The following is a 230,686-nucleotide window of genomic DNA, read 5'->3' as shown; positions in this document are numbered from 1 at the left end:
AATATCATCGAACTGTCCGCCTGCTTCCCCCGCTTTCAACATATTTGTGAACAGTAAGGGAAACACATGAGGATGCTGTTCTGCGGCTACCGAGAAAGGATGTCCTGCTTTGAGATCCTCTTCGATTTCAACAAGAACTGACTTTAAACGCTTTTGGGAAGTTTGCTGCTTTAATATAGAAGTAGCATCCAAAATCGTAATTCCCGCTTTGATCAGCGTTGAAAACTGACGGATATAGATGACCAAGTCTTTATAAGGAATAGACCGTCTTCCAATATCAAGATCCTTGTAAAGAATTCCTGATTTCTCCTTAATTTCCCTAACAGCGATCCCTTTACTTCTCAGCTTATGAGTAGCATCGGTCTTTGATGGTGCACGCTGAACTCCTGTAACGAGTTCTCCTCTCCGATTTCTGCCTGAATATGTGTAGTACCCCATATTTAAAACCTCTCTGAAAGATAAGGGGATAAGGCTTCATTGGACACCAAGCCAGACGACAGCAAACGCTCCAGTTCCATTTCCATCGTTTGCATACCCATGGATCGGGAAGATTGAATGACTGAATGAATTTGATGGATCTTTTCACTTCTGATCAGATTTCGTACAGCTGGAACATTGAGCAGGATTTCATAAGCCCCCACACGTCCGCTCCCATCCTTTTTAGGAAAGAGTCTTTGTGAAATAACAGCCTGTAAAACTGAAGCAAGCTGGATTCGTACTTGTGTTTGCTGGCTTGGCGGAAATACGTCAATAATTCGGTCAATCGTCATCACCGCATTTGGTGTATGTAAGGTAGCAAACACTAAATGCCCAGTTTCTGCCGCTGTAATGGCAGTAGAGATAGTCTCCAAGTCTCGCATTTCTCCTACCAAAATGACATCTGGATCTTGACGGAGTGATGCTCGTAGACCTGAAGCAAATGATTTCGTATCAAACCCGATTTCCCTTTGGTTAATAATGCATGTTCCATGTGAATGCAAATATTCAATTGGATCTTCAAGCGTGATAATATGTTTTTTCATAACTTTATTCATTTCAGAGATCATAGATGCTAATGTCGTGGACTTACCGGAACCGGTTGGTCCTGTTACCAGGACAAGTCCTTGAGGTTTTCGATAAATATCACGTAAAATACCAGGTAGACTCAGTTGGTCAAATGTTGGAATTTCCGTTGGAATAACACGAAACGCCATACTAATCGTACCCCTTTGATGGTAGGCGTTCACACGAAATCTTGAAACTCCAGGCACTCCATAAGAAAAATCCAATTCACCAAGGTCCATGAATTTATCCCACATTTCCCCAGGCATTAATGAACGTGCCATGGACTCCGTATCAGCAGGTTTTAAAGTCTCTTGGCCAAATTGTTTGAGATCACCATTCAAACGCATGATTGGGGGCTTACCAACTGTTAAATGGAGATCTGACGTTTTCAACTCAAAGGAAGCCCTTAATAATTGATCTAACTTATCGTTCAACAGTTTCCCCTCCTAATCCGCTTTCGCTACATGCAATACTTCTTCTACAGTGGTCAACCCGGCTTTTGCTTTCAATAATCCGTCATCAATCAACGGAATCATTCCTTTTTTCATGGCTGCAATCTTTACTTCCTTCATACTCTTATTTTCAAATAACATGAATTTAATATCGTCATCCAATACAAATAGCTCATGCACAGCCAATCGTCCTTTATAGCCCGTATAATTGCATGCTTCACAACCTTTTCCTATGTAAAGCTTGTCCAACTGGATATAGCGCTTGGTAAACAATTCTCTTTCCACATTGGTCGGCTCGTACTCAGACTTACAGGACGAACAGATACTACGGACAAGTCGTTGTGATACCACACCCCGGAGGGCGGAGATGACTAAATACGGTTCAACCCCCATGTCAAAGAGCCTTGGAATCGAACTGATCGCATCATTCGTGTGAAGCGTACTCAAAACAAAATGGCCAGTCAACGCTGCACGAATCGCAATTTCAGAGGTTTCCTCATCCCGCATTTCCCCTACCATGATGACATTCGGGTCCTGTCTCAAAATGGCCCTTAATCCACTGGCAAAGGTTAGATTGATTTGAGGGTTTACTTGAACTTGGTTGACCCCTTCCATCTGGTATTCGACAGGATCCTCAATCGTAATGATATTCAAGGATTCCTTATTAATATAGTTGAGCGCTGAGTAAAGAGTAGTCGTTTTCCCAGAACCCGTCGGTCCAGTCAATAATACAATGCCTGATGGCTGTTCAATTAACTGGACAAAGGATTGTAAGTATCGTTTGTTAAACCCTAAATGACTTAGTGGTTTGACTGCATTTGAAAGATCTAATAAGCGGATCACTATTTTCTCTCCGAATACTGTTGGTAGAATGGAGATACGCAAATCTACTGATTTCTTCCCTTGCAGCCTGACCCTTCCGTCCTGAGGAAGTCGTGATTCCGTTATATTTAAGTTTGCCATAATTTTGATCCGAGCAATCAATGAAGGATATTGTGATGGCTGAATGACACGATCTGTTTTCAATAACCCATCGACTCGATATTTAATGACCACACTCGTTTCTTGTGGATCGATATGGACATCACTTGCTTTCAGCTGAACTCCTCGCTGAAGGATTTGATTCACTAAACGGACGGCAGGCGCTTCCTCATTTGACTCAGTTGTGGCGGATAACCCCACATCATCCGACTTTCTGGATATCTTCTCAATCGTTTCTAAAATATCGCTTTTAGATGAAATGACTGGTTGTACCTTAAAACCGGTCATCAACTCAATATCATCGATTGCGACATAATCCATCGGGTCAGCCATGGCCACCCGAATTGTCTCTCCGTTTTTCTCGATTGGAAGTATGTAATTTTGTCGAGCAAAGTCATCTCCGACAACCTGAAGCAAACTTGCATCAATTGGCACCATAGTTAAAGCTACATGTGCAATCCCAAGCTGATACTCCAGTACTTCTATTAGCTGGCGATCGGTTAAATAGCCCCGCTCCACAAGGGCATCACCCAGTCTTTGATCTTGAGACTTTTTCTGAAGCGTTTCCTTTAATTGTGCTTCCGTAATGATATTCGCTCCGACGAGTAAATCACCCAGTCTTTTCCGATTCGGCATATCTCTTCTCGCCCCTCTAAATATCTTAATGTATAATCTAAGTATATAGGAAAATGGTAGTAAATTGATATGATTTCTTAACTGGGGATGGTATACATCATGAACCATGTGAAAAAGAGTAATGGGTTTACCCTTATTGAAGTTTTAGCTTCTATTGTCATTCTTTCAATTGTCATTGTGTCATTCTTATCCTTCTTTCCACAGATGTCTTTGTTCAATGAAAAGACGAAAGACAATTTGGATGCGGTTACGATTGCTAAAGAATTACTCGTTGAAATGAAGTTAGTGGAATATACAGATATTATAGATAACAACAATTTAGTTCTACCAACCGATCCTTCAACGGAACTTTTAACAGATTCACTGCAATCCTCCTCTGAATTTTTGGTTTTAAGCGGTACATATAGAGAAAAAAATATTACTGTGACAATCAATCGAACAGAAGAAACCTATTTAGGGTCAAACCTTAATAAACATGAAATGAGAATAGAAATCTTTGAGTCTCTTGATGATTTAAATCCTTCCAGTACGATATTTGGATATATTAAACATTAACTTACACAGGAGTAAAATATGAAAATTCTGAGGGATGAACATGGTGTCACGTTAATGGAACTATTAGCTGCCATTATTATATTTACAATTTTTGCAAGTATAATTTGGGGATTCTTTTTCCAATCTTTGAAGTTTAATGATGCTGAAGTTACGAAACAACAGTTACAACAAGAAGCAAATTTAATCATTGCGAGTATTCAAGAAGCTCATATAAAGGGACAAAGTTATATAATCCAGACGAATGACTCGAACACTGTCCTTACAGTGAAGGATTTAGTATTTGAACATCCTCAGATTAAATATGAAATTTTAAATAGTATTCAAACACCGGTTATAAGCAAGACTTTGGAAATTAAATTAAAACTAAGCAGTGCTGACAATCCAGCCATTACATATGAAATTCAAACTACATTTAGTCGCATTAAGTAAGGAGAGAAACCGAATGTTCCCCTTCTCCAAGGATGAAAAGGGCTATACGCTTTTATTAACTTTGTTGCTAATTGTCATTATTATCTCTTTGTTGACCACCTTTTTATTTGCATCTGTCACGCAACAAAAACAAATTGAACAGACGGACAAGTCATTCGAAGCAAGTTCTGTAGCGGAAATGGGAGCAGAGAAAATACGTACGATTATATTAACTAAGTATGAAGATATAAAATCCGAGCTGCGCGTATGTGTCAACACTTCAAAGCCAGAGGAGGTAGTTGAGTGTACAGAAACCGCGATAAGTAAAGTAAGAGCTATTAAAGATTCTATGAGCTCCTATAGTTTAGACGGTTCTTCACCTAAAAAATATAGTGTATTACCGCAAGTTACTTCAGATAACGTTTTTTATCAATATCAAGTTAAACCATTTAATAGCAACAGCACAGTAGAACAATTTAAAATCGAAGTTGTAGGTGTTATACCTTCAAATCAGAAAGTAATAAACTTAACATTTAATTTACCATTGGCAATACTTGAAGAAAAAGAACCGGATGATGGTGGAAACAATTCTGGCGGGCTCATAGATTTTCCGTTAGAAAGCAGTATCTTCCCACCTCCCGCTTCACTGCCAAAATGCTCGGGCAAACTTGCATTGCCCCAGTGTAAATTAGACGGAAATCAAAAATTTACTTGGGATGATTTTAGACTCGATCGCTCTACCATTTATATCGATGGTAGCTTGGATTTTAAATTGAACGGTAAAAATAAAGAAAACGAAGATTTAAAGGATTCAACTATTTATATCCGGAATCATTCCGATCTATATTTATCGAATCCCCTTACCTTGAAAAACGGTAAGATTTTCGTTTATGACATTGTAGATTTCACCTTCTTCTCGGGTCTAAACTTAGAAATGTATATTGAGCAAAACGCAAATATCGTGAATCATTTTGATGCAACAAATAGCAAGATTGTTGTCGGTGGAAATGTGACGATTATAGATAAAAAAACCATCACAATAACAAACACTAAAATGTTAATTAAAGGGAATTTAGAAGCTGACAATCATAAAAACGTGTTTGTCAAAGTTGATAGAGGTTCCACTTTATATTTACAAGGAGCTCAAAACAATATAGAACAATTGATCGTATATAATAATTCAAAAGTGTGTATTGACAATCATGCTAAAATCGATAATTTGTCAATCCAAACGGGAGGAAAGGTATTCCTCCCAGCAACCTATAGCGGAACTGTTCCAAATGGGGCGACCAAAATATCAAACTACAATGAAGAATGCTCACTCAACTCCCGCAATGACTATGAGGTTTCTCCAGTATTAACGGAAGATGATATTACATCTGATGTCACTTATGGAAATTAAAGAAAGAGGAGGCATTCCGCCCTCCTCTTTCTTTATCTCTCTACATCTTCTTGATTTTCCTCAAACACCCGATACCATTTCTCAGGTATAGGCAAGTACGAATCTACTGCATGGGTGTATTTCTTCCAAATTGAATCACCGAGGCTTACTGAACGAACGACGGTAGCTTGTACGCCATTCTCCCCTTCCACCTCATACTCATCAGAATAATCTTCAACCGGGTACACAATTACTCTGGGCTTTAAAGTCTTTACCTCTTTAATTGAAGCTTGAATGTTAACAAGTGAACTGTCACCTACAATTGAAATGAACAGTTTTCCATCTTTCAATGTAGATTGGATACGCAGCGGCTTGCCATATTCATTCCTTATTTTTAAATCATGCTGCGCATCAATGAATGCTTCATACCCTACTTCCTGATTGTACCGGTTATCAGTCGTGACTGTTCTTTCAACAATTGAAAAGGGACTATTCAATGCTGCTTTATAAATTGCTGAAGCCAGTTCATTTTGGAAGCCTTCTGAATAAAGACCATTCGATTCTTTTAAGTAGATATCATTCAAAGAAAAGACTTCGTCCTTTTTGATTGTCATCTCCTGATGTTTTCTCATCCATATATTAGCACTTACATCCCCTTCTTTAATAGATAGTGTATTTGTAGAAAAGGGCAAAGTTTCATCCACTAATCCACTTATGTATTCAGTTAAATAGATTTTATTCGGAAAATCAGTCAGATACTTTGCATGATCCAGTAAATCATTCTCAAATCCTTGATAATCTATTTCATCAACATCAATAAGTGAAAGTCCTTCATAGACGCTATGTAAGTTCTGTTTATTCATTTGAAAATGAAGCTCGTTTCGTTCCCCTGTCCGGGCTTGAGTCACAGAGGTCTGAATATCAAATTCTATAAAATCCAAATCCAACTTCTCTTTCTCAAACAAAAACTGGATGGTAGGTTTCTGATTACTCTTCCAGCGTTCTGTTTCTTGTGTAAGAATGAGAATTGCCTGCTCTTTTGATAGTCCGTCTACTTTCACAGGACCGACGTATGTTTCATTTCCAAAGTAGGAAGCGTCTGCATTACCACTTATTGCATTTACTCCCGTTGAAACACCAAATGCAATGGCTACCATGACCATACTGACTAAGAGGGCGAGAATGATGAATTGAACACTATTTCGTTGTTCCATCGTTATCCCCCCTCTTCCCATGGTAGTATAGCTGCGATAGATCCTCGAACTCTACATCCTGTTCTCCAATGTATTCACCTTCAACTTCATCGCCTGTTAACAATGCGTACTCTTCTTCTAAACTCGCCGGACGGTCTTCTAATTCATAAAACTCCAGAGGCTGATCACCCTGATTTTCAAAATCAAACCCGATAGAAGTAGATTGCTCACCGCCATACATTGCGTCTAATCGGCTATTCAGCCACTCATCGGACAATTCCTCTACTTCCAATGAACTGGTGACATCATCATGATTTTTTGTTTCTAAATTTCCCTCTACAGTTTCCACCAGTAAATCATCTTGTTCCCAAACTTCTATGACTTCATTTGAATCATTTATTTGTATAAGTTCTGTCATTTCAATATAGTCGGCAAAATCACTGTTCATCAATTCTTCCGACTGATCATTGGTTGCTCCGCCTTTGTCGTGAGTATCTTCATCATTTGAATGAACTATTGGTTGAATTTCCTCAACGTTCTCATCTATTTTATTTCGGGACGTTACTGCGAGTTGACTGACCTTGTCATCATAAATGGACCGACCTTTGCCAGATTCTTTAAACTCTAAAGGAAAAGGTTTATGTTTCATATCTTTTTCAATAAGATTAATGGGCTTCAGCCATTCCATCTTCTTCCCGAATAAAATCGCCAAAGCAAGCAATAAACCGGCAAACACCATGATTCCGTACCACCAGACGAGTGAATAAGCAGCAAAGACGGAAAGGAAGACAATCAATCCTGATATGCCTGTTACTATGTATAAGGGCTTCTTCTCTACTTTCAGCGGGAAGATTGCGATAAGTAATAAAATGACTATGAAACTTATAAAAATGGATATTCCTATTACCAAAGTCGCATCTCCTCTCTTCCACTCTATTATACATGGTGTTTGTTTAAGCTCCAATCATAAATAAAAGAGTTGCCCCTTCGTCTCTCGACAAAAAGGCAACTCCCCTCATTACAAACTCTTCAATTCATTCAACCGTTTTTCAACTGTTGCATGTTTCTCCAAGTAGTCCTGTTCTTTTTTACGTTCCTCCGCTACAACCGCTTCCGGTGCTTTGGAAACGAAGCGTTCGTTTGAAAGCTTTCCTTGAACCAATTTCACTTCTTTTGCCCATTTCTCCAATTCTTTCTCAAGGCGGGCAATTTCTGCGTCTTTATCAATTAAGCCTTCAAGCGGCATGAATAGTTCCGCTCCGGAAACTACAGCTGACATGCTCTTGGCAGGTGCCTCGACTGTAACACCTAATGTAAGTGGTTCTGGATTACAGAAGCGTTCGATGTATGCTTTATTCTCTTCCAAAACAGATAGAGTTGCATCATCTTTTGCAGAGATGTACATTGGAACTTTCTTACTCATCGGTGTTTGGACTTCAGCACGGATGTTCCGTACCGCACGGATGATATCTGTAAGAAGCTTCATGTCAGACGCTTTCGCTTCATCTGTCAAGGAAGCATCTACTGTCGGCCATGCTGCAACCGCAATAGACTCTCCTTCATGCGGAAGATGCTGCCATATTTCTTCTGTAATGAACGGCATGAATGGATGTAATAAGCGCATCGTTTGATCAAGAACGTATGCCAACACCGAACGTGTCATCTTTTTCGCATCTTCATCTTCACCATACAATGGCAGCTTCGCCATTTCAATATACCAGTCACAGAAGTCATCCCAGATGAAGTTGTATAGTACACGGCCAACTTCACCGAACTCATATTTGTCAGCAAGCTTCGTCACTAAATCGATGGTCTCGTTCAAACGAGTGAGGATCCATGCATCCGCAACGGATTTCTTTCCCGACAAGTCAATTTCCGAGTATGTCATGCCTTCCATATTCATCAATGCGAAACGGGAAGCGTTCCAAATCTTATTGGCAAAATTCCACACTGACTCAACCTTTTCATAAGAGAAGCGCAAGTCTTGGCCTGGTGAAGAGCCTGTAGATAGGAAGTAGCGTAAGGAGTCTGCACCGTACTTCTCGATCATATCCATCGGGTCGACACCGTTTCCAAGGGATTTGGACATCTTACGTCCTTCTGAGTCACGAACCAAACCATGGATCAACACATCTTTGAACGGTCGTTGGTCCGTGAATTCAAGACCTTGGAAAATCATCCGGGAAACCCAGAAGAAGATGATATCATATCCAGTTACTAATGCATCGGTTGGATAGTAACGTTTGAAGTCTTCGCTTTCCGTATCTGGCCAGCCAAGTGTCGAGAACGGCCAAAGAGCTGAGGAGAACCATGTATCCAAAACGTCCTCATCCTGTTTCCAATTTTCCTCATCAGCCGGTGCTTCGTGGCCAACATAGATTTCACCTGATTCGTTATGGTACCAAGCAGGAATACGATGTCCCCACCATAACTGCCGGGAAATACACCAGTCTCGGATGTTTTCCATCCAGTTCATGTATGTCTTCTCGAAACGTTCAGGTACGAAGTTTACTTTACCCTCTTCTTTTTGTAGATTGACAGCTTCTTCTGCCAAAGGCCCCATCTTAACGAACCATTGTGTAGAGAGATATGGTTCAACGACAGCTCCGCTCCGTTCTGAATGTCCGACAGAATGCATATGGTCTTCAATCTTGAAAAGAACACCCATTTCCTGAAGATCTTTCACGATTTGTTTACGGCACTCAAATCGATCCATTCCTTCATATTTGCCTGCTCTATCATTCATCGTTCCATCTTCATTCATAACTAAAACGCGTTCCAAATTATGACGGTTTCCGATTTCGAAGTCATTCGGGTCATGTGCAGGAGTGATTTTAACTGCCCCGCTACCGAACTCCATATCAACATAGTCATCCGCTACAATCGGGATTTCACGACCTGTAATCGGCAATTTAACAGTCTTGCCAATTAAGTGCTTGTAACGGTCATCCTTAGGGTGTACCGCTACAGCTGTATCCCCTAACATGGTTTCTGGCCGTGTAGTAGCAATTTCAATTGAACCAGTACCATCAGCCAATGGGTATCGCATATGATAGAATGCACCCTGAATATCTTTGTAAATTACTTCGATGTCCGACAAAGCAGTCTTGGTTGCCGGATCCCAGTTGATAATGTATTCGCCACGGTAAATTAAGCCTTTTTCATATAGCTTAACAAATACCTCACGAACAGCTTTTGACAATCCTTCATCGAGCGTGAAACGTTCACGGGAATAGTCAAGTCCCAATCCTAACTTCGCCCATTGTTCACGAATGTGGCTTGCGTACTCATCTTTCCACTTCCAAGTTTCTTCAAGGAATTTTTCGCGCCCCAAGTCATATCGGGACTTCCCTTCACTGCGAAGCTTTTGTTCAACCTTTGCTTGAGTCGCAATTCCTGCATGGTCCATACCCGGAAGCCACAAAGCGTCGTAACCTTGCATACGCTTCATACGAACTAAAATATCTTGCAGCGTCGTATCCCAAGCATGGCCTAAATGGAGCTTACCTGTAACGTTCGGTGGAGGAATCACGATAGTATATGGCGCCTTGCCGCTTTCCGGCTTCGCTTCAAAAAACTTCCCTTCCAGCCACCATTCATAGCGACCTTTTTCGATCGACTGTGGATCATACTTTGTCGGCATTTTAATTTCTTCTGTCATGTTAAGCCCTCCTATCGTTTTTTGGGAAAACAAAAAAACTCCATCGTCTTTAAAGGACGAAGGAGTTGTTCGCGGTACCACCTTTATTCGCAGACGGCATATGCCATCCGGCTCTCAATCAGTTAACGGCTTCAAACCGGCTCCTACTACTGAATTCATAGGAACTGCTCCAGGGCGACCTTCAAACGCCTACTGCCGGAAATCTTTCACCAGATGATTTCCTCTCTAAGGACGGTACGAACGCTTTACTCTTCCCAATCAACGCATCGAAATATAAAGTTATCGTTATTGTATGCCAACTGTCAGATTTTCGTCAAGTCATTTAGAGAAAGGATGTTGAAAAATGCGAAGAGGTTACAATCCTTGGCTACTTCCACCATGGTTGAGGCGGTGCCGATTTTATTGTAAATCCATTATCATTCCGCTTTGTGTATTCCAGTTGTTAAGGACGTTATTCTTTCCGACAACCGGAGATTTTCTGTTCCTCTGTCTGCTAATCGGACTTTGTTTTGCATTCCACCATGATTATATTTGATCGTTGCGGAATGTGAAAACGGAATACGTGTCCTTCAAGTCATTCAAGAAATTCAATTCACTCTGATTCTTTTTGGCTAACGATTTATCTTCTGCCACATCCACCACTTCAACGGCATGAACAACTGGCTGAGTGACTGCAACCGGCTGAACTACCGGATGCTGTTCTTCTATAGATTCTTCCTCGTCCATTGCGGATGATTTAGATTCTTCGAAAACTGTTTCAACGGACTCATACTCATAATCCGGTGTGGAAGATGTTGAAGATGAGGACGATGACGAACTACTTTCAAACACGACGGTCTGCGTCGGAACTTCCACTGCATCCGACATATTCAATTCTTCATCAACTTCCAATGTATACGTGGCGGCACCTTTCATCCCTACAGCTTCTTCCGCCTTGTCAGCAGGCTCTGCGTAAGAACAGGCAACTGTCCATCCAACTTCCACGCACCCCGGGAATGGATAGTGCATCTTGACATCTTGTACTTCTAATGATGGAATATAGCCATTCTGAATCCGCTCACGGGGGATGTCCACCGTTAATGGAACCGCATATTCAAAATAACCATTGTTATCCTCTTCCTGCATTTCAATAAAGTCGATGACAACGCCATCATATGGCCGCGGGAATGTTCCTTCAAACGGCTTGAACTCCACGTTCGCTGCAATATGATAAATGCCATTCAACCTGACAGAATCACCGGATACAGTATTGGTGCTTTGTGGAACGATCTTTATATCCGGTACATTAGACGGGCTGCCGTATAACTGTGGAAAATGAAACGTCTCTTTTAATTCCCATGTGACAGTTTTCAAAATGAATTGCCTCCTCGATTCGGATTCTTCACTATAGACATACTTATGCAAGAGGTAGAAGAATCATGCCACCGATGAATAAGTTCTCCACATAGGAAGGCTAGTGAATTCTATACGGAAGAACTTAGTCGTGAATAGGATTTTGATGTACACTTCGATCCAATAGTTGTATATTTAGTAAATTTGGTAGTATACATCGCCCGCTTCATAGTTCACCTAATGTATTTGTTTGTAAAAGTCCATATATAAAAGGGATTTGCCATCATAAGGCAAATCCCTTAACATATCCAATCAGCGTGCCAATTGGGCGAAAACTTTGTGGAACGCTTCCACTGTTTTCTCGATATCTTCTTTTGAATGTGCAGCAGATAAGAATAGTCCTTCAAATTGTGATGGTGGTAAGTATACACCTTCTTCTGCCATCAAACGATAATAATCAGCGAATAATTCCAAGTCAGACGTTTTCGCTGTATCGTAATTAATGACATCCTCATTTGTAAAGAAGAATCCAATCATAGATCCAGCACGGTTAACCGTATGAGGAATATTATATTTCGACGCCGCTTCACGGAAGCCCGCTTCTAACAGATCACCAAGTTCGATGAAATACTCATATGTTTCTTCCTGTAGCTGACTAATTGTTTCAAATCCAGCCGTCATTGCCAATGGGTTACCAGATAGAGTACCCGCTTGGTAAATCGGACCGCTTGGAGCTACCCTCTCCATGATTTCACGCTTGCCTCCGAATGCTCCTACAGGCAGACCGCCTCCGATGACTTTCCCTAAACATGTCATGTCAGGCGTTATGCCGTAATACCCTTGGGCACAGTTGTAACCTACACGGAAGCCTGTCATCACTTCATCAAAGATCAGAATCGTGCCATGCTTTTCCGTTAATTCGCGAAGGCCTTGCAAGAATCCTGGTTGTGGTGGTACAACCCCCATATTCCCCGCAACCGGCTCTAAAATGACTGCTGCCAATTCATGGCCGTACTCTTCGAATACTACGCGAACGCTTTCCAAGTCATTATATGGAACCGTAATTGTATTTTTGGCAATGGACTCTGGTACACCTGGGCTATCAGGCAAGCCAAGAGTGGCAACGCCTGAACCCGCTTTGATCAGCAAGCTATCTCCGTGTCCGTGATAGCTGCCTTCAAATTTCAAGATTTTATCTCGACCAGTGTAGCCGCGTGCAACACGAAGCGCACTCATCGTTGCTTCCGTACCGGAAGAAACCATTCGAACCATTTCGATAGAGGGTACACGTTCCATCACTAATTTAGCCAATTCGTTTTCAATCAACGTAGATGCTCCAAAGCTTGTTCCGCTTTCTGCTACTCGTTTAATAGCTTCGACTACTTTAGGATTGGAATGACCTAAAATTAGCGGACCCCAAGAAAGTACATAGTCGATATATTCATTTCCATCAATATCTGTCAGCTTGGAACCTAAACCTCTCTCCATGAAAATTGGATCCATGTTCACCGACTTAAATGCACGGACAGGGCTGTTTACCCCTCCTGGCATCAAATTGACCGCTTCAGCAAATGCTTTTTTCGACTTCTCGTATGTTTTGCCCATTATTTACCCTCCAACCAGCGTGCTGCATCTTTAGCATGATACGTCAGAATCAAATCAGCTCCTGCACGTTTCATGCCAGTTAATGTTTCTAATACGACAGATTTCTCGTCGATCCATCCGTTTTGCGCTGCTGCTTTTACCATGGAGTATTCACCGCTGACATTATAGGCCACTACAGGTAAGACGAAGTTGTTTTTCACGTCACGGATGATATCCATGTAAGCAAGTGCTGGTTTCACGATTAAGAAGTCCGCACCTTCCTCCACATCGGAAGACGCTTCACGAATGGCTTCCAAACGGTTCGCAGGATCCATTTGATATGATTTACGATCTCCGAATTGTGGTGTACTTTCCGCAGCCTCACGGAATGGTCCGTAATAGGAGGATGCATATTTTACGGCATACGACATGATCGGTATATGTTGGAATCCCGCAGCATCCAAGCCATGGCGAATCGCAGCTACAAATCCGTCCATCATATTGGAAGGAGCAATGATATCAGCTCCCGCCTCCACTTGGCTCACTGCCGTACGAGCAAGCAAATCAAGAGATGGATCATTCAATACTTGACCGTTTTCAATCACTCCACAGTGTCCGTGATCTGTATATTCGCATAAGCAAGTGTCTGCCACTACTAAAAGCTCAGGATATCGTTCCTTCGTGAAACGAGTCGCTTCTTGAACAATCCCATGGTCATGGTAGGCTCCACTTCCGACTGCATCTTTTTCAGCAGGAATACCAAAAATCATGATTGCCGGAATGCCAAGCGAAACAATTTCATCAAGTTCCTCGCCGAATCTATCGAGAGAGTATTGGAAGACACCAGGCATAGAGGAGATTTCTTTTTTAATACCTGTCCCTTCTGCTACAAATACAGGGTATATGAAGTCTTCCGTATGTAAGTGCGTTTCACGTACCATGGAGCGCATCGCTGCCGATTGGCGAAGGCGGCGGTGACGTTGAAAATTAAGTTCAGTCATTTAGAATCACCTTTCAATTTTGCAATTTTCTCGATCATTGAAGTCATCGTATATTTCTCTGGTTTAACATGGACGGGAAGGCCAGCAGTTAATAAGGCATCCTCGGTTACATGACCAATAGCCGCAATCGTATACCCTTCCAATACAATGTGAGGAATGACCTCGGTTACAAATACCTCTACACATGATGGGCTTGAAAATGTAATGGTACATTTCGGAGTATGGGCTAAAAACTCTATTAGCTTCTTCGGCCCCTCACTGTCTGTAACAGTTTCATAAACGGTCCATTCGTCCACTTCATTTATTAACCCTTCTTTAATGGTCTCCTTAGCCAGCGATCCCCTTAGGAAAAGGCAACGTTCACCTGCATCAGCCAAATCCGGGAATTCAACGACAAATCTGTCTGCACTAAAAACAGAGGGTTTAAAATGCACTTGAAAACCTATTTCTTTCAATGCCTTTTCCGTCTCACTTCCGACAGCAGCTATTTTGGGATGATTCACATCATTGACCGCTATATTGAAGCGAACTAATTTCTGTCCGAAATATTTGACGCCATTTTGGCTTGTAAAGATCAACCAATCATACTCATTCAACCGATGAATAAATTGTAGGTCCTCATCTGCTCTTTCTTGCACCCTAATAAGCGGAAAGGAAACCGGTTCGCCTCCATATTGCCGGACGAGACGTTCGGGTTCATCGGACTTAGGGATGCCGGTTAAAATGATGGTTTCCCCTTTTAATGCAGTTGACTCACACATTATTCTCAGCCTTCACTTGCTGGATGACTTCATAAGCCCCCTGCTCGCTAAGCTGTCTTGCAACTTCTTTTCCAGCACTGATCGGATCCTCTTGGATTACGGTTGCTTTAAAGATCTTCATGGCATCTGGAGATCCAACATAACCGGTAAACGCAACGTTAGGTCCCTCTGCAACCGCATAGCCGGCTATCGGCACTTGGCAGCCTCCGTCCATAGCAGATAGAAAAGCCCGTTCAGTTTGGATTGCTCTCCACGTCGGTTCATCATTTAGTTTGGCCAATTCATTCAGAAGTTCTGTATCATCTTCACGACACTCGATCCCTAAGGCGCCTTGCCCTACAGCAGGTAGACATCTTTCTGTATCGATGAATTCTGTCACCACATCATCGCTCCAGCCCATCCGTTTAAGACCTGCAGCAGCTAAGATGATAGCATCGTACTCTTCCGTCTCAAGCTTTTTAAGACGAGTATCAATATTTCCGCGAATCCATTTAATATTCAAATCCGGACGCATTAGGAGCAATTGGGAACTACGACGTAAACTTGAAGTACCAACAACAGCCCCGATCGGTAAATCCATGAATTTCACATGGCCTTTTGATATATATGCATCTCTTGGATCTTCTCGTGGCGGCACACAACCGATGACTAATCCCTCAGGAAGGACAGCTGGCATATCCTTCATACTGTGTACAGCAAAGTCGATTTCTTTATCGTAAAGGGCTTGCTCGATTTCCTTGACAAACAAGCCTTTCCCTCCCACTTTGGACAATGTGACATCAAGAATCTGATCCCCTTTTGTCACGATTTCTTTTACTTCAAATTCAAATGGGGCTCCTGCAGCCTTCATTTGTTCGATAAACCAATTCGTTTGGGTAAGCGCTAACTTACTCCGTCTTGAACCGACAATAATTTTTCTCACATTAATTCAATCCTTTCGTCAATACCAAAAATGGAAGTCCGATAACCTGCTCCCAAGGAAAAAGTTTGCCATTAGGAGTAAGAACGTATAGATATGTCCCCATGCATAGTTCACACCAACTATTTTTCCTCTACGATTCAAATAGAGCAGTAAACAATATATAACTAACATCATGACGGAACCGACAATTTTCGCATCCAAAACCGTATATTCATCCAATGTGATATACGCCCACTGCAAGCCTAAGATCAAGCTAATCCCAAGCATCGGAATCCCAACCAGCATGGATGCTGACATTCCCTTCTCCGTTTGAGTCAGGGAAGGCAGCCTGCCCCACTGTTTTGTCCATTTCTTCTTTTTCAAGAAATAATACAAAATCTGATAGAGTACTGAAAAAACAAATGACAAAGAAAAGGCTGCATAGGACATAATGGCAAACGTTATATGGAAAAACAACAATTCAGAAACCAGTGACTCCCCGATAGAGGACTGTTCAATCTTAATTGGTGCAAAAGTGTGGATCGTCAAGAAGATAAACCCGATAATATTTAGGAAAAACACCGGTAAATCCACCCGTGCTATGCAATGCATGATGATGGATAGCAAGATCAGTAACCATACATAGAAATAGATTCCCTGTGTTAAAGACAATACCGGGAACTTACCTGTTTGGATGATGGTTAACAATAGTACGCCTGTCTGAATGATCCAGATGGCAGAAATGATCCAAAATGCTACTCTACGGGCAGTTTTATCTTTGTTTAAATAATCTATAAAATAAAATATTAGGCTGACCGCATAAAGGACGATCATTACTTCATGCAGGCGGGCCAAAGCATCGGCCATTTTGCCCACTCCTTTTCGCGATAAAGGCGTTTCTGTATCTATATAGTAGCATATAGATACAAAAACGCCCTCTTTTCACCCATTAATAGGAAAGCTCAACACGGCTTGCATCTTCAGTCTTTGCGACCTCTTTTGCTGTTTCTTCCCGCATTTGAATTTTAACTTGTTCCTCTGCAACTTCTTCCTCGATCCCAAAGATTTGCTGGAACAGCTCCAGCTTTTCTTGCGATTGAGGGTCCATCGCTAATTCCTTAGCTTGCAGGATTGGCTGTTTCAATAACTGGTTAATGATGGATTTAGTATGTTTGTTTAGGATTTTCTTTTCTCGATCCGTCAACTCGGGCATTTTGTTTTCAATGCTTGCCATTGTCTGTTCTTGAATTCTCGATGCTTTTTGGCGGAGAGCTGAAATCACAGGCACGACGCCTAAAGTAGCAAGCCACTCGGTAAATTGTTCATTTTCTTGGCTAATTCTTTGAACGATTTCATTTGCTGCTTTTTCACGTTCAGCCAAATTCGCTTCCACAATACCGTGAAGATCATCAATATCGTATAAGAATACATTTGACAAATCGCCAATTAAAGGATCAAGGTCGCGAGGTACTGCAATATCGACCATGAAGATCGGTTTACCTTTACGTAGACGATCGACTTTCACCATCATGTCCTTTGTAATGACATAATCAGTAGCAGAAGTTGAACTGATGACAATATCAGCTTTCACCAATGCATCCTCTAACATATCCATTTTCCTTGCAACTCCATTGAAGCTGTTTGCAAGAGCTTCAGCTTTTTCGAACGTACGGTTCATCACTGTTACGGTGCTGACTCCATTCCCGTACAAGTTCTTAATGGCAAGCTCACCCATCTTACCAGCACCGATAATAAGCACATGCTTGTCCTGAAGAGAGCCAAAGATTTTCTTAGCAAGTTCTACAGCAGCATAAGAAACAGATACTGCATTTTCACCAATGCCGGTTTCAGAGTGCACTCTTTTTGCAAATGTCACTGCTTGTTTGAACAGCTGGTTAAATACAGTTCCGGTAGTACCGGTTTCCTGTCCTTCTAAGAAGCTTTTCTTAACTTGACCTAAGATTTGTGTTTCACCGAGCACCATTGAATCTACCCCGGCACTAACACGGAAAAGATGGTCTACCGCTTCATGGTTCTCACGAACGATCAAAAACTGGGAGAAAGATTCCATCGGTATATCAAACCACTTTGCTAAAAATTGTTTGACGTAATACTTTCCTGTATGCAGTTGATCGACGACCGCATAGATTTCAGTACGGTTGCAGGTCGACACGATAATATTTTCAAGTATACTTTTTTCTTTTTGTAGTGCAGCCATCGCATTTGGCAATTCATTTTCAATGAATGACAGCTTTTCCCTGATTTCAACAGGTGCCGTACGATAGTTGACTCCGACAACAATGGTATGCATGAAGACATGACACCTTTCTAGCCTATTTTCTGCTACTTATTATAGCACATTGGCACTCCGTCTAATCGCCAAATTGTGAACAACCAGCGAAACATAGAATGATTTCTTATTTATAATAATTCCAAATAAGAGTTTAACAAACCTTATTGTTACAAACAAGGATTCTGCACTACAAAAGACTTTTATACTTCGTTTCCTAATACGCCGCTTCAGGCGGACGCTTTCCGAGGCCAACACGATGTTGGTCATGGATGCGTTGCCGCAGGACGCGGCGAACTTAGCATCCCTTCCAAGCTCGCTATTCCCGCAGGAGTCGCCGCCTTACACTTCTTCTCCATAAATGACAGGAACTTTTTGGTGATTTCAAGTTATTTCAGTTATTCATAACAGGGATTTATAATTTATAGAAACAAAGAAAAAACACAGGCTTTGATTCGCCTGTGTTTATCTTTCCCTTTACATTCTACTTTCAATCTCTTGCCATGCTTCATCGAAACCTAATCCTGTCTCCGACGAGAATACGATCAGTGGATCATTAGGAACCATATCTAAACCATCCTTAACGATTTTTTTATGCTTGGCCCATTTCCCTTTCGGAATCTTATCAGCCTTCGTCGCAACGATGATACATGGAATGTTGTAATGCTTTAAAAAGTCATACATCATAACATCATCTACTGTCGGTGGATGACGAAGATCGATAATTTGGATGACGGCCTTCAGCTCCGCTCTTCCCGTAATATATTGCTCGATAAACTTGCCCCATTTTTCCCGTTCGGTTTTAGAAACCTTAGCATACCCATAGCCAGGTACATCGACAAAGAATAGCTTGTGTTCAATATTATAAAAATTGAGTGTTTGCGTTTTACCAGGCTTAGAGGAAGTACGTGCAAGCGACTTTCTTCCGATCATCTTATTGATAAATGAAGATTTCCCTACATTTGACCTGCCTGCTAAAGCAAATTCAGGGTACCCATCCTCCGGATACTGTTCCGGCTTAACGGCACTGATAACTATTTCTGCGTGATGAACTTTCACTTAAATTCCGCCTTCCAGCGCGTAATCGAGCACTTGCTCGGCGTTGGAAACCAGCTTGAAAGTCAGATCCTCACGAACACTTTCAGGAATATCTTCGATATCCGGTTCATTATCTTCCGGGATAATAATCGTCGTCAAACCTGCCCGATGCGCACTTAATGTCTTTTCTTTTAAACCACCGATTGGAAGAACACGGCCCAGCAATGTAATTTCACCAGTCATGCCGACTTCCTTCCTGATCGGCTTTTTAGATAAAGCTGATACAAGAGCTGTTGCAATTGTAATTCCGGCCGAAGGTCCATCCTTTGGAACTGCACCTTCAGGCACGTGAATATGGATATCGAATTTTTCATTGAAATCAGGATCGATATGGAATTCCTCCGCTTTTGAACGAACATATGATAATGCTGTCTGAGCCGATTCCTTCATAACCTCTCCTAATTTACCGGTCAAAATGAGTCGCCCTTTTCCTGCAGATAGCGAAACCTCGATGTTCAACGTATCCCCACCTACAGATGTATAAGCAAGTCCAGTTGCAACGCCCACTTGGTTTTCTTTTTCTGCCTGTCCATGACGGAATTTCTTTTTCCCTAAGAACTGGTCCAAATTAGTTGGCGTCACGATGATTCGTTTTGTTTCGCCTCCAACAATCTGTTTCGCCACTTTCCGGCATATCGCTGCAATTTGACGTTCCAAGCTACGCACTCCCGCTTCCCTCGTGTAAAAGCGAATAATATTCATCAGTGCTTCATCACGAATTTGTAGCTGGGATTTTGTCATGCCGTGCTCATCCAATTGCTTAGGCAATAGATGGTTTTTGGCAATCGCTTGTTTCTCGAGTTCCGTATAACCAGCAATATGGATGATCTCCATCCGGTCACGAAGTGGACCCGGTATGGCGCCCAAGTCATTTGCTGTAGCGATGAACAAGACATTTGAAAGATTATATGGTTCTTCAATGTAATGATCGCTGAAATTATGGTTTTGTTCTGGGTCCAGCACTTCTAACATCGCGGCTGATGGATCGCCTCGGAAGTCGTTGGACATTTTATCGATCTCATCCAGTAGAAATACTGGATTAATCGTCCCTGCTTTCTTCATACCTTGAATAATTCTACCTGGCATTGCACCGACATACGTCCGGCGGTGTCCTCGGATTTCTGATTCATCCCTCACGCCGCCCAGGGAGATTCGGACGAAACAACGGCCGAGTGATTCCGCAATTGAACGTGCAAGTGAAGTTTTTCCGACTCCCGGAGGCCCCGCTAAACATAGAATAGGCCCTCTCAAAGTTTGGGTAAGCTGCCGGACAGCCAAATACTCCAAGATCCGCTCTTTGACAGATTCTAAACCTTCCTGATCTCGATTCAAGATCCTTTCAGCTCGTTTAATATCCAAGCGGTCTTTCGTTGCATTTGTCCAAGGCAGTGTTATTAACCATTCCAGATAATTACGGATGACACCACTTTCGGCAGAAGCACTTGGAAGTTTCTCGTAACGATCAAGCTCTTTCATAGCCGTTTTCAAAGTGGATTCCGGCATTTCTGCAGCAATAATCCGCTTTCGCAGCTCCGAGACCTCACCCGTCTTCCCTTCCTTATCCCCTAGTTCACTTTGAATGGCCTTCATTTGCTCACGAAGATAAAATTCCTTTTGTGTACGTTCCATCGCTTCTTTGACACGCTGGTTGATCTTCTTCTCGAGATCCAATACTTCCTGTTCGTTATGAAGACGGTTGATTAACCATTCTAACCGTTCTTTGACATCGAAAATTTCAAGCACTTCTTGTTTACCGCTAACTTTCAGAGGTAAATGGGAAGCGATCATGTCTGCAAGTCGACCCGGCTCTTCAATGTCCGCTACAGTATCGTACGTTTCATTCGTTATTTTCTTGGAAACCTTCGTAAACTTTTCAAAGTACTGTAGCAATGTACGCATAAGTGCAATCATTTCGGAATCTTTTTCAGTTGAATCCGGTGAACTTTCAATATCGACCACTGTTAAGTTTTCTTCATCGCGATAGTTGCTCCATGTCGCCCGTTCAAGTCCCTCCATAAGGACCCGGATCGTTCCATTCGGTAATTTCAACATTTGTTTTACATGGGCTAATGTGCCGACATCATATAAATCTTCTTGTCCAGGCTGTTCAATGCTCATTTCTTTTTGGACAGCTAAAAAGATTTTATTGTCCTGCATAAGCGCCTTCTCCAATGCCGCCACTGACCGCTCCCTGCCGACATCAATATGAATGACCATTGTCGGGAAAATCAAAAGTCCCCTAAGCGGCAATAGAGGGATATTGTTCGTTTCGTTGTTTGGCATACAAGATGTCACCTCCATTAGATTCTAACCGTTTAGAACTCCAATCAAACATTCGTCAGAAAAAGCTGACTTTCGGCGTGCACAAGAAATCATGCGCACGTTCGAAGCCAGCTTCGTTCTCAATCGGCCTTATGCCGAAGTCTTCTTATTATCTGGATTAACAACAGTTCCATCCGTTTTTATGAGGCGCGGTTCTGCATCTTCAGTAACAGATTCTTTCGTAATAATGCATTCCGCAATATCATCTCGGGAAGGAAGCTCATACATGACATCCAGCATGATCGATTCAATGATCGAGCGGAGTCCACGCGCGCCGGTTTTCCGTTCGATCGCTTTCTTCGCTATTTCCTTTAATGCCTCATCTTCAAATGATAAAGTTACACCATCAAGTTCCAACATCTTTTGATATTGTTTAGCAATCGCGTTTTTCGGCTTAGTCAAGATTTGGACCAATGTCTCTTCAGAAAGTTGCTCCAAGCTTGCCAATACTGGAATACGACCGATGAATTCCGGTATTAAACCGAATTTCAAGAGATCTTCTGGAATCATCTGCGCCAGAATTGTATCCTCTGTTTCGTCCGCTTTTTTCGGATCAGAACCGAATCCGATCACCTTCTTGCCGATACGGCGCTTAATAATATCTTGAATGCCATCAAATGCTCCACCGACGATAAATAGAATATTCGTCGTATCGATTTGGATGAACTCTTGATGCGGATGCTTTCTTCCACCTTGAGGCGGTACACTTGCAACAGTTCCTTCCAAAATCTTCAGCAATGCTTGCTGCACGCCTTCACCGGAAACATCACGTGTAATGGATGGATTTTCTGATTTACGGGCAACTTTATCGATTTCATCAATATAAATGATACCCTTTTCCGCTTTTTCAATGTCATAATCAGCAGTTTGAATTAATTTAAGCAGAATATTTTCAACATCTTCCCCCACATAACCTGCTTCCGTTAAAGAAGTAGCGTCTGCAATCGCAAACGGTACATTCAAAATGCGGGCTAAAGTTTGGGCAAGCAATGTTTTACCGCTTCCTGTAGGTCCGATTAAAACTATATTGGACTTAGAAAGTTCAACATCATCAATCTTGCTGTTGGAATTAATCCGTTTGTAGTGGTTATATACCGCAACCGCCAATGATTTTTTTGCACGGTCTTGACCAATAACATAATCATCTAAAATGCCTTGGATTTCCATCGGTTTCGGAATATCCTTAAACTCGATTTCCTCTTCTGTACCGATTTCTTCCTCAACTATTTCTGAACACAACTCAATACATTCGTCGCAAATATATACACCAGGTCCTGCAACTAATTTGCGGACTTGTTCTTGTGATTTACCACAGAAGGAACAGTTCAAGTTCCCTTTTTCATCATTAAACTTAAACAAGTTTTTCACCCCTATTCAAGCAACAATCTTACAAGATTCTTATAACAATGGCAAACATTAAGATTGTTCCTCAATTCTGTCAATACAACTAAGTATGTATTCTCTATTTAACCACTATGTATTGGTAAAAAACAAGGTACGACTTTTAAAAAGTACGTACCTTGAATTTTAACTTATATTATTCAGTGACTTTCGCGTTTTCAGCAAGGAAGTCGATCGTCTTCTGCATGCGAAGGTCATTTTCCAACATTGACACGCCGCCAAGAGCAGCTTTGATTTGATCAATAGTCATGTTGAATTGGCTAGACATATTGTTAAGCTCTTCATTTATTTCTTCTTCTGTCACTTCGATGTTTTCAGCTTCAGCGATTGCTTCCAAAGTTAAGGAAACACGAACACGTTTTTCTGCATCTTCGTGGAATTGTTTATGAAGATCTTCATGAGTTTGACCAGAGAATTGATAGTAAAGGTCAAGGTTCATGCCTTGTGATTCAAGACGACGAGAAAAGTCATCAATCATACGGTGCTCTTCGTTGTGTACCATTGCGTGTGGCACATCAATTGTTGCGTTTGCAGCAGCTGTTTCGACTAATTCGTCACGCAATGCTGTTTCAGCAGCATTTTTCTTTTCTTCTGCTGTACGTTCTTTTAATTTCGCACGTAGTGCATCGATTCCTTCTACTTCAGGATCGACTTCTTTCGCGAATTCATCATTCAACTCTGGAAGTTCTTTCCCTTTTACTTCATGAACTTTCGTTTTGAAAACAGCAGGTTTACCTGCAAGCTCAGCTGCATGGTATTCTTCAGGGAATGTTACTTCAACTTCCTTTTCTTCACCAGTTTTTAAACCGACCAATTGCTCTTCAAATCCAGGAATGAAAGATCCAGATCCGATTTCAAGAGAATAACCTTCAGCTTTTCCGCCTTCAAATGCTTCTCCGTCCACGAAACCTTCGAAGTCGATGACTGCAGTGTCGCCTTCAACGATTGCATCTTCTTTTACAACCAATTCAGCAAAACGTTGTTGTTGATCTTTTAATTGTTCTTCGATTTCTTCATCTGTTACTTCAGTGTCTTGTTTTTTCACATCAAGACCTTTGTAATCACCAAGAGTCACTTCAGGCTTAACTGTTACAGTAGCCTTGAAAACAACCGGCTTACCTTTTTCGATATCATCAAGATCGATGGATGGTTGATCAACAGGATCAATTCCTGCTTCTTCCACCGCATTTGAGTACGCTTCAGGAAGAACAATATCCAAAGCATCTTGATAAAGTGCTTCTTCGCCGTACATTTTGTTAAACATTTGACGAGGTACTTTCCCTTTACGGAAACCAGGTACGTTAATTTGTTTTACAACCTTTTTGAACGCTTCGTCCAAACCTTGGTTGAATTTTTCTGCGGAAACCTCGAACGTCAATACGCCAGTGTTTCCTTCTGTTTTTTCCCATTTTACTGACATGAATCTAAAACCTCCAGACATTAAATAAGCACTATATTTTCGTGCGATTATAGCCAGTTTACAACCATCTTAGTATATCATAGTTGCATAGACTTTCAACAATTTTCACTACCCGCGCTCATAGTACATCATCTCGATCCGTTCGATGAAGTCCTTAAGTTCATTGTGCGGAACCTCTGGCCCTCCTAAAAGCTGCTCCACATACCCAATATATACCGGCACAATTTCGTCCGGTTCAAAATCCGGCCACTCAAATGGATACATAGCAAAAGCATGGCGGAACAATAAATCCGCCACCATTTCCTCTTTGGACGGATCTTTCTCCAGCCTTTCTACCGCCAATGTCATACATTGCGTAAATTTCGGCATTTCATCCGGTTCTGATAATTGGAATGGAGCAATGTCCCCCTCATACCCGAACTTATTAACGGACACAAGTTCGTCATAGCCGGATTGCATCAACTGCAGTAAAATGATGGTCTTTGTTATGGCGGGAACTTTTTCATGCTCGACCAAAGCAGCAAGCTGACCGGAGTACTCTTGAATACCTTCCGTATTTAGACGCATGAGTAATTGCTCCTGCTCCATATTGTGGAGAGCACTAAAACGGTCGACTTCAAATAGCGAAGAGTCCAAATCCGGGTCAATTTCACTGACAGGTGCCGTCGTAATCCGTTCACTCATACCCAACAGATGCCTAAAGCGTTCCTTTCGCTCCTCAGGTATATGCCCCTCTTCAAACAGTGCAGCGATTGTCGTTCTCACCTCTTCAAATTCCCTCAATTGGATCAGTGTTGTCAAATACAATTCCATCGCTTCTATGTAATGGGGTGGACCTAACTGAAGGAGTCTCTTGCATATTTCTTTCGCTTTTTTAAAATTTCCCGTCTCATACAACGCAAATGCATAAGCACCCAATACATTCGGATGATCGGGCTCTAAAGATAACGCTTGTTCCAATAGTTCAAGTGAATCAGCGTACTTGAAATCCCCGACCAATTGAAGGCCTTCCGCTAACAATCGTTCAAACGTGCCGGGGAAAACGATGACATTATCCTTTTTTTGCAACTTTCCATATTTCTTCCGCATGTCTTCTCCCCGCTTTCATTGCATTCATCTTAGCATATGTGTTTTTGATACAAAAATAAAAAGAGTGTGCAATCCATGCACACTCTTTCTTTATGGTACTTACGTCCCAGGAGAGATTCGAACTCCCGACCGACAGCTTAGAAGGCTGTTGCTCTATCCTGCTGAGCTACTGGGACCTGAACTTCCCCATCTACTGACAGGAAAGACAATACTTATTGTAGATTTGAAAAACATAAAAGTCAACGGGTATTTTTCATAAATTTATATCTTCCAACAAAATTCCCTCATCAGAATAGAACTGAACCTGCCAATTATCCGATTTTCTTTGGATGATGGCATAGCTTTTTTCATTCCTTCCCCGAGGCTGTTTAAGGCTTCCTGGATTCAGAAATAGGACACCATTGTCCATCTCCGCACCTAACAAATGCGAGTGGCCGAACAGGACAACATCCGCATTCTTTTCTTCAGCACGGTACTTTAAGGGCATTAATGTGTTTTTGACGTTGAATAAATGGCCATGTGTTATGTATATTCTGGACCCCTCAACCTCGATAACCTTCTCTTCCGGAAATGCCTCTCCCCAATCGCAGTTTCCCTGAACAATATGAATTCCCTTCAGAACCTCATGATCTGAAGTTAATTCACTATCCCCACAATGGAATACAGCATCTACATCGGAATGTAAAGTTCTTACATGTTGTATGACCTGTGCATCGCCATGTGTGTCACTCATGACCAAGATTTTCATGTAACTCACCCCTACCGGTCTAATAATCCAGATAGTTCGGTTTCTAATTGTCGAAGAGCGTTTCCTCTGTGCGAAATTTGTCCTTTTTCTTCTGCAGATAGTTCAGCCATTGATTTTCCAAGAGAAGGAACATAAAAAATGGGATCGTAACCGAATCCATTGGACCCGCGCTTGTCCTGGAGGATGATTCCTTCACATGTACCGAAGAACGTTTTTGTTTCCATTCCCGGTCCTGCCACAGCTAATGAACAGCAAAAACGTGCCGTTCTATCCTCTTCTGGTACATCTTTCAGGTTTTTTAGTGCCTTTTGAATGTTTGCCTCGTCATTCTTTTCTTCCCCAGCATAACGAGCAGAATATACACCAGGTTCACCGCCCAGTGCGTCAATTTGAAGACCGCTGTCGTCAGCGATCACCATTTGACCCAATCGTTCTGCTACAGCTTCAGCTTTCAAAATCGCATTTTCTTCGAAAGTTGTTCCTGTTTCTTCCACGTCCATATCAGGCGCAACGTCCGCAAGCGTTAATACTTCATATCCGTATGGTTTGAAGATAGCTTCGAAGTCCTTTGCTTTCCCTTTGTTTTGGGTAGCAATTATCACTTTTTTCATGCCTGCTCCTCCTGTCTGATCCGATTATTGATTTCCCCCAAAACTGACTTTTGAATTGTGATCAGTTCTCTGTTCCCTTTTTCTGCAAGGCTCAATAACTCGATTAATTCTGATTTACTGAAGGTTGATTCCTCACCAGTTCCTTGCAGTTCGACAAACTCACCCTGTCCAGTTTGAACAATGTTCATGTCGACATGTGCAGCAGAATCCTCGACATAATTCAAATCCAAAACAAGACCTATTTCATCGATTTTGCCTACACTAATTGCAGCTAAATAGTCTTTTATCGGAAATATGGCCAGTCCTTTTTCGTCTTGCACTCTTGCAACTGCTATTGCCATTGCTACAAAGGCACCAGTAATAGAAGCAGTTCTTGTACCTCCATCGGCTTGTATCACATCACAGTCAATCCAAACTGTTCGTTCTCCAAGTGCACCCAAATCCACTACCGACCGAAGAGCTCGTCCGATTAAACGTTGGATTTCCATCGTTCTCCCGCCAACTTTTCCTCTCGATGATTCTCGTGGATTTCTACTTTGCGTAGCTCTCGGTAACATGGAGTATTCAGCCGTGATCCAGCCTTTCCCCTGACCTCGAAGGAATGGGGGTACCTTCTCCTCCACTGTAGCTGTGCAAATTACCTTTGTTTGGCCGACTGAAATTAATACAGAGCCTTCCGGGTGCACTAAATAGTCATTCTCTATATGTACCGAACGGATCTCATCCGAATTTCTACCATCAAATCTTGTCATATCTGATCCTCCCTGTACTACACGTGTTCCATCGTATCATATTTACCAAAATAATAACAAAACCTCCGGTTACCCCATTTACCGGAGGTTATGTGAACGATATCGTCCTGACGTCGGCATCTTCCAACGATAGCCAACGACTGACAATCTTTTTGAAGAGCGAGGCCGAACCACTCGTATAGAATACCGGCTTTACCGATCTTTTTTCCGTGCTTCTCATTCCATGGTAGTCTAATAGATCTTGTATGTCTTTGACCGTTTCCTCTCCTGAGGATAAAACCTCAACTTCAGAACCGACCGTTTCTTTTATAAAACCGCTTAAAAGCGGATAATGGGTACAACCAAGAATGATGGTGTCGAATTTCTTTTCTTTCAAAGGCAATAAAGTCTCTTCCACCACTTTTTTAGCGATGGGACCTTCATATTCTCCACTTTCAACGACTGGTACAAATTTTGGGCAAGCAAGTGGAACAATGGAAGCAGAAGATGATAAAGCTAATATCGCTTTTTCATACGCTCCACTTTTAATGGTACCTACCGTGCCCAAAACTGCTATATCATGAGTTTTGGTCGCCTTGATAGCTGCCCGTGCACCTGGGAATATAACACCGATTACAGGGAAAGGCATCTTTTCCTGTAAAAGATCAAGCGCCACTGCCGTTGCGGTATTACACGCCACGACAAGCAATTTAATGTGTTGTTTTTTTAAAGCTTCAGCCATATCAAATGTGAATTTAATTACTTCAGCCGCCGGACGTGGACCATATGGACATCTGGCGGTATCCCCGATATAGATGATTTTTTCTTTTGGAAGAACCTTCAGCATTTCCTTGACGACTGTTAGTCCTCCGACGCCCGAGTCAATAACTCCGATTGGTGCATCCATAACTATTCTCAACCCAGTTTCATTTCGATGTGTAATTTGTTTAATAAATCCGCTAAGTTTTTTGCTTCTTCCTGGTCGAAGTTGGCAAGGATATTTGCTAAATAATCTTGGCGTTTATTGATGACTTCAGCAATAATACGCTCACCTTCTTCTAAGAGATGGATGCGTACAACCCTTCTGTCCTTTTCATCACGAACTCTCACAACCAGATTGTTATTTTCCATCCGGTCTACCAAGTCCGTAGTAGTACTAAATGCTAAATACATTTTATTCGATAGATCACCGATCGTCATATCGCCATGTTCAAAAAGCCATTGCAATGCAATAAATTGAGGGGGAGTAATTGTATAATTATTTAACATTTCCCGTCCTTTTTGTTTGATGATTCCGGCAATATATCGAAGTTCTTTTTCAATAAAAGCTACTCGCTCCGGGTCATGCTGCGATGTCGAAATGTGTTCTGCCATGAAATGTTCAACTCCCTCAAAACGTATCATACTTTATTTATTGTGACGTTTTTTCGGGAAAATTACAAGCCAACATTCAATCCAGCGATAATTCACCTAACCGGAGCAACTCAATCAATGCTTGAGCACGTCCGGAAACACCTAATTTTTGAATGGTGTTGGAAATATGATTCCGAACTGTCTTTTCGCTGATATTAAGCTGCTGTGAAATTTCCTTCGTGGAGAAATCCTTAACAAGCAATTGAAATATTTCCCGTTCTCTTCCAGTTAATAAAGAACGGTGATGTGGTCTTTCTGACACAATGCGCCCCTCCTATCCACTCTTCTTAGTAAAGTATGTTGAAGGAGGAACACCTGTGACGGCTATACGCCCTGCTTTCGCAGAAGAATCATTTTTTCTTTGTCAGACCATGGCTCACTTTTACCAGACTGCTTGTTTATTTGAACAACAGTTCCTCTGCCTGTGAAGCAAGTTTCCAATTTGTTATTTACAGCCCAGTAATGGATGTCTACAGAAGACGTACCAACCATCTGCGCTTTGACATAAATGGATAGTTCTTCATCAAAGAAAACTTGACGCTGATAATCGCACTGTAAGTCTGCCACTACTGGAATCTTTGTTCCTTTCGGATCCAACCATTCAGACATGAAACCGATGTGCTTAAGAAATTCAATCCGCGCATATTCAAAGTATGCGAACGTCACCGTATTGTTTAAATGGCCGTACATGTCAGTTTCAGAGAAACGGACTTTTACCGGCACTGAAAAATCGAATCCTTCTTTCCATTCTTCAAAATCTCCTATGTATGCTGCTCTCATTCAAACCCCTCCGATTGAATAGTCATTCATTTTCTTAATCATAACAAAAGGAGTGGTGGAGCAGGTAATAACTTGTTAGTTTCTCTTAATCTGTAGTGACTGAGACTGTCCATCAAGCTGACATAATGGTTAATTGCTCTTTTATCATGGTTAATCGCTCTTTTTTCTAATTTAATTGCCCAATCTTTCGGTTTAATCGCTCTTTTCATGAAAATAATCCCCAAAATCCAAAAAAAGAAAAAGCCCGATGCATAAGCATCAGACTTTTTCAAATAGTTATTAGTCAACCATATGGTCGCTTCCGAAGAAGCTCTTGAACATATGAACACTTGCATCACGGTTAAGTGCAGCAATTGAAGTTGTCAACGGAATACCTTTAGGGCAAGCAACGACACAGTTTTGTGCGTTACCACACTCAGCAAGGCCTCCGTCTTGCATGATTGCTTCCAAACGCTCGTCTTTATTCATGGCACCGGTTGGATGCGCATTGAACAAGCGAACTTGGGAAAGTGGAGCAGGTCCGATGAAGTTAGACTTGTCATTCACATTTGGACAAGCTTCAAGACAGACACCACAAGTCATACATTTTGAAAGCTCATATGCCCATTGGCGTTTACGTTCAGGCATACGTGGACCTTCTCCGAGGTCATATGAACCATCGATTGGAATCCAAGCTTTAACTTTTTTCAAGCTGTCGAACATACGGCTACGGTCAACGACCAAGTCGCGGACAACCGGGAAAGTTCTCATTGGAGCAAGACGGATTGGCTGTTCGAAGTGATCAACCAATGCTGAACACGATTGACGTGGACGGTCATTGATAATCATTGAACATGCACCACAAACCTCTTCCAGGCAGTTCATTTCCCATGCAACTGGAGAAGTATGCTTGCCATCAGCTGTTACTGGATTACGTTGAATATGCATTAACCCGGAAATCACGTTCATATTAGGGCGGTAAGGAATCTCAAATCGCTCCCAATATGGCGTGGATTCAGGAGAATCTTGCCGCTGAATTTCAAAAACGACTGTTTTTGTAGCTGCCGGAGTTTCAACGGTAGCAGTAGTTTGTTCACTCATTGTCATTATCTCCTTACTTAGAATAGTCACGTTTACGAGGCGGTATCAACGAAACGTCTACATCTTCGTAATGGAAGATTGGTGCACTGTTGCCATCGAATTTGGCCATTGTAGTTTTCAACCAGTCCTCGTCATTACGATCCGGGAAGTCCGGTTTGTAATGGGCTCCACGGCTTTCATCACGATTCAATGCACCTAACGTAATTACACGTGCCAAGTATAACATGTTTTTCAATTGGCGAGTAAATGCAGCACCTTGGTTGCTCCAAGCCGAAGTATCATTTACATTGATATTTTCGTAACGCTCAAGCAATTCCAAGAGTTTGTCATCAGTTTTTTGTAGACGGTCATTATAACGAACAACTGTAACATTATCCGTCATCCATTCGCCTAACTCTTTATGAAGCAAGTAGGCATTTTCGTTTCCGTCCATCTTCAGGATGTTATCCCATTTTTGCTGTTCGGATTTTTCATATTGCTCAAACAATGTAGAAGGTAGATCTTCTGCATGTTTAGTAAGTCCGTTCATGTAGTTAACTGCATTCGGACCAGCGACCATACCACCGTAAATTGCGGATAGTAATGAGTTCGCACCAAGACGGTTACCACCGTGTTGTGAGTAATCACACTCACCGGCAGCAAACAGACCAGGAATGTTCGTCATTTGATCATAATCTACCCACAGACCACCCATTGAATAGTGAACGGCTGGGAAGATCTTCATCGGAACTTTACGAGGATCGTCTCCTACGAATTTTTCATAAATTTCAATAATACCACCGAGTTTAACATCCAATTCGTGTGGATCTTTATGGGAAAGATCCAAGTAAACCATGTTTTCTCCGTTAATACCAAGTTTTTGGTTAACACAAACATCGAAAATTTCACGAGTTGCAATGTCACGCGGTACGAGGTTACCGTATTTAGGATATTTCTCTTCAAGGAAGTACCAAGGCTTACCATCTTTGTATGTCCAGACACGTCCACCTTCACCACGAGCAGATTCCGACATGAGACGAAGTTTGTCGTCTCCAGGAATAGCAGTCGGATGAATTTGGATGAACTCTCCATTTGCATAATAGCCGCCTTGCTGGTAAATGATTGAAGCAGCGGATCCTGTATTGATAATGGAGTTTGTAGACTTACCAAAGATAATTCCAGGGCCGCCTGTTGCCATAATGACAGCATCGCCGCGGAATGTTTTGATTTCGCCAGTTGTTAAGTTTTGAACAACAATACCACGAGCGTGGCCATCATCGTCAAGGACGACTCCAAGGAATTCCCATCCTTCATATTTTGTTACGAGACCTTCTACCTCATAACGACGAACTTGTTCATCCAATGCGTAAAGCAGTTGCTGACCAGTTGTTGCACCAGCGAATGCTGTACGGTGGTATAGTGTTCCCCCAAAACGTCGGAAGTCCAAAAGTCCTTCCGGAGTACGGTTGAACATAACACCCATACGGTCGAACAAGTGGATGATTCCAGGAGCAGCCTCGGCCATTGCTTTAACAGGCGGTTGGTTCGCAAGGAAGTCCCCACCGTAAACCGTGTCGTCAAAGTGTTTTGCAGGTGAGTCTCCCTCACCTTTTGTATTTACAGCACCGTTAATACCGCCTTGTGCACAAACAGAGTGTGAGCGTTTAACAGGAACTAATGAAAATAAATCTACAGGTGTGCCGGATTCGGCTGCTTTCATTGTCGCTGCCAGACCGGCGAGTCCGCCACCGACAACGATCAACTTACTTTTAGCCATCTTTTTTTCACTCCTCTTTCTAACGTAATCAAGCGTTTCCATCTTTCATGTGATGTCATCACACAAAGGCAAGTAATGCACGAATGCCGATTACGGATAAAGCAACGAATATGATAAGCGTAACATAAGTAGTCACTTGTTGTGACCTTGGTGAATGTGTAATTCCCCAGCTAACAAGGAACGACCAAATTCCGTTTGCTAAGTGGAAAGTTGCGGAAACAACACCTAAAATGTAGAATGCAAGCATCCAAGGGTTTTCTAAAATATTCACCATCATGTTGAAATCTACTTCCGCTGCACCAATTGCTTTTTGCCAACGAGTTTCATAAATATGCCATGCGATAAAAATGACAAGGAAAACTCCAGTAAAACGTTGCAGGACATACATCCAATTTCGGAACGTACCATATTTCTTCACATTATTAGAGGAAGTAAATGCGATATAAACCCCATAAAATGCATGGAACATTAATGGAATATAGATCACAAACCATTCAAGGAATAGTACGAATGGCAAGTTCCCCATGAAATTTGAAGCAGTGTTGAATGCCTCTTCCCCTTGCGTAGCGAAATGGTTAATAACCAAGTGCTGCGTAAGGAATAAACCGACTGGGATGATACCCAATAGGGAGTGAAGTCGGCGCCAATAAAATTCCGATTCTCTCTTCAAGAATAATAACCTCCTTGATCCTAAATAGACAGCTGGGCCACGTCCCCGACTGCGTATTTTGTCATGTTACAGTTATGTGACATGTACATTGTACTCTTCTAAATTTGGAGCGTCAAGGCAACGAAGAGTTTTGTGAAATAATTATCATGCCCTTTTTTCGACATGGATTGTAAGCATTTTCAAAAACTTGACGAGATATTTATTTTTAAACTCTTTATAATGGATGAGAAGGAAGGTGAAATTTATGGAACAGGATCAGCGACAAGTATCAGCATTCGGGTATGAATTAATTAGAGATCACGTGCTATCAACGATTTTAGGAAAGCATCAAGAAGATATACTTTACTGGGCAGGAAAGGACCTTGCCCGAAAATTTCCGTTATTTTCAATGGAAGAAACGCCTTCTTTCTTTGCAGAGGCTGGGTGGGGCTCATTGGAACTTGAAAAACTAACAAAATCTGAAGCTTATTACATATTAACGGCGGAACCGGAGATTCTTAAAATAGGAGACCGTTGTTTCCGTTTGGAAGCTGGTTTCCTTGCCGAACAGCACCAGAAAACAAGTGGCTATTTAACTGAGTGCTATGAAGAAAAAAATACGAAACGGAATCAGATCAGGTTTCATGTTAAGTGGGACCTTAAAGAAAAAGTTTAAAATCATTGTAATAATGGTAGACCAAATGGAAGTTTAACCACTTTACAAGAAGAATTTAAAAGCATTACCGGACACGCAGACTCCTCGAAAATGCTGCGCATTTCCTTCGTGCGGTGTCTTTTCGAGGAAGCTAATTCAATGTCCAGTGGGAATAGCTTTAGCTGAAGACCCCGCAGACAACAAGAGTTATTGAACAAAGGCGTTGCCGCGTCCTGGCTGCTCCACCGCTTCGCTTGTCGCAAAATTGCTGGGGAGCAGATTCCGGTAGCTATTTGGCAACGCCTTTGTGACCAACCTCCTGTTGGCCCGAAGCAAAGCCCACGGAAAGCGAAGTGTCCGGTAATGCGGGTTTTACAGACGTATACATTAAAATTGAATGGGCTACAGTATTTGTGCCAGCACTCTTCACAATAGAAGGGCTGGCACTTCATTATTAATCCCAAAATTTCCGATCGATTTGTGTTTGATATTGCTTAAATACACTACTATTCGTGTTCATGCCCTTTTTCGATAGCATCCGATTCAAATTGGATAGCCGCTTATTGTACTCTGATTCCAAAGAGACCTTCTCATCCCCCTGAGCACGCCGGATCGCATTTCCGATATCATTCATTTCTTTTTGGATTAGCATTGCTTCGTCATCGTACCCTGCGTTTTTCAAAATTCTTGCAGCCATACGCATTTCTTGCGGAAGATGTTCAAATTCATCTTTAGGCAGGGGCTTTCCCATTCCACTTAGATTATCGAATTCGCCCCGTTCTTGCGCCCGTTTAATAAGTTCTTCAATCATTTGCCAATTCAAGCAGGCTCATCCTTTCGGAAACCATGATTTTCCTCAATTATATCATAGACTAACTTCGGCATCCTCAGGAGAAAGACCATATTCATCATGGAGAGCATTTGCCGCTTGCAGCATCTCCGATTGTGGGACGACAACTGATACTTTAATCTCTGACGTACTGACCATCTTGATCGGGATTCCTTCTTGACGCAAGCGGTCAAACATCCTGGCAGCTACCCCTGGATTGGAAACCATGCCTGAGCCGACGATGGATACTTTGGATAACCCCACCTCAAAATCTGCATCTGTATAGCCTAAAACCTCTTTTTCTGAATTAAGAATCCGAATAGTCTCAGCAAAATCCTCTTTTTTAATTGAGAATGATACAGAAGGAGTGATTCCATCCATAATGCTTTGGACGATAATATCAACATCAATATGATGATTGGCCAGCGTAGTGAAAATTTTAGCAAGTGAGCCATTGAACGGAACCTCGTATGTAACTGTAATGCGGACAATATCCGATTCAAAGGCGACTCCCCGAACGATAAGATTGTTTTCCATTTGGACTTCCTCCTTGATCATGGTCCCTTCTTCAGCTGACATACTGGAACGGACGACTAATGGCACATCATAGTTTTTCGCAAATTCAACTGACCGCGGATGCAACACGCCCGCTCCTAAATGGGCAAGTTCCAACATTTCGTCATATGCGATTTCAGATAGTTTTCTTGCCGTTTTAACAGAACGAGGATCAGATGTATAAATACCGTCAACGTCAGTGTAAATATCGCAGCGTTCAGCGGATAAAGCTGAAGCAAGCGCCACAGCAGTCGTGTCAGAGCCGCCTCTCCCCAATGTGGTAATTTCTCCATATTGGTCAACCCCTTGAAAACCTGCAACAATGACAACTTTGCCTTCTTTCAATTGTCGTTCAACCTTTGTGCGATCGATATCGATGATTCTTGCATTGCGGTGGACGGATTCAGTTAAAATCCCAGCTTGCCACCCTGTGTAGGAAATAGCCTCTCCACCTAATTGCATAATAGCAAGTGACAATAAGGAAATCGTAATTTGTTCGCCCGTAGAAAGGAGCATGTCCATTTCACGTTTCGACGGCTCATGAGTAATTTCATTTGCCAAGGAGAGCAGTTCATCGGTTGTTTTGCCCATGGCAGACACGACTACGACAACTTCATGTCCTCTTTTCTTTTCATCCAGGATCCGTTTCGCGACATTCAAAATCTTTTCTGTCGTACCGACCGAGGTCCCACCAAATTTCATGACGATGCATCCCATAAACATTCTCCTTAAGTTCTGAAGAGCAATAATCAGATAGAAAAAGACGGCTTCCCTGGGAAAGGAAAGCCGTCCGGACATGTACAGTCAATAAAGACAGTTCATGTGAGATAGCTCTCCAGAATCAATTAGATTCTGACAGCCTCGCACTTCTTAAGCACGAAGCCAGCGATTTGCCGGTTACAGAACGGCAGAACACTTCGGCAGAGTCCCCTTTCACCATTCTTCACAGGATCTGAACTTCCTCTGAATGGTTACTATTGACCTCTGCACCTCTATCATCACGTAGCGTGATATGATCAGTGCTTTTACGATATCATACCTCGTTGTTTTTTGACAATGCTTCTTTTTTAAAATATTCCGCAACCGATTCAGCGATCTTTTCAGGAAGCCCTGCTTCCCTCAACTGTTCCGGCGTGGCTTCCCTTATTTTTTTCACTGAGCCGAAATGCCTCAAAAGCTTTTGTTTCCGTTTTGGTCCTACACCCTCAAGCTGATCAAGAACAGATGCTACTGCATGCTTGCCGCGTTGTTGACGATGAAAAGTGATAGCAAAACGATGGACCTCATCTTGGATCCGCTGAAGTAAATAGAACGCCTCACTTGTCCGTTTCAACGGTACAATCTCTAAAGGATCCCCGTAGAGCAATTGGGAGGTTTGATGCTTATCGTCCTTTGCCAAGCCTGCAATCGGAATCGACAGACCGAGTTCGTCTTCAATAATTTCCCTTGCAGCTTCAATTTGACCTTTCCCGCCATCAATGATTATCAAATCTGGCAAAGGAAGCTCCTCTTTCAATACCCGGGTATATCTCCTGCGTACAACCTCACGCATCGCGCCATAATCATCGTGTCTTCCGGCGATCTTTGTTTTGAATTTACGGTAATCCTTCTTAAACGGTTTGCCATCCGCGAAGACAATCATGGCTGAAACTGGATCAGCACCATAAATATGAGAGTTATCAAACGCCTCTATTCGAAGAGGTGGTGCAATCCTCATCGCTTCACTTAATTCCTCTACCGCCCCGATCGTCCGTTGCTCCTGACGTTCGATAAGCTGGAATTTTTCATTCAATGCAATTTTCGCATTTTTTGTTGCAAGTTCCAGTGTTTCTTTTTTCTTCCCGCGTTGTGGAATGAATACCTTAGAATTTAATAACTGATTGGCAAGCTCTAAGTCCGTAGTTTTTGGTACATAGATCTCTTTTGGAAGCATATGTTCAGGTTTATCATAGAATTGACCGAGATATGTGAGAAATTCCTCTTCAGGATCACGATAGATCGGGAAGAGCGATACCTCTCGCTCGAGCATTTTTCCTTGGCGCACAAAAAGAACCTGTACACACATCCATCCTTTATCCACGTAATAACCAAAATAATCTCGATCGATGTAATCATTCGTCGTAATTTTTTGTTTTTCCATGACTGCCTCAATATGAGCAATCTGGTCACGATATTCTTTTGCGCGTTCAAAATCGAGATTTTCGGAAGCCACTTGCATTTTAGCAGTCAAGTCGTTTTTGACTTGTTGATAACCACCGTGCAAGAACTTGGAGATTTCATCAATCATCTCTTTATAGGTTTTTTCTTCCACTTTTTTGACACAAGGGCCAAGGCACTGGCCAATGTGATAATACAAGCACACCCGGTCAGGCATATTGTTACATTTTCTTAATGGATATAAGCGGTCCAATAATTTCTTCGTTTCACTCGCCGAGTAAGCGTTTGGATAAGGACCGAAATACTTCCCATGATCCTTCTTGACTTGACGAGTAATGATCAAGCGAGGATGTCGTTCAGAAGTTATTTTAATATATGGATATGTCTTGTCATCCTTTAACATGATGTTGTATTTCGGATCATGCTTTTTAATCAAATGCAACTCTAAGATCAAGGCTTCGATTTCAGAAGACGTGACAAAATATTCAAAGTCCACGATTTCGCTGACAAGCCGTTGGGTTTTCCCTTCATGCGTGCCGGTAAAGTACGAGCGGACCCGGTTTTTTAAAACCTTTGCCTTCCCGACATAGATAATGGTCCCTTGCCTGTCTTTCATTAAATAACAGCCTGGCTGGTCAGGCAGGATTGCCAGTTTCTGTTGGATTAATTCATTCATCTACATCACCTGCAAAAAAACCGGGCACCCCAATAGGAACCCGGTTTCAAGATTAAGCGTTTTTTTGTACAAATTGTGCTAACGCTTCTTTTGGTTGATAACCAACAACTTTATCAATTGGTTGCCCGTCTTTGAAAAGAACTAAAGTCGGAATCGACATGATGCCGTATTCACCAGCTGTTGCTTGGTTTTCATCAACATCAACTTTAACGATTTTAACTTGGTCGCTCATTTCGGAATCAAGTTCCTCAAGAACCGGAGCAATCATTTTACATGGACCGCACCAAGTTGCCCAGAAGTCCACCAATACTAATCCTTCTGCTGTATCTGTTTTAAAGCTTTGATCAGTAGCGTGTACAATTGCCATGGAATCTCCTCCTTTATGAAAAGTTCCTTTCGATTATAGCATGCAAAATATGGTGCTGCTATTTATTTGCCCGAAGTGGAATGTCCGATCAAACCGTTGCTTTCAATTTCTTGAATTCTTCTGTAAGCATCGGGATGACTTCAAACAAGTCTCCGACAATACCATAATCCGCTACTTTGAAAATGTTCGCTTCAGGGTCTTTATTGATCGCTACAATTACTTTTGAATTGGACATACCTGCCAAGTGTTGAATGGCGCCAGATATCCCTGCTGCGATATACAAATCAGGGGTTACCACTTTACCGGTCTGGCCGATTTGTAAGGAGTAATCACAATAATCCGCATCACATGCTCCTCGGGAGGCACCGACCGCTCCACCTAAAACATCAGCTAACTCTTTAAGTGGGGCAAATCCATCTGCACTCTTTACGCCTCGTCCACCAGCAACCACTACCTTTGCTTCAGATAGGTCTACGCCTTCAGTGGACTTGCGGACAACCTCTTTAATGATTGTACGAAGATTAGTGATTTCAACAGAAACTGATGAAACGTCACCTGAGCGGGAGTCATCCTTTTCAAGCGGTTGAATATTATTTGGACGAATCGTAAAGAAGAGCACTCCATCCTTCACTTTCACTTTTTCGAATGCTTTTCCTGAATAGATCGGGCGTACGAAAACTGCATCGTCCCCTTCGCCTTCGATCGCAGTGACGTCAGAAATTAACCCCGCTTGCATTTTGCTCGCAATCTTCGGAGATAGATCCTTCCCAAGAGCCGTATGACCAAAAACGATTGCTTCCGGCTTCTCTTGTTCGGAAACAGCCATAAATGCCTGGCCAAACCCATCGGATGTATATTGTTTCAAGTGAGGATGCTCGACAGTGACAACACGGTCAGCTCCATATTTCAACATTTCTTCACCATTGCCACCTACTGAATCTGTTAAAAGGACTCCTACAACTTCTCCACCGCCGGAAACCGTTTTAGCTGCGGCAATTGCTTCAAACGTAACGTTACGAAGTGACCCTTCTCTAACTTCACCTAACACTAATACTTTCTTTGACATGAATATTCCCCTCCCTGTTCACATTGCACAAATCCAATTAGATTACTTTCGCTTCTTTACGGAGCAAGTCTACCAATTCTTTAACTTGATCTGATAGATCGCCAGATAACACACGTCCAGCTTCTTTCTTCGGTGGAAGGAATACTTCAACCGTTTCAATCTTCGCTTCCACATCATCTTCATCCAAGTCAAGATCGTCTAATTCCAACTCTTCTAATGGTTTTTTCTTAGCTTTCATAATCCCAGGAAGGGATGGATAACGTGGATCATTCAATCCTTGCTGTGCAGTAACCAAAAGCGGAAGACTCGTTTCCAAACTTTCGGAATCCCCTTCTACGTCACGAACGATTTGTGCAGTCGTTCCACTAATTTTCAGTTCAGTGATGGTAGTCACATAATTAATCCCAAGCAGTTCAGCTACTCGAGGTCCAACTTGACCAGAACCGCCATCAATTGCAACGTTACCAGCCAATATTAAATCCGGATTTTTATCTTTCAAGTATTCTGCTACTATTTTCGCAGCAGAGAATTGATCCAATTCTTCCAAATCATCCTCTGTGTTAATTAACACAGCTTTGTCAGCTCCCATAGCAAGTGCTGTTCGTAGCTGCTTTTCAGCGTCTTCTCCACCGATTGTTAGTACCGTTACTTCACCGCCATGCTCGTCACGGACTTTAATGGCTTCTTCGATTGCGTATTCATCATATGGATTAATAATGAATTCCGCTCCATCCTCCTGGATGCGGTTGTTGCTAACAGAAATTTTTTCTTCCGTGTCAAATGTCCGTTTCACTAATACGTAAATATTCATGAATAAACCCTCCCTTTATTTGTTCCCCTTAAATACTGGCTGCCTTTTCTCCAAAAACGCAGCAATTCCTTCTTTTGCATCTTCAGAAACAAAAACAGTACCGAATGATTCCGCCTCTGCCTTGACCCCTTCAAAGTATGTATCATGCTTAGAGTATTGAAGCATCCGAAGAGCTGCCTTCATGGCAATTGGGCTTTTAGCAGCAATCTTGGCAGCAAGCTCCATCGTCCGTTCCAATAATTCTTCTTCAGCAAAAGCTTTGTTGGCAAGACCATACTGAGCAGCTTCTTCACCGGAAATCGGCTCGCTCGTTAAAAGCATTTCTGCTGCTCTTGCAACTCCAACGTATCGTGGAAGACGTTGCGTTCCTGCGAAACCAGGTATTAGACCAAGTTGAAGTTCCGGCAAACCTAACTTTGCATTTTTGGATACGTAACGAATATGGCAACCCATCGCAAGTTCCAATCCGCCGCCTAAAGCTGCTCCGTGAATGGCAGCAATAACAGGTTTTGAAAAGCTTTCGACCCGTTCAAAAACTTCTTGTCCACTTGCAGCTAACTTAGAAAACTCTTCACCTGTAGTCACTTCTGTAAATTCCTTGATATCCGCTCCAGCTGAGAAAAATCTTCCCTCACCATGCAGAACCACTACACGGACTGAGTCATCATTTTCCACCAAGTCCAGAAGCTCTCCCACTTCTAAAATCAGCTTCCGGGATAGTGCATTGGCAGGCGGACGCTGGATTGTTGCTACTGCAATTCCATTATTAACTTCCAAACGTAAAAATTCCACTTCTCCCATCCCCCTTTAGTTATGCCCTCATTCCATTGAGTAGCAATTTGTAGACTTTCGGTGCCAAATCCATCAAATTATACTTCTGATCATTCATCACCCAAGTTGTAATGGTTTCGTCAATCGTCCCAAAAACCATTTGTCTTGCAAGCCTAACGTCCATCCCTTCATCGAATTCCCCGTTTTTTCTTCCTTCAATCAGAATTTCATCAAGAAGTGAAAGATATTCTTTTAGGACTTCATTTATTCTTAGACGAATTTCCTTGTTTGATTGGCGAAGCTCAAGTTGGGTCACGGTAGCGAGTAACTTGTCTGAATAAAGAACGTTAAAATGATTCTCCACCATTTTATAAAGTTTTTCAGCAGCCGAATTATCCTCTTTTAAAATCTCTTTCAAGTTCGTGACGAAGACACTCATCTTCTCCTGAAACATTTGAATCAATATTTCTTCCTTGCTCTTAAAGTACAAATAAATGGTTCCGTCTGCCACCCCTGCTTGTTTCGCAATTTTCGAAACCTGCGCCTGATGGTAACCATTTTCAGCGAAGACGACTACTGCGGCATCAATAATCTGCCTGTATTTCGGTTTATCGCGTTTCAATCAGACCACACCACCAAAAAAATGAAAATATGAATGACTATTCATTCATATTTTCATAATAGGATCTATTGACAGCCTTGTCAAGCATACTACTGTACTTATGAAATGACTTTCTCTTCTTTCAGTTTATTCTTCTCTTCCTCAATCAATGTACGTCGAAGAATTTTTCCGATAGCTGTTTTCGGCAATTCAGTTCTAAACTCGTAAAGTCTGGGAACTTTGAAAGAGGCCAAGTGTTGTCTGCAGAATTTATTCAATTCTTCCTCCGTGACTGTTGCTCCTTCTTTTAATACGATGTATGCCTTTACTGTTTCTCCACGATATGGATCTGGAACCCCTGCTACTACACACTCCATAACCGCATCATGCTCATAGAGGACCTCTTCCACTTCACGTGGATAAATATTGAATCCACCTGCAATGATCATATCCTTTTTACGGTCGGCAATGTAGAAATAGCCGTTCTCATCCATATAGCCGATATCACCAGTTAAGAACCATCCGTCTCTAAAGGACATTTCGGTATCTTCAGGACGTTTCCAATACCCTTTCATAACTTGTGGTCCTTTAATGGCGATTTCACCCTTTTCACCAGCTGGAACCGGTTCACCAGTCTCCATGCTCAAAATGGCCGCCTCTGTATCCGGCCATGGAACCCCAATTGAACCTTTCACTCGGTCGATATCCCATAAGAAATTGGCATGGGTAATCGGAGAAGTTTCAGTCAGCCCATAACCTTCAACTAACTTTCCACCCGTTACACGTTCAAAACGATCTTGCACATCAACAGGCAGCGGCGCAGATCCACTCACACAGGCCTTGATAGATGATAAATCATACTTCGAAACATCCGGATGATTAAGCAATCCGATATACAAGGTCGGTGCCCCCGGGAAAATCGTCGGCTTCTGTTTATCAATCGTTTTAAGCGCTGTTTCAACATCAAATTTAGGAAGAAGAACCATCTTATTGCCTTGCATGACTGATAAAATGAGTACAGTCGTCATCCCATACACATGGAACAATGGAAGAATACCCATTACGGTCTCTTCACCCTTTTCAATTTTATACAGCCACTTTTCACACATGGAAGCATTTGAAATTAAATTTTTGTGAGTTAGCATGACACCTTTGGGAAACCCGGTCGTTCCACCGGTGTACTGTAATAGAGCCAAGTCTTCTTCAAAGTTAAAAGGAACTTCGATCCGTTCCGGTGTTGCAACTTTCATGACTTCAGTAAAAAGGTGACTCATCCCCCTATGTTCCACTTTTACCGAGAATCCATATTGTTTTTTCTGGATGAAAGGATAGATGAGATTCTTAGGGAAAGGAAGATAGTCTTTGATGCCTGTGATGATGACATTTTCCAAATCTGTTTCTTGTTGGACCTTCATAATGCGTGGATAGAGAATATCCATTGCCAAGATGATTTTCGCACCTGAGTCTTTCATTTGGTATTGTAGTTCCCGCTCCGTATAGAGCGGATTTGTCTGAACAACGATGCCTCCCGCATACAAAATGCCATAATAACCTATGACACTTTGCGGACTGTTAGGAAGCATAATTGCCACACGATCCCCTTTTTGAACGCCGAGAGATTTCAAGTAGTTGGCAAACTTCAAGGAAGATTCATAGAGTTCCTTATAGGAAATGTCTTTTCCCATGAAGTGGATTGCCGTCTTATCCGGAAATGTCTTGGCAGACCTTGTTAAATACTCTTGTACCGGCATTTCCTCATACTGCAGCGTATGGGGAATATTTTCGGGATAGAGCTTTAGCCATGGCCTTTCCGTCATGTCCCTCTCCTCCTTTGCGGAATAAAATCGTTAGAATATTCCTACATCCAATTATAATGAATAGTGAATGCGCTTTCAATTATTATTTCACAAAAGGAGTTGTCCATCATCTAAATTACTGGGGATAAATAGTTCATCTTCATTTTTGAAGTCATTCTTGACCCCATATAATGTTCAAATGCAAAGAACCTGCCAAGAAAGCAGGTTCTCCTGTAAATCAATTATTGTCCCATCATCCAGACTACTCCTATAATGACGAAGACGATGCAACATACTAATAAAACTTTTGCTAATTTTTCCATTCAATCAAACTCCTACGATATACTTGCTCCGATGACGAAGGAAAGTCCGACCGAGATCGTTAATGAAATGAAACCGACTGAGCGGTTACCTTTTTCAATTTCCTTGTCGACGTTGAATCTTGGTGTCAGAAATTCAAATAACAGGTAGGCAACGATTAAAAGCACGAAGCCGTAAAGACCCCATCCAATCATTTCTGGGAGTGTGCTGTGCTGACTGATAGAGAAACGGAAAATATTACACACTCCGAAAATCTTACCACCGGTCGCAAGTGCTACAGCAATATTGCCTTTTTTTATTTCTTCCCAGTTTTTATATTTAGTGACCAGTTCGAACAGCACCATTGCAACTATTAAACAAAGTACTACTACACTGAAGTAACCAGCTGTTTCAACTAAAGGGATTTCCCAAAAACTCATTCCATTCGGCTCCTTTGAATATGAACATATATTACTTACGTACGGACGAGCCGACAGAAAGTTTCATTATTTTAACTCAACAACAGTTACGCCGAATCCGCCTTCTCCTGCTTCCCCGAAACGGAAGCTCTTGACTCGCGGATGACTCTTCAGGAATTTTTGTATTCCTTGTCTCAAGGCGCCGGTTCCTTTTCCATGAATAATGGACACTTGATGATAATTGGATAATACGGCATCATCAATATACTTTTCAGCTCGGAAAATAGCATCTTCATATCGTTCTCCGCGGAGGTCCAATTCGAGTTTAACGTAGCTATCCCGTCCTTTTACACTGGCGGCAGCTACAACTTGTTTTTGTTTTTCCGGTTTCACGTATTCCAAATCCGATTCCGGAAGTTTCATTTTCAAAATTCCAATTTGAACGACCCATTCAGAATCTGATACCTTCTCCATAAGAACGCCTTTTTGTCCGTAGCTGATGACTTTGACTTCATCACCTGCTGAAAGCTGAATATCTTTCTTTTTAACCGCCTTTTGCTTTTTGACAATTTCTTCTTCAGGGGCAGCACCTTCTAAGCGCTTCCTCGCTTCGATCAACTCATGTTCTTTCACGTTTGCTGCAGCATTTAACCGCATATCCCGTAATTCAGAAATTACCGCTTCCGCTTCTCTCTTCGCTTCCTCCACGATTTTCTTGGCTTTTTCCTTGGCTTTCTTTTCGAGTTCATCTTTCAAGGATTCATATTGCTGCAGCTTAGTTTCTAATTCCTCTTGCAACTCTTCCGCCTCTATCAAGAGAGCCCGGGACTGTTCGGCATCCTTTTCCGCTTCTCTTCTACTTTCTTCTAAAGAAGCAATCATCGATTCCACTTCGTTCCGATCGGCACCGGTAAAGCTTTTTGCATGACGGATAATATGATCAGGAAGCCCTAATCGTTTTGAAATCTCAAAAGCATTACTACGTCCTGGAACTCCGATTAACAGACGATATGTCGGACTTAACGTATCCACGTCAAATTCTACACTTGCATTTACGACACCCGGCCGATTATAACCATAAGCTTTTAGTTCCGGATAGTGAGTGGTAGCCATGACTCGGGCACCTCTTCCATGCACCTCATCCAAAATTGAAATAGCCAATGCTGCCCCCTCTTGAGGATCCGTACCTGAACCCAACTCATCGAACAGGACAAGCGAACGTTCATCGAATTTTTGTAAAATATCTACGATGTTCACCATGTGAGAGGAAAACGTACTTAAGCTTTGCTCAATCGATTGTTCGTCACCAATATCAGCGAATACTGATTCAAAAACCGAAACGACCGAACCGTCCAGAGCAGGAATGGGAAGCCCGCTTTGTGCCATTACCGTGCAAAGGCCGACTGTTTTCAATGTGACCGTTTTACCACCTGTATTTGGACCAGTAATGACAATCGCTGTCACTTCCTCACCAAATTCAATGGTATTCGGTACTGCTTCTTCTATCGGAAGCAACGGATGTCTTGCTTTCGTTAAGCGTATGAAGCCTGTATCGTTCACTTCCGGCTTCGTGCATTTATTGGTTTGGCCATATTTCGCCTTCGCCAAAATCACGTCAATCTCACCAAGCGTTTTGACCAATAAAAAGAGATCGTGTGCAACAGCTTGTACCTGTAACGATAAGGCAGCTAAAATACGGTCGATTTCCTCTTTCTCTTTCATCTTCAACCGGCTGATTTCATTGTTTGCTTGTACTACTGCATCCGGCTCGATAAATAATGTCTGACCAGACGAAGAGGAGTCATGAACAATGCCGCCATAATGACTTCGGTACTCTGCTTTAACAGGAATGACGAACCGATCATTCCGGATTGTAATGATCGAATCTGAAAGCATCTTTGATGCATTTTTACCACGTGTATAACTCTCAAGTTTTTCCCGGACTCTGGATTCTTGTGCGCGCAGTTGCTGACGGATTGTTCGGAGAGCACTACTCGCGCTATCAAGCACAAGTCCATTATCATCAATACATGCGATGATTTCGTGTTCCAGCTGGGTCAGGATCGGGAGGTATTCCTTTTTTTCCATGAATAATGGAATTTGAATATCCCCTTCTTCATCGACAGCCTCCAAGAATTGCCGCAAAATACGACTCGCACGAATGGTACTGGCAATCTCTGTCAATTCCATTGGTCCTAATACAGAACCGATTTGTGCACGTTTCGCCTGTGGTCGAATATCGGCGATCCCACCCATCGGTACATTGCCTTTGATCCGTAGCAACGATAGAGCCTCGTCCATTTCATCTAACAGTCTTTGGACTTCAGCCAGATCTGTAGCTGGCCGAAGTATATCCATATGTGAGCGACCAAGTGATGATGTACAGTGCTTGGCTGCTTGTTCTCTGACTTTATCAAATTCAAGTGTTTTTAAGACGCGATCTGCGATCATTCAAAAACACCTCCATTTCACTTCTTTAAGAATGATTCAAAACGGTTAACTGACCAAGTGTTAACCACATTTTCTTTCTTTAGCCACGCACGTTGTCCATATTGTACACCGATCGGCATGACATTTAATTGTTCGATGCTATGAGCATCCGTATTAATGGCGATTGGCACATCTAATTCTTGTGCCATCACTAAATATTCCTCGGCCAAATCTAATCTGAATGGATTCGCATTCAACTCCAAGATTTTCCCGTATTCCTTCGCCCACTGGATCAGTTGTGGAACATCCGGTTCATATCCAGGACGCTGACCGATGATTCTACCAGTTGGATGGGCAATCATATCGACATGCGGGTTTTTCATTGCTGTCAGAATCCGTTCCATTATTTTCTCTTGTGGCTGGCTAAAGCTCGAATGGATGGAAGCAATCACAAAATCCAGATCGGCCAATAGCTCATCATCGAAGTCTAATGAACCATCAGGCAAAATATCCATTTCGGTACCACAGAAAATCCGGATATCATCGTATTGAAGCTGCAGCTTTCGGATTTCCTCCATTTGCTTACGCAGACGTGAAGATGTCAATCCATTCGCTACTTTTAAATACTGAGAGTGATCTGTAATCACCATATATCTTCTACCAAGCAGACGGTTAGCCTCGACCATTTCCTGTATGGAGTGGGCACCGTCAGACCATGTCGTATGCATATGAAGGTCAGAGATAATGTCCTCCGGTTGAATAACAGAAGGGATCTCGTCCAAACGGTCCAGTTCCGTTCCATCTTTCCGAAGGGTCGGTGGAATGAAAGGAAGGTTGAAATGTTGGAAGAACTCCTCTTCCGTTTTGAAAGTTTTTACTGAACCGTCTTCCTGTTCCACTCCATATTCACTTATTTTTTTACCCAATGACTTAGCCAATTGCCGCATCTTTACATTATGCTCTTTTGAACCTGTAAAGTGGTGAAGAGTAGAAGCGTATTGCTCTTCAGTCACAAAGCGGAAGTCTACATCTACAGGATCCTGCATATCCAACTTTACAGAAACCTTCGTATCACCGGCTGCTACAATTTCCGAAATTGGAAGTGCATTCAATATCTTCTCCCGAACTTTTTCCGGATCGGTAACCGCCATTACAAAATCGATATCCGAACTGAATTCTTTTCTGCGGCGGTAGCTGCCCGCTACAGAATACTTCGAAATCTCTTCAATATTGGAGAGCTCCTGTTCAATCATTTTAACGATTGCATCAATAGACCAAATCGGAAAATGTGTCGGAATAGACTGGAAGGATTCCAACTCTTTTAAGAGCTTTTCTTCCGTCTTTTTTCCGAATCCTGCAAGTTTACTTACATCTCCACGTTCACAGGCGGCTTGTAAAGATTCAGGTGAATCAATCCCTAATTCTTGATGGAGCTTTGCAATCTTCTTTCCACCAAGACCGGGAAGTTTCAATAATGGAAGAAGGCCGCTCGGCACTGCTTCTTCCAATTCCTCGAGCAGATCCGATTTCCCTTTTTCCATTAAGTCAGTAATGACAGAGCCTGTCCCCTTGCCAATCCCTTTCAAGGAAAGGATATCATCCATCTTTGAGAGACTTCTCGGGTCAAGCTCCAATGTTTGAGCTGCTTTTCGAAAAGCACCCACTTTAAATGGATTTTCCCCCTGCAATTCCATATATAATGCAATTTTCTCTAATGTTCGTATGATTGTCTTCTTATTCATATCTAACCGCCTCCTAAAAAAAGCTTCCCTCTTTAGAGAGAAGCAATTAGTTGTTTTAGACACAAAATAAGTACTACTTTTCAAACTGAGTTAGTATCTTCATTTTGTATATATGTACCACCAGTTTTTTACCGTTTCCGAAAGGATCGGTGTGTGTTCAAGCATAAGACCGGCAAAGATCGAACCATCAATTAAATTCTGTAGTGTTCCAAGTGGTAGTAGAGCAATAATATATAGGATGACAAAAAGAATGAAATAAAATTCGATAAAACCTAAAAATGCTCCTGCAAATTTACTTACCCATCCAAGAACCGGCAAGAACTTCAAGAAATCAAACATTGATGCAACCAATTGCAGAGCAAACTTGACCGCAAAAAATATGATTGCGAATGCAATAAGCTGATAAAACGTTTGATCCAAATCAAGAGTTTCTATTGCAAATGTCAACATGGAATTTGCATCCACTGCCGGATAAGGAATCCATAAGACAAATTTTTCGGCAAGTGGTTTATAATAGAGGTATGCCACAATGAGGGCAATGATAAAACCAGTCATATGTATTAATTGTACAATTAGGCCCCGTTTAAATCCGGTGACAAGGCCGGCAATAAGCAAAACCAAAATTATGATATCAAGCATTCACTTCAACCCTTCAACTTTCTCAATTCTTCTTCCAACTGTTCAACAGTTTCTTTTAACTTCAAGTAGTCATGAACGGTATTGACGGCAGTGAGGACGGCGAGTTTTGTACTGTCAAGGGACGGATTGTGCGCATTGATTTCCCTCATCTTGTCATCGACGACGGAAGCTACAAGCCGCATATGCCCACTGGTCTCTGTCCCGACCATCTTGTATGTCTGACCGTAAATGTCAACCGATATGCGAGTTTTATGCTGATCTGCCAACACCGAAAGCCTCCCTTTAAAATCCTATTTCCTATCATAACATGAAATAGATTTAGATGTGAATCGCTATGAAAGGACTTAAACTATGAATAATGTAGTCATTCAAATGCCTAAAACAAAACTGGAGGAGCTCTCTTCCTATTATTCTACCAAAAAAGTGGAACGCAAAGCACCTGGCGTTGTGTTCGCCGCAAAATTACCCGACGTCTCCATCACAGCCTATTCTTCTGGAAAGGTTTTATTCCAAGGAAATGGAGCTGGCCGAGAATCCGAGCGATGGGGTCAATCCTTGCCTTCAAAAACGAATGAACCAGTTAGGACTAAAGGCGATCAACTGCCTCTGAATTTCGCTTCTGCTTCGGTCCTCGGTTCGGATGAAACAGGGACAGGCGATTTCTTTGGTCCCGTTACTGTAGCTGCATGCTATGTACGAAAAGACCAAATTGAACTCATTAAAGAGTTAGGTGTCAAAGACTCCAAAATGCTGACGGACGATATGATGAGAAAAATTGCACCTGACTTGGCCACAACCTTGACACATAGTGTGTTAACTCTTAAAAACGAAAAATATAATAACGTCCAAGCCCTTGGCTGGAGCCAAGGAAAGATCAAAGCGCTTCTCCATAACCAGGCGTTAAAGCATGTTCTCAATAAAATCTCTCCTGAGAAACCGGACTATATCTTAATCGACCAGTTTGCTGAGCGTGGAATATACTACAATCACATTAAACAGGAGTCCGAAATCATTCGGGAAAATGTACTGTTCTCAACGAAAGCTGAACAGCTTCATGTTTCTGTTGCTGCAGCATCCATTCTTGCACGGGTGGCTTTTCTTAAAGAGATGGACAGGTTAAGTGAGATGGCAGGTTTGGAGTTGCCAAAAGGTGCAGGACCGAAAGTAGATCAAATCGCTGCTCGGATTTTGCTGAAGCAAGGTGCGGACTCGTTAAAATCTATGACAAAATGGCATTTTGCAAATACCAAAAAAGCTGCTGATTTACTGCATAAGAAAAGGAACTAATTTTTGAGTTTGAAACTATTAAGCATCTGCCATCACTCTTGATGGCAGATGCTTTTATGGTTTTATGTTTTACAGGACCATTCCAATACACTGATCGATTAGTTCCTCGCGGGTCTCGATTACAACTTTTTCACTCAACGATTTATTCAATGTCTTAAATTCAGGAACAATTTTTCTTAATACGTCCATAATCCTGTCAGGATGACGAAAGCTTTCCCAGCTTTTTAATATGCTGAGTTGTTCTGGGGATAACTTACTCCGTTCTCCCTCGATTTTGGACCACACCCCATATGAACTATCCAAATGCTCGTCCATTTCCATATACCATCCAAGAGCCATCAACCAACGGACTCGATCTAAATTGGATAAGGCATAGTAATACTCTTTTCTCCTGACCGCCCGATATGTTTCATGAATAAAAGCTAATACTTTCCCTCTCCAAAATTCCACTTCCTCTGAGGTGGATTTGTAAACGATTTTAGAAGAATCTTCGGCTATTTGCTCCAGCACTTCGTTTGGGTCGTACAGGATTTTCATATTCCGAAGCCATATGGAAGGCTTGATTTCATCAATTGTATGGTACCAGCTATCGACTTTAACAAACGAATCGAAATGGGAAACGTCTACGGGACTATAAGGATTGGTATTCTCATGAAATAATACGTTCCCCCATTTTTCCGCCCGTTCCATTTTCCTCATAATAAAATCCGCAATCTTTTCTGGAGTCACAATAGTATGTAAGTCGATGTCTGAAAAACGGTCTGCTTCATTTCGTGACAATGAACCATCCAAGTAAATGGCCAATACATCTTCATCGGAAGTTAAATCAGCCACTGCCCTTTTCAGCAACTCTTCCCTTACGATTCGCAAATGAGCATCCCGATCCTCAAAATGTGGGTCAACCATTCCCCACTCCCCCTTCTACTTTAAAAACTTTTTTCCCCTTCAATTAAATAATATAACAATTAGCCAAAGGATTTAGTTTAGAAAAAAGACGTCCCCCTATCAGACTAAAGGAGACGTCATGTTTGTTTACACGCGGAGTTGTGCGCCCGCTTGTTCTAAAGCTTCTAAAACCTTATTATGTGCATTTACAACTTCGTCGTCAGTCAGTGTACGTTCCGGATCGAAGTAATTCAATGAGAACGCGACTGATTTCTTGCCTTCTTCCATTTTCTCGCCTTCGTAAAGGTCAAAGACTTTCACTTCTTTTAATAGCTTGCCCCCAGCTTTACGAATGACGGATTCCAATTCTCCGGCAGCTTGTGCACGATCGACTACCATCGCAATGTCACGGGAGATCGACGGGAATCGCGGTACAGCCGTGTAAAGTAATGGTTCGACATCGACATTCAAAATCTTCGCTAAATCCAATTCCATGACATACGTTTCCTTTAGGTCACGCGCCTTTTGTTCGGATGGATGCAACTGGCCGATGAACCCGATTCGTTCTCCTGAAAGCAACACTTCTGCTGTTCGGCCAGGGTGCAATCCATCAATCACAGCTTTTTGATAAGAGACTTCGTTACTTTGTCCTAATAACTCGAAGAGACCTTCGACAATTCCCTTAAGTACATAGAAATCTACTGATTTCTGTTCACCTTGCCAACTATGGTCTACCCACTTACCAGTGATAACTGCAGCGATGTGCTCTTCTTCGTTCGGAAGTTCGTCAGCAGTCGTTCCTAAAAAGACTGAACCGATTTCATAAAGGGCAACAGAATCCACTTTCCGAGCTACATTGTAAGTTGCCGCTTCCAGTAAATGTGGAATTACACTTTGACGCAGAGTACTGCGTTCTTCACTCATTGGCATAAGAAGTTCAGTCACTGGAGCATCTTTCAAAGCAAATTGCTGCGCCGTTTCTGTAGAAGCCAACGAATACGTAATTGCTTGGTAAAGTCCGGCACCTTCCATATAAGCACGTACTTGACGGCGTTTTGCTTGGTAAGGAGTTAACCCGCCAGGGACTGCTTCCCCTTCTGGAAGCGTCATCGGAATTTCATCGTAGCCATAGAGACGTGCAACTTCTTCCACGATATCTTCCTCAATGGTAATATCTTGTCTCCTTGTCGGAACTGTTACGTAAAGCATCCCATTCGCCGCTTCAATATCAAATTTCAAACGTTCTAAAATATTCGTCATGTCTTCCAGCGGTATTTTCATTCCAAGACGGTTGTTAATAAAATCCGGAGAGACCACCACGTTCTTCGGTGATTTATCGAGTTCATCAAAAATTACGGAGCCAGCTAAAACTTCTCCGTCAGCCAAATCTGCTAACAACTGTGCAGCTCGTTCTGCGGCAGGAATGACACGATTCGGGTCCACACCTTTTTCGAATCGGGAGCTCGCATCGCTTCGTAAACCATGATCTTTCGACGATTGACGAATTGACTGAGGATTAAAGTACGCAGATTCGATTACAACGGTAGTTGTCCCCTCATGCACTTCGGAATTCGCACCGCCCATCACACCAGCGATAGCCACTGGCTCTTCACCATTCGTAATGACTAAGTGATGTGATTGAAGCGTACGTTCTTGGTCGTCAAGAGTTTGTATTTTTTGCCCTTCGGCAGCACGACGAACTACAATCTCTTTCGTTTTCAAACGATCATAGTCAAAAGCATGAAGCGGCTGGCCGTACTCCATCAAAACATAATTTGTAACGTCCACTACATTATTATGTGGACGTATACCTGCAGCCATCAGGCGTTGCTGAAGCCAAAGCGGCGATTCAGCTACTTTAATATTTCTCACTACTTTTGCCACATACAATGGGTTTAAATCGTTCGCTTCGACATGAAGCTTCAAATAATCCTCTGCCTTCTCGGAAGACTCGGTATAACTAATTTCAGGAAGCTTTACGTCTTCGGATAGAATGGCTCCAACTTCATAGGCTACACCTAACATACTCATGGCGTCGGAGCGGTTTGGCGTCAAGCCCAGTTCAAGGACCACATCGTCTAATCCTAAATAAGCTAACGCATCCTCGCCTGCGACTGCATCTTCCGGCAATACAAAAATTCCATCAGCATAAGCTTTTGGAACAACCTTTCCTTCAATGCCAAGCTCTTGAAGAGAGCAGATCATTCCATTGGATTCTTCTCCGCGCAGCTTTGCCTTTTTAATTTTAAAGCCGCCTGGAAGTCTGGCGCCTGGTTTAGCGACGATAACCTTTTGTCCCTCATCGACGTTCGGTGCACCGCAAATAATTTGCACTGTTTCCTCACCAAGGTCAACTTGGCAAACGTTTAATTTATCGGCTTCTGGGTGTTTAGCTTTCTCCTTCACATAGCCGACAACAATATTCTTTAGTCCTTCTGAACGGTTTATAACAGCGTCAACTTCGATTCCCGAACGGGTAATCTTTTCTGCCAGTTCAGCAGGATCCATTCCATTTGTTTCTACATAATCTTGTAACCATTTTGTTGAAACGAGCATGTTGTTCCCTCCTTAAACCTCTGTCCGGTGGAATTGCGATAAGAACCGTGTATCGTTTGTATAGAAATGACGGATATCTTCAACACCATATTTCAGCATGGCAATCCGTTCAGGACCCATACCGAAAGCAAAACCGGATACTTTTTTCGGATCATAGCCGGCCATTTCCAATACGTTTGGATGAACCATTCCAGCACCTAAAATTTCAATCCAGCCTGTTTTTTTACATACATTACAACCATCGCCACCGCACTTGAAACAAGAGATATCCATTTCAACTGATGGCTCCGTGAATGGGAAGAAGCTTGGACGAAGTCGGATTTCCCGCTCTTCACCGAACATTTTCTTTGCAAATAGATCCAATGTCCCTTTTAAATCACTCATCCGAATATTCTCTCCAACAACAAGCCCTTCGATTTGGGTGAATTGATGGGAGTGAGTAGCGTCATCATTATCCCGGCGGTATACTTTCCCCGGACAAATGATTTTGAACGGCTCTCCATCCTTAATTTCCATTGTCCGCGCCTGGACTGGAGATGTATGAGTGCGTAAAAGAATATCTTCTGAAATGTAGAAGGAATCCTGCATATCACGTGCAGGGTGGCCCTTAGGCAAGTTCAACGCTTCAAAGTTATAGTAGTCTTTTTCAACTTCCGGACCTTCCGCAATTTCATACCCCATACTGATGAACAGGTCTTCAATCTCTTCAATTACTCTTGTTAATGGATGGTGATTCCCCACTCGGACTGGTCTTCCCGGAAGGGTTACATCAATTGATTCTTTCTCAAGCTGCTCCTGGATTGCCTCTTCTTCCAATAAGGTCATCCGTGCTTCCAATTGTGCCGTTACTTCTTCACGGACTACATTGACAAGAGCACCCATTTTAGGACGTTCTTCCGCAGGGAGTTTCCCCATTCCTTTTAGCAAATCAGTAATCGGACCTTTTTTTCCTAAGTAAGCAACACGGACTTCATTCAATTCTTTTACGTTCTGTGCCGCTTCGATCTTACTAATGGCTTCTGTTTTTAGTTGCTGAAGCTGAGCTTCCATCGTTTTTCCTCCTTTACAAATAAAAAAACCCCGCCCCCAAAAAGGGACGAGGAACTTCGCGGTACCACCCTGATTATTGTGCTGTTTCGCACAATCACTTCATTGGAATAACGGTTCTTCACCGGCTCGCCTTTACAGTAACGTACTGGTCCCGGCGGCAGCTAACGGGGTGAACTTCAGTGCTTCATCCACTATTTCTGCTTCCAGTCACGGCAGAAACTCCCTGTAAGGATGTCTGACACATACTCTTCCCGATCATTGCTTTTAATCATTGTATTAAATTTATTATATCCAACTAATTTTCGTTCTTCAACTTTTAGTTAAATTAAACAGTAATACGCCTGTTGCTACGGCAACGTTCAATGATTCGGCTTGTCCCAAAATAGGGATTGTAACGTTTTGATCTGTCATTGTCAGAAGCTCCTCGTCAATACCTGCTCCTTCATTGCCTACAATTAGACCGAATTGGCTAGTGGCTTCGATCTCATGAAAAGGTACCGCGTTTTTCAAAGCGGTCCCATATACAGGGATAGACGAAGCTTTTAAGCGGTTGACCCATGTATACATATTGCCTTTGACAATCGGCAAATGAAAATGAGAGCCTTGGGCTGAGCGTACGGTTTTCGGATTGTATGGGTCAGCTGAACCCTTCCCTAAAACAATGCCATCGACTCCAGCAGCATCAGCCGTCCGAATCATTGTTCCTACATTACCTGGATCCTGTACAGCATCAATAAGTAACACACGTTTCCAGGTCGACTGTTCCTCCTCGGAATATTCTGGCTGGCGGCAGTGGGCAAAAATTCCTTGAGTATGCTCAGTATCAGTCAGCTCTTTTATCAAGTCATGAGTAAGCTCTACGATTTGCAACTGTTCTGTATCCCACCCCGAAGGAATGTCAGTCCCTTCCCGCACGATCAATGTCAGTATTGTGCCTTCCTTCTTTAACGCTTCTTCGACGAGATGGAACCCTTCCACGAGGAATTCAGATGTTTTATCGCGTTCCTTCCGGGTGGACATTAACTTCTTCCATTGTTTAAATAATGAGTTTTGCGGTGATTCAATCCGTTTCAAATGCGTTCAATCCTTTTTGTTTTAAGTTTATCAAAATGATGTATAGGTGGCGAGTATCGAGAACAGAATGGAAGCAGGAGGGATGAAAATATGAATTTTCAAATTCGGGAAGCCATTACAGCCAACATGACCGGAAGTTCACCAGACGATATCCGCGGCGTTGTAGATGATGCCATCAAGCGTGGCGAGGAACATCTCCTGCCAGGTCTCGGTGTATTTTTCGAGAAACTTTGGAACCAAGCCGATGAAAACGAAAAGCAAACGATGTTGAATAGTCTTTCTCAAGTTTTCACGAAAAAGACTACTCAATAAAAGAATTTAAACCTCCCTTTTCAAAAGTGGAGGTTTTTATCATCGTAATGAGCAGTTGTGTTTGTTCTATGAGTAGTTAGCTCATGTCTATGAGCAGTCGGCTTGTTTCTATGAGCAGTTAACCCTCGCCAATGAGCAGTTAACCTTTTCGATGAACACTGAACAACAAATTCCCGATAAGAAATTAATGCCCTTACCGAGAAGGCAAGGGCATTGTTTTTAGATCTTATTCAAACGTAATGCGATTAACTGTGTCGCGGTCTAATTTCTTAACCACTTCAACAATTAGTTTCACAGCGTTTTCAAAGTCGTCACGATGCAAGATTCCAGCATGGGAATGGATATAGCGAGTCGCCACACCAATGGAAAGTGATGGTACACCATTATGGACTAAATGGATGGAACCTGCGTCTGTACCGCCTCCGGGAATCGATTCAAATTGATAAGGGATTCCGTTTTCTTCAGCAGTATCCACGACTAAATCGCGTAAACCTTTGTGAGAAACCATTGAAGCGTCATATAAAACGATTTGAGGTCCATCGCCCATTTTACTCATCGCTTCTTTTGCAGAAATTCCTGGTGTGTCACCAGCGATACCTACGTCAACGGCAAAGCCGATATCCGGTTGGATTTTGGTAGCAGCTGTACGTGAACCGCGTAGTCCGACTTCCTCTTGAACTGCACCGACTCCGTACACAACGTTCGGGTGTTTCTCGTTTTGCAATCCTTGTAGGACGCCGATCGCAATAGCTAAGCCGATACGGTTATCCCAAGCTTTTGCCATTAACAATTTCTCGTTGTTCATAACTGTGAATTCAAAGTAAGGAACAACCATGTCGCCCGGTAAGACGCCCCATTCCATCGCTTCCTCTTTTGAGGATGCACCGATGTCGATGAACATATCTTTGATTTCAAACGGTTTCTTTCGTGCTTCCGGAGGCAAGATGTGAGGCGGTTTCGAACCAATTACCCCAGTAACTGTGTTCCCTTTGCGAGTCACCACTGTCACACGCTGTGCCAGCATGACTTGTGACCACCAGCCGCCAACGGTTTGGAATTTCAAGAAACCTTTGTCGTCAATTTGTGTTACCATGAAGCCAATTTCGTCCAAGTGGCCTGCAATCATAATTTTAGGGCCGTTTTCATCGCCAACCTTTTTGGCGATTAAGCTTCCAAGGCCATCCAATTCAACGCTGTCAGCCAGCGGCTCTATGTATTTTCTAAACACATCACGAGCCTCTCGTTCGTTTCCGGGAATTCCTTTTGCGTCCGTGAGCTCTTTGAGCATCGTGAGCGTTTCGTCCATTTTTGTCATTATTTCGGCCTCCCAAATAAATTAATACAGACCTTATTATATTCTAAATACATAGCGTTTTCAAAATTATTCTCATTTATTTAGAATGAATTTAGAAGTACCTAACATGATAACGAGATAGTGAAATGGAGGAGTATATATGGACAAACATTATTTCATAGGGATTCCAATGCCCTCGCAGATTCATTCTATTGCTACATCAAAACAGGAAGAACTTCAGTTAAGACAGTTTTATAAAGCAATTCCATATCCAGAAGATTTGCATATAACGCTACTGTTCATTGGAGGTTTCCCCCAAGAAAAACTTCAACCTATGCAAGAAGTTTTAAAAAGGATTTCTGAACATCACGATTCTTTTACCTTACAGATTACTGGTGTTTCCTCCTTTGGTTCGAATTATACACCCAGAGTCATTTACCTTTCCGTTCTAAATAGCGATCCTTTAAACAGTATAAATCGGGATATTGTAGAAAAAGCATGCATCTTCTTAGATCAATCCAAAAAAGAGAAATTTGTCCCTCACGTGACGATTGCGAAAAAGTGGAAAGGCATTGATGGTTTTAACTTTCAGCAGCAAACATTTTCACCTATCGGAATAGAAATCGACTCGTTCAGCCTTTTTGAAATTAACCCAAGCCGTACACCAAAATATCATCCAGTTGAAACGTATGAACTACAACAAAAAGGACGTCCTTCGCAGTAGCGAAAAGACGTCCTTTACTTATTGAAGCAACATTTTGTGAGTCGATTCCGGAAACTGATCAGTATCCATGAAACCATTTGCCCGATAAAATGCATCCGACTTTGCAGAATCCGTCCGAAGTGTCATTTCATCAAAATTACCTTTCGAGAATTCGGTTATTTCTCTAAGAAGCATGGTGCCAATTCCTTGCCTGCGGGAATCAGGACGTACATAAAAACGGCGTAATCTGCCGATTCTCCCACTGTCAGAAAAAGGGGACTGATTCACTCCACCGATTGCGATCAGCTCATCTGATTCATTCCAAACGCCAAAGAGTGCCTCTCCTTGCTTGTCGAATCTGTTCCTGCCCATATTATAGTCTTCACAAAGTCTTCTAACAAAACGGTATCCTTCTGCTTCGCTTTCCTGGATCAATCGGGAACAGTCGATTTTCTGCAAATCTTCAATCCTTTGAATTACCAATGCCATGCAAAGTCCTCCGTTCATTCATTTTGTCTACCTATTCTATAAATGCTGCGGAATATCCTTCTACTACTTTTAAATAAGTTAACAAACAGGAATAATGAGACCTTCATGATTCGACTTAGGAGAATTCACTTCATTTGAAACAATGAACGTTTCCATTTGTTCTGCATCAAACGGCCTGATCAATCGGTTCAATACTTCAGGATCTTGAATACTCGGGCTAAGCCAGATTTTTTCACTTTCCGGTTTAAGAATGACCGGCATCCGATCATGAATCTGTTCCATGATTTCATTTGCCTCTGTAGTTACAACGGTACAAGAGTGAATGAGGTTACCATCCGGTGACTTCCACGATTCCCATAAGCCGGCTAATCCAAATAATCCTCCATCTTTCATTTTAATATTGATAGGAGTTTTATTTTTCCCATCATGCTGCCATTCATAAAAGGAATCCGCAGGTAAAATGCAGCGCTTTTTACGATAAGCGTTTCGGAAGCTTGGTTTATTTGCAACGGTTTCCCCTCTTGCATTGATTGTTTTGTAACCCATTTTTTCGTCCTTTGCCCATGGCGGGATTAATCCCCATCGAAGACGGCCAAGGCGATTCCGGCGACCGTCGTTTATAATTGCTACTACTTGATGGGACGGTGCAATATTGTAACTCGGTTCATAGATCCCTTCTTCAAATACATCAACCATAAAACGTTCAACAATATCATCCATGCTTGCAAATAAGGTATATCGACCACACACAATTATTCACCTCAATACCCTGTTAGTCGGCTCCTGCTCCGCCGCCATCTCCACCTCCGCTGCCACCAAAGCTTGATCCACCGGCATCAGAACTACTACCTCCTCCGCCACCAGAGGAAATTCCTTTCGTCCACAACCATGACATCGTCAAAACAGAAAGAGGATCTGCCCCCACCGCCAAGGCTGATTGGAGCGGACTCTTGACAGTATTTGAAGTTAACGGTATGTCCTTAGACTTTCTCGATAGTAGATATGCCCGAGTCAACCACTTCTCCCGCTCCTCATAAGAAAGAGAGTCTGGTGGACCGTAACGGATTTCTCGTTTAAACGAACGTATAGCTTCCCTTGCCCTAACAGCACTATTCGATAAGATGTACATCGGTACGGACCAATAAAATAAAACAAAAGCTAGTAGTAGAAGTGCTAAGCCAGTCATGACTTCCTCGTCTACGATTGTCAAAATGGTCACAAACATAATGATGGTATAAAAGAAGATTACCCTTTTTCTCCACCTTTTTAGCCAGAAAAACAATAAAAATGTTATTCCAACAAAAACTGTCCAAATGATTCCGAGATTACTTCGTAAATCTGCATAATAGGATATAGAAGTGAAAAGTGTCACTATTATGGAAGCGCATGTAATTAGTATAGTAGGAATCAAGTCATTTAAGGTACCTGCTTCCTTTAGTTCTGCAACTACTAACCGATACCACTCCCGTTCCCCTTTCTTAAATCTTTTCACTTTCTGATTAAAATGTTGATGGGAACTCGGGTCTTTTTCTTTTCTGGCAGCTCCTGCTGCGTCGTGTAGATGGAATGTCCATTTGGAAGAACCTGACTTTAAGGAGAATAACCATTGGATCATCTTCATTTCAAAAGGTTGTTGCGTTATACTGCCATTTTTCAAACGGAATGAAAGGGTCTCTTCCGCTATTTTCGGATCTCCTTTAAATCGTAGAGCAGCCTTTTCACTCCGCACTTGAACGGCTCCTTGCTCAACCATTGAAAAAAGTCCGGCAAGAAACGCTTTACGATGTGGTTTTCCCGCTTTATCGACAAAGAATAGATAGAGCGGATCTGTCAGTATAACTGCATCTGCAGAACCTTTCCTCCAGAAATGGCGCTGTGGTGGTAAAAAGAAGAATAAGACCGATATAACGAGTAAACTAATTATAATTTTTGAAATCATGAAAGGAAGACGTTCAATTAGAGAAAGCCGATTTTGCATAGTCGATAGTTCATCTTTTGCTTTTCGAACTGCTTCCCCATAACTTACTTCCGACTTCCCCTTCACTTGTTCAGTCATGACTGAGGACGGGAAAAAGAAACTTGTCTTTGTTTCCGTATACGCTTGCGATAAAGAAGTGAAAAAACGGATTCCAAATTCTGCTTTCACATTCTCTTTTCCATTACGATCAAAGAGGACTCCCTCAAAGTTAGTGGGGTTCACACTCTCTGGTAGAATGAAATCGATCGTGACATTGGAATAATTTTGGTCGTGTGCAGTACCATCGTCAAAATACGTAATATCCAGCTCGCTATAATCCTTATAAGAGCGAACCGCATCCTTCATTTGGTAGATATAAAGCACGGAGTACTCCGTATTAGTTGCCTCGATATTCGTCGTAAAGCTTCCTTCCTTTCCGGTTACAGAAAGCTTCATTAAATCGGAGCCTTCGATAAAACCAGGCTCAGCATTCTTCTTTTTGACTTGATATGCCTCAAATTTATCAATCTGGTTGGCATGTTTTTCCGGAAAAGAGCGAGATAAAGTCGAAAATGTCCCGTCAAGCGTATAGGTGAAGACTTCATTGACAAGCAACTCACCATTTGGCTGAATCCATGATTTAATATGTACACGGTCAATTGAAAAAGACTTAGCCGATACCGCGTTACCCGTTGAAAGTAAGATAATCAGAACGAGTACTGAACACAGGATTTTCTTCACTGTTATCCACCTCACTTTTATCTATATACGGAAGGTGATCATTAAGGTTTCATTTCCCTTTTAATAACCAGTTCGCTGGCGCTCATAGTTCTTTTCGTTTTTTTGAATGTAAGCATGGATGATTTCTTCATTCTCAAAACCCAATCCTGCAGCGATTGCACTATAGATTTCCCAAACTTTTCGATAATGATCCAGATCAGGATTTCTCAAGAACTTTAGTATCTCTTCCTGTGCAGCTATAAACAGCTCAGTTAAATTACCGGATTGGTTTCCGACTGGCCATTCCTCCAAGTCATTAAGCCCTTTCGCAATTCCAAGTGATAATAAAAAGTGCACGGAATCCACATACTCTTCCAAAATCACTTGGCGTTCTGATGGCCCTTTTGTGCTCCAAAACTTAAAGCAACGGGTTTCATTAGCCAATTCGGCAAGTTCCACTAATAGAGCTAACCCTTTTTCCTTGAAGACATCCGTTTGGATTCCTTGGTTCGACTCAATATAACTGTCTAATTCCTTTTGCATTGTAAACAACTTGGCCAATTTCATAAAAAAACCTCCAAAAATATAAAATATCTTGAAACCATATGATAACTCAATCGTATATGAAGAATGAATGATTGTACAAGGGGGCTTTCAGGTTGGGCTTTTTCATCCGTCTAATCATACTCGCATTTATCGTCTACCTTTTTTACTTAGGAATCAAGTATTTGACCAACCCAAAAAGGAAGCTGGACGACGCCTATGAACGTGGGCAATATTATTTCTATGATGATGTAAAAAATGTAAGAAAGAACTTTTTCATCTCTTATAAAGGAGCATTATTTGAAGGAGAAAAATATTTAGGCACGACTGAAGATGCTTTTGAGGTTGTGTCCATTTTCGTCTGGGTTAAGGATGAAGCGAAGCTACAGGGCTTTACGAAAGAGGACTTCTTGTTTTTAGAGAAAGAAATTAAGATGAACTATCCGGATGCGCAAATCAATTGGAAAAACCCGATTGAAAACTTAATGATGTAAATAAAAAGCTATTGGAAATGCCTTCGGCATCACCAATAGCTTTTAAAATTCCTTCGTACCCGGTAAAGAAAAATCCATTAGCCACAAGACTACTGCTACGGTTAGAAGTGCCAATACAAAAAATCCGATCCGAAATTGGACATGTTTCGTTTTATGTCGAAAGTACATCATTCCGAGATATGCACCGATCCCCCCGCCTAATAGCGCGGCTGTCCATAAGGTTTTTTCAGGAACCCTCTGCCCTTTTTTCCTTGCCTGGCTTTTATCATAGCCCATCATCGTAAATGTCCAAATGGTGGCAATGCCAATCCAAACTAACAAAACAAGCTCCACTCAAATCCTCCTCTAAATCTATGTATATGAAAAAAGCTGTCCCTGTCATGTTCATGACTTAGGGACAGCTTGTTGTTTTCTTAGTTGTTGTAAGACTTTTTAGCTGTTTCAGCCAATTGAGCGAATGCTTTTTCGTCAGATACAGCAAGTTCAGCCAACATTTTACGGTTAACTTCGATACCAGCCAATTTAAGACCGTGCATCAAACGGCTGTAAGAAAGACCGTTCATACGTGCAGCCGCATTGATACGAGTGATCCATAGTTTACGGAAATCACGTTTCTTTTGACGGCGGTCACGGTATGCATATTGCAAGGATTTCATAACCTGTTGGTTAGCAACCTTGTACAATGTATGTTTTGAACCGTAATAACCTTTTGCTAATTTTAATACTCTTTTACGACGCTTGCGCGTTACTGTTCCGCCTTTTACGCGTGGCATATCCATTACCTCCTGATGATGATTCAGATTCTATATTACTTCATGTACGTGATCATTGAACGGATGCGTTTGTAGTCTCCGTTAGAAACAAGACGAGCTTTACGAAGATGACGTTTAGCTTTCGTCGATTTGTTAGCGAATAAGTGGCTTCTGTATGCGCTGGAACGTTTGATTTTACCTGAACCAGTCTTTTTGAAACGCTTAGCAGAGCCGCGGTGAGTTTTCATTTTTGGCATATCGTGTTCCTCCTAAACAATTGGTTCTATTACTTTTTCTCGTTCACTGGTGCAAGCACCAAGAACATGCTGCGTCCTTCCATCTTCGGCGACTGTTCAACTGTCGCTACTTCTTTGCACTCTTGTGCAAAGCGGTCAAGTACACGCTGTCCGATTTCTTTATGGGTAATCGCACGGCCTTTGAACCGGATGGAAGCTTTTACTTTGTCCCCTTTTTCAAGGAACTTGATCGCGTTGCGAAGTTTCGTCTGGAAATCATGTTCATCAATTGAAGGGCTTAAGCGCACTTCTTTGACATTGATGATTTTCTGATTCTTTCGGACTTCACGATCTTTCTTTTGTTGCTCAAATTTGAATTTCCCATAGTCCATGATACGAGCGACTGGTGGCTTAGCTTGAGGAGCCACAAGGACAAGATCCAAATTTACACGAGCTGCAAGTTCGAGCGCTTCATTCCGGGTTTTAATGCCCAATTGATCACCGTTCTGATCAATAATACGAAGTTCACGAGCACGAATGCCCTCGTTTACATACATGTCTTTGCTAATAGTAATCCACCTCCGAGTAGTGTCTCGAATACATGATTTGGGTACATCCCGTAAAGGGAGGTGCCCTCCAGGTCCATTCCATTAAAAAACGGGTGGACAAAAGTTGTCCACCCGCATATGAGTACGTACTAACCTGTACGGTACAATCAAAGTGTACTTACCTGTTAACAACTAAAGCGTCAATCAGGTGAGAAGCGGGCAGCTCCTGCTTATACCACAAACTGTATTCATTAACCTTATTTATACTACCATGTATCCTTGGTAACGTCAACAGAAAGATTTGGTTTATTTCACTTCATCCTTCAAACGATTTAAGAAATCATCGGAAGATATACTTTCACTTGATTGTTCGCCGTATTTCCGTACATTGACAGCACCGGATTCCAATTCCTTGTCACCGAGAACAAGCATGTATGGAATCTTCTGCACTTGCGCTTCACGGATCTTATAGCCAAGCTTTTCTTCACGGTCGTCAATTTCGACACGGAAGCCTGCTTCTACTAATTCATCCCGTAACTTGCTCGCATAATCGAAGTGCACTTCGTTTGATACAGGGATGATTTCCACTTGGACTGGAGCAAGCCAAGTCGGGAAAGCACCTTTATATTCTTCGATCAAGAATGCTACAAACCGTTCCATAGTTGACACGACCCCGCGGTGAATGACTACCGGACGGTGTTGTTTTCCGTCTTGACCAATATAATTCAAGTCAAAACGTTCTGGAAGAAGGAAGTCCAATTGAACTGTGGATAAAGTCTCCTCTTTACCAAGTGCTGTCTTAACTTGAACATCCAATTTCGGACCATAGAATGCAGCTTCGCCTTCTGCTTCGAAGTAGTCAAGTCCGAGATCATCCATTGCCTCTTTCAACATGGATTGTGCACGTTCCCACATTTCATCGTCATCGAAATACTTTTCAGTATCTTGAGGATCACGATAAGACAAGCGGAAGGAATAATCATTCAAGTCAAAATCCTTATACACTTCCAAGATTAGACGAACTACCCGTTGGAATTCTTCCTTTATTTGATCGGGACGGACAAAAATGTGAGCATCGTTCAAAGTCATTCCACGAACACGTTGAAGACCGGATAATGCTCCGGACATTTCGTAACGATGCATCGTTCCAAGTTCAGCAATCCGCAATGGGAGATCACGATAAGAATGAATGCCATTTTTGAAAATCATCATATGATGAGGACAGTTCATCGGACGTAATACAAGCTGCTCGTTATCCATATCCATAACAGGGAACATATCTTCTTGATAATGTGCCCAGTGTCCGCTTGTCTTATAAAGATCGACACTGCCTAAAACCGGAGTATACACATGGTTGTAACCAAGTCTTTGTTCTTTATCGACAATATAACGCTCAATAACACGGCGAATTGTTGCTCCTTTTGGTAACCAAAGCGGCAAGCCTTGACCAACCAATTGAGAATTCATGAACAGATCAAGTTCTTTACCAATTTTACGATGATCACGCTCTTTTGCTTCCTCAAGTAGACGAAGATGTTCTGCCAAGTCCTCTTTCTTGAAGTATGCAGTACCGTAAATACGTTGAAGCATCTTATTGTCGCTGTTCCCTCTCCAATAAGCACCTGCGATACTTAACAATTTAAACTCTTTCAATTTGCCAGTGGATGGCACGTGAACACCGCGGCAAAGGTCAAAGAATTCACCTTGTGTATAGATGGATACTTGTTCGTCTTCAGGGATTGCTTCAAGTAACTCAAGTTTGTATTCATCGCCAATTTCCTTGAAGCGTTTCTCTGCTTCAGCACGGGAAACATCTTCACGAACGATTTCAAGATTTTCATTGATGATTTTTTTCATTTCTTTTTCGATGTCTGCTAAATCATCTGCTGTAATCGGCTCTGGAGAATCGATATCGTAGTAGAATCCACTCTCGATTACTGGTCCAATTCCTAATTTAACGTCTTTGAATAGTCGTTTAACTGCTTGTGCTAATAAGTGGGCAGTACTATGACGAAGGATTTCTAAAGCTTCCGGAGATTCCGGTGTAATGATTGCAATCGCCCCATCGTGAGGAAGCGGATAGCGAAGATCGACAAGCTTGTCATCCAACTTACCGGCAAGCGCTTTTTTCTTAAGGCCCGGGCTGATGGAAGCAGCGACATCTTCAGTGGTTGTACCGGCTGGGAACTCCTTTACAGCCCCATCGGGAAATGTCAATTTGATTACTTCTGCCATTTTTCTGCACTCCTTTTTCAACTTAGTGGTCTTAATAACATAGCCGCTTCAGGCAGGCGCTTTTCGCTGGCCAACAGGATGTTGGTCAGAAAGGCGACGCCGCAGGACGCGGCATTCTTAGCCTTTCTTCCTTCATAAATCCTAAATTGCTTTTCCCGCTGGACATTGAATAAACTTCCTTGAATAAACACCGCACGAAGAAAATGCGAAGCATTTTCGAGGAGTCGCTGCCTTTCGCTACTATGATTTTAAGCCAAATAAAAAAAGCCCCATCCCTGAAAAGGGACGAGACTTAGTTCGTGGTTCCACCCTTCTTCCTTCTATTCAGCAACATGCTGAAGAGACGAAGCTTTGCGTCGGCTAACGGGCCGGTACCGTCAGTGGCTACTCAATTCGCCACTGCTGCTCCGAGGCGGTAAATCCATTGTCGTACTAAGAAGCTTCCAGCCAAGGCTTCTCTCTCTGCAAGTCGTACAAATGATTCATGTCCTCTTCCAAGCATTTCAATATTCGTATGTCAGTCAGTATAGTACGGAATGAAAAGAATTGCAAGTAGTTAAAAAAGATTTAATTCACTGTCCGTTTCGCCAATTCTTACCGCTTAATCGGACCGGAACCGCCAATGTTCGAATCCTTTCCATAATCCTGGCTGCTTTCACGACTTCTTTTTCACCGCGCTGCGTGTAAGCAAGATGATGTTCCAGTTCTTCCAACGTAAAGTTAGATGAGAAGAACGTCGGAAGTTTTTCAGACATCCGATAATGGAGGATCGTACCAATCACTTCATCGCGTGTCCAGCTTGACATGGATTCCGCTCCGATATCATCCAACATTAAAACTGGTGCCTTTTTGACAAAGTCAACCTTCTCCTGAAGCGTAGAATCCTGGATGGATTGCTTCATTTCTCTCAAAAATTCAGGTACATATACGAGCAATGTCCGAATATGGCGCTCCGCTAACTCATTGGCGAGCGCACCCAAAATATAGGACTTCCCAACTCCAAATTCCCCATGCAAGTATAATCCGGCAGAAGGGAGCTCGTTCGTTCGATCATATTCGTTTAAGAAGTCTTTTGCCGCACGAAGGGCCCACACTCTGCTGTCATGCTGGACATCGACATCTGACAACCGGGCATCCAGAACATCTTTGGACATATACATACTATCGATCATAGAAGATACTTTACGCCGATCATCTTCTACAATCTTCCTTGGGCACCGGATATAATCTACGTCAATTAGTCCTCTATTCAAAACGAGTTTCGGTTCAAACCCTTTCATCATGTTTACACACTGGTCGAGTCCTGGGCACCCTTCGCACTGATGGGATTGGGATGTATATTCGTATAATTTGCCAAGCCCACGATCTACGACTTGCTTGTTGATTTCGTTTGAATGTTCCATTAGAAATTGCTGGACGCCTTGGTCTTCCAGTATTTCATTTTTCATCGCCTCATACCGTTCTGCAAACGAAGGAGCTTTGATAACCCTTTTTAACGTTTCACGGATTGGTTCCATTATTTCTTCACCTCATCCTTCAATACGCCAAGCTCAGCTAAAAGCTTTTTGCGTTCTTCTTCAACATTGATCTGGCCTGAAACCGGCTCCTGTACATTCGACTGTTGCTTTTTATAAAACCATTCAGGCACCTTTTCCTCACGTACTGCCTTTTTAGCGGGTGCCGCCTTCTTACCCCCATCATTTTTCCACTGCAAATATTGTGAATGTTCCTTGCGGGCAAGCGTCATCGCTTCTTTTGCAGTTTGAACATTCTTTCTAATCCAATGGGAAGCAATCTTTTCTGCATAGTTCTTTGTGAGCTTCATGTCAGTACGTAATAAGACGTATTGAAGTAATACGTTCACCACGCCAACAGGCATTTGATGATTCATCACAAGCTGCTGTGCAAACAAGACATCTGCAGGGAGCGGTTCTTTTCCTCCTTGCATATCTTTCAACACTTGAGCAGGGGGTGTGGTTTCCAAATATTGAAGGAGCTCTTCTTCCTTCGAAAGCTGCTCTTTCTGCATCGGTTGTCCGATTTCCGGCGTTTGGACAAATGATTTTTTCAAATAAGGGATGTCCTTAGAAGTTGCCAACTTGTAATAGTCAGCTGCCGCTTTCTTCAAGAGATCCTCGGATATGGAAAAATTATCGTCCAAAGCCAGCAGGACTACTTTTTGCATATCAATAGGTGTAAAGGAATAGAGGAATGCAAGTCTTTTGACGGTTTCCTTTATACGAGCATTGAAAGCCTTTGTCGGAATCATTTGCTCTGAAAGACCTGCAAACAACAATGAAAAATCAAATTCATACTGGAATGGAATTCCCTTTGTAACTTTGGCTTCAGCATATTGGACCTGATCTTGTTTGAATTGGTCCAATCTAGAAGAAGGTTGGAAAACATCTAAAAAAGAACGTGAGATATCTTCATATCCTTCCATCTCAACCTCGGGCTTTAAAAAGCGATCCTTTAATCGTTTATATGCATGTTCCCCTATTCGGTTAAATAAAAAGACGGATAGAAGGGCATCGTCAAAAAATGTTTTTGCATCGAGCGGACCCAATAGTTCATATGTAAACGATCGATTGTTGTCCTCTTCTTTTTTCCATGTCTGCAAAAGACCGATGGCTTCCAGAGAAATTCGGGCTTCGAAAATCTTGCCAATCGGCAAATCAAGTGAGTTCATTAAATAATAATGAGTAAACTCCTTATCTCCAGCCTGTTCAGCATCCGCCCAGAGTGTTAAATATAAACTCATAGCCTGCGCGCCAACTAAGGGCTGATAGAAAAGAGTCAACATTTGCCGATCATAATCAGAAAAAGGGTATGGGAGCCGGACAACAAAAGGATCTGCTGGTTGAACTTCTTTATATAGGGTTATCACAAGTCCGCCTCCTTTCCTTTTTTATGTATGGTCAATGTTCACCTTTTTTTAAAAGATCCTTCAGTTCTTCAATAAAAACATTAATATCTTTGAATTGGCGATAGACGGAAGCAAACCGAACATAGGCAACCTCGTCAATTTTCGCTAAACGATCCATGACCATTTCACCGACAGCTTCCGATTTAACTTCGGAATTTCCTATTCTCCGTAATTCTTTTTCAATAGAAAAGACTACCTCATCTAAGGAATCTAAAGAGACCGGGCGCTTTTCACAGGCTCTGATCAAGCCTCGAAGGACCTTCTCCCTGCTGAATTCCTCACGGGAACCGTCTTTCTTAACAACCACAAGGGGCATTTCTTCGACCTTCTCAAAAGTCGTAAAACGATAGGCGCACGATTCACATTCGCGCCGCCTTCGGATTGATTTATTTTCATCTACAGGTCTTGAATCTACAACCCGTGTACCATTATGATGGCATGCCGGACATTTCATACAGCCAACTCCTGATTCTCAATTTACTTGTAAATAGTATAACAAAAAGAGTTGCTTTGTAGGGCAACATCCAACATTTGTGAATATTTAATGAATGATTTGTCCCATCTTTACTTCGAACTGCTCAAATAATAGTCTTCTTCAAAAATTGAAAAAGCAGAGGAAGGCATCCTCTGCTATGATTTCATTATGCAGTTACAGTCGGTATTAATGGATCAACCTTGACCGGACCCATGCCGCGCGGAACTTCAACCGTTTCACGAGTCTTTGCACCCAGTGCTGCCGCAATATAATTTGCAGCAATTGTCGGATCGAGATGTCCGCACGTATACACATCAATGCTTGCATAGCCATGTTCCGGGAAGGTGTGGATTGTCAAATGTGATTCAGAAATGATCACGACACCACTGACACCTTGTGGAGCAAATTTATGAAAAGCAACTTCACGAATTTCAGCACCAGACTTCAATGCCGCATCGACAAATGTCTGTTCAATATAATTCATGTCGTTCAACTTATCAAAATCACATTCCCACAGCTCTGCAATTACGTGACGACCCATAGTTTCCATGGTTCGCTTCCCCCTTTGACATAATTTTGGTGAATTGCAAAATCATCAAAGTCGACTACCACGGGGGAAAGTTAGTCCAAAGAGGTCCTAACCCTTTAAGCAGTCAGTGTGTACTATTTAGTTCACGAATCACATTATAGGTTGTTTCATACACGAAAGCAAGAGAAAAAATCACGGCTTATTAAATACCGGGTACTAACTGTTGACAGAGTCATCATTTCACTTAAAAATTAGAATATTAACAACCAGCAGTTCCCGCCACTTCGCTTTCCGTGGGCTTGGCTTCGGGCCAACAGGAGGTTGGTCACAAAGGCGTTGCCAAATAGCTACCGGAATCTGCTCCCCAGCAATTTTGCGACAAGCGAAGCGGTGGAGCAGCCAGGACGCGGCGGGTTTAGCCTTTGTTCAATAAATCTTGTTGTATGCGGGGTCTTCAGCTCAAGCTATTCCCACAGGAGTCTACGTGGCAAGAACTGCTTATGTACAAACTTAAAATTTAAAAAGTAATCATAAACTTTCTCAATTCTCATTCAAGTAAACAGAGGAACCAAGTATTTCATAAGTTCCATTATAAATTCTGTGTGTAATTATTCCATTAATTATAAATCTCCAGCGCAAGAAGCGGAAGGCGGCGACTCCTGCGGGACAGCGAGACAGTCCGAGACCCCACAGGCGAAGCCGAGGAGGCTTGGCGCGAGCCCGCGGAAAGCGCCCGCCTGGAGCGTGTGCTCCAGGTATATCTTTACACCTGATTACTATTTTGTTAAAAATCTAAATCCCGGCATATTAAATGCCGGGACTTTCGATAATTTAAATTTATCTCAATTGATTAATTACTTTCTCCGCAAGGTCTGCAACACGAGCAGAATAGCCCCATTCGTTGTCATACCAAGCTAATACTTTCACTTTGCGGTCTTCCATCACCATCGTGGATAAGCCATCAATTGTTGAAGAAAAAGTTGTCGTGTTGTAATCAGAAGAAACAAGCGGTTCCATTGAAAAGTCAACAATCCCTTTAAGTTGTCCTTCCGCTGCTTTTTTGAACGCTTCATTCACTTCTTCAACTGTAACGTCAGTCTTTAAATCTACTACCAAGTCTACAAGAGAAACATTTGGCGTAGGTACACGCAATGCCATCCCATGGATTTTACCCTTCATTTCAGGAATTACAAGGGCAAGAGCCTTTGCTGCACCGGTTGATGTAGGTATGATGGACTGGCCGAGTGCACGTGCTCTGCGCAGATCCTTATGTGGATTATCCAAGTTCTTTTGATCATTCGTGTAGGCATGAACCGTTGTCATTAAACCGTTTTCAATGCCGAATGTATCGTTTAGCACTTTTACAACAGGAGCTAAGCAGTTTGTCGTACAACTTGCATTTGAAATAATATCTTGTGTGTTCAGATCCAATTCGTCATCATTGACACCCATTACAATTGTTTTATCCTCATTCTTACCTGGTGCAGTCAAAATTACCTTTTTTGCACCAGCTTCAAGATGCAATGCCGCTTTATCACGAGAATTGAATTTACCCGTCGCTTCAATAACAAGATCGACGTTCATGTCTTTCCATGGAAGTTTTGCCGGATCACGTTCACTGACGATTTGAACCCGTCTGCCGTTGATGATCAGCGCATCCTCCTCTGCAATTACCTCTCCGTTAAATCTGCCGTGAATCGTATCATATTTAACAAGATGGGCTAATGTTTCGGATGGATAACTTGCATTGATGGCAACTACATTAAACCCATCCTTCTCCATCATTTGTCTAAATACCATGCGGCCAATACGGCCAAAGCCATTTATGGCAATTGCAGCAGTCATGAAAAAACCTCCTGAATATTATGTTATACTGTTAACTTATTTGCATGTAATAGTATAACACATTCTTCTAATCATGACTCCTGTTTGTGATATGTTTCACTATTCTTTATTTTTCAATGTTCCAGAATGCTAATATCTTTTCTAATTGTTGTTCCGTCTCTTCAAGAGATCCGTTATTATAAATTACTGCATCTGCTCCTTTTTCCTTTTCTGATACTGGAAGTTGTGAGCGAATCCTTGAAAGTGCCTCTTCCTCAGATAACTGATTACGTTGCATTAATCGCTTCAACTGGACTTCTTCCGTCACCGAAACAACAAGTATTTTCTCTACATAATGTTGTAGTCTGCTTTCAAATAACAGAGGAATGTCCATAATGACGGTCTTGGCACCATTAGATAGATATTCATCACGTTGGCGAAGCATTTCAGCTCTGATGGCAGGATGCATAATGTCATTTAACATTTTTCGTTTGGATGGATCGTTAAAAATGATGGTTCCTAACTTTGGACGGTCAAGTTTACCATCGGGAAGAAGCACCTCTTCACCAAATGTCTCTACGATCATTTGAAGAGTAGGCTCTCCCTTCTCTACTACCTTTCTTGCAACTAAATCCGCATCTACAATCGGGAATCCCCGATCAGCTAACATCGAGGAAACCGTACTCTTCCCACTTGCTATACTGCCTGTTAATCCGATTATCACCTTTTACCCAACTCCTTACTTTTGGCATGCCGGGCAGTAGACCGAAGTTCTTCCGCCAATTTGGAGACTTTTTGTCGGTGTTCCACATGTAAGGCACACTTTACGCCCATACATTTTTAATCTGTGCTGCATTCCGCCTGCTTCGCCGTTTATATTCCGATAATCCGAAATCGTAGAACCGCCCGCCTCGATACTTTCATTCAAGATAGAAACAATTGTGATAAATAACTCTTCCTTACGTGCTTTACTGATCATTTTCACTTTTCGGGAAGGACGGATTCCCATCCTGAAAAGCGCCTCTGTCGCATAAATATTGCCGCAGCCGGAAATAACATGACCATCCATAATTACTTCCTTTATCGGTTTTTCTTTATACTTTGGCAGCTCACACATGGATAGAAAGTGAGAGAGAGCCATTTCATCGAATGGTTCCGGGGCCATGAGTAATAAGGGTGGATAGTCTTCTTCCGACCGGAGCAAACGCATTTCACCGAACCTCCTGATATCAGAAAAGATTAAGAAGCCTTCCTCCGCCTCAAAAATCACATGAATATGCTTCCGGAATTTTTCTTCCGTTATTTCATCTATTCTATTAACTGTAAACCAAGCACCTGTCATCCCTAAATGATTAACAAAGAGGTATTCGGTATTTCCTTTTTTAAGACGGAAGTATATATACTTTGACCTTCGAGTGATATCGAGGATTTTCATCCCCTCCATCCTCTTAATGAACTCGTCCGGATCAATGCCCTTTAAAATGGCTTCTTTTCCTTCTGATTTTGAACGGTAGATTGTCTCAGAAACCCTGACCTTATTTAAAGTCCGTCCAATCGCGACAGGCCGAAGCGACCGGACCACTCCTTCCACCTCCGGCAGTTCCGGCATAGCGATTCCTCCTTACTTTGTTTCGTACCAAGTTTTTCCGTGCGCATAATCGACCTTCAAAGGTACCTTTAACTCCAATGCTGATTCCATTACTTCTGGTACAATCTTTTCAAGTTTCTTCAACTCTTCCTCTGGCGCTTCGAAGATCAATTCATCATGGACCTGGAGAAGCATACGTGCTTGCATGTTTTCTTTTTCAAGCCTGTCAGCCATCTTGACCATAGCAAGTTTAATGATGTCTGCAGCGGTTCCTTGTATTGGCGTATTCATAGCGGTTCGTTCTGCAAAACTCCTTAAATTGAAGTTCGAGCTTGTGATATCCGGCAAGTATCTTCTGCGGTTCAATAACGTAGAGACATAACCTGTCCTCTTCGCTTCTCGGACGATTTCATCCATATACTCTTTTACGCCTTGGAAACTTGACAAATATCGGTCAATAAACTGACCAGCTTCTTTCCTCGTAATATTCAAGCTTTGGGATAGACCATAATCACTGATTCCGTAGACAATGCCGAAGTTGACCGCCTTCGCTGCACGGCGCATGTTGGAGTCGACTTCATCTGCACTCACATGAAACACATCCATCGCAGTTTTTGTATGGATATCAGCGTCTTCTCTAAATGCCTCTATCAGTTTTTCGTCGTTTGAAATATGCGCTAACACACGTAACTCAATTTGAGAGTAATCGGCGGCAAACATATACCATTCAGGATTAGATGGTACGAATGCCTGACGGATTTTCCGTCCTTCCTCGAGCCGGATCGGGATGTTTTGCAAATTCGGACTCGTTGAACTAAGTCGGCCGGTTTGAGTCAATGCTTGTTGGAAAATGGTATGGATTTTTCCATCCTCATGGATCTCTTTCAATAATCCTTCGATATACGTTGACTGGAGCTTGCCTAGTTGACGATAAAGTAAAATATGTTCAATGATTTCATGCTTACCTTCAAGTTTCTCAAGAACATCTGCAGCAGTCGAATATCCCGTCTTCGTCTTTTTAATGACCGGTAATTGCAGCTTCTCGAAAAGAATGACCCCGAGTTGTTTTGGAGAGTTGATATTGAACGTTTCTCCAGCTAACCGGTAAATCTCTGCTTCAATCCCAGTTAACTTTTCAGCTAAATACTCACCGATCTCAAGCAATTTTTCCCGGTTGACATTAACACCGAAAGCTTCCATATGGCTAAGAATTGTAGCGAGCGGCAGCTCTAAGTCATAGAAAAGATCTAATTGATCATTTTCTTTTAACTTTCCCGTTATCACAGGGTAAAGTTCCCATAACGCTCTGGATTTGCGGCTTGCATGCTCTGCCAGTTTCGCCTCTTCAGGAACCGCTTTTTTCGCACCTTTACCAAATACCGATTCATCAAGCAATACGTCCGTATAGCCGAATTCCTTCACGACTGAAGACAAATCTGTCGATGAGATAGAAGGATTCACAATGTACGCAGCCAGTAACAAATCGAATTCAACGCCATTCAATTCATATCCCTTTTGGAGAAGAGCAGCTTGAGCAGCTTTCGAATCAAAAAGAACCTTCTTTTTCGTTTCATCCTTCATCCACTCATGAAAATCCGGGCAGTCTTTCAACGTTTCCGCATTGATAAAAATGGTTTTCTTTTCATCGGACAATGAGATTCCTAAAAGATCGGCATTATGATAATTATCTCCGAATAACTCGACATGCATGGCCATTCGATCTTTTAACATGTCCTTCTGTAATTCAGTGACGATCTCAAATTCAATTTCACTCTTAGGTTGTTCCTTCACAGTCATATCTGTTTTTTCAAGTAATGTCTTGAAGGAAAGTTCTCTCCAAACCTCTATTAAACGCTCCTCATCCGGACCCGCATATGAGATATCTTGCAATGAAATTTCAATCGGCGCTTCGGTGTTGATGGTGGCAAGCTCTTTACTCATTAGCGCCTGTTCATGATTGGTCTCCAGGTTTTCCTTTAGCTTTTTGCCGGATACTTTTTCAAGGGCTTCATAAACACCTTCAACTGTGCCGAATTGGTTCAACAGTTTAATCGCTGTTTTTTCGCCAACGCCAGGAACACCAGGAATATTATCGGAAGCGTCTCCCATCAAGCCTTTCATGTCAATGATTTGGGCAGGAGTCAATCCGTATTTTTCCTGGACATGATCCGGCGTATACACTTCAATATCTGTCATCCCTTTTCGGGTAATGTATACTTTAGTCCGCTCTGCAGCAAGTTGAGTCAAGTCCTTATCTCCGGAGATCACAATCACTTCCGTATCCGGGTCGACACTTTGTGTACTCAAAGTACCGATGATGTCATCCGCTTCGAACATTTCCAGCTCGTATTGTTTGATCTTGTATGCATCTAACATCTTCCGCAAGTATGGGAATTGTTCGGAAAGCTCAGGCGGAGTCTTCTGACGTCCACCTTTGTATTCACCGTATGTACTATGCCGGAAAGTTGTTTTTCCTGCGTCGAAAGCTACCAGCATATGCGTCGGCTTTTCCTCGGTTAGTATTTTTTGAAGCATCATGGTGAAACCATACACAGCATTTGTATGAATTCCATGTTCATTCGTCAACAAAGGAAGGGCAAAAAACGCCCGATACGCAAGGCTGTTCCCATCCAATAAGATCACTTTCTTCTTTGCCACACCATTCACTCCTATTCAAAAAAACCGTCATCTCTCTTCATCTTACCACGGGGTAAAGATGAAAAGAAAATGACGGCTATTCGTTACTCTAAATATCCAGAAAGAATCCGTGCATAAGGTGAATCAGAAGGAAGAATGATTACTGTATCTTCACTAATTGTTTTCTTATAGGACTCTAACGTCCGATATAACTCATAAAACTCGGGATCCTTTGAGAAGGATTCATTGTAGATTTTAGCAGCTTCCGACTCCCCATCTGCGCGTATGAGTGCCGCATCTTTCTTAGCTGTAGCGAGCATTTCCTGCACAGTCCTGTCTGTTGTCGCTTCGATACTGCGCTTTTCAGCATCCCCTTCAGAGAGGTATTTCTGAGCCATTTTTTCTCGTTCAGAAATCATGTCATTGAAAACTGCCTGCTCGTTTTCTTGTGGCAAATCCGTTCGTTTCATACGGACATCCACCACCTCAATCCCGTAATTATCAAATGCCAGTAATTCATTGACCCTTGCTGTTATATTATCGTTCAGGCTTCCCCGGGACGAGTTTTCATCATTAATAATTTCGTTGTAGTCTAAGTGGCCAAGTTCGGCACGAACGACAGAGTAAATGAATTCTTCCATCCGGGACTCGGCATTAACCAAATTACCGGCATTATTAATCATTTTCCTTACATCATTTATACGCCATACTGCATAATTGTCCACAATAATCCGTCGTTTGTCTTTTGTGTTAATTTCCTCTTCCGAAAAATTGTAGATCATTTGATGCTTTGGTAAAGAAGTTACACTTTGGATGAAAGGTATCTTCATATGGATTCCTGGATCTCTGTAGATTTGTTTTATTTCACCAAACTGACGGACAATTTTATATTCGTTTTCCTTAACGACGAATACATTGGCAATCAAGATGAGAAATACTACGAACAACCCCGTTAAAATAATTGCTGGCTTCACAAACTTCTTAGCATTGATTGGTTCTTTTGGTAGCTTCGGCTCCTTCGAAGCCTTTTTCTTTTTTGCATTCATACTGGCTTCCATTCTTTCTTGAAAACGTTTTTCAATATCTTCAAAAGGATTGTGGTTATTCGTCATCAGTTTCCGCCTCCTTCCGATTGATCATTCGAAGCCGCTGGCGGGACTACTTGCTGCATTTGACCGAGCGGTAAGTACTTCATCGTTTCACCAGAATCGTTCATAATATAAATCTGCGCATTTGGTAAAATTTGTTCAAGCGTTTCAACGACGAGTCGTTGGCGCGTGATTTCTTTATGGTTGCGATATTCTTCGTATAACTTATTGAAGACAGCAACATCCCCTCTTGCTTGTTCAATCCGTGCGATTTTCTCCCCTTCAGCTTTTTCCAAAATCGCTTTCACTTCCCCGATTGCTTCACTTTCACGTTGGTTCTTATACTTTCCAGCCTGATTGGTTTTTGTACTTTTCGTCTCTTGGGCATCGGTAACAGCCGTAAACGCTGCCCGAACCTCTTGATTCGGCAATTCTACATCCTGAAGTTTTACACTAAGCACGGAAATTCCAATATCGTATTTCTCAATCAATGTAGCTAAGAGGTCCCGTGTTTGCACCTCAATTTCTGCTTTACCGGAAGTTAAAGCATCGTCAATGGTTGAACTTCCAATAATCGAACGAATTGAGGCAGACGTGGCATCGTGTAAAAGTTCACGAGGACTTTCAGCATTAAACAAGTATTTTTTAGGGTCCACGATTTTCCACTGGACAACCAAATCTGTTAAGACGATGTTTTCGTCACCCGTAATCATTTTCGTTTCTTCCGGATACGTTTCGTCGATCGACCCATCCGGATTTTGTTTATAACCGAATTGAAGACTGTAGGTTTCCTTTGATAGGATTTCTACTTTTTGTAATGGCCAAGGCAATTTGAAATGTAAACCAGGCTCTATATTCGGTTCGCCAGCTACCCCAAAGGTAACAAGCACGGATTGTTCGGATTCTTCTACTGTATACCAGGATGTAAAGGCAGCAATTAATAATAGGATGCCTATGAACACCATTCCTGTGATCGTAACAACTCGTTTTACACTCATGGTTTAACCCCCTTCTTTCTATGTACAACTGTTATACGGAGATAGCTTTCCTTTGGTTTCATGAAAATCACATTTTGTACTAAAACAAAAAAAGCACCTTCAAAAGAAGATGCTTCTTACATGGATTGCCATAGGGGTATACTCACTTTAAAAGTTGTTCCTTTTCCAACTGTGCTATGAACTGCAATTCTTCCGTTATGTGCCTCAACTAAGTGTTTTACGATCGCTAATCCAAGACCAGTCCCACCTGAATTTCTGCTTCTTGCCCTGTCTACTCGATAAAATCGCTCAAAAATTCTCGGCAACTCCTGCTGAGCAATTCCGATTCCTTCATCCGAAATCTTTATAACTGCATGGCCGTTCTCAATATACGCTTGTAAAGTTACGGTAGTCCCGGATAGAGAATAGTTTACTGCATTCGCAAGAAGATTCATGACAATTTGAATCATTCGCCCTGTGTCAGCTTCAAACTCAATATCCTCTTCCATTTTTAAAACGAGAGACATCTCTTTTTCTTCCGCTTTTTGTACAACCATTTCCATCGATCTATCGATAATTTCACGAAGACTCGTACGATGTAGTTCAATGGAAAATCCATGTTGTTCAATTTTCGATAATTCCAAAAGATCTTGGATAAGGAACTGCAGTCGTTCGCTCTCTTTGTGAATGATTTGAAGGAAATCATGTAGTGCTTGCCGATCTTCCATGGCTCCATCAAGCAACGTTTCTGAAAACCCTTTGATTGAAGTGATAGGTGTTTTCAATTCATGTGAAACATTTGCAACGAAGTCTTTACGGATTTGTTCTAAACGAACTAATTCCGTCACATCATGCATAACAACTACTACTCCGAGCCAACGGCCGTGTTCCCCAATTACTGGTGCGCCGTATAGTTCCATATGTTTGACTTGCTGATATTCAAAGCGGATTTGCTTCCTTGCTGACTTTTCAGTCATGAAAATCATATCGATAAATTCAACCACTTCACTTGGTAAACCCGTATTTCTGAAGGGCTGATTGTCCACTTTGTCAAAGTCAAAATCGAATTGATTCAGAAAAGGTTTATTTACAACTGTAATTTTACCTTCTCGGCCGATCATCACAAGAGCGCTTCCCATATTTTCAATGAGCGTTTTCAAGCGTTCTTCCTCGATTTTTCGAACGAAAGAGATATCTTGAAGATTCCTTGCCAGAATATTTACAGATGTACTCAATTGATCAATAGTACCGTCCAGTACACTCGGAACCCTTACTTTATAATTTCCTTTTGCTAATTCGATAGCCGTTGCTGTCACATTATCAATCGGTTCAGCAAACTTCCCGAAAGTCTGGAAACCGATAATTGAGAATACCAAAAATAGGACAACCAATAAAGCCACTATAAATACCCGTAGTTCCCGGAGTCTCATTTCCATATCTGTACCCGACTCAGGGGTAAAATCCTTCAAAGCAGATTTTTCCTCATCAGATATAGTGAACCCGCTTTGTTCCAAATAATCGATTGCCCCTTCAAGCCGATGTTCCGATGCAGCATTAGTAGATTCCGACAAATAAAGTGGAGCAAAGTGAAACAGGATAATGCCAATTGCAAAGAGCATAGTCCCTATTAACAATGAGTAAGCAAGGAATAATCTATTCCTTAAAGTTTTCATCTATTTCGGCTCCTCGAATTTATATCCGAGTCCACGAATTGTTTTGATATAAATTGGCTTTCTGCTATTCTCCTCAATCTTTTCCCGAAGGTGGCTTATGTGAACATCTACAATTCTTGTATCCCCTGCAAAATCATAATTCCAAACAGCACTAAGCAATTGATCTCTCGTCAACACACGGTTTTTATTTTCTAATAAATATACGAGTAATTCGAACTCTTTTGGAGTAAATTCAAGTGATTCTCCGTTTAATAATGCTTCATGGCGGTCCGGATAGACTTTTAGTGGACCGAACTCATAAGAAGTCTCTGCATCGACTGCAATACCTCCATCTGGAAGAACGGGAACACTTTCTGTGCGACGAAGTACGGCTTTTACCCGTGCTACCACTTCGCGTGGACTGAAAGGCTTTGTCATGTAATCGTCTGCACCCAGTTCCAAACCGAGGACTTTATCGATCTCGTCATCCTTAGCCGTTAACATGATAATCGGCACTTCAATCCGCAATGAGCGAAGTTCTTTACATACTTCCATGCCATCCATTTTGGGCAGCATCAAGTCAAGTACAATCAAATTCGGACTTTCTTCCTTAACTAAGTCAATTGCGTGTTCGCCATCATTCGCAGTAATCACTTCATATCCGGCTTGTTTTAAATTGTATTGTAAAAGAGTAACTATCGATTGTTCATCATCTACTACTAATATTTTCTTGGACATTTGGATCCCCCGTCAATTTATTATGTAAGCAGGTACGGAACTCTCTATCTTTATTTTATTCTTCAATTGACTGTTCCAATGTTCTCGGTGCAGACGCAACTAATTTCCCTTCAATTACGATTTCTGAATCTTCATTTTCAGCCACGACTGTAATCGTCACCAAGTTTTGGATCACATCGATTTCTTTCACTTCAAATAATAGTTCAATCGTTTCATAATGGTACACCGGTTTTGGAAAACGCAGATGCTGTTCTTGGACATGAGAACCGGGTCCTGGAAAATATTTAGAAATCGCAGATGTAACTATTCCGTTCAGCATAATGGCAGGTACAATCGGTTTCCCAAATTCGGTTTGAGAAGCATAATCATGTTGGATATAGAGCGGATTGCCGTCATTAGTCAATCCTAAGTAAAGCAGCAAGTCTTTATCTTCCACTTTCTCAGTCAATTTTAGTTTCTCGCCGACTGTCATCTCCTCGATTTTCCGACCCAATCTCCTCTTTTTACTCAACAGCACCATGTAGCCCCCTTATCATTCGTTTCTTTCATGATATCAATTATTTTCAAAAAAATCGAGTTATGCAATAGTATGTTTCTCTTGAGTTGAATAGGGATATTTTTTACAAAATAAAAAAGGAGGGGTTTCCCCCTCCTCCGAAATTATTTTTTATACGAATGATCTTCAAAGGAAGATTAAAGGTTCTTAATCAACTCATCCGCAAATTCAGAAGCTTTAACTTCTGTAGCACCGTCCATCAAACGTGCAAAGTCATAAGTTACAACTTTAGACTTGATTGTATTCTCCATTGAAGAAATGATCATCTTCGCTGCTTCAGTCCATCCAAGGTGTTCAAGCATTAATACACCGGAAAGGATGACAGAAGATGGGTTTACTTTATCAAGGCCAGCGTATTTTGGAGCTGTACCGTGAGTTGCTTCGAAGATCGCATGTCCAGTTACATAGTTGATGTTTGCACCTGGAGCGATACCGATTCCACCTACTTGAGCAGCAAGGGCATCAGAAATGTAGTCGCCGTTCAAGTTCATTGTTGCAACAACATCGAACTCTTTTGGACGAGTCAAGATTTGTTGTAAGAAGATATCTGCGATTGAATCCTTAACAAGGATTTTGCCAGCTGCTAAAGCTTCGTCCTGAGCTTTGTTAGCTGCTTCTGTTCCAGATTCTTCTTTGATTTTGTCGTATTGGTTCCAAGTGAATACTTGATCAGCAAATTCTGTTTCAGCCACTTCATAGCCCCAGTTTTTGAAAGCTCCTTCAGTGAACTTCATGATATTCCCTTTGTGAACCAATGTAAGAGAAGAACGGCCTTCTTTGATCGCGTAGTTTAATGCTGAGCGGACTAAGCGTTTTGTTCCTTCTTCAGAAACTGGTTTAATACCGATACCGGATGTTTCTGGGAAACGGATTTTGTTAACGCCCATTTCGTTTTGAAGGAAGTCGATCACTTTCTTCACTTCGTCAGAGCCTTTTTTGTATTCGATTCCTGCATAAATATCTTCAGTATTTTCACGGAAAATGACCATATCTGTATCTTCAGGACGTTTTACTGGAGATGGTACACCTTCAAAGTAACGTACTGGGCGCAAGCACACATATAGGTCAAGCTCTTGGCGCAATGCCACGTTCAAAGAACGGATACCTCCGCCGATTGGCGTTGTTAAAGGACCTTTAATTGCGATCAAGTATTCGTTGATTGTATCCAATGTTTCTTGTGGAAGCCACTCACCTGTTTGGTTGAATGCTTTTTCACCAGCAAGTACTTCTTTCCATTGAATTGTTTTCTCGCCATTGTAAGCTTTTTCAACAGCTGCTTCAAGTACACGGGAAGCTGCAGCCCAAATATCTGGACCTGTTCCGTCACCTTCGATGAACGGAATAACCGGATTGTTTGGTACGTTTAACACACCGTTTTCAACTGTAATTTTACCGTTAGACATGTTTTTTCCTCCTACATTCATCTTCAAGGGTTTAAGGCCAGCATGCAGGTTGTGAACCGTTGCCAAATAGCTCTTTAGTACTTGCTTCTGCGCAGTTTTGCGACGAGTGAAGCGATGGAGCAGCTCGATGAGGCGTACTTAGGTTACAAAACCGGTTCATGCGGGCACTATCAATAAGCCCTAAAACGAAATATTAACCAATTTATCTTTCGTCGACTGGTACGTATTTTTGCATCCCAGGACCTACGTACTCAGCACGTGGTCTGATCAAGCGGTTATTCGCATATTGCTCAAGGATATGTGCAATCCAGCCAGAAGTACGGGACACCGCAAAAATCGGTGTAAATAAATCATGGTCAATCCCTAATGAATGGTATACAGAAGCCGAATAGAAGTCAACATTTGGCGGAAGATTCTTTTCGCCTGTTACAATTTCTTCGATCTTCGTAGACATGTTATACCATTTTTCTTCACCACGAAGTTTCGTCAATTTTTGAGACATCTCACGTAGATGTTTCGCACGTGGATCACCTTTACGGTAAACACGGTGACCGAAGCCCATAATTTTTTCTTTATTGTTCAACTTTTCGTGGATGAACTCGTCCACATTGTCTTCGGAACCAATATCAGACAACATTTTCATGACTTGTTCGTTAGCACCACCGTGAAGAGGGCCTTTTAAAGCACCAATTGCTGCAGTCACGCCAGAATATACATCAGACAGGGTAGCTACACATACACGTGCTGTAAATGTAGATGCATTCAATTCATGGTCTGCATGTAGAACCAAAGCTTTGTTGAAAGCTTCTTCTTCAATTGCTTCAGGTAGTTCTCCTTTAAGCATGTAAAGGAAGTTAGCAGCATAGCTAAGATCACTCTTTGGAGCTACTGGCTCAAGACCTTTACGGATACGTGCGAATGCTGTTACCAATGATGGAATCTTCGCTTGTAAGCTAATTGCTTTTTGGTAGTTAGCTTCCTCGGACATATCTTCAGCTTTTTCATCATACAATCCAAGCATAGATACAGCAGTTCTTAGTGCAGTCATCGGGTGCACTTTGTCGATTGGATATGTTTTGAAATGGTCAAGCACCTCTTGTGGTACAACCATCTGATCGGCTAATTGCTGTTTGAATTCAGTCAATTCCGCTTTGTTTGGAAGTCGTTTGTGCCAAAGTAAATAAACAACTTCTTCAAAACTCGCATTATCGGCTAAATCGTCAATATCGTAGCCTACGTATGTAAGAGTGTCATCAATGATGGAACTGATGGCAGTTTGGGCTGCAACCACACCCTCTAACCCGCGTGTTGTTGACATATTATCGCTCCTTCTTTCAGTATGAGTCATCATTTCACATAAAAAAAGGCAGAATGATACCTCATCCGCTTCTATGAACTTATGTTAATCGCTTTCAAAATCATTATAAACAAAGTTGTCGATTTTGTGAATGGAAACGCTTTGATTTCTTGTCGTTTATGACCAAAACAGAATAAAGGCTGATGAAAATGGACTTTTTTAAACCTAACTCACGTATTTTCCGTATAGCTAAACAGTGGGTTCCTATATTACTCCTGGGATTACTCATTTGGAAAGTGATGCCTGTTGCATTAGCGATTTTTACTGCTTATTTTTTCCACCCTATCATGCGATTCTTCAAAGGCGTTAAAATCCCTCTTTGGATTGGTGCATTACTGACAGAATGTTTGGCGATATCATGTGCGGCACTACTTCTATTATTTTCAGTATCTCAGATTATCAGTATAGTCCCTGAAATTCAGGCAGGTCTGGAAGAATTGAATATTAATATGAATCAACCGGAAAATCTGCTTCCTGGTATTATCGGTAAACTTTCTTTTTTCAGTGAAAGAATTGTCGAGGTGGTATCTGGGGTTATACAAGGTTTTTCGCAACAACTACTTAACTTTACAATATTCATTATTACATTCTTTTTTGCATTGATGGAGACTGGCAAATCACGATTTTGGTTCCTCATTTATATTCCGAAGGCTTGGAAAGGACAAGTTAAAAAAGCAATTGAAGAGGCTGGCTGGTTATTTTGGACTTTTCTAAGCGTGGAATTTCGCCTCTTCATGATTACCTTTGCATTATTATCTCTTGGCTTCTTCGCTCTTGGCTTCACCCTTCCTGTAGGTAAAGCCTTTTTAATATCCTTGGCTGATGCACTTCCCTTTTTGGGAATCGGGCTTTTTCTGATTCCACTGGCTATCTATTTTGCCATAATCGGCAAATTTTTCTTAACTGCAGCTTTACTTATTTTGTTCGCATTTATCCAGTTAACGCGTCAAATGACGGAATCTTATTTTTGGGCTTCCACTTTCCACATTCGTTCTGTTCATTCCTTCATGATCAGCGCCTGTTCCTTATATCTTTTTGGAATCCTTGGAATCTTGATCAGTCCGTTTTTAATATTGGCCGCCTTGAAGATTAAAGATCATCGTCTGTTTACATAACGATGATTTGGCCTTTGCCTATTTTTTTCCGGAACCAGCGGTAAAGAAGTGGTTTAAATAATTTCCTTGTCCATTTGAAAAGGAAGAGGAGACCGATCAGGTCCGTAATAAATCCCGGGAAGAGCAATAGAATGCCGCCTACAAAGATGAACAATCCGTCTACTACTGCGTCTCCAGGCATTTCATGTTGCTTAATACGATCTTGAATATCGTAAAACGCTCGAAGACCAAACTTTTTAGCCAGCACAATACCCGCTGCGGCAGTCAACATGACAATGAGAAGCGTGTTTAATATCCCGAATTTCATTCCGGAATAAATCAAAACCGAAAGTTCCACAGCAGGGGCCAAAACGATTAGCAACAAAAACCATCTCATATCATCCCACCTCATATTCTTTGGGCACTTCGCCCAAGTTTCTATTATTCATTAAACAAAAAGAATCTGACGGTATCTCCGCAGATTCTTTTTGCAATTCTACATGGGCTACCTTTTAAATTGTGAAACAGAAATATTATTATTAAAGGACGTTTGCATGTCCAGTATAAATTACTCCTGACTCTGCATCCATTGTAAGGTGTTGGCCATCCGAAAAAATCTTAGTTGCATCTTTAACGCCGACAATGACCGGAATGCCAAGATTCAATCCGACAACCGCTGCATGGCTAGTAAGACCACCTTCTTCAGTAATCAATCCTGCACATTTCTGAATAGCAGGCACCATTTCACGGTCCGAACCGATGGTGACAATAATTTTACCTTCTGGATCCTGCTCAAGCGCCTCTGCAGCTGTACGTGCAATTACGGCTTGTCCAAATGCAACATCTTTTCCAATTCCTTGTCCGCGGGCAAGCAAGTCACCAATCATATGAACTTTCATAAGATTTGTAGTTCCAGCCTCTCCTACAGGTACTCCAGCCGTAATGATGACCACATCTCCATGTTTGACATAATGATGTTTGATCGCCTCTTCGACAGATTGCTCAAGTACTCCATCAGTGGAATGCATTTGTTCTCCAACAATCGGATAGATTCCCCAAACAAGTGATAATTGTCTTGAAATTTCTGTTGTAGAAGTAATAGCTATAATTGGGGCTCCAGGTCGGTATTTGGAAATCATCCTTGCCGTCTGGCCACTGACTGTTGGTGCAAGTACAGCATTTACTTTAAGGTTAATAGCTGTATGGGCTACCGACTGACCGATCGATTCGGTGATATTCGCTCCCCTTTCCTTACTTCTCGCCTGAACAACTCCACGATAGTCCACGGCTTCTTCTGCTCTTCGTGCAATCCTGTCCATCGTTCTGACGGCTTCCAAAGGATATTGTCCTGCAGCAGTTTCACCGGAAAGCATGATCGCATCTGTTCCATCGAGGATCGCGTTAGCCACGTCACTTGCTTCCGCACGAGTTGGACGCGGATTTCGTTGCATCGAATCGAGCATTTGAGTTGCCGTAATAACCGGCTTACCTGCCTGATTGCACTTTTGGATGAGGTTTTTTTGAACAAGAGGTACTTCCTCTGCCGGGATCTCAACTCCAAGATCTCCCCTTGCGACCATTAAGCCATCAGATACCATAAGGATTTCGTCAATGTTTTCGACACCTTCACCGTTCTCGATTTTCGGGATAATTTGGATGTGACCGCCATTATTATTTTCTAATAATTCACGGATCTCCATCACATCAGAAGGTCTCCTTACAAATGAAGCAGCAATGAAGTCTACCCCTTGCTCAATTCCGAATAAAATATCAGATGCATCTTTTTCAGTCATTCCGGGTAGTTGTACAGATACTCCTGGTACATTGACACCTTTTTTATTTTTCAATGTTCCAGCGTTTCGTGCAACAGTATGAATTAACCCTTTATCTCTTGAAATCCCAGTCACTTCTAACTCAATTAATCCGTCATCCAACAAGATGACGGAGCCAGCAGCGACGTCTTCAATCAAGCGATCGTATGTAACAGAAAACACATCTTTAGTTCCTGTTACTTCTTTCATTGAAATATCAATTTCATTGCCAGTAGCAATTTCAATCGCATCATTTTCCATAGTGTGGGTACGAATCTCGGGCCCTTTCGTATCTAAAAGAATCCCGACAGTTTTCCCTGTTTTCTGTGCAGCTTTCCTAATTCTTTCAATTCTTGAGGCATGTTCTTCATGATTACCATGTGAAAAATTCAACCTTGCCACATTCATACCAGCTTCGATTAACTGGGCTAACATTTCTTCGGATTCACTTGCCGGTCCGATTGTACAAACGATTTTAGTCTTTCTCATACAAAAACTCCTCTTCACATGTTTAGATTGAGAGCTCTTTGGATAATTGGTACATGCTCGTATCTGTTCCATGCGCTTTTTCGAACGCTTTTTTCAAATCATAGTCTACCACTTGATGATTTTGGATGCCAATTGCACGACCTTTTTTACCATCCATCAAAACTTCTACAGCTTTTGCTCCAAACTGACTCGCAAGAACTCGATCCCTTGCCGATGGAGAACCTCCACGTTGGATATGTCCCAATACTGATACTCTCGTTTCAATATTTGCAGAGGTTTTCAACCTTTCCGCCAGTTCCGTTGCACTCATGACTCCTTCAGCTACGATGATGATACTGTGTTTCTTGCCTCGTTCATGACCGCTCTTGAGTCGTTCAATCATATCTTCCATTTCAAAACTTTCTTCGGGGATCAAAACCGTTTCTGCACCGCCAGCCAATCCTGCCCATAGTGCAAGATCACCTGCATCCCTGCCCATTACTTCAACTATGAAAGTCCGTTCGTGGGAGGTTGCCGTATCACGAATTTTATCAATTGAATCAATGACCGTATTCAAGGCGGTATCAAAGCCGATTGTAAAGTCTGTACCCGGTATATCATTGTCAATTGTACCTGGTACTCCGACTGCTGGCATACCCTTTTCCGTTAAGGCAAGGGCACCTCGATACGAGCCATCCCCACCGATTACGACAAGTCCATCAATTCCATGTTTTTTCATCTGGGATATCGCTTTTTCCTGTCCTTCATCTGTTGTAAATTCCGGACATCGTGCTGACTGAAGCATAGTCCCACCACGTTGAATAATATCTCCAACCGATCCTAAATGCATAGTTTCAATCTTACCTGAAATAAGGCCTGCATAACCTTGATGCACACCGGCAACTTCGAGCCCATGATAAATAGCTTTACGCACAACAGCCCGGATGGCGGCATTCATGCCGGGTGCATCGCCACCACTGGTTAGTACAGCAATTTTTTTCATACTACACCCCTCCAAAACATGACAACGAAAGGGCTGTCCGCCAAATTCCCGAACGGGAAGTGTGAAAGCGAGGTTCTCCCTGTTACTTGATGGTTCGCTTGCACTGCTTCTCGATTATTTGGGTTTCATCTGTTGGGTAGACAGCCCTTGTAAAATCACTGGTATGCTATTCCTTATATTCACCGATCGCCCGGAATTTTTCATACCGCTGATCTACGATTGCCTCTTTTGACATTGTACATAATTCTTCAAGAGAACGCTTTAGTGTTGTTGCCATATACTCAGCTTGCTTCTTCAAATCTCGATGAGCACCGCCTTGTATTTCAGGTATAATCTCATCGATAATGCCCATTTCTTTCAAATCTGGAGCTGTAATCCTCATGGCTTCAGCAGCTTCCTTAGCCAACGAGGCATCTTTCCAAAGAATCGAGGCGGCACCTTCAGGAGAAATAACCGAATAGGTAGAGTTCTCCAGCATATGAATGTGGTTTGCCACTCCAAGGGCAAGAGCACCACCGCTTCCACCTTCACCAATTACGACACTGATAATTGGTACCGTGATTCCGGACATTTCAACTAAATTCCGAGCAATCGCTTCACTTTGTCCGCGTTCTTCAGCTGCTTTACCCGGATATGCTCCTTTTGTATCTATAAAGCAAATAATTGGCCGCCCAAACTTTTCTGCCTGTTTCATAAGACGCAAAGCTTTTCGATATCCCTCTGGATGAGGCATTCCGAAATTCCGGCGGATATTCTCTTTTGTATCTTTACCTCTTTGATGTCCAATAATCGTGATAGGCTGAGATTGGAAGGAAGCAATTCCACCTACAATCGCTTCGTCATCTCCAAAATTCCGATCACCGTGTAATTGCAGAAAGTCATCGAAAAGTTCATTTATATAATCCAATGTCGTCGGACGTTCTGGATGTCGTGCCACTTGCACCCGATCCCACGGGCTCATATTCTCGTAAACTTCACGTTCCAACTGTTTAAGACGGCCCTCAAGATGATCTATTTCTTTCGTAAGATCTACATCTGCATTTGATGTGATTTCCTTGAGCTCTTGAATCTTTTCACGTAGTTGAATGACGGGCTCTTCGAACGGTAATGCTTTTACCATTTCACATCGCCCCTTTCGTATGCAATTTGACAATAGTTGTTAAGGTCTCTTTCATCTTAGCCCGATGGACCACTGCATCCAACTGACCATGATTTAATAGAAATTCAGCAGTTTGGAAGTCTTCAGGTAGCTTTTCACGTACTGTCTGTTCAATGACCCTTCTTCCGGCAAAACCAATTAGCGCTTTCGGTTCAGCGAGATTGATATCTCCTACTGATGCAAAACTTGCGGAAACCCCACCTGTTGTAGGATGGGTCAAAACTGATACAAATAATAACCCTTTTTCACTGAGTCGTCTCAATGCAACGCTTGTCTTAGCCATTTGCATGAGGGAAAGAACCCCTTCTTGCATACGGGCCCCGCCACTTGCAGTAAAGATGATGAATGGAATCCCAAGCTTAGTGGCTTCCTCAATTGCCCGTGTGATTTTTTCTCCTACTACAGATCCCATGGAACCCATGCGGAAGTGGGAATCCATAATTGCTACAGATACCTTCATCCCGGAAATTTCCCCAATGCCTGTTAAAACCGCTTCGTTCAGACCAGTTTTTTTAGCATCATTTTTCACTTTTTCAGTGTAACTTGGAAAACCAAGCGGATTGCTTGTCTGCAAGTGGTCATCCATGGATACGAACGTACCTTCATCCATTAGACAATTAATACGCTCCTGTGCAGTCATTTTCAAATGATGGTCACAGTTCGGGCAGACTTTGTAGTTTTTCATCAATTCTTTCGTTAAAATGATTTTCCGACATTCAGGACATTTCGTCATGATTCCTTCCGGAACATTTTTCGCTTCCTCGGACGGTATTGGATACCTTTTATTTCGATTAAATAATTCTTTTAAACTCATTTAACATTTCCCCCTTTGGACAAAAGGCCAATCCAGCTATTAAAAGCATGGATCGCCTCGTTTTCCTGACCGGAGCGTATATTCTCGATCATAGATAGTAAGGATTGCTTTTCTTCCGGTCCAGAATGGCCGGCAAACGGCTCTCCGCCATATTGTTTGAGAAGGAACCATATTTTAAAGGATAACCGGTTTCCAGTAGCAACCAGTATCTCTCTTATAAGATCTTCCCGATTAATGGAACCTTCATTTTGAAGTATTTTTTGCAAGCTTTCCCAAACAGGTAGACTTCGTTGAATTTCAGATTTAGCTACTAATCTGATTGCTTCTTTCTCAAGGGTTTGCCTTGTAAAGTGTACATCGGAAAATGATTGTTCGCCTTGAAGGACAAATGCAGCTAACACCTCAACAAGCTGGTGCCTGCTAAAATCACTTAAAAATGTCCCTTCACCTCTTCGGGTTTCAATCAAGCCAAGCAATTCTAAGCTGCGGAGGGCTTCCCGAATCGTTGATCGGCCAACATTCAAGCGCTCCGTTAAAACACGTTCGGATGGTATTTTATCGCCGTGCTTTAAATTTTCTTCTTTAAAGAGCGTCCTTAATTCATTTACGATTTCTAAATACATTTTAGTTGATGGTTTTTGCACCGTTTTCAACGTCCTATATCCCATTTTTTTCGTTCAGTGGTCAGACCACTCATTCATTAGCATACAAGAAACATATAAATGCGTAAAGAAAAAACTGTGCTGAAAAAGCACAGTTTTTGTAGAAAGGTCTATTATTCGGTGACCATCTAACTCCTGATCTTTTTAACAATTAATTGTGGATTCCCGTTCCTCCACTCAACAGAACCCGACAATGCTGCTGTTTTCCATTCCTTCAAGTGTATATTCATCGCGGCAAATTCTTTAGGGAAAAATGTACATGAAAGTGTGCCCGTCTCGTCCTGGAGAGTGACAAACGCCATGGATTCACCTTTTTTTGTCCGGATCCTCTTAATCTCCGTGATTAGTCCAGCAACCGTAATATACTCACTATTTTTCTTCAAACTGACGTCTGCAAGATTTACAGCATCATTCCCAAGCCTACGCTTAATGTATACTGCAGGATGATCCGATAGATAAAAACCTAATACTTCCCGTTCAAATTGCAACTTTGACATATGAGGAATCGGCTCTGTTTCCGTGTATTTCGGCTTGCCGAATGAAAAGGACTCACCTGAAAACAGGTCTGGGCTATTTGTTGGCCTAACCAGCTCTGCATGCATAATGGCTGCATCCAATGTAGCCAAGAGGGCTGCACGATTGTCATGAAAATCGTCTAATGCACCTGCTTTTATAAGTGGCTCAAGAGATTTACGAGTGAAATTTTCAGCTGATAAATCGACCGCTAATTCGAAAATATCATGCCAAACATTCCCTTTCGCCTTGCGTACTTCAAAAAGCTTCCGTAAAAATTGGTTGGATACTCCCTTTATAGCACTCAAGCCAAATCGGACAGCACCATTCTCGACAGTAAAATTCGAATGACTTTTCAAGATGGAAGGCCGGAGTACAGCAATCTTCTTTTCCTTAGCCTCCATAAGCAGTTTTGCCAGCTTATCGGGATTTCCTATGGCATTTGTTAAAAGCGCAGAGTAGAAATGTGATGGAAAGTTTGCCTTTAAATACGCCATATAATAGGAAATCAAGCTATATGCTGCAGCATGGCTTTTCGGAAATCCATAGTCTGCAAAGCGAACGATCAAATCGTAAACTTCTTGAGTAGTTTTTTGGCTATACCCTTTTTTCAAGGAATTCGTTACGAAATGTGTACGCTCCTGATCTAAAATCTCCCGCTTCTTTTTACTGACTGCTCTTCTAAGGAGGTCTGCCTCTCCCATGCTGAATCCTGCCATCCGGGAAGCAATCTGCATAATTTGTTCCTGATAGACAATAACCCCATAAGTTTCTTCTAAGATCGGTTTCAAATCCGGATGGGCGTAAATAACCTCTTCTTCCCCATGCTTTCTTCTCGCATATACAGGGATGAAATCCATTGGTCCCGGTCTGTAGAGAGCATTAATAGCGACGATATCTTCAAAGCGGGTTGGACGAATTTGACGTAAAGTGTTCCTCATGCCATCAGATTCAAGCTGAAACACACCAGATGTGTCTCCTGATTTCAACAAATCAAACGTTCTCGAATCATTCAATGGAATTTTTTCAAAGTCAATCCAATGATTCGATTCGTTATAAATAAGCTTTCGGATATCCTCAAGAATGGTTAAATTACGTAATCCTAAGAAGTCCATCTTCAGTAAGCCTGCAGCCTCTACTTCCTGCATCGGCCACTGAGTGAGGTACAAATCTTCACTTCCGGCCTCTACTGGCACTACTTCCACTAAAGGCATCGGAGATAATACAACCCCCGCAGCATGTGTAGAAGCATGCCTCGGTAGTCCTTCCAAGCTTAAAGCAGTTGTAAACCACTTTTTACGGACTTCCGTCTCGCTAATCCACTTTTTCAGTACATCCGATTCTTCATAAGCTTCTTTCAATGTGATGCTTTGCCTATTGGGAATCATTTTAGAGATTTGTTCTAAATCTTTGCTTTCAAAGCCGAAGATTCTTCCCGAATCCCTAGCTGCCGCTTTAGCAGATAACGTTCCAAACGTGATGATTTGCGCAGTATGATGCTGACCATATTTTTCAGCAACGTAGTGAATGACTTCATGTCTCCGGTCATCTGCAAAATCTATATCAATATCCGGCATTGTAACTCGCTCCGGATTTAGGAACCGTTCAAATAACAAGTTATATTTCAAAGGATCGACATCCGTAATGTAAAGTGTGTAGGCGACAAGGGAACTGGCTGAAGATCCACGTCCTGGACCTGTCAATATTCCCTTTCTTCGGGCATATTTCATAAAATCAGATACTATCAAGAAGTAGTCAGAGTAACCCATTTGAGCGATGATTTTCAGTTCATACATTAACCGATCTGCGTAATCTTTATTGGCATGTGGAACTCTTTCTGACAAGCCTTCCATACACAACCTTTGCAACTCATCAGTAGCACTTTGACCAGTGGGTAGTGGAAATTTAGGCATATGCCGTTCTTCACCAAGCGGGTTCACTTTACAAGAAAGCAACATTTTCTCAGTGTTCATAAGCCACTCACTATGATCCGAATACCAATCTTCCCACTCTTCCTTGCTAGGTATAAAGCTCAACCCGTCATCGAATTGTGACGGACCGATTTCAGCCAAAGTTCGACCGGTTCTGATTGCAAGGGCAGCTGTATAAGCAAAAGCATCCGATTCAACCAGATAATGCGAAAAATGCATCGCAGTAACTTTCACACCATGTGCATCGCTCTGTTTAAGCACCCATTCTTCACGATCTGATCGCTGACCAAGAGGTCGAGATACACCGAAATACAAACGTTCAGGAGAAAAAATAGACTTCCCTATTTCGATCGCCTCTTCAGCAAAGTTACCCTGCCATTCATGATCTGTTGCTGGAATAAGCATTAGTAAACCCTGTTGGTATCCTTTTAACCATTTCAGAGGCAATACCTGCGTATTTTTCACACTGATTGCACTACTGATTTTCATTAAGTTCCGATAGCCTTCGTCCGTTTCTGCATAAAGAACTACCGGCAATTGTTGATCTTCACTAAAATCCACCTTTACAGAAAGGCCGATTACCGGATGGATATTTTCATTTTTCAAGAGTTGCCAAAAAGGCAGCACACCGTACAATTTAGAATTGACGATGGCTGCCGATTTGGCATTCTGTTTTTTGAGGAATGGGATGAGTTCTTCTAACCGGATCAAAGACTTCAACAAATCCGACGAAGTGACAATTTGAGGATAAACCGTTGCCATTGAACACCCCACCTTTCAATAAATTATTTGTTTTGGCAAACCTCTTTAATTCTTTTCACTACCAAATCGGCTTCTTCCCAACTTTCGGCAGAAGCACCAGCAGCCAATGGATGGCCACCTCCACCGAATTCTTTTGCAATCCCATTAATAACGGGACCTTTCGATCTCAATCGTACGCGGATTTGGTCATCCTCTTCGATGAACACTACCCATGCTTTAATACCTTTCACTTCACCAAGCGAACCTACCAATAGTGAAGCTTGCTCGGAAGTTGCGTCATATTCTTTTAAGATTTCTTTATGAAGCCTAATTTGGGCTGCGCCGTTTTCATCCATCTCAAACTGTTGAAAAACATAGCCCAGTAAATGAAGAATATTTCTTGGCATCTCATACATACCCTTGAACAATTCAGAACGATCAAATTGGTAGCGGATCAGATCCCCTGCCGCTTCAAAAGTTCGAATGGATGTACTTGAAAAGAGGAAGCGGCCTGTATCACCGACGATACCAGCAAAGAGCAGACGAGCTGCTTCGTCAGGAAGTAGCCATCTTTCCGTTTCCTTACCGACTTCAAATAATTCGTAAATCATTTCACTGGTAGAGCTTGCAGATGTATCTACCCAACGAATATCCCCATACTTGTCATCATCCGGATGATGGTCAATTTTAATTAATTTTGCGCCATTCATGTAACGCTCATCATCAATCCGCTCCGTGTTTGCAGTATCAGTTACGATTACTAAGGCGCCCTTATATACGCCATCATCGATTTGATCAGGGAAAGCCAAATAAGACAAATTTACGTCGTGACTCCCGACAGCAAAAACCTTCTTTTGCGGGTAGTTTTTTTCAAGAAGCTTTTTAAGAGCAATCTGGGACCCATATGCATCCGGGTCTGGCCTTACATGCCTATGTATTATAATCGTATCAAACTGTGAAATTATGTCGATGATTTGACGTTTCATCCGATTTTCCTCCGTCATTCCGTGAATTCCGTTCGCATTTCACCATCATGTTCGATACAATTGTAAATGTCTGATGAATTAGCTTTGGAGGTTCACCATGTTAAATTTTATCTTTGTATTCTTAATCATAGTTTCAATTGTATTCTATCTCTATTATAAAACAAAACAGTTCCGTTCGAATTTACCGATCCAAAGAAATTGGTACAAAAGTTTAGCCTCGTCGTCTTTAGGCGTGTTAGTGGCATCGTTTGGGTTAAATCAACTATTGCTTTTCCAATCGACTGTCACCTACATCGTTGCCGCTCTATTCATACTGTTAGGTGGGGCGTTAGCCATTTATAACTTTAAAGCTTCAAAGCATTACCACCAATTCCTTGAAGAAGAACGCGAACTTAATAAATGAATTATTTTGAAACCAGAACCTGATGCTTCCTGCATCAGGTTCTTTTTTGGGAATATAGGTTTTGAACGACGGATCCGATTCAATTTGTGCTCTATTATCGGTCAAATAGCTGGAATGAAATCATTGCCTTCCCGATCATGGCAGACTCATGGAACACTTCAAAGTCCATTTTGACAAATCGACGGGTCATATCGAGCACTCTCGGCTTAACCGTTAAGACACTTCCAAGCTGGACCGGCTTGATGAAATAAATCATTATGTTTTCAGGTGAACTTTCACCGCGCTTATTATTTTTCAAGGCATAGCTGCCAGCTTCGGTTAGTAATGTTGTTAAAGCACCATTTGAAATTGAACCGAATTGATTGGTCACTTGAGGAACCACCGTAAACTCAACAAATGGTTCTCCTCCATCAAAGAATCTCATTTGTGTTCGGACGATATCATCTATCGTTTGTCCATGGTGAGGCTGCCTTTGGGCAAATTGGAGAGCTTTCAACACATCCTGTCTGCTAATAACTCCTTGAAGCGTTCCGGTTTCATTTAGGACAGGCATTAAATCGATACCTTCCCAAATCATTCTGTGGCCAGCGGCAGCTACACTGGTTTTCAGATTGACGGAAATCGGATTACGCGTCATCACCTTTTCAATCGATTCATTATCACCACGTCCGATCACGTCTTTTGCAGTTACAATTCCAACGAGTTTTTGATGCTGATCGACGACCGGATAACCGCCATGCCGCGTCCGTTTATTCTGCTCATGATAATCACTGACCGTATCTCCATTCCGCAGGAAAACTGTTTCCATTAGAGGCACAACAATATCCTCGATCAGTAAAATTTCTTTCATGATCAATTGGTCATAGATTGCTCGGTTAATCATCGTCGCGACCGTAAACGTATCATAGCTAGTGGAGATGAGCGGCAACTTATATTCATCCGCAATTTTTTTCACTTCATCAGTCGCATCAAATCCACCCGTGATCAGAACGGCAGCGCCGGCCTTTAAAGCAGTTTCATGAGCTTTCATACGATTCCCTACAATCAGCAGGCTGCCTGCTTCTGTATATCGCATCATGTCTTCAAGCTTCATGGCGCCGATGACGAATTTCGTTAGTGTCTTGTGCAATCCATCTCTACCGCCTAATACTTGGCCTTCCACAATATTCACGACTTCAGCAAAGGTTAGGCGTTCAATATTTTCTTTCCTTTTTTTCTCAATGCGAATCGTACCTACACGTTCTATCGTATTAACGAGGCGTTGGTTTTCCGCTTCTTTGATCGCACGGTAAGCGGTACCTTCACTGACCTTCATCTCTTTGGCGATCTGTCTGACCGATATTTTATCGCCGACCGGCAAAGATTCTATGTAATTCAGTATTTGCTCATGTTTCGTTGCCATGTCTTCACCTTTTCCAGCTTTCATTCTATCAGCAATCTTATCATATGTATGGTCAAATGGTTGAATGGAAGGACCGGGAAGCAACAGCCTCCCGGTTCCTGTTCTGTTTATAGTTCAAAACCATCTCCTGCAGATAACACCTTAACATCTGCTCCGGTTACAAGATCGACAAAATTTTGTGGATCCTGTTTAATAGGCGGGAATGTATTGTAATGGATTGGCACTACAGTCTTCGGTTTCAAAAGTTCAACTGCATAGGCTGCATCTTCAGGTCCCATCGTGAAATTATCACCGATCGGCAAGAACGCTACATCAATCGGATGCCGCTCCCCAATCAGTTTCATATCCCCAAATAGAGCTGTATCGCCTGCATGGTAAACTGTTTTCCCTTCTGCCATGAACAATATACCCGAAGGCATTCCTGTATAAATGATCTGCTGATCCTCGGTTTCGTAAGAGGACCCATGAAATGCCTGTGTGAATTTAACCTTCCCGAAATCGAATTGGTATGATCCACCGATATGCATACTATGCGTATTTACTCCCTGCCATTCTAAGTAGTTTGCCAATTCAAAGGGAGCAATAACAATGGAGTCATTCGCTTTCGCAATTTGGACTGTATCTCCAACATGGTCGTTATGTCCATGTGTTAATAAAATTGCATCGGGCTTCTCCGCTTCAGCTTTCAAATCAGTTAAGCCGTTCCCAGAAATGAACGGATCAATCAGAATGGTATATTCACCTGTTTTTATTTTCACTACTGAATGTCCATGATATGAAATATACATGCTCAGACCCCTTTCATTTTTAAAAGTAATCATTATAATTATACGATATTCATCCCTTTAAACCCTTTTTTTGATATGCTTTATATATACCGATTAGAGTAGAGGTGCCTAAATGAAAAAGATAAAAGAACTACAAGCTTATTTAAAAGAACAACAGTTGGACGCTGCATTCATCACGACGCCGGACAATGTTTTTTATGTTTCCGGTTTTGACAGCGATCCACATGAACGGTTATTAGGTGTCATGGTATTCCCTGAAGCTGAACCGTTTTTAATCGCTCCAAAAATGGAGGTTCCCGATGTTGAAGCTGCTGGATGGATATATGAAACCGTTGGCCATGCAGACACTGATAATGCCTGGGATTTAGTAGCCGAAGCAGTTTCAAGACGGGCGATACCATTGAAAAAGTTGGGCATTGAAAAATCTCATTTGACGGTCGAAAGATTAGAGTTGCTGAAATCTTCTTTCGAGAAAGCAGAAATTGTAGGCTTCGATGACCAACTCAACCAAATGCGTGTCATTAAGGATGAATCTGAGCTGGAACTTATGAGAAAAGCTGCTGAGTTAGCAGATTACGCGATTGAGGTCGGCTGTAGGGAAATTGCTGAAGGCAAAACTGAGTTGGAAATTTTAATGGCAATAGAGTTCGAAATGAAACGCAAAGGTGTCTATATGTCTTTTGATACGATGGTATTGAGCGGTCCAAAAGCCGCTTCACCACATGGCACTCCAGGTGACCGAAAAGTACAGAAAGGTGATTTCGTATTGTTCGACTTGGGCGTGGTCTATAAAGGATACTGCTCAGACATTACAAGAACTGTCGCTTTTGGTGAACCGAATGAAGAACAAAAAGTCATTTATGAAACCGTAAGAAAGGCAGAACAGGCTGCCGTTGACGCCGTTAAGCCGGGAGTCCTTGCAAAAGATCTCGACAAATTAGCTCGTGACATCATTACGGAAGCGGGATACGGGGAGTACTTCACGCACCGTTTGGGACACGGACTCGGGATTTCCGTCCATGAGTTCCCTTCTGTTACAGCAACAAATGAGATGGCTCTAAAAGAAGGAATGGTCTTCACAATCGAACCTGGAATATACAAAACAGGTGTTGCCGGAGTTCGGATTGAAGACGATGTCGTCGTTACAAAAGATGGGGTCGAGGTTCTTACGAAATTCCCGAAAGAATTGACGATTGTTTAAATATCAATTTTCATCAATAAAGGATCTGTTCCCTCTCAAGAAGGGAGCAGATCCTTTTCAGGTTTTATTATTGGTTTAACAGACTCTCAGCCGGTACATATTCAAGCCCTTGGTCTTCAGCCACTGCTTTATACGTAACATGGCCATCTAACGTGTTAAGCCCTTTTAATAAGGCAGGATTATCTAAGCAAGCTTGCTTAAAGCCTTTATTAGCAATTTGAAGTGCGTAAGGAACCGTCGCATTCGTCAAAGCCATCGTAGATGTACGAGGCACCGCTCCTGGCATATTCGCAACCGCATAGTGGACTACTCCATGCTTTTCATATGTCGGGTTATCGTGCGTAGTTACTCGATCAGATGTTTCAAAAATACCACCTTGGTCAATTGCGATATCCACCACGACTGAACCAGGCATCATAGATTGAATCATCTCTTCTGTAACCAGCTTCGGTGCTTTGGCACCAGGTATTAAAACAGCACCTACAACAAGATCGGATTCCTTCACAGATTCAGCAATATTATATGGGTTCGATATCAACGTTTGAACATCCCCACCGAATAGGTCGTCCAATTGGCGCAATCGTTCAGGACTCAAGTCGATTACGGTAACTTGTGCTCCCATGCCAACAGCAATCTTCGCCGCATTCGTTCCGGCAATACCTCCACCAATCACGGTTACTTTACCACGTGAAACTCCTGGAACGCCTGCAAGCAAGATCCCTTTACCGCCGTTAATGCGTTCAAGATACTGAGCCCCGATTTGTGTAGCCATACGACCTGCAACTTCACTCATCGGTGTTAAAAGTGGCAATGAATTATTTGGAAGCTGTACAGTTTCATAGGCTATACCAACGACTTTTTTCTCCATCAATTGGCGGGTCAATTCAATTTCCGGTGCTAAATGAAGGTATGTAAAAAGAATAAGTCCTTCTCGGAAATAGTTATATTCGGACGGAACTGGCTCTTTAACTTTCATGACCATATCTTGAGCCCATGCCTCTTCCGCTGTCGGTACAATCACAGCACCCGCTTCGCGATAGTCTTCATCAGTAAATGCAGAGCCAAGCCCCGCTCCTGATTCAATCACAACCTCATGGCCGGATAGTTTCAAGTTGACGACGCCGGCTGGTGTCATCGCTACGCGGTTTTCGTTATTCTTAACTTCTTTAGGAACACCAATACGCATTTCATAACCCCCAAATACTAAAATAATAATATTACTTTAACTGCACCTCCATTCTATCAAATACTCTTTGAAAATGCTTCCATAATTTTTAGAGATTTCTCGCATAACGTCAATAAAAGAGGGAAATGTTTGTTGGATGTCGAATGTAGTTAATATATTGTCAGGGAGGATGATTATTATGTCATTAAACTACAAACAAATATTAGTAGCAGTTGATGGGTCTAAAGAAGCGGAATGGGCTTTTAAAAAGTCTGTCGGTATTGCAATCAGGAACCAAGCAACTATCAATCTTGTCAACATCATTGATACTCGTTCATACTCTTCCATTGAAGCTTATGACCGTTCAATTGCAGAACGTGCAGAGAAGTTTGCACTTGAACTATTGGAAGGTTATAAGAAAGAGGCTGAAGCAGCAGGCGTCCAAAATGTAAACATGGTGGTCGAATATGGTTCCCCGAAGGTGCTCATACCGAAGGACCTCCCGAAGAAGCATGAAATTGATTTGATAATTTGTGGTGCGACTGGTTTGAACGCTATGGAACGATTCTTGATCGGTAGTGTATCAGAAATGATCGTCCGTACAGCAAAATGCGATGTACTCGTAGTTCGAACAGAAGAAACTCTTTAAATGCAAAACCCGATGTGAGACCTCACATCGGGTTTTTGTGATCATTCCCTACTTATTTTCCTCAATCCATTCTTCGACCTTAGCGAAAAATTGGGCCATCGGTTGCTTTTCCGACATATTTGGTACTTGTCCAAGCAATACGTCTTTTGGTGCACTTCCTCTATCGCCCGCTTTTTGTAGGACGAGGATACTTTTTTCCAAAGCTTTGTTTTTGAACATATTACCTGGAAGCTGGAAGACCGCTTGAATCCATGTATATTTCTTCAAAAATGAATATAGTTCAGTTGCTTGTTCAGATTCAAAAATAGAAGCAGGTGCTAAAAAGAAAAGATAGCCCCCATCTTTTGTATGGCGGATGGACTGCTCGATAAATAAATGATGAGCATAAGACATCCCCTCTTTAGCCTTCAACTCATAACCGGCAGCGGTCGCATCATCAGGGTAATACCCGTAAGGTAGATCCGCGATTACTGCATCTACTGGATCAATCAAGAGATGCTGCAGTGCATCCTGACGGTATAAATCTACCGGTTGCTGAAGCAAGTCAGCGGAAACAGCAGTTAGCTGAATCAACGTTTCATCAATTTCCACTGCTGAAGCAGTTGAAACTTTACCATCCAAATAATTCATAATTGTAAACAAAAGATTCCCTGTTCCCACGGCTGGTTCAAATAACGAAATCTGTTCTTTGTCCTTCGTAAATTGCTCAACCAAATATCCGAGCAGTAGACCAAGCGAGTCAGGCGTCATCTGATGATGAGGCTGGGAATGTTCTTTCATCCCCTTCAAGATTGCCAATTGCAATCCCTTTCTTACTTCCTCTTTTGCTGGAGTTTTCACATCTGGACCCTGTCCATCCAGCCAATCTTCTGCAGCTAAGAGAACACCTTCCAAGTACGGCATTTCACCGTTTTCCGAATGCTTGACTGCTTCCTTGTCCAAAAAGCTAAAAATGACTTCTACATTAGTTTGCATGCTTACTCCCTCTCAAGCCAGAAACCCACTCGGTGGAGTGGGTTTCCTTGTTACTTTCCAGTCAGTTGTTTTACAGCCTCAATTGCCTTTTCATAATCTGGGTGGTTTGTTCCTTCTTGTACGTACTCCACATATGTAACCTGATCATTCTGATCGACTACAAATACAGAACGTGCCAACAAACGGAGTTCTTTCATAATTACACCGTATGCTTCACCAAATGAAAGATCACGATGATCGGATAATACTTGGACAGCCTCAATACCAGCTGCTGCACACCATCTTTTCTGTGCAAATGGAAGATCGACCGAAACTGTTAGTACAACAACATCTTCACCTAGTTCAGCTGCACTCTCATTAAACTTACGAGTTTGAGCATCACATACGCCTGTGTCAATGGATGGAACAACACTGATCAATCGGATTTTTCCTTTTGAATCTTGTAAAGTAACTGGATTCATATTATTATCTAATACTGTAAAATCTGGTGCTTGATCCCCTACATTGATTTCTTTCCCAAGCAGAGTTACGGGATTACCTTTAAACGTTACGTTAGCCATGTTGAAGCCCTCCTTTCCTTCATCTTACTAAAAGGCGTTCGGCTCTTGCAACTCGGACAAACTTTCACGTTTCTTAAATATTTTTTTCATTTGTTTCATATAGGAACTTTCATGGACAACCGTTGTATCCGCTATAAAATCATGTACTCCTTGTTTTTTGGGGGTAAATGCGACAAGGAAATACAAGAAATAAAGGATTAGAAACGCTGAAGAAATAATACGCCCTACCCATTCACGGAAAAGAACCGTCGACCAGGACAACGATTTGCCATTCAAAGACACTACTTTTATTCCCAAAATCATTTTCCCGACCGTTTGACCAAAGAACTTAGTCATTAATACAAAATATAAATAGAAAATCACAGCTGTAATAATAGTGATTGGTGCATACCAAACATCGGTTGCTATTTCCCAACCTGCCAACCGGAAAATCGGATAGACCAACAGCCTGCCGATGGACCATAAAACGATCATGTCTATTAAATAAGCCCAAAACCGTGTCCAAAAACCTGCATATTTCAAAACGAATTGTTCAACTATTTTCACATCGTATTGAGGTTTTTCCGGAATTGGCACTGGTTGTGTACGATCTGAATGATGGTTACTCAATTCACCCATTTCCTTCTGTGATTGTTCTGGGTGATTCCCATTCAATTCACTCATTTCCTGTCACCTCACATTTCACCATATAAATACATCATTCGTGGTGCGCTGTAATCTGCGAGCAATTGGCCCATCAGTTCCGTTTCCAAGCTGCCGCCAAACAGAGACGAAGCTTTCATGGCGAACAATGAAGTAAAGTCCTGGTTAATACCGTACTCAAATACTTGGGCGTTTTCTATACCAAGATCCGTTTTAATGGCTGCCACAACATCCTCCGCATAACCATAGTCATCTGCAAGACCGGATTCAACCGCTTGACGTCCATTCATAATACGACCATCCGCAATCTTTTTAACTTCCGCTTCTGACATCCCACGTCCTTGTTCGATGACATCAACAAAGGTCTCATAGGAGTCATTCGCCATTTCTTGGAACAATGCCCGTTCTTCCTCTGTCATTTCACGAGTTGCACTGCCCATGTCCTTGTATGGACCCGTTTTGATCGTAATAAAGTCAAAACCGTATTTGTCGGCAAATTCACCGTAGTTCAAGGCTGAGAAAATAACTCCGATTGAACCTGTCATTGTTTCTTTATTGACGAAAATCTTATCAGCGGGAGCCGAAATATAGTAACCTCCGGAAGCAGCCATTGCCCCCATTGATACGTAAATCGGAATTTGCCGTTCTTCTTTGATTTCCATGATTTTGTCATAAATTTGAGCAGATTCTACAACTCCGCCCCCAGGTGAATTGACTTTCAATACAACCCCTTTTATAGAGTTGTCTTCTTTAATCATTTCAAGCTGGTCCATGAAGAATTGATGATTATAACCGGCAGTAGCGAACAAAGACGTTGCCTGTCCGGTGTCTTGAATAACACCATCTACTGTAAGCACGGCAATTCGATCAGATACACTGCCATCCTCAACCACATATTCACTTGCAGTGTTCGATGTAGCCATCATTTCTTCAAAAATTGAAGTGAAATCGCTACTTAGCATGGAACTCAGCGTATTGACTCCAATTGAAATAACTAAAAGTAAAGCGGCTACGCCAAGCGCAATCCATCTTTTTAAATTCATATGTATCCTCCTTTTCCACCACTAAACTTTACGAATGAACAGTAGAATTGTTTCAAAATAACTTAATTTATTTTCACTTTGTTCCGATTACCCTTGAAAGTTGAATATGAAAACAGGAGAAGCGATAGCCAAATCAAAGAAAATGAAAGGATATCAACGTTCCCGAAATTCTCTCCATATACTAAAACAGCTAAGAGTAACATAAGAGTCGGGGCAATGTATTGCAGAAACCCGATCATGTAGAGCGGAATTCTTTGAGCCCCTTTTGCAAACAAGAGAAGAGGAATCGCTGTAGCTGCACCACTCAACATTAATAATAGGTCAGTTAAACGGTCCGTGTGAAGAAATTGAGCATCACCTTTGGCGAATAAAAAAATATAGTATGTTACCGCCAACGGAACGATAAACAAAGTCTCAATCGTCAAGCCTCTAAGTGCTTCGAGTTTAACTGTCTTTTTTATAAGTCCGTAAAAAGCGAAACTGAGTGCTAAAGAAAACGCCACCCATGGAAATCGGCCATACGCAAAGGTCATGATCAAAACACCAGCCAAAGCGATAAAAAATGCGACGATTTGGGCTTTAGCCAATCTTTCCTTTAGGAATACAATACCAATCAATACTGACACAAGTGGATTAATGTAATAACCTAAGCTCGTTTCTATAATTCGGTCAGTATTTACTGCCCATATGTATAAAAACCAGTTAATGGATATGAGAAGTGCAGCCAAAATCAGACTGAGCATTTGTCTTTGATCCTTCATTAATCCTTTGATATCCGATAATAATTCTTTTCGTTTTCCGAGAATCATGACCACTAAGAGTGTGGTAATGAAAGACCAAAAGATTCTGCTCGCTAATATTTCTCCACTTGAAACTTGGCTGATGGTTTTCCAATAAAGCGGGAAGAATCCCCATAATAGATAAGCACTTGCCGCCCAAATAATCCCTTTTCTCTCTTCATTCATCTTGAACCCTCATTTCAAAAACGCTGAACAATCTATATCTTACACCTCTGCATATAAAAAGACAGCCTTCAAAGGCTGTCAACATTGTTTATTTTCTAATTATCCTTTAACTTTTTGAGCTGATTCTGTATTTCTTAATTCTACCCGGCGGATTTTGCCGGATGCTGTTTTAGGTAATTCTTCTATAAATTCGATCGCCCTTGGATATTTGTAAGGGGCAGTAGTTTGTTTTACATGATCTTGCAATTCCTTGACTAATGTCGGAGAATCCTTTTGGGATGGATTTTGAAGGACGATGAATGCCTTCACGATATTTCCTCTAATTTCATCCGGACTTGCTACGACTGCACATTCTTTAACAGCCGGATGCTTCGTCAATGCATCCTCTACTTCAAAAGGACCGATGGTATAACCAGAACTGATGATGATATCATCACCACGCCCCTCAAACCAAAAATAACCGTCATCATCCTTCTTTGCCCGGTCGCCAGTCACATAATAATCGCCACGGAATTGCATTTTTGTGCGTTCCGGATCTTTGAAGTATTCTTTGAACAATGCAGGAGTTTCGATATGAACTGCGATATCCCCAACTTCCCCGGTTTCACAAGGTTTCCCTTCCTCATCGATAATTTCCACACGATTGCCTGGAGTCGGCTTGCCCATTGAACCTGGACGTGGATTCATTCCTTCCATTGTTCCGACAAGCAATGTATTTTCTGTTTGTCCATATCCGTCACGTACAGTTAATCCAAAAAGTTCCTGGAAAGTTTCAATCACTTCACGGTTCAACGGTTCCCCTGCGGAAACTGCGCTATGTAATGAAGAAAGGTCAAATGTACGGAGCGATTCCAATTTCGCCATCAATCGATATTCTGTTGGTGTACAGCAAAGGACTTGGATTTTATTGTCCTGTATACACTGCAAGTATTTTTCCGGTTTAAATTTTCCATTATACACAAATCCTGTCGCACCACTGCCTAACACAGATAGAAACGGACTCCAGATCCATTTTTGCCAACCAGGGCCAGCAGTTGCCCATACAAGATCACCTTTATTTATCCCTAACCAATGTGGTGCCGCTGTTTTCAGATGAGCGAATGCCCAGCCGTGTGTATGGACAACACCCTTTGGTTTTCCAGTAGTGCCGCTCGTGTAAGAAAGGAAAGCCATGTCGGTATTTTTAGTTTTTGGAGATTCAAACTGATCGCTCACTTTTTTCATTTCGTCAGTAAGTGAAATCCAATCACCTGTCCCATTCCCGATTACGAACTGTTTAATGTGTTCCAGTTCGTCAACACTACTGAATTGATCGATGAACGGTTCATACGCAACAACCGCCTTCGCTCCAGAATGCTGAAGTCGATAACTTATTTCTTTTGAGCGAAGCATTTCGGAACTTGGGATGACGACTATCCCTGACTTTAATGCAGCCAAGTACACTATGTAGGCATCAATGAGCCGGGGGATCATGACTAATACTACATCGCCCTTTTTTAGGCCTTCATTAGAAAAAACATTAGCAGCCCTGTTAGTCTCTTTTAAGAGGTTATAATAGCTGATTTCTTTTCGGTTACCCGCTTCATCTTCCCAAATCAGCGCCAATTGAGATTCATCAGTGGCATATCTCTCAACTTCTTCTACTAAGTTATACCATTCCGGTGCTATCAGTTCCTCACGTTTCATCCAGAAACCTCCTTTAAAATCACTAATTTAAGTATATACCTATGATTTTATTATTTCAAAAATAGATAATATTAAGAGAATTTTTTTCAAACAAAAAGGCCGGCAGCTCGTAAGCTGCCGGACCGTTATTTTTTTATCCTTGGTAACCGCCCATTTGTTCTTGCGCTTGACGCACTAAACGCTTTGTGATTTCTCCGCCAACGGAACCGTTAGCACGCGCTGTAGCGTCTGCGCCAAGTTGCACTCCGAATTCTTGTGCAATTTCGTATTTCATTTGTTCAAGAGCTTGACGTGCCCCCGGTACTAAAAGCTGATTAGAATTGCTATTCGGCATGTTTCTCACCTCCTTGTGACTATAGAATGTACAGCTTAGAACTTTTCATTCTCATTTTGGAGGTGGTAAATCATGCATAGTTTAGAGTAAATCTTCAAATGATTGCTCTTCTTTACGAGGGAAAGTTATAATCTCCCGGTTTTGTATTGCTTCACTGATCATTTCGCTGAAATCAGTGAATCCTTCATAAAACTCCACTTTTTCAAGTTTCGGTTTTGTTTTAGGACTTGCCGGTGTAAAAATGGTACAGCAGTCTTCATACGGTAGAATTGATATATCATATGTGTCGATTTTTTTTGCAACATCAATGATTTCCAACTTATCAAACGTAATAAGCGGACGCAAAACAGGTGTAGATGTTACCGCATTAATAGCAGTTAAACTTTCAAGCGTTTGGCTAGCAACTTGACCTAAATTCTCACCTGTCACAATGGCTTTCGCTCCAATATCGTCACGAACTTCATCTGCAATTTGGAGCATTAATCGCCTCGTTGATGTCATGGAAACATTTTCCGGTACTTGGCGGTGAATTTCTTGCTGTATTTTCGTAAAAGGTATTACGTGAAGTCTAACTTCGGAACCAAATCTGCTTAAGCGTTCAGCCAAGTCCATTACCTTTTCTTTGGAACGTTCGCTCGTAAAAGGTGGACTGTGAAAATGAATCGCATCAATTTTCACTCCGCGTTTCATCATAAAGTAACCTGCGACCGGACTATCGATACCGCCAGAAAGCATAAGCAACGATTTTCCGTTCGAACCGACTGGCATTCCTCCAGGGCCAGGAATGACTTCAGCCATTATAAACGCAGCTTCTTTCCTAATTTCTACGATTAGCTCAATATCCGGTTTCTTCATCTGAACATGTATTTCGGGAAATTTACTTAGTACAAATCCGCCAATTTCCTGGAGAAGTTCGTTTGTTTCAAGCGGAAATGACTTATCAGATCTTTTGACAGTTGCTTTGAAGGATTTCCCTTCATACTCCAACGTCTCCATCACTTCAACCGCTTTTTCTTTTATCTTGCCCAATTCCGGTTCACAAATTGCAACAGGGCTGAAAGAATGGATTCCGAACACCGAAGGAAGTCGTTTGATCAGTTGCTCCATTTCTTCTTCTTTGTTTGCGGATAAAAACATCCGATCACGCTCAGCATTTATTTTTAATGTGTCCAAATCGGAAAAAGTTTGTTTTATATTTCTTCTTAGCGATTCAATGAATTGCTTCCGGTTTCTACCTTTTGTTGTCAATTCACCATATCTTATTAGTATTTTGGTCCATTTCATTAGAGATGTTCTCCTTTAATTATGCTTATTGCCTGCAAGAATGCTGACTTGAAATCCTCAATATCATCGTCGGTAGTGTATAAACCGAAACTGATGCGGATGACTCCATTTACGAATTCATCTTCCATATGAATTGCCCCAATAACGTGACTCGTCTTAGTATTTCGTGAAGAACAAGCACTTGAAGTTGATACATATATGTTTTGGCGCTCGAGTGCGTTAACAAGCACTTCACCTTTAATACCTCTAAAGGAAATTGATAGAATATGTGGTGCACTTTCATATGGTGTTATAATCCGGATGAATTCATAATGTGAAAAGAAGGAAATCAATTCCTTTTTCCATTTTTGAAAATTAGACGAACGATTTTCCTCGACTGACAATCGCATAGCTTTTGCGAGAGAGGCAGCATTTGGAACTGAAACTGTACCGCTTCTCATGCCAGATTCTTGTCCACCACCGAAAAGAAGGGGTTCAAACGGAATTTTATGACGGAAGGCCAATAACCCAGTACCCTTCAAACCATTTATTTTATGACCAGATACTGTTATGGCATCGGGACCCACTCCCTCAAAATTTACAGGCAGTTTCCCAAAGCTCTGAACACAGTCCGAATGAAAATACGCCCGTGAATGTGAATGTATCACTTCGGCGATTTCGGCGATAGGCTGAATGGTTCCTATTTCATTGTTGACATGCATGATACTGACAAGTATTGTATCCTGACGTAATTTACTTTCTAATTCTTGCAAAGATACTTGACCATTGCGGTTTACAGACAGATAGTCGACCTCAAACCCTTCCCGCTCCAATTGTTTAAATGATTCCAATATAGATGGGTGTTCAATGACTGAGGTCATGACATGCCGTCCTCTTTTTTTATTTGCCCGTGCAATTCCGAAAATAGCCATGTTATTAGATTCCGTTCCTCCGGAAGTAAAGTAGATGTTCTCAGCTTCTGTTAGTAACAGTTTGCCGATTTGTTGTCTTGCACCTGTCAGCAGACGTTCCGCCTCTACTCCCATTCCATGCAATGAAGCAGGATTCGCATAAAATGCCTCGTTCGCTTTAACAAACGTGTCCATTACTTCCTTTCGAGGCTTCGTTGTAGCACTATTATCAAGATAGATCATCGGTTCCAGCCCTTTCGAAAAGAAAGCCACCAGCACGAAACTGTGCGGTGGCCATTTCTTCTATTATGTCCATTATGCTTCCTGTTTGACAAGTAGTTCGATTTTTCTCATTGCGCCTGGTTCAAATTCCTCTACAGCCGTTCCGGCATCTTCAAGCGCTTTTGCGTATCTAAACTGGCGGAATGCCTCCTCTGCTTCTAAAAGCCGAGCATTCATCTCCGGGTTATGTGCACGGTAACGGTTACCGTATTGAATAATCCGCTCGATTAGCATCACATTTTCAAGCATTTCGTCTGCCTTCGCTTTTACTTCATGTATACACTTATCAGCTTTCTCCAAGTAGTTAGTGACAAGGTTCATGTTCAAAGGAATTTCCTGTAAGCTTTGCATTACTACGTATACATGTTCTTCCGCTTCTTCAAGTCTTGCATCCATTTCTTCAGGGATTCCAGGAATATTCGCTTTGTGAAGCTTCCGATCCGTTTCCTGAAGCAATTTCTGAAGCACCTCAAGATTATTACGGGCAACAATTTCATCTTCACGTAAACTCTTCAACCGCTCCGCGAAGTTTCTCTGGCCGCTTTCAATCCGGTCGAGCTCATCTGATATTTCCTGAATCTCAGATTGTAGGGCCGAATAAGCAAGCTGTTCTTCTTCCATCCGTTCACCAATAATTTCATACCGCTTATGGAACTCTTCCAAATTCTTTAATGCTTCTTTCGGAAGTTCCGCTTCTTTTTCAGATAATCTATAACTTTGTTGTACCAAAAGTGCTTCATCATTCGTTGATCGAGTGATAGTAGTTACTTCTTCCAATTTATCTTTTGTTAACAAATAGTGAAGGTCGACATATTGTTTTGCCATTACTTCATTTTCCAAAAGATCATAAATGGACTCGATTTCATCTTTCATTTCATTGAGCCGTACTTTTACAGGTTCAACATCCAAGTCTGCAATTTGCAATTTCAAGGAATTCAATTCCTCATCCATTTCGCCTAATTTCTGTTCAAGCTGCAAATGTTCCAAATAGTAAGATTGCTCTTCCATTTCACGCTGTCCGCCTCGCAAGTCTGCAATGGAGGCAGGGATTTTTTGTTGTAGATCAGATAGCATAACCGGGATGTCTTGAATCAGATGGAATACTTGGTCACCTTTTTCCGAAAGGAGTAGTACAATCTCTCTTGCCTTCAAATAATCTCCGTGTCCGGTCAATTCATCATATTGTTCTAACAATGGTTTGAATTCTTCCAGTTTATTTTCTAATGCATCCAGCGCCACACCAAATGAATGCTGATGAGCAAGAAGGGTTTTTCGGGCACTTCGATACTGTTCATGGAGTTGATCGATTTCATTTCGGTTTTTTTCCTCGCTGCCAATCAGTTCATGCAATTCACGTAAGATCGTATTCATCTGTTCATCACAGAAGTTTATCTCTTCGCCAATTTGCAGCTCAATTTGGGAGGCTCTTCTAAAACGGAAACGGTCCAGCATTTCTTCTGCATCAAAGAGAAGTGAATCTATTTTCGGCATATGTATATCCATGATTTCAGTCCAGGAATTTCTCCACCGTTCAAACATTTCCTCAGTTTGGCCGTTCATGTTGAGCTGTTTGACTTTCGTCATCTCCTCCAAGATCGGCCGGTTCTGAATTTGTAGCTTATCGTTCTCCAGTTTTGCTATGATACTTATATGTTTACGTCTCATAAACCATGAAACAGTTAATATCGCAATCAGTATAATGATTCCAATGATGATCGATTCCATCATAAGCCCCCTGTTCCAAATCCAATGCAAGTTTGACTATATACTTATCTATTATTCCATTATAGTTGTTCAATATCAATTTTTGTATGGGGAAAATGAAGAAAATTGAAGAATTGTATTCAAAGTTGTCGAAATCAGTCAGCATTTTTTAATTGCGAGCAGATTTAGAACTGTCTATACTAATTACAAATGAAGATTAATGAGGTGTTCCTATGTTCACGAAATCAGCTTACGACGGAAAACTTTCCGAACAATACAATACATTATCCAAACAGCTGAAAGCTTTGTTGGAAGACGAACCTAATCGAATTGCCAATTTGAGCAATGCTTCCGCCTTACTGGGCCAATTTTTAGACCGGATTAACTGGGTGGGATTCTATTTAATGGAGAATGGCGAGTTGGTGCTTGGACCCTTCCAAGGACTTCCTGCATGTGTAAGGATTGCAGTCGGCAAAGGAGTTTGCGGAACAGCTGTTGCTAATAGAGAAACAATGCTCGTACCCGATGTCCACGCTTTCCCTGGCCACATCGCATGCGATGCAGCTTCCCAATCTGAAATTGTTGTTCCTATTATTAAAGATGGAGAAGTAATCGGAGTATTAGATATCGATAGCCCTGAAAAAAACCGTTTTTCCGAAGAAGATCGTGCAGGGCTTGAGAAGTTTGTCGAGGTATTGGTGAATTATATTTAATTTACAAAGATATGAGCAGGCATTCGTTGCCTGCTCTTTTTTCTTATAATCTGGGATCTACGGGTTCTGATTCTAACGCTAAGACTCCTAATACACATTCATGTATCCTCTCAATAGAATCCCTTTCAACAAAACGTTTGATTCCTTCAATTCCTAAAGCAAATTCCTTCAATGCATTCTTTTGTTTTTTATTCGTATTACGCTTCTTCAAACGGATTAGATTGGCCGGCTCTAAATAATCCATACCGTATATTATCGACAAATACTTACGTCCACGAACTTTGATGGCAGGCTGCAGTAATCTTCCCTTATATGTTGAAATATATATTTCCGGCTTAATGACGATTCCTTCATGACCTTCCTTTGTCATCTCTTCCCACCATTTTATAATTTCTAAATCATCAGATGGATTGGATATGATCTTATAGTCTGTTTCAACAAACAGTGTAGATCCAGCAGAAAGTTTGCGATTCATCTCCATATGCCATAAATGAGGCTTATCGAAAAAAGTCTGATTGCTATGGGCTAACACATGGAATGGGGCAATTTGAATCTTCTCTATCCCCTCCACATTCCAACAATAGTTTTGGAACACTTCCTTGAAAACATGAGCATTCTGTAATTTCATATCGTAGATTGAAAGCCAATCGCGAACATCTGTAAATTCAGACTGCTGTAACCGTTCGATTAGTTTTGAACGGTCCAGCAAAGCATTCTCTGATACATGGGCATATTGTTTTCGGATTAGATCTTTAGCTTTTAAATTCCATGGCATGATTTCAGTATCCAAACAAACATAATCTGTCTCATAGTGCTCAAAATAGTCTTTTTCTCTCAGCTCGTCTACGATTATTTGAACCACATTATTTTCGGTATCCTGATCGAAAAAACGTCTGCCTGTTCTTGTATAAATGACTCCGTTGGTTGCTGTGCCAATTGACTTGACAGCGGCTTGACTGTCTTTGAATATAATCATAATTGCTCTGCTGCCCATATGCTTTTTCTCTGCGATTAGTTTTGTCACTCCATGATTTCGATAGTAATTGATTGCCTCCTGAGGATGTTCCAAGTAGTCATTTAAAGCCGAAGGTTCAGGAGTGGGACTCATTGTCGGCGGAATATAAAAAAGCTTTTCAATTGGAAGGGTGTTACGCGAAACGGAATCGATCGCCGATTTCACTTGATTGGAAGGAATTTTCACATCTCCTAAGTCTTGCGTATTAACGGTATATCCATTTAAGAAATGAGCAATATTAGGCAAATTAAACCTTTTCCGCTTCCACTCTGCTAACGGGTGATCTTCATAACCGGAATAGTTTATTTTTGCTTGGACGCTCATAATTTCTCCGTCGGGATATCGAAAAGCAGTAAGTCTTCCTCCAAATACAACCCCTTGGTCGATATTCAATGTTCGATTTATGAATTGGGGTTGTGGTTTCGGATCGTGTCCCCAGACTATCAGCAAACTTCCTTTATGATGTACGGTCCAGTCTTTTCGAATAGGTCTATTCGTTTCATCCACTCCATCTGTATCTCCATATCGGCAAAAGTCAGAAATTTGTTCTGATTCTTTTCCAATCCATTCATCCTTGATACCTGCATGTGTACAAACTACAGTCGGCACACCATTCTTTGTTATGACGTAATGGGATGGTGCTTCCCATAGAAACGACTTCAATTCAGCCTTCAGTTGGTTTGCTTCCTCTTGCCCATATTGTCTTTCATATTCTCCTATTTCGGCTTCAACACATTCATCCCCATGGTTTAAAGTAACATTCCGTCCTTCTAACCAACGGGCAATTTTCCATCCATGATTGCTGTCAGTCATAAAAGCCAAGCCATTTTCGATATGCTTCTTAAAGAACAACATCGTCTTCAACGATTCTGGCCCTCTGCTCATAACATCTCCAACAGACATGAACCTTCTACCTTCAGGATGAATATAAAATCCAGCTTTCTCTTCATACCCTAACTTTGTCAGTAAGTTGATCAATTCATCAAAGCAGCCATGAATATCGCCTATGAAATCAATCCCATTTCCCACATCAATGTAAAGCGGATTTATACGGCGTGAAATTTCTAATTCTTCATTCTCGCCAATCCTATACACCGAGTGGAAGCCTTCTCCATTTATCGATCTTAATCCCTTTTTAAAATGGTGTATTTGCTGTCTTACCCTTTTCATTCCTCTCGGTTGATCCCTTATCTGATCTCGATGGAATAAAGTCTCATCACGTATATCCAATACGATGGCAGTAATAGGCACATGGAATTGTTTAGACAATGCAACATAACGTTTACGATCTTCAGCGAATAAGTGTGTAGCATCTACGACTGTCAGCTTATTCAATCTACACCTTGCCTTAATGACTTCTTCCATCATTCGGAAAGCCTCTCCTGAAATGGTTTGGTATTCTTCAAAGAGAGCGTCAGCCTCGTCCTTAGGGCGATTTGTCCATGAGATAAAATCCGTGTCCCCTACTGCTAACCGGAACTCATCAGAACTGACTATCTCCGTTCGAAGCAAAATCCCTTGATCAATCCATTGTTGGAGGTATGTTGTTTTTCCGCTATTAGACGGTCCAACTAATATAACGATACCTGCGTGCGGAAATTGAATCTTCAAAGGGTTTCCTCCTTCCGGGTAAATGTGCACATTTGAGTCGGTGTTCCTTTTACTCGATCAATGTCGCCAATTCCCTCAAACTCGACGAAATAGTCATCAGTTTTGACCTTATTGCACCAATCCTTGAATTGTTCCCTCGTCCACTCAAACCGATGATCCTCATGCCGCCGCTCTTCTTCCATTCCATATACTTCATTAAATTCATTATTAGGAGTAGTGATGATCAAAGTAGCCGGCATATATTGATTCAGAATGAGTTCCATCACTTTTGGAAGCCGCTCCTCATCTAAATGTTCAATCACTTCACAAAGGATCATGACGTCTTTTCCTTGAAGACGTTCGTCAAAGTAAAAGACTGATCCCCAAAGCGGAATGGGCTCGATGAACCCCTCTTTCTCTTCTTTCAGTCGTTCGAAGCGCTTAACAGCCTTAACAGTTTCAGATGTGGAGGGCTCCACCGCCAACACTTCCTCCACCCCATCTACAAAGGCTAATTTCGCTGAAAGTTTCCCTTCTCCAGACCCGAAATCGACTATTTTCCTTCTTTTAGATAAGCTCTTCACTTTCTCCACGATTCTCTCGTAGCGCAGTTCGTTTAAAGGTATATGTTCTACTCTTCTTACATCTGTTAATCCAAAATGACTATATAGTTCCTTGAACCGTAATGTTTTCCGGATGATGACTTCTCTCAGAGGATGATGCTCTAACCAACCTTCCCCATATCGTTCAAGTTTTTCAATTTCCCGTTCATCGATATAGTAATGTTTGTAGTTATCCAACAACGGAATGAGTATGAATAATTGTTGTAATCCATTTTGTAGTGTGACGTTCCCACGTACTGATATATAAAGGGCTGAACTTCGCTCTTTTAGAGAAAATGTATAATCAGGCTCTTCAGTTTCGAAAAGAACAGTGTATCCTAATGGTTCAAACAGTTCACGAATCGTCAGTTCTTCTAAATCTGTTGCTACAGGTCCGAATGAAAAGGTCAAATCGAAAGGATGACTTACCCATTCGGCATATTCCTCTTTCGGTTTTCCGTTAAGACCAGTGGCAAGAGCCGAACGGATTAGAGAAGTAAAGATACTACTTACCACGAATTCGCGATCGTTAATATAATGAGTAATATCATAGGCCTTGTCCGTTCCGTTCACTAATACAAGTGGGTCAGGTGTTACAAATACCGTAACTTCTACCTCATTTTCACTAAATTTTGAAAAGAATAACCGGACAAGATGATCCTTTTGTACACGTTCATATAGATTTACTGGGTTTTTAGCCAGTAAGTGTGAAAGAACATGAACTTGTTCCCCAACTCCTTTAATCGTCAGCTGCATAGTACCTCCCCTTCCACCATCCAAATATATACATATATTCATCATTATCCATATAAAATGCCACCCCCGCAATCAGGAGTGGCAAATGTGTTATTTTTTCACTATATTACAGCCGCAGAAGAATCCTGGGTGCTTAAATATTCGTTCAAGCATTTGAAGGCCATCCTCAAATCTTCTATCAAATCATCCGGATGCTCTAAACCTACCGACAGCCTTAACAATGAATCAGTGATTCCCATTGCTTGGCGTTCAGTTTCCGGTACTACTGCATGAGTCATCGTTGCAGGATGTTGAATCAAAGTTTCAGCATCACCGAGGCTGACGGCTATTTTGATGAGTCCCAAGCTGTTCATGAAGTGGCGCGCTCCTTCTTTTCCTCCCATGACAGAGAATGAAATGATGCCGCCTCCTGACTTCATCTGTTTAACAGCAATCGGATATTGCGGGTTGTTCGGATCAAATGGATAATATAAGTCTTCCACTAATTTTTCCTTTTTCAAGAATTGCATGAGCCGGTCCGCGTTCGACACATGACGGTCCATTCTGACATGGAGCGTCTTCAGTCCTCGAATCATGAGCCATGCATCAAATGGTGATACAATTCCCCCCACATCTTTTTGAACAGTTAAACGCAATTTTGACATATCCTCTTCGTCTGCTCCTACCAGGATTCCGGCTATGACATCTCCGTGTCCATTGATATACTTCGTCGCACTATGAAGGACGTAGTCTGCACCCATTAGAATTGGATTTTGCAAATATGGAGAAGAGAACGTATTATCCACAATCACTTTTAGGCCATGACGTTTAGCCACGTTATGGACTGCTTCCAAATCAACAAGTTCCATCGTCGGATTGATCGGCGTTTCCACATAAATACAAACGGTTTCAGGTTTTAAAGCGGCTTCGATCATTTCCTCTGTATCCATTTTAATAAGGTCATGTGTAATACTGTATTTATCTTCCATCATCTCTAAAAGACCAAACGTACAGCCATAGATTCCCCGAGAACAAAGGATATGATCTCCTGCCTTTGTCACATAGATCAACACAGAACTAACTGCAGCCATTCCGGAACCGAACACGAGTGCAGCCGCCCCATGCTCAAGTGCCGCCATCCGTTCTTCCAAAACTCGGACAGTCGGATTTCCTAACCGGGAGTAAATGTTCCCCTCTTCCTGTCCCGAAAACCTGAGCTCTCCGGACTCTGCATCGGGGAATGAAAAAGTCGATGTTTGAAATAGCGGAACCGACAAGCTCCCCTCATGTTTCGACGCATCATACCCCTTATGGATTGCAATTGTTTCCATATGCATACCATCTTTCAACATATAAAAACCTCCCCTTTTTGTAAACGCTTACATAATCCCCTTTCTCTTATTCTATTCGTTTACTGGAAAAAATGAAAGGGACAACCTACCCTTATTGCAAGGAATTGGTTGTCCCGTAAATTCTCATCTGGTTCTTTCCAGAATTTTTCGCTTCGTAGAGTGCCAAGTCAGCCTGGTGGAAAATTTCAGATGTTTGGAGTACGTTCTTTTGGTTCCACTCTGTTAGTCCAATCGAAACCGTTACAGATGGATTGGTCAACTGGGGAATATCCGTTAGTAATTGTCTTGCGAACGTTGTCCCTACATCAATACGACAGCTTGGGAGATAAATTCCGATTTCTTCTCCACCCCACCTGACTCCAATGCCGTTCCATTCTTCGCAAGCTGTATGAATACGCTCAGAGATTTGAATCAGCACTTCATCGCCCTTTAAATGACCGTATCGATCATTGACCGTTTTAAAATTGTCTACATCCATAATTAGTAGGACACCAGATTCGTCCTTTTCAAATGATGATTGTACGTATCGGTCAAAATACTTTCTTGAGTAAAGTTTCGTTAAATAATCTTTATCCACCATTTCCTGAAGCCGCTCGCGAAGCTTTGAGTTCGTGATGGCCAAAGTAGAATGCTGGATCATGGATTGCATGAGCTTGAAATTTTCAAATGAAAAATAATAAGGTTCCCGATGCAGTACAAGGTAGAATCCGATTACTTTTCCGTGTTCCAATAATGGGACAGCCATCATCGAACGGTACTCCGCATCCACATATCCTTGCTTTTTAATATCGGCTATAAATAACGGTTCATCTGTCTCTTTGAAATGATCTTCAGCGTAGAAGATGAAACGTCCACCGTTGAATGAGATGAATCCATCCTCTAATCCGATGATATTGTATCCTTCCCGCTCATGATCGTATAGTATAAATCCCGATTGCGAAGGCTTGAACGATATATCCATTTGCTCAAGCAAATAATGCAGCTTCTCATCCAAGCTGATATTTAAATTCATCTTTTGTGAAGTTTCATTTATAAGCTGTAATTCTGAAATCAATTGGTGCGATTGCTGGTAAAGCTTTGCATTTTCAAGTGCATTTCCAGCAGTCTTGGCAAGCATTCCAATATAATTCATCTGACTGTTCGAGAATAAATAATCATAAGGAGCTGCCAATTGAAGTATTCCATAAATCGCCTGTCTTCCCCTGATCGGAACGTTCAAAAGACGTGCGTTTAGTTCAGGAGCTTGTTCGGTCGTCATATTACCTGAAACATATGCCTCTAAAGTAGAATCCCTTTCCGATGTATAATGAAGGTTTCTCACTATCCCTTGAAGTGTTTCGCCGTAATCATTGGACAAGATCAATTCCGTTTCAAAGTCTGGGAATGTATTTTTTACGGATCGGATAATTCCATTCAGGATCGGTTCTACATCCATTGTTGAATGGAACAACTCGGTTACGGCATACAAATTTTTATACTTACGTTCTTGTTTAATACGGTATACCGATTGTTTAACAGTTCCTACAATCATAGAAAAAAGTGCGATGAATTGGCGTCGCGATTCAGGCAAGGCAATGAAAGTTCTCCATTGCTCAGTGGATTTCAGCAATAATACGCCTATTGGTCCTGATATGTCGTCTTTAATTACAACGACTTCATCTGCATAAACGAATCCCCGTTCATGGAATAGCGAAAGGACGGCTGCTTCTCCTTCTGTTTCCTTTTCCTTTAAGTCTCTCAAAGAGACCGAGTTCAATTTTTTCTCGGTGGAATAATTCCATCTCATCGGAACGAATCGTTCTTTATCAAAAACCAGGAATTCTGCCTGTTGAATATTAAAGAACCTGTTAAAATGAGGGCCAAATAAGGTAAACCATTCTTCATATGTATTTACCGAAGTCATATTTTCCAGCAAAAGCTCAAGTACTTCCACTTTTAACCGGTCAATTGTTAGTAGGTCTTTCAACGCACTCACCTATCTCGTATAATTATCCCTCTTATAATTAACATAAGTATAGCTCATTCAAACCTTTTAGACTATTTTGAAAGATTTATTTATAGTAAAATTCTCATGCTCTTGACAGTAGATGGGAAAAGCGGTATGATGTTCGTTGTGTAAAATAAACGCAGCAGTTGTGTGTGTCAATCTGTTCATTTTATACCTTGGATCGATTTCCAATGGTGCATCGCGTAACCCCTTGGCTGCAGGGGCGAAGTTGCAGGATGATAAAATGGCAATCGACTTGAACACTTCTGGTTTTTATTTTACAACAAAATAAAACCAAAATAGAGGAGGAGCTTATACATGGCTCGCTACACAGGTCCATCTTGGAAAATTTCCCGCCGTCTTGGTATTTCCCTAAGCGGTACAGGAAAAGAATTAGAAAAACGCCCTTATGCACCAGGACAACACGGTCCTAACCAACGTAAAAAACTTTCTGAATACGGTTTGCAATTGCAAGAGAAGCAAAAGCTTCGTCATATGTTCGGAATCAACGAACGCCAATTCAGAACTACTTTCGATAAAGCTGCTAAAATGGCTGGTAAACAAGGTGAAAACTTCATGATCCTTCTTGAAACTCGCCTTGATAACGTAGTTTACCGTCTTGGTCTTGCTCGCACTCGTCGTGCAGCTCGTCAATTAGTCAACCATGGTCACGTAATGGTTGATGGCAAACGCGTTGACATCCCTTCTTACAGCGTAAAACCAGGTCAAACGATCTCTCTTCGTGAGAAATCCCAAAACTTGACTGTAGTTGATGAATCTATCGAAGTTAACAACTACGTACCTGAGTACCTTTCTTTCGATGCTGATAACAAAGTTGGTACATTCGTACGTCTACCAGAACGCAGCGAATTGAGTGCAGAAATTAACGAAGCACTTATCGTTGAGTTCTACAGCCGGTAATCTTACCTCAACAAAACCCTGCTTGCCATATTGGCTGCAGGGTTTTTTCAATTAGTGAAATACTTTTCTTTTCGCAATTCTTGTTTCTGCCAATCCGTGATTCAACAAGTGTTCACCTAAGTGATGTGAACTGCAGAAAATATCTCCTGCATAGTAAATGTAGGAATCCCCTTCATAAATTTCCTGATGACAAAGATCACATGAGAATAAGATTTCCTCTTCCTGTGGCTCCTCCGGCAGTCCTTCTCCAGTAATCATCGGGTTTTCCACTTCCAAATCCATAATTTTCCCCTTTTCCATCCTTCCACCTCTTATCCGTGTTTAACGATTTCCTTCAATTGATCCAATACATCACCAAATGGCTGCTTTTCTTTGACATAGTCAAAATCCTTGAACAGGTTACCCATAGTTCTTACACGGTCCAACACTGCTGGAACCGGAAACTGTCCTGGCCTTAAGTTAGAATTGACCTCTTCCCATTTCAAAGGTGTAGCAACCAATCCGCCTTCATTTCCCCTTGGGGAATATGGTGCGATGATCGTTTTTCCTTCTTTGTGCTGTACGTAGTCCAAGTATAACTTGTTTCCCCGGTTCTTTTTTAACCGCTCCGTCGTGAACCATTGGGGCTCTTGCTCAACGAGAAAGTCACATACAAACTTCGTAAATATTCCGGTTTCATCGTAAGTAAAACTGTCCATTGTCAAGGGAATGTACACTTGCAGGCCTTTCCCGCCGGAAGTCTTCACAAAAGAGTGGAGTCCGAACTGATCAAGTATCGCCTTTAGCCGTAGCCCTGCCTCTATGGCTAAGGTAAACTCTTGTACAGATGGCGGATCCAAATCAAACACAATCTCAGTAGGCCTTTCAGTATGAATAGTCTGGAATGGAATATGAAATTCCAATGCCAACTGATTACCGAGCCAAAGTAATGATTCAATGTCATTACAAAGGATATAGTTAATATCCTCGACAAGCTTTGTTTGTATAAATTCCGGAGAGTAGTCTGGTGCATGCTTCTGGAAAAAACGTTCAACATCCCCCGTCACACCATGGGGATAGCGAATGACTGTCAATAACCTGTCTTTCAAAAAAGGCAGCATATAAGAAGAAATCTTTTGTAAATAGAGCAAGTAATCATCTTTCGTATACCCAATCTCTGGCCAAATCGGTTTATCGGGATGGGTGACTTCCACACGTTCCGGAATTGGATAGAGCTGACGCTGTAACGTTTCCCACGTACAATCTAATGGTCCCTTTTCAAAGTTAAAGGATTGGAATCTCGGTTCCCTCATATGTGTTCCATCAAAATCGATACATCCGACGTTAGCACAGATTGATGGCTCAAGTTCCCAAATTGAAGAAGAAGTCTTCTTTCCGTTCTGTTGAAATAGTGTAGCCAACGTTTTGACTTCCTCATCAGACATTCCATGGAGGAAATTGACGATTTCGATCCACTGACCTTCTTTATTGACCGCACCAAAAAAATAGGAGTTTACTTTATCATATTTCGTCAAGGCTACCGTTATGATTCTCCAATTCTTCACCTTTAACCAACGGTCAGTCCGCTTTCCGTTTTCATATATACTTCTCTTGCTTTTCGCTACTACTCCTTCACCGCCATAATTTACGACAAACGGCCATAATCTTTCTGAATCAGTAAATACTTCTACAAGTTGAAGTTTTATTTGGTTTAAATAATCTACTTTTAAAGGTAGACCCAATTGTTTAAATAACTTTTTCAGTGAGGTTTTTCGTTTCGTCAATGAATCTGTTGCCTGTTCTTCGCCTTGTATTTTCAGAAGATCGAATACTACATAATGGCATGGGAATTTCTGAACGTGTTGGTCAATGACATCCCGATTACGCATCCTGCCTCTCGTTTGAACTTTCGAAAACTCGCTTTTATAATCGTTGACCAAATATACAATCTCACCGTCTAATGATAGGGGCAGAAAGGGTAGCATTTGAGATTTTATTTCTTCACAAAAGAGGAGGATTTCAGGATACATCTCATTTAATGATTTTCCATTGCGACTGATCAAAGAAATTCCGTCTTCATCCCAATTCAGAATACAACGAAATCCGTCATATTTCGTTTCGAAAACCCAGTCCTTGCCGCTTGGCAATTCATCTGCTGCTGTTAGAAGCATTGGTTTCATATCGTTCACCACCTTCGTGATCGTCCACTTAGCTTTTGATGTGGTGAACTTGTTATACATGGTTTTACTTGAACTCTACATAATAAGAAAAAAAGCAGGTGATCGAATGCATACAGTATGGAAAGGCAGCATCAGCTTCGGGTTAGTCAATATCCCTATTAAGCTTCATGCCGCGACTGAAAATAAAGACATAAAACTGAGGCAGCTTCACAAAGAGTGCCATTCACCCATCAGCTATCAGAAAGTTTGCCCCGTTTGTGATAAGGAAATTCAAAATGAGGATATTGTAAAGGCATATGAGTATTCAAAGAATAAATTTGTTGTATTAGATGCCGAAGAACTCGAACGCCTCCGAAAAGAAAATGAGGAAAAGGCGGTTGAGATCATTGACTTCGTGAAATTGGAGGAAATCGATCCGATTTACTTTGAACGGAGTTATTTCATGGCTCCGGACACTGGTGGAGGAAAAGCATATGCACTTTTAAGGAAAGCATTGCAGGATTCAGGCAAGATCGGGGTCGCAAAAATCATCATAAGGTCGAAAGAGCAACTGGCTGTTGTACGTGTTTACAAGGATGCATTATTGATGGAGACCATTCACTTCCCTGATGAAGTCCGTAAAGTGGAGGATGTCCCGAATATCCCAAGCGATGAAAAAGTGGTCGAAAAAGAATTGAAAACCGCACTCCTTTTAGTGGACCAGCTTACAACAGACTTCGAACCAGAGAAATACAATGATGATTACAGAACTGCTTTAATGGAACTCATTGAGGACAAGCGTACTGGTCAATTGACTGTAACAGCTACAGAAAAACAACCGGCTGCCGCAGCAACAAACGTTACCGATTTAATGGCTGCTCTTCAGGCATCACTCGATCGGACAAAGAAAAAACCTGCTGCCGCACCAAGGAAAAAGAAAGCGGCTGCCAAGAAGAAAAAAGAAGCATAGATGCGGCCTTAAGGACGACCAATTCCAGGTCGTCTTTTATTTGTACCCAAATCCGCTTAAACAACTTGAGTTTTTAAAAATTGTAAACATCTTATCAACCCAAACTAAAAGAAGACCCTCGTATTTGAGGGTCCACCATTCAGATATAGATTGATTCATTTATTTTTACGTATTTCTTTCTGAATTTTTCGCAGCGCCTTTTTTGAACCGCGCTCGATATCATGATTCAATTTGCGGATTTTATAATCTACAAACAAGGACTCTAAATCATAATCCTTAGGATATAGCTCCTCTGCTTTAAACTCTAAAGCAAGACGTTTTTCATTTACTTCTATAAACTGCTCTTTGTAAAATACCGTGACATTATAGTATTGATCCATTTCTTTGTATACGATCCCAAAGTCATTGTGGTCTAACAGTTTTACACGGTCCCCTTTTTGATAATCAATTCTATGTTCTTTTTTGTGAACTTCTTCTTTTGGTTTTCTGATTTTACTCTCATTTACCCGTTCTAAGCGATATTCCTTATTAGTCATATATTCTTCCGCTCTTTTTAAAACATGTTCCGGCACTTTCATTTTCCTGGAGATCCATAAGGCATTACTTTCCCCAGATTCCCCTATTAAGAGTTTATATAACGGCTCTAACGTCTCATGGTCAAATTGCATGGCCGCGTTCATAAAGTCAACATGCAGTTCAGAGAATCGTTTGATTTCTCCGTAATGCGTTGTTGCCACTGTAATGGCCCCTTTTAAATAGAATTCTTCCAATAGGGATATCGCAATTGCCGCTCCTTCGTTTGGTTCAGTTCCACTTCCAATCTCATCAAACAATAACAATGTATTGTTATTTGCTGATTGAAGGATTTCCGATAGATTCTTCATATGAGATGAGAATGTACTAAGTGCATTTTCCAAGCTCTGATTGTCACCAATATCGACAAATATCCGATCAAATACTGCAATTTCAGTTCCTCTCTCGGCTGGTATATGGAACCCGGACATAGCAGATAACGTAACAAGACCGATGGTTTTTAGTACGATGGTTTTCCCACCAGCATTAGGTCCGGTGATAATTAAACTACGGTAATCAGTCCCAATCTCAAAATGTAGCGGAACTACATTTCCTGACAATAAGGGATGCTTGCAATTCAATAACCTAATTGATCCGTGATCATTGATTGCGGGCTCAATGCCTCCATTCGCTCTGCTATATTTTGCTTTTGCGAAAATCATATCGTATTGGGCGATCAACTCGATATTCACCTTAATAGGTTGAATATTTTCTAATACGTACCCAGTCAATGTAGCAAGTATTTGATATTCCAATATCGCTTCTTCAGATTTCAAAGTAGCTAATTCAGCACTTAGTTTCCCTACCACACTCGGTTCCATGAATACAGTAGAGCCTTTAGAGGAAACCTCAACGACAGTTCCCTGGATCTGATTCTTAAATGAGGCTTTGATTGGGACAGTGTAACGGTCATCTTTTTGACTTATGATGAATTCCTGTATAAACTTGCGGTTCGCACTGCTGTTTAGAAACTGATTTAATCTTTCTTTTATCTTTTCCTCAGTCGTTTTCAAGTGATACCGAACTCGTTTCAGGTCATTAGAAGCAGCCGAATCCACCTGGTTATTTTTAATGGAAAAGTTGATTTCCTCTTCTACCGAATGAAAGTCTGACATGGAATTAGCATACGAGGCCAGTGCCGGTGCTGTAAAATCCTGTTGTATCATGAATTGTTTTATTTTCCGGCAACCTCTTAAAAAGTCTGAAATACTAAGCAGTTCCGAAGGATCTAAAATGATTCCCTTCTCTAATTTAGAGACGATATGTTCAATATTGGAAATACCTGTGAAAGGTACAACTGAACCGGAGTCTAAAATGGCACGTGCTTCAGAGGTCTCGGATAATCGATGTTTTACAACTTTCAGATTGCCACTTGGTAATAGTTTGTCAATCAGTTGTTTACCTAATCCACTTATACAAAATGCCTTCACCATATCTTTCAACTCGTTGTATTGTAATTTTTCTAACATATAACTATTCATTTTTTAATTTCTCCTCATTGTGAATTATGGTCTACAATGAAGATACCTACTTTGATTTCAATGAGTTGTTGAACACAAAAAAGCTGCGGGAGACCCCACAGCTTTTACGTTTATAAGGCAACAGTAAAATGCATGAAAAACTAAAGTTTCTTCATGAAATTACGCTCTTTATAAAAGTTGGTAGGCATCTTCATAGGCGGAAATAAGCCAATAACAAATAAAGGATAAAAAATCTATCCCCACGCACTGTCTCTATTCCCATTAATTTTTCCCTATTTAGAACCTACCGCACTCACAAATACGCACCTCTATATATATTCATTTACTCATTGAAATCAGTTTCAGATTCCATTATACCCTACAAATCTAAATTGTAAAATCCCTTTCATACTTACAATATATGATTAAAAGCTCACTAAAGTGTTCATATCTTTGCTACACTATTCAAAAATGAACGGAGGGAATCAATTGAGGATTATTTCACTTTGCCCAAGTAATACGGAATTGCTTACCTACTTAGGATTAATCGATCATTTAGTCGGAGTGGATGATTTTTCGGATTGGCCCCAGCAGATTAATCATCTTCCCCGTCTCGGTCCAGATTTATCAATTAAGATGGATTTAGTCGAAAAACTGAAACCGGACTTGGTTTTAGCTTCACTAAGTGTACCTGGTATGGAGAAGAATGTAATTGAACTGGAGAAGCGTGAGATCCCACATATTATTCTCAATCCACAAAGCTTACATGATATTGCCGATGATCTAATCACTGTAGGAAAGATTTGCGGAATAGAGGCTCAGGCTAAATTAAGAGCAGCTGAATATTTGGCATTCATTCATGTCATGAAAAAACGTACCAGCCAAGCAGATACAAGGCCATCATTATACTGGGAATGGTGGCCAAAGCCGGTATTCACTCCGGGAGTGGTGAACTGGTTAACAGAAGTGAGTCAAATCGCTGGAGGAAGGAATATCTTTGATGATGTGGAACTTGCCAGTGTTCAAACTGACTGGGACGATGTGTTACAACGGAAACCCGACTATATCCTTTTAGCGTGGGTCGGTGTCCGTCCGGATAAGGTAAAACCTGAACTCGTCCTTAAACGCCCCGGGTGGACTGAGCTAAATTCAGTAAAAAACGGCCGTTTACATATGATGGAAGAAGAATTATATTGCAGACCTTCTCCGAGATTATTAGAGGGAGCTTTAAAACTTGGAAAACTCATTCATCCAGAACTCTATAACGATTTAGAGCTTCCGGCATGGAGAATTTTAAAATAGATAGGAATTCTCCTACCAACAATCGAATACTCCTATTTAAAAAGGAGTGAAATTATGAAACTGATTGAAGACTTAACTGCGGTACGTCTGGAGTTAGTAGACCTATTGACACCTTTATCCCATGAACAATTGAATGTAAAGATTAATGACGGAACTTGGAGCATCGTGCAAGTAGTAAGACATTTAGTATTTATCGATGAATTGATTTACCCCTCATTATTGAAAGCAATGCAAAGGGAAAGCAATGTAGTTGAAGAAAAGAACATTGATTTCGTTCGAGATCGCACTCAAAAGTTGAAGTCTCCATACCCGGAACCATCGGAAGATTTCATAGAGAAAGGTAATCTAATAAATTTGCTACAGACTGTCAGACAACCGCTTCTAAATTATTTAAAAACGGTAGAGGAAAAGGAGTTAATTGAAAAAACAATGCTTCATCCGCTTCTTGGTCCCATGCAGACCAAACAATTGCTTGAGTTTGTCGTTCTACATGAGAAACGGCATATCGAACAAATTCAGGAGTTAATAGGCAGTTCAAACTTAGCGAGCTATTGAGGAAAAGTTTGTGGATTCCTGTTCAAATTATATTTCTCTATAATCGGTTATAAATTTCAAAAATCGGTTATAAAACTGGATTATCGGTTATAAAACTAAACGGTTAAATCTTCAACAAACAGTAGAAAAAATGGGCTGCCCCAAATCGGGACCGCCCATTTTCTATTAGTTGAATCGAACCATATGGTATTTCTTCTTCCCTCTACGAATAATGCAAAATGCATCATCAAGTCTGCTTTCTGCACCTACTACAAATTCAAGGTCTGTTACTTTCTCACCGTTAACTGAAATCGCACCATTGGTTACATCTTCTCGTGCTTGGCGTTTAGAAGATGAGATGTTCGCTTCTACCAGTAAGTCGACAATATTCTGATTTTCCTTTGCCATCTCAACTGATGGAACATCCTTGAAAGCATCTTTCATTTCTTCCGCTGACAAAGCTTTCAAATTCCCACTGAATAGCGCTTCTGTAATTCGGATTGCCTGATCCAGGGCATCCTGACCGTGAATCATGCGAGTCATTTCTTCGGCCAGTGCCTTTTGTGCCTTACGTAAATGTGGTTCTTCTTGGACTGTTATTTCGAATGCTTCGATTTCTTCACGACTTAAGAACGTGAAGATTTTCATGTATTTAGTGACATCCGCATCTGCCGTATTGATCCAGAATTGGTAGAACTCATACGGAGACGTCTTTTTAGCATCAAGCCAAACAGAACCGGATGCAGACTTACCGAACTTCGTTCCATCCGCTTTAGTCACCAACGGAATAGTTATACCGTAGGCTTTCGCTTCCTCATTTTGCATCTTACGGATCATCTCAAGCCCAGTCGTGATATTGCCCCACTGGTCAGATCCCCCGACTTGGATACGGACGCCGAAATTCTTATACAAGTGATTAAAATCGATTGCTTGAATGAGCATGTAAGAGAATTCAGTAAAAGAAATACCGCCTTCTAAGCGGGAAGCCACTGTATCTTTTGCCAACATGTAGTTGATCCCGATGTTTTTCCCAAAGTCACGAAGGAATTCGATGACGCTCATTGCACCGATCCAGTCCTTATTGTTCACAAGTTTCGCACCGTTTTCAGATGTGAAGTCAAAGATTCTTTCCATTTGAGCTTTAAGGCCAAGGACGTTTTGATCGATTTGTTCTACTGTTTGTAATTGTCGTTCCTCGCTGCGGCCGGAAGGATCTCCGATCATCCCAGTCGCCCCGCCGATTAAAAGAATCGGTTGGTGTCCATGGAGTTGGAAACGACGCAAGGTCAATAAAGGAACGATATGACCGATATGCATACTATCTGCAGTCGGATCCACGCCACAATATAATGCTACTTTCCCCTCGTCCAACAACTTCTCCATGCCTTCTTCGTCGGTCATTTGATAAGTAAGACCTCTCCATTTCAAGTCTTCCAACAATGCATTCGTCATCTGTATCCCTCCTATTTGGTTGGCCTGTAAATTACAAGGTAAAACACAAGACCATAAAAAAGTCCCCACACGGCCATTATGACCATGCAGGGACGTTAGTAACGAATTAACGCGGTACCACCCAGCTTGAGAATTGACATTCTCCACTCGAAGCACTTTAATGCAGTGCATACAACAAACTCCCAGCCTGTAATTCGACAATTGCAACCAGATCAGCTTTCACCAACCGCTGACTCTCTTCACAAGTTTACAACCGCTACTCCGGACTTTTCAACGTCTGTTCTACTATATATAGTCAATTTAACCTCTTTTTTAAACGTTGTCAATAACTATCGAAATCGTTAGAAAAAAATGCTATAATAGGTTAGATTTTTAGGAGGTCGAATATGAAAGAGAAATTGAAACATAGTCTTCTGACCATACAAGAAAAATACGAAACATGGATGTCGTCCAAATGGGGACGAAATGTACGAATTTCTTCAAGCGTCATCTGGAATTTAGCTCTAATATTTTTTATTGTCCTCGTTACTGGAATCGTTTTCGTCGGTTCGGTTGGTGCCGGGTACTTCGCATCATTGGTAAAGGATGAACCCCTCCGTTCGAAAGAACAAATGCGGCAGGAAATCTTCAGCTATGAAGAAACGTCCGAGCTCTATTTTGCCAATAATATTTACATAGGGAAAGTGGATGCAGACCTTGAACGTCAGGAAACGAAACTTAAAGAAGTTTCTCCTTACGTCATCGATGCAGTACTCGCAACGGAAGATGAGTATTTCGATGAACACCAAGGAATCGTGCCAAAAGCAATTTTCCGGGGCCTTTTGCAAGATGTTTCCAATTCGGATACTCAAACAGGGGGTTCGACGTTAACACAACAGCTCATTAAAAACCAGATTTTAACGAATGAAGTGTCATATGAGCGGAAAGCAAAAGAAATCCTTTTAGCGATGCGTTTGGAACATTTCATGTCTAAAGATGAGATTTTAGAAGCTTACTTGAATATCATTCCTTACGGAAGAAATGCAAGTGGAAGAAATATCGCGGGTATAGAAACCGCAGCTGAAGGGATATTCAATAAAAAAGCAAAAGATTTGAACTTGCCACAAGCTGCCTATATCGCGGGATTGCCACAGGCACCATTTGCTTATACTCCCTTCCAATCCGGTAATCGGGGGTTAAAAGACGCGAAAGGTCTACAGCCTGGAATTGATCGGATGAAAACTGTTCTTTTCCGTATGAAAGAAACTGGATATATTTCAGAAGAAGAATATAACGAATCCATCAAATACGATATTACGAAAGATTTCCGTGAACCTGCTACACGTGCTACAGACCGATACCCATTTTTAACGAATGAAATTCAACTGCGCGCAATCGAGATTCTTGCAGATACACTTGCCTTACAAGATGGCATTGACCCAGAACGTCTTGATAAGGAAGAAAACCTTCGTGAAAAATATATGATATTAGGTCAACGTGCTTTAAAAAATGGTGGATACCGCATCCATTCTACCATCGATCAAAAATTGTATGATGCTGCACAAAAAGTAAAAGATGAGTTTCAATTATATGGACCGACATTAAAAAAAGAAGTGGTCGATCCTGATACGAAAGAAACAATTATAGTTGACGAACCCGTTCAGGTTGGTACAGCTGTGATTGAAAACAACACTGGAAAAATTCTAAGTTTTGTCGGTGGTCGTGAATTTGTGCAAGACCAAATGGAAGTCAATCACTTGTCCACTACCCGTTCGATTGGTTCAACCATGAAACCTATTGGTGTATATGCTCCGGCAATTGAATTTGGATTTATCGGTGCTGGAAGCCCGGTCGTCGATGTTCAGTTCAGTATTCCGGATGGCGGGAAGATGTATGAGCCGAAAAACGTCAATGTGAATGAAGAACTTGGGATTATCCCAGCTCGGGAAGCACTGGCAAAATCACAAAACTTGGCTACACTTCGACTTTACCGGGAAATCCGAGATCGACGTCCGGATGAATTCCTTTTCAAAATGGGCTTTACGAGTATTGGAGAATCTGAATATATCAATCCTTCATTTGCAATCGGTACATCTGAAGCAAGTGTTGAAGAAACTACTAATGCCTATGCTACCCTTGCAAACGGCGGGAAGTTTATCGACGCATATATGATTGAACGGATTGAAGATGCTGATGGCAATGTCATTTATCAACATGAGGCGAAACCGGTTGAAGTATTTAGTCCGCAGACTGCTTATATGGTGACCGATATGTTAAGAGATACTCTCGATATCGGTACTGCAAGAACAGCAAATAGCAATCTAAACTTCAGAGCAGATTTTGCAGCGAAAACCGGTACATCTAACGGTACAAGAGATTCATGGTTAGTCGGTTATAATCCGAATATTACTATTGGTGTATGGTTCGGATACGATGATCATAGCAAAACGCTAAGCCGTATGACTAACCGTTATAGACACCCAAGTACACGGATTAATATGTACTGGGCGGCAATGGCAAATGCTATGAACGCTTCCAATCCCGAAGTGGTAAATGCCGGAGCGACATTCAAACAGCCTGAAGGGGTTGTCTCCCGTGCCTTCTGTGGTATTTCAGGCTTATCACCGTCTGAAGCTTGTTCAGCGGCAGGACTTGTCACTTCCGACTTGTTCAATGCGAATGTGATGGTACCGAACAAACCGGACGACAGTCTCATTACATCCTCCTATGTGATGATCGATGGCAGCCGTTACCGCGCTTTAGATACTACACCATCTGAATTCGTTGTAGAAGGCGGCGTAGGAGTAAATGAGGAATTTATTAAACGTATGCTCGGACCTTACGGTGGAGACCCAAGCAAGTTGTTCCCTACCAAATCAGTATTCTCGAATCGAGTCGTTTCTGAAGCCGCATTTGAAGCTGATAATGCAGCACCTGCAAGTGTTTCTTCGATGCTCTCCGGTAATACGCTTACTTGGACAAAATCGGCATCAAATGATGTTGTAGGTTACCGAGTTTTCCGAAGGACCGGAGCAGGAAACGACTTAGTTGCAACTGTACTTGAGTCTGCAAGTTATAGTTATACAATAGGCAATGGTGAGTACTTTGTCGTAGCGGTTGACATTACAGGCAAGCAGTCTCCTGCTTCAAACGTAGTTGAAAATGTAGCCGAAGCACCACCGACACCACCACCTACTACACCACCTCCTGGCGGCGGTAATGGCGGTGGAACAGGCGGTGATGATACACCTCCACCACCAGATGATGAAGATACCCCTCCAGGAAATGGCGGAGGCGGTAACGGTAATGGAAATGGCAATGGAAACGGTAATGGAAACGGTAATGGCGGTGGAGTAACACCGCCAGGAAATGGAGGAACCAATCCTCCTCCTGGCGACGGTACGGATCCCCCACCAGATGACGAAGAATAAATCGAAAAAGAGCAGCTATCCACCGAAGCGGTCGGATGGCTGCTCTTTGATTTTGAATGCACTATATTATCTTAAGTTCAACTGGCAAATGACGGGTCTCGTTTCCTATCGCTAAACACCACTTTTACTTTAAAACTCAGTTCAAAGAAGAACTAAGTCGATGTTCAGGATTCTTGTTTGACTAAAGCTCCCGATAGTTTCGCCATCTTTGAAATCATAAATCAGATTCTACAAAATCCTTTAATGCGGCTAGTTTCTCGTTCCAATACTGGTCAAAGAAGGACAGCCATTGCTTGACCTCTAATAATGAATCAGGCCTTAATGTATACCGTGTTTCACGGCCACTTTTTTGCTTGCTGACAAGACCCGCTTCGGATAGGACATTCAAGTGTTTATTCACAGCTGTCCGGCTAATGGTAAATTGTCTTGTTATAGCAGCGATTGGCATTTCATGATCTGATAATAATAATAGGATCTCACGTCGAGTCGGATCAGCAATTGCCTGAAACACATCCGGTTTCAATTTAGTTTCAGGCATTTTGTTGCTCGATGACTGATGGAAGCTTGTTCATGACAATGTTCTCCCAACCAGCATCCATATGATCCCGTATGATCGTATGCGGCTGTCCGAACTCAGTTTGCTTTTCAGGATCCCATCCGGAATGAATCAATGTAAATTCCGTCTTGCCATCCACTTCACGTAATTCCATTTTCAAATGCCAATCTTTCCCCCAGTCAAAACCGACCACATAAGGAGGCTCTAATTCAGTCACTTTACAGGGCGAATCCCCGTAAGGCCCTGCATGTAACACAAATTCCTTCCCAAGGATCGGCTCAAATGTATTAGGCATCCACCACTCAGCCATTCCTTTGGAAGTTGAAATGGCATTCCAAACTTTATCAATGGGAGCATTCAATAAAATTGTCTTTTTAATCTCAGGTATTTGGCTCATAAATTGTTCCTCCAAAATATAATAACACCTAAAGGTGTCACATTAATATTATGACACCTTTAGGTGCTAAGTCAACTATCCGCTTAAATGTAACTATTTCCGATGATATCAGATTCCATACTCCTCTCCGGTGTACACATTTAAGTTGAAGAATGAACTTCCTAATATCGATTCATGGGAGGCTGGCTTTTAAATCCGACAATCGGATAGAATGCATTTCACTGCACGTCCGCAAGTTACAATTTAAAGTGAAATTCCATATAAAAAGAAGAGACTGTCTCATTTAAATAAAGACAGCCTCTTCTCTATTAGTCTTCCATAGTAGACAAATCGCCTGTAGGCAAATTCAATTCCCAAGCCTTTAGAACGCGGCGCATAATTTTCCCGCTTCGTGTTTTTGGAAGTTTATCTTTAAATTCAATTTCTCTTGGAGCAGCGTGAGCAGCAAGACCTTTTTTCACGAATTGACGGATATCTTCAACCAATTCGTCACTTGGTTCCACTCCTTCTTTCAGGGCAACGAATGCTTTAATGATTTCCCCTCGAACTGGATCCGGCTTTCCGATTACCCCTGCTTCAACAATCGCCGGGTGTTCCAAGAGCTTACTTTCCACTTCGAATGGTCCTACCCGTTCACCGGAAGTCATGATGACATCATCAACACGACCTTGGAACCAGAAATAGCCGTCCTCATCCATGTATGCAGAATCACCCGAAACATACCATTCATCATTCATGAAGTAGGATTGATACTTTTCTGGATTGTTCCAAATTTGCCTCATCATTGCAGGCCAGCCTTTTTTCAAGGCCAAGTTCCCCATCTGATTCGGTGGTAATACATTTCCATTGTTATCTACAATCGCTGCTTCGACTCCAGGAATCGGCTTACCCATAGAACCTGGTTTAATCGCCATGGACGGATAGTTACAAATCATCTGAGCACCTGTTTCTGTCATCCACCATGTATCGTGTATGCGCAATCCGAATACTTCGTATCCCCATTTTACTACTTCCGGATTTAATGGCTCCCCAACTGATAAAATGTGCCGTAAGGAAGAAAGGTCGAATTTCTTAACAGCAGCATCCCCGGCTCCCATAAGCATTCTGAATGCAGTAGGCGCACTGTACCAGACTGTTACACTGTATTCTTCAATCGCTTTATACCAATCATCTGTCGAGAAACGGCCACCTAATACTAATGTCGTGACACCGGATAACATAGGCCCGAAGATTCCATATGCAGTTCCTGTCACCCAACCTGGGTCTGCCGTGCACCAGTAAATATCTTCCTCTGTCAGGTCGAGTACCCACTTAGCAGTCATATATTGCTGGACCATGGCATACTGGACATGAAGAACCCCTTTTGGTTTTCCTGTTGAACCCGACGTATAATGCAAGATCATTCCATCTTCTTTATCCAACCACTCGATATCAAAGTATTGAGATGCCGATTTAAAATGCTTCATGAAGTCGACGATTTTGCCGGACTCCTCTACGCCTTCCCCAACCACAAAAACGGTCTCCAATTTTGGCAATTTATCTACCGGGACGCGTTCCAATAATTCCGGCGTCGTGATGATTGCTTTTGCATCACTATCATCCAGCCGATCATACACTGCCCCCTCCATGAAAGCTTCAAACAACGGACCTACAATGAGTCCGTTTTTTAATGCACCGATCAGAGCAAAATATAATTCGGGTGACCTTGGCATGAAGATGAACACCCGGTCGCCTTTCGTTAAAGTAGAATGGTTTTTCAACACATTGGCAGCACGATTCGTCTGCTTTTTCATTTCATGGAAAGTATAAGCTTCTTTACGAGTAGCATCTTTATAGTATAGTGCCACTTTGTTTTTACGATCGGATTCAGCATGGCGGTCAATGGCTTCATATGCCATATTGAACTTCCCTGTCTCATGCCAGCTGAAATTCTTCTCAGCTTCTTTCCAATCAAAGTTAGAGACAGTCTCACCATAATTTTGTAGGTTATGTTTTTCCGTATCTGCAGGAAGCGCTTTCAAGTTTGTAACCAATCCCATCACCCTTTCCATATTTTCATAATCTTATATTACAATAAGTTGTAACAAATTTGTCAATATTATAGCTCAAAATAGAATATTTTGATTTGTAAGCGCTTTTTATTGTATTCATGTATACTATCTTTATAGATTATTTACTGGGCGGTGGAAGCTTTGGAATATAAGAAAACGTATAATGCCCTCGTATTGAACACAGTCCATGGCAATTTAGTCATTGAAGGACCCGTATCAGCAGAGGATTTATCTGGTTTACACTTCCACAAGGATCTTACGTCTTTTCGGCAACCCGATCAGCAGCATCGAGCTATAGTCGAAATTGCTGATCTTCCAGAAGGACGAATTCTTATTGCGAGAGATTTGGATACGATTGTCGGTTATGTTACCTTTTTATATCCAGATCCCCTTGAGCGTTGGTCCCAAGGAAAAATGGAGAATCTACTTGAACTTGGTGCAATTGAAGTCATACCGAAATACCGTGGTGCGGGGGTTGGGAAAAACCTTCTTCGGGTTTCCATGATGGATGACGCAATGGAAGATTATATTATTATCACAACAGAATATTACTGGCACTGGGACTTAAAAGGAACCAAATTGAACGTATGGGAATACCGGAAAGTTATGGAGAAAATGATGAATGCAGGAGGACTCGAATATTACGCAACAGATGATCCTGAAATTAGTTCACATCCCGCCAACTGCTTAATGGCTCGAATAGGGAAAAGAATCCATCAGGAATCAGTCCAACAATTCGACCAGCTCCGTTTTATGAATCGATATATGTATTAAGTAGGGGGTCTTTCCTTTGATCATTGATAATATCATGCATAAGGATTTACATACACTGTCACCAGATCATACGATACAGGATGCCATGAAAATGATGAAAGACTATCGGATCCGCCATATTCCGATTGTCGGTGAAAGTCGTGACTTAAAAGGAATCTTATCCGATCGGGACATCAAAGAAATTACACCTCAGACCAATGAAGGGAATCATTTTATGAACATCCCTTTAAAAGAAATAATGACACCTAATCCGATTACAGGCCACCCTCTCGATTTTGTAGAGGATGCAGCCATCATATTCTATGAACAAAAGATTGGGGCACTTCCAATTGTAAGAAACGGAAAGCTCTGTGGAATGATTACTGAAACCGATGTACTTTATAAATACATTGAATTGACCGGTGCAAATCGACCGAGCTCCCAGTTGGAACTTCGGGTCCCCGATGTTCCTGGAAGCTTATATGAAGTCTCAAAAATATTATTTAAACATAAAGTGAATGTGCTAAGCGTCCTCGTTTATCCCGATTATGAGCTTAACAACAAAATATTGGCGATCCGTATTAATACGATGAATCCGCTGCCAGTCATCGATACTTTGAAAGCAGAAGGGATTGATGTCTTATGGCCAGCAGATCCGAGAGCGAAATGAAAAATGCTTTATTTGTTTATTCGGAAGAACAGCTTGGCTATAAGTTTTCCGAATCTCATCCATTCAACCAAAAAAGACTCGTTTTGACGTCGGATTTGTTACGAAAGTCTGGTGTATTAGATGATTCTGATATTGTTCAGCCACGAATAGCGACTGATGAAGAACTGTTATTAGCCCATGATGCGCAATATATTGAAATGGTTAAAAAAGCAGGACGTGGGGAGCTTTCTAATCAATTAGCCGAAAACTACGGGCTGGCCACGGAAGATACACCAATGTTTCAAAACATGCATGAAGCCGCGGCTATGATCGTTGGTGGAACACTGACAGCAATCGACCTTGTCATGGAGGGAAAAGCACAGCATGCTCTCCATTTAGGTGGGGGGTTGCATCATGGCTTCAGTGGACGGGCTTCTGGCTTCTGCATTTATAACGATTCATCAGTAGCCATTAAATATCTTCAGCAAAAATATGGGGCACGCGTACTTTATATAGATACAGACGCCCATCATGGTGATGGTGTACAATGGAGTTTTTACGATGATCCGGATGTCTGTACGGTTTCTTTCCATGAAACAGGCAGATATTTATTCCCTGGAACCGGGAATGTAACGGAACGTGGAAATGGGCGTGGATACGGTTATTCATTCAACTTCCCTCTCGATGCATTTACGGAGGACGAATCATTCACTGAACTATATAAGACAGGTGTGACAGAAATAGCTGAGTTTTTTAAACCGGATATTATCTTGACTCAAAACGGTGCTGATGCCCATTATTTCGATCCGTTATCTCATTTGTACGGAACAATGGAAATTTATAAGGAAATACCTAAATTGGCACATGAACTAGCCCATTCCTATTGCAACGGAAAATGGGTAGCTGTCGGTGGCGGCGGGTATGATATTTGGCGTGTTGTACCAAGAGCATGGTCGAATATTTGGTTTACTATGAAAGACTTACCTTATCCGAGCGGCAACTTGTCCGAGAAGTGGGTTGAGCGGTGGAGCCCTGAATCGCCAGTTCCTCTTATACCCACATGGGAGGATCCGGTCCCCCTCTATGAACCCATTCCAAGAAAAGCTGAAATTATGGAAAAGAACGCACTCATTTTAGAAAAAGCCCTTTACATGATACGATCTGAAAAAAAGAGTAAAGAAAAAGAGATGTTCTAAGGCGATTCGCCTGTAGAACATCTCTTTTTATTTTGTCGACTGACGTTCTTCAATCCGGTGTGGAAGGACAACTGTCGTTTCATCAATTGTTTCTTTATTCATGAACTTTGTTAATAACCTCATGGAAACGGCCCCTATGTCATATAACGGCACTACCACTGATGAAAGCTGCGGTCTAACCATCCGTGCGAGCTTCGAATTTTCAAAGCTGATAATCTCGATATCATTTGGAATCGAAAAGTTTTCATCAAGCGCTCCATGGATTAGTCCGATCCCCAATTCATCATTTCCGGCGAAGATCGCAGTAGGCGGTTCAGTCAACGAAAGAAGTTGTTTTGAATTCTCCAGTCCGCTCTCATAGGAATCATCTGCCTCAATGATCAATTCGTCATCAATCGGCAAACCGGCTTCTGTAAGAGCCTTTTTATAACCTTCAAGTTTGAAGTGTCGGTTTATCGTTGAAGAAAAAGGACCTGAAACGAAAGCAATCCGTTTATGGCCGTTTGTGAGCAACGTTTGAACGGCTTCAAATGCAGCCTGTAAGTAATCGATATTTACAGAAGGAATTTTCTTCGTTTCGTCTACTGTCCCGGCGAGTACGACAGGCACCGACGAGCGTTGTAATGCAGTTGAAATTGCAGGCGTCAACGAGTCACTCATCATGACAATCCCATCTACCTGTTTTCCGTACATATTTTCAATGAGTTTCAATTCTTTCTCTTCACGTTGGTCAGAATTTGAAAGGATAATTGTATAGTTATACATTGTGGCAATATCCTCAATTCCCCTCGCAAGTTCCGCGTAAAAAATATTTGATATATCAGGTATGATTACCCCAACAGTCGTCGTTTTCTTGCTGGCTAACCCTCTTGCTACAGCATTTGGACGATACTCAAGTCTTTCAATTACGGCCATTACCTTTTTACGGGTGGCCGGCTTCACATTTGGATTTCCGTTAACTACGCGTGAAACGGTAGCCATCGATACATTGGCTTCCCTTGCAACATCGTAAATCGTTACCGTCACGTCACTCACTCCCTGTCTGCTTAACTATATTCTTTATCATACGATATTTTTCCCTTTAAAGAAAAGGAACATGCAAAAACCGGCCATTTCGGCCGGTCTTCCATTAGGCATGCACTTTATGGGTTTTCATGAATTCCAAGATTGCAGAGTAGAATTCATCGAATTGGTCCAAGTTCATCTGCTGTTGAGCATCGGAAAGTGCAACTGCAGGATCCGGATGAACTTCAGCCATCACACCATCTGCACCCACAGCTAAAGCAGCTTTAGCTGTAGGCAATAGAAGGTCACGTCGACCAGTAGAATGGGTTACATCGACTAAAACCGGTAAATGAGTCTCTTGTTTCAAAATCGGCACTGCCGAGATATCAAGCGTATTACGTGTTGCCTTTTCATACGTTCGAATTCCACGTTCGCAAAGGATGATTTGATCATTGCCTTGAGAAATGATATATTCTGCTGCATTGATTAGCTCATCAATCGTGGCTGCCAGACCCCGCTTTAATAATACAGGTTTTTTCACTGAGCCAGCAGCTTTCAACAATTCGAAGTTTTGCATGTTCCGAGCACCAATTTGAATGACATCGATATAGTCAAGTGCTTCTTCAATATGACCTGGTGTTACGATTTCAGTCACGACCCCTAAATTGAACTCATCACCAATGCGCTTTAGGATTTTTAACCCCTCAACCCCAAGGCCTTGGAAGTCATAAGGAGAAGTACGCGGTTTAAATGCACCACCACGGATGAGTTTCAATCCTTTTTGCTGAATGGCTTGAGCCACTTGAGCAACTTGTTCATAGGATTCTACTGCACATGGACCAAATACAAATGTCGGAGTTCCGTTACCGATCTTCTGGCCTTTTACTTCAACAATTGTATCTTCCGCTTTCTTCTTACGCGATACGAGTAAAGCTTTACGGTGATCGTCTTCTTGCAAGTTTAATGCAGTTTTAAAGATTTCCTTGAATATGTGATCAACCACAGATTGTGAAAGTGGTCCGTTATTATTTTCTCTTAATAGGTCGAGCATATGACGCTCACGAAGAGGATCATAACGGTTAACACCTTGTTTCTCCTTTATCTTCCCAATTTCTTGGATGACTTCTGCACGTTCATTAATCAGCTGAAGGATTTTAAGGTTCAACTCGTCAACCTGTGTCCGCAAGCTTTCTAAATCATGTTGTGTCATTGCCGTTTCCCCTCTCTTTATTATGCACCAATCCTTTCAGGTTCCCGAAAGTTATGATACATTTTTAGATATTGAACCTATTATAATCAAAAATGAAAGAAAAGTCACGAAATATTTTAGCGATTCAACTCGCTAAAGTGTTTACTATAGAAAAGAGGGACACAACATGTCTTCAAAACTATTTGCACTCGATATCGGAACTCGGTCGGTCGTCGGAATTATCCTCGATGATCGTGGTGATTCCTATCATGTAGAAGACTTAGTATCAGTGGAGCATAAAGATCGATCCATGCTCGATGGACAAATACATAATGTTCTTAGCGTTGCAGAAGTGATTACATCCATCAAAGAGGAGCTTGAAGCACGGCATGGAACTCTGCGCCGGGTAAGCGTAGCGGCAGCAGGGAGAGCCCTTAAAACGTCAAAAGCAATGGTTACATTCAATATTAGCAATAGAGCTCTTTTGACGGAAGAGGATATCAATCGACTTGAATTGGGCGCTGTGCAAAAAGCCCAGCAAGAATTACTCAAAAAAGAATTAGAGCAACGCAATACTTATTATTATTGTGTCGGTTATTCCGTTTTGTATTACAAACTGGATAACGAAATAATCGGAAGTTTAGTCGATCAATCAGGAAATGAGGCTTCTGCTGAAGTTATTGCCACATTCCTTCCACGTGTGGTCGTGGAATCACTTCTTTCCGCTTTAAAACGCTCCGGTTTGGAAATGGAAGCTTTAACTTTAGAGCCGATTGCAGCGATAAATGTCTTGATTCCTCCATCGATGAGAAGGCTGAACGTAGCCCTTGTGGATATTGGGGCAGGAACATCCGACATAGCTATTACCGATCAAAATACAGTCGTTGCCTACGGAATGGTGCCAACAGCTGGTGATGAAATTACAGAAGCCTTGAGTGATCATTTCCTGTTGGATTTTCCGATTGCGGAAAGTGTAAAAAGAAAGATCAACTCGGAAGAAATCATACATATTGCAGATATTTTAGGTTTTGAACGCGAAGTTCCACAGTCGGAGGCAGTTAGCGCCATTAGACCTGCCGTTCAAAACTTGGCTACTTCCATATCCAGTGAAATTCTTGCACTTAATAATGGGAAGTCCCCTATGGCCGTCATGCTTGTCGGAGGCGGCAGCTTAACACCTGAGTTATCTAAAGAATTGAGCATTCAATTAGGACTCCCGGAAAACAGAGTTGCGACCAGAGGGTTGGATGCCATTCAAAATCTGACGAAAGAGGATCAGATTCCATCCTCGCCGGAACTTGTGACGCCAATCGGGATTGCTATAGCAGCTAAACGTGCTCCGATCCATTACATGAGTGTAACCGTAAATGACAAACTCATTCGTTTGTTTGAGTTAAAAGACTTGACGGTTGCTGATGCTCTACTTGCAGCGAATGTCAAAGCGAAACAATTATACGGCAAACCTGGGCTGGCCATGAGCATTACTATTAATGGGAATCCTAAACTGTTTCCTGGTGAACATGGAACACCCGCAGAGATTTTTTTGAACGGCGAGCCTGCCAGCACGAAATCGATCATACATGATGGAGATATCCTTACGTTAATTGAAGGAAAAGACGGTAAGGATGCTAAAGTGTACGTAAAGGATATTGTTCAAGCATCTTCCTTTATGTCTGTCTATGTACTTGGTGAAAAAGTGGAGATCGCTCCTATTGTGTCGGTCAATGGAGAGATAGCTAATATGGATTTCAAGCTATCAGACCGTGACTCTCTCGATTACCAGGCTGCAAATACGGTTGCCGATATTTTGGCTGCGTCTGGAAAGGATGCCATTTGGGAAACAATGAAGCCTTTTTCCATAAGCTTTAATGGGAAGTCCATTACATTACCTGAATATGCCCCAAACTTATTACTGAATGATCAAAATACGGATGGAAAAGCAGTCGTCATTGACGGCGATTGTTTGGTCTACGAAAAACCTGCAGATCCAACTGTAAAAGATATTTGTGAAAAGATGAACATGAAATTGTCTGAGCTGATTACTGTTACTTTCCAAGGTGAACCACTCAAGCTTAAACGAACGATTTGTGAAGTATTCTTAAATGGCCATCCATCAGAGGAACATGACCGTGTTCGGAGTGGAGATCTTCTAAACGTCTCCCCTACAGAAACGGATCCTCTCCTATTTCAAGATATTTTCCGTTTTACGGATTGGACCTTGCCAACCACTATTTCGGGATCTTTCAAGCTCTTACGAAACGGCGAGGAAACCGGTTTCCAATCCCCGATCTTCGGTGGAGATCAGTTAGAAATCGTATTTGAATAAATGGAAGAAAAAAAGATGCAACCCCATGGGCTGCATCTTTTTACAATTGAGATTTTTTGTCGCTATCATTCACTTTTGAAATATAATTTTGGTTTGTTGTTTTGTTGTCGCCAAAATTTTCGCTGTTGTCGTAGCTATCAGCACTGGCGTCATTTTCACTCGTATTCTTTTCGTTTGAATCTGTACTTTTTTCATCCACTGCTTCTTTAAATGCCTCTGCAGTTGAAGTTGCTACATCACCAGCATCTTTAATCACTTCATCAACTGTATGGGAAACCGTATCCATAAACTCCATCGGCTCTTCTCCCTCGTAGGATGCAGTTCCATCATCCATAGGGTGAGTCGCTTTAGTTTTATACGATTTTACTTTGTCCACTAATTGACCAGATTGTTCTTGAAGTGTTTTAGAAAGTTCTTTCGTTTTATCCTTGGCAGTAGATGAGAACTCTACGCTCTTATCTTTTAAAGTTGCCGCCTGGGACGTAACATTTTCCCGCATTTCTTTTCCAGTTTTCGGAGTAAGCAGCATAGCAGTAGCTGCACCGATTACAGCCCCTACGATCGCTCCAGCGATGAATCCACCACTGCCCTCTGATTCCTCACGGTAAAAAGAATCAGTTCGGGAATAAGGATTTTCATATGGAGCTGGATAAGCATGTGAATTCGGATAGCCATTTTCATAATTGCCAAATTCTTGGCCGTATTGGTTATAGGATTTGTTTTCGCTCATGTTATTTCCTCCTCGATTCTTTTCTTAATGATAAGGTTGGTGATCCGGCTCAGGGAGTTTTTTTTGCCCTGGCACCGGCTGATAGCCTGCAGAAGTATATCCTTGGCTCTTTCTTTCTTTCCATTTATCGAAGATTCCCATTGCTACATTGCTCCATTGAACGATTTGAGCAATTTTATCTTCGTTTTTTTCAGCTTCCACGACAACTGATGATGTGATTCTCCGGACTGAAGAGTTCAAGCCGTTGACTGATTCTCCAACCCCTTTGACCGCGTCGACTACAGAATTCAATTTTTCAGATTTGTTCTGTAAATCGGCTGCAAGATTATTTGTTTTCATCAACAGTTCTGTCGTTTCCCTCGTTACACCTTGCAACTGGCCTTCTAAACCATCCATTGTTTCAGAAACGCTTTTTAATGTTGTTTTCAGTGAAGTCAGTGTGACTGCCAAACTGATACATAGAATTAAGAAGCCAATTGCAGCAACAATGGCCGCTATGTACAGTAGTACTTCCATGTTGAATTCCTCCTTCTATACAGTAACGTATTTCATTTGTACCCTTTAGGGAGTGAAATAAAACGCCTATCAATAGGTATTCTCCATATTCGCAAATTTATCCTGCCAAATGAAAGAAACAGTTCAACCATTCGGTCAAACTGTTTCGTTTTTTGTCACGATTTGTTCAAACGATTGCTGGAATTTTTGAACATCACCAGCACCCATAAACAGGTAAACCGCATCGCCATGAACTAAAAGTTCCTCAATTCCTTCTGTCGTCAATAACTTACTGCCTTCAATTTTACTGATGAGATCTTCAATCGATAACATGCCTGATTGCTCTCTGGCAGAGCCAAAGATTTCGCATAGATATACTTGATCGGCCCCCATTAAACTATCAGCGAATTCCTGAAGAAACGCTTTCGTCCTCGTAAACGTATGAGGCTGGAAAATCGCGACAATTTCGCGATCAGGGTATTTCTGCCTTGCTGACTGGATGGTCGCTTTAATCTCAGTCGGGTGATGAGCGTAGTCATCAATTAGTGTACGTCCACCAATTTGTGAAACAGTAAATCTACGTTTCACTCCCGTGAATGTTTGCAACTGTTGCTCAATCAATTCAGCCGAAATCCCTTCATAATGACATAGAGAAATGACAGCTAAAGAATTCAATACAGCATGATCTCCGTAAAGTGGAATACTAAAGGAATGATAGAACTCATTTCTCACAAACACATCAAAGGAAGTCCCCGAAGTTGTTTTTTCAATGTTGCGCGCAGCAAAATCGTTTTCAGGACCGAACCCGTAAAATACGACTGGTACATTTGCTTGAAGCTTTGGCAACCGTTCATCATCACCATAAGCGATAATCGCTTTTTTCACCTGTAGCGCCATCGATTGAAACGCTTCAAAAACGTCATTTACATCAGCAAAATAATCCGGATGATCGAAATCGATGTTTGTCATGATTGCATAATCGGGATGATAAGCAAGAAAATGTCGCCGGTATTCACAAGCTTCAAAGACAAAGATTTCCGACTCCTTTTCACCACTGCCCGTGCCATCCCCTATTAAATAGGATGTCGGCTTATAACCGCTTAGCACATGGGACATCAAACCTGTTGTAGATGTTTTACCGTGCGAACCAGTAATGGCAATTGAAGTGAAACGGTTCATATACTCGCCTAAAAATACATGATAGCGAATAACTTCCACACCGATTTCGTTTGCTCTGACAATTTCGGGATGAGAGTCTGGAAATGCATTTCCAGCTATTAAAGTCATACCTGGTTGTATGTTTTCCGGATCGAAAGGAAGTATAGGTATGCCCCTCTCGATTAATGGGTTTTCAGTAAAGAAATATTTATCGATATCGGACCCTTGCACTGTCTCACCAGAATCATGGAGGATTTGTGCAAGTGAGCTCATTCCTGAGCCTTTAATGCCTGTAAAATGAAATACTGTCATAAAATTTGAACCTCCCGGGAATAAATCCATTCCCTTTCTAAACTTTGACTTATCCTTACCCTAATATGAGGGCAACTATTCCTTGGCTTATGACAATCAAATGATTTCAGTTCAACCATCCAAAATGCCGCTAAGCTCTGGTTCAGTCAAGTATACTTCCCTTGGCTTACTGCCATTCTGCTCGGAAATAAAACCGTTCTCTTCTAATTGATCAATCAATCGTGCGGCACGGTTATATCCTATATGAAATTTCCTCTGTAACAACGAGGTAGAGGCATTTCCGCTCTCAACAATGAAACGGCATGCTTCTTCAAATAGCTCATCTTTTTCTTCTATACTGTCACTTCGTTTAATCAATTCTTCCTGTTGGAAGAAATAATCCGGCTCAGCTTGTTCTCGCACATGAGCGACTACACGTTCAATTTCGTCATCGGACACGTAAGTACCTTGTAGTCGTGCAGGAGCCGACATGCCATTACCCAAGTAAAGCATATCACCTTTTCCTAATAGCCTTTCCGCTCCCACAATATCAATAATCGTTCTTGAATCAATTTGAGAAGAAACAGAAAATGCGATTCGAGTAGGAATATTTGCTTTAATCAGTCCTGTGATGACATCGACTGATGGTCTTTGCGTAGCAATGATTAAGTGTATTCCACATGCTCTCGCTTTTTGCGCGATGCGGCTGATGGATTCCTCCACTTCTGCAGGAGCCATCATCATGAGGTCTGCTAATTCATCAATGACGATTAAAATATATGGTAATTTAAGAGCATATTGTCCCTTGTCAATCGCCATCGAATTGTAGCGGGATATATCCCTCACTCCAGTATGAGCGAATAACTGATAGCGTCTTTCCATCTCTTCCACAGCCCATTTCAAAGCGGCATTCGCTGCCTTGACATCCGTTATGACGGGACTGATTAAATGTGGTATGTGGTTGTATGGCGCCAATTCGACCACCTTAGGGTCGATCAATAAAAGACGTAAATCCTCAGGTGCAGACTTATAAAGTAAACTAACCAATATGGAGTTGATGCTGACCGACTTACCGGAACCAGTAGCGCCTGCAATTAGTCCATGGGGCATTTTGCGAAGATCGATTGTCGCAGGTTTACCCGTTAAGTCTAACCCAAGTACTGCCTCCAATGGAGATTCTGAATTTTTGAATTCAGGACTTCCTATAATTTCCGAGATTCTGACAGGCCTTGCTACACGGTTTGGAATCTCAATCCCAATGGAGCTTTTTCCGGGAATCGGCGCTTGGATTCTTATATCTTTTGCGGCAAGAGCCAATTTTAAATCGTCAGTCAAATTCCGTATTTTACTGACTTTCGTTCCGTGTCCGACCGTTAGTTCAAACTGGGTAACAGATGGACCCTGCATGATATGAATGACTTTACCCTTCACCTGGAAGTAAGATAGCGCCTCTTCCAATTTCGCTGCTTGGGATGCCATCCACTCACGGTCTTCCAATTTCCTCTCAGGTGGTAGTAAATATTCGAGAGACGGAAACATATACGATTCATTCGATTTTGTATTATACGCTGGAATAGCTTGTTCTGATTTTTCGTTCTTTACTGCCGGTTTTTCTACACTTGGCAACGTAGCACGTTCCATTTTTTTGCGGTCTGATTTTAGCATGAGAACATTAAAAGGTGTCGTCCGACTGCTCTTTTTTTCTTCCCTTTCCACCGCTTGACCGCTTGAAGGTGGTTCAAGTTGTGCTGGTTGTTCTACTTGTTCTACTTGTTCTGTTATGACTGGTTGTTCTGCTTGTTCTATTTGTACATCTTCTAATTCGCGTTCATTTTCAATATTCTTTGATTCAATCTGTGTTTCGCTTGTTAACTGTTGATGGTAAAACGGACTATCTTCTATCGTTTCTTCCACGGATACATCAGAAGTCTGTATTGCAGCAGCAGCGACCTCTTCAGCGAAAGTCACTACTTCAGTTTCAAAACGCTCAAGATCGTTTGTGATTTCTTCAACAGAAGGTTCCGTCCATTCGTCCTTCTTTTGTTTCTGAGTGTACCCGTATACCGGTGATGCGAATTTCGACGGAGTATATCTTCGGTTAGTGGAAGTCACTTCTTGCTCGGTCTTTATTGGCTCACTTATTATTTCTTTGGGAGAATCGACTTTCGGTCTACTTTGACGATTTCCTGTCGCTGTGTGGACGACTGTGTTTTCCCTATCTCTTCTCCATTTTTCATGCATGTAAAGCGGTTGTACATCTTCTTCTATTTCACGATTACTCGTAGTTTGTGGAACTTCTCCATTTAAAATGCGAGTTCGTTCCTCATCTGATATTAGAGGGAAACGGAATTTTGGTTTCGTATGTAAAGGCTCTGATTCTTCAGCATCATTTGTCCATTCATCTAACGGCTCGACTTCTATGTCCTCTTGACTGAAGAAACGCTGCCATTTTTTGAATATCTTCAACTTCTATCACTCTTTTCATATGAATCAATTCATTTTATCAGTTTAAAAGAGGTGAATCAAACTACTTCTGTACCATTTATAGCGAGTTTAATAGTTTCGTTGAGGTTAAAAGGATATTATTGGAAGGAAATAAAAAAAGCATACCTGAAAAGGCATGCTTCTCTATTGTAGGTCTTAAAACAAATAAGGAGATCCTGCTTCTGCAATATCGTCCAATACTAAAATCCCTTTTTCTTGTGGAGCATCCGGGAGATTCAACTCTTTTGCGGAGCAAATCATGCCACTGGATGGTACTCCACGAAGCTCAGCGTCACGGATGATCATCCCAGAAGGCATGACTGCCCCAACCTTGGCTACCACCACTTTCTGGCCAGCTTCAACATTCGGTGCACCACAGACAATCTGGAGTTTGCTGTCGCCTATATCCACAACACATACGCTGAGTTTGTCAGCATTTGGATGAGATTCCTTCGAAAGGACATGACCGACAACGAATTTAGGTGATAGGTCAACATCGAGCACGATGTCCACGCCATTTTCCTTTAAAGCGCTATTCAATTGTTCGACAATGTCCGAGTTCAAATTGACTTGTCCATGATCAGAGACCGCAAAATACTTACTGCAATTGAATAAGTTTATGGCCACCAAATCATTATTTTCAGAGTTACGAATCAAGGTGACGTCGCCACTACTTTCAGATACAACCTTGTCAGACCGTTCAGCTGTCAATTGAACTAACAGGACATCTCCTACACCGCTAATGTTGTAAAAAATATTCATTGCTCATCTTTCTCCTTTTTCACACGGTTTTTAGCTAATATGAAAATCGGTTCAAGTTTGCCGTCTTCATATATAAATGATAACGAAGTAACGGGCACTAATCCTACTGTGAAGAAATGCATGGTCATTTGAGCGAGAACATCATAGCCTGTCTCATTCCGGATATCCCCAATGATCAAAACATCCTGATGTGGCACGGACACTGTCATGTCGCCTTCAATTTGTCCATACATGTCTTTTAGGAACTGATCATTCAAAATCCGGCTTGCATCATATCCATCATTAGAATTTACGAAATAGAAATAGTTACCTGAGACTTCGTCTTTTTTCACTTCTGTAGGCAAATTCCGAACGGAGAAACGTGCCATTTCTCGGACGGACGCTTCTGTTACATGCAATTCCTCTAACATACTCTGATCCACCAGGCGGTACGTTGAACCCATATCTAAAGCGTAAAATATTCTCGTTTCAGCCGTATGGTCGGTAACTACAAAGTCATGTCCTTCTTTTGACTGCAAAGGAAAGGAGGTGGATCGGATGACCGGGTAAATAATGGAACTTCCGCCGAAACCTTCCGTCATTTCCTTCTCCATCGCCTTGAAGGTTTCAGATACGGTATATACCACTTCATCTATTGCCTTTTCTTTAACCGTTTCATATTTGGCAATGATCGGCGGCAAAGAAATATCGATCCCTTTTCTCAATTCCTTATGTTCTAACCGTAAACTATCGTTTTTTTTATCGAATCGAAAAGTGAAACGTCCAGCAGGCAGACGGTCCTTCAGTTGTTCAACAAGTTGTTCCGATTTCACCCTGCCACACCCTTTCTGCAAAATAAAAGGTCCACTCTAAAAGGGTGAACCATTCTTAACATTCTTATGGTTTGCTTATACGTACAGAGTTTACGACTTTCATCATCGTTTCTATATGGTCTTCTACATGATCTTCTTCAGCTAATGTAGACATTTTGATTCCACCAGAGCTGTTGATAATCTCCATAACATTCTCTGCATTTTGAACAACAGCTACAAAACCGAAACGGTCGTTTTCTTCAAATGTTTTCTCATATAGGACTTCGTTACTTTGAGCTTTCAACATGTCGTAATACAATCGACTATCCTGTTTTTCATTCGGATTAACAAATAGAACAAACGTTTCTCCCCGATTGGTCAGAATAATATTTTGTGCATCCGATTCTTCTGAAAGCGCGAAGTTTGAAGGCTTGAAGAATTGAACGTTCTCTATTTTTTCGTTCGCTTCCACCGATTCGCTAAAAAAGACCTCCTCCGCCTTTTCCATCCCTTCCGCTGCCCTTTCCTCCAAAGTGGAGCAGGCACTTAGAAATAGGAAAATGGCTGCGACAAGGACTAGTTTTGTCCATGTGCGGATCATCTCATAGTTCCCCCAGTCTTTATTTCGCTATGAATTATTTTAATCATGTTTCGTGTGAGTTGCAACCGAAGGGACTTAGTTCGTCCTCTTGGAGTATAGATATTGTCCGACAACAAGAAGTATGACATGTTCGAACATCGTTTTCCGATTGATGAGTCCGTTTGTAAATACGCCAACGGCACCATCGTGCGAACGGATATCCTTTCGGTTCGTATAGTCATCCATGACCGGTCCAAGTTCCCGTCCGTTCCGTACTTCAGCTGCCACTTCCTCAGGAAGTAGAATCTGGGCACCTGCCGCCGTGTAAATTTCCCCATTCGCTAACGCCATAGCTCCCCAGTTGCAGACAAAGAGTTCGCCATCGATTTCACTCACGCCACCCTCCAAACCAAATGCAGCATCTGCACCCGATTCCTTTATAGCATTTAACGCACGGTTAATCGCACCCGTTCGTGTTTCCTTATCGGAGAGAGGCTGGTCGGATACTCCGGATGGAACGGCTCGTAACTCGAATTCTGCATCGATGAATTGTTGAACAACTGATATGACAGCTTCTGTCTTTGCTTTATTTTTACTTCCAATTGCAATTCTCATCCTACTACCTCCATCTTAGAGAAAGAAATACAAAGATTACACACGATAAAGAAAAGCCGGTACGAAGACCGGCTAAAAGTTACATATATCAAGAACAAAGATCTGGTCGTCTGCTTAGCTATTTTCTTTAATCGTATCGACTGTCGTTTTGTCAGCCGCTTTGACAAGCTTGACGAGCAGTTCCTTCGCTGCAGCGTAATCATCCGTATGAATGATCGAGCCGGAAGTATGGATATATCTTGAGCAAATTCCGATAACCGTACTCGGAACCCCTTCATTCGATGTATGGACCCGACCGGCATCTGTCCCCCCATTGGAAAGGAAGTATTGATACGGGATCTTATGAGTTTCAGCAGTATCCAAAACAAACTCACGTATGCCGCGATGCGTCACCATGGAACGGTCAAAAATTCGAAGCAATGTTCCTTTGCCAAGTTGTCCGAACTCATTTTTATCCCCTGAAGCATCATTCGCTGCACTGCAATCTAACGCAAAGAAGATATCTGGTTTAATCATGTTGGCAGAAGCTTGTGCTCCTCGAAGCCCTACTTCTTCCATTACGTTTGCACCGGAAAATAACATATTCGGCAATTTTTCATCTTTCAATTCTTTCAGCAATTCGATGGACAATCCGCATCCATACCGGTTGTCCCAAGCCTTCGCCAAAATTTTCTTTTCATTGGCTAATGGAGTGAATTTAGTGGCAGGCACAATTTGTTGTCCTGGTTTAATGCCAATTCGTTTCGCATCTTCTTGATCATCCGCACCGATATCAATGAGCATGTTTTTAATATCCATTGGTTTGTTTCGGATTTCTTCCGTTAACAAATGTGGTGGGATTGAACCGATAACACCAGGTACCGGCCCATTTTCTGTAATAACCTCAACTTGCTGCGCTAACATTACTTGGTTCCACCATCCGCCCAATGTCTGGAAGCGGATCATACCGTTTTCTGTAATTCCAGTTACCATAAACCCGACTTCATCCATATGGCCAGCAACCAATACTCGTGGACCGTTTTCGTCACCTTTACGCACTCCAAATATTCCGCCGAGGCGGTCTTGGATAATCTCATCGGATACTTTTTCTAATTCTTTTCTCATAAAGGCGCGAACCGCATGCTCATTTCCTGGAGCACCTGGTAATTCCGTTAATGTTCTAAATAACTCTAAAGTTTCTGAATTCAATGAACTTAGCCTCCTCATCACTTTACATTTTTTATTGTAGTCAACTTGGTGGTATATTTCCATACTTACTATTTCGAAAAACGAATTTTTTTGAATAGAAGAAATGGAACGGCATATAAAATGAGGAACATGCAGTGATATGGTAAACTAAACGTATATTGGGAGGTGCTTTTGTTGAAATTAAGCGATTTTCTGGCTGGTGTTTTTACTGGTATCATTGCAGGTATCACGATAAGTGAAGCTGTTCGTAGAATGGATCGGAACGTTTCTGCAGAAAGTGTTTTAAATTCTGTAAAAGCCGCATTTAAGGAAGAAGGGCCCATTGATGGCTCTTGGATTTCTATGAAAACCGAACCTCATGAATTAGGCTTAATTAGAACGGAAGTTTACAAGGGTGGAATTTCCCGAATCCGTAATGGTGAAGCAGAAAGTTTTGAATTTGCAGCAGATGCCAAGACAGGCTCGATCTTGGAATTATCGAAAATATAATACTAATGTCAAAAACAGCACACCCGCTCCGGAGTGTGCTGCCTCTGTATTTAATCTTTTCTCTCACGTTTCAATTCACCCACTACATTTCTTCCTTCTTCGTCCCATTTAATTAGCCGGTAAAAGGCATCATGATAAAAGCTGAACCAGTAACCGTTCGCAAGACCTTCTTTCATCAGGCGTTCCTTTGCGTACACAGAAGTCATCGGATAATCATCGAACGCCAACACCCAAAGCGGATTTTGGTGTGCATGGGTCGGCATAATATCACCCATATGAATGATCGTATCCCCATTTTGTGTAAGCTTAACGATACTATGACCCTCGCTATGACCGCCTGTATGAATGAGTTCAATTCCAGGGAGAACCTCAATTGAATCTTTGAACGTAGTAACCAAATGTTGAATAGGTTCCCAGTTTTCTTTCCAATATGTATTTTTGGAGCGGATATTCGGTTCCCGCATTTCGTTCCATTCAATCTCTGAAACTATAATTTTCGCATTCGGGAACACCGGTTTCAATTCTCCGTCCACCCATTCTGTCAGACCACCGGCATGGTCAAAATGCAGATGTGTCATTAACATGTAATCGATGTCTTCGACCGTAAGATTTAATGCTGCCAAGCTGTCTTTAATCGACGACTCTTCCGTTGCCCCATAATTTCGTTTCTGTTTATCTGTCAACTTACCTTTTCCAATACCAGAGTCAATTACGAAATGTTTCCCTTCATATCGAATTAAAATCGGATCAGTCGGCAATTCAATTTGGTTCAATTCGTTAACTGCATACTTTTTTGACCAAACGGGCTTCGGTACAACTCCGAACATAGTTCCTCCATCCAGATTTGTAATGCCCCCTTGCAGCCAATTCAATGTCATCTGATGAAATGTAAATTGTTCCATCTCCCCAGCCCCTTTATCTTATTTAGCTTTATACTGTGCTTCTAACCGATATATCGGCTGACCCTTAGCAGAAAATTTTTCTTCATACTCCGTCATAATATTATCTTCCGGCATTTCTGCATGGAGGTCCAATGAAACATCTTTTAACATCATTCCATATTGAGACATACTTACGAGTGAAAACTCAAACAATCCACGATTATCGGTTTTGAAATGGATTTCCCCTTGATCGACTAAGACGTCTTCATATAAGCGCAGGAAGTTTGCATGAGTCAGTCTTCTTTTAGCATGCCGCGTTTTAGGCCATGGATCCGAAAAGTTCAAATAGACGCGATCCACATCACCTTTTTCAAAGAACTCCTTCAACTTTGAACCATCTACATTGAGCAGTTTTAGATTAGCCGGAGTCCCCGCTTCCAAAACATTCTCAATCGCAGAAACGAGTACACTTCCGTAAAGTTCAATTCCTATGTAATTAATATGAGGATTGGCCATTGCCATCCCCGTTATAAATTGTCCTTTTCCTGTCCCCACTTCGATATGAAGAGGGTTGTCATTGTTGAAAACCGACTTCCAGTTCCCTTTATATGACTCAGGATCGGGCAGAGCAATCGTAGAATGTGTTTTAATGAAGTCCTCTGCCCAAGGTTTATTTCGTAATCTCATATCGTTAGCTACCTCTTTCCATTTTTTCCATCCGTTCTTCCCCATTAAAAAGCTGATCAGGGAGTCCCGCTTTTTTCTTACAGTTTGCCAGCTTCCATCTTGCTGGCTTTACTTCAAATCGTGTTTCTTGATAAGGAATCGTCATTCCGGCATATTCCCCGTCAGCATGGCGATGAATCACCTCGTCGACTGTTAGCGAGAATGATTTGCCGGTTAACTGAGTTACCTCTTTCATTTTTGTATGCATACCAAAAAACACAGAGATAAACATAACCAAAAGTTTCATGGCTGATAAGCGATGCACGACGGTCAATTCAATTTGTCCGTCGTCCGGTTCCGATTTTGGGGATATTTTCATTCCTCCACCGAAATAAGGCTGATTGGAAACTGTAGCAAGCCAGACATTTGCGAAAGTCATCTTATCCGACTCCGTCTGGACTGTCAAATTGAACGGTCGAAACTTCAGTAAACATTGGAACAGAAAATAGGAATATGTCAATTGACCTAAGTACACCGAATTGAAAGCTTTTTTCAAGCTGGACTGATTCACTTTATGGGCAATATAAGCATCCAAGCCGATTCCTGCACTATTGACGAACATGTATTGACCTGTTTCTGAAAAGAAGCGTCCGAGATCCATCCAAGCATCTCCGGTTGGATTGTATACGTACTTCTCTAAATCAGAAGGGTTTTTAAATAACGTAAATCCTCTATGGAAGTCATTGCCTGATCCAGAAGGAACCGCCCCGATACGTATATAACCGGATTCTCCGATACCATCAATTACTTCATGGACCGTCCCATCCCCCCCAAAGGCCACTATCAGCACATCCTCCGCACGTTCCTGGGCTTCAAAAGCAAATTCCTCGGCGAGTTCGCGTGCATGGCCTGGATAGAGAGTTATATGCTCTTCAAATGGAATGCTCAATTTCGATTTGAACCGATCCCATTTCTTTTCCGCTTTTCCATTTCTCGCTTTTAAATTGACGATAATTTTTGTCTTAAGCATGGCACGCCCTCATGTTCCGATTATTTTAGTCGATGAAAAGAAGTTGTCTGCGCAGTGTCTAATAACGATTGGACAGCCTTGAACTGGACATGTTTCATAGGGAAATGGGAATTTTTAAGTTGCTCGAACCATTGTGAATAGTTACGTCGGTCAATGAACTCAACTCCGAACAGACTACCTGGATAATCGATATACCCGTTCCTGGACAAGACTACCTTTCGTATTGACATATCCGTCCCGGATTGCCGGTAAAGTTGTTGGATAATGGTTTCCATCCGATTCAAACTGATGAGTGGATTCAGAATCTTACTTTCTGCATCTCCGAATTTCTTTAGCCAGAATCGATCTTGTCCACCGATATATGCTGCATGTTCTTCCCATTCTAAAACAGTCAAGCAGACCGTTTCAGTAGGTGTGACCACCATGATATCCAATTCGACTGGTGCATTTTTCACTTTTAAGACAGGATTATATAGCAAAAAATATGTATCCGGAAGTTGTGTGGTCAATAACCGAAGGAGTGAATCACGCTGAAATTTCGATTCAACATGTGACTTCTCCATAGCGGTTGAGGATGCCCATTTCAATTGAAATTGGTAAAGCTGTTCTAAAAACAGCGACCGAAGTTCCTTTGTTGTGTTTGGACGATAGTGGATCCGAGGTTCGAAAAGACCGTAATCCTCTTCTACCCCTTCCTTCTCTTCTTCATAAACTTCATCATTTCCACCTTCATCTCTTCTTATCCATTTAAAGAGGCGATGGAGTCGGTTAGGTGTTTCAGTTGGCTCTTCTACAGGGGGAGTCGGCTCCACTTGGAATGTGTCTCCCGCTTCCCAACGTCTTTTCAGACGCTCCCATTGAAGTTTTTTTAATCGGATATATTGAGTTGGATATTTATTTAAATCCACTTGATAACGTGATATGTAGTCAGCTAATTTCACAAGTTGTGCCATGATAAAACCTTCTTTCCAACGAAAAGGAGTTTGTCCTTATTTTACATGACCTCCCCTAAAAAAGGTAGGGACCGGTTTTACTAATTTCCAGCCATCATGAATAGCAAAAAACCGCACTGTTAGAGTTCCGGAAAAAGTTCCGATCTAACAGTGCGGTTTTTATAGTGATTAAATACCGATCGCTTGAGGCAGCTTTTTCTCGAATGACTCTTGTAATTTTTCGGTCCATTGCCCACGTGCGCCTGAACCGATTCGGTTTCCTTCCACCTCGATAATCGGCGTAATTTCCGATGTTGTCGATGAGAGGAATAATTCATCCATCGCTAATGTCTGTTCTCTTGTAAATGCCTCTTCGATGACAGGAATCCCGATTTCTTTACAGCATTGGAGAATAACTCTCCGAGTGATTCCGTTCAGGATAAAATTGTCTGCAGGATGCGTGTAAAGTACGCCCCCTTTAATACCGAAGATATTGGAAGATGAACCTTCTGTCACTTTTTCTCCTCGATGTAGAATTGCCTCATAACAGCCTTCTTCATGAGCCTCTTGCTTAGCCAGGACATTCCCCAACAAATTCAAAGACTTAATATCACAACGAAGCCAGCGGACATCTTCTACAAACTTCGCTTTAACTCCTGCTTCAAACTGATTCAGTGGTCGCTCTGCTTCCTTTGTATAAGCAAGAAGCATCGGCTCTATCCCTTCTGACGGGAAATAATGCTGTCTTGGAACAACTCCCCGAGTTATTTGAAGGTAAATATGGCCATCGATCACATTATTTGTTTCAACAAGGTCGTACAACATCTTTTGAAGAACATCTTTCGTATAAGGAATAATCAGTTTAATCTTGTCTGCACTTTCATAAAGGCGGTCGATATGTTCTTCCGCTGTAAACATGGAAGCACCATAGACTTTTATGACTTCATACACTCCGTCTCCAAAATGATAGCCTCTGTCATCTTTAGAAATTCGTAATTCATCTTCGGAAATAAATGTGTCATTCCATAATAGGATCATGTTGTTAATAACCTCTTCCTAATTCTTTTTTCCTGCAAGTTCACTAATAGCATCTGCATAAATGGCCGCAGCTTTAATTAAATCATTCACCCAAACGTATTCGTCCGCTTGGTGGGCGACATCTTCCCTGCCTGGGAATAGCATTCCGAATGCTACACCTTTTTTCATTACACGGGCGTATGTTCCACCGCCAATTGAAAGAAGCGTTGCTTCCTCTCCTGTTTGACGTTCATATACTCTTTTTAGAGTCTGAATCAATTCGTCATTTTCATCCACAAAGTGAGGTGTTGAATTCGACTTAACTGTCATCTCAACAGGAGAATCTTTCAGCACTTCAAGACATTCGTTAATTTTTTCGTCAAACTGATAAGAAACGGAATAACGCATGCTGACAGTTACTGCTCCGCCTTTTTCATGGTCGAATGACAATACTCCCGCATTCAACGTTGTATCTCCTGACATCTCATCAGAAAATTCCAACTTCAATGCATGACCTCGGGAATCTCCTTCGAAAGCGTCAACGACAAATTTCAGGAATGTCCCTCCAGCTCCTCCTTGGACTTGATCCACTAAAAAATTTGCTAAGAGAACGCCAGCGTTCACTCCTAAATCCGGTTCCATCGCGTGAGCAGACTTTCCATTTAATGTTACTGTTACATATTCTTCATCGGCTTCAATTGTTCCTGTTACATCATTTTCTTCTCGAAATTCATTAAAATTTTCCAATAAGTCTTCTGCCGAGAGCTTCACTTTTGCTTCAGCATAATCCGGAACCATATTTGAACGATGTCCTGATTTAAATGACAACAGAGTTTCTTGCTCCCCTTCTTGAGGGTCAACTGAGAATAATAAATTGGCGATGCCCTTTTCGGCGTTAATAATCGGAAAATCCGCATCTGGTGCAAAGCCCATCGTCGGCATTTCTTCCTTCTCAAAATACCGCTTCACGCAACGGAAGCCGCTCTCTTCGTCGGAACCAATGATTAGGCGCACCCGCTTATCCAATTCAATACCTGCATCCTTGACCATTTTCATGGCTAACCATGCAGCCATTGTCGGTCCTTTATCGTCAATTGCACCCCGGCCGAAAAGTTTGTCCTCTACGACAGTCCCTTCATACGGCTCATATGTCCAGCCAGATCCGGCCGGTACTACGTCCACATGGCCTAATATACCGATTAGTTCTTCACCTTCACCCATTTCGATATGACCAGCATAATTATCTATATTCTTTGTTGTAAAACCGTATTGTTCGCCTTCTTTGAGTACCCAATTCAATGCTTTTAATGGCATTGGTCCAAATGGGGCTTCCTCTGTTGCTTCATCCTCATTTAGTACACTTGGGATCGAAATGAGGTTTTTCAAATCATCCATGAGTTCATCTTTTCTGCCAAGAGCTTCTTCTAACCAGTTCTTCAAACAATCCCCTCCATACAACTTTATAAGGTTATTCTACACCTTCAGTGGGTAAATGAAAGAACAGAAAGCTAACTTATTTCTTTCCGTACATTTACATTGCATTTACAAAGTATTATTCGTAATTTCATCGTTGTTTTGAAAACTTTACAATTGAATTTACGTAAAAGGATAGATTTTTTTATATTATCGTCCTATAATTGAATTATCAGATAACCTAATTCTGATAAACAAAACAAGAAAAGGGGATGTCCAAGGCGATTAATTTAAGCCGAAGACCCATGTCGTCCGCTAGTCAATGCCATGAGAATCAAGTTGAAGGAGTGGTTACTTATGATGAAACCAACTACTGATCGGATGCTCACTCGAATTAAAGATGTGTACATGTTCATCCGCAACAACGGAACTGTCACTACACAGGACTTAGTCGATGAATTCGGCATCACTCCTCGCACCATTCAAAGAGATTTGAATGTGTTAGCATTTAACGATCTGGTCAAAAGTCCCAGTCGGGGCAGATGGACAACGACGAACAAAAAAGTGAGAATGACTTCTTAGATTAAATCTTCGCATAGAAAAGGGACGGCATGTTTTTACATGCCGTCCCTATTTTTTAATTCCTCTATTTCTTCATCTGTCAATTCACGGTATTCTCCTAAAGCGAGTTTCGGGTCCAACTTTAAATTCCCCATCGAAAGGCGCTTCAAATAAGTCACCCGTTTCCCGACCGCTTCAAACATCCGCTTCACTTGGTGAAACTTCCCTTCTGTGATCGTTAATTGAATTTCAGACTGCGGGCCACTTTCCAAGATGTTCAAAACAGCGGGTTTTGTTTCATACCCATCTTCTAAAATGACACCTTCACGAAACTTATTGATATCCTCTTCAGTAACGATTCCTTCAATGACAGCAAAATACGTCTTTGGTACATGCTTCTTCGGTGACAAGAGGTTATGTGAGAGCTTGCCGTCATTCGTCAATAACAGCAAACCCTCCGTGTCCTTATCAAGTCTGCCGACCGGAAACGGTTCAAAATGCCGATGAAGGGGATCCAACAAATCGATCACAGTCTGATCCTGCACGTCTTCCGTCGCAGAGATTACGCCTTGAGGCTTATTCATCATTAAGTAAATATATTTAATGTATTCAACTTCTTCCCCCAGTACAGAGACTCGGTCAGTACCTTCTTGTACATGGGAGGAGGAGTCTTTTACAGGAATCCCATTCACCGTAACCGCTCCGGATTTCATCAACTGTTTCACTTCTTTTCTTGAGCCGAAACCCATATTGGATAGGAATTTATCCAACCTCATGCTGTCGCCTCCTTAAAATCCAAGTTTTGATGCAATACGTGTAATCCTATCACCTAACAACTTCTGTGCCAGACCTGTTCTAAGTGCCATGTAGCCATAAACGGCGGCCCCGACTCCTGCACAAATGAGGATGTATAGGAAGGAATCGAATTTCCCATCGATCGGGTCGATGAAAATCAATACAAGATGGACGATTAGAACAACAACTGCCATCACTGCATTCATGATTCCTATGAGGATCATTCTACGCGTCAACATTTTAGAGCGGTAATCCATCGCTGCAACAATCACTCCGATATTGATGATAATCGTTGCGATATATCCGATAGCTGTAGCTAAAATTGCACCATTTGTCTCAAACATTGTGACGAAAGGAATATTCAAAGCCAATTTCAATAATAGACCAAATAACGTACTGAGCACGATCCATTTCTGACGGTCAATCCCTTGAAGTATGGCCGCTGTCACTGGATATAAACTGAACAGTAGCGCTACCGGCGCATAGGCTGCCAATACTTCGATTCCGTTCGCATCCTTCTCATAAAATAGCGTATAGAATTCTGTAGACAAAACGGTTAACCCGATAATGGCCGGTACTGTTAAGAACAAAAGGAGTTGGAATGTCTGATCGAGTGAGCGGTTAAGTGGATTCTGCTCCCCTTTTGTATAATATTTCGTTATATGAGGAATTAACGCCATGGAGAATCCAGTTGCCAGCATGACAGGAATCATGACAAGCTTATGGGTCAATAAATTCAAATAACCCAGTTCCCTATCCGAAATGGCTGCTTGACCGATTTCCGCCATTGCTTTGTTAAAAGTGGTCAAGTCGACGAGTTGATAAAGTGAATTCGCCATTCCTACAAAAATATAAGGCATTGTCGAAAACAGTATTTCACGATAGATTTCCTTATAAGATAAATAATTTGTTGATGTACTACCTTGCAATAAAGAATTAAATTCAGGTTTATATTTCCTCCAGTAATAGTAGAGGACGAGAATTCCTGCAATCGCCCCGATAAATGCTGCAAAAACAGCTATACTGACTCCTGTTTTTTCAGACTGGCCTAAAATATCGACTGCTAAATAAGCACCCCCGAGCAGAAATACAATCCGGGCAATTTGTTCGACAAGTTGAGAAACAGAGGTCGGCATCATATACTGATTGCCTTGGAAATAACCGCGGAACAAGCTCATTACCGGGACAACGATCAGTGCAAAGCTTACCCAGCGAATGACAGTTGCGACATCCTCAACTGTGAATTCTTGATCTTTATCTTCAATCACTAAATTAGCAAAAGGCTCTGCCATTAGGAACATAATGAGAAATGATACAAAACCAGTGATCAACATAATCAATGTTCCAGACTTTAATAGTCTTCTGCTCGCATCATAGTCGCCTAACGCATTGTATTTGGATACGAATTTTGAAACGGCAATCGGCGCACCCGAAATGGCAATGGTCAGCATGATATTGTAAGGAACATAAGCATACTGATAAAGACCGATATTTTCACTACCAACGATGGAATAAAAAGGAGCTATATATATTAAGCCCAAGACTTTTGACAAGAACAAACCAATTGTCAAAATCATCGTACCTTGGACCAAACTGTTATTTTTAGACGACATACTACCCTTCCTAACTATAGAATCTATTTGTTAGTTTACATTTATGGCTGCTATTTCACAATCGTTTGTCCACTTTTGTGTATAATTGAAGAAAAACGAAAGAGGTTCCACCATGTATGACGTCATTGTAATCGGCGGAGGTCCCTCGGGGCTTATGGCCGCGATTGCCGCAGGAGAAACCGGACAAAAAGTGCTTCTGATCGAGAAAGGCACGAAATTAGGAAAAAAATTAGCGATTTCCGGAGGCGGACGCTGTAATGTAACAAATCGCCTGCCACAAGAAGAAATTGTCAAGCATATCCCAGGAAACGGCCGCTTTCTATATAGCCCTTTTTCCGTCTTTAATAACTACGATATCATTGAGTTCTTTGAAAATTTAGGAGTCAAATTGAAAGAAGAAGACCACGGCCGGATGTTCCCTGTATCGAACAAGGCAATGGATGTAGTAAATGCCTTGATTCGTGAGTTGGAACGGCTCCATGTGGAAGTACGCTTCAAATCACGTGTTGCCAAACTGCTCATGGACGAAGAACGGATACTGGGTGTACGTCTTGAGGATGGAGAAGAAATCCGATCGGACGCAGTCGTCGTTGCAGTTGGCGGTAAGGCAGTCCCGCAAACCGGTTCCACTGGAGATGGATACCCATGGGCTGAAAGAGCCGGACATACGATTACAGATATCTTCCCTACCGAAGTACCTTTACTATCCGACGAGGATTTCATTAAGGCGAAAGAGCTCCAAGGGCTTGCTCTTCGAGACACGGCTGTATCGGTTCTGAATCAAAAAGGAAAAACACTCGTTACACATCAGATGGACATGTTGTTCACCCACTTTGGTTTGAGTGGTCCAGCCATTTTACGTTGCAGTCAGTTCGTCGTAAAGGAAATGAAAAAGAATGGCGGAAAGCCCGTTGAAATACGGATTGATGTCATGCCTGATGAGAATGAAGAAAGTGTCTTCCAGCTCTTAATCAAACAACTGAAAGAAGAGCCAAAAAAAGCTGTAAAGAACGTCTGGAAATTTGCCCCTGAACGTTGGGTCTTGTTCCTTTTGGAAAAGGCAGACATCGATCCCGCCTCTAATTTATCCGTTATTTCCCAGGAAAAGATACGGAACATGGCACATTTGGTAAAATCTTTTTCGATGACCGTGATTGGAACGCAACCTATTGAGAAAGCATTCGTCACAGGTGGTGGAGTATCCATTAAAGAAATTGAACCAAAGACAATGGCTTCAAAAAAGAAACCGGGACTTTACTTCTGTGGGGAAATTCTGGACATACACGGATACACCGGAGGCTATAATATTACATCGGCACTTGTCACAGGAAAATTAGCGGGCTCAAATGCCGGGCTTTATTCAAAAGAATTAATTTAACGGAGTTGAAGGGGAATGGAACAAAGTAAATGGAAGGAAGAGATTTGGGGGTGGGCCAAATCATTGTTCATCGGATTAGCAATTGCCATCTTCATAAAAATCTTCATCTTCTCACCTTATACGGTGCAAGGTGCATCAATGGAGCCTACTCTCCATAATGAGGAACGATTATTCGTAAATAAGTTTATGGCTTTTACTGACTCATTCAATCGGGGCGATATCGTCATCATTAAACGACCTGAAGAAACCGATCGCTATGTTAAGCGCATCATTGGGCTGCCTGGAGATACAATTTCAATGGAGGACGACCAGTTGTTTGTGAATGGTGAAGTCGTAGATGAAGGTTACTTGCAAGAAAATATGGAAAACGCAAAGCAACAAAGCATGAATCTCACAGAGGACTTTGGTCCGATTGAAGTACCGGATGGAAATTATTTCGTCATGGGTGACAACCGTCTCGTCAGCATGGATAGCCGCAATGGTTTAGGCTTCATCGAAGAACAGACGATTATCGGCAAAGCACAATTTGTCATGCTTCCACTTACTAATATACGTTCAGTAATGAAATGAAAAAAGGTCTATCCGTTTTGGGTAGACCTTTTACTTATTTAAAAGTATCCATTAATTGCAACATTACCGGACCTAACAGAATGATGAAAATACAAGGGAAGATAAAGAGTACTAACGGAAATAGCATCTTAACTGGAGCTTTCATTGCCTGCTCTTCAGCTCTTTGTTTCCTTCTTACACGCACTTCCTCAGCCTGTATTCGCAGGATTTGGACCATTCCTACACCAAGCTGTTCTGCCTGGATGATGTTACCGACCAACATTTTAATGTCATCCACATCAAGGCGTTCTCTTACTCCTGATAAAGCCTCTCGTCGAGTCTTTCCAAGACGTAATTCTTCGAGACAACGTTGAAACTCTTCCGATAGCACCCCTTGTTTTTTAAGCACCACTTTACTAAGCGCCTGATCAAATCCAAGACCCGCTTCCATACTGACCGCCAGTAAATCCACAAAATCAGACAATTCTTTGATAGCAAGCTTCGCTCTGGATTTTATTTTCAAATTGACGTAAGCATGGGGCAAATATGCTGCAAATGAGAACCCCATGATCATAAGAAAGAATGTCCTAACTGTACTAAGATTTCCGATTAAACTCAGCACTAAAAAGAACACCGGAACTCCGATCATGAGAACCCATTGTATAATCTTGAACTCGAATGGACTCATCCCGAAAGGCTTACCGGCACGTAAGAGCTTCAATTCAATCTTCTCCGACTTTTTCCGGTTTTTAGTCTTGTTGAAATTCTTTTTCATTGCCTTTATCTTCGGCTCTACTAACCTCTCAGACAAAGAGCCTTTTACTGAAGAACTTTCTACTTTTTCTACCGGTTCATCCCCACGAATGAAAGCAATACGTTCACGGACAGTTCGCTTTTTTTCCTTCATCGTCAAATAGACGCCGCCTAATAGGAGTCCGATTGTTATAAGTACTAAAAAGTTAATCATCTGCTACACCTCTATGGACGTAATTTTCATAATGAAGAAAAAGCCGATCAGCATAGATAGTCCACTAAAAGCAATCATGCCGAGCCCGATCGGGGTAGTGAACAACACTGTCATGTACGATGGATTGATGACTGATAGAATTCCTGCCAAGGCAACCGGCAGGAAAGCAACAACCATTCCGCTAAGTTTCCCTTGTGCTGTCAATGTCTTAATTTGACCTTGTATCTTTAGACGTTCACGAATCGTATGAACAATTTTCTCCAATACGACAGCTAAGTTCCCTCCGACTTGCCGTTGGATTATAATCGCCTGTATCATCAAATCCAAGTCTTCACTTGGCATCCGTTCCTTCAAACGATTCAGTGATTCTTCTACTGTTGCACCATACTGCATTTCTTTCAGCACGATTTCAAGCTCTTCTTTTACCGGTGATTGTGCCTCTTCCGCCACATTCTTTAATGCCTGGAAAAAGCTGAATCCTGCTCTTAAGGCATTTACTGTGATAGAAATCATCTCAGGTAAATAATCATTGAATTGCCGGATCCGCTTTTTCTTACGAAGATTCAAAATCGTCCTTGGCAGCGTAAAGCCGATAGCCGCTCCGATGAACAATCCGGCAAAACTCATGAACAAGTAAAATAATCCAGTGAAGAAAGCGAGAGAAATCCATTGGAACATGACGTATTCCTCCGGTTTCAATGGTACACCCGCCTGCTGCAGTTTTATTTCAATTGCTTCGTTTTTATCTTTTTTCTTTAATTGCTTACGAACCCGTTCTTTCGCGCCGGACAAGTCGATCAAAAGTTTGACTTGTTGGTCCTTATCTTCTGAAGGCTTATCTTGATAAATGTACTCCCTCATCCTGGATTCTACTACTTGCCGTTGATAGAACAGCTTTGACAAAATCGCTGCAAATAATAGAGAGAACGTTAATAGAAGAAATATAAACAACAGACCATTCATCATGCATGGACCGCCTCTTTGTCAACAAATACATGAGGTGGGATATAAATGCCTGATGACTCAAGTCGTTCATAGAATTTCGGCCGAACTCCAGTCGGTACCATCCTGCCGATCACCTTGCCGTTTTCGTCTACACCTGTTTGCTGAAAAACGAAAATATCCTGCAATACGATAATATCGCCTTCCAACCCTTGGACTTCCGTAATGTTAACAATCCGTCTTGTTCCATCTTTCAAACGGGCTTGTTGGACAATCACATCAAGTGCACCGGAGATTTGGTCACGGATCGCTCGGATCGGCAATTCCACACCTGCAAGAAGGACCATCGTCTCCAACCTGGAAATCATATCCCTCGGGCTGTTGGAGTGGCCGGTTGCAAGAGATCCGTCATGACCTGTATTCATGGCTTGCAGCATATCAAGAGCTTCTGCACCACGGACTTCCCCGATGACAATGCGATCAGGGCGCATACGGAGCGAGTTTTTGACAAGGTTACGAATCGTGATTTCTCCCGTCCCTTCCATATTGGCCGGGCGAGATTCGAGGGATACGACATGATCTTGGCCAAGCTGAAGTTCAGCTGCGTCTTCAATGGTCACAATCCGTTCGTCATGTGGAATGAAGCTGGAAAGGACATTCAATGTTGTCGTTTTCCCTGAACCTGTACCGCCGCTGACAAAGATGTTCAAGCGCGCCTTAACGCATGCTTCTATGAACACCGCCATCTCTTCCGTTACTGTCCCGAACCGGATCAAATCATGAATCGTCAAAGGATCCTTTGAAAATTTCCGGATCGTGATTGTCGGTCCATTTAGTGCAAGAGGAGGGATGATGGCATTTACACGTGAACCATCCGGTAGCCTTGCATCCACCATCGGGCTTGTTTCATCAATCCGTCTTCCAAGCGGGGAAACGATCCGGTCAATGACATTCAGGACGTGTTCATTATCACGGAATTTTACATCGGTTAATTCAAGACGGCCATTGCGTTCACAGTAAACCATATCAGGGCCATTCACCATTACCTCAGAAACAGACTCGTCCAATAACAATGGATTGATCGGCCCGAAACCGGTTAATTCATTGATCAAGTCGTCAGTTACTTTTTTTCGGTCAATCGTCTTTCGGAAGGATTCATCTTCATTCAATAGACTGGCTACAATCTTCCCGATTTTTTGATCCAAGTTCTCTTGGTCTTCATCTAAATCGATTTCACCAAGGATTTCCTTATGGACGAGTTTCTTGAAATCCGATTCTTTATCACTTTGGCGTGGCTTACTTTTCGCTTTTTCGAAAGCCTTAACCTCAGCACGGACTTCAATGGTCTGCTTTACTTCAGGCATTACATTTACAACCTGTTTTTCAGGCGGTTCAACTGGAGTCTTTTGATGTAAACGATCCATCAAGCCCATACTCTACACCTCATTTTAATGATGGAAACCATCTTCTTTTAATAGACTGTTGCGGTTGATGTTCAGGAGATTTTGAAATGATGGTTTCTGCAAGTTTAAATAAATCCTTCGCAACATCTGAACTGCCTCTTCTACTCACAATCGGAATACCGATATTCAAGGACTGGCTCACTACTTTAAAGTTATTGGCGATATAAAAAACTTCCTCAGTACCCATCATGGCAGGAACATCCTCAGCCTTGATGAGACTTTCCATATTGTGCCGATTTAAAACCAGGCGCACTTTCCCTGTATAACCAAGCATATTGAATGTATCCAATAACTGCTTAGTATTTTTAAGAGATATCATATCGAGTGTTGTGATGACTAAAATTTCATCCGCTACATCCAAAAGTTCGATTGTCGAATCGTCAAAGGCATATCCACAATCGACTACAACAAAATCATTATGTTGCTGGAGCAGCTTGACCGTATTTAAGAACATCTCTTTCGTGATCAGCTCTGCAAATTCGGGACGATCAGGTGCGGGAAGTACTGAAATGCCGGATTCATGTTCATTTAAATAATTTGAAATGGTTGAACTGTCGATCCGAGCCATTTCCTCTGCAACTTCTTTCATCGTGATGGCAGAACGGAGATCCAATGCCACCGCGATATCCCCAAACTGCATTTTTCCATCTACCAATACAATTGATAAAAACTTTTTCTGCAGTGCTATGGCTAAATTCGTCGCAATCATCGTCTGGCCAACTCCGCCCTTTGCACTGACAACTGCAATCACTTTTCCTGTTTTTTGTTCCTCCATCTACAACACCACCTACTCACTAATAATCCGTGAATGCAAGGTCAAATGGAGAGAACCAGTTTCAAGGGCATTCACTAACTTGACCGCATCTTCCGGCTTCAATTCCAAAGTAACTGTCGCATATTCAACAACTTCTTCATTTTCAGTCGGAACAGTCATCCGTGTACCGATGGCCAATACCTTTACCCCTGTGAATAAAATATCGGAGTTGACTACTTCTTGTCCGCTTGACCCTTTGCGTAAAGTGTAAATAACATCCACTTCATCTTCAGGCTCGACCAAATTGGAAACGGATTGAACGATGTTCACACCAATTGAAACCCCACGGTAACCGTCCTTAATCTTCTTGGCAACCGAACTCTTCTCGTCCTCAACTGACTGGATATGATGTTTAAGGATTACTTCACCCGTCTCGATTTTCGTCGAAGCAACCTTACCGACTACCTCTTCTTTCGTTTGTAGAGAAGCGGTATGAACTATGTTGGCCGGAAGCTCTTTAACTTCGATCATGTCCTCTGTAATCAATTGATTTTCTGAAATCGGCTGTATTGCAGCAATTACGTTTTTCATTTCGATGACTTCCTGTGGTTCGTCATTTGGACGCAAAGAGAAAACGAACATTAGAGTCGTGATCAATCCCATTAAAATCGCTAATATAAACAATGTGCGCGAACGCATTCTTTTCTTCACCTACTCCACTAATTTCAGAGCATAAGCTCCTTTATCCACTGCCTGATCCATTTCAAAACCGTGGCTTACCCGCTTCATAAAAACACCCTTGACCGTTTTATCTTGAGAATTCATCGGCCCGGAAATATAAAAATGGGCAAATCCAGTAATTTCAACCTGCTTCAATTGATTTGTCGTGTAGTTATATGGTTTATAAACTGGAACGAGCAGGATCCTCGGACAATCCCGATCATTCATGTCACTACATGTGTTGACTAAATAATCGATGCCGGTTTTAGTAGGTCCTGCAATATTACCGGTTTGGGTATTCACGATATCTCCAACCTTCAATTCCCCATCGAAGCCATGCATAAGGTTTTGTTCGTATGTTTTTGCACCTGGCCCTTCAATTGCCAATATCCCGAAGAAACCTGTTGAGCTGCCTGTCTCATCTACCTTCAACGTGTATTCCTGTCCGTAGACCAACTCCATTGATTCGTTAATTCCAATCGGTGCCGCTCCATAACCTCTGCCGATGACACCAATCTTGGCAGTAGCTTTAGCAGGTACATCGATTGAATCGACTCCAAACAGGCTGGAGAAGAATAATTTGACTGGCTTATTCAGCTTTACAGTCACTTTTCGCTCAAGGATGATATCGACATTCTGGAGGGAACTCAGTTCTCCATGCTTGTCCACAATCTCCTTTGCCAAGTCTTCCACGACTTTCGGATCTTTTGTGGTAAGTTCTTGACCGGCAGAAAGGGCTGCGGCGTTCGCGACTTTTTGAAGGTGGGTTTTGTTCATATATAATTGACCGCCGTCTACGACAAGCCCTGCGAATGCAGTAAAGGCCAAAAATAAAAAGACGGATAGGAGAAGAATATTGCCGTCCTCATCTCTGATAAATCTTTTAAGCAACCATTTTCCCTCCTACTCGATCCGAATGGTCGAATCCACTTTTAAATCAATTGGCCCACTGACGGCAAGTTCCGCAAGCGGCATGACCGGTTCCAATGGATATGAAAATTTCACAGTCAATTGATCCCCCGGTCTTCTGACTGACTCCGATGGACTAATAGAAACCGAGAGTTCATTCGGATTTCCTGCAGTAAAATGAGCCTTTGCATAGGAAATCATGTCGATATCCGAGTGACCGAAACTGCCTTGTCTTACAGTTTCCTGAACTGTAAAGTGTAAATTCGTATATGTGTAGGCAACTCTGCCTAAATCAACGATGAATAACACCAACAATAAAAAAACCGGAATGACAAGCGCAAATTCGACTAAAGACTGACCTCGTTGGTCCTTAATCATAAGCTAATCACTCCGTTCGTGAGTAAACTGACAACTGCACCGAATGCTATTGCCACTCCATATGGTAAAGCTTCTTTGGAAGAGAATGACCGAATGAGATTCAGTTTCATTCCATAATTCATGAGGCTGCTGCGGTGAAGAAGAGTTAGCAGTTGTCCTGCCTTCAAAAGTCTCCAACCGATCAGTAGGACTGCTAAAGCTGCGCCAATCACAGCCATATATACTCCGGTTGTCAGGACAAACATCGGCCCTTTTATCGCGCCTACAACCGCCAGCAGTTTTACGTCCCCTGCCCCCATGCCTTTCATCAAGTATGGAATCAAGAGAAGCAGGAACCCGGCTACGAGTCCTAAAAGGGTACTGCCAAGTCCGCTCCATCCATCCATTACGGTATTCCAAATAACAGAAAGGAGGAGCACCGGCAGCAAGACTTTGTTATAAATCTTCCGTTCCCGGATATCCGTGACAAAACAGATGGCGAGAAGAATCAATAGTAACAAGTCGATTGATTGCATTGGGTGTCCTCCTTAAAGGCTAAATTAATTTATTATTGTGCAGCTTCTTTTGTAAATTGATCAATTACTGTTTGGAATTTCCCTTTAATAGTATCACCGAATGTTACAAGCAATGCTACAACTCCAACAGCGATTACTCCAAGTACTAATGCGTATTCAGCCATACCTTGTCCTTCTTGTTCGTTTAAGAAATCTGCAAAGAATTTTTTCATAATATGTTAATCTCCCTTTATTGTTGTATTTTTATAGTTTGTCCTACTGTAATTCCCAAATCCAAAATCCGACCTACTTCCAACTCAATGACGGAGTGCACATTTTTGAATCGTTTTCCGATTTTCCCTGGCTCGAGTGACTGTTCCAGTCCGACGACTTTCATCTCTTTATCTACATAAATGATGTCGATCGGAAATTTCATGAAAAACGTATGAACCGATGTGCAAGGTTTTATATGGACACCTGACTGTGGCTGCATCCGTTTATCGAACATGAGGCCTTTCAGACGTTTCGTGAATGAGTAAGCCGGCTTTAAGTTCTCAACGATGGTCACCCCTGTGTCTTCGTCCAACACCTTCATACATTCACCTCCACAAAAAAATGAACCCCGCCATTTGCCGAAAGCGAGGTTCATTCATTGGAAGTTTCTATCTTCATTGCAGGCCAAGTTTAGGGCACCACAAATAAGCGAAGACCGTCAACAACCAATTACTTTACCTGAATCTTTCGGCAGCTGGCTGACATCGTGCTTCGCACGGAAGTCCCTATAGCTTTGCGTCCTTGGCTTTCGCCAAGTTTGCCATTTATCGAGATTGGTAATATATTCCGTTCCCAAATCTCTAATAGCTATAATACAACCATTATTTAGCAAAATAAATAGGTATATTGTCTTATTTTGGAATTTAATTCAAAATAAGATGTTGGTTTACAACCAAACAACTGAAGTGTACAACCAAATCCAAAAAGTGTACAACCAAATCCAAAAAGCCTACAACCAAACGCATTAAATCTACAACTAAATCTTCAAAAGAAAAAACACCGAGCTTTTGCAAGCACGGTGTTCCTTCATATATAAATTAATTCGCTACGATATTTACCAATTTACCTGGAATCGCAATGACTTTACGTATTTCTTTGCCATCAGTCCATTCCTGAATGGTGGCATCAGCAAGTGCAGCTTTTTCCAGTTCTTCTTTCGTTACATCCTTCGCCACGACAATCTTCGAGCGGACTTTTCCGTTCACTTGAATTGCCATTTCGATTTCATTGTCGACCAGTTTACTTTCGTCAAATGTTGGCCACGCCTCATACGTAATCGTTTCCGTATGGCCAAGTTTCTCCCAAAGTTCTTCAGCAACGTGGCGGACAATTGGAGACATCATCTTCACGAAGCCTTCTGCATATTCCTTAGGAATTGCATCTACTTTATAGGCATCGTTGATGAACACCATCATTTGTGAAATTGCCGTATTGTAATGCATGTTTGCATAGTCTTCGGATACTTTCTTGACTGTTTGGTTGTATACACGATCCAATTTGCCATCGTTCGTGTCTACAATTTTCTTACTTAATGACCCATCTTCATTCACGAATAGGCGCCAGATCCGGTCAAGGAAGCGACGAGCTCCGTCCAGCCCATTTGTAGACCAAGCTTTTGAAGCATCAAGTGGTCCCATGAACATTTCATATAGTCGAAGAGCGTCCGCACCGTGAGTTTTCACGATATCATCTGGGTTTACTACATTCCCTTTTGATTTGGACATCTTTTCATTGTTTTCACCTAAGATCATGCCTTGGTTGAACAATTTTTGGAATGGTTCTTTCGTTGGAACAACACCCAAATCGTAAAGAACTTTGTGCCAGAAACGAGCATATAACAAGTGAAGTACCGCATGCTCCGCTCCACCAACGTAGATATCAACCGGCAACCAGCGTTTCGCCAACTCAGGATCAACTAATTGCTGATCATTGTTTGGATCGATATAGCGCAAGTAGTACCAGCAGCTCCCCGCCCATTGTGGCATCGTATTTGTTTCGCGGCGTCCTTTCTTACCAGTTACCGGATCCACGACATTTACCCACTCTTCAATATTTGCAAGCGGAGATTCACCTGTACCACTCGGCTTGATGTCTGTTGTTTTAGGAAGCATCAATGGAAGCTCTGATTCGTCGACAGCCGTCATTGTCCCGTCTTCCCAATGGATGATTGGAATCGGCTCACCCCAGTAGCGCTGTCTGGAGAAAAGCCAGTCACGTAAACGGTAAGTAATCTTCTTCTCGCCTTTTCCATTTTCCTCTAACCATTCGATCGCTTTTTTGATTCCCTCTTCTTTTCCTAATCCATTCAAGAAACCGGAGTTTACGTGTTCGCCGTCGCCTGTGAATGCTTCTTTTTCGATGTCTCCACCTGCAACGACTTCAACGATTGGCAAACCGAATTTTTTCGCAAATTCATAGTCACGCTCGTCATGTGCTGGAACTGCCATGATGGCACCTGTGCCGTAAGTGGATAGTACGTAATCCGCAATCCAGATCGGCATTTTTTCGCCGCTAACCGGGTTAATGGCATAAGCACCTGTGAATACACCTGTTTTATCTTTTGCAAGATCTGTACGCTCAAGATCACTTTTCATTTTCACTTCGTCCAAGTAAGCTGCTACCGCTTCTTTTTGTTCAAACGTAGTGATCTTATTAACCAAGTCATGTTCTGGTGCCAACACTGCATACGTTGCACCGAATAATGTATCAGGGCGTGTTGTAAATGCTTCAAATGAAAGATTCGAACCTTCAATGTCAAATGTGATTTGTGCACCTTCCGAACGGCCGATCCAGTTGCGTTGCATTTCCTTCAAGCTATCCGGCCAATCCAAATCATCCAAATCTTCAAGAAGACGATCTGCATATTCAGTAATCCGAAGTACCCATTGTCTCATCGGACGGCGTTCAACCGGGTGTCCTCCACGTTCGGATTTCCCATCGATCACTTCTTCATTTGCAAGGACTGTTCCAAGTGCAGGGCACCAGTTAACAGGCACTTCATCTACATAAGCCAAACCGCGCTTATACAGTTGGATGAAAATCCATTGGGTCCACTTGTAATAAGAAGGATCCGTTGTATTGATTTCGCGGTCCCAGTCATAAGAGAAGCCCAAATCATTCATTTGACGCTTGAACGTTTCGATGTTCTTCGCCGTGAATTCTGCAGGGTCATTTCCAGTATCTAAAGCGTACTGTTCAGCAGGAAGACCAAATGCATCCCAGCCCATTGGGTGAAGAACATTATAACCTTGCATGCGTTTGAATGAGCTTAAGATGTCAGTTGCGATGTAACCGATCGGGTGTCCAACGTGAAGACCGACGCCGGATGGATACGGGAACATGTCGAGTGCATAAAATTTCGGTTTCGATGGCTCATCTACCGTTTTAAATGTTTTGTTTTCCTTCCAGTATTGCTGCCATTTCTTTTCGATTCGTTGATGATGAAATGCCATTGTTTTTCCTCCTCAAAAATAATCCTGGTTGCAGTGAGTGAAAATAAAAAAACTCCCGCCCCTATTTGTAAAAATAGGGACGAGAGGATGTTGTAATCTCCCGCGGTACCACCCAAATTGACGGCATAGCCGCCCAACTCGATTCATTCCTTAACGCGGAAAACGGCACCGGCTACTAATCATTCACCACTGCAGACTCCAAGGCGAGTTCAATGAATTGCTCCACTGGCTTTCACCAACCGCCAGCTCTCTACAGAAGCCCCTACATTTACTACTCCTCTTCTTCGTCAATGCTATTGTGTCTCATTTTAGCGGAACAATTCTGAATTGACAAGTGGCAATTGCCCAATTAAAAAATCGCCGTACGAGACGGCGACATTTTTTGTTAAACTCCTAATCCTAAACTAAATAGGAGCATCGAAATGATTACTCCTATGACTGGCACTACTGTTGTAGCGGCAACTGCCCAGTATGCTTCCTTGTGACTTTCACCACATACGGACTGAAGATGGCATTCCGCTTGTCACCGAAATCAGTTATGCCGAAATTTGTCCGACAAATAAGATATTGGCCCCTTGCATAATCAGGAAAATCAGCAGAGCTAACCCTGCAATTAGCCCGCTCATGCTTAACAAGGACAACCTCTTTGTGAATGCAATTAACCTAAATTAACGTTTTCTTTCACGTTTTTCACAATCAGTTCCGCCTCTGTTGAATCAATGATGTCCTGTACAGTGAATCCTTCGAACACTTCTTTAAGTTCAAGACCATCAGCTGTTACTTCAATTAAGGCCCGTTCAGTGATGATTTTGTTGACTACGCCTTTTCCGGTAAGTGGAAGACTACACTCTTTCTTGATCTTCGCTGAGCCGTCTTTAGCAACATGATCCATAATGACAATCGTTTTCTTAGCACCATGTACAAGGTCCATTGCTCCGCCCATACCTTTAATCATCTTCCCTGGAATCATCCAGTTGGCAAGATCACCCTTCTCTGAAACTTCCATACCACCTAAGATGGCTACATCAATATGACCACCACGAATCATGGCGAAGGATTCAGCACTGGTAAAGAAGGCTGAACCTGGAATGGTTGTAACGGTTTCCTTCCCAGCATTAATTAGATCCGGGTCTACCTGATCTTCGGTTGGATAAGGTCCAATTCCAAGCAATCCGTTTTCAGATTGAAGAACGACTGTTTTATTTTCTGAAATGAAGTTTGCAACCAAAGTCGGCATACCGATTCCGAGGTTTACGTAGTTTCCGTCTTCAATCTCCTGCTCGGCACGCTTTGCAATACGTTCTCTTATATTTAAGTTTCCCATTTTCGTTCAGACCCCTTTCTTAAGAAGTTCTCGTCGTTAGACGTTCAATCCGTTTTTCTTGTTTCGCAACCAATAGCCCTTGTACATAAATACTCGGTGTATGAATCGTGTTCGGATCAAGATCTCCAGCTTCTACGAGTTCTTCCACTTCAGCAATAGTAACTGCACCAGCTGCAGCCATCATCGGATTGAAGTTTTGAGCAGTCTTGTTGTAGATCAAGTTTCCGAACTTGTCGGCCTTAGCAGCACGGATCAAAGCGAAATCAGCATGCAATGCCTCTTCCAACACATATTCCTTGCCATGGAACGTACGAATTTCTTTGCCTTCAGCAATGCTTGTCCCAACACCAGCTGGTGTGTAGAATGCCGGAATACCAGCACCGCCAGCACGAATTTTCTCAGCAAGTGTACCTTGTGGCGTCAATTCAACTTCGATTTCACCTGCAAGTACTTGACGTTCGAATTCCTTATTCTCTCCAACATATGAAGCAATGATTTTTTTAATTTGTCGTTTTTTCAAAAGAAGCCCTAAGCCCCATTCATCAACTCCACAATTGTTGGAGATAACAGTCAAATCTTTAACTCCTTTTTCGACAAGTGCTAAAATCAATTGTTCCGGTATTCCTACCAGCCCAAATCCACCGACCATCAATGTTGCTCCATCATGAATATTTCCCACCGCTTCAGCCGCAGACGAATAAATAGGCTTCATGTTGTAACCCCCTATGTATTATTATTATTCAGTATCTCACCTTAGAAATAAAGCGCTATCATTTTTTATTATATCTCTTTATATCTAAAATGAAAATCTGCTAGTCTACCCTTATATTCTCAGATTAAATTATTCTGTGCAATAGAAATAAACAATTGTGATATACGAAAAAACACGGAGACATTGATTGTCCCCGCATCTTTTGGATAGTGTAAAATAATTTTATTTTGTATTAGCCTGCTGTTCATTAGTTATATTTTTTAACGGTTTATCGTAAAGTAAACTCGTAATAATTGAGAATGAGGCTAAAATGGTCAAGATTAGGAACATCATTTTCATTCCGTACTCATCGACGAGTACTCCACCAATGAATGGGCCGATCATTCTGCCAATGGTTGCTGCACTGTTGACAATCCCTTGATAGAAGCCTTCACGGCCTTTTGGTGCCAGCTGACTTGCAAGAGCAGGTACTGCGGGCCAAACAAACATTTCTCCGATCGTCAAGATGACCATAGCTACTACGAACATCGAGAATTGTTCAGCGTACGCAACAACTACAAAGGAGATGATTAATATTACAGTGCCAAGTAAAATTTGGCCTTTTAAGTGGTGTTCCATTCGTTTGACAATTGGTCTGATCAATGGCTGTCCCGCGACTATTAGGATCCCGTTAAGCGTCCACAAGGAGCTATACTGTGTCAACGTAATTCCAAGATCCAGCGTATAAGCTGAAATTGTTGTCGTCCATTGAGAATAGACCAACCATAACAAGATGTATCCAATGCTAACAATTAGCAATGCATAAAACGGAGCTTTATTCTTAATCCGTTTTCCTTCATTAATAACTGTGGTGTGCTGCTCAGGAGCAATCATCAAATTCTTATAACCGAACAAGGCCAGAAGAAAGAAAAAGATGTACATGATTAAATTGGCTAAAAAGATATAATCGAAACTTATATCCGCTACAACACCAGCTAAAGCTGGTCCAATGGCAACTCCGACATTCTGCGAAAGATAGATGGCGTTAAAAGCTTTACGACCTCCTTCTGGCCATGCAGTTCCGACCATCGCATACATACTCGGGAAGACAATTCCTCCACTGAATCCTAAAAGAGTCAAAAACCATATGTAATGTGGCCAGCCATGGAAGAAAACGAGGCCTGTAAGAGCCAACAGGGAGATGATAATACCGGTAAGGATAGATTTATAACCACCGATTTTATCGAATAATACTCCGCCCAGCATATTTCCAATAACTCCTGCACCTGAATTGGCCATCAACACTAGTCCAGCTACTGCCAGCGATTTTCCTAATTCATCATGCATGTAGATCGTGTTTAACGGCCAAAGGAATGAGTTCCCGACCGTGTTAATAAGCATACCAATAATTAAAAGCCATACACTTTTCGGCATGTTCTGTTCCTCCGATACGTAATCCTCGAATAAGTGTATTTCTTTTTCTTATGAAGAACAAGAATACAACTTGATGTTGGAACTTTCAGTTAACTGTAGTGAACTCACAAAAACATGCTACAATCTGTTTTAATAGGAGTGAAAACAATGACAGAATACATATATCCATTCCCTTCTGACGGAAAACGTTACTATACATGGAACCGGCATTTGCGGGACCATTTCGGCTCTAAGGTGTTCAAGGTATCTTTGGATGCTGGATTCGATTGTCCGAATCGGGACGGAACAGTTGCCTACGGGGGCTGTACGTTTTGCAGCGTGGCCGGGTCAGGTGATTTTGCGGGGAAAAAAATAGATCCGATTGACGTTCAATTCGAGGACATCAAACAGAAAATGCATCGAAAATGGAAAGATGGAAAGTATTTGGCCTACTTCCAAGCCTATACGAATACGCATGCCCCTCTTCCGGTTTTAAAAGAGAAATTCGAAACAGCCCTTCAGCAAGAAGGGGTTGTGGGTCTTTCCATTGCAACGCGCCCCGACTGCCTTCCGGATGATGTTGTGGAGTATTTGGCAGAACTGAATGAACGGACATATTTGTGGGTGGAGTTAGGTTTGCAGACAGTCCATGAAAAAACAGCGAAGCTCATTAACCGTGCTCATGACTATCAGACGTATATTGAAGGTGTAGAGAAACTACGTCGACATGGTATACGTGTTTGTTCACATATCATTAACGGCCTCCCTTTAGAGGATAGAGAGATGATGATGGAGACAGCGCGTGAAGTTGCAAAACTTGATGTCCAAGGAATTAAGATCCATCTTCTGCACTTACTAAAAGGCACCCCTATGGTCAAGCAATATGAAAAAGGTCTGCTGCAATTTTTAAATCGGGACGAATATATACAGCTCGTCGTGGATCAGCTCGAAATCTTGCCTCCCCAAATGATCATCCACCGGATAACTGGGGATGGACCGATTAATCTCATGATTGGTCCGATGTGGAGTTCGAATAAGTGGGACGTTTTAAATGGAATCGATGCGGAATTAGTACGAAGGAATAGCTGGCAAGGTAAGTATTCCTCCCCTGTAGAGGTGAACCCGTTATGACTTTAAAACGAGTTCTCCCATTTGCAAAAGACCTTCTAAAAGAAGTTGTTCAAGAGGGGGATACTGCGATTGATGCCACTGCCGGAAACGGCCATGATACTTTTTTCTTGGTTCAACTTGTTGGTGAAACTGGACATGTCTTCGCATTCGATGTACAAGAAGATGCTTTAACTAAAACAGCTGAACGTTTAGGGAATAACCGTGACCGTGCAACCTTAATACATGATGGACATGAACACGTGTTAAAGTATGTAAGTCGTGAGATTAGTGCAGCGATTTTCAACTTAGGCTATTTGCCAGGCAGCGATCATTCTGTCGTGACAAAGGGCGAAACGACCATCACGGCCATACAGGGGATCTTGGACCGATTGAAGATTGGAGGGTTAATCGTGCTTGTCGTCTATCATGGTCATGAAGGCGGAAAAGAGGAACGTGATGACATCATGGATTATGTATCGACACTTCCCCAATCACAAGTCGATGTCATGAAGTATGAATTCCTGAATCAGAAAAACAGCCCCCCGTTCATCATTGCCATTGAAAAAAAGAAAGAAATGTGAAGAAAGCAGCCGTTCCTTTATCACTAAGGAACGGCTGCTCTTTATAGATTGCGGAGATCTAAAATTGTTTCATCGAATTGATGCATCTTCTTCATAAAGGAAATTAATTCCGTTGCTGTTTCACTTGGAGAACTAAGTTGTTCATTCTCTTTATACGATTTGAATCGGTCTAACAGCGGGAAGTCCTCTTCTTTTGACGAACGAATCTTTTCTTGCATCCCTGTGTCAATGATTCCTGGTGCGATTGAGACGATCTGGACAGGAAACTTAGCTGTTTTCTGTTCCAAAGCTACTACTCTTGAAAAATGATCCACTCCGGCTTTCGTCGTACAATAACTGCTCCAGCCCTCATACGGTTTTCGTCCTGCTCCAGAAGAAATATTAATGATTTGCTTTTTCGCATTCACGTCTTTTAGATGATGAATGAAATAATTGCTTAAAATCATTGTGGCCGTTAAATTTACTGCGACACTTTTGGTTATTTCAGTGTGTTCCACTTCTCCTGCCAGTCCAATCGGTTCAATCATCCCTGCATTATTGATCAATGTATAACTGGATGCATCAGGAAGCAGATTGAAGATTTCTTCTGCAGCTGCATTAATTTGGGATGGATCACTTAAATCACATTGGATCGAATGAACACCGTCTTTCATAATCCCTGATCGGGAAAGGCCGATAACGAAATGGTTTTCTGCCGTTAATTGTTCTACTAATTCTTTACCGATGCCCTTAGAGGCTCCAGTCACGATATAGGCTTCCATTTAATTTCCCCTCCTGTTGCTATTCAAATTCTACTCGAGGGTATCCAACTGTTCAACTAACGAGTGATCATTCTCAAACGGATTTATGCGAGAATGGACATTTTCCGGTAATCGGTATGCAATCATCCCCGATGAAGAACTGTTTCCATTCTAAATGGTCTGGATCGCCGTAATGGCCGATATCGGGATGTTTCGGCAATTGATCCCAAACTGCTACGCGTTCACGAACCTTTTCCCGAGACATGATTCCTCCCTTTTCGGTGCCTTCTAGTCCTTTAAAGATCTTCCTTGGTTGGAATCCAATCACCATGGCATTTCCTAAATCGCGGGTCTTTCTCTTTTTATAGGCAGGTGCGTTACCAAAAGCAAAGATCGGTTCACCGTAAAAACGGAAATCCCATAAATAATGTTCCGGATCTTTCGGACAATCTTCTGGCCATTCAATGGGATCCTCCTCATGTAAATACTGCAATATATTCCAAAACTGTTCTCGGTATTGTTCAAGCTGTCCTTCTTGTTCAAAAGGCTCAACAAAGACGAATAACCCATGCCGTTTATGTTTTGGGTCCTTAAACAATTCGAGAAAACTGATTAATGCCTTCGGTAAATTGGACCAATCATCCTGAGTAACGTAAGCGTACCGAAGTTCTCCTTTCAACTGCCCGCCCATTCCAAAATAGCAGGGAAACGTTTTATCGGTCACCGTACGGACAAACGTCTCATATTCCCGCTTCAGCCACAGCGGCAAATCCTTCCTCGTTTCCATTTCTTCCTTTGTCAATAGTCCATGATTTACTTTCTGTTCTTTTGCAAACAAATACTCCGCCTCCTTTATATGTATATGTATATGTATATAAAATTACCCTCCGATCATTTTTCACAAACTGTTTTCAGAGCTGTTCAAAAGGGAATAGTAAATGAGAGAACATTAATCGGAGGCTATAGGATGAGGGCAATTAAAGAAGTGAAACAACAGATCGTTTGTCATACAGAATATGAGGCGCTGGAGAAAGTAATCGTATGCCAGCCGAAATACATGGAAATTACAGAAGTGATTAATGAAGTTCAGGAAGAATATGCAGAAGAAAATATTAACCGGCTAAAAGCGATGGAGCAGCATAAGGCATTTACAGATGCTTTGGCAGAAAATGGAGTCACAGTTTATATGCTGCCACCTGCAAAGACGAAACCGGAGCAGGTTTTCACGCGTGATATCGGCTTCACAATTGGACACACGCTTTACATTTCGGAAATGGCAAGCGATATCCGTCAAGGGGAAGAAGAAGTGTTAACAAAGTGGTTATCGAAAAATAGCATGCCGCATAAAAGACTATTTAGTAAGGAAATTGAAGGTGGAGACGTAATAATCGATGGCAAACGAGTATTTGTCGGTTTAAGCAGCCGGACAAATGAAGATACAGTTAAAAGTTTAAAAAAATTGTTGCCTAACTATGAAGTCATCCCCATTGAGTTTGATCAAAAATACCTTCATCTGGACTGCGTGTTTAATATTCTTTCTCCTGAAGATGCTCTAATTTTCCCAGAAGCTCTCCAAAAAGAAACGGTTCACATGTTGAAAGGTATGTATAAGACGATTGAAGTAAATGCCGAAGAACAATTTACTATGGGAACAAACGTCCTTTCAATCGGACATAAAAAAGTATTTAGCTTACCGGTCAATAAAGAAGTGAACCAGAACTTGAGAGAACGGGGCTATACAGTTATCGAAGTGGACTTATCCGAAATTATAAAATCCGGCGGCTCATTCCGTTGCTGCACATTACCTATTAAACGAACCGAAATCATAAAGGATTGAATACCATAAATCATTGTTAATAAAGTTTTTTGCAATGTAAAAAGCGGCTGCTCGATAGGAGATCAGCTGCTTTTTTATATTTACTCTAACAACGCGATTTTTATATGGGCTTAGTGAAGCTCTTCATGCCAAACCAATTTCGCAACTTCGTTAGCAACTGTTATTTTACAGTTGGATTAATGTGTATTTATTACTGCTTTTATAGAAAATTCTATACGAATGCACATCATTAATTACAGTAAACTCCCTTTTCACTTGACCTTCTAAACATATGGTATTGAAGAACAATTAATTCAAAGAAAATTTTTCGGCAAAAGTAAAGGGAACCCGCAATGGATTCCCTTTTAAACTATTTATATTGTAGGTTGGTTGATGTTTTTTTATTACAGTTTGATCCGGTCTTCTGTCACTGCATCAAAGAAATGTACCTTTTCCATATCGACTGCTAATTTCACTTGATCCGAAGGCTGGATTCTTGTCTCAGCATCAATTCTTGCAATGAAATCATACCCTTCTAAGCTGGAATACAAATATGTTTCAGCCCCCATTAATTCCACAACTTCGATGGAAGCTTCGAACGTAGCCCCCTCATTAGAGGAGATATCTTCCGGGTTCGTATAAATACTTTCAGGACGAACGCCTAAAATAATTTCCTTGCCCATATATCCATTTTCACGGAGCTGTTCTTTCTGGTTTGTTGGCACCGCAATAACAGTCGTTCCCGTAACAAATCCTTCTTCTGTCAGCTTTCCGCGGAAGAAGTTCATCGCTGGCGAACCAATGAAGCCCCCCACAAACACATTATTCGGGTAATCGTATACGTCCTTTGGAGTACCGACCTGCTGAATGAGACCATCTTTCATGACTACAAGGCGAGTTGCCATCGTCATTGCTTCTGTCTGGTCATGTGTTACGTAAACTGTAGTCGTTTGTAAACGGCGATGAAGCTTTTGAATTTCCGCACGCATTTGCACACGAAGTTTTGCGTCCAAATTCGATAAAGGCTCATCCATTAGGAATACTTTCGCATCTCGCACAATCGCCCGTCCTAAGGCGACACGTTGACGCTGACCGCCTGATAACGCTTTTGGTTTCCGTTTCAAGTACTCTTCAAGTCCTAAAATCTTCGCAGCACTAATAACCCGCTCTTTAATTTCGCTTTTAGGAACTTTCCTCATTTGGAGGCTAAAAGCCATATTTTCATAGACTGTTTTATGAGGATACAAAGCATAGTTTTGGAAGACCATGGCAATATCCCGGTTTTTCGGTGCGATATCATTCATTTTATTACCATCGATTTCAAGAACGCCGTCTGAGATTTCCTCAAGACCTGCAATCATACGTAAAGTAGTTGTTTTTCCACATCCGGAAGGCCCTACAAATACGATGAACTCTTTATCTTGGATATGAAGATTAAAATCTCTTACTGCTATAACACCTTTATCGTATTCCTTCGTTAAGTTGACTAATTTTAATTCAGCCATTCGGATTCCCCTCCTGTCCATATGTAAGCTTTTCATTTATATAACCGATAGCACCTTTACAAAATGTGCATAAGACCTCAAGATCTTCTGTCACTAACACTAAATCTGCATCTTTGCCTCGAGAAATACTTCCTTTTCTGCTGTATAGCCCAAGACGTTTTGCTGCATTTTGTGAGCTGATGAGCTGTAGTTGATGCCAAGTAAGACCCGCAACTTCCTTCATCAATTTCACACCATCATTCATTTTCAATACACTGCCAGCAAGTGTACCGTCTGCTAAGACCGCCTTCCCGTCTGCAACGGTTACCGGCTGTCCACCAAGCGAGTACACCCCATCTGGTAGCCCTTTCGCACGCATCGAATCCGTAATTAGGATTAAGCGATCCATTCCGATAAACTTTGACATCATCTTCAGCATTTCAACAGAAATATGAATACCATCCGCTATCACTTCACACGTAAAGCGTTCATCCATGAAACCTGCACCGACTACACCAATCTCCCGGTGATGGATTCCGGTCATGGCATTGGTAAAGTGTGTCAAATGTGTGATGCCTTTGTCCCCTGATTCTAACATCTGGGAGAATGTAGCCTTTGTATGTCCGGCAGATAAGATTACGCCCGACTCATGTAATTTACTTGTAACACTAAGCCCACTATCCCGTTCAGGTGCAAGTGTCACTATTTTTAAGTCTGTTAGGGATTCACCGAACCAGTTCATTAACAATTCTAAAGACGGTTCGACTATGAACTCCTTCGGTTGTGCCCCTGCCTGCTCCGGATGAATGAAGGGCCCTTCCAAATGGAAACCGAGCATTTCTGCACTGCCTTCCATTGGACCTTTGATGTATTCCCTGTTCACATAAATAGCCTGATGAATTGCCTCTGGAGACTGTGTGATGGTGGTCGCAAGAAAGGAAGTTGTTCCTTCCGAAGGCAGATACTTTGCAATCTTAGCAGCTGCTTCTACCGAACCGTCCATGAAATCGGCACCATCCGCACCGTGAATATGAATGTCAATGAATCCTGGCAATAAGGTGTTGCCATTACCATTAAAGCGTTCACACTCGATACCACTTTTCCCTTCGATGACTTCTATAATTCTGCCATTAGAGATGAGTATTTCTCCTTGAATCATTCGGCCGTCTTCCAGACAGACCGAAACATTTTCAATGATGAAATGTTCCATTGAGTTCACTTCCTCTTCTTGCGGAACGTTTGGCTTTGAATTTCTTCAATGGCTTCACGTGTCGCATCCAAGTATTGAACGGTTGTATCATACTGTCTCGAGGCAGCGGACATGAACAGAATGTCCATTACATGCAGTTGCGCGAGACGCGACGAGGTCGCACCGCTTCGGAAATTCGCTTCACGAGCTGGTGATGTATGAAGGTGAATTTGTGCAAGTTCTGATATTGGGGTTTGCCCATATTTCGTTAAACTAATCGTAACCGCACCTTTTTCATTAGCCATTTCGATAATTTTCTCTACCTCGAATGTCGCACCCGAGAAGGAAATACCGAAGACGACATCATCCTTGCCCGCATTTGCAACGATTGTCGCACCCATATGAAGATCAGTACTTGCCGTTGCATGTTTGTTTATACGGAGCAGTTTTTGTTGGGCATCGATCGCTGAGATACCCGAAGCTCCCACACCGAAGAAATGGACATTCTTCGCCTTTACAATGGCATCCACTGCAGCTTCCAATTGTTCGGAATCCAGAAGTTCAGCTGTTTCCATTAAAGATTTCACCGCTAAATCCGTCACTTTTTGAATGGTCATCGATACGGGCTCATTCGGCTTAATGTCGCGGTTAGTCAGCTCCACTTTCCTGCCGAGATCTCCGATAATTCTCAGCTTCAGTTCTTGAAAGCCTTTAAGCTTTAAAGATTTACAGAGCCTCGTAACGGCTGCTCCGCTTGTCTGACTTTGGTCACCCAACTCAGAAACGGTCATGGTAACCACCTTTTCTGGGTTCGCTAAAATATATTCTGCAATTTTCTGTTCTGATGGCGGCAGCTGACCACGCATCTCGTTCAGCAAAATAAGGCCTCCGCTCGATATTGCCATACAATCAACCCTTTACTTACAATTTATAATTCCTTCAACATAACATGGAATGTCCTGAAAGTCTTGAATCCATTCTTCAAGTACAAATGTCCCGCAGAACTCTTTTCACTCGTCCAAAGAAACCAGGCTCCATGTAGTGTCTTCGCTCTCATACTTTGCAGCGTTTCATGAAGAAGGATTTTCCCTAAACCTTTTCCTTGTTCAGTTGGATCGACTCCAAAAGGGCCGAAGCGCTCACGAATTCCTTCGTAACCACCGTAAAGTGCAAATCCAACAACCGTTTCATTTCGTTTCGCTACAAGAATTTGTGAAGGGTTCAACCCCTGAAGCACGCCTTCCCGAATCGCTCTCCCCCAGTCCGGATTGAAAACTTCATTGGCGAAATGAATTAACTCGTAGAAATCTCCGTCCTTCACTTGGCCAAATGTATAGCCTTCTGTTTCTCGAATACGTTTAAGCTCGTTTACTTCAACAGGATAAACGTAATCAGTAAGTGCCCGGTGCATGGCGACAGGAGAGTACAATTTTCGGAAACCTGATGCTTTCAAGAACTCAAATCCCGATGGATACCGGTCCTCGTCAATTCCAGGAACAAAATAATTGGGAGCATAAGAAGAAAAGAAAACCTTCTCTGCCCCTTTGCTTTTTGCATAGTGGCAAGCTCTTTCCATTAATCCTTTTCCCACACCTGATCGTTGAAAATTAGGTTTGACAAAGAAAAATGAAATCCATGCTGTATCCTCTTCAAGTTCCGTTTTGTACATGGGTAGTTTCCGAGTGATTGAAAGAATCGCACCAATAACTTCCCCATTTTCCTCTGCAACGATTAAACCTTGAGGATCGAAATTCGCGTCCAGCATTACTTGTCTGCAAAAGCGTTCTGAAGTGATCGGATCATGTGTAAGTACTTCGTTCCAACATTCTACGATCTTCTTTTCATCTCCGGATTTAAATGTGCGGTACATCAGGCTCACCCTTTCTTCGCAGAAGCCATTTTCACTGCAGCATTTACAAATCCATTGGATTGATCGATGAGTTGCTCAGCTTCCATCCGATCTGATTTCGTTAAAATCATCACGATCGCAAGTTTCACATTGAAGTCGGTTTTTATTAAAACGTCTTCCGCCTCTTCATAAGAAACATCCGTCACAGCACAAACAATCTTCTTCGCACGCTCACGCAGCTTAAAATTACTTGCATTCAAATCGATCATAAAATTGCTATACACTTTTCCGTTTTTCACCATTGATGCGGTCGAAATCATGTTTAAAATCATTTTATGTGCGGTCGCTGCACGAAGCCTTGTCGAGCCTGTGAGAATCTCAGGACCAGTAACAACTTCAATTTTAATGTCAGCTACTTCGCCGATTTCTGAATCTGCATTGCTGGAGAGGCTTACTGTAACTGCCCCACAGCCACCTGCATATTGCAGTGCACCAATTACGTAAGGAGTTCGGCCGCTGGCAGCAATTCCAATCACAACATCATGAGAGGAAACTCCCAATTTCTGAAGATCGTTTGCACCCAATTCCGGGTCGTCTTCAGCTCCCTCTACCGCATGGAACATTGCACCTTCGCCCCCAGCAAGCAAAGCTTGAACTTGTTCAGGAGGTGTGCTGAAAGTCGGAGGACATTCTACGGCATCTAATACGCCAATCCGTCCGCTCGTCCCCGCACCAATATAGATTAGTCTTCCACCACTTTGAAAGGCTTTCACTACTTTTTCCACTACCTCACCGATTTGAGGAATTACTTCCCGGACAGCAAGAGCAACAGTTTGATCTTCTTCATTCATGACATTTAATATTTCAGCAATGGACATTTCATCCAGCCTAACAGTTTTGCGGTTGCTTTCCTCAGTTGTCAAAAGTGATAAGTTCTCCATCTTTCCGCCTTCCTATCTATAAAGTAAATATGAGGTACGACCATTAAGGAACTGGACGCTCCCCTTTCTGCAGTCTTCCAAATAATCCCTATCGGTACAACCGGTCAATGAGTGCCTCAGCACTTCGTTACCAGCCAATAAGTCGAACATTGGATGCCTTAGCTTCTCGTATTCCAAAAAAGTGATCCGATCCCCATATAGCCGAAATACAGTTCGAAGAATATGCACAAAAGCTTCTACCGGCTTAACTGCCATCCGATCAGTAACATGCAACTGGATTCCTTCACATACTTCATCCTTAAATTTGGAATAAGTAGGCTTAAAGGATGTTTCTCGTGCATGGAGACCAGGTAATTTCAAGGAATTCACTGCATCCTGCAGAATGCTGCCGTCAATGAACGGTGCTCCGAAGATTTCAAACGGCTGAACAGTTCCACGCCCTTCTGATAGATTTGTTCCCTCCAATAGACAAGTTCCGGGATATAAGAGCATCATATCCAAGCTTGTAGTATTCGGTGATGGAGGAATCCATGGCAGACCCGTATGAGGAAGAAGCATGTTCCTATTCCAGCCTTCCATTTTCACGACCTTTAGTTGACAACCAATCTGGTCATTAAATAAGAGAGCCAATTCTCCAACCGTCATCCCATGCCGGGAGGGCAACGGGTAGAGCCCAACAAATGACGTATAATCCTGTTCAACTAAATTACCTTCTACCTCAGTGCCCCCTATGGGATTTGGCCGATCTAACACAACCATTTCTTTTTGATATTCAGCACAGGCTTCCATCATATAAAGCATGGAGTAGATGTATGTGTAATACCTTGCCCCGATATCTTGTAGATCGAAAATCACAATATCTACCGTTTCGAGCATTTCCTTTGTTGGCTTCTTTGTATTTCCGTATAGGCTAAAAACCGGTATATTCGTTTCTGCATGAACGGTATCCGAAAATTTCTCACCTTCCCTGGCAACTGTTTTAATGCCATGTTCTGGTGCAAATAAGGCACAAAGGTTAATACCCGGTTCCCGATGGAAAAGGCGAATCGTTGAAGTTAGCTTTGAATCTGCACCCGTTTGGTTCGTAAGCAATCCTACCCTTTTTCCGGCCACAAATGATGGATCCTCCATGAATACATCAATGCCAAGTCTTACTTTTGGCATTACTCCTTCACTCCGCCGAGCGTCAGTCCTTTGATGAAGTAACGTTGGAACAGGATGAAAACGATAATCATAGGAATAGCCGTAATTGCTGCACCACTCATAAGTAGTTTAAAGCTTGCCAAGTTTGCATCCTGCAACGTCTTCAAACCTACTGGCAATGTGTAAAGGCTTGCATCGTTCAAGACGATGATCGGCCATAGGAACGAGTTCCACACGTTCATGAATGTAAAGATTCCAAGTGCAGCCAATCCTGGTTTTGCAAGTGGCAAAACAACGGTCCAGAACGTTTTCCATTCACTGGCACCATCCATTTTGGCTGCCTCAAGCAATTCGTCTGGAATTGAGTACATGAATTGTCTCATTAAGAAAACACCGAAAACCATCGCCAAGTCGGGAAGAATCAGTGCCCAGTGTGTATCCATCAAGTCAAGGTTCCCCACCATGATGAACATCGGAACTAATGTTACCTGCCCCGGAATCATCATCGTTGAAATGATAATCCAGAATATAATATCTCTTCCCGGGAATTTCTTTTTCGCCAGAACATATCCGGCCATCGAGTCAAAGAGCAATATACCGATCGTTACGACAACAGCAATATAGAAACTATTGAAGAACCAGTTACCGATATCATGTTTTGTAAATAGGGCTTTAAAACTGGCAAATGAATCATCCACAATGGTATCCATCATGCCCCGATGATATTGTTCCTGCTCGGTATCTCCTGCTTTCGCCGCTTCTCTTGCTTCAGACCAATGTTCAAAATAGAGCGGAATCCCCATCGGATACAATTTTGGAGGATTCGCATTTACGTACGATACCGGCTTCTCCATATCCTGTGATTGATAGCTGCTCAATTGAAGGGAAGTTGAAAATACCCAATAGAGCGGAAGGAGCGATACGATGGCAAATATGATTAGCAAACCATAGGTGATTGTTTTATTTAATCTGTTCATGTTTTTCATCTGAAACCCCTCCGTTCAATCATCATGCCGAAGCACTCGGTACTGGACAATCGAGAAGAATAGGATGATGGCAAATAGAACTACCGATTGGGCTGCTGCCAATCCATATTCAAAATCCCTGAATCCGGTCTTATAGATGAGATGCACTAATGTTTCTGTAGCATATCCAGGTCCCCCGCCTGTCATCATGATGATTTGGGTGAACACTTGGAACGAACCGATTGTACTTAGGAGAGCTAAATACAAAGTTGTCGGTTTCAATAATGGAATCGTAATATGGATCCACTGCTTAAAGCCGTTCGCTCCATCAATTTTCGCAGCCTCGTAAAGAGATTGGGAGATGGAACCCATAGAAGCGAGATACATAATAATTCCTGCACCGAATGGAATTAGACATTGCATGATGATCAATGCCCATAATGCAGTTGAAGATTGGCCTAACCAGTTGACTTGTTCGAAACCGAACCAGCCTAAAATGTAGTTGAATAGGCCGAAGTCATAGTTGTACATCCAGCGCCAAACCATTGCGATAATGACCATTGAGGTTACTGTCGGCAAGTAAAACGCCGAACGGAAAAAGCTTTGTGAAAGCTTTCCTAAGCCGAAAATCATCGAAGCAATAACTAATGCACTGATCACTGAAAAAGGAACAGTTACGACAGTAAAGAGGGCGGTATTCTTCATAGCGACCCAGAACGCTTCACTTTTAAAGACCTTCATATAATTAGCTAATCCTACAAATTCACTGCCTGCTAATACGTAATACTCCTGGAACGATAACACGAACGCCCATACAACTGGAAATGCGATGAACAAAGAGAATAAGATGAGTTTTGGAAGAAGGAATAGGTATGCGCTATAATTCTTCTTCATTTCACCCCAGAGCGTCCGCTTTCTTTTTGGTTTCTTTTCAAATTCCCCTGCCGAGGTTTTATTCAGCTCCACCTCTGGTTCTAATTCAGCAGGAGGAGCCGGATTTACCGGAATTTGTGTCATGGTGGTTGCACCTCCTAAAACTGAAGCAGGCTTGCGGTGTGCAGAGCCTGCTTCAACATGGTTATTTTAAAAGTTCATCAACTTGTTTCTTGGCGTCAGCCATAGCATCTTTTGCTGTTTTCTCGCCATTGAATACTAACTGAAGCTGAGCTTGGATTGCTTCGTCAATCTTCTTCCATTCAGGATGGCGAGGAAGCATGACTACTTGATCGGACATTTCCATTGCACGGGTCATTTCCGGATTATCCTTGAATGGATCCTTCTCGGAAGCACTAATGCGTGCAGGGAAAATACCATAATTTTGTGCCATGACGAACTGTTCGTCTGTCGATGAAATAAACTTCATGAAGTCAGCGACAGCTGCTTTTTTGTTTGCATCCTCTTGGTGGAACATGATCCAGCCGCCGACACCGCCGATTGTTTTTGCATTATCGTCACCACTTGGATATTCAGCTACTGCAAAGTTTGTTGGGAATTTACCTTGTGCTGCACCAATCGCCCATGTTGCCCATGGCTCCATTGCAACTGTACGCTGCTCTTCGTTTGCCCACGCTTGGAATGTACCACCTACATCAGCTCCTCCTAAAGTTTCAGGAGCCACTTGGTGTTCCAATTTCAAATCAGCAAGATCTTGGATAGCTTGAACGACCTTTGGATCATCCATTGTGAATTCAGTCATATCTTCATTCAATGGAGAACCGCCATTTTTGAAGAAGAATGGCCAAGACTCATAATAACCAGCTAAGACATAAGTGGAGAATCCGTAAACGTCTGTTTTTCCATCGCCATCACGGTCAAATGTCAATTTTTCAGCAGCATCTAAGAACTCATCATAAGACCACTTTCCGTTTTCAGGAGGAGTTACGCCTCTCTCTTCGAACAGGTCAAGATTTAAAAGCATTGTGTGTAGAGTGATAGAGTTCGGAATTCCGTATAACTTTCCATCATACGTGTATGCATCCAATGCGTTATCATAAAAGTCTTTTTTGTCATCTTTCGAAAGGAATGAATCCAGCGGTTCAACTACACCCTGCTTAATGTGCTCGATACTAACGGAACTTCCGCTAATGTCTACAGGTGCAATATCCGGCCATTTCTTACCGCCGATTGCTACACCAAGCTTGTCACCCATTTCTGCCCAAGGAACTTGAACTAATTCAACTTTAACGCCTTCGTGCTCTGCTTGATATTCAGCAATCTTTTCTTCCAGCCAGTGATACTTGTTGTCATCTTTATCCGGCCATCTTGGTCCATCCCAAATTGTGATTGTTCCTTTGAAATCCTCTGCATTTCCTGCTTTCTCACCGCTGCCGCCTGAACAAGCAGCCAGCATGGATGCTGTCAAACCGAGTGAAGCGACGAGTAAAGCTGATTTTTTCCACATGTTCTTCATTGAAATCCCCCTAGATTTGTTTTTACCATGCAATTTTCCCAAGGACTGTCCGCCGATTGGCTCCAGTGGCAGCAGGAGCGTTATTCGGCTCATTATGGAAGCCCAAATAGCCTATTAGCGCAAAGACGAACGCCTCTTTTGCATCGCTATTAATCCCCAAAACTTCTGTGTTTCTGATTGCAAGACCTGGCAGCAAATCTCGTAAGTAATTTAATAGAACGGGATTGTGCACGCCTCCCCCACTGATAAAGACTTCCGTCACATCGTGGGAATCCGAAAACTTCTGAATCTCGGTTGATAATGTTTTGGCCGTTAACATCGTTACCGTGGCAATCTTATCGACAGGTGTTAACCCGTAACGATCGGCATCATTCCATATGCTCTTTGAATAATCAAATCCGAAATTCTCGCGTCCGGTGCTCTTCGGTGCAGATTTGCGATAATAATCATGCTGAAGCAAGTCATTTAGCCAGTCGTTATGTACCTTTCCTAAACTGGCGTATCGGCCATCCTGATCTAACAACTCATTGCCATTTGTATGAATAGCTACAAAAGCGTCGATGATCATATTGCCTGGACCTGTGTCTAAAGCAATGACATCCTCATTTGAACCAGTTGGCGGAAGTACGGTAATATTGGAGATCCCTCCGATATTAACTAAAACCCGTCCGTTTTCTTCAATCTGGAACAAATATTGATCCGCAAAAGGAACTAAAGGTGCTCCCTGTCCTCCTGCTGCAATATCCCGAGGTCGGAAATCGCCGATTACCGTCTTACGTGTGTGCTCCGCTAAAGCTGAAATGTCTCCGATCTGCATGGTATTCGGTCTGGAAAATGGAGTTCCATCAGACACCGGTTCATGCCAAACCGTCTGTCCATGGGAACTAATCAGATCGATTGATGCGAATGGTACAGGTGAATCAGCCAAAGCAGTTTTTACATAAGAAGCGAACAATTCTCCCAAGTACATATTCATAGATGAAATAGTTTGCATTGGCGCTTTCGGATCCATCAGACTAGTTAGCCTTTCCCTCAACTCATCGGGATACGGCATAGTCGTAAAGAATTTCAACTCATGTCGGATGCTTCCTTTTTCTTCAAAAAAGTCAGCAACTGCAATATCTAAGCCGTCAAGTGATGTACCCGACATAAGACCACAAACACGCATCGGTTTCAAAGAATCCCCCCTTGGTATCCTGCATGAAAACGCTTACTCATATTTTAGTAGTTACGAAATAAAATATCAATACTTTTTTAATTATCTAAAATAATATTTCATCCAATGGCATAGTGACAGGTAGCTTCCCTCTTATTTCGGACTTCCCTACTAAATATTGACTGACAACCTTAAAAGCGGTTTGAGTAAATTCGTATGTGCAAATCATTCGGTTTGCTTTTGGGAATAATTCCGCATCGTAAGGTGACCTGATTGCAATGACATCAATCGGTTTCCCCGAATCGATTAATCGATGGACAAGTCGTTCCTGATCAGGATCCTTCACAGCATTAAGTGTAAGTACTACAATTCTGTCATATTCCTCTGCTTTCTCTACTGCCCCCTCAATCGAGGCTGCATAATCAGCCGGAATAATCTCAAGTACTTCAACATTCGGATGAACTTTTTTTAATTCCTCGGCCATGCCGATTGTTGCATATCGCTTATCCTCCACAAGAGTCGCGTATTCATTTGTCGGATAAATGAGCAGAACCTTGTCATCTTGTCGTATAGATTCGCCCTTGCCATGAGCAAGCGTAATACCTTTTTTATAAACCTCAAGCATTTGCTCGACATGTTCTGGTGAACCGACAAAGGAAGGAACATCAGAACTATTTTCAATTTCCTCCCACGTGATGTATTCGTTGATCATCGCTTCGATCCGTCTCACGGATTCGGTAATCCGCTCCGCTGTCATTTCACCATTTTCAACAGCCTCAACTATTTTTAATATGGACTGCTCCTGTAAGTGGTGTATATGAGATACCATCACGAGGTCCACTCCGGCTTCCACCGCTTTTACAGCTCCATTTACCGTTCCGATTCCCTTTGCAATCGCATCCATTTCCATGCAATCAGTTGTAATGACACCTTCAAACCCCAACTCTTTTCGAAGCAAACCGGTAATCACTGATTTTGATAGAGTTGCAGGTGTGTTTTCTTCCGATTCAAATGCAGGGAAGTACACATGAGCGGTCATGATGGCATCTGCTCCGGAAGCAATACATTTTTTAAATGGAAGTAGCTCTACTTCATGAAGACGATCCACACCATGCGCAATGACAGGTAAATCCAAATGTGAATCTACACTTGTGTCCCCGTGGCCAGGGAAGTGTTTTAAAGTTGTTGCTATGCCCGATTCCTGCATCCCTTTCATCGATTCCATTGCAAATGCAGACACTTTTTCGGCATCTTCTCCGAATGATCGGACACTGATTACAGGATTTAACGGATTGTTGTTTACATCTACAACAGGTGCCAAGTTCCAATTGATGCCGAGAGCTTTTAATTCTTTCCCTGTTAAAAATCCTGCCTTCCGCGCATTTTCCACTTCACCTGTTGCCCCTAAAAGCATCGCGCCCGGGATTATAGTAGTTCCTTCACCTAAACGACGGACAACCCCATTTTCCTGATCGATACAAATCAGAAGAGGTGTTGAATAGCCTGCAGCTTTTGCTTCTGACTGCAAACTCCGAGTAAGCTTAAGAATCTCTTCAGGTGTTCCGATATTTCTTCCAAATAAAATAACTCCGCCAATATGATAGTCGTGGATGAGACGTTTGATCTCCTCCGTCATAGTTGTTCCTTTAAAACCTGCAATCATCAACCTGCCTACTTGTTTCTTCAATTCCATGTTTGACCCTCCTTAAGCTAATGGAAATCCAGGTATATACCCTTCTTTACGAACATGCAGCCCTTTTGAATTTTGTAACGTCTGTGCATAGGTTGTTCTTGCCAAACACCCTCTCATGGTGCCTAACGCTTTATAATAGTCGTAATATCTGAAACTCGTAGAATTCATGATGAACCAATAGCTTGAAAGGGCTTCCAAATATGCATCGAAAGAATCTGTTACATCGACGTAAATATCCGGTTCATACCCATCCATGTCCTCCCAATTTTCAGAGTGGAACACTCTTTTTAGACCGTGTGGCGGTAAGCCGTCTAAATCGAACCCCGGAAGTGCAGCTTTCAGCCATGCATCTTGAACGACAAGCTGACAGATACGATGATCCGGATGCATACTGTTCACCCAATGGGTAATAACGAAGTCTGGCTTTTCCCTACGGAAAATGGTTGCAACTTCTTTGACCAACTCCTCGTTAAAAGTCAGCTCTGCATCCCTGTGATCCAGCATGATACTCGTTCCGCCTAAAATCGAAGCAGCCTTTTCAGCTTCACGAATTTTCAACTGCCGATAGTCCTCTGCAGACAGATGTGGGGGTGCACCCTTCTCACCCGCAGTCAGGTGGAGAAAAGTTACTTTGTAACCAGCTTGTGCATACTTATGTGCGATTGCGCCCGCTTGAATTTCTCCGTCTCCACAATGTGCACCAACGATCATTAAATGCATTTTCCTCACCTCTCTATTTTAATAATTGAGACAAAATCAGATTGTGCAGTCTTGGCCTCATTCGGTTCATACGGTCATGCCTGCCAAAGTACACTCGGTTTGTCAATAGGATGACAGTTACCTCATGGAGAGGATCCAAATAGAAGCTTGTTCCGGTAAAACCTGTGTGCCCATATGCAAATTCCGACATTAAATCTCCAGCAGGACTTGGTCCATTTCCTTTCAGCTGCCAGCCAATTCCTCTAACTTCTTCGGAAAATGGTGTGAAGTTTTCTCTGGACTTTCTAAGCCAAGCAGGATTTAGAATTTCTTTCCCTTCATAATACCCATCATTCTCGAGCATGTCGCAAAAAACTGACAAATCACTTGCAGTGGAGAACAAGCCGGCATGACCACTGATTCCGCCCATGAATTCCGTATTATCATCATGAACGATTCCGTATTTATGTCCACCGATATGTTCAACATATTCAGTGGGTGCAATTAGTGACCGGTTTACTTTTGGCATAAACCCTGTATTTTTCATGCCTAACGGTTCGAATATAGCTTGGCGTGCAAAATCATCGAGTCTGACACCTGTCACTGCCTTCACGATTTCCCCTAAGACGATGAAACCTAAATCGCTATAAATCACTTCTGTATCTGGTTTGTAAACCAACTGATCGTCAAAGATTTCTTTCAATACATCTTCATAGCTGAGCCTTCTCTCAAAATAAGGCCGGTGGGCAATCAAGCCTGATGAGTGAGTTAAAAGCTGACGGATTGTTACATCCGCCTTCCCATTCTTACCGAATTCCGGAAGAAAATAGGCAACTCGGTCATTCAAATACATGTTTCCTGTTTCAAGTAGTTTTAGGATGGAAGGTAAAGTTGCCACCACCTTGGTGAGCGAAGCAACGTCAAATAAATGGTCCATTGACATTTCGACTCGATCCACCCCGGTGCTTGTATGTCCGACCGCTTCTTGCAGGAACCAATCCCCATTGTGTTTTACACGAATAACTGCCCCCGGCATCGTTTGTTTATCAATCTCTTCAGTTAGAAACTGGATAATCTTTTCTTTCACTTTTTCCCCTCCTTATAAGAAGTAAGGTCCTATTACAATTAGAAGAATCACTAAGTTCGTAAAGGTGACGTACATAATCGATGAATTGAAATTTTCCTCGGTTAGTCGTTTCCGAATGAATAATATCGGTAGCATAGAAATAATGATGCAAACGGCAAGTAGCAAAATTAACTGCCCTACATGATTGAGAAACGGGATAGTAACGACAAACTGTTCTACATAAAATACTTTTGTAAAAATGATCAGTTGAATTAAAAATAAGACGACTGAATGAATGTAGAAAAGGGTCTGTTCTGAAATAGTCTTATACATTTTGCGGAAAACGGCTTGAATTCCATAGGTGATCCCAAGAGCAGGAAGGAACCAAAGAAATGACACCAATAGCAAGATCATACCGTGCGTAAGAAGGGTCAATAGTTTTAAAATTGCCGTCTTTACATCTCCTTCTCCAACATGACTACTATTAGCAACCTTTACAGGATCCGCTGATGAATAGGATAATGATTTCTCTTTGCCGTCAAGTGCAAAAATTAAGACATTTTTCTGGTCGACTAAATGCGGTCTGCTGAATAATTCATCTGATTTTGTAGCAGCATACGCTGTCATTTCGTCTCCAGAAAAGTCTCCTACATAGATCCTTGTGGCATACTGGCCGGAAGTGTCATATCCCCCTGCAGAAAATGAAATAGTATTTTCATTTTCCCCATCCCACACATAAGGGTTTCTAACATCCTCCAGCCTACTTCCTGACTCTGCATCTTTAAATGATAGTTTTGTCAGTTGAAGTTGCTGTCCGATTTCATCACCGAATTCGGCATAAGAAATGTATTTTGTACGGCCCCCTCCTGCCAGTATTTCTACATCCAAGAGAATCCCAAATTTCCCTTCCTCCGGTGAAAAAAGTTGTATAGATTGAAGATTTTCGGAAGCTTTAATAGGAAATGAGAATAAGGGTTGTGACATATTTTTCTCAATATAACCTGTCAAAACGCGGCTTTTTGCATCTTCTGTAAGTATGAAAAGTTGACCATCTATGAAGCTGCCGGTTTTAACCGGCTGTGCCATTTGGAAATCTTGCACTTCTTCCAGCGTATTTATATCTACCAAAACGACTTGAAGATCATCATTCCAGTAGGCGATTTGTTCTCCTCCTACTGTAAAGTTGGAGGCATCAGCAATCACCTTTCGCCCTTCATCAGTTGATAATACGAGTTGGTCATCTTCAATATAATAGGAAGTTTTCTTGTCATTATATGTATACTTATGAGTTGCTCCGTCGCTGATTGTCCGATCATATGAACAAGAATTTAAATCATTGTCACAGATGAGGATATCTTGTTTTTGCAAATCTTTTAATGTTACGGTGTAGCCCGTTTCTTCCTTCACACTTTCTATGGAAGAGTAATTACTTTTCCCCTCATACAAAGACTGGGCACTACTCCATTGTGAGGAAGGTGTTTTCAAATGTTCATTCAACGTTACCCCGTATTGAAACCCTAATAATATGAGGAGCAGCAGAATACTGATCCAGGTCAATTTACTTTTCAACTACAATTCCTTCTCTCTCTATTTAAAAGTGCAAACGTTTGGACATGGATTGATATCTTTTCCATGGCCGAAATCCCATTTTCCCGTAAAACTGTTCTAATTGAGTCCAATCAATGATGATGTGGTCCATTCCCCTTTTGATCAGTTCATTTGCAGCAGCTTTTACAATATCTAAACCCAAATTCTGTCCTCTCACACTCCGATCCACGCCTAAAGGACCTATTCCGCCGGATTTCCCTTCAAGGAGCGGCGACCAGTATAGATTTGCGGCAATGAATGGCGAATCAAGATCATGAAGTCTGCAGAATCCTTTCATTTCCCCGTTTACAAATAGACCTAATATTTCTCTCCCGCTTCCACCCTGGGCAAAGTATCGAGCCGCTTCATAGTGCCAACGGCCAGGAAACGAAACCTGTAAGAATTGCAGCAAAGAATCGTGATCATGAGAACTAAGTAAACGGAAGTATGATTCATGATGATTTAGTTCGTAAAGACTTTGGTCTTTCACCCTTTTGTATAAATCTATTTCGATGGAATCCTTTTCATATCCTTTATTTTCAAAGAATCGTATCGATTCTTTATCTTCAAATGGAATTCCAGGAAAGTAATGCTGTGGGTCTCTTCCAATCTTGATATCTTTCAGTTTCAATTCCTGAAAAGTTTTCTCAGCCAATGAAAGCAGTCTAGTTCCAATTCCTTCTCCTCTTCTTTCTCTGTCCACGAGTAAACACTGAATCCAACCGGTTTCTGTTGGCATGTATAGGTTTTGATGTTGTTCCTGATATTTCTTACTGACCAGTATTCCTATTAACTTATCCTCGTCTAAAACAGCGAAAGAAGCCTGGGGAAGTATGTTCGGATCAGTTACGGTGTTTTGGTTCCACAGTTGCTCTCGTAAAGGGAAACGTTCGCCAATTGTAGCGTTCCAGAAATTCGTAATTTTTTCAGGGTCAATGTCTACTATGTTTTTCATGATCATCTGGAAACACCTTCTTTAAACACCTCAATGAACTTCTCGCCCAAGTTAACACCCATTACAGAAAATCCCGCGGCCACAGCACCGCCAACAGGTGGAATCACTGATGGAATATACTCTAAATTCGGCAGTTTTGAGCATGTGTGATTCTCAATCATTTTTCTAAATAACACAAAATTCGTGAATACCCCTCCTGAAAGGACTACCTTTACCGTCTCTTCTTTAGCAAACAATTTGTTATGACATGTAATGATGGATTCTGCCATTTGTCTTGAAGCTTTCTCTATAATTCTTAAAGCGATCGAATCTCCTTCGGATGCTGCTTCTACCACTATTCTGCTAAGAGGAGCTATGATCGTTCTCGGATGTTCTTCGGAATAGATTCTTTCTATGGTGTCTGGGACTCTTTCAACCCGGAAATAGTTTAGGACTTTTTCTGTTAAAGCTGTTTGATATTCTCTACCGTCATACGCCTGAAAAACTGCTTGAAGTGCTTGATTCCCCAAATCGTAACCACTTCCAAAATCGTCAAAAAGGTAACCCCATCCCCCGACCCGAGCGATCTCTCCTGTTTCATTTTTACCAATTGTGATTGCACCAGTGCCCGATATTTGTACGATTCCCGATTGACCCAAAGTACCCGAATATAATGCATTCACAGCGTCATTTTCGATATATACTAAAGTTTCAGGAGGTAATTGTTGAGATAACAGGCGTTTAACTTCTAACTGCCGATTGCTTTCGCCGACCCCCGCCATTCCTGCAAAGCAAACGCTTAATCGATTATAAATTTCCTCGTCCTGCTCGCGAAGCTGGTGCAACAACCCCGTCAAAACAGCTTCAAATTCTTTTTTGTTAAGTGTATTCGGATTACTTCTGCCAGCTTCAGCCTTCATGTAAACGGTTCCATTTTCATCCGCAATAACTGCTGCTGTTTTTGTTCCGCCACCATCAATTCCTAACACATACATAACTGACCCGCCTTTTGTTTGTTATGCCTTAATTATAAATTGTTGAAATATTTTTTCAATGCCACTTCCGAAATTCGTTATTTTTTTTCAATCAAAAAAGAGCTGCTTCAGGTACATATTACTCCTGAAGCGGCTCTTCTTATTAATAGCGTGTTTCTAATTCGATTCCTGTGTAGTAATGTTTTAGAATCGTGTCATAGTTATATCCTTTAACAGCCATACCCATAGCACCAGTTTGAGACAGTCCGACGCCATGGCCCCAGCCTCCGCCGTATGCTTTGTAACCAATTACCTCTTTTGTTTTGTTGTCTTTCACAGGTTCAATGAAGAACAATGTGCTTAGTAAAGAAGCTTGGTTTCCACTCGCGTTAATATATTTCAATGCTGTCCTGATTTTATCTTTGTATTCGTAGAACGTACCGTTCTCTGTGACAAACTCAATTTCCATCGCACGCCCTGAGTCCGAACGATCAGTAACGTTTACCTCAAGCACTTTTCCTGTCTCTTTATTGAAATATGTGCTGACTACATCCTGCATCTCTTCTGCTGTCCATTCGAAATTCCAGCGATGGTATTTGGACCAGTCCGCTTCGTAATCACCATTTTTAGCTGCTCGAAGAGATTTTGAATTAGAACTGTTCTTGAACACTTCCAAGGTCGGAACGTTCTCGAACGCTTTTCCTCGTTCCGCATCCGGAACACCACGTAAGTAAGGAATTGCCGCAGAACTCCAAACATCCTCATTGTTTGCGGAGAATCCACCGCTTGTAGAGTTAAATACTGCCGTAATCAATTTTCCTTCATATGTGGCCACAACACCTTTTGTGCCGTCGACTGCCGCATTCGAAACCGGATGCTCAGCCTCATAACCGCCATATACTTGGTCTGAAGTAGTCGGAAGTAAATCGTATCCGTCCTTGCTTCGCTTGCCCATTCCAGCCAAAGCGTAAGTACGAGCCGCTACTGCTTGTGACTTCTGAGCTTCTAATTCCCCGTATGGATTTGGCGGTAATTCGCGAGGAACCACTCCGTATAAATATTCTTCCATGGATAATTCATTAATTCCTGCAAGAGATCCTGCACTGTTAAAGCCTACTTCAGCCAATCCACGGTACCGCTTGCCGTTGATTTTAACAAACGAACCTTCTGCTGGGATGACTTGAATCGGGTTCCCAGAGATCTTTACTTCTTCGCCTTTAGTAACTGCAAGTTGTGTTTCGCCTTCAACAATGGTAATTATGCGCCAATATGCATCTGATGGACCTAACCCTTTAGCTATAATTTCGTTTTTAAAATTATTCCTTACCGAGAACGATGCATCTGAAGGAAACTCACCGATTAACAATCTCCAGCCATTATTATATTCTTCTAAATAAGTTGGATAGCCAAATGATTCAGCACGAGCTAGCCAATCTGCAATATATGCATTACTCGTTGAATAAGCGACTTGCAATCGGTAGTTCGTTTGACTGGTGGCAGACTCACCCAATTCAACCGTTAATTCTTCATTATTCCCCTCGAATAAAACTTCACCTGTCGCTTTATCCGCCACTTCAAATTCCCCTGTCCCTCCCACTGTCAGTGATTCAACAGCCGGAACAACCCCAATCCGGATAGATGGATCAGGTGTTTCTTCTGCAATGGCAGGATTTAATCCAGAGAAAATTAAAGCGCTTACAATAACTAAGGTAGAAATTACTTTTGACCATTTCTTCATGAATATCCTTCCCCCTCTTGTGAAATTTTCGGAAAACAATGTTACTGCTTTGACTATATGAAAATCTCATTTACAGTTTCAAGACTTTTTTGATAATTCATTTCAAAATCGTTCAAATGTCTTGTGGCGATTATTCATTTAGACCTATATCCATTCCACTCATATAGAACAAAAGAAACAGAAAATACGTTATATGCTAAACTATCTATAAATTAAATAAAAGGGGATAAGAGAAATGAATTTAATGAAGGAATTAGAAGGCTTCTTGCAAAAAGAACCGATTCACAATTTGTCTGACTTACTTACAGGCATGGCTGAAAATATCGGTTCAACCGATCCTTATCTACGGGATCAATTAATCTATCGCTCGTATTATCATCTAATTTTCGATGGCCATTTGAAAGAACAAGAACTTCATCAATTGATGAAAACTATGTTAGAAGAAGATTTTTTTCATCATAGACTTGGGGAACAGAATACTGACTCAGTCTTTCGACGTTCTTTCTCTGCTTTAGTTATAGCGCTATTAATTGAATATGATTTTATCCATCACGTGTTTGAACAGGGAGAAATCGAAAATGCTGCTGATCAGGCAATACATTACATGATGAACGAACAGGATTACCGCGGTTATGTAGATGACAAAGGTTGGGCTCATGCTGTCGCCCATTGTGCGGATGTCCTGGATGCGATGGCTAAGCATCCTATGTTTACCAATATCGAGCGTTTACTTACCGCAATTGAGGTTCCGCTTTTTAGCAGGCACGCCTTTACAGATGATGAAGAGGAACGTCTTGCAATTCCAGTACTTTCGCTCCTCATGTACAAACAGGCGGAAGTTGAAATCAGTAGTTGGCTATCCCGTCTTATAGATCGGACAGAGCGCCATTTGCAGGAACAACGGGGTGCTATCGAATCCTATCGTGTTCAATACACTATAAAGAATTTCTTGAAAGCTTTGTACTTTTCACTGAAGTTTAAAGATCAGTCACCTGTACTGCAAAATGAAATAAATAAACAATTGATGAAATGGAGCCATTTTTAAAAGTCGTGTTCATAAGCCTTTAGTTTAGCGCCTATCCAAAAAGGAAAGAATACTATCAGGATAGGGTTTAAACTGGAGGTTTTTATATGCCGAAAATTGCATCCGTTAGTACTTTCGCTCCTCCTAATATTTTGTCTCAGGAATCGGCGACAGATTTGACGAGGGAGTTATTCAAAGAGAAATTCCAAGATATCGAGCGATTATTAAAAGTATTTCAAAACGGAGAAATTGAGAAAAGACATTTTAGTGTACCTATGGAATGGTTCAGCATGGACCATGACTTCGAAGAAAGGAACCGCTTATACATAGAACTTGCGACGATGTATGGAATTGCCGCTATCAATGACTGTCTTCATCAAAACGAGTTCTTAAAAAACTCGGTCCCTCCTTCAGACATTGACGCAATCTTCTTCATATCAAGTTCTGGAATTTCCACACCCAGTATTGATGCACGGATCATGAACCATCTCCCTTTTTCAGATGAAACAAGAAGAATCCCGATTTGGGGATTGGGTTGTGCCGGTGGAGCATCTGGCATGAGCCGAGCGTACGATTATTGCCTTGCTCATCCGAAAGCGAAAGTGTTAGTCCTTTGCGTTGAACTTTGCAGCTTAACCTTCCAAAAAGAGGATTACACAAAGAGTAATCTCGTCGGAGCATCCTTATTTTCTGATGGCGTTGCATGTGCATTAGTTTGTGGGGATGAAGTGGAAATTGAAACGAGTACACGAATGCCAACCATACTATCGACAGCATCGAAGTGGATGCCGGATTCAGAAGATGTGATGGGTTGGGATGTTAAAAATAGCGGCCTACATGTCGTTTTTTCAAGAAGTATCCCTTCCATCATCGAAAATTGGCTTGGACCTTTCGTACATCAATTTCTCGAACGAAATGGAAAAACGAAAGAAGATATCCTTCACTTCGTTGCGCATCCTGGAGGTAAAAAGGTATTGGAAGCATATGAAACTTCACTCGATTTTGCCGCTTCCATGACCGACCTCTCACGAAAAGTGCTAAAGGAGTATGGAAATATGTCTTCTCCCACTGTACTTTTCGTACTTAAGGAATTCATGAAGAGAGAGCCAAATGCAGGTGAACATGGACTTATGGCAGCTTTAGGGCCCGGTTTTAGCGGAGAGTTGCTGTTACTAAGATGGGATTAGGAGGTTCGCCATGCTTTTTACGGTTTTAATCGGCATCGTAATCCTACAGAGACTTGTCGAACTAGTGGTTGCCAAGAGAAACGAAAAGTGGATGAAAGCTCAAGGTGCATACGAAGCGGGAGCAAGTCATTATCCTTTTATGATTATGCTGCACACAGCTTTCTTCGTTAGCCTGATTATGGAAGTCTTCTTTTTTGAACGGTCACTTTCCCCGTTTCGGGTTCCGCTTCTAATCGTTTTCTTATTGGCGCAAGTGGCAAGAGTGTGGTGTCTGACATCGCTCGGAAAGTTTTGGAACACGAAAATCATGATCCTTCCAGGAGCTGAAGTTGTCCAAAAAGGACCTTATAAACTGATCCGGCATCCAAACTATGTAATTGTTTGTACCGAATTATTAGTATTGCCTTTGATTTTCCAGGCGTATTTTACGGCAATTGTGTTCACCTTACTGAACATCGTAATTCTTTCTATCAGAATCCCAGCTGAGGAGCGCGCTTTAAGGGAAGCAACGAATTATAATCAGGTCTTTACGAAATAAAATAAGCAGATGGATCATCATCTTGATCCATCTGCTTTTTCTTATCTTCCACATGCGTAGCCATCCCGATCCCGGTCCAATTTTTGCTGATCTGCCGTGTGACCTATAGGAACTCCTACTGGATAAGCGGTCCGTATTCTGTTCATTTTTTTACTTGTGGTTCTGGAGTTTTGGCTGACTTAAGGGCTTATTCCCCTACCATACCATCATGATCTCGATCATCCATATATTGATATAACCAATGATCACTTGTTATAGGCATACTAAAACCTGCTGCTTTTGCTTCTTTAATCGTCACCTGTCCATTACCGTTCGTATCAACACTAGAAACATCACCGTTTGTGTTTGAACTACTTGAATCAGAAGGCTCAGAAGGCTTACTACCTGTTAAACCGAGTGATGAGTTTACTTCATCAGGATTCACATTGTCAAATGTATCAACGATCTTGTTGCCTTTTAAAGTATAGGTATATTGATAACTTGAAGGAATCTGTGTTTCCGTATTCGGATATGTGATAATTGCTTCAAAATCAGTGGCTCCACCTGCGCTGCGGATTACCTCTTCCATATATGCTTGATCACCATGTCGGTTAAGCGTACTATTTTGTGGGGTTATATTATAAGCGTTCGATACCCCTCCGAGAGAATCAGCAATAACATGCCCTTCATCTAAAACCTCACTCTCGACGCCAGGAACCTTTGCCTCATCAGCGTAGTATCTGCCAGATGATAATACTGGTTCGATACGGTCATCTTGCAGAATGATTTTATCAGCAATGACACGAACTAATTGCCCGTATTCGTTGGTAAATGCCCAATATTCACGGTCCCCGTAACCAATGTCAACGACGACATTAGCTTCACGATATCCAGATAAATCGCCACCATCAACTTCGATAAGTTTATATCCGGAAAACTGTTCTTTTGGCGGTGCCTGCTGTTGGACGACCGGTTTTTGCTCATCCTCTTTTTCGATTGTTTCTTCTTTTGTTTCAGCTGACTTTTCTTCCGGCTCTACTTGTAGTACATTTTCAGTCTCTTTGTCTGGTGTGGTGGATTCTTCTTGCACCGGAGCACAAGCAGACACGAATAGACTAAGAAAGATTAATAACTGTATAAACGATCTTTTCATAGTTGTCATTCCCTTGTTGTAGTTTAAGCCAATTTATTTTATCCCATTAATTACCAACCCGCAACCTTTTTTCTATCTTTCGAAGAATGAAGCGATTGCCTCATTAACAAAGTATGCACCTAATTTTACTGTACGACCGTTTTCATCAACTGAAGGATTAACCTCACAAATATCAAATGATAAAGTTTTTGGAGATGTTGCAATCTTTCTAATGATGTTTCTAACTGTTGCGGGGTGCAGGCCGAATGGTGAGGTAGCGGAAACACCCGGGGCAAAAGCAGCATTCAATACGTCCATGCAGAGAGTGAAGAGGACATAGTCATTCCGCTCCATGAATTCCTCGATTTTATTGAAGGTCAAGGAAAGTTCCAGTTCTTCCTCCAAAATATATGATACATCCATTTCTTTCGCACGTTGGAATAACTCATTTGTGTTTCCAAACCGTTGAATTCCGATTACGAAATAGCTGCTCAGTTCGTCCGAATCCAATACTTGCTTGAACATCGTTCCGGAAGAAGGCTGCTGATCGTAAGATCGTAAATCGAAATGGGCATCGATATTAATGATTCCTAACTTCGCTTCGGGTCCAATCCATTTACGTACACCAAGGTAATGGCCAAAAAATGTCTCATGGCCTCCTCCTAAAATGATGGGGTTCATACGTTTTGACAATAGTTGATTGACTTCTTCACCCAATTCAGCTTGGGCCTTTTCCAGCATTTCTCCTTCGCAAACGACATTTCCTCCATCATACAGGGCATGTCCCTCAGGAAAATTCCATGGAAGCTTTGCTAGTTCAGTCCGTATTGCGTCTGGAGCTTTCTCCGCTCCTAATCGCCCGGCGTTCCTCCTGACCCCTTCCTCACATTCAAATCCGAGGAGGGCGCATGTTTTGCCTTCACTTTCGTTCTCATTATGGACCACCACTTGGTGATAACGTAAGTTATCCAGTGTTGTAGGCTCATCGATCCTGCCAGTCCAAACCTTTTGATTTACTGTACGCTTCATCATTTCACCATCCTATTGCGGTCTTTTTTCATAAGGCTCGATTGTACCTACAACTGATGAGACCAAATCATGTTGAACAGCATGTAAGACGCCATTAGAAATCTCTTCATTTGTCAGCCACCTTGAACTATTCCCGGATAGAATGAATCCTAAATACACTTTTCGTACAAGGCAGTTGAAAGGAACAGTCAACTTTTGATCCTCAAAATATCTGCGACTGCCTCTGACATGGAACAAGCGGAAACTTTCTGCGCTGATTGAAACGTAATTGACGATGTATTCTAACGTAACAATCGACTCAACCCATGCAATGACCGTATCGATCGGACCATTTTCTTCCATCGTTTTCATCAGCTGCTCTTTCAACGTATGATGATAGGAATGATCGATGACTAAACTAATAATATTCTCAGGTTTTTGCGACATTCTTTTAACGGACTCATGCCTTTCTTCATTTCGACCGATTACTGAAACTTTTACGCCATGATCGGCCAACTCAGCTGAAAGTCCAGCAAGCATTCCAGTACCGCCAATAATTAGAACATGTTTCATCGTCTATTCTCCCATTCAGATGGAAGAATAGAAAATAGAAGTCCATCGTACACCTGATTGTTTTGGAACAAATAGTTTCGAAGAGTCCCCTCATACTGGAACCCGATTTTCTTTAGAAGCCCTTGGGAAGCAGTGTTATCGACAAATGTAACTGCTCCCAACCGTTGCAATTGCAACTCTTTAAAAGAATATTCCAGTACAGCTATTGCTGCTTCATATGTATAGCCATTCCGCCAATAATCAGGATGAATCTCAAATCCGATTTCAGCCTTTTTGCTGGTTAAATTTAAAAGGTTAAGTCCAATTGTCCCGATGAACTGATTCGTCTCTTTCATGATCATGCCCCATCTCATGGACCGTTTTGCTTCAAACCCTTGACGGAAGTGTTTGACCATCCCCTGCGCCTGTTCAACTGTTTCAAATGCATCCATTCCATAATATTTAACGACGTCCGGATTCGAAAAGATTTCAAACATGGACGATGCATTTTCCTCATTAACTTCAGTCAATAGAAGCCGTGCAGTTTCTAATTGTGGAAAACTCAATGCTTACACCCCTTTACCAAAACTCTATCTGCTGTATTTAAAAAGTTCTTAGTCTGATTGTATTCCTCTTCCTGCACGTGTTCAACTGGCTATTATTATTGTTATTCTCTCGTCTCTAAAACAGAAATGACCAGGTAAATTTATACCCGGTCATTGTTCCGCTAAAGTTGAAGGTTTTGTATATTCTTTAATCAGTTTAATAATCTTTAAATAACCGAACACGCAAATACCTGAGATTGTCCATCCCAACGCTTGACGGACAAGTATACCTTGATCAAATGCCTCTACACCATACTCTTTGATGAACCAAACTCGAATAGTGGCCAATAAGAGATCACGAAAAGCGAAGGCAATCGTAATCATGCAAAACACGAAATAAATTTTAGGACGATAAAATAGCTTTTTCGATTCCTGTCGGTCATATCCTTGCATTACGGCAAAATCCAAAAAGAAGTACAGAAAGATCGGTTTTTTTATGACGATTGAAAAAAGAGTCAGCAACCCTAAGGCGTATGCATAGTAAACATTATTCCACAGCAATTGAATGGCCGATCCAGCTAACACATCAATCAGTGTCCCAACGATTAAAGTGGAAATCATGAAGACACCGAAAAAGTTGATTGCTTTTGTTAAGTAAAAACGGACAATTGTATAGATAATGCCAGGCAAGGAAGATATTAGCATGGCATAGTAATCCCCGACAATGTCACGTCCAAAATTCCAAATAGCTAATGGAAATGCGATGTAACATATTAAATCCCAAATAATTATATTTTTCGGCAAACATAACTCCTCCCCCTTACTAAATATTCAACGACTGATTGATTTATCCTTTCAGTAGAAAGAATTTTTTAAGGGAGAGACATTCAATGTTTACAGTTGTAAATTCTTTTTTATATAGTCCTCTACTTCCTCTGATGTTTTTAGTGAGAGGACTGTCTCGACGTGAGCTGCCAATTTATCTTTTGCTAATGAAGCAATTTGCTTCCTTGCCTTTAAAATGGAGGTGCTGCTCATCGAAAACTCATTTAACCCCATTCCCACTAATAGTGGAACGGCTACTTCATCTCCTGCCATTTCACCGCACATACCAACCCATTTGCCGTTAGCATGTCCAGCATCAATCACCATTTTAATTAATCTCAAAACCGCTGGATGGCATGGTTGATATAAATAAGATACTATTAGCTTATAAATTTAGCATTCAAATTATACGAAGTATTTCATTTATATGTTCCGTCACTTCCAATAAGTAATTTGAATCATGAGGAACAAGATCTTGTAGTCCAATTTGTTGTTGTATAAAACGTTCCACACCTAAGTGATCCGTGACAGTCCCTTCGACATGAATTACATCCACTCCCTCATGAACCAATTCATAAAATGATTCAAATGTGGCCTTAACAAGTCCTGAAACTTCATCCGGTTTTAGCGAACAGCTGCCCGATACATTTTGTCCTTGATAAACAAATACATGGCTAAATTCCAAATCGGTGATGGTATCCAATTTTATTTCGTTCTTAATCACCCCTAAAGGAATCAGTTCAGAGAAAGTTAGTTCTAATCCAATTTCCTCGCTTATTTCTCTAACTCCATCTTCAACCCTTTCATTTGCCGATAAATGACCTGCTGCCGTTATATCAAGGAGACCTGGGTAATCCTTTTTATCTTCACTCCGGATTTGAAAATAAATCATATCACCTTCCAAGACCCAGCAATGGAAGGTTTCGTGCCAATAACCTTTCCTATGAACTTCCTTTCTTGTTGCCGTTCCAATTGGTCTGTGATGATCATCAAAAATCCTAAGCAACTCTGTTTCCATCTATATCATTCCTTCGAATCATCTACCACGTTTCATCTAATCGTGGTGCATAAAAACCAATGGCTTTCTTATACTTCAGGACCTCCTCATCATGTGACGTAGCAACCAAAGATGTAAGTAAATGTTCCATCGCTTCTGCATGTTCACCCAAGTTGTACAATGTCATCGATAAAAAGACTTTCATTATATTATTTTCAGGGAATTTTTCGATACCCTTCAATAGAGTCTCTTTCGACTTACTATACTCCCCGATTGTCCGATATGTACTCCCGAGTCCAATAAAAGCCCCTTTTGCATCCTCAGAACTCAAATTAAGAACCAGCGCCTTTTCATAATAAACCGCTGCATCCCTTTCCAGTCCTAAATTATCGTGTATCCATGCACACTGATAGTGGACCTCACCAGAAGCCGGTAATTGTTCCACTAAGTCTAAGAGCAACTTTCGGGATTCTTCTAACTTTCCTTGTTCCCTTAAACGAATGGCTTCTTGTAAATTCCGCATCGCTCTTCCCCCCTATAAGTGAAGCCGCTCCCAAAAGAGAGCGGCTTGACTATTATTCTCCTGCAACCAATACAGACCGTCTTCGTAATATATAAATTGTTACGATCGTCATCAAAACCCCGGAAAGGATGAAGACAAACCTGATATTCACCATCTCCCCGATCCATCCGAAAAGGAGCATTGATACGGCGTAGCTCCCCGTTATTAATACATCTTGTGCTGAGAATACTTTCGCTAGTTGATTCGGCAAAGTGTTTGTTTGAATAATCGTCAATTGCGCTAACCCTTGAAATTGGCCACATACCCCTAAAGCGAATATGATTAACAAAGCACCGACCGCTCCATTAGGAAAGGCAAAAAAGAAAGTCAAAATCGTCGTGAATAAACTACAGATCAGAATGATCTTATTCAACTGAAATTTAGCCAGTTTGGAATATAGAAATCCCGCAATGATGAAACCGGAGAAGAAAACGGCGTTGATATATCCCCACCATGTTTCACCCTTCCCTAACACCTCATCTACATAGACAAGCAAAAAAGCAGAAGCCCATACGACACTGGAAAACGTGATGATCATGTCAATCGTAAAAACAGCCTTTAAAGAAGGAACCTTTAATATATACGTCCAGCCATCCAGCAGTTGTTGAATGATGTTCAATTTGATGTCAGGTTCATGTGCAATCTGCCTGACAAACAGCATTAGCACCCAAGCAACAGCATAGATGATCACGGTCAAGCCTAACAGTTTTTCACTTCCAAAAGCGGCGACAAACAGCGAACCAACTGGCCAGCTGATCAAAAACACACTATTATCGGAAATGGCTGTCATGCTGTTTGCCTTTAGGAGCGCTTCTTTTCCGGCAAACTCCGGAATCATCGCATTCCGTGTAGGACTGGCCCATCCATCAAGAAAAGAATTGATTCCGACAAGGACTAAAATCCAAATAAGCTGCGCACCATGTACTAAATATAAAATCGCTAACGCCATTATTTTAAGAAACATGGACATAGTTAAAATCCGTCTTAACGGCAACTGATGGATTAGGATTGGTGTGATTAAGCCACCAACCATTCTGGACAGCGTATTCGTTAATGGAATAAGTGAAACCATCATAACGGAATCCGTCAGTTGATAGACAATACTAATTAAACCGACAATGTAAAAGACATCACCGGCATTCGAAATCGTCTGACTCGACCAGAGCAGCATGAAAGAACGGAAGTCTTTCATGAGAAATCTCCCCTTTACTCATTATTCAGTTCATTGAGTTTGGAGAGATTCTTACACTGGACGAGCCTCCTATTCGGTCAATTTACGGCAACTGATCGTATGCCATTTTTTCAATTACTTCTTTATGGTGTGGATACTCTTTTAGCAATGACTCTTTGGTAAATAGTTCAAAATCCTCAAAATCGAATCCAGGGGATACCATACATCCTACGAGGGAGAATGTGTCTTCTTGCATAACCGAAGATCCGAAAATGGAATTCTTCGGTACAAGATATTGAGGAACTTCTCCTGACTCAAGATCCATTCCTAATTTAACTTCTTCATATGAACCATTTTCGTGAATAACATGGACGGTTAATGAACTACCACCGTGGTAATACCAAAGTTCATCCGATTTCAAGCGATGCAAATGGGATACCTCCCCTGACTTCAACAGGAAGTAAATGCTTGTGTACATCTTTCGCGATTTCCCATCTGCGTCCGTTTCCAATTCAGATGCATATGTACTCTTAAAATATCCGCCTTCCGGATGTTGGGTAAGCCCCAAACGGTCGATGTAAAACTCTGCTGTTGACACGTCTGATCCTCCTTATAGTAGATGTTTCGTACAGTTGAAAAGTACACAATTGTTACGTTCATCTGCTAATTCCAAAATAGTTAATGACGTATTGTTAAGGGATTCCGTATATTCACGATCAGGTGTCAGCGCACGCAGCATATTCTCAATGAACCCACCATGACTGACAATCAGAATATGCTCTTCCCCAGAACAACGAATATCTTCAATGAACGAAAGACCTCGTTCCACCACTTTCTCGTTCGTTTCCATCCCCAAGTCCAGATCACGCCACTTTTTGCCCCATCTTTCTAATCGTTCTTCCTCTGTCGTTCCCTCAATCTCACCACCGGACTTTTCACGAAGTCGATCATCGAATTTCAATTCGGCATGGGGAAGCTTTTCCAAGATGATTTCAGCCGTTTGTCTTGCTCGTAGCTGTGGGCTCGAATAGATTACATCCCAATTTTCATTGGATAACCGCTCCGCCGCTTTTTTAGCTGTCTCAATTCCTTCTTCGTGCAGTGGAATATCTGCACTTCCCTGAGCCCTTTTCTCTTTATTCCAAGCTGTAATTCCATGACGTACAAAACCGATTGTTGTCATTTACTCACTTCCTTTTCTTATGTATTCCATTATACTATTTTTTCTTGTGTTAACTCCGCTGTCTTTCGTTCCGGTTTCCATATCGTATAAATGATTCCACCGAATATGAGTACAATTCCCGCAGCCTGCAAAAACGTTGGCCTAAAATCCAAAATGACAGTGTCCAGGAGGATGGCCACGACCGGATCGACGAACACGAGAGCTGAAATAACTGAAGTCGGCAGCTTTCTTAAACTATCAAAGAATAAATAATATACAAAGCCTGTGTGTATGAGGCCAGTCCCTAAAATGTATCCCCAGTTAGACATCGTTAAGCCGTTGAAAACGCTGAAGTCAATGAACGGCAGTAACATGATTATTCCGATTGTTGTCTGAATAAAAGTTGTCGAGTAGGCTGACAAATGAGTAATCCCTTTTCCAAGTAGCATTGTCATCGCGTAGCAAAATGCTGAAAGCAGTGCCCATCCAAAACCTGATCCAGTGAAGTCCGCCCAACTTTGAACATTCTGGGTTCCGATGATCAGCATGCTTCCTAAGAAACAAACGATAATTGCCGCTAATGAAGTGAAACTCATGCGCTCCTTTAAAAAAAGTGTTCCAAGGATGAGTACAAAAATCGGAGCCAAATTGTATAGGGTAATGGAAACTGTAATCGACATTACTTCGAATGCTTTGAAAAGAAATACCCAGTTCAACACAAGGAAAATTCCGCATATCATCGTCCGGACGACTTCCCTACGTTGCCAAATTTCCGTTTTATGCTGTTTGAGCAATAGCCAAAGTCCACCTAAAAAAAGTGTCGCACATATACATCGGACAAATACAAGTTCAACTGCAGGTATTCCAGTTTGGATTGTAAAGAAACCGATGGAACCGAAGATGGCCATCGACAGAGTCATTTTAATCATCGCTGATACATTCAAGTGATCACCTGCCACAAATCGAATTTTACGAATATAGTAAATTTAACATGAATTAATGTTGAATGGAATGTAACTTCCGATTTCATTGTTAAAATAACTGCGACATTTTCAAGAAGACAAGCATGTGATCTCTAACTTTCTCTATACTGGATCAAATGCAATGATAGAAAATTTCAGAAGTATTAGCTTCAATCTTTTATGCCACCTTCCACTTTAGGCTATACTGTAGTTAATTAAGGAGGTTATGCGCGATGGAATTCACTGTTATAGAACGTTGCGATAAAGAGACGGAAGAAGTCTTGGCGCAGGAAGGTGCTTCATTTCTCAAAGAACCCGTCAGTTATTTTAAAAAACATATAAATGAGTTTGTTTACACTGAATCTCCTGCTTTTGAAGAAGCACGGATCGATTCATTGTCCATTGAGTTGGACGAAGTTTTTAGATTATACATGGGATTATTCGGATTCCGGGCACAGAAAAAATTCGGAGATTCTATAAAAAGTTTTTTGAAAGAAAATCTCATTGGTGAAGAAGTGCGTTCCAGCGTCATGTTTTCAAATGAAGACGGTTTGTGGGAGATGAATATCCCGCTCGATTCAATTGAAGGGTTCAATGAGGAAATGTCCATGGAAGATGCTGCTGAATTAATGCATCGTTTCTTAATAAATCTAGTAAACAGCATAGGATAATAGAGAATTTCAGGGAAGTGAAAAATTGGGTTCAAGCGAGAAGAAATATATATTTACCTTTGTGTACCATGGGGACGAGTATGACTTATGTAAAATGGAAATGCGTGCCTTCTTCGAAGAGGATTCAAATACGAATGTACTAATAAGTAATGTAGGAATTGATCCTAGCCGGAGTCCGTTCATGCGTGACCGCCTTGAGGTTCTTTTCGAAGGAAGTATCGAAGAAATTAAGGAATTTGCAAGGACATTCCAAGTGCTGGAAAACACTTTTAAAGTCATTTGTCTTAACGATATTGCTTTAGGGGAAAACGATAAGATTCCTCACAGTGAGAGACGCAAAGTAGAACGAGAAGTTGGCCTCTGTATCGATGCAGAACCGGAACTCGATCACCCGGATGTATTATTCGGTTTGGTACATTTGGACGGGAGATGGTATTTCGGTCTCTACACGAAAAGTGAATCCGTTTGGCGCCAGCATAAGCAAAGGCCAAGAAGCTATTCAACCGCCCTTAGCACTCGTGTTGCAAGAGCAGTATCAAATATTGCCGTTCCCCATCCGGAAGGAATTCGGGCCATAGATCCTTGCTGTGGAATCGGAACGGTACTTATCGAAGCTTTGTCAATGGGCATTGACATGGATGGCCGTGACATCAATCCGCTTGCGGTTGTTGGAGCTCGAGAAAACTTGGAACATTTCGAATTGAACGGTAGTGTGAAAATCGGACCAATATCCGAAGTGACTGAGCACTATGATGCGACTATTATTGACATGCCATATAATTTGGTGACTTACATAACGCCAGAGGATCAACTGGACATGCTAAAAGCAGCACGCCGCTTTTCAAAAAGAATGGTGGTTGTTTCAATCGAAACAATTGATGAAGCAATTCAAGTTGCCGGATGGAAAATCATAGATCGTTGCGAGGCCAAAAAAGGAAGCTTTTCGAGGCACGTCATTCTTTGCGAGTAAACACTTAGAGTGATGTTTGGCAATTATTAAATAAGCAGCCGGGAGCTCACTTCTTTTAAAACAGACCACTCCCGTTAAAAATAGAGGGACTCACATAACTGATGTTCAGTTTTATGAGTCCCTTTTGCTATTCAATTGAATCATTTTATTGAATAGAGAAATGAGCAAGGAAATCATTCTAATTTCAAGGTGATCCTTTCTGTTTCTTCGTCCCATTTTACTATTGCTTCAAACTCAGAATCTCCACTCGGAAGAGAACAATTTCTTAGACAGCTGCTTTTCAACAGATACATAATCCCGTTTCCGGCTAATGGACCATTTCCAGACATCGTATCGATATCGAGCTGGTAATCAATACGATCCGGAGTAGGTTCAGGTCCAATATATTTAATGTAACCAGTGGATTCAACAGACTCACCCACTTGTATAAATTCATAATGGACACTCCAATTCTCATTTTCTCCGGAGAAGATAAGATTTTTTTGTCCACAAGCAGATAGAACGATACTGAGCAAGATTATCCAAAAACAAACTTTTCCATATTTCATCTCTAACTCCTTTCGTTGATTTATTCAATTTAAATTCGATAAGACACTGATGTTCTTATATAGACTATGACAATACATAACGACTCTTTAATCTTATTCGACCTTCCTGCTAAAAGTTAACTCTCATTCGACTGCAAGAAGACCATTACTCTTCCAAAATCTCCTTCAAAAACCGTTCGCGATGATCCAGGAAATACTTCGTAATTTGATAATGCTCGGTCATTTCATAGTCTATTTTGTGTATTTCTTCATCGTCAAAACTGTAAATATCCGCAGAAGGATAACCGAGTAAAATCGGTGAGTGTGTCGCAATGATGAACTGGCAGTCCTCCTTCTCCACTAACTCATGAATAATCCGTAAAAACGTGAGCTGGCGCTGCGGAGAAAGAGCTGCCTCCGGTTCATCTAATAAGTAAAGAGCGTTGCTATTAAATCCATTCAAGAACAAAGAAAGAAACGACTCGCCATGTGATTGCTCATGGAGGGATCGGCCACCGTATCGGCTATAGCCTGTCGGTTCTTCTCTTTCAAGTTGGTCAATATGGCTGGCAAAGTGATAAAACGATTCTGCACGCATGAAAAAACCATTGGCGGTTTTAGGTGCCCACGACAAGCGGATATAGTTCCCTAAGTGAGATTCTGACGCATGTACATCATATGTATGATCTCGGCTTCCTCCTGCTGTATTAAAGCCTGCTTGATCAGCAATCGCCTCCAATAAGGTGGACTTTCCTGAACCGTTCTCCCCTACAAAAAAGGTCACACGATTCTCTATCACCACTTCATGTAGATTGCGGATAGTTGGAATGGTAAAAGGGTATTTCTTCTCTGTTTCTATCCGTTCACTTAACATCGATATTCTCCGTAAGAACATACTTTCACCTACTTTTTAAGGTTTACGTTCTACATTGTACGAAGGTTTCATCCAAGTAAAAAACCCCATCCCTTATAAAAAGAGATGGGGATTCTATTATTCTTCATTCAATGTCAATAATGCCACACACTCAACGTGAACAGTATGCGGGAAAAGATCCACCGGCTGCACTTCATGAAGTGTATAGCCGAACGGAAGCAATTCCGCTACATCCTCAGCAAATGTCTCAGGGTTGCAAGATACGTACACAAGTCGCTTCGGTTTCGCACGTCCGATCCGGCGCATTACTTTACCACCTGCACCAGAACGAGGCGGGTCGATCAATAATAGATCAGCAAAGCCCCAGCTTTCATGGATTTCGTCGATACCACGGCGTGCATCACGTGCCAAGAATGTCGTGTTAGGCAAATTATTATCTTTTGCATTACGTTTCGCCGATTCGATTGATGTCTCCACAATTTCAATACCCGCTAATTCTTTCACGCGCGCTGCGAACGGAAGTGAAAATGTACCGACTCCACAGAACATGTCGATCATTTTCTCGTCTTCCTTCGGCTTGCCCATTTCAAGAGCCAGACCCACCAGCTTCTGAGCTTGAACAGGATTCGTTTGGAAGAATGTATCGAACCATAGACGGTAACGATAGCCCGCCATCTCATCGTAGATGAAATCGCGGCCAGCTAAAACAAAGGTTTCTTCTGATTGCGTTCGGTCTGCCCAGTCTGTGTTTACGAGCCAAAGCAAACTTTTCACATTCGGGAATTTCTTCGTAATCCGGTCAATCAAGTTTTCAACGGCAGTAGATAACGCCCCAGCCGGTTCTTCTGTCGCAAACAATGCAAGCATGATTTCTCCGGTTGCAAATGATTCACGTACCATCAAATGACGAAGCAAACCTTCATGCTTGTCCTTGTTGTAACCAGACAATCCGAACTCTTTCACCCAACCGCTGATTTCCATCGTTGGATCCACCATATTTCGGCCGGCAATCAGGCAAGTTTCAAGTGGAATGATCTTTCGGAAGTTCCCCTGCTCATGAAGGCCTAAATCTCCCTCAGGCGAGAAAGTGAATTCCATCTTGTTACGATAGTGCCAAGGGTTATTGTCCATTCCCATCGTATCTTGCACAAGTTCCGGGTCAAGACCTTGGCGTTTCAATGCTTCCTTCACCTGTTCCGTCTTATGCTTCAATTGGCCTTCGTAACTCCAATGCTGCCATACACAGCCTCCGCACAATTCAAAATGTGGGCACGGCGCTTCTGTCCGTTCCGGGTTGGCAACCAAAATTTCCTCAGGCAGTGCTTTTCTTCTTCTTTTATCCGGTTGATCCACAACGACTCTTACTTGCTCACCAGGTAACGTCTGCGGAATCGTCAACTTTAGCTTTTTAGGGTTAAAGCCATTCTCCTGCTCACGCCAAACGGCAGCCTGTCCGTTTCCACGGTCATCCAAACGGTGGATTTCCGCTACCAGCGTTTCTCCTTTTGTTACAGTCATGGATAGACCCTCCTTTCGATTTCTTCCATATCTATATAAGCTGTCATCATACAGCTTCACTACATAGTCAAAGACATACTTACCTATTATAGCGGAATTTAACTTGAAAGAAAATGTTTGCAGCCATGAAAAAAAGAGTGCAAATTGCACTCTCTAATTTCTGACATATTTATAGAGATAGAATCCGGAATACTCGACATAGAAACCATCTTTTATGGAATCCCAATTTTCAGGTTCAATACCAAAACTGAAATCTGCTTCTGGACCTGAGCCCCTTTGACCGATTGGAATTTCATGGTGGTCAACATCATAAAGGGTAATCTCATGGGCCCCCATACCTGTCGTAACTGATCCATTCCCGTGAAGAATTGAATTATAAAGAAATTCGCCGCCTGATTCATCCCACTCAAATTCTGGTTGAAACCCAAAGTACATATCGATTTGCCGGTCCATGATATAGTGCAAATTCAGCTTAGTATCATGCTTACGCAACAGTTCGATATTCATTTCTTTATATTCCTTCGTATTTTGGTCAATCCACTCAGGTTTAATGAAAAATTTGACGCTAACCGGCTCTTCTTCACGGTGAAGACTATATCCTTTACTATGTATAATCCGATCGTAAATAATCTTCTCTGGGAATCTTAATAGATAAAAAGCCGCTAAGAAAATAGCGATAAAAAGGAAAAATCCTAAAATCGAAAACAGTGCCGCCTTCTTCATCTTCATCTTCATCCTTTATTGTCCTGAAGTATGAACTTGACTGATTCCCTCAATTGATGAGTGAAATTTTGCGGGAAATCATGTCCAACTCCTTCATTCGTAAAGAACTTACAGGCAACTCCATATTGCTCGAACAATGGTTGCAACGACATAATATTAGGATGATAAACATCCTGGTCCCCAGTTATAATTACTCCTCGTGCCTTACCTGTTGCCTTCTTCAGCCATTCTTCAACTTCCAGAGGATCACGAATTGCAGGAACAACAGCTATGAACCCATCGATATTCCCGCACGTATCAGAGAGGGCACGCTTGATAGCCAATTTTCCTCCTTGTGATGCACCCGAAACAAGTACATGTTTGAAAGTGCGACCTTCCAAGAACTGTTGGTTAGCCAATTCCACTTCTTCCTCGGCTCGCACCGCATCATCCCAGCAAAACATGTTTGTACTATAGATTTGGGATGATTGTGGGAACCCGAAAAAGAACTCATCCGCTCCAGTCCAATAAGGAGCGAAATCCTCTATATTCGACCCTCTCCAGTGGATAGACAATATACCAGTAGATGACTGTTCATTCCCGAATGTTCTAAACTCGGGCGCACCTAACTCATTTCTCTCAAAAAGCGTTTTGCACTCAGCCACGATCGACTCAAATTCTTCTATGCCTTGAAGATACTTCAAATCAGGATCATGTTGTAGTTGGAAAGGCCCCCACCATATTCCCTTGTTTCGGGCATCCTGCAAGACTTCTATCGCTTCTTCAGTCTTCCCAATTCGAGAATAGGCACAAGACTTCCAAAAGGATAGTTTTTCCTCTCGTTCAGGAAAAAATTGTTCCGCTTCTTTTACTAAAGAAAGTCCATGTTCAATATGACCCTCCTTAAAAGCTTCAAAGATTTCCATTTGCACATGAAAGAAGGTTTTCGTTTTCATACAACGATTTCCTTTCTCTTTAAACGTTCAGCCGCTTTCATATTTTCTTTCAAGAAGTCCGGAGTCTCTTCGCGAGAGAGTATTTCCTCAGTAGTCAACCATAGAACTTCATCCACTTCATCCAAGCTTTTCGGATAAGGTTCTCCCTTTTCTATTTCACAAAGAAAAACGATGTCCACTACTTGTGTTCCAGAGTCCGTTACGAAAGATGTATTCCGAACATACTGGATCTCTTCTTTCACTTCTATTCCAACTTCTTCAAATAGTTCACGCCTCAACGTACGTTCTAAAATCTCGGAGGAAAATCCTTCATGATCGACAGTACCGCCTACTAAAGATATGTGCCCCCCTGCATGTTCTTCCTTCATACTTCTTCTAATAAAGAGCCATTTATCTTCTTTATATACAGCTCCTTCAACATTTATGACAAACAAATGATCCATGCCATTTCCCCCTACTCACCAGCTACAATTTGAAAGACTACTATATCTATTTCAGAGATTGCAGTTAACGAATGTTTTTCTACCGGATTCAGTTGAAGAAAATCACCTTCCCGTAAGTGCACCTCATTCCCCTCTACGGTGAATTTCACTTCACCTTGTCGAATGACAATTACTACATCGCGCTTCGAATCATGCTCCGGAATCTCTTCCCCAGCCTTTAACTGGATGTTCACTACGTCAGCATTAGCTAAGGACAATACCTTCTCTACATGCTTGTTCTTCTCTCCTAAATGATTAGCTGTACTGATTTTTTTCATTATGATTCCCTCCTGAAGAAAGGTTATAGCTTAATAGTCTCATCCAGTCTGGAGAGCACCTGATCCGGTCTTACTGTAACAGTTTCATAGGGGACAAAAACTTCCGCCCTCATCGCATCCAAAGTACGTGACAACATATTCGGTCTTGTTATATAAAGACCGATGTCCGCCTCAGATACCGGAAAGAATCCTGCTTCCATTATTTCTTCCGGTTGGATCGATAACTCCCCACTTACAACCTTTGCCTTAAATACAACGGACAAGATATGACGTGTGGCATTATAATAGACTCCAGTGACTCCAATGGGTCGGATGGTGATTCCGGTCTCTTCCAATACTTCTCGAATTACAGCTTGGTCTAACCCCTCTCCCTCTTCCACTTGACCTCCAGGAGATTCCCACGTATCGGAACGCCAATGAGTTTTAACGAGCAAGACTTCCCCATTCTCGTTCGTTACTAATGCAGAAACAGCAACAATATGCTTTGGTGTTCTATCCATTCCTTCACCCCTTCAAAATATTCGCTAATGCGCTTTCCAATTGCGGATAGGAAAACTGATATCCATTTTGGAGTAATTTTTCTGGCAACACACTTTGACCTTCCAATACAAGCGCACTCTTTTTCCCAAGTACTGCCTTCATGGCAAATCCAGGGACTGGGAGCCAATGCGGTCGTTTTAATACTTTTCCGATGGTTTGTCCGAACGCCTTCATTTGTACAGGATTGGGAGAAGTGACATTAACCGGACCATAGACTATATTGTTCATTGCTGCAAAAAGGATCGACCCGACCACATCGTCTACATGCACCCAAGACACCCACTGGTTCCCGGAACCGACTGTCCCACCGACAAAAAACTTATAAGGCATTACCATTAGCGGAAGTGCCCCTTCATTTCCTAAAACCACGCCAAATCGCATGAGTGCGACTCTTATTCCAAGTTGTTCGAGACTCTGAGCCCTTTGTTCCCAATTATGAACCGTTTTCCCAAGAAAGTCCTGTGCCACTTCTGTGGATTCTTCCGTGTATCGTGTCATAGTAGAAGCAGGATATATTCCAATGGCACTCGCATTGATCAATACTGAAGGTTTATGTTTAAGTGCATGAATTATGCGAATCAACTCGTCAGTTGCTATCATACGGCTTTCGTAAATTTCCTTCTGGTGAGAAGGTGACCATCGCCCGTCATTGATCGAAACGCCTGCTAAGTTGATAAACACATCAGCTTCGCCGATTTCCATCTCTGGAGCAGACCCCTCATCCAACCATTGGATATAAGTGATTCCTTCAGTTGTCTGTTTTTCCTGTCTGGTCAAGATGACTACTTCATGATTTTCAGAGAGCAGGACGTCCGTCAACTTTCTGCCGATGAATCCTGATCCTCCAGCAATAACAAACTTCAATCCTTTCACCTCTTATTCTGAACTTAACATATTATATTATTTCTATATTCTACCTCCAGTTCCTTTATTTCAACTAAAAAGGGAACTGTCCAAATAATTAAGCCGTTTTATTTTGGATTACTACTTTTCTAATAACCGTTAAGATATAGAGGAAATCATTGATCTATAATTTGAGGGTCGTTTATGAAAAATGAAATAACCTGTGAAATTTTAGGATAAGTACGACTTTTTGACCATGAAAAAGGCCCAGTTTCAATATGTGAACTGAGCCTTTCGTGTAAAGATCGTAAAAGCTATTACTGTTCAATAAGATGATCCAAATCCATTTACTAACTGCCGTTCTTATCGGTGTAGATATAGGATGAATCTGCTGCATAGCCCGGACTGTCGACTGCCTGTTGATTTACTGGAATTGTATGTGATAGATTGCCGACGGGGTATAAATTCCACCGAATTACATCCAGTCATGCATCAAGTTTTAGAACGTCGCAATTACACTTCCTGCATTCGGTTCAAATTATGAGCAAAGGTTTTTATAATAAGATGCATGAGATTGATAATCTACTTAAGAGATTCAGGTGTACGAACAACCAAGACATCACATTTTGCCGAACGGACTATGGATTCTGAAACAGAACCGATGAAGTAACGCTCTACTGCATTCCTGCCGTGTGCCCCGCAAACGATTAAATCAGCATTTAAATTTAGATCTTTAGTGATCATGGACCGTGGTGAACCAAATTCAACCACTGTTTTAACTTGCTCAACACCTGCACTGACTGCTTCATTTTTATATTTATTCAATAATTCTTCCGTATCCTTTTGTGCATTCTCTAAGACCATGCGGTCGTAAACGGCAGCAGCTCGAGTATCAATAATATGAACAATCGATAGCCATGAATCCTTATTCCGTTTGACAATATCTAACGCTTTACGGAATGCATACTCTGATTCTATCGAACCGTCCACTGCTACTACTATACTGTAATAGTGATTATCCATTTTAATCTCTCCTTTACTCTATTATACCCCTAACAGATTGTATCGAATAATATGATGAAAAAACGAAAATCTGCCAACCTGGCCGTTGCCTGTATAAGCCACTGAGCAAGGGATGAATTCGTCCATAATAAAAAAGCCAAAACCTGTTCAAATCCTTCGATTTGAACAGGTTTGGCCAATGTTATTAGTAATGTATTTCACTTTTCCAATGAGTTTTGGACTAAGCCTTCGTTAAATACAAAATTTCTCCGTCACACTTTCATTAATCTTTATAAACTAAACGTCCCTTTTTTCTTCTGGTAGGTTTATGATTCCGGAGCCGGCTTTTTACTTTTTTCATTTCCAAGTAAAATGGCCTTAACCTCTCTTCTTTTTTCCTTGTCACAGAGAACGTATAGGGTGTCCTTCCTTTCAATCATCGTGGATCCAGTTGGAGTGATCAAAGATTTATCCCGTGTAATCCCGATTATCAATGTATCAACGGGTAACTCAATGTCATTGAGTGTCAATCCGATTACTGGAGAGCTCTTTGGCATTGTGACCTTCATGATTTCCGGATCCGCAGAACCTAAGTGGATAAGTTCAATACTTGCGTACTCATTATCATCATCACCGGTCAGGTTCAGTTTTTCAGCAAGCCATGTTAATGTACTTCCTTGGATCAATGCAGAAATAAGAACAATAAAGAATACCGTATTGAAGATTAAATCTCCATTTTCTATTCCTGCAGCCATGGGATAGGTGGCCAAAACAATTGGAACGGCACCCTTTAAACCTGCCCATGAGATGAAAATCTTATCATTAACAGAGAATTTCATAAGCATTGTGCTAATGAAAACGGCAATCGGACGAGCGATAAACATTAGTACAATGGCGACTAATATACCTTTCCACGCAACTGAGAGTAGGTCTCCCGGAAACACTAAAAGACCTAAGAGAGTAAACATCACAATTTGCATCATCCAGGCAAAACCTTCACTAAAACGGAGAATAGTAAAGCGATATGTGAGATCACTATTACCAATGAATACCGCCATTACGTATACCGCTAATAATCCGCTTCCCCCTAAGTAATCAGTGATAGCATATGTGAAAATGGCAGCACCCAAAGCTAAAATCGGATATAAACCAGAAATATCCAATTTAATACTATTAATGACCCAAACAACAGCTTTTCCAAATAGGAAGCCAAACAATAAGCCAAGCCCCATTTGAAGGAATAGGCTTCCGATTGCTGTCCAGATAGAGGTGCCAGGGATTTGAATCATTTCAATAAACATAACAGTTAAGAAGACAGCCATTGGATCATTTGAACCGGATTCTGCTTCCAATGTAGCCGTTAAACGCTTATTAAAGTTCTTATTGCCTAAAACGGAGAACACTGCAGCCGCATCAGTTGAACCGACAATAGCACCTAAAAGTAAACCTTCGAGCAACGATAAATCAAAAATTAATGTCGCTGCAAAGCCTGTTACGATAGTAGTGATAAAAACGCCAATCGTTGCTAAGGACGTTGCAGGACCTATAATCGGACGGACTTTTTCCCATTTTGTTTGGATTCCACCGTCAAAAAGTATAATAATTAAAGCTAATGTGCCGAAAAATTGCGTTAAACGGACATCATCAAAGTAGATTAGATTGTTCAAAAGCATTCCTGCAATCATGAACAAGACTAATGCAGGCAGACCTAATTTAGAGGAGAACCTCGTCGCCAATACACCCGTAATGAGCATGACGGATATTAAAAATAGCAAAAAACCAATAAGTTGCATCCCAACAATCCTTCCAAAGTAAAACTAATGAATAGTTGAAAACATTTGCTAACATGAAAAAACTCATTTTCTATAGCATCATTTTAATTTTTTCTATTATTAGTTTACCAGAACTTCTCTTATTCCTCCCATTGAAGGGACTCTCAAGCCACTTCTTTCGATATCGGTTTTCGAAGAAAATTCAATTTTGTTTCGGAAATTAGAATTGCTGCCAAGATTATACATGCCCCTATCGCCATTCTAATAGTTAATACTTCATGTATAAAGATTATTGAGAACGCCATTCCCCATAACGATTCCGTTGAGAGGATAATAGCCGCCTTTGTTTCAGAAACGTATTTCTGCCCCACTGTTTGTAGTAAATAGGCAATAGTTGTTGAAAACACTGCAAGGTAGAGAAGGTTAAATACTCCTTCACCAGCTGTAGAGAAGGCCATTTCTCCCCTAAACAGGACAACTGTCGCGCCGATGAATCCTGCGGTGACCATTTGGATGATTGTCAAAAGAATGGCATCCGCTTCACCAACAAACTTTGCAGTATAAAAAATATGGAAAGCGAAACCGATCGCACAACATAGTGTCAGCAAGTCTCCTATGTTGATTTCCGCAGACCATTGGAGGGACATAGCGGCGACACCGATTATTGCCAACACAGCTCCTGTCATATCAAACAAGTTAATTTTCCTTTTATATAGAAAGAATGCTATAAATGGTACAATCACAACATTAATAGCAGTCAAAAAAGCATTTTTGGAAGGAGTCGTATATTGAAGTCCGACAGTTTGAAGAGCAAAAGCCATGTAAAGGAATACCCCCAAAACAGCGCCTCTCCATATGGTATTTTTATTAAGCTTTAGCAAGCTTTTATGAAAGACCAGCATCAACAAAATGGCACCGATCATGAATCTGCCAGCTAAGATCTGATAGGGAGAATAATATCCAAGTGACACTGCACTGGCAACAAAACCACTCCCCCAAATAACGGCTGTAACAATCAGCCCGATTTCTCCTAAGTATCTTTTCATTTTCTTTCCCCAACTCATTTTTTACTATTAGTATATCGTATATTTTTTCAGAAAGTAGAGGAAAGCAAAAAGGATTCCTATGCGGAATCCTTTTTAGACGATATAACCTAATGATCGTAATGTATTATTCATAAATGCTTCCGTATAAAGGAAGATATATTCCCGCTCCGGCTCTTGAAAAAGATCATGGTAGCAATTTTTCCACTCTCTATATTGGAACTCTCTCATCTGCTGGCTTTGCATCCACCGTAATGCATATCTCGGATCTGTAATCTTGTCCCGTTCAGCTGTATGCATAAGTACCGGCATACTAATCTCTTGTCCTTTTGTCTGGAAAGTGGTTCTCATTAATCCTTGAAGTTCACTATACCAACTCGACGTAATCACAGGATTATAAAGGGGATCATCCTTTTCAAGTTTGTATACATCAAAATTACGGGTCATTTGCTTTATAGGCAGATCATGTTTGATTTTCATATTCGTCGCAATCTTACCGATTCCCGTTAATGTCTTTGGGGGAGTCTGGACTAAGTGAAGCCAAGGAGAGCTTAATACCACTCCAGCGATACTGAGTTCCTTACTATGCAATTTATTCATCATTAAAGTTGCGCCCATTCCGTGTCCGATGACAAAAAGAGGTAAATTATGAGAAAGGCCAACCTTCACCAATTCATGAACAAACTTTTCATATTCTTCAAAACTTGAATCATGGGCAGCATGTGAAAGACTTGCATCCCCGTGTCCAGGGAGATCTCCCATCACCACATGGAACCCAGCAGTACGAAACCGCTCAATCAGCCAGGCATAGCGCCGATGATGTTCATAAGCACTATGTACGATAGCAACCACAGCTTTCGGCTGCCCTTCAGCTTCCCATTTCCACATGCTATTCCCTCCTATTGTACTAGTACGTTCCCTGACTCTTTTCTATTGAAACGTTTCTCTGTTGGTGCCTAATTTGCTACTATTATTATACAATAATAAAGGAAAGAGGTGACAAAGATGATTTATCCTTATAAGGAAAAAACCCCACAAATTGACCCATCCGTTTATATTGCGGATTATACGACTATTTCGGGCGATGTAACGATTGGGCCTGAATCATCGGTATGGTTCAATTCCGTCATCCGGGGTGATGTTGCACCAACGATTATTGGCAAAAAAGTGAACATCCAAGATTTATGCTGTCTTCATCAAAGTCCTGGAAACCCACTTATTTTAGAGGACAATGTAACGATTGGCCATCAAGTGACGCTACATAGTTGTATTGTGCGAAAAGGGGCATTAGTCGGAATGGGGTCCATCATTTTAGACGGTGCTGAAATTGGAGAAGGCGCCTTCATCGGAGCAGGTACACTGGTACCGCCTGGAAAGAAAATTCCTCCAGGTATGTTGGCTTTCGGCAGTCCAGTAAAAGTTGTCCGTGAACTAAATGATGAAGACAAAATGGAAATGAATCGCATTTACAACGAGTACGCTGAAAAGGCACAAATTTATAAACAACATCAAAAATGACAAATGAAAAGGAATCTGCTTACCCTTACAGGTTTGCAGATTCCTTCTTATTTATAATCCTGCTTTTTCTTTCAATGCAGCAGCCTTATCAGTTTTCTCCCAAGGAACATCGATATCCGTACGGCCGAAGTGACCATACGCAGCTGTTTGCTTGTAAATCGCACGGCGTAGATCAAGCATCTTAATAATACCTGCAGGACGAAGGTCGAATAACTCGCGTACCCACTCGACAAGATCTTTTTCTTCTGCCTTACCAGTTCCAAATGTATCAATTGCAATGGATACCGGTTTGGCCACACCGATTGCATATGCCAATTGGACTTCACAACGATCAGCAAGACCTGCTGCAACGATGTTCTTTGCTACATAACGCGCAGCATATGCCGCAGATCGGTCCACCTTTGTCGGATCCTTACCGGAAAATGCACCGCCTCCATGGCGTGCATAACCTCCATATGTGTCTACGATGATTTTACGGCCAGTAAGACCTGCATCCCCTTGAGGTCCGCCGATCACGAAACGGCCTGTCGGATTAATGAAGTACTTTGTGTTTTCGTCGATCAATTCAGCAGGAACTACCGGCTGAATTACATACTCTTTAAGATTGCGCTGAATTTGTTCAAGTGTCACTTCCGGATGATGCTGAGTTGAAATGACTATCGTATCGATGCGCACCGGATTATTGTTTTCATCATATTCAACCGTGACTTGCGTTTTTCCATCCGGACGCAAGTAAGGAAGAATGTCCTCTTTTCTTACTTCAGCTAAACGGCGTGCCAATTTGTGCGCCAAACTGATTGGAAGCGGCATAAGCTCTGGTGTTTCATTACAAGCAAAACCGAACATCAGACCTTGGTCTCCTGCTCCGATTGCTTCAAGTTCTGCATCACTCATTGACCCTTCACGTGCTTCCAAAGCCTGATCAACGCCCATTGCGATATCAGCGGATTGCTCATCAATGGCAGTCAATACAGCCGAAGTCTCTGAGTCAAAACCATATTTAGCGCGTGTGTAGCCGATTTCACGAACAGTTTCACGAACAACTTTCGGAATATCGACATAAGTCGATGTCGTGATTTCCCCTGCTACTAAAACAAGTCCTGTTGTAACAGTCGTTTCACATGCCACACGTGCATTAGGGTCTTCTGTCAAAATGGCATCCAAAATCGCATCAGAGATCTGATCACAAATTTTATCCGGATGTCCTTCCGTTACGGATTCCGACGTAAATAGACGGCGATTTGTCAATTGTATTCCTCCTTCAAATCGTGCGAGATTGCTCTCAAGTTTGATACGGTACTCATTTCCCATGTCAAGTCTTCCCGAAGGTTTGAACTTCTATAGCCGTTCCGGGCTTCTGCACACGAGGTTCAGGTCGATTCGTCCAAAAAAAAACTTTCCCCAACAGACGAACTCCATGCCATGACCCATATCGATCATCTTCCGCTGAAGTCCTTCACTAAATGAGGAAAGGATTCTCTTCTTAAAACACCTTTCACTCTTATCGTCCAAGGTCAATTCCTTGCCTCAGGTTGAGCACCTTTGCCATTACTACTTTGTTCATAACAACAGGTTGCCGGGTTTCATAGGGCCTGACCCCTCCACCTGCTCGGAATAAGAGTATCCGTTCAATTTTACATCATACGAAAACAGTCTGTTCGTGTCAATTGATTTCAATTGTTACAATTTATTGATGAACAATTAAAAGACTTGTGCATACAATTAGTATAGTTTATTATCTAAATGTGTTATACTAATTCACACGAAATGACCTATTAAGTTAGGAATATCAGCGAAGGAAGGTACATATCCATGATTTCAGCGAAAATTGATAATGGGCTTAAAGAATTAATGGCAAGTGAACATGTGCATATCCAGTTATCTGTACCCCAATTGGTAGAAAAAGCAACATCCCGCGGGGAAGCAGTATTATCTTCAACTGGTGCATTGACTGCCGAAACCGGCAAATACACTGGCCGTTCGCCTAAAGACAAATTTATTGTCGAAGAGCCTTCCTCCTTTGAAAAAATAGATTGGGGCTCTGTTAATCAGCCGATTGCTGCAGACAAATTCGATGCTTTATATAATAAAGTACTGAACCACTTAAAGACAAGAGATGAGCTTTTCGTTTTCAAAGGATTTGCAGGGGCAGATCCAGAATCACGCCTTGCCATTCAAGTCGTGAATGAATTCGCTTGGCATAATCTTTTTGTTCATCAATTATTCATCCGTCCAACAGAAGATGAATTAAAAACACATGAATCTCAATTCACGATTGTTTCTGCACCAACATTCAAAGCGGATCCTGCAGTAGATGGTACAAATTCTGAAACATTCATCATCGTTTCAATGGAAAAACGCATTGTTCTAATTGGCGGTACTGAATATGCTGGAGAAATGAAAAAATCCATCTTCTCCATTATGAACTACTTGCTCCCTGAACAAGGTATTCTACCAATGCACTGCTCGGCTAACGTAGGTGAAGACGGTGATGTTGCTTTGTTCTTCGGTCTTTCCGGAACAGGAAAAACGACACTATCTGCAGATGCCGACCGTAAACTGATTGGTGACGATGAGCATGGTTGGTCTGACAATGGAGTTTTCAACATCGAAGGTGGTTGCTACGCGAAGTGTATCAATCTATCCGAAGAGAAGGAGCCACAAATTTTTAATGCGATCCAATTCGGCGCTGTCCTTGAAAACGTGGTATTGGATGAGCAAACACGCAAACCGGATTACGATAATGGTTCCCTTACTGAAAATACTCGTGCAGCTTATCCCATCCAGGCGATCGACAATATCGTTGAGCCGTCCGTAGCGGGACATCCGAAAGCAATCATCTTCTTGACTGCTGATGCATTCGGCGTACTGCCTCCAATCAGTAAATTGACGAAAGAACAAGCCATGTACCACTTCCTAAGTGGTTTCACTTCTAAACTTGCTGGAACAGAACGTGGTATCACTACTCCGCAAGCAACGTTCTCAACTTGCTTCGGTTCACCGTTCCTGCCACTTCCTGCTGCTGTATATGCTGAAATGCTCGGAGACAAAATCGACCAGCATGGTTCACAAGTATTCTTGGTGAATACTGGCTGGACTGGCGGCGAATACGGTGTAGGTAGCCGTATGAAGCTAAGTTATACACGTGCTATGGTAAGAGCTGCCCTAAACGGAGAATTGAACAATATACAAACGGAAGTAAATGAAATTTTCGGCCTTGAAATGCCGAAAGAAATTCCAGGTGTTCCTTCTGAAGTTCTAAATCCACGCAATGCGTGGGAAGATAAAGCGGCGTATGACGTCAAAGCAAAAGAATTGGCGAGCCAATTCCGTGAAAACTTCAAAAAGTTCAGCCATGTAGATCCTACAATCCCTCTTAAAGGTGGCCCATTAGCTTAATCGAGTAGGAGGGGGTGACTAACCCCCGACCTCTCACACCACCGTACGTACCGTTCGGTATACGGCGGTTCAATTAAGATGATTGACGCAAACTTTCATAACGGAAATATAGACTTTCGAGCCCTTGGGAACTCCAAAAGGAGTTCCCGAGGGTTCTGTGCATGATGGGGCTATTTGAGACTCGCCAATATCCTTTCCGCGAGTTTCCCCATTCATAAGCTTTCCATTGTGGAACGCCTATGCCAATGAGTTTCCTCACCCGTGTTCTTGGGTTCTTCCAATCCTTCCACATGCACATCCGAAGTCTTCTACGAATCCACGAATCCAAGTGCTTCAATATACTCGGCGTATCAGCCAGAGCGAAGTATCCGCACCATCCTTTTAAGTATTGATTTAATTTCCCAATCCGGTATTCCATAGTGTAGGGCTTCTTCCGTGAAGTGATTTCCCGGATTCTCTTCTTCATCCGTTCAATACTCTTCTTATGGATTCTGACCTTTAGGACTTTACCGTTGGTAAAGCTAAAGCCAAGGAACTTCCTTTTCCATGGACGGTCGACTGCGGATTTCTCCTGGTTCACTCTCAGTTTCAGTTTCCGTTCGATGAACGTGGTAACTGATTGGAGAACACGTAGTCCGGCTCTTCTCGTCTTCACATAGATGTTACAGTCATCCGCATAGCGGACGAACCGGTGTCCACGTTTCTCGAGTTCCTTGTCCAACTCATCAAGGACGATATTGGAGAGTAAAGGGCTTAGTGGTCCTCCTTGTGGAGTTCCCTCTTCATTCCTCGTGACGACTCCATGTATCATGATGCCAGATTTAAGATACGCCCGGATTAGCTTGAGTACTCGTTTATCTTGAATTCGTTTCGCGAGTGTTCCCATAAGTCTGTCATGGTTGACCCGGTCAAAGAATTTCTCCAAGTCCATATCCACTACCCAGCGATGACCTTCCTCTATGTATCCCTTTGCTTTCCGGACAGCGCCATGGGCGCTCCTATCGGGTCGAAATCCGTAGCTATGCTCGGAAAAGGTTGGGTCATATATCGGATTCAGCACTTGGGCGATAGCTTGTTGAATGAATCGATCCATCACGGTTGGGATTCCTAATAACCGTACTCCGCCGTCAGGTTTCGGGATTTCGACCCTTCGGACTGGGAGAGGCTGATAGGTGCCCATCAGAAGCTCTGCCTTAACTTCTTCCCAGTGCTCAACGATGTGCTTCCGTAGCTTTTGTACGGGCATTCCATCCACACCATGGCTTCCTTTATTCTTCTCCACCCGTTTGAGGGCTGAAAGCATATTTTCCCGTGATAGGATTCGTTCCATCAACATTCCGTCATTTCCTTTCCGTGAACAACGCTTCTTCTTATGCCAGTTTCCCATGCACTCTCCCAATGTCCCCCGCGGGATTCACCGCCTCCTCCATCGGGTAGGCCTTATCAGGTTTTCTGTGTTCAAGAAACTGAATGCCAAGATGTTGTTCTCTCTTAACTGTTCAGCCCTTCCCATCCTTCTCGAGTTCGGATGGTACTATGGCCTCTGCTGACTTCTGACTGTTCAGCCGTCCCTCATGGGACGGGTTACCAAGGGTACTTGGCTTGCCAATCAGACCTCCCCGGGTAAGGACGTAGTCTTTCCCTCCATCTATCTGCCTCATTTACTCCATACGACCTTCGGCAGAAAGGGCTTTGTCTTGTAATGCAGACTCACCCAATCGTATATAGCCTTGTATGAGGTTCGTGTTCCTCAGACCAGAGGTTTGCCGCCCGCTTCCTTCAGATTCCACGTCACCGTGGACACCCTTGCGTTAAGCTAACTGTTACTTCTGCCTTCACAGTTCGGGACTTGCACCCTATAGACTACGCCCATGCCGGGCGCACA

218 protein-coding genes, 1 tRNA gene, 2 pseudogenes, 3 riboswitches and 3 other annotated features (1 of these 227 cut by a window edge) are annotated in these 230,686 nt (G+C 41.8%); of the genes and pseudogenes, 37 read left to right on the top strand and 184 right to left on the bottom strand.

The features are described 5' to 3' along the window. The 3 genes in view from ACFOZY_RS05465 to ACFOZY_RS05455 are tightly spaced (at most 12 nt apart) and all read right to left on the bottom strand, a layout consistent with a single transcriptional unit that may run on beyond the window. Positions 1 to 438, bottom strand: partial view of a type II secretion system F family protein gene (locus ACFOZY_RS05465; RefSeq protein WP_378153110.1) — the start only. 771 nt of this gene lie to the left of the window's left edge; only the first 438 of its 1,209 coding nucleotides appear in the window; it begins with the start codon at positions 436 to 438; its stop codon lies beyond the left edge, outside the window. 2 nt (positions 439 to 440) lie between these two features. Then, positions 441 to 1,478 carry a type IV pilus twitching motility protein PilT gene (locus ACFOZY_RS05460; RefSeq protein WP_378153108.1) on the bottom strand — a complete coding sequence of 346 codons (1,038 nt, stop codon included), beginning with the start codon at positions 1,476 to 1,478 and terminating at the stop codon, positions 441 to 443. A 12-nt stretch (positions 1,479 to 1,490) separates the two neighbouring features. After that, positions 1,491 to 3,113 carry a GspE/PulE family protein gene (locus ACFOZY_RS05455; RefSeq protein WP_378153106.1) on the bottom strand — a complete coding sequence of 541 codons (1,623 nt, stop codon included), beginning with the start codon at positions 3,111 to 3,113 and terminating at the stop codon, positions 1,491 to 1,493. Positions 3,114 to 3,212: 99 nt separating this feature from the next. On the opposite strand from ACFOZY_RS05455, the gene ACFOZY_RS05450 reads away from it, so the two are divergent. The 3 genes from ACFOZY_RS05450 to ACFOZY_RS05440 are packed head-to-tail and all read left to right on the top strand — an operon-like array spanning position 3,213 to position 5,478. Further along, positions 3,213 to 3,668, top strand: a complete 456-nt coding sequence (locus ACFOZY_RS05450; protein WP_378153104.1) for a type IV pilus modification PilV family protein — start codon at positions 3,213 to 3,215, stop codon at positions 3,666 to 3,668. A gap of 18 nt (positions 3,669 to 3,686) precedes the next feature. Further along, entirely contained in the window at positions 3,687 to 4,097 is a 411-nt protein-coding gene (locus ACFOZY_RS05445) for a PulJ/GspJ family protein (protein ID WP_378153102.1), read from the top strand. After that, the gene (locus tag ACFOZY_RS05440; RefSeq protein WP_378153100.1) at positions 4,063 to 5,478 is read left to right on the top strand and encodes a hypothetical protein; all 1,416 of its coding nucleotides are present in this window, start codon (positions 4,063 to 4,065) and stop codon (positions 5,476 to 5,478) included. Before ACFOZY_RS05445 ends, ACFOZY_RS05440 begins: the two co-directional genes overlap by 35 nt. Positions 5,479 to 5,510: 32 nt before the next feature. Here the strand turns inward: ACFOZY_RS05440 and ACFOZY_RS05435 are convergent, their stop codons facing one another. The 26 genes and pseudogenes from ACFOZY_RS05435 to ACFOZY_RS05310 all read right to left on the bottom strand — a co-directional run bounded on the left by ACFOZY_RS05435 (position 5,511) and on the right by ACFOZY_RS05310 (position 33,299). Continuing rightward, complete coding sequence (locus tag ACFOZY_RS05435) at positions 5,511 to 6,671, bottom strand: VanW family protein (protein WP_378153098.1); 1,161 nt, start codon at positions 6,669 to 6,671, stop codon at positions 5,511 to 5,513. Next, positions 6,655 to 7,560, bottom strand: a complete 906-nt coding sequence (locus ACFOZY_RS05430; RefSeq protein WP_378153096.1) for a hypothetical protein — start codon at positions 7,558 to 7,560, stop codon at positions 6,655 to 6,657. Before ACFOZY_RS05430 ends, ACFOZY_RS05435 begins: the two co-directional genes overlap by 17 nt. A 108-nt stretch (positions 7,561 to 7,668) precedes the next feature. Continuing rightward, entirely contained in the window at positions 7,669 to 10,311 is a 2,643-nt protein-coding gene (locus ACFOZY_RS05425; RefSeq protein WP_378153094.1) for a valine--tRNA ligase, read from the bottom strand. A gap of 49 nt (positions 10,312 to 10,360) precedes the next feature. Next, positions 10,361 to 10,582 (bottom strand) — a binding site (T-box leader). Positions 10,583 to 10,836: 254 nt separating this feature from the next. Next, positions 10,837 to 11,664, bottom strand: coding sequence for a hypothetical protein (locus ACFOZY_RS05420; protein ID WP_378153092.1), 828 nt, complete (start codon positions 11,662 to 11,664; stop codon positions 10,837 to 10,839). Between the two features lie 291 nt (positions 11,665 to 11,955). Then, positions 11,956 to 13,248 carry a glutamate-1-semialdehyde 2,1-aminomutase gene (gene hemL / locus ACFOZY_RS05415; protein WP_378153090.1) on the bottom strand — a complete coding sequence of 431 codons (1,293 nt, stop codon included), beginning with the start codon at positions 13,246 to 13,248 and terminating at the stop codon, positions 11,956 to 11,958. Then, entirely contained in the window at positions 13,248 to 14,228 is a 981-nt protein-coding gene (gene hemB, locus ACFOZY_RS05410; RefSeq protein WP_378153088.1) for a porphobilinogen synthase, read from the bottom strand. Before hemB ends, hemL begins: the two co-directional genes overlap by 1 nt. After that, positions 14,225 to 14,989 carry a uroporphyrinogen-III synthase gene (locus tag ACFOZY_RS05405; protein WP_378153086.1) on the bottom strand — a complete coding sequence of 255 codons (765 nt, stop codon included), beginning with the start codon at positions 14,987 to 14,989 and terminating at the stop codon, positions 14,225 to 14,227. The genes hemB and ACFOZY_RS05405 overlap by 4 nt, the downstream gene beginning before the upstream one ends. After that, positions 14,982 to 15,911, bottom strand: a complete 930-nt coding sequence (gene hemC / locus ACFOZY_RS05400; protein WP_378153084.1) for a hydroxymethylbilane synthase — start codon at positions 15,909 to 15,911, stop codon at positions 14,982 to 14,984. Before hemC ends, ACFOZY_RS05405 begins: the two co-directional genes overlap by 8 nt. A gap of 18 nt (positions 15,912 to 15,929) precedes the next feature. Next, positions 15,930 to 16,757, bottom strand: a complete 828-nt coding sequence (gene ccsA / locus ACFOZY_RS05395) for a cytochrome c biogenesis protein CcsA (protein ID WP_378153082.1) — start codon at positions 16,755 to 16,757, stop codon at positions 15,930 to 15,932. Positions 16,758 to 16,839: 82 nt separating this feature from the next. After that, entirely contained in the window at positions 16,840 to 18,201 is a 1,362-nt protein-coding gene (gene hemA, locus ACFOZY_RS05390; protein WP_378153080.1) for a glutamyl-tRNA reductase, read from the bottom strand. Positions 18,202 to 18,657: 456 nt separating this feature from the next. After that, positions 18,658 to 19,239, bottom strand: coding sequence for a ribosome biogenesis GTP-binding protein YihA/YsxC (yihA, locus tag ACFOZY_RS05385; RefSeq protein WP_378153078.1), 582 nt, complete (start codon positions 19,237 to 19,239; stop codon positions 18,658 to 18,660). Continuing rightward, entirely contained in the window at positions 19,240 to 21,561 is a 2,322-nt protein-coding gene (gene lon, locus ACFOZY_RS05380; RefSeq protein WP_378153075.1) for an endopeptidase La, read from the bottom strand. Positions 21,562 to 21,690: 129 nt separating this feature from the next. Further along, entirely contained in the window at positions 21,691 to 22,959 is a 1,269-nt protein-coding gene (gene clpX / locus ACFOZY_RS05375; RefSeq protein WP_378153073.1) for an ATP-dependent protease ATP-binding subunit ClpX, read from the bottom strand. A gap of 178 nt (positions 22,960 to 23,137) precedes the next feature. After that, positions 23,138 to 24,421, bottom strand: coding sequence for a trigger factor (gene tig / locus ACFOZY_RS05370; RefSeq protein WP_378153071.1), 1,284 nt, complete (start codon positions 24,419 to 24,421; stop codon positions 23,138 to 23,140). Between the two features lie 108 nt (positions 24,422 to 24,529). Then, on the bottom strand, positions 24,530 to 25,510 hold the full coding sequence (locus ACFOZY_RS05365; protein ID WP_378153069.1) for a tetratricopeptide repeat protein: 981 nt from the start codon (positions 25,508 to 25,510) through the stop codon (positions 24,530 to 24,532). Positions 25,511 to 25,612: 102 nt separating this feature from the next. Beyond that, positions 25,613 to 25,686: transfer RNA gene (locus tag ACFOZY_RS05360), tRNA-Arg, on the bottom strand. Between the two features lie 77 nt (positions 25,687 to 25,763). After that, complete coding sequence (locus ACFOZY_RS05355; RefSeq protein ID WP_378153067.1) at positions 25,764 to 26,258, bottom strand: metallophosphoesterase; 495 nt, start codon at positions 26,256 to 26,258, stop codon at positions 25,764 to 25,766. A gap of 11 nt (positions 26,259 to 26,269) precedes the next feature. Next, positions 26,270 to 27,621 (bottom strand): annotated as a pseudogene (rph, locus tag ACFOZY_RS05350) (ribonuclease PH). 88 nt (positions 27,622 to 27,709) lie between these two features. Continuing rightward, entirely contained in the window at positions 27,710 to 28,507 is a 798-nt protein-coding gene (racE, locus tag ACFOZY_RS05345; RefSeq protein WP_378153065.1) for a glutamate racemase, read from the bottom strand. Between the two features lie 8 nt (positions 28,508 to 28,515). Next, entirely contained in the window at positions 28,516 to 28,974 is a 459-nt protein-coding gene (locus ACFOZY_RS05340) for a MarR family winged helix-turn-helix transcriptional regulator (RefSeq protein WP_378153063.1), read from the bottom strand. A 76-nt stretch (positions 28,975 to 29,050) separates the two neighbouring features. Beyond that, positions 29,051 to 29,275 (bottom strand): helix-turn-helix domain-containing protein, encoded by a 225-nt coding sequence (locus ACFOZY_RS05335; protein WP_378153061.1) that lies wholly within the window; start codon positions 29,273 to 29,275, stop codon positions 29,051 to 29,053. Between the two features lie 62 nt (positions 29,276 to 29,337). Next, the gene (locus ACFOZY_RS05330) at positions 29,338 to 29,793 is read right to left on the bottom strand and encodes an acyl-CoA thioesterase (RefSeq protein WP_378153059.1); all 456 of its coding nucleotides are present in this window, start codon (positions 29,791 to 29,793) and stop codon (positions 29,338 to 29,340) included. Positions 29,794 to 29,831: 38 nt separating this feature from the next. Further along, positions 29,832 to 30,002, bottom strand: coding sequence for a hypothetical protein (locus ACFOZY_RS05325; protein WP_378153057.1), 171 nt, complete (start codon positions 30,000 to 30,002; stop codon positions 29,832 to 29,834). 70 nt (positions 30,003 to 30,072) lie between these two features. Continuing rightward, a complete protein-coding gene (gene sdhB, locus ACFOZY_RS05320) occupies positions 30,073 to 30,873 on the bottom strand; it encodes a succinate dehydrogenase iron-sulfur subunit (protein ID WP_378153055.1) in 801 nt (266 codons plus the stop codon). Positions 30,874 to 30,886: 13 nt separating this feature from the next. After that, positions 30,887 to 32,629 (bottom strand): succinate dehydrogenase flavoprotein subunit, encoded by a 1,743-nt coding sequence (gene sdhA, locus ACFOZY_RS05315; RefSeq protein WP_378153053.1) that lies wholly within the window; start codon positions 32,627 to 32,629, stop codon positions 30,887 to 30,889. A 58-nt stretch (positions 32,630 to 32,687) separates the two neighbouring features. After that, positions 32,688 to 33,299 (bottom strand): succinate dehydrogenase cytochrome b558 subunit, encoded by a 612-nt coding sequence (locus ACFOZY_RS05310; RefSeq protein ID WP_378153051.1) that lies wholly within the window; start codon positions 33,297 to 33,299, stop codon positions 32,688 to 32,690. A gap of 244 nt (positions 33,300 to 33,543) precedes the next feature. Here ACFOZY_RS05310 and ACFOZY_RS05305 point away from each other — a divergent pair, with 244 nt between their 5' ends. Further along, positions 33,544 to 33,954 carry a YslB family protein gene (locus tag ACFOZY_RS05305; RefSeq protein WP_378153049.1) on the top strand — a complete coding sequence of 137 codons (411 nt, stop codon included), beginning with the start codon at positions 33,544 to 33,546 and terminating at the stop codon, positions 33,952 to 33,954. Positions 33,955 to 34,387: 433 nt separating this feature from the next. Here the strand turns inward: ACFOZY_RS05305 and ACFOZY_RS05300 are convergent, their stop codons facing one another. The 14 genes from ACFOZY_RS05300 to zapA all read right to left on the bottom strand — a co-directional run bounded on the left by ACFOZY_RS05300 (position 34,388) and on the right by zapA (position 49,358). Then, positions 34,388 to 34,756, bottom strand: coding sequence for a DnaJ family domain-containing protein (locus ACFOZY_RS05300; RefSeq protein ID WP_378153047.1), 369 nt, complete (start codon positions 34,754 to 34,756; stop codon positions 34,388 to 34,390). A gap of 42 nt (positions 34,757 to 34,798) precedes the next feature. Then, complete coding sequence (locus ACFOZY_RS05295) at positions 34,799 to 36,034, bottom strand: aspartate kinase (RefSeq protein ID WP_378153044.1); 1,236 nt, start codon at positions 36,032 to 36,034, stop codon at positions 34,799 to 34,801. Positions 36,035 to 36,137: 103 nt separating this feature from the next. Further along, positions 36,138 to 36,320: riboswitch (Lysine riboswitch) on the bottom strand. Between the two features lie 30 nt (positions 36,321 to 36,350). Then, on the bottom strand, positions 36,351 to 38,150 hold the full coding sequence (gene uvrC / locus ACFOZY_RS05290) for an excinuclease ABC subunit UvrC (protein WP_378153042.1): 1,800 nt from the start codon (positions 38,148 to 38,150) through the stop codon (positions 36,351 to 36,353). A gap of 52 nt (positions 38,151 to 38,202) precedes the next feature. After that, complete coding sequence (gene trxA, locus ACFOZY_RS05285; protein ID WP_378153040.1) at positions 38,203 to 38,517, bottom strand: thioredoxin; 315 nt, start codon at positions 38,515 to 38,517, stop codon at positions 38,203 to 38,205. 88 nt (positions 38,518 to 38,605) lie between these two features. Next, a complete protein-coding gene (locus tag ACFOZY_RS05280) occupies positions 38,606 to 39,583 on the bottom strand; it encodes an electron transfer flavoprotein subunit alpha/FixB family protein (RefSeq protein WP_378153038.1) in 978 nt (325 codons plus the stop codon). Between the two features lie 37 nt (positions 39,584 to 39,620). Next, positions 39,621 to 40,394 (bottom strand): electron transfer flavoprotein subunit beta/FixA family protein, encoded by a 774-nt coding sequence (locus tag ACFOZY_RS05275; protein ID WP_378153036.1) that lies wholly within the window; start codon positions 40,392 to 40,394, stop codon positions 39,621 to 39,623. Positions 40,395 to 40,409: 15 nt separating this feature from the next. Beyond that, positions 40,410 to 41,186 (bottom strand): enoyl-CoA hydratase, encoded by a 777-nt coding sequence (locus ACFOZY_RS05270; protein ID WP_378153034.1) that lies wholly within the window; start codon positions 41,184 to 41,186, stop codon positions 40,410 to 40,412. 19 nt (positions 41,187 to 41,205) lie between these two features. Next, entirely contained in the window at positions 41,206 to 41,787 is a 582-nt protein-coding gene (locus ACFOZY_RS05265; RefSeq protein WP_378153032.1) for a TetR/AcrR family transcriptional regulator, read from the bottom strand. A gap of 98 nt (positions 41,788 to 41,885) precedes the next feature. Beyond that, on the bottom strand, positions 41,886 to 43,583 hold the full coding sequence (locus ACFOZY_RS05260; RefSeq protein WP_378153030.1) for a long-chain-fatty-acid--CoA ligase: 1,698 nt from the start codon (positions 43,581 to 43,583) through the stop codon (positions 41,886 to 41,888). A 314-nt stretch (positions 43,584 to 43,897) separates the two neighbouring features. After that, positions 43,898 to 44,302: a DUF350 domain-containing protein gene (locus ACFOZY_RS05255; RefSeq protein WP_378153028.1), complete on the bottom strand. Its 405-nt coding sequence runs from the start codon at positions 44,300 to 44,302 to the stop codon at positions 43,898 to 43,900. Positions 44,303 to 44,368: 66 nt separating this feature from the next. After that, entirely contained in the window at positions 44,369 to 46,732 is a 2,364-nt protein-coding gene (locus ACFOZY_RS05250; RefSeq protein ID WP_378153026.1) for an endonuclease MutS2, read from the bottom strand. Between the two features lie 17 nt (positions 46,733 to 46,749). After that, positions 46,750 to 48,453 (bottom strand): DNA polymerase/3'-5' exonuclease PolX, encoded by a 1,704-nt coding sequence (polX, locus tag ACFOZY_RS05245; protein ID WP_378153024.1) that lies wholly within the window; start codon positions 48,451 to 48,453, stop codon positions 46,750 to 46,752. A gap of 99 nt (positions 48,454 to 48,552) precedes the next feature. Next, positions 48,553 to 49,092 carry a CvpA family protein gene (locus ACFOZY_RS05240; protein WP_378153022.1) on the bottom strand — a complete coding sequence of 180 codons (540 nt, stop codon included), beginning with the start codon at positions 49,090 to 49,092 and terminating at the stop codon, positions 48,553 to 48,555. Between the two features lie 5 nt (positions 49,093 to 49,097). Further along, positions 49,098 to 49,358: a cell division protein ZapA gene (gene zapA / locus ACFOZY_RS05235; protein ID WP_378153020.1), complete on the bottom strand. Its 261-nt coding sequence runs from the start codon at positions 49,356 to 49,358 to the stop codon at positions 49,098 to 49,100. Between the two features lie 85 nt (positions 49,359 to 49,443). Between zapA and rnhC the strand changes: the two genes are divergently transcribed. Next, a complete protein-coding gene (rnhC, locus tag ACFOZY_RS05230; protein ID WP_378153018.1) occupies positions 49,444 to 50,379 on the top strand; it encodes a ribonuclease HIII in 936 nt (311 codons plus the stop codon). A 69-nt stretch (positions 50,380 to 50,448) separates the two neighbouring features. Here rnhC and ACFOZY_RS05225 read toward each other — a convergent pair whose 3' ends face one another. The 4 genes from ACFOZY_RS05225 to ACFOZY_RS05210 form a co-directional block, all read right to left on the bottom strand. After that, positions 50,449 to 51,285 carry an aminoglycoside 6-adenylyltransferase gene (locus tag ACFOZY_RS05225; protein ID WP_378153016.1) on the bottom strand — a complete coding sequence of 279 codons (837 nt, stop codon included), beginning with the start codon at positions 51,283 to 51,285 and terminating at the stop codon, positions 50,449 to 50,451. A gap of 126 nt (positions 51,286 to 51,411) precedes the next feature. Next, the gene (gene pheT / locus ACFOZY_RS05220) at positions 51,412 to 53,820 is read right to left on the bottom strand and encodes a phenylalanine--tRNA ligase subunit beta (RefSeq protein WP_378153013.1); all 2,409 of its coding nucleotides are present in this window, start codon (positions 53,818 to 53,820) and stop codon (positions 51,412 to 51,414) included. 12 nt (positions 53,821 to 53,832) lie between these two features. Further along, entirely contained in the window at positions 53,833 to 54,870 is a 1,038-nt protein-coding gene (gene pheS, locus ACFOZY_RS05215) for a phenylalanine--tRNA ligase subunit alpha (RefSeq protein ID WP_378153010.1), read from the bottom strand. Positions 54,871 to 54,909: 39 nt separating this feature from the next. Further along, positions 54,910 to 55,138: a binding site (T-box leader), on the bottom strand. A 41-nt stretch (positions 55,139 to 55,179) separates the two neighbouring features. Continuing rightward, the gene (locus tag ACFOZY_RS05210) at positions 55,180 to 55,944 is read right to left on the bottom strand and encodes a TrmH family RNA methyltransferase (protein ID WP_378153007.1); all 765 of its coding nucleotides are present in this window, start codon (positions 55,942 to 55,944) and stop codon (positions 55,180 to 55,182) included. Between the two features lie 90 nt (positions 55,945 to 56,034). Here ACFOZY_RS05210 and sspI point away from each other — a divergent pair, with 90 nt between their 5' ends. Beyond that, positions 56,035 to 56,256 carry a small acid-soluble spore protein SspI gene (gene sspI, locus ACFOZY_RS05205; protein WP_378153004.1) on the top strand — a complete coding sequence of 74 codons (222 nt, stop codon included), beginning with the start codon at positions 56,035 to 56,037 and terminating at the stop codon, positions 56,254 to 56,256. Positions 56,257 to 56,482: 226 nt separating this feature from the next. Here the strand turns inward: sspI and ACFOZY_RS05200 are convergent, their stop codons facing one another. Then, complete coding sequence (locus ACFOZY_RS05200) at positions 56,483 to 57,571, bottom strand: M42 family metallopeptidase (protein WP_417281987.1); 1,089 nt, start codon at positions 57,569 to 57,571, stop codon at positions 56,483 to 56,485. A gap of 139 nt (positions 57,572 to 57,710) precedes the next feature. Between ACFOZY_RS05200 and thpR the strand changes: the two genes are divergently transcribed. After that, entirely contained in the window at positions 57,711 to 58,274 is a 564-nt protein-coding gene (gene thpR, locus ACFOZY_RS05195; RefSeq protein ID WP_378153002.1) for an RNA 2',3'-cyclic phosphodiesterase, read from the top strand. A gap of 18 nt (positions 58,275 to 58,292) precedes the next feature. Here the strand turns inward: thpR and ACFOZY_RS05190 are convergent, their stop codons facing one another. From ACFOZY_RS05190 to ACFOZY_RS05175, 4 genes are all read right to left on the bottom strand, one after another. Further along, the gene (locus ACFOZY_RS05190) at positions 58,293 to 58,742 is read right to left on the bottom strand and encodes a GNAT family N-acetyltransferase (protein WP_378153000.1); all 450 of its coding nucleotides are present in this window, start codon (positions 58,740 to 58,742) and stop codon (positions 58,293 to 58,295) included. 78 nt (positions 58,743 to 58,820) lie between these two features. Continuing rightward, on the bottom strand, positions 58,821 to 59,492 hold the full coding sequence (locus tag ACFOZY_RS05185) for an SOS response-associated peptidase (RefSeq protein ID WP_378152998.1): 672 nt from the start codon (positions 59,490 to 59,492) through the stop codon (positions 58,821 to 58,823). 22 nt (positions 59,493 to 59,514) lie between these two features. Continuing rightward, positions 59,515 to 61,440, bottom strand: a complete 1,926-nt coding sequence (locus tag ACFOZY_RS05180; protein ID WP_378152996.1) for a DUF2207 domain-containing protein — start codon at positions 61,438 to 61,440, stop codon at positions 59,515 to 59,517. 60 nt (positions 61,441 to 61,500) lie between these two features. Further along, on the bottom strand, positions 61,501 to 61,986 hold the full coding sequence (locus ACFOZY_RS05175) for a dUTP diphosphatase (RefSeq protein WP_378152994.1): 486 nt from the start codon (positions 61,984 to 61,986) through the stop codon (positions 61,501 to 61,503). Between the two features lie 92 nt (positions 61,987 to 62,078). Between ACFOZY_RS05175 and ACFOZY_RS05170 the strand changes: the two genes are divergently transcribed. Further along, positions 62,079 to 62,456 (top strand): hypothetical protein, encoded by a 378-nt coding sequence (locus ACFOZY_RS05170; RefSeq protein WP_378152992.1) that lies wholly within the window; start codon positions 62,079 to 62,081, stop codon positions 62,454 to 62,456. A gap of 42 nt (positions 62,457 to 62,498) precedes the next feature. On the opposite strand, the gene ACFOZY_RS05165 is transcribed toward ACFOZY_RS05170, so the two are convergent. From ACFOZY_RS05165 to citZ, 20 genes are all read right to left on the bottom strand, one after another. Beyond that, on the bottom strand, positions 62,499 to 62,789 hold the full coding sequence (locus tag ACFOZY_RS05165) for a DUF1294 domain-containing protein (protein WP_378152990.1): 291 nt from the start codon (positions 62,787 to 62,789) through the stop codon (positions 62,499 to 62,501). 80 nt (positions 62,790 to 62,869) lie between these two features. Then, positions 62,870 to 63,229, bottom strand: coding sequence for a 50S ribosomal protein L20 (rplT, locus tag ACFOZY_RS05160; RefSeq protein WP_378152988.1), 360 nt, complete (start codon positions 63,227 to 63,229; stop codon positions 62,870 to 62,872). A gap of 35 nt (positions 63,230 to 63,264) precedes the next feature. Further along, entirely contained in the window at positions 63,265 to 63,465 is a 201-nt protein-coding gene (gene rpmI, locus ACFOZY_RS05155; protein WP_378152986.1) for a 50S ribosomal protein L35, read from the bottom strand. Between the two features lie 29 nt (positions 63,466 to 63,494). Continuing rightward, positions 63,495 to 64,019 (bottom strand): translation initiation factor IF-3, encoded by a 525-nt coding sequence (gene infC, locus ACFOZY_RS05150; RefSeq protein WP_378153204.1) that lies wholly within the window; start codon positions 64,017 to 64,019, stop codon positions 63,495 to 63,497. Between the two features lie 279 nt (positions 64,020 to 64,298). Then, positions 64,299 to 66,227, bottom strand: a complete 1,929-nt coding sequence (gene thrS / locus ACFOZY_RS05145) for a threonine--tRNA ligase (RefSeq protein ID WP_378152984.1) — start codon at positions 66,225 to 66,227, stop codon at positions 64,299 to 64,301. Positions 66,228 to 66,799: 572 nt separating this feature from the next. Next, complete coding sequence (dnaI, locus tag ACFOZY_RS05140) at positions 66,800 to 67,744, bottom strand: primosomal protein DnaI (RefSeq protein WP_378152982.1); 945 nt, start codon at positions 67,742 to 67,744, stop codon at positions 66,800 to 66,802. Then, positions 67,744 to 69,114, bottom strand: a complete 1,371-nt coding sequence (locus tag ACFOZY_RS05135; protein ID WP_378152980.1) for a replication initiation and membrane attachment family protein — start codon at positions 69,112 to 69,114, stop codon at positions 67,744 to 67,746. Before ACFOZY_RS05135 ends, dnaI begins: the two co-directional genes overlap by 1 nt. A 31-nt stretch (positions 69,115 to 69,145) precedes the next feature. Beyond that, a complete protein-coding gene (nrdR, locus tag ACFOZY_RS05130) occupies positions 69,146 to 69,607 on the bottom strand; it encodes a transcriptional regulator NrdR (RefSeq protein WP_378152978.1) in 462 nt (153 codons plus the stop codon). Between the two features lie 187 nt (positions 69,608 to 69,794). Further along, entirely contained in the window at positions 69,795 to 70,178 is a 384-nt protein-coding gene (gene speD / locus ACFOZY_RS05125) for an adenosylmethionine decarboxylase (protein WP_378152976.1), read from the bottom strand. Positions 70,179 to 70,994: 816 nt separating this feature from the next. Further along, on the bottom strand, positions 70,995 to 72,002 hold the full coding sequence (locus ACFOZY_RS05120) for a glyceraldehyde-3-phosphate dehydrogenase (protein WP_378152974.1): 1,008 nt from the start codon (positions 72,000 to 72,002) through the stop codon (positions 70,995 to 70,997). 106 nt (positions 72,003 to 72,108) lie between these two features. Next, positions 72,109 to 72,705, bottom strand: coding sequence for a dephospho-CoA kinase (gene coaE / locus ACFOZY_RS05115; RefSeq protein WP_378152972.1), 597 nt, complete (start codon positions 72,703 to 72,705; stop codon positions 72,109 to 72,111). A gap of 15 nt (positions 72,706 to 72,720) precedes the next feature. Further along, positions 72,721 to 73,590, bottom strand: a complete 870-nt coding sequence (gene mutM, locus ACFOZY_RS05110; RefSeq protein ID WP_378152970.1) for a bifunctional DNA-formamidopyrimidine glycosylase/DNA-(apurinic or apyrimidinic site) lyase — start codon at positions 73,588 to 73,590, stop codon at positions 72,721 to 72,723. A gap of 12 nt (positions 73,591 to 73,602) precedes the next feature. Further along, on the bottom strand, positions 73,603 to 76,227 hold the full coding sequence (polA, locus tag ACFOZY_RS05105; RefSeq protein WP_378152968.1) for a DNA polymerase I: 2,625 nt from the start codon (positions 76,225 to 76,227) through the stop codon (positions 73,603 to 73,605). A gap of 83 nt (positions 76,228 to 76,310) precedes the next feature. Continuing rightward, entirely contained in the window at positions 76,311 to 77,318 is a 1,008-nt protein-coding gene (gene hflC / locus ACFOZY_RS05100; protein ID WP_378152966.1) for a protease modulator HflC, read from the bottom strand. Further along, positions 77,318 to 78,292: an FtsH protease activity modulator HflK gene (hflK, locus tag ACFOZY_RS05095; RefSeq protein ID WP_378152964.1), complete on the bottom strand. Its 975-nt coding sequence runs from the start codon at positions 78,290 to 78,292 to the stop codon at positions 77,318 to 77,320. Before hflK ends, hflC begins: the two co-directional genes overlap by 1 nt. Before the next feature lie 116 nt (positions 78,293 to 78,408). Continuing rightward, positions 78,409 to 79,701: a two-component system histidine kinase PnpS gene (gene pnpS, locus ACFOZY_RS05090; RefSeq protein ID WP_378153202.1), complete on the bottom strand. Its 1,293-nt coding sequence runs from the start codon at positions 79,699 to 79,701 to the stop codon at positions 78,409 to 78,411. Positions 79,702 to 79,944: 243 nt separating this feature from the next. Continuing rightward, a complete protein-coding gene (locus ACFOZY_RS05085; protein WP_378152962.1) occupies positions 79,945 to 80,661 on the bottom strand; it encodes a response regulator in 717 nt (238 codons plus the stop codon). Positions 80,662 to 80,716: 55 nt separating this feature from the next. After that, entirely contained in the window at positions 80,717 to 81,178 is a 462-nt protein-coding gene (locus ACFOZY_RS05080) for a MaoC/PaaZ C-terminal domain-containing protein (RefSeq protein WP_378153200.1), read from the bottom strand. A 176-nt stretch (positions 81,179 to 81,354) separates the two neighbouring features. Next, the gene (gene icd, locus ACFOZY_RS05075) at positions 81,355 to 82,620 is read right to left on the bottom strand and encodes an NADP-dependent isocitrate dehydrogenase (protein WP_378152960.1); all 1,266 of its coding nucleotides are present in this window, start codon (positions 82,618 to 82,620) and stop codon (positions 81,355 to 81,357) included. A 202-nt stretch (positions 82,621 to 82,822) separates the two neighbouring features. Then, on the bottom strand, positions 82,823 to 83,938 hold the full coding sequence (gene citZ, locus ACFOZY_RS05070) for a citrate synthase (protein WP_378152958.1): 1,116 nt from the start codon (positions 83,936 to 83,938) through the stop codon (positions 82,823 to 82,825). 182 nt (positions 83,939 to 84,120) lie between these two features. Between citZ and ACFOZY_RS05065 the strand changes: the two genes are divergently transcribed. Further along, positions 84,121 to 85,092, top strand: coding sequence for an AI-2E family transporter (locus ACFOZY_RS05065; RefSeq protein ID WP_378152956.1), 972 nt, complete (start codon positions 84,121 to 84,123; stop codon positions 85,090 to 85,092). On the opposite strand, the gene ACFOZY_RS05060 is transcribed toward ACFOZY_RS05065, so the two are convergent. From ACFOZY_RS05060 to ACFOZY_RS05025, 8 genes are all read right to left on the bottom strand, one after another. Then, complete coding sequence (locus tag ACFOZY_RS05060) at positions 85,085 to 85,468, bottom strand: FxsA family protein (protein ID WP_378152954.1); 384 nt, start codon at positions 85,466 to 85,468, stop codon at positions 85,085 to 85,087. The genes ACFOZY_RS05065 and ACFOZY_RS05060 overlap by 8 nt on opposite strands. Before the next feature lie 142 nt (positions 85,469 to 85,610). After that, positions 85,611 to 87,371, bottom strand: coding sequence for a pyruvate kinase (gene pyk, locus ACFOZY_RS05055; protein ID WP_378152952.1), 1,761 nt, complete (start codon positions 87,369 to 87,371; stop codon positions 85,611 to 85,613). A 22-nt stretch (positions 87,372 to 87,393) separates the two neighbouring features. After that, positions 87,394 to 88,353, bottom strand: coding sequence for a 6-phosphofructokinase (pfkA, locus tag ACFOZY_RS05050; RefSeq protein ID WP_378152950.1), 960 nt, complete (start codon positions 88,351 to 88,353; stop codon positions 87,394 to 87,396). A 166-nt stretch (positions 88,354 to 88,519) separates the two neighbouring features. Further along, on the bottom strand, positions 88,520 to 89,473 hold the full coding sequence (gene accA / locus ACFOZY_RS05045; protein WP_378152948.1) for an acetyl-CoA carboxylase carboxyl transferase subunit alpha: 954 nt from the start codon (positions 89,471 to 89,473) through the stop codon (positions 88,520 to 88,522). Between the two features lies 1 nt (position 89,474). Continuing rightward, complete coding sequence (gene accD, locus ACFOZY_RS05040; protein ID WP_378152946.1) at positions 89,475 to 90,326, bottom strand: acetyl-CoA carboxylase, carboxyltransferase subunit beta; 852 nt, start codon at positions 90,324 to 90,326, stop codon at positions 89,475 to 89,477. Continuing rightward, entirely contained in the window at positions 90,323 to 90,949 is a 627-nt protein-coding gene (locus ACFOZY_RS05035) for a FadR/GntR family transcriptional regulator (RefSeq protein WP_378152944.1), read from the bottom strand. Before ACFOZY_RS05035 ends, accD begins: the two co-directional genes overlap by 4 nt. A gap of 167 nt (positions 90,950 to 91,116) precedes the next feature. After that, positions 91,117 to 94,194 (bottom strand): DNA polymerase III subunit alpha, encoded by a 3,078-nt coding sequence (gene dnaE / locus ACFOZY_RS05030; RefSeq protein ID WP_378152942.1) that lies wholly within the window; start codon positions 94,192 to 94,194, stop codon positions 91,117 to 91,119. Positions 94,195 to 94,217: 23 nt separating this feature from the next. Continuing rightward, entirely contained in the window at positions 94,218 to 95,159 is a 942-nt protein-coding gene (locus tag ACFOZY_RS05025) for a DHH family phosphoesterase (protein ID WP_378152940.1), read from the bottom strand. A 97-nt stretch (positions 95,160 to 95,256) separates the two neighbouring features. On the opposite strand from ACFOZY_RS05025, the gene ACFOZY_RS05020 reads away from it, so the two are divergent. Beyond that, entirely contained in the window at positions 95,257 to 95,562 is a 306-nt protein-coding gene (locus tag ACFOZY_RS05020) for a YtpI family protein (RefSeq protein WP_378152938.1), read from the top strand. A gap of 94 nt (positions 95,563 to 95,656) precedes the next feature. Here the strand turns inward: ACFOZY_RS05020 and ACFOZY_RS05015 are convergent, their stop codons facing one another. After that, the gene (locus ACFOZY_RS05015) at positions 95,657 to 96,964 is read right to left on the bottom strand and encodes a DRTGG domain-containing protein (protein WP_378153198.1); all 1,308 of its coding nucleotides are present in this window, start codon (positions 96,962 to 96,964) and stop codon (positions 95,657 to 95,659) included. A gap of 107 nt (positions 96,965 to 97,071) precedes the next feature. Further along, complete coding sequence (locus ACFOZY_RS05010; RefSeq protein ID WP_378152936.1) at positions 97,072 to 97,752, bottom strand: metal-dependent hydrolase; 681 nt, start codon at positions 97,750 to 97,752, stop codon at positions 97,072 to 97,074. A 112-nt stretch (positions 97,753 to 97,864) separates the two neighbouring features. Between ACFOZY_RS05010 and ACFOZY_RS05005 the strand changes: the two genes are divergently transcribed. Further along, positions 97,865 to 98,953, top strand: coding sequence for a M24 family metallopeptidase (locus ACFOZY_RS05005; protein ID WP_378152934.1), 1,089 nt, complete (start codon positions 97,865 to 97,867; stop codon positions 98,951 to 98,953). Positions 98,954 to 99,020: 67 nt separating this feature from the next. Here ACFOZY_RS05005 and ald read toward each other — a convergent pair whose 3' ends face one another. Beyond that, a complete protein-coding gene (gene ald, locus ACFOZY_RS05000) occupies positions 99,021 to 100,139 on the bottom strand; it encodes an alanine dehydrogenase (protein ID WP_378152932.1) in 1,119 nt (372 codons plus the stop codon). Positions 100,140 to 100,317: 178 nt separating this feature from the next. On the opposite strand from ald, the gene ACFOZY_RS04995 reads away from it, so the two are divergent. After that, complete coding sequence (locus ACFOZY_RS04995) at positions 100,318 to 100,767, top strand: universal stress protein (protein WP_378152930.1); 450 nt, start codon at positions 100,318 to 100,320, stop codon at positions 100,765 to 100,767. Positions 100,768 to 100,815: 48 nt separating this feature from the next. Here ACFOZY_RS04995 and ACFOZY_RS04990 read toward each other — a convergent pair whose 3' ends face one another. The 10 genes from ACFOZY_RS04990 to ezrA all read right to left on the bottom strand — a co-directional run bounded on the left by ACFOZY_RS04990 (position 100,816) and on the right by ezrA (position 111,183). Continuing rightward, positions 100,816 to 101,742, bottom strand: a complete 927-nt coding sequence (locus tag ACFOZY_RS04990) for a class I SAM-dependent methyltransferase (protein WP_378152928.1) — start codon at positions 101,740 to 101,742, stop codon at positions 100,816 to 100,818. A gap of 50 nt (positions 101,743 to 101,792) precedes the next feature. Beyond that, complete coding sequence (gene tpx / locus ACFOZY_RS04985) at positions 101,793 to 102,302, bottom strand: thiol peroxidase (protein WP_378152926.1); 510 nt, start codon at positions 102,300 to 102,302, stop codon at positions 101,793 to 101,795. A gap of 27 nt (positions 102,303 to 102,329) precedes the next feature. Then, on the bottom strand, positions 102,330 to 102,965 hold the full coding sequence (locus ACFOZY_RS04980; RefSeq protein WP_378152924.1) for an RDD family protein: 636 nt from the start codon (positions 102,963 to 102,965) through the stop codon (positions 102,330 to 102,332). Positions 102,966 to 102,976: 11 nt separating this feature from the next. After that, positions 102,977 to 103,987: a signal peptide peptidase SppA gene (gene sppA / locus ACFOZY_RS04975; protein ID WP_378152922.1), complete on the bottom strand. Its 1,011-nt coding sequence runs from the start codon at positions 103,985 to 103,987 to the stop codon at positions 102,977 to 102,979. A 62-nt stretch (positions 103,988 to 104,049) separates the two neighbouring features. Beyond that, positions 104,050 to 104,952 (bottom strand): EamA family transporter RarD, encoded by a 903-nt coding sequence (gene rarD, locus ACFOZY_RS04970; protein ID WP_378152920.1) that lies wholly within the window; start codon positions 104,950 to 104,952, stop codon positions 104,050 to 104,052. A gap of 99 nt (positions 104,953 to 105,051) precedes the next feature. After that, positions 105,052 to 106,638: an acyl-CoA synthetase MbcS gene (mbcS, locus tag ACFOZY_RS04965; protein WP_378152918.1), complete on the bottom strand. Its 1,587-nt coding sequence runs from the start codon at positions 106,636 to 106,638 to the stop codon at positions 105,052 to 105,054. Between the two features lie 133 nt (positions 106,639 to 106,771). Beyond that, positions 106,772 to 106,972: a small, acid-soluble spore protein, alpha/beta type gene (locus tag ACFOZY_RS04960; protein WP_378152916.1), complete on the bottom strand. Its 201-nt coding sequence runs from the start codon at positions 106,970 to 106,972 to the stop codon at positions 106,772 to 106,774. An 81-nt stretch (positions 106,973 to 107,053) separates the two neighbouring features. Then, positions 107,054 to 108,256: a tRNA uracil 4-sulfurtransferase ThiI gene (gene thiI / locus ACFOZY_RS04955; RefSeq protein ID WP_378152914.1), complete on the bottom strand. Its 1,203-nt coding sequence runs from the start codon at positions 108,254 to 108,256 to the stop codon at positions 107,054 to 107,056. Continuing rightward, complete coding sequence (locus tag ACFOZY_RS04950; RefSeq protein ID WP_378152912.1) at positions 108,256 to 109,389, bottom strand: cysteine desulfurase family protein; 1,134 nt, start codon at positions 109,387 to 109,389, stop codon at positions 108,256 to 108,258. The genes thiI and ACFOZY_RS04950 overlap by 1 nt, the downstream gene beginning before the upstream one ends. Before the next feature lie 72 nt (positions 109,390 to 109,461). Then, on the bottom strand, positions 109,462 to 111,183 hold the full coding sequence (gene ezrA, locus ACFOZY_RS04945) for a septation ring formation regulator EzrA (protein WP_378152910.1): 1,722 nt from the start codon (positions 111,181 to 111,183) through the stop codon (positions 109,462 to 109,464). A gap of 182 nt (positions 111,184 to 111,365) precedes the next feature. Between ezrA and ACFOZY_RS04940 the strand changes: the two genes are divergently transcribed. Continuing rightward, positions 111,366 to 111,845, top strand: a complete 480-nt coding sequence (locus ACFOZY_RS04940) for a GAF domain-containing protein (protein WP_378152908.1) — start codon at positions 111,366 to 111,368, stop codon at positions 111,843 to 111,845. 43 nt (positions 111,846 to 111,888) lie between these two features. On the opposite strand, the gene ACFOZY_RS04935 is transcribed toward ACFOZY_RS04940, so the two are convergent. From ACFOZY_RS04935 to ACFOZY_RS04920, 4 genes are all read right to left on the bottom strand, one after another. Next, positions 111,889 to 114,471, bottom strand: a complete 2,583-nt coding sequence (locus ACFOZY_RS04935; protein ID WP_378152906.1) for a polynucleotide kinase-phosphatase — start codon at positions 114,469 to 114,471, stop codon at positions 111,889 to 111,891. Beyond that, a complete protein-coding gene (locus tag ACFOZY_RS04930; RefSeq protein WP_378152903.1) occupies positions 114,468 to 115,808 on the bottom strand; it encodes a hypothetical protein in 1,341 nt (446 codons plus the stop codon). The genes ACFOZY_RS04935 and ACFOZY_RS04930 overlap by 4 nt, the downstream gene beginning before the upstream one ends. Positions 115,809 to 115,909: 101 nt before the next feature. Then, positions 115,910 to 117,139: an aminotransferase class I/II-fold pyridoxal phosphate-dependent enzyme gene (locus tag ACFOZY_RS04925; protein ID WP_378152900.1), complete on the bottom strand. Its 1,230-nt coding sequence runs from the start codon at positions 117,137 to 117,139 to the stop codon at positions 115,910 to 115,912. 91 nt (positions 117,140 to 117,230) lie between these two features. Beyond that, positions 117,231 to 119,114 carry a sensor domain-containing diguanylate cyclase gene (locus ACFOZY_RS04920; protein WP_378152897.1) on the bottom strand — a complete coding sequence of 628 codons (1,884 nt, stop codon included), beginning with the start codon at positions 119,112 to 119,114 and terminating at the stop codon, positions 117,231 to 117,233. A gap of 136 nt (positions 119,115 to 119,250) precedes the next feature. Here ACFOZY_RS04920 and ACFOZY_RS04915 point away from each other — a divergent pair, with 136 nt between their 5' ends. Both ACFOZY_RS04915 and rpsD read left to right on the top strand, forming a co-directional pair. After that, positions 119,251 to 119,418, top strand: coding sequence for a hypothetical protein (locus tag ACFOZY_RS04915; RefSeq protein WP_378152895.1), 168 nt, complete (start codon positions 119,251 to 119,253; stop codon positions 119,416 to 119,418). A 26-nt stretch (positions 119,419 to 119,444) separates the two neighbouring features. Beyond that, positions 119,445 to 120,047, top strand: coding sequence for a 30S ribosomal protein S4 (rpsD, locus tag ACFOZY_RS04910; RefSeq protein WP_378152893.1), 603 nt, complete (start codon positions 119,445 to 119,447; stop codon positions 120,045 to 120,047). Positions 120,048 to 120,098: 51 nt separating this feature from the next. On the opposite strand, the gene ACFOZY_RS04905 is transcribed toward rpsD, so the two are convergent. Both ACFOZY_RS04905 and ACFOZY_RS04900 read right to left on the bottom strand, forming a co-directional pair. Next, positions 120,099 to 120,347 carry a hypothetical protein gene (locus ACFOZY_RS04905; RefSeq protein WP_378152891.1) on the bottom strand — a complete coding sequence of 83 codons (249 nt, stop codon included), beginning with the start codon at positions 120,345 to 120,347 and terminating at the stop codon, positions 120,099 to 120,101. A gap of 11 nt (positions 120,348 to 120,358) precedes the next feature. Then, positions 120,359 to 122,206, bottom strand: a complete 1,848-nt coding sequence (locus ACFOZY_RS04900; RefSeq protein ID WP_378152889.1) for a DNA ligase D — start codon at positions 122,204 to 122,206, stop codon at positions 120,359 to 120,361. Between the two features lie 106 nt (positions 122,207 to 122,312). On the opposite strand from ACFOZY_RS04900, the gene ku reads away from it, so the two are divergent. Then, the gene (gene ku / locus ACFOZY_RS04895) at positions 122,313 to 123,155 is read left to right on the top strand and encodes a non-homologous end joining protein Ku (protein ID WP_378152887.1); all 843 of its coding nucleotides are present in this window, start codon (positions 122,313 to 122,315) and stop codon (positions 123,153 to 123,155) included. Between the two features lie 155 nt (positions 123,156 to 123,310). Here the strand turns inward: ku and ACFOZY_RS04890 are convergent, their stop codons facing one another. Then, on the bottom strand, positions 123,311 to 125,209 hold the full coding sequence (locus ACFOZY_RS04890; RefSeq protein ID WP_378152885.1) for an endonuclease MutS2: 1,899 nt from the start codon (positions 125,207 to 125,209) through the stop codon (positions 123,311 to 123,313). 468 nt (positions 125,210 to 125,677) lie between these two features. Here ACFOZY_RS04890 and ACFOZY_RS04885 point away from each other — a divergent pair, with 468 nt between their 5' ends. Together ACFOZY_RS04885 and ACFOZY_RS04880 are read left to right on the top strand one after the other, a co-directional pair. After that, positions 125,678 to 126,490, top strand: coding sequence for a cobalamin-binding protein (locus tag ACFOZY_RS04885; RefSeq protein WP_378152883.1), 813 nt, complete (start codon positions 125,678 to 125,680; stop codon positions 126,488 to 126,490). A 54-nt stretch (positions 126,491 to 126,544) separates the two neighbouring features. After that, positions 126,545 to 127,045 (top strand): DinB family protein, encoded by a 501-nt coding sequence (locus tag ACFOZY_RS04880; protein WP_378152881.1) that lies wholly within the window; start codon positions 126,545 to 126,547, stop codon positions 127,043 to 127,045. A 165-nt stretch (positions 127,046 to 127,210) separates the two neighbouring features. On the opposite strand, the gene tyrS is transcribed toward ACFOZY_RS04880, so the two are convergent. Continuing rightward, positions 127,211 to 128,476 (bottom strand): tyrosine--tRNA ligase, encoded by a 1,266-nt coding sequence (tyrS, locus tag ACFOZY_RS04875; protein ID WP_378152879.1) that lies wholly within the window; start codon positions 128,474 to 128,476, stop codon positions 127,211 to 127,213. Positions 128,477 to 128,862: 386 nt separating this feature from the next. Here tyrS and ACFOZY_RS04870 point away from each other — a divergent pair, with 386 nt between their 5' ends. After that, positions 128,863 to 131,886, top strand: a complete 3,024-nt coding sequence (locus ACFOZY_RS04870) for a transglycosylase domain-containing protein (RefSeq protein WP_378152877.1) — start codon at positions 128,863 to 128,865, stop codon at positions 131,884 to 131,886. Positions 131,887 to 132,100: 214 nt separating this feature from the next. Here the strand turns inward: ACFOZY_RS04870 and ACFOZY_RS04865 are convergent, their stop codons facing one another. From ACFOZY_RS04865 to acsA, 3 genes are all read right to left on the bottom strand, one after another. After that, positions 132,101 to 132,424, bottom strand: a complete 324-nt coding sequence (locus ACFOZY_RS04865) for an ArsR/SmtB family transcription factor (protein ID WP_378152875.1) — start codon at positions 132,422 to 132,424, stop codon at positions 132,101 to 132,103. After that, positions 132,417 to 132,839, bottom strand: coding sequence for an SRPBCC family protein (locus ACFOZY_RS04860; RefSeq protein WP_378152873.1), 423 nt, complete (start codon positions 132,837 to 132,839; stop codon positions 132,417 to 132,419). The genes ACFOZY_RS04865 and ACFOZY_RS04860 overlap by 8 nt, the downstream gene beginning before the upstream one ends. 308 nt (positions 132,840 to 133,147) lie before the next feature. Beyond that, entirely contained in the window at positions 133,148 to 134,878 is a 1,731-nt protein-coding gene (gene acsA, locus ACFOZY_RS04855; protein WP_378152871.1) for an acetate--CoA ligase, read from the bottom strand. A 153-nt stretch (positions 134,879 to 135,031) separates the two neighbouring features. On the opposite strand from acsA, the gene ACFOZY_RS04850 reads away from it, so the two are divergent. The 3 genes from ACFOZY_RS04850 to ACFOZY_RS04840 are packed head-to-tail and all read left to right on the top strand — an operon-like array spanning position 135,032 to position 137,488. Continuing rightward, entirely contained in the window at positions 135,032 to 135,664 is a 633-nt protein-coding gene (locus ACFOZY_RS04850; RefSeq protein WP_378152869.1) for a GNAT family N-acetyltransferase, read from the top strand. A gap of 16 nt (positions 135,665 to 135,680) precedes the next feature. Further along, complete coding sequence (locus ACFOZY_RS04845; RefSeq protein WP_378152867.1) at positions 135,681 to 136,313, top strand: acetoin utilization AcuB family protein; 633 nt, start codon at positions 135,681 to 135,683, stop codon at positions 136,311 to 136,313. After that, a complete protein-coding gene (locus tag ACFOZY_RS04840) occupies positions 136,310 to 137,488 on the top strand; it encodes an acetoin utilization protein AcuC (RefSeq protein WP_465251159.1) in 1,179 nt (392 codons plus the stop codon). Before ACFOZY_RS04845 ends, ACFOZY_RS04840 begins: the two co-directional genes overlap by 4 nt. Positions 137,489 to 137,515: 27 nt before the next feature. Here the strand turns inward: ACFOZY_RS04840 and ccpA are convergent, their stop codons facing one another. Further along, entirely contained in the window at positions 137,516 to 138,523 is a 1,008-nt protein-coding gene (ccpA, locus tag ACFOZY_RS04835; RefSeq protein ID WP_378152863.1) for a catabolite control protein A, read from the bottom strand. Positions 138,524 to 138,617: 94 nt separating this feature from the next. After that, on the bottom strand, positions 138,618 to 139,703 hold the full coding sequence (locus ACFOZY_RS04830; protein ID WP_378152861.1) for a bifunctional 3-deoxy-7-phosphoheptulonate synthase/chorismate mutase: 1,086 nt from the start codon (positions 139,701 to 139,703) through the stop codon (positions 138,618 to 138,620). A 166-nt stretch (positions 139,704 to 139,869) separates the two neighbouring features. Here ACFOZY_RS04830 and ACFOZY_RS04825 point away from each other — a divergent pair, with 166 nt between their 5' ends. Further along, positions 139,870 to 142,008 carry a cell division protein FtsA gene (locus ACFOZY_RS04825; protein ID WP_378152859.1) on the top strand — a complete coding sequence of 713 codons (2,139 nt, stop codon included), beginning with the start codon at positions 139,870 to 139,872 and terminating at the stop codon, positions 142,006 to 142,008. A gap of 40 nt (positions 142,009 to 142,048) precedes the next feature. On the opposite strand, the gene ACFOZY_RS04820 is transcribed toward ACFOZY_RS04825, so the two are convergent. The 9 genes from ACFOZY_RS04820 to ACFOZY_RS04780 form a co-directional block, all read right to left on the bottom strand. Continuing rightward, positions 142,049 to 142,738, bottom strand: a complete 690-nt coding sequence (locus ACFOZY_RS04820; protein WP_378152857.1) for a YtxH domain-containing protein — start codon at positions 142,736 to 142,738, stop codon at positions 142,049 to 142,051. Between the two features lie 24 nt (positions 142,739 to 142,762). Next, the gene (locus tag ACFOZY_RS04815) at positions 142,763 to 143,254 is read right to left on the bottom strand and encodes a DUF948 domain-containing protein (protein ID WP_378152855.1); all 492 of its coding nucleotides are present in this window, start codon (positions 143,252 to 143,254) and stop codon (positions 142,763 to 142,765) included. A 135-nt stretch (positions 143,255 to 143,389) separates the two neighbouring features. Next, positions 143,390 to 144,703, bottom strand: coding sequence for a UDP-N-acetylmuramate--L-alanine ligase (gene murC / locus ACFOZY_RS04810; RefSeq protein WP_378152853.1), 1,314 nt, complete (start codon positions 144,701 to 144,703; stop codon positions 143,390 to 143,392). Between the two features lie 111 nt (positions 144,704 to 144,814). Next, positions 144,815 to 147,148 (bottom strand): DNA translocase FtsK, encoded by a 2,334-nt coding sequence (locus tag ACFOZY_RS04805; RefSeq protein WP_378152851.1) that lies wholly within the window; start codon positions 147,146 to 147,148, stop codon positions 144,815 to 144,817. Positions 147,149 to 147,322: 174 nt separating this feature from the next. Continuing rightward, a complete protein-coding gene (ytpR, locus tag ACFOZY_RS04800; RefSeq protein WP_378152849.1) occupies positions 147,323 to 147,928 on the bottom strand; it encodes a YtpR family tRNA-binding protein in 606 nt (201 codons plus the stop codon). Further along, positions 147,925 to 148,740, bottom strand: coding sequence for a DUF1444 domain-containing protein (locus ACFOZY_RS04795; protein WP_378152847.1), 816 nt, complete (start codon positions 148,738 to 148,740; stop codon positions 147,925 to 147,927). Before ACFOZY_RS04795 ends, ytpR begins: the two co-directional genes overlap by 4 nt. 64 nt (positions 148,741 to 148,804) lie before the next feature. After that, positions 148,805 to 149,320 (bottom strand): hypothetical protein, encoded by a 516-nt coding sequence (locus tag ACFOZY_RS04790; RefSeq protein ID WP_378152845.1) that lies wholly within the window; start codon positions 149,318 to 149,320, stop codon positions 148,805 to 148,807. Positions 149,321 to 149,395: 75 nt separating this feature from the next. Further along, positions 149,396 to 149,914 carry a DUF84 family protein gene (locus ACFOZY_RS04785; protein WP_378152843.1) on the bottom strand — a complete coding sequence of 173 codons (519 nt, stop codon included), beginning with the start codon at positions 149,912 to 149,914 and terminating at the stop codon, positions 149,396 to 149,398. Between the two features lie 114 nt (positions 149,915 to 150,028). Continuing rightward, complete coding sequence (locus ACFOZY_RS04780) at positions 150,029 to 151,102, bottom strand: M42 family metallopeptidase (protein ID WP_378152841.1); 1,074 nt, start codon at positions 151,100 to 151,102, stop codon at positions 150,029 to 150,031. A gap of 174 nt (positions 151,103 to 151,276) precedes the next feature. On the opposite strand from ACFOZY_RS04780, the gene ACFOZY_RS04775 reads away from it, so the two are divergent. Continuing rightward, positions 151,277 to 151,591: a hypothetical protein gene (locus ACFOZY_RS04775; protein ID WP_378152839.1), complete on the top strand. Its 315-nt coding sequence runs from the start codon at positions 151,277 to 151,279 to the stop codon at positions 151,589 to 151,591. A gap of 50 nt (positions 151,592 to 151,641) precedes the next feature. Here ACFOZY_RS04775 and ACFOZY_RS04770 read toward each other — a convergent pair whose 3' ends face one another. The 6 genes from ACFOZY_RS04770 to pepV all read right to left on the bottom strand — a co-directional run bounded on the left by ACFOZY_RS04770 (position 151,642) and on the right by pepV (position 157,557). Next, a complete protein-coding gene (locus ACFOZY_RS04770) occupies positions 151,642 to 152,493 on the bottom strand; it encodes a YtnP family quorum-quenching lactonase (RefSeq protein ID WP_378152837.1) in 852 nt (283 codons plus the stop codon). Between the two features lie 18 nt (positions 152,494 to 152,511). Then, a complete protein-coding gene (trmB, locus tag ACFOZY_RS04765; protein WP_378152835.1) occupies positions 152,512 to 153,159 on the bottom strand; it encodes a tRNA (guanosine(46)-N7)-methyltransferase TrmB in 648 nt (215 codons plus the stop codon). 4 nt (positions 153,160 to 153,163) lie between these two features. Then, positions 153,164 to 154,168 carry a diacylglycerol/lipid kinase family protein gene (locus tag ACFOZY_RS04760; RefSeq protein WP_378152833.1) on the bottom strand — a complete coding sequence of 335 codons (1,005 nt, stop codon included), beginning with the start codon at positions 154,166 to 154,168 and terminating at the stop codon, positions 153,164 to 153,166. Positions 154,169 to 154,188: 20 nt separating this feature from the next. Beyond that, a complete protein-coding gene (locus ACFOZY_RS04755; protein WP_378152831.1) occupies positions 154,189 to 155,121 on the bottom strand; it encodes a nuclease-related domain-containing protein in 933 nt (310 codons plus the stop codon). 168 nt (positions 155,122 to 155,289) lie between these two features. After that, positions 155,290 to 156,138: a D-amino-acid transaminase gene (gene dat / locus ACFOZY_RS04750; RefSeq protein WP_378152829.1), complete on the bottom strand. Its 849-nt coding sequence runs from the start codon at positions 156,136 to 156,138 to the stop codon at positions 155,290 to 155,292. Between the two features lie 18 nt (positions 156,139 to 156,156). Beyond that, on the bottom strand, positions 156,157 to 157,557 hold the full coding sequence (pepV, locus tag ACFOZY_RS04745; protein ID WP_378152827.1) for a dipeptidase PepV: 1,401 nt from the start codon (positions 157,555 to 157,557) through the stop codon (positions 156,157 to 156,159). A 330-nt stretch (positions 157,558 to 157,887) separates the two neighbouring features. On the opposite strand from pepV, the gene ACFOZY_RS04740 reads away from it, so the two are divergent. After that, positions 157,888 to 158,112: a DeoR family transcriptional regulator gene (locus ACFOZY_RS04740; RefSeq protein ID WP_378152825.1), complete on the top strand. Its 225-nt coding sequence runs from the start codon at positions 157,888 to 157,890 to the stop codon at positions 158,110 to 158,112. A 35-nt stretch (positions 158,113 to 158,147) separates the two neighbouring features. Here the strand turns inward: ACFOZY_RS04740 and ACFOZY_RS04735 are convergent, their stop codons facing one another. Together ACFOZY_RS04735 and ACFOZY_RS04730 are read right to left on the bottom strand one after the other, a co-directional pair. Next, a complete protein-coding gene (locus ACFOZY_RS04735; protein WP_378152823.1) occupies positions 158,148 to 158,867 on the bottom strand; it encodes a pseudouridine synthase in 720 nt (239 codons plus the stop codon). 12 nt (positions 158,868 to 158,879) lie between these two features. After that, positions 158,880 to 160,499: a putative polysaccharide biosynthesis protein gene (locus ACFOZY_RS04730; RefSeq protein WP_378152821.1), complete on the bottom strand. Its 1,620-nt coding sequence runs from the start codon at positions 160,497 to 160,499 to the stop codon at positions 158,880 to 158,882. 112 nt (positions 160,500 to 160,611) lie between these two features. Here ACFOZY_RS04730 and ACFOZY_RS04725 point away from each other — a divergent pair, with 112 nt between their 5' ends. Next, a complete protein-coding gene (locus ACFOZY_RS04725; protein WP_378152819.1) occupies positions 160,612 to 161,877 on the top strand; it encodes a BaiN/RdsA family NAD(P)/FAD-dependent oxidoreductase in 1,266 nt (421 codons plus the stop codon). 15 nt (positions 161,878 to 161,892) lie between these two features. Next, positions 161,893 to 162,447 (top strand): signal peptidase I, encoded by a 555-nt coding sequence (gene lepB, locus ACFOZY_RS04720; RefSeq protein ID WP_378152817.1) that lies wholly within the window; start codon positions 161,893 to 161,895, stop codon positions 162,445 to 162,447. Positions 162,448 to 162,481: 34 nt separating this feature from the next. Here the strand turns inward: lepB and ACFOZY_RS04715 are convergent, their stop codons facing one another. The 14 genes from ACFOZY_RS04715 to ACFOZY_RS04650 form a co-directional block, all read right to left on the bottom strand. Next, entirely contained in the window at positions 162,482 to 163,393 is a 912-nt protein-coding gene (locus ACFOZY_RS04715; protein ID WP_378152815.1) for a type II secretion system F family protein, read from the bottom strand. 3 nt (positions 163,394 to 163,396) lie between these two features. Next, a complete protein-coding gene (locus ACFOZY_RS04710; RefSeq protein ID WP_378152813.1) occupies positions 163,397 to 164,359 on the bottom strand; it encodes a type II secretion system F family protein in 963 nt (320 codons plus the stop codon). Beyond that, positions 164,356 to 165,768 (bottom strand): CpaF family protein, encoded by a 1,413-nt coding sequence (locus tag ACFOZY_RS04705; RefSeq protein ID WP_378152811.1) that lies wholly within the window; start codon positions 165,766 to 165,768, stop codon positions 164,356 to 164,358. The genes ACFOZY_RS04710 and ACFOZY_RS04705 overlap by 4 nt, the downstream gene beginning before the upstream one ends. A 10-nt stretch (positions 165,769 to 165,778) precedes the next feature. Then, entirely contained in the window at positions 165,779 to 166,573 is a 795-nt protein-coding gene (locus tag ACFOZY_RS04700) for an AAA family ATPase (protein ID WP_378152809.1), read from the bottom strand. A 12-nt stretch (positions 166,574 to 166,585) separates the two neighbouring features. Further along, positions 166,586 to 167,263 carry a Flp pilus assembly protein CpaB gene (gene cpaB / locus ACFOZY_RS04695; RefSeq protein ID WP_378152806.1) on the bottom strand — a complete coding sequence of 226 codons (678 nt, stop codon included), beginning with the start codon at positions 167,261 to 167,263 and terminating at the stop codon, positions 166,586 to 166,588. After that, on the bottom strand, positions 167,264 to 168,163 hold the full coding sequence (locus tag ACFOZY_RS04690) for a pilus assembly protein TadG-related protein (RefSeq protein WP_378152803.1): 900 nt from the start codon (positions 168,161 to 168,163) through the stop codon (positions 167,264 to 167,266). A 12-nt stretch (positions 168,164 to 168,175) separates the two neighbouring features. Continuing rightward, on the bottom strand, positions 168,176 to 168,559 hold the full coding sequence (locus ACFOZY_RS04685; RefSeq protein ID WP_378152800.1) for a TadE/TadG family type IV pilus assembly protein: 384 nt from the start codon (positions 168,557 to 168,559) through the stop codon (positions 168,176 to 168,178). Then, complete coding sequence (locus tag ACFOZY_RS04680) at positions 168,556 to 169,074, bottom strand: A24 family peptidase (RefSeq protein ID WP_378152797.1); 519 nt, start codon at positions 169,072 to 169,074, stop codon at positions 168,556 to 168,558. Before ACFOZY_RS04680 ends, ACFOZY_RS04685 begins: the two co-directional genes overlap by 4 nt. Positions 169,075 to 169,106: 32 nt before the next feature. Continuing rightward, a complete protein-coding gene (locus ACFOZY_RS04675; protein WP_378152795.1) occupies positions 169,107 to 169,286 on the bottom strand; it encodes a Flp family type IVb pilin in 180 nt (59 codons plus the stop codon). A gap of 17 nt (positions 169,287 to 169,303) precedes the next feature. Next, entirely contained in the window at positions 169,304 to 169,648 is a 345-nt protein-coding gene (locus ACFOZY_RS04670; protein ID WP_378152793.1) for a DUF192 domain-containing protein, read from the bottom strand. A gap of 145 nt (positions 169,649 to 169,793) precedes the next feature. After that, a riboswitch (cyclic di-GMP riboswitch) is annotated at positions 169,794 to 169,879 on the bottom strand. A 265-nt stretch (positions 169,880 to 170,144) separates the two neighbouring features. Further along, on the bottom strand, positions 170,145 to 172,559 hold the full coding sequence (gene leuS / locus ACFOZY_RS04665) for a leucine--tRNA ligase (RefSeq protein ID WP_378152791.1): 2,415 nt from the start codon (positions 172,557 to 172,559) through the stop codon (positions 170,145 to 170,147). Positions 172,560 to 172,631: 72 nt separating this feature from the next. After that, positions 172,632 to 172,853 (bottom strand) — a binding site (T-box leader). A gap of 364 nt (positions 172,854 to 173,217) precedes the next feature. Next, positions 173,218 to 173,883: a 3-oxoacid CoA-transferase subunit B gene (locus tag ACFOZY_RS04660; RefSeq protein WP_378152789.1), complete on the bottom strand. Its 666-nt coding sequence runs from the start codon at positions 173,881 to 173,883 to the stop codon at positions 173,218 to 173,220. Between the two features lie 19 nt (positions 173,884 to 173,902). Further along, positions 173,903 to 174,595, bottom strand: coding sequence for a CoA transferase subunit A (locus ACFOZY_RS04655; protein ID WP_378152787.1), 693 nt, complete (start codon positions 174,593 to 174,595; stop codon positions 173,903 to 173,905). 222 nt (positions 174,596 to 174,817) lie between these two features. Further along, complete coding sequence (locus ACFOZY_RS04650; RefSeq protein WP_378152785.1) at positions 174,818 to 176,008, bottom strand: MDR family MFS transporter; 1,191 nt, start codon at positions 176,006 to 176,008, stop codon at positions 174,818 to 174,820. Between the two features lie 147 nt (positions 176,009 to 176,155). Here ACFOZY_RS04650 and mnmL point away from each other — a divergent pair, with 147 nt between their 5' ends. After that, positions 176,156 to 177,118 carry a tRNA modification radical SAM protein MnmL/YtqA gene (mnmL, locus tag ACFOZY_RS04645; protein WP_378152783.1) on the top strand — a complete coding sequence of 321 codons (963 nt, stop codon included), beginning with the start codon at positions 176,156 to 176,158 and terminating at the stop codon, positions 177,116 to 177,118. Continuing rightward, on the top strand, positions 177,115 to 177,678 hold the full coding sequence (gene mnmM / locus ACFOZY_RS04640; protein ID WP_378152781.1) for a tRNA 5-(aminomethyl)-2-thiouridylate-methyltransferase MnmM: 564 nt from the start codon (positions 177,115 to 177,117) through the stop codon (positions 177,676 to 177,678). Before mnmL ends, mnmM begins: the two co-directional genes overlap by 4 nt. Positions 177,679 to 177,719: 41 nt before the next feature. Here the strand turns inward: mnmM and ACFOZY_RS04635 are convergent, their stop codons facing one another. Together ACFOZY_RS04635 and ACFOZY_RS04630 are read right to left on the bottom strand one after the other, a co-directional pair. Next, entirely contained in the window at positions 177,720 to 178,439 is a 720-nt protein-coding gene (locus ACFOZY_RS04635) for an SDR family NAD(P)-dependent oxidoreductase (RefSeq protein WP_378152779.1), read from the bottom strand. A gap of 73 nt (positions 178,440 to 178,512) precedes the next feature. After that, positions 178,513 to 179,256 (bottom strand): YqcI/YcgG family protein, encoded by a 744-nt coding sequence (locus ACFOZY_RS04630; RefSeq protein WP_378152777.1) that lies wholly within the window; start codon positions 179,254 to 179,256, stop codon positions 178,513 to 178,515. Between the two features lie 129 nt (positions 179,257 to 179,385). Here ACFOZY_RS04630 and ACFOZY_RS04625 point away from each other — a divergent pair, with 129 nt between their 5' ends. After that, positions 179,386 to 180,255, top strand: coding sequence for a dimethylarginine dimethylaminohydrolase family protein (locus ACFOZY_RS04625; protein WP_378152775.1), 870 nt, complete (start codon positions 179,386 to 179,388; stop codon positions 180,253 to 180,255). Between the two features lie 383 nt (positions 180,256 to 180,638). Here ACFOZY_RS04625 and ACFOZY_RS04620 read toward each other — a convergent pair whose 3' ends face one another. From ACFOZY_RS04620 to ACFOZY_RS04540, 17 genes are all read right to left on the bottom strand, one after another. Continuing rightward, complete coding sequence (locus tag ACFOZY_RS04620) at positions 180,639 to 181,739, bottom strand: ABC transporter ATP-binding protein (RefSeq protein WP_378152773.1); 1,101 nt, start codon at positions 181,737 to 181,739, stop codon at positions 180,639 to 180,641. Continuing rightward, the gene (gene nagA / locus ACFOZY_RS04615; protein WP_378152771.1) at positions 181,732 to 182,928 is read right to left on the bottom strand and encodes an N-acetylglucosamine-6-phosphate deacetylase; all 1,197 of its coding nucleotides are present in this window, start codon (positions 182,926 to 182,928) and stop codon (positions 181,732 to 181,734) included. Before nagA ends, ACFOZY_RS04620 begins: the two co-directional genes overlap by 8 nt. 5 nt (positions 182,929 to 182,933) lie before the next feature. Beyond that, a complete protein-coding gene (locus tag ACFOZY_RS04610; RefSeq protein WP_378152769.1) occupies positions 182,934 to 183,785 on the bottom strand; it encodes a MurR/RpiR family transcriptional regulator in 852 nt (283 codons plus the stop codon). A 50-nt stretch (positions 183,786 to 183,835) separates the two neighbouring features. Continuing rightward, positions 183,836 to 184,777, bottom strand: coding sequence for a GNAT family N-acetyltransferase (locus ACFOZY_RS04605; protein WP_378152767.1), 942 nt, complete (start codon positions 184,775 to 184,777; stop codon positions 183,836 to 183,838). A 5-nt stretch (positions 184,778 to 184,782) separates the two neighbouring features. After that, complete coding sequence (gene murQ / locus ACFOZY_RS04600) at positions 184,783 to 185,697, bottom strand: N-acetylmuramic acid 6-phosphate etherase (protein ID WP_378152765.1); 915 nt, start codon at positions 185,695 to 185,697, stop codon at positions 184,783 to 184,785. Positions 185,698 to 185,709: 12 nt separating this feature from the next. Then, entirely contained in the window at positions 185,710 to 186,861 is a 1,152-nt protein-coding gene (locus ACFOZY_RS04595) for an exo-beta-N-acetylmuramidase NamZ family protein (RefSeq protein WP_378152763.1), read from the bottom strand. Beyond that, positions 186,861 to 187,826, bottom strand: coding sequence for a carbohydrate ABC transporter permease (locus tag ACFOZY_RS04590; RefSeq protein ID WP_378152761.1), 966 nt, complete (start codon positions 187,824 to 187,826; stop codon positions 186,861 to 186,863). Before ACFOZY_RS04590 ends, ACFOZY_RS04595 begins: the two co-directional genes overlap by 1 nt. Positions 187,827 to 187,841: 15 nt before the next feature. Continuing rightward, positions 187,842 to 188,822: a carbohydrate ABC transporter permease gene (locus tag ACFOZY_RS04585; RefSeq protein ID WP_378152759.1), complete on the bottom strand. Its 981-nt coding sequence runs from the start codon at positions 188,820 to 188,822 to the stop codon at positions 187,842 to 187,844. A gap of 61 nt (positions 188,823 to 188,883) precedes the next feature. Continuing rightward, positions 188,884 to 190,215, bottom strand: a complete 1,332-nt coding sequence (locus ACFOZY_RS04580) for a sugar ABC transporter substrate-binding protein (protein WP_378152757.1) — start codon at positions 190,213 to 190,215, stop codon at positions 188,884 to 188,886. Positions 190,216 to 190,237: 22 nt separating this feature from the next. Beyond that, the gene (locus tag ACFOZY_RS04575) at positions 190,238 to 191,383 is read right to left on the bottom strand and encodes an anhydro-N-acetylmuramic acid kinase (protein ID WP_378153196.1); all 1,146 of its coding nucleotides are present in this window, start codon (positions 191,381 to 191,383) and stop codon (positions 190,238 to 190,240) included. Positions 191,384 to 191,477: 94 nt separating this feature from the next. Next, a complete protein-coding gene (gene nagZ / locus ACFOZY_RS04570; protein ID WP_378152755.1) occupies positions 191,478 to 193,064 on the bottom strand; it encodes a beta-N-acetylhexosaminidase in 1,587 nt (528 codons plus the stop codon). A gap of 12 nt (positions 193,065 to 193,076) precedes the next feature. Further along, the gene (locus ACFOZY_RS04565) at positions 193,077 to 193,784 is read right to left on the bottom strand and encodes a PIG-L deacetylase family protein (protein WP_378152753.1); all 708 of its coding nucleotides are present in this window, start codon (positions 193,782 to 193,784) and stop codon (positions 193,077 to 193,079) included. A 13-nt stretch (positions 193,785 to 193,797) separates the two neighbouring features. Beyond that, positions 193,798 to 194,850 (bottom strand): serine hydrolase domain-containing protein, encoded by a 1,053-nt coding sequence (locus tag ACFOZY_RS04560; RefSeq protein WP_378152751.1) that lies wholly within the window; start codon positions 194,848 to 194,850, stop codon positions 193,798 to 193,800. Between the two features lie 12 nt (positions 194,851 to 194,862). Next, positions 194,863 to 196,398, bottom strand: a complete 1,536-nt coding sequence (locus tag ACFOZY_RS04555) for a hypothetical protein (RefSeq protein WP_378152749.1) — start codon at positions 196,396 to 196,398, stop codon at positions 194,863 to 194,865. A gap of 22 nt (positions 196,399 to 196,420) precedes the next feature. Further along, positions 196,421 to 197,371 carry a GNAT family N-acetyltransferase gene (locus ACFOZY_RS04550; protein ID WP_378152747.1) on the bottom strand — a complete coding sequence of 317 codons (951 nt, stop codon included), beginning with the start codon at positions 197,369 to 197,371 and terminating at the stop codon, positions 196,421 to 196,423. A gap of 2 nt (positions 197,372 to 197,373) precedes the next feature. Further along, positions 197,374 to 198,345, bottom strand: coding sequence for a BadF/BadG/BcrA/BcrD ATPase family protein (locus tag ACFOZY_RS04545; RefSeq protein WP_378152745.1), 972 nt, complete (start codon positions 198,343 to 198,345; stop codon positions 197,374 to 197,376). 142 nt (positions 198,346 to 198,487) lie between these two features. After that, positions 198,488 to 200,062 (bottom strand): SpoIID/LytB domain-containing protein, encoded by a 1,575-nt coding sequence (locus ACFOZY_RS04540; RefSeq protein WP_378152743.1) that lies wholly within the window; start codon positions 200,060 to 200,062, stop codon positions 198,488 to 198,490. A gap of 235 nt (positions 200,063 to 200,297) precedes the next feature. Here ACFOZY_RS04540 and ACFOZY_RS04535 point away from each other — a divergent pair, with 235 nt between their 5' ends. The 3 genes from ACFOZY_RS04535 (at position 200,298) to ACFOZY_RS04525 (ending at position 202,811) form a co-directional block, all read left to right on the top strand. Continuing rightward, a complete protein-coding gene (locus ACFOZY_RS04535; RefSeq protein WP_378152741.1) occupies positions 200,298 to 201,107 on the top strand; it encodes a DUF2785 domain-containing protein in 810 nt (269 codons plus the stop codon). A gap of 86 nt (positions 201,108 to 201,193) precedes the next feature. Further along, positions 201,194 to 202,273, top strand: coding sequence for a type III polyketide synthase (locus tag ACFOZY_RS04530; protein WP_378152739.1), 1,080 nt, complete (start codon positions 201,194 to 201,196; stop codon positions 202,271 to 202,273). 10 nt (positions 202,274 to 202,283) lie between these two features. Beyond that, positions 202,284 to 202,811, top strand: coding sequence for an isoprenylcysteine carboxyl methyltransferase family protein (locus tag ACFOZY_RS04525; protein WP_378152737.1), 528 nt, complete (start codon positions 202,284 to 202,286; stop codon positions 202,809 to 202,811). A 41-nt stretch (positions 202,812 to 202,852) separates the two neighbouring features. On the opposite strand, the gene ACFOZY_RS04520 is transcribed toward ACFOZY_RS04525, so the two are convergent. The 13 genes and pseudogenes from ACFOZY_RS04520 to ACFOZY_RS04460 all read right to left on the bottom strand — a co-directional run bounded on the left by ACFOZY_RS04520 (position 202,853) and on the right by ACFOZY_RS04460 (position 211,688). Continuing rightward, positions 202,853 to 202,957, bottom strand: coding sequence for an excalibur calcium-binding domain-containing protein (locus tag ACFOZY_RS04520; protein WP_378152735.1), 105 nt, complete (start codon positions 202,955 to 202,957; stop codon positions 202,853 to 202,855). Between the two features lie 41 nt (positions 202,958 to 202,998). Continuing rightward, complete coding sequence (locus ACFOZY_RS04515) at positions 202,999 to 203,952, bottom strand: DNA/RNA non-specific endonuclease (RefSeq protein WP_378152733.1); 954 nt, start codon at positions 203,950 to 203,952, stop codon at positions 202,999 to 203,001. A gap of 63 nt (positions 203,953 to 204,015) precedes the next feature. After that, on the bottom strand, positions 204,016 to 204,954 hold the full coding sequence (gene hutG, locus ACFOZY_RS04510; protein ID WP_378152731.1) for a formimidoylglutamase: 939 nt from the start codon (positions 204,952 to 204,954) through the stop codon (positions 204,016 to 204,018). A 9-nt stretch (positions 204,955 to 204,963) separates the two neighbouring features. Continuing rightward, positions 204,964 to 205,503, bottom strand: coding sequence for a Rossmann-fold NAD(P)-binding domain-containing protein (locus ACFOZY_RS04505; protein WP_378152729.1), 540 nt, complete (start codon positions 205,501 to 205,503; stop codon positions 204,964 to 204,966). Further along, entirely contained in the window at positions 205,500 to 206,048 is a 549-nt protein-coding gene (locus tag ACFOZY_RS04500; protein ID WP_378152727.1) for a GNAT family N-acetyltransferase, read from the bottom strand. The genes ACFOZY_RS04505 and ACFOZY_RS04500 overlap by 4 nt, the downstream gene beginning before the upstream one ends. A 150-nt stretch (positions 206,049 to 206,198) precedes the next feature. After that, positions 206,199 to 206,831 (bottom strand): VC0807 family protein, encoded by a 633-nt coding sequence (locus ACFOZY_RS04495; RefSeq protein ID WP_378152725.1) that lies wholly within the window; start codon positions 206,829 to 206,831, stop codon positions 206,199 to 206,201. Positions 206,832 to 206,921: 90 nt separating this feature from the next. Further along, positions 206,922 to 207,230: pseudogene (locus tag ACFOZY_RS16110) on the bottom strand (putative PEP-binding protein); the annotation flags it as partial. 22 nt (positions 207,231 to 207,252) lie between these two features. After that, positions 207,253 to 207,870: an NUDIX hydrolase gene (locus tag ACFOZY_RS04485; RefSeq protein WP_378152723.1), complete on the bottom strand. Its 618-nt coding sequence runs from the start codon at positions 207,868 to 207,870 to the stop codon at positions 207,253 to 207,255. 22 nt (positions 207,871 to 207,892) lie between these two features. Further along, positions 207,893 to 208,372, bottom strand: a complete 480-nt coding sequence (locus tag ACFOZY_RS04480; protein ID WP_378152721.1) for a tetratricopeptide repeat protein — start codon at positions 208,370 to 208,372, stop codon at positions 207,893 to 207,895. A gap of 52 nt (positions 208,373 to 208,424) precedes the next feature. Next, positions 208,425 to 209,603: an MFS transporter gene (locus ACFOZY_RS04475; protein ID WP_378152719.1), complete on the bottom strand. Its 1,179-nt coding sequence runs from the start codon at positions 209,601 to 209,603 to the stop codon at positions 208,425 to 208,427. A gap of 82 nt (positions 209,604 to 209,685) precedes the next feature. Beyond that, positions 209,686 to 210,180, bottom strand: a complete 495-nt coding sequence (locus tag ACFOZY_RS04470) for a cupin domain-containing protein (protein WP_378152717.1) — start codon at positions 210,178 to 210,180, stop codon at positions 209,686 to 209,688. 12 nt (positions 210,181 to 210,192) lie between these two features. Next, entirely contained in the window at positions 210,193 to 210,765 is a 573-nt protein-coding gene (locus ACFOZY_RS04465; RefSeq protein WP_378152715.1) for a histidine phosphatase family protein, read from the bottom strand. A 29-nt stretch (positions 210,766 to 210,794) separates the two neighbouring features. Continuing rightward, entirely contained in the window at positions 210,795 to 211,688 is an 894-nt protein-coding gene (locus ACFOZY_RS04460) for a DMT family transporter (RefSeq protein WP_378152713.1), read from the bottom strand. Positions 211,689 to 211,939: 251 nt separating this feature from the next. Here ACFOZY_RS04460 and ACFOZY_RS04455 point away from each other — a divergent pair, with 251 nt between their 5' ends. Both ACFOZY_RS04455 and ACFOZY_RS04450 read left to right on the top strand, forming a co-directional pair. Continuing rightward, a complete protein-coding gene (locus ACFOZY_RS04455; RefSeq protein WP_378152711.1) occupies positions 211,940 to 212,377 on the top strand; it encodes a hypothetical protein in 438 nt (145 codons plus the stop codon). Between the two features lie 25 nt (positions 212,378 to 212,402). Then, a complete protein-coding gene (locus ACFOZY_RS04450; protein WP_378152709.1) occupies positions 212,403 to 213,347 on the top strand; it encodes a TRM11 family SAM-dependent methyltransferase in 945 nt (314 codons plus the stop codon). Positions 213,348 to 213,520: 173 nt separating this feature from the next. Here the strand turns inward: ACFOZY_RS04450 and ACFOZY_RS04445 are convergent, their stop codons facing one another. From ACFOZY_RS04445 to ACFOZY_RS04385, 13 genes are all read right to left on the bottom strand, one after another. Then, positions 213,521 to 213,895, bottom strand: a complete 375-nt coding sequence (locus ACFOZY_RS04445) for a hypothetical protein (protein WP_378152707.1) — start codon at positions 213,893 to 213,895, stop codon at positions 213,521 to 213,523. A 145-nt stretch (positions 213,896 to 214,040) separates the two neighbouring features. Further along, on the bottom strand, positions 214,041 to 214,748 hold the full coding sequence (locus tag ACFOZY_RS04440; RefSeq protein WP_378152705.1) for an AAA family ATPase: 708 nt from the start codon (positions 214,746 to 214,748) through the stop codon (positions 214,041 to 214,043). A gap of 117 nt (positions 214,749 to 214,865) precedes the next feature. Then, on the bottom strand, positions 214,866 to 216,266 hold the full coding sequence (gene rlmD / locus ACFOZY_RS04435; protein ID WP_378152703.1) for a 23S rRNA (uracil(1939)-C(5))-methyltransferase RlmD: 1,401 nt from the start codon (positions 216,264 to 216,266) through the stop codon (positions 214,866 to 214,868). 153 nt (positions 216,267 to 216,419) lie between these two features. After that, complete coding sequence (locus tag ACFOZY_RS04430; RefSeq protein ID WP_378152701.1) at positions 216,420 to 217,001, bottom strand: hypothetical protein; 582 nt, start codon at positions 216,999 to 217,001, stop codon at positions 216,420 to 216,422. After that, positions 216,998 to 217,924, bottom strand: coding sequence for an alpha/beta hydrolase (locus ACFOZY_RS04425; RefSeq protein WP_378152699.1), 927 nt, complete (start codon positions 217,922 to 217,924; stop codon positions 216,998 to 217,000). Before ACFOZY_RS04425 ends, ACFOZY_RS04430 begins: the two co-directional genes overlap by 4 nt. Beyond that, on the bottom strand, positions 217,921 to 218,367 hold the full coding sequence (locus ACFOZY_RS04420) for an NUDIX hydrolase (RefSeq protein WP_378152697.1): 447 nt from the start codon (positions 218,365 to 218,367) through the stop codon (positions 217,921 to 217,923). Before ACFOZY_RS04420 ends, ACFOZY_RS04425 begins: the two co-directional genes overlap by 4 nt. Positions 218,368 to 218,378: 11 nt before the next feature. Continuing rightward, the gene (locus tag ACFOZY_RS04415) at positions 218,379 to 218,684 is read right to left on the bottom strand and encodes a cupin domain-containing protein (RefSeq protein WP_378152695.1); all 306 of its coding nucleotides are present in this window, start codon (positions 218,682 to 218,684) and stop codon (positions 218,379 to 218,381) included. A 23-nt stretch (positions 218,685 to 218,707) separates the two neighbouring features. Further along, positions 218,708 to 219,184, bottom strand: a complete 477-nt coding sequence (locus ACFOZY_RS04410) for an NUDIX hydrolase (RefSeq protein ID WP_378152693.1) — start codon at positions 219,182 to 219,184, stop codon at positions 218,708 to 218,710. A 4-nt stretch (positions 219,185 to 219,188) separates the two neighbouring features. After that, entirely contained in the window at positions 219,189 to 220,088 is a 900-nt protein-coding gene (locus tag ACFOZY_RS04405) for a TIGR01777 family oxidoreductase (RefSeq protein WP_378152690.1), read from the bottom strand. 561 nt (positions 220,089 to 220,649) lie between these two features. Continuing rightward, positions 220,650 to 221,090 carry a universal stress protein gene (locus ACFOZY_RS04400; protein WP_378152688.1) on the bottom strand — a complete coding sequence of 147 codons (441 nt, stop codon included), beginning with the start codon at positions 221,088 to 221,090 and terminating at the stop codon, positions 220,650 to 220,652. 305 nt (positions 221,091 to 221,395) lie between these two features. Then, entirely contained in the window at positions 221,396 to 222,862 is a 1,467-nt protein-coding gene (locus ACFOZY_RS04395) for a potassium/proton antiporter (RefSeq protein WP_378152685.1), read from the bottom strand. Between the two features lie 143 nt (positions 222,863 to 223,005). Next, a complete protein-coding gene (locus ACFOZY_RS04390; protein ID WP_378152682.1) occupies positions 223,006 to 223,887 on the bottom strand; it encodes a DMT family transporter in 882 nt (293 codons plus the stop codon). A 93-nt stretch (positions 223,888 to 223,980) separates the two neighbouring features. After that, positions 223,981 to 224,772, bottom strand: a complete 792-nt coding sequence (locus ACFOZY_RS04385; RefSeq protein ID WP_378152680.1) for an alpha/beta hydrolase — start codon at positions 224,770 to 224,772, stop codon at positions 223,981 to 223,983. A gap of 117 nt (positions 224,773 to 224,889) precedes the next feature. On the opposite strand from ACFOZY_RS04385, the gene ACFOZY_RS04380 reads away from it, so the two are divergent. Then, the gene (locus ACFOZY_RS04380) at positions 224,890 to 225,402 is read left to right on the top strand and encodes a gamma carbonic anhydrase (protein ID WP_378152678.1); all 513 of its coding nucleotides are present in this window, start codon (positions 224,890 to 224,892) and stop codon (positions 225,400 to 225,402) included. Positions 225,403 to 225,453: 51 nt separating this feature from the next. Here ACFOZY_RS04380 and metK read toward each other — a convergent pair whose 3' ends face one another. Further along, positions 225,454 to 226,650: a methionine adenosyltransferase gene (gene metK, locus ACFOZY_RS04375; RefSeq protein ID WP_378152676.1), complete on the bottom strand. Its 1,197-nt coding sequence runs from the start codon at positions 226,648 to 226,650 to the stop codon at positions 225,454 to 225,456. Positions 226,651 to 226,900: 250 nt separating this feature from the next. Beyond that, positions 226,901 to 227,023: riboswitch (SAM riboswitch) on the bottom strand. Between the two features lie 191 nt (positions 227,024 to 227,214). On the opposite strand from metK, the gene pckA reads away from it, so the two are divergent. Beyond that, positions 227,215 to 228,801 (top strand): phosphoenolpyruvate carboxykinase (ATP), encoded by a 1,587-nt coding sequence (gene pckA / locus ACFOZY_RS04370; protein WP_378152674.1) that lies wholly within the window; start codon positions 227,215 to 227,217, stop codon positions 228,799 to 228,801. A gap of 73 nt (positions 228,802 to 228,874) precedes the next feature. Here the strand turns inward: pckA and ltrA are convergent, their stop codons facing one another. Continuing rightward, positions 228,875 to 230,188, bottom strand: coding sequence for a group II intron reverse transcriptase/maturase (ltrA, locus tag ACFOZY_RS04365; RefSeq protein WP_378152672.1), 1,314 nt, complete (start codon positions 230,186 to 230,188; stop codon positions 228,875 to 228,877). Between the last annotated feature and the right edge of the window lie 498 nt (positions 230,189 to 230,686).

Origin of the sequence: Chungangia koreensis (genome assembly GCF_042651785.1) — a bacterium.
Taxonomy (GTDB): domain Bacteria; phylum Bacillota; class Bacilli; order Bacillales_A; family Planococcaceae; genus Chungangia; species Chungangia koreensis.
Note: the sequence above shows the minus strand (reverse complement) of the source record. Positions and strands in the feature narration are given on the sequence as shown.

What these genes read in the sequence shown, in the direction of transcription:
- ACFOZY_RS05405 (WP_378153086.1), bottom strand. Translation starts at nt 14,989, where the DNA reads ATGTGTGAGTCAACTGCATTAAAAGGGGAAACCATCATTTTAACCGGC.
- rplT (WP_378152988.1), bottom strand. Translation starts at nt 63,229, where the DNA reads ATGCCACGCGTAAAAGGCGGAACAGTAACGCGCAAGCGTCGTAAAAGA.
- ACFOZY_RS04730 (WP_378152821.1), bottom strand. Translation starts at nt 160,499, where the DNA reads ATGTCGTCTAAAAATAACAGTTTGGTCCAAGGTACGATGATTTTGACA.
- ACFOZY_RS05025 (WP_378152940.1), bottom strand. Translation starts at nt 95,159, where the DNA reads ATGAAACGTCAAATCATCGACATAATTTCACAGTTTGATACGATTATA.
- rarD (WP_378152920.1), bottom strand. Translation starts at nt 104,952, where the DNA reads ATGAATGAAGAGAGAAAAGGGATTATTTGGGCGGCAAGTGCTTATCTA.
- ACFOZY_RS05275 (WP_378153036.1), bottom strand. Translation starts at nt 40,394, where the DNA reads ATGAATATTTACGTATTAGTGAAACGGACATTTGACACGGAAGAAAAA.
- ACFOZY_RS04930 (WP_378152903.1), bottom strand. Translation starts at nt 115,808, where the DNA reads ATGCAGCTGACGATTAAAGGAGTTGGGGAACAAGTTCATGTTCTTTCA.
- ACFOZY_RS04390 (WP_378152682.1), bottom strand. Translation starts at nt 223,887, where the DNA reads ATGAAAAGATACTTAGGAGAAATCGGGCTGATTGTTACAGCCGTTATT.
- sdhA (WP_378153053.1), bottom strand. Translation starts at nt 32,629, where the DNA reads ATGGCTAAAAGTAAGTTGATCGTTGTCGGTGGCGGACTCGCCGGTCTG.
- hemB (WP_378153088.1), bottom strand. Translation starts at nt 14,228, where the DNA reads ATGACTGAACTTAATTTTCAACGTCACCGCCGCCTTCGCCAATCGGCA.
- ACFOZY_RS04380 (WP_378152678.1), top strand. Translation starts at nt 224,890, where the DNA reads ATGATTTATCCTTATAAGGAAAAAACCCCACAAATTGACCCATCCGTT.
- tyrS (WP_378152879.1), bottom strand. Translation starts at nt 128,476, where the DNA reads ATGACGAATGCATTGTTGGAAGACTTGAAATGGAGAGGTCTTACTTAT.
- sspI (WP_378153004.1), top strand. Translation starts at nt 56,035, where the DNA reads ATGAATTTTCAAATTCGGGAAGCCATTACAGCCAACATGACCGGAAGT.
- tpx (WP_378152926.1), bottom strand. Translation starts at nt 102,302, where the DNA reads ATGGCTAACGTAACGTTTAAAGGTAATCCCGTAACTCTGCTTGGGAAA.
- ACFOZY_RS04605 (WP_378152767.1), bottom strand. Translation starts at nt 184,777, where the DNA reads ATGTACCGCACATTTAAATCCGGAGATGAAAAGAAGATCGTAGAATGT.
- hflC (WP_378152966.1), bottom strand. Translation starts at nt 77,318, where the DNA reads ATGACGAATAACCACAATCCTTTTGAAGATATTGAAAAACGTTTTCAA.
- dnaE (WP_378152942.1), bottom strand. Translation starts at nt 94,194, where the DNA reads ATGGCAACGGTTTATCCTCAAATTGTCACTTCGTCGGATTTGTTGAAG.
- ACFOZY_RS04400 (WP_378152688.1), bottom strand. Translation starts at nt 221,090, where the DNA reads ATGGATAATCACTATTACAGTATAGTAGTAGCAGTGGACGGTTCGATA.
- ACFOZY_RS04865 (WP_378152875.1), bottom strand. Translation starts at nt 132,424, where the DNA reads ATGCCTGAAACTAAATTGAAACCGGATGTGTTTCAGGCAATTGCTGAT.
- ACFOZY_RS05425 (WP_378153094.1), bottom strand. Translation starts at nt 10,311, where the DNA reads ATGACAGAAGAAATTAAAATGCCGACAAAGTATGATCCACAGTCGATC.
- citZ (WP_378152958.1), bottom strand. Translation starts at nt 83,938, where the DNA reads ATGTCAACAACACGCGGGTTAGAGGGTGTGGTTGCAGCCCAAACTGCC.
- hflK (WP_378152964.1), bottom strand. Translation starts at nt 78,292, where the DNA reads ATGAGTGTAAAACGAGTTGTTACGATCACAGGAATGGTGTTCATAGGC.
- ACFOZY_RS05455 (WP_378153106.1), bottom strand. Translation starts at nt 3,113, where the DNA reads ATGCCGAATCGGAAAAGACTGGGTGATTTACTCGTCGGAGCGAATATC.
- ACFOZY_RS04540 (WP_378152743.1), bottom strand. Translation starts at nt 200,062, where the DNA reads ATGAAGAAATGGTCAAAAGTAATTTCTACCTTAGTTATTGTAAGCGCT.
- ACFOZY_RS04520 (WP_378152735.1), bottom strand. Translation starts at nt 202,957, where the DNA reads ATGAACAGAATACGGACCGCTTATCCAGTAGGAGTTCCTATAGGTCAC.
- ACFOZY_RS04785 (WP_378152843.1), bottom strand. Translation starts at nt 149,914, where the DNA reads ATGAGAATTGCAATTGGAAGTAAAAATAAAGCAAAGACAGAAGCTGTC.
- ACFOZY_RS05325 (WP_378153057.1), bottom strand. Translation starts at nt 30,002, where the DNA reads ATGAAAAGAGCGATTAAACCGAAAGATTGGGCAATTAAATTAGAAAAA.
- ltrA (WP_378152672.1), bottom strand. Translation starts at nt 230,188, where the DNA reads ATGGGAAACTGGCATAAGAAGAAGCGTTGTTCACGGAAAGGAAATGAC.
- ACFOZY_RS04595 (WP_378152763.1), bottom strand. Translation starts at nt 186,861, where the DNA reads ATGCCAAAAGTAAGACTTGGCATTGATGTATTCATGGAGGATCCATCA.
- sppA (WP_378152922.1), bottom strand. Translation starts at nt 103,987, where the DNA reads ATGAATTTAAAAAGATGGATTGCGCTTGGCGTAGCCGCTTTACTTTTA.
- pyk (WP_378152952.1), bottom strand. Translation starts at nt 87,371, where the DNA reads ATGAGAAAGACTAAAATCGTTTGTACAATCGGACCGGCAAGTGAATCC.
- ACFOZY_RS04760 (WP_378152833.1), bottom strand. Translation starts at nt 154,168, where the DNA reads ATGCTTAAGACAAAAATTATCGTCAATTTAAAAGCGAGAAATGGAAAA.
- ACFOZY_RS04725 (WP_378152819.1), top strand. Translation starts at nt 160,612, where the DNA reads ATGTATGACGTCATTGTAATCGGCGGAGGTCCCTCGGGGCTTATGGCC.
- ACFOZY_RS05225 (WP_378153016.1), bottom strand. Translation starts at nt 51,285, where the DNA reads ATGGTTGACCCACATTTTGAGGATCGGGATGCTCATTTGCGAATCGTA.
- ACFOZY_RS05020 (WP_378152938.1), top strand. Translation starts at nt 95,257, where the DNA reads ATGTTAAATTTTATCTTTGTATTCTTAATCATAGTTTCAATTGTATTC.
- ACFOZY_RS04625 (WP_378152775.1), top strand. Translation starts at nt 179,386, where the DNA reads ATGAGGGCAATTAAAGAAGTGAAACAACAGATCGTTTGTCATACAGAA.
- ACFOZY_RS04830 (WP_378152861.1), bottom strand. Translation starts at nt 139,703, where the DNA reads ATGACACAACATGATTTAGAAAGCTTGCGGACACAGGTTGACGAGTTG.
- ccsA (WP_378153082.1), bottom strand. Translation starts at nt 16,757, where the DNA reads ATGGCCGATGCTTTGGCCCGCCTGCATGAAGTAATGATCGTCCTTTAT.
- icd (WP_378152960.1), bottom strand. Translation starts at nt 82,620, where the DNA reads ATGTCTAACGGTAAAATTACAGTTGAAAACGGTGTGTTAAACGTACCA.
- murQ (WP_378152765.1), bottom strand. Translation starts at nt 185,697, where the DNA reads ATGGAGAACTTATCACTTTTGACAACTGAGGAAAGCAACCGCAAAACT.
- rlmD (WP_378152703.1), bottom strand. Translation starts at nt 216,266, where the DNA reads ATGACTGTAACAAAAGGAGAAACGCTGGTAGCGGAAATCCACCGTTTG.
- ACFOZY_RS04685 (WP_378152800.1), bottom strand. Translation starts at nt 168,559, where the DNA reads ATGATTAAGGACCAACGAGGTCAGTCTTTAGTCGAATTTGCGCTTGTC.
- ACFOZY_RS05365 (WP_378153069.1), bottom strand. Translation starts at nt 25,510, where the DNA reads ATGCGGAAGAAATATGGAAAGTTGCAAAAAAAGGATAATGTCATCGTT.
- ACFOZY_RS04480 (WP_378152721.1), bottom strand. Translation starts at nt 208,372, where the DNA reads ATGCGGAATTTACAAGAAGCCATTCGTTTAAGGGAACAAGGAAAGTTA.
- ACFOZY_RS05060 (WP_378152954.1), bottom strand. Translation starts at nt 85,468, where the DNA reads ATGAGATGGTTTTTGTTGCTAATCGTTTTGGCCCCTGCTGTGGAACTT.
- leuS (WP_378152791.1), bottom strand. Translation starts at nt 172,559, where the DNA reads ATGGCATTTCATCATCAACGAATCGAAAAGAAATGGCAGCAATACTGG.
- ACFOZY_RS04590 (WP_378152761.1), bottom strand. Translation starts at nt 187,826, where the DNA reads ATGAAAAACATGAACAGATTAAATAAAACAATCACCTATGGTTTGCTA.
- ACFOZY_RS04890 (WP_378152885.1), bottom strand. Translation starts at nt 125,209, where the DNA reads ATGAATAGTTATATGTTAGAAAAATTACAATACAACGAGTTGAAAGAT.
- ACFOZY_RS04880 (WP_378152881.1), top strand. Translation starts at nt 126,545, where the DNA reads ATGAAACTGATTGAAGACTTAACTGCGGTACGTCTGGAGTTAGTAGAC.
- ACFOZY_RS04660 (WP_378152789.1), bottom strand. Translation starts at nt 173,883, where the DNA reads ATGGGAAACTTAAATATAAGAGAACGTATTGCAAAGCGTGCCGAGCAG.
- ACFOZY_RS04980 (WP_378152924.1), bottom strand. Translation starts at nt 102,965, where the DNA reads ATGAGTGAATTGAATGGGAATCACCCAGAACAATCACAGAAGGAAATG.
- ku (WP_378152887.1), top strand. Translation starts at nt 122,313, where the DNA reads ATGCATACAGTATGGAAAGGCAGCATCAGCTTCGGGTTAGTCAATATC.
- ACFOZY_RS05445 (WP_378153102.1), top strand. Translation starts at nt 3,687, where the DNA reads ATGAAAATTCTGAGGGATGAACATGGTGTCACGTTAATGGAACTATTA.
- ACFOZY_RS04700 (WP_378152809.1), bottom strand. Translation starts at nt 166,573, where the DNA reads ATGGAGGAACAAAAAACAGGAAAAGTGATTGCAGTTGTCAGTGCAAAG.
- ACFOZY_RS04420 (WP_378152697.1), bottom strand. Translation starts at nt 218,367, where the DNA reads ATGGATCATTTGTTTGTCATAAATGTTGAAGGAGCTGTATATAAAGAA.
- ACFOZY_RS05200 (WP_417281987.1), bottom strand. Translation starts at nt 57,571, where the DNA reads ATGACAAAAATGGACGAAACGCTCACGATGCTCAAAGAGCTCACGGAC.
- trxA (WP_378153040.1), bottom strand. Translation starts at nt 38,517, where the DNA reads ATGGCAATTGTACACGCTACTGATCAAAGCTTTAAAACAGATACAGCA.
- ACFOZY_RS04395 (WP_378152685.1), bottom strand. Translation starts at nt 222,862, where the DNA reads ATGCAACTTATTGGTTTTTTGCTATTTTTAATATCCGTCATGCTCATT.
- lepB (WP_378152817.1), top strand. Translation starts at nt 161,893, where the DNA reads ATGGAACAAAGTAAATGGAAGGAAGAGATTTGGGGGTGGGCCAAATCA.
- ACFOZY_RS04840 (WP_465251159.1), top strand. Translation starts at nt 136,310, where the DNA reads ATGAAAAATGCTTTATTTGTTTATTCGGAAGAACAGCTTGGCTATAAG.
- ACFOZY_RS04620 (WP_378152773.1), bottom strand. Translation starts at nt 181,739, where the DNA reads ATGGCTGAATTAAAATTAGTCAACTTAACGAAGGAATACGATAAAGGT.
- lon (WP_378153075.1), bottom strand. Translation starts at nt 21,561, where the DNA reads ATGCCAAACAACGAAACGAACAATATCCCTCTATTGCCGCTTAGGGGA.
- nrdR (WP_378152978.1), bottom strand. Translation starts at nt 69,607, where the DNA reads ATGAAATGTCCGGCATGCCATCATAATGGTACACGGGTTGTAGATTCA.
- accD (WP_378152946.1), bottom strand. Translation starts at nt 90,326, where the DNA reads ATGAGTTTAAAAGAATTATTTAATCGAAATAAAAGGTATCCAATACCG.
- murC (WP_378152853.1), bottom strand. Translation starts at nt 144,703, where the DNA reads ATGACAGTATTTCATTTTACAGGCATTAAAGGCTCAGGAATGAGCTCA.
- ACFOZY_RS04525 (WP_378152737.1), top strand. Translation starts at nt 202,284, where the DNA reads ATGCTTTTTACGGTTTTAATCGGCATCGTAATCCTACAGAGACTTGTC.
- mnmM (WP_378152781.1), top strand. Translation starts at nt 177,115, where the DNA reads ATGACTTTAAAACGAGTTCTCCCATTTGCAAAAGACCTTCTAAAAGAA.
- ACFOZY_RS04430 (WP_378152701.1), bottom strand. Translation starts at nt 217,001, where the DNA reads ATGAAGATGAAGATGAAGAAGGCGGCACTGTTTTCGATTTTAGGATTT.
- ACFOZY_RS05435 (WP_378153098.1), bottom strand. Translation starts at nt 6,671, where the DNA reads ATGGAACAACGAAATAGTGTTCAATTCATCATTCTCGCCCTCTTAGTC.
- ACFOZY_RS04475 (WP_378152719.1), bottom strand. Translation starts at nt 209,603, where the DNA reads ATGAAAGACTTCCGTTCTTTCATGCTGCTCTGGTCGAGTCAGACGATT.
- ACFOZY_RS04655 (WP_378152787.1), bottom strand. Translation starts at nt 174,595, where the DNA reads ATGAAGCCTATTTATTCGTCTGCGGCTGAAGCGGTGGGAAATATTCAT.
- accA (WP_378152948.1), bottom strand. Translation starts at nt 89,473, where the DNA reads ATGGTAAAAGCATTACCGTTCGAAGAGCCCGTCATTCAACTACGTGAA.
- ACFOZY_RS04820 (WP_378152857.1), bottom strand. Translation starts at nt 142,738, where the DNA reads ATGAGCGAAAACAAATCCTATAACCAATACGGCCAAGAATTTGGCAAT.
- ACFOZY_RS04440 (WP_378152705.1), bottom strand. Translation starts at nt 214,748, where the DNA reads ATGTTAAGTGAACGGATAGAAACAGAGAAGAAATACCCTTTTACCATT.
- ACFOZY_RS04585 (WP_378152759.1), bottom strand. Translation starts at nt 188,822, where the DNA reads ATGACACAAATTCCGGTAAATCCGGCTCCTCCTGCTGAATTAGAACCA.
- ACFOZY_RS04575 (WP_378153196.1), bottom strand. Translation starts at nt 191,383, where the DNA reads ATGCGTGTTTGTGGTCTTATGTCGGGTACATCACTTGACGGCTTAGAT.
- ACFOZY_RS05035 (WP_378152944.1), bottom strand. Translation starts at nt 90,949, where the DNA reads ATGTATTTAGAAATCGTAAATGAATTAAGGACGCTCTTTAAAGAAGAA.
- ACFOZY_RS04425 (WP_378152699.1), bottom strand. Translation starts at nt 217,924, where the DNA reads ATGAAAACGAAAACCTTCTTTCATGTGCAAATGGAAATCTTTGAAGCT.
- ACFOZY_RS04445 (WP_378152707.1), bottom strand. Translation starts at nt 213,895, where the DNA reads ATGAAATATGGAAAAGTTTGTTTTTGGATAATCTTGCTCAGTATCGTT.
- hemA (WP_378153080.1), bottom strand. Translation starts at nt 18,201, where the DNA reads ATGCATACCATTGTTGTCGGAGTCAACTATCGTACGGCACCTGTTGAA.
- ACFOZY_RS04515 (WP_378152733.1), bottom strand. Translation starts at nt 203,952, where the DNA reads ATGACAACTATGAAAAGATCGTTTATACAGTTATTAATCTTTCTTAGT.
- ACFOZY_RS04410 (WP_378152693.1), bottom strand. Translation starts at nt 219,184, where the DNA reads ATGGATAGAACACCAAAGCATATTGTTGCTGTTTCTGCATTAGTAACG.
- trmB (WP_378152835.1), bottom strand. Translation starts at nt 153,159, where the DNA reads ATGAGATTACGAAATAAACCTTGGGCAGAGGACTTCATTAAAACACAT.
- ACFOZY_RS04710 (WP_378152813.1), bottom strand. Translation starts at nt 164,359, where the DNA reads ATGATGAATGGTCTGTTGTTTATATTTCTTCTATTAACGTTCTCTCTA.
- ACFOZY_RS04870 (WP_378152877.1), top strand. Translation starts at nt 128,863, where the DNA reads ATGAAAGAGAAATTGAAACATAGTCTTCTGACCATACAAGAAAAATAC.
- mbcS (WP_378152918.1), bottom strand. Translation starts at nt 106,638, where the DNA reads ATGAAACGTGAGGAACTGATAGCACCGGAATGGTATAACTTAGTAGAA.
- pfkA (WP_378152950.1), bottom strand. Translation starts at nt 88,353, where the DNA reads ATGAAAAAAATTGCTGTACTAACCAGTGGTGGCGATGCACCCGGCATG.
- ACFOZY_RS04950 (WP_378152912.1), bottom strand. Translation starts at nt 109,389, where the DNA reads ATGATCTATCTTGATAATAGTGCTACAACGAAGCCTCGAAAGGAAGTA.
- polX (WP_378153024.1), bottom strand. Translation starts at nt 48,453, where the DNA reads ATGAATAAGAAGACAATCATACGAACATTAGAGAAAATTGCATTATAT.
- uvrC (WP_378153042.1), bottom strand. Translation starts at nt 38,150, where the DNA reads ATGAATGAATTAATCCAACAGAAACTGGCAATCCTGCCTGACCAGCCA.
- ACFOZY_RS04650 (WP_378152785.1), bottom strand. Translation starts at nt 176,008, where the DNA reads ATGCCGAAAAGTGTATGGCTTTTAATTATTGGTATGCTTATTAACACG.
- ACFOZY_RS04455 (WP_378152711.1), top strand. Translation starts at nt 211,940, where the DNA reads ATGGAATTCACTGTTATAGAACGTTGCGATAAAGAGACGGAAGAAGTC.
- ACFOZY_RS04815 (WP_378152855.1), bottom strand. Translation starts at nt 143,254, where the DNA reads ATGGAAGTACTACTGTACATAGCGGCCATTGTTGCTGCAATTGGCTTC.
- ACFOZY_RS05240 (WP_378153022.1), bottom strand. Translation starts at nt 49,092, where the DNA reads ATGCTTGATATCATAATTTTGGTTTTGCTTATTGCCGGCCTTGTCACC.
- ACFOZY_RS04680 (WP_378152797.1), bottom strand. Translation starts at nt 169,074, where the DNA reads ATGCAATCAATCGACTTGTTACTATTGATTCTTCTCGCCATCTGTTTT.
- ACFOZY_RS05120 (WP_378152974.1), bottom strand. Translation starts at nt 72,002, where the DNA reads ATGACTGCTGCAATTGCCATAAATGGCTTTGGCCGTATTGGCCGCATG.
- ACFOZY_RS05190 (WP_378153000.1), bottom strand. Translation starts at nt 58,742, where the DNA reads ATGGCATTGGTAATTCAAAGGATTGAAGATTTGCAGAAAATCGACTGT.
- ACFOZY_RS04995 (WP_378152930.1), top strand. Translation starts at nt 100,318, where the DNA reads ATGTCATTAAACTACAAACAAATATTAGTAGCAGTTGATGGGTCTAAA.
- tig (WP_378153071.1), bottom strand. Translation starts at nt 24,421, where the DNA reads ATGTCAGTAAAATGGGAAAAAACAGAAGGAAACACTGGCGTATTGACG.
- ACFOZY_RS04465 (WP_378152715.1), bottom strand. Translation starts at nt 210,765, where the DNA reads ATGACAACAATCGGTTTTGTACGTCATGGAATTACAGCTTGGAATAAA.
- pheT (WP_378153013.1), bottom strand. Translation starts at nt 53,820, where the DNA reads ATGCTCGTTTCAACAAAATGGTTACAAGATTATGTAGAAACAAATGGA.
- ACFOZY_RS05010 (WP_378152936.1), bottom strand. Translation starts at nt 97,752, where the DNA reads ATGTATATTTCATATCATGGACATTCAGTAGTGAAAATAAAAACAGGT.
- mnmL (WP_378152783.1), top strand. Translation starts at nt 176,156, where the DNA reads ATGACAGAATACATATATCCATTCCCTTCTGACGGAAAACGTTACTAT.
- ACFOZY_RS05255 (WP_378153028.1), bottom strand. Translation starts at nt 44,302, where the DNA reads ATGAGTTTTTGGGAAATCCCTTTAGTTGAAACAGCTGGTTACTTCAGT.
- speD (WP_378152976.1), bottom strand. Translation starts at nt 70,178, where the DNA reads ATGGAAACTATGGGTCGTCACGTAATTGCAGAGCTGTGGGAATGTGAT.
- ACFOZY_RS04385 (WP_378152680.1), bottom strand. Translation starts at nt 224,772, where the DNA reads ATGTGGAAATGGGAAGCTGAAGGGCAGCCGAAAGCTGTGGTTGCTATC.
- ACFOZY_RS04565 (WP_378152753.1), bottom strand. Translation starts at nt 193,784, where the DNA reads ATGCATTTAATGATCGTTGGTGCACATTGTGGAGACGGAGAAATTCAA.
- ACFOZY_RS05175 (WP_378152994.1), bottom strand. Translation starts at nt 61,986, where the DNA reads ATGAAATTGGCCAAGTTGTTTACAATGCAAAAGGAATTAGACAGTTAT.
- ACFOZY_RS04635 (WP_378152779.1), bottom strand. Translation starts at nt 178,439, where the DNA reads ATGGAAGCCTATATCGTGACTGGAGCCTCTAAGGGCATCGGTAAAGAA.
- ACFOZY_RS04740 (WP_378152825.1), top strand. Translation starts at nt 157,888, where the DNA reads ATGATGAAACCAACTACTGATCGGATGCTCACTCGAATTAAAGATGTG.
- ACFOZY_RS04790 (WP_378152845.1), bottom strand. Translation starts at nt 149,320, where the DNA reads ATGATCCGCACATGGACAAAACTAGTCCTTGTCGCAGCCATTTTCCTA.
- racE (WP_378153065.1), bottom strand. Translation starts at nt 28,507, where the DNA reads ATGGATGCACCAATCGGAGTTATTGACTCGGGCGTCGGAGGACTAACA.
- ACFOZY_RS04770 (WP_378152837.1), bottom strand. Translation starts at nt 152,493, where the DNA reads ATGGAACAATTTACATTTCATCAGATGACATTGAATTGGCTGCAAGGG.
- ACFOZY_RS04580 (WP_378152757.1), bottom strand. Translation starts at nt 190,215, where the DNA reads ATGAAGAACATGTGGAAAAAATCAGCTTTACTCGTCGCTTCACTCGGT.
- ACFOZY_RS04545 (WP_378152745.1), bottom strand. Translation starts at nt 198,345, where the DNA reads ATGTATGTGTTAGGAATTGATGGTGGCGGAACAAAAACAGCAGCAGTT.
- dnaI (WP_378152982.1), bottom strand. Translation starts at nt 67,744, where the DNA reads ATGGAACCAATCCGTGAAACGTTAAAAAGGGTTATCAAAGCTCCTTCG.
- ACFOZY_RS04675 (WP_378152795.1), bottom strand. Translation starts at nt 169,286, where the DNA reads ATGAAAAAATTCTTTGCAGATTTCTTAAACGAACAAGAAGGACAAGGT.
- ACFOZY_RS04735 (WP_378152823.1), bottom strand. Translation starts at nt 158,867, where the DNA reads ATGAGGTTGGATAAATTCCTATCCAATATGGGTTTCGGCTCAAGAAAA.
- thiI (WP_378152914.1), bottom strand. Translation starts at nt 108,256, where the DNA reads ATGAAATGGACCAAAATACTAATAAGATATGGTGAATTGACAACAAAA.
- ACFOZY_RS05355 (WP_378153067.1), bottom strand. Translation starts at nt 26,258, where the DNA reads ATGAAAATCTTGGTCATGAGTGACACACATGGCGATGCACAGGTCATA.
- ACFOZY_RS05065 (WP_378152956.1), top strand. Translation starts at nt 84,121, where the DNA reads ATGAAAATGGACTTTTTTAAACCTAACTCACGTATTTTCCGTATAGCT.
- thrS (WP_378152984.1), bottom strand. Translation starts at nt 66,227, where the DNA reads ATGGCAGAAGTAATCAAATTGACATTTCCCGATGGGGCTGTAAAGGAG.
- ACFOZY_RS05450 (WP_378153104.1), top strand. Translation starts at nt 3,213, where the DNA reads ATGAACCATGTGAAAAAGAGTAATGGGTTTACCCTTATTGAAGTTTTA.
- hutG (WP_378152731.1), bottom strand. Translation starts at nt 204,954, where the DNA reads ATGATGAAGCGTACAGTAAATCAAAAGGTTTGGACTGGCAGGATCGAT.
- pckA (WP_378152674.1), top strand. Translation starts at nt 227,215, where the DNA reads ATGATTTCAGCGAAAATTGATAATGGGCTTAAAGAATTAATGGCAAGT.
- ACFOZY_RS04535 (WP_378152741.1), top strand. Translation starts at nt 200,298, where the DNA reads ATGAATTTAATGAAGGAATTAGAAGGCTTCTTGCAAAAAGAACCGATT.
- ACFOZY_RS04905 (WP_378152891.1), bottom strand. Translation starts at nt 120,347, where the DNA reads ATGGAAAAGGGGAAAATTATGGATTTGGAAGTGGAAAACCCGATGATT.
- ACFOZY_RS04705 (WP_378152811.1), bottom strand. Translation starts at nt 165,768, where the DNA reads ATGGGCTTGATGGATCGTTTACATCAAAAGACTCCAGTTGAACCGCCT.
- ytpR (WP_378152849.1), bottom strand. Translation starts at nt 147,928, where the DNA reads ATGAATATTTTTTACAACATTAGCGGTGTAGGAGATGTCCTGTTAGTT.
- dat (WP_378152829.1), bottom strand. Translation starts at nt 156,138, where the DNA reads ATGATCCTATTATGGAATGACACATTTATTTCCGAAGATGAATTACGA.
- ACFOZY_RS04960 (WP_378152916.1), bottom strand. Translation starts at nt 106,972, where the DNA reads ATGCCGAATAGCAATTCTAATCAGCTTTTAGTACCGGGGGCACGTCAA.
- rpmI (WP_378152986.1), bottom strand. Translation starts at nt 63,465, where the DNA reads ATGCCAAAAATGAAAACTCACCGCGGCTCTGCTAAGCGTTTCAAAAAG.
- ACFOZY_RS04825 (WP_378152859.1), top strand. Translation starts at nt 139,870, where the DNA reads ATGTCTTCAAAACTATTTGCACTCGATATCGGAACTCGGTCGGTCGTC.
- ACFOZY_RS04900 (WP_378152889.1), bottom strand. Translation starts at nt 122,206, where the DNA reads ATGAAACCAATGCTTCTAACAGCAGCAGATGAATTGCCAAGCGGCAAG.
- ACFOZY_RS04550 (WP_378152747.1), bottom strand. Translation starts at nt 197,371, where the DNA reads ATGAAAAACATAGTAGACATTGACCCTGAAAAAATTACGAATTTCTGG.
- ACFOZY_RS05250 (WP_378153026.1), bottom strand. Translation starts at nt 46,732, where the DNA reads ATGATCGCAGATCGCGTCTTAAAAACACTTGAATTTGATAAAGTCAGA.
- ACFOZY_RS05340 (WP_378153063.1), bottom strand. Translation starts at nt 28,974, where the DNA reads ATGGCAGAACACATTTCGACATCGCAGCATGACCCGGAGCGAGTAGCT.
- ACFOZY_RS04990 (WP_378152928.1), bottom strand. Translation starts at nt 101,742, where the DNA reads ATGCAAACTAATGTAGAAGTCATTTTTAGCTTTTTGGACAAGGAAGCA.
- ACFOZY_RS05280 (WP_378153038.1), bottom strand. Translation starts at nt 39,583, where the DNA reads ATGTCAAAGAAAGTATTAGTGTTAGGTGAAGTTAGAGAAGGGTCACTT.
- nagA (WP_378152771.1), bottom strand. Translation starts at nt 182,928, where the DNA reads ATGGAACATTTCATCATTGAAAATGTTTCGGTCTGTCTGGAAGACGGC.
- ACFOZY_RS04505 (WP_378152729.1), bottom strand. Translation starts at nt 205,503, where the DNA reads ATGAAACATGTTCTAATTATTGGCGGTACTGGAATGCTTGCTGGACTT.
- ACFOZY_RS05305 (WP_378153049.1), top strand. Translation starts at nt 33,544, where the DNA reads ATGGAACAGGATCAGCGACAAGTATCAGCATTCGGGTATGAATTAATT.
- ACFOZY_RS04670 (WP_378152793.1), bottom strand. Translation starts at nt 169,648, where the DNA reads ATGAAGGTGTTGGACGAAGACACAGGGGTGACCATCGTTGAGAACTTA.
- ACFOZY_RS04925 (WP_378152900.1), bottom strand. Translation starts at nt 117,139, where the DNA reads ATGTTGAAAGATGGTATGCATATGGAAACAATTGCAATCCATAAGGGG.
- hemL (WP_378153090.1), bottom strand. Translation starts at nt 13,248, where the DNA reads ATGGGCAAAACATACGAGAAGTCGAAAAAAGCATTTGCTGAAGCGGTC.
- mutM (WP_378152970.1), bottom strand. Translation starts at nt 73,590, where the DNA reads ATGCCGGAACTGCCGGAGGTGGAAGGAGTGGTCCGGTCGCTTCGGCCT.
- ACFOZY_RS05015 (WP_378153198.1), bottom strand. Translation starts at nt 96,964, where the DNA reads ATGGCAACGAAACATGAGCAAATACTGAATTACATAGAATCTTTGCCG.
- acsA (WP_378152871.1), bottom strand. Translation starts at nt 134,878, where the DNA reads ATGGGATTGGTTACAAACTTGAAAGCGCTTCCTGCAGATACGGAAAAA.
- ACFOZY_RS04715 (WP_378152815.1), bottom strand. Translation starts at nt 163,393, where the DNA reads ATGATTAACTTTTTAGTACTTATAACAATCGGACTCCTATTAGGCGGC.
- pheS (WP_378153010.1), bottom strand. Translation starts at nt 54,870, where the DNA reads ATGGAAGCTCAGCTTCAGCAACTAAAAACAGAAGCCATTAGTAAGATC.
- ACFOZY_RS04860 (WP_378152873.1), bottom strand. Translation starts at nt 132,839, where the DNA reads ATGAGCCAAATACCTGAGATTAAAAAGACAATTTTATTGAATGCTCCC.
- rpsD (WP_378152893.1), top strand. Translation starts at nt 119,445, where the DNA reads ATGGCTCGCTACACAGGTCCATCTTGGAAAATTTCCCGCCGTCTTGGT.
- ACFOZY_RS04485 (WP_378152723.1), bottom strand. Translation starts at nt 207,870, where the DNA reads ATGGAAACAGAGTTGCTTAGGATTTTTGATGATCATCACAGACCAATT.
- ACFOZY_RS05440 (WP_378153100.1), top strand. Translation starts at nt 4,063, where the DNA reads ATGAAATTCAAACTACATTTAGTCGCATTAAGTAAGGAGAGAAACCGA.
- rnhC (WP_378153018.1), top strand. Translation starts at nt 49,444, where the DNA reads ATGAATAATGTAGTCATTCAAATGCCTAAAACAAAACTGGAGGAGCTC.
- ACFOZY_RS05260 (WP_378153030.1), bottom strand. Translation starts at nt 43,583, where the DNA reads ATGACGGAAAGGCCATGGCTAAAGCTCTATCCCGAAAATATTCCCCAT.
- ACFOZY_RS04530 (WP_378152739.1), top strand. Translation starts at nt 201,194, where the DNA reads ATGCCGAAAATTGCATCCGTTAGTACTTTCGCTCCTCCTAATATTTTG.
- thpR (WP_378153002.1), top strand. Translation starts at nt 57,711, where the DNA reads ATGGACAAACATTATTTCATAGGGATTCCAATGCCCTCGCAGATTCAT.
- pnpS (WP_378153202.1), bottom strand. Translation starts at nt 79,701, where the DNA reads ATGAGACTCCGGGAACTACGGGTATTTATAGTGGCTTTATTGGTTGTC.
- ACFOZY_RS04415 (WP_378152695.1), bottom strand. Translation starts at nt 218,684, where the DNA reads ATGAAAAAAATCAGTACAGCTAATCATTTAGGAGAGAAGAACAAGCAT.
- ald (WP_378152932.1), bottom strand. Translation starts at nt 100,139, where the DNA reads ATGCGTATTGGTGTTCCTAAAGAAGTTAAGAATAACGAAAACCGCGTA.
- ACFOZY_RS04940 (WP_378152908.1), top strand. Translation starts at nt 111,366, where the DNA reads ATGTTCACGAAATCAGCTTACGACGGAAAACTTTCCGAACAATACAAT.
- nagZ (WP_378152755.1), bottom strand. Translation starts at nt 193,064, where the DNA reads ATGGAATTGAAGAAACAAGTAGGCAGGTTGATGATTGCAGGTTTTAAA.
- ACFOZY_RS05085 (WP_378152962.1), bottom strand. Translation starts at nt 80,661, where the DNA reads ATGTCCAAGAAAATATTAGTAGTAGATGATGAACAATCGATAGTTACT.
- ACFOZY_RS05295 (WP_378153044.1), bottom strand. Translation starts at nt 36,034, where the DNA reads ATGGGATGCATCGTCATGAAATTTGGTGGGACCTCGGTCGGTACGACA.
- ACFOZY_RS04755 (WP_378152831.1), bottom strand. Translation starts at nt 155,121, where the DNA reads ATGGCACAACTTGTGAAATTAGCTGACTACATATCACGTTATCAAGTG.
- ACFOZY_RS05005 (WP_378152934.1), top strand. Translation starts at nt 97,865, where the DNA reads ATGAAAAAGATAAAAGAACTACAAGCTTATTTAAAAGAACAACAGTTG.
- ACFOZY_RS05330 (WP_378153059.1), bottom strand. Translation starts at nt 29,793, where the DNA reads ATGAGAGCAGCATACATAGGAGATTTTGAAGAATGGAAAGAAGGATTC.
- sdhB (WP_378153055.1), bottom strand. Translation starts at nt 30,873, where the DNA reads ATGAGTGAACAAACTACTGCTACCGTTGAAACTCCGGCAGCTACAAAA.